This is a genomic window from Mucilaginibacter sp. PPCGB 2223, from assembly GCF_001705515.1.
GTDB lineage: Bacteria > Bacteroidota > Bacteroidia > Sphingobacteriales > Sphingobacteriaceae > Mucilaginibacter.
On the sequence record NZ_MDJS01000003.1, the window covers coordinates 576,713 to 807,398 of the forward strand.

At 44.9% G+C, this 230,686-nt stretch carries 211 protein-coding genes and 3 tRNA genes (2 of these 214 cut by a window edge); 90 read left to right on the top strand and 124 right to left on the bottom strand.

The window, feature by feature from the left end; all coding sequences use genetic code 11:
- The 33 genes from BEL04_RS17210 to rplC form a co-directional block, all read right to left on the bottom strand.
- Positions 1 to 557, bottom strand: the 5' portion of a protein-coding gene (locus BEL04_RS17210) for a DUF2490 domain-containing protein (RefSeq protein WP_083227972.1). Its footprint begins 232 nt before the window's first position; 557 of the gene's 789 nt are visible here — the first part of the coding sequence; its start codon is at positions 555 to 557; its stop codon lies beyond the left edge, outside the window.
- Between the two features lie 71 nt (positions 558 to 628).
- Positions 629 to 2,833 carry a SulP family inorganic anion transporter gene (locus tag BEL04_RS17215; protein ID WP_066006019.1) on the bottom strand — a complete coding sequence of 735 codons (2,205 nt, stop codon included), beginning with the start codon at positions 2,831 to 2,833 and terminating at the stop codon, positions 629 to 631.
- 154 nt (positions 2,834 to 2,987) lie between these two features.
- Positions 2,988 to 3,386, bottom strand: coding sequence for a hypothetical protein (locus BEL04_RS17220; protein WP_066006020.1), 399 nt, complete (start codon positions 3,384 to 3,386; stop codon positions 2,988 to 2,990).
- 81 nt (positions 3,387 to 3,467) lie between these two features.
- A complete protein-coding gene (locus tag BEL04_RS17225) occupies positions 3,468 to 4,847 on the bottom strand; it encodes a S41 family peptidase (RefSeq protein ID WP_066006021.1) in 1,380 nt (459 codons plus the stop codon).
- A gap of 105 nt (positions 4,848 to 4,952) precedes the next feature.
- Positions 4,953 to 5,483: a 50S ribosomal protein L17 gene (gene rplQ, locus BEL04_RS17230; RefSeq protein WP_066006022.1), complete on the bottom strand. Its 531-nt coding sequence runs from the start codon at positions 5,481 to 5,483 to the stop codon at positions 4,953 to 4,955.
- A gap of 205 nt (positions 5,484 to 5,688) precedes the next feature.
- The gene (locus tag BEL04_RS17235; protein ID WP_066006023.1) at positions 5,689 to 6,681 is read right to left on the bottom strand and encodes a DNA-directed RNA polymerase subunit alpha; all 993 of its coding nucleotides are present in this window, start codon (positions 6,679 to 6,681) and stop codon (positions 5,689 to 5,691) included.
- A 182-nt stretch (positions 6,682 to 6,863) separates the two neighbouring features.
- On the bottom strand, positions 6,864 to 7,472 hold the full coding sequence (gene rpsD, locus BEL04_RS17240; protein WP_066006024.1) for a 30S ribosomal protein S4: 609 nt from the start codon (positions 7,470 to 7,472) through the stop codon (positions 6,864 to 6,866).
- A 68-nt stretch (positions 7,473 to 7,540) separates the two neighbouring features.
- Complete coding sequence (gene rpsK / locus BEL04_RS17245; protein WP_066006025.1) at positions 7,541 to 7,930, bottom strand: 30S ribosomal protein S11; 390 nt, start codon at positions 7,928 to 7,930, stop codon at positions 7,541 to 7,543.
- Positions 7,931 to 8,042: 112 nt separating this feature from the next.
- Entirely contained in the window at positions 8,043 to 8,420 is a 378-nt protein-coding gene (rpsM, locus tag BEL04_RS17250; RefSeq protein ID WP_066006026.1) for a 30S ribosomal protein S13, read from the bottom strand.
- 73 nt (positions 8,421 to 8,493) lie between these two features.
- Positions 8,494 to 8,610 (bottom strand): 50S ribosomal protein L36, encoded by a 117-nt coding sequence (gene rpmJ, locus BEL04_RS23880; RefSeq protein ID WP_008506259.1) that lies wholly within the window; start codon positions 8,608 to 8,610, stop codon positions 8,494 to 8,496.
- 8 nt (positions 8,611 to 8,618) lie between these two features.
- Positions 8,619 to 8,837, bottom strand: coding sequence for a translation initiation factor IF-1 (gene infA, locus BEL04_RS17255; protein ID WP_008506260.1), 219 nt, complete (start codon positions 8,835 to 8,837; stop codon positions 8,619 to 8,621).
- A 72-nt stretch (positions 8,838 to 8,909) separates the two neighbouring features.
- Positions 8,910 to 9,692, bottom strand: a complete 783-nt coding sequence (gene map / locus BEL04_RS17260; protein ID WP_066006027.1) for a type I methionyl aminopeptidase — start codon at positions 9,690 to 9,692, stop codon at positions 8,910 to 8,912.
- Between the two features lie 3 nt (positions 9,693 to 9,695).
- On the bottom strand, positions 9,696 to 11,033 hold the full coding sequence (gene secY, locus BEL04_RS17265) for a preprotein translocase subunit SecY (protein ID WP_066006028.1): 1,338 nt from the start codon (positions 11,031 to 11,033) through the stop codon (positions 9,696 to 9,698).
- 6 nt (positions 11,034 to 11,039) lie between these two features.
- Entirely contained in the window at positions 11,040 to 11,486 is a 447-nt protein-coding gene (rplO, locus tag BEL04_RS17270) for a 50S ribosomal protein L15 (protein WP_066006029.1), read from the bottom strand.
- A gap of 4 nt (positions 11,487 to 11,490) precedes the next feature.
- A complete protein-coding gene (gene rpmD / locus BEL04_RS17275; protein ID WP_066006030.1) occupies positions 11,491 to 11,670 on the bottom strand; it encodes a 50S ribosomal protein L30 in 180 nt (59 codons plus the stop codon).
- Between the two features lie 6 nt (positions 11,671 to 11,676).
- Positions 11,677 to 12,195 carry a 30S ribosomal protein S5 gene (gene rpsE, locus BEL04_RS17280; RefSeq protein ID WP_066006031.1) on the bottom strand — a complete coding sequence of 173 codons (519 nt, stop codon included), beginning with the start codon at positions 12,193 to 12,195 and terminating at the stop codon, positions 11,677 to 11,679.
- A 12-nt stretch (positions 12,196 to 12,207) separates the two neighbouring features.
- Positions 12,208 to 12,558 carry a 50S ribosomal protein L18 gene (gene rplR, locus BEL04_RS17285; RefSeq protein WP_066006032.1) on the bottom strand — a complete coding sequence of 117 codons (351 nt, stop codon included), beginning with the start codon at positions 12,556 to 12,558 and terminating at the stop codon, positions 12,208 to 12,210.
- Between the two features lie 5 nt (positions 12,559 to 12,563).
- Complete coding sequence (gene rplF, locus BEL04_RS17290; RefSeq protein WP_066006033.1) at positions 12,564 to 13,121, bottom strand: 50S ribosomal protein L6; 558 nt, start codon at positions 13,119 to 13,121, stop codon at positions 12,564 to 12,566.
- 23 nt (positions 13,122 to 13,144) lie between these two features.
- Positions 13,145 to 13,543 (bottom strand): 30S ribosomal protein S8, encoded by a 399-nt coding sequence (gene rpsH / locus BEL04_RS17295; protein WP_066006034.1) that lies wholly within the window; start codon positions 13,541 to 13,543, stop codon positions 13,145 to 13,147.
- 145 nt (positions 13,544 to 13,688) lie between these two features.
- Positions 13,689 to 13,958: a 30S ribosomal protein S14 gene (gene rpsN / locus BEL04_RS17300; RefSeq protein WP_066006035.1), complete on the bottom strand. Its 270-nt coding sequence runs from the start codon at positions 13,956 to 13,958 to the stop codon at positions 13,689 to 13,691.
- A 2-nt stretch (positions 13,959 to 13,960) separates the two neighbouring features.
- Positions 13,961 to 14,521, bottom strand: a complete 561-nt coding sequence (rplE, locus tag BEL04_RS17305; protein WP_066006036.1) for a 50S ribosomal protein L5 — start codon at positions 14,519 to 14,521, stop codon at positions 13,961 to 13,963.
- The gene (gene rplX / locus BEL04_RS17310; protein ID WP_175404110.1) at positions 14,521 to 14,832 is read right to left on the bottom strand and encodes a 50S ribosomal protein L24; all 312 of its coding nucleotides are present in this window, start codon (positions 14,830 to 14,832) and stop codon (positions 14,521 to 14,523) included. The genes rplE and rplX overlap by 1 nt, the downstream gene beginning before the upstream one ends.
- Before the next feature lie 31 nt (positions 14,833 to 14,863).
- Positions 14,864 to 15,232, bottom strand: coding sequence for a 50S ribosomal protein L14 (rplN, locus tag BEL04_RS17315; RefSeq protein WP_066006038.1), 369 nt, complete (start codon positions 15,230 to 15,232; stop codon positions 14,864 to 14,866).
- Position 15,233: 1 nt separating this feature from the next.
- Positions 15,234 to 15,488 (bottom strand): 30S ribosomal protein S17, encoded by a 255-nt coding sequence (rpsQ, locus tag BEL04_RS17320; RefSeq protein WP_066006039.1) that lies wholly within the window; start codon positions 15,486 to 15,488, stop codon positions 15,234 to 15,236.
- 13 nt (positions 15,489 to 15,501) lie between these two features.
- On the bottom strand, positions 15,502 to 15,711 hold the full coding sequence (gene rpmC / locus BEL04_RS17325; protein ID WP_066006040.1) for a 50S ribosomal protein L29: 210 nt from the start codon (positions 15,709 to 15,711) through the stop codon (positions 15,502 to 15,504).
- Between the two features lie 77 nt (positions 15,712 to 15,788).
- Positions 15,789 to 16,208 carry a 50S ribosomal protein L16 gene (rplP, locus tag BEL04_RS17330; RefSeq protein ID WP_066006041.1) on the bottom strand — a complete coding sequence of 140 codons (420 nt, stop codon included), beginning with the start codon at positions 16,206 to 16,208 and terminating at the stop codon, positions 15,789 to 15,791.
- A 52-nt stretch (positions 16,209 to 16,260) separates the two neighbouring features.
- Complete coding sequence (gene rpsC / locus BEL04_RS17335) at positions 16,261 to 17,109, bottom strand: 30S ribosomal protein S3 (protein WP_066006042.1); 849 nt, start codon at positions 17,107 to 17,109, stop codon at positions 16,261 to 16,263.
- A gap of 6 nt (positions 17,110 to 17,115) precedes the next feature.
- Positions 17,116 to 17,544, bottom strand: a complete 429-nt coding sequence (rplV, locus tag BEL04_RS17340) for a 50S ribosomal protein L22 (RefSeq protein ID WP_066006043.1) — start codon at positions 17,542 to 17,544, stop codon at positions 17,116 to 17,118.
- Between the two features lie 3 nt (positions 17,545 to 17,547).
- Positions 17,548 to 17,814 (bottom strand): 30S ribosomal protein S19, encoded by a 267-nt coding sequence (gene rpsS / locus BEL04_RS17345; protein ID WP_066006044.1) that lies wholly within the window; start codon positions 17,812 to 17,814, stop codon positions 17,548 to 17,550.
- A complete protein-coding gene (rplB, locus tag BEL04_RS17350; protein ID WP_066006045.1) occupies positions 17,814 to 18,638 on the bottom strand; it encodes a 50S ribosomal protein L2 in 825 nt (274 codons plus the stop codon). The genes rpsS and rplB overlap by 1 nt, the downstream gene beginning before the upstream one ends.
- 2 nt (positions 18,639 to 18,640) lie before the next feature.
- A complete protein-coding gene (rplW, locus tag BEL04_RS17355) occupies positions 18,641 to 18,931 on the bottom strand; it encodes a 50S ribosomal protein L23 (protein WP_066006046.1) in 291 nt (96 codons plus the stop codon).
- Between the two features lie 2 nt (positions 18,932 to 18,933).
- The gene (rplD, locus tag BEL04_RS17360; protein ID WP_066006047.1) at positions 18,934 to 19,563 is read right to left on the bottom strand and encodes a 50S ribosomal protein L4; all 630 of its coding nucleotides are present in this window, start codon (positions 19,561 to 19,563) and stop codon (positions 18,934 to 18,936) included.
- Position 19,564: 1 nt separating this feature from the next.
- Positions 19,565 to 20,182 carry a 50S ribosomal protein L3 gene (gene rplC, locus BEL04_RS17365; protein WP_066006256.1) on the bottom strand — a complete coding sequence of 206 codons (618 nt, stop codon included), beginning with the start codon at positions 20,180 to 20,182 and terminating at the stop codon, positions 19,565 to 19,567.
- Between the two features lie 578 nt (positions 20,183 to 20,760).
- On the opposite strand from rplC, the gene BEL04_RS17370 reads away from it, so the two are divergent.
- The 3 genes from BEL04_RS17370 to BEL04_RS17380 all read left to right on the top strand — a co-directional run bounded on the left by BEL04_RS17370 (position 20,761) and on the right by BEL04_RS17380 (position 25,456).
- Entirely contained in the window at positions 20,761 to 22,629 is a 1,869-nt protein-coding gene (locus tag BEL04_RS17370) for a M1 family metallopeptidase (RefSeq protein ID WP_066006048.1), read from the top strand.
- Positions 22,630 to 22,640: 11 nt separating this feature from the next.
- On the top strand, positions 22,641 to 24,047 hold the full coding sequence (locus tag BEL04_RS17375) for a C45 family peptidase (RefSeq protein WP_066006049.1): 1,407 nt from the start codon (positions 22,641 to 22,643) through the stop codon (positions 24,045 to 24,047).
- A 74-nt stretch (positions 24,048 to 24,121) separates the two neighbouring features.
- Positions 24,122 to 25,456: an O-antigen ligase gene (locus BEL04_RS17380; protein WP_066006050.1), complete on the top strand. Its 1,335-nt coding sequence runs from the start codon at positions 24,122 to 24,124 to the stop codon at positions 25,454 to 25,456.
- A 36-nt stretch (positions 25,457 to 25,492) separates the two neighbouring features.
- Here the strand turns inward: BEL04_RS17380 and BEL04_RS17385 are convergent, their stop codons facing one another.
- Complete coding sequence (locus BEL04_RS17385) at positions 25,493 to 26,749, bottom strand: prephenate dehydrogenase (protein WP_066006051.1); 1,257 nt, start codon at positions 26,747 to 26,749, stop codon at positions 25,493 to 25,495.
- Positions 26,750 to 26,866: 117 nt separating this feature from the next.
- Between BEL04_RS17385 and BEL04_RS17390 the strand changes: the two genes are divergently transcribed.
- Both BEL04_RS17390 and BEL04_RS17395 read left to right on the top strand, forming a co-directional pair.
- Positions 26,867 to 27,646 (top strand): DUF4199 domain-containing protein, encoded by a 780-nt coding sequence (locus BEL04_RS17390; protein ID WP_066006052.1) that lies wholly within the window; start codon positions 26,867 to 26,869, stop codon positions 27,644 to 27,646.
- A 158-nt stretch (positions 27,647 to 27,804) separates the two neighbouring features.
- Positions 27,805 to 28,242 (top strand): hypothetical protein, encoded by a 438-nt coding sequence (locus tag BEL04_RS17395; RefSeq protein WP_066006053.1) that lies wholly within the window; start codon positions 27,805 to 27,807, stop codon positions 28,240 to 28,242.
- A gap of 74 nt (positions 28,243 to 28,316) precedes the next feature.
- Here BEL04_RS17395 and rpsJ read toward each other — a convergent pair whose 3' ends face one another.
- The 5 genes from rpsJ to BEL04_RS17420 all read right to left on the bottom strand — a co-directional run bounded on the left by rpsJ (position 28,317) and on the right by BEL04_RS17420 (position 33,871).
- Positions 28,317 to 28,622 carry a 30S ribosomal protein S10 gene (gene rpsJ, locus BEL04_RS17400; RefSeq protein ID WP_040627320.1) on the bottom strand — a complete coding sequence of 102 codons (306 nt, stop codon included), beginning with the start codon at positions 28,620 to 28,622 and terminating at the stop codon, positions 28,317 to 28,319.
- Between the two features lie 174 nt (positions 28,623 to 28,796).
- A complete protein-coding gene (gene fusA / locus BEL04_RS17405; protein ID WP_066006054.1) occupies positions 28,797 to 30,908 on the bottom strand; it encodes an elongation factor G in 2,112 nt (703 codons plus the stop codon).
- A 160-nt stretch (positions 30,909 to 31,068) separates the two neighbouring features.
- Positions 31,069 to 31,536, bottom strand: a complete 468-nt coding sequence (gene rpsG, locus BEL04_RS17410) for a 30S ribosomal protein S7 (protein WP_066006055.1) — start codon at positions 31,534 to 31,536, stop codon at positions 31,069 to 31,071.
- A 19-nt stretch (positions 31,537 to 31,555) separates the two neighbouring features.
- Positions 31,556 to 31,969 carry a 30S ribosomal protein S12 gene (rpsL, locus tag BEL04_RS17415; RefSeq protein ID WP_002993550.1) on the bottom strand — a complete coding sequence of 138 codons (414 nt, stop codon included), beginning with the start codon at positions 31,967 to 31,969 and terminating at the stop codon, positions 31,556 to 31,558.
- Positions 31,970 to 32,905: 936 nt separating this feature from the next.
- Positions 32,906 to 33,871, bottom strand: a complete 966-nt coding sequence (locus BEL04_RS17420) for a hypothetical protein (RefSeq protein ID WP_139113084.1) — start codon at positions 33,869 to 33,871, stop codon at positions 32,906 to 32,908.
- Positions 33,872 to 34,378: 507 nt separating this feature from the next.
- Between BEL04_RS17420 and BEL04_RS17430 the strand changes: the two genes are divergently transcribed.
- The gene (locus BEL04_RS17430) at positions 34,379 to 35,272 is read left to right on the top strand and encodes a cation diffusion facilitator family transporter (RefSeq protein ID WP_066006058.1); all 894 of its coding nucleotides are present in this window, start codon (positions 34,379 to 34,381) and stop codon (positions 35,270 to 35,272) included.
- Between the two features lie 127 nt (positions 35,273 to 35,399).
- On the opposite strand, the gene BEL04_RS17435 is transcribed toward BEL04_RS17430, so the two are convergent.
- Entirely contained in the window at positions 35,400 to 36,275 is an 876-nt protein-coding gene (locus BEL04_RS17435) for a polysaccharide lyase family 7 protein (protein WP_083227973.1), read from the bottom strand.
- Positions 36,276 to 36,507: 232 nt separating this feature from the next.
- Here BEL04_RS17435 and BEL04_RS17440 point away from each other — a divergent pair, with 232 nt between their 5' ends.
- Both BEL04_RS17440 and BEL04_RS17445 read left to right on the top strand, forming a co-directional pair.
- A complete protein-coding gene (locus tag BEL04_RS17440; RefSeq protein ID WP_175404103.1) occupies positions 36,508 to 37,488 on the top strand; it encodes a PQQ-binding-like beta-propeller repeat protein in 981 nt (326 codons plus the stop codon).
- 97 nt (positions 37,489 to 37,585) lie between these two features.
- Positions 37,586 to 37,903, top strand: a complete 318-nt coding sequence (locus BEL04_RS17445) for an MmcQ/YjbR family DNA-binding protein (protein WP_066006061.1) — start codon at positions 37,586 to 37,588, stop codon at positions 37,901 to 37,903.
- Between the two features lie 16 nt (positions 37,904 to 37,919).
- Here BEL04_RS17445 and BEL04_RS17450 read toward each other — a convergent pair whose 3' ends face one another.
- The 8 genes from BEL04_RS17450 to BEL04_RS17485 all read right to left on the bottom strand — a co-directional run bounded on the left by BEL04_RS17450 (position 37,920) and on the right by BEL04_RS17485 (position 45,245).
- Positions 37,920 to 39,878, bottom strand: coding sequence for a tetratricopeptide repeat protein (locus BEL04_RS17450; RefSeq protein ID WP_066006062.1), 1,959 nt, complete (start codon positions 39,876 to 39,878; stop codon positions 37,920 to 37,922).
- 115 nt (positions 39,879 to 39,993) lie between these two features.
- A complete protein-coding gene (locus BEL04_RS17455) occupies positions 39,994 to 40,467 on the bottom strand; it encodes a DUF2147 domain-containing protein (RefSeq protein ID WP_066006063.1) in 474 nt (157 codons plus the stop codon).
- Between the two features lie 53 nt (positions 40,468 to 40,520).
- Complete coding sequence (locus BEL04_RS17460; RefSeq protein ID WP_066006064.1) at positions 40,521 to 41,204, bottom strand: hypothetical protein; 684 nt, start codon at positions 41,202 to 41,204, stop codon at positions 40,521 to 40,523.
- 140 nt (positions 41,205 to 41,344) lie between these two features.
- The gene (locus BEL04_RS17465) at positions 41,345 to 41,923 is read right to left on the bottom strand and encodes a 50S ribosomal protein L25/general stress protein Ctc (protein ID WP_066006065.1); all 579 of its coding nucleotides are present in this window, start codon (positions 41,921 to 41,923) and stop codon (positions 41,345 to 41,347) included.
- 101 nt (positions 41,924 to 42,024) lie between these two features.
- Entirely contained in the window at positions 42,025 to 42,969 is a 945-nt protein-coding gene (locus BEL04_RS17470; RefSeq protein WP_066006066.1) for a ribose-phosphate pyrophosphokinase, read from the bottom strand.
- A 133-nt stretch (positions 42,970 to 43,102) separates the two neighbouring features.
- A tRNA-Gln gene (locus BEL04_RS17475) sits at positions 43,103 to 43,173 on the bottom strand.
- Between the two features lie 511 nt (positions 43,174 to 43,684).
- Positions 43,685 to 44,641 (bottom strand): acetyl-CoA carboxylase carboxyltransferase subunit alpha, encoded by a 957-nt coding sequence (locus BEL04_RS17480; RefSeq protein ID WP_066006067.1) that lies wholly within the window; start codon positions 44,639 to 44,641, stop codon positions 43,685 to 43,687.
- 142 nt (positions 44,642 to 44,783) lie between these two features.
- Positions 44,784 to 45,245, bottom strand: coding sequence for a hypothetical protein (locus BEL04_RS17485; RefSeq protein ID WP_139113085.1), 462 nt, complete (start codon positions 45,243 to 45,245; stop codon positions 44,784 to 44,786).
- A 183-nt stretch (positions 45,246 to 45,428) separates the two neighbouring features.
- On the opposite strand from BEL04_RS17485, the gene BEL04_RS17490 reads away from it, so the two are divergent.
- Together BEL04_RS17490 and BEL04_RS17495 are read left to right on the top strand one after the other, a co-directional pair.
- Positions 45,429 to 45,800, top strand: coding sequence for a response regulator transcription factor (locus BEL04_RS17490; RefSeq protein WP_066006069.1), 372 nt, complete (start codon positions 45,429 to 45,431; stop codon positions 45,798 to 45,800).
- Positions 45,801 to 45,872: 72 nt separating this feature from the next.
- The gene (locus tag BEL04_RS17495; RefSeq protein WP_066006070.1) at positions 45,873 to 46,427 is read left to right on the top strand and encodes a histidine phosphatase family protein; all 555 of its coding nucleotides are present in this window, start codon (positions 45,873 to 45,875) and stop codon (positions 46,425 to 46,427) included.
- A gap of 2 nt (positions 46,428 to 46,429) precedes the next feature.
- On the opposite strand, the gene BEL04_RS17500 is transcribed toward BEL04_RS17495, so the two are convergent.
- The 8 genes from BEL04_RS17500 to BEL04_RS17535 all read right to left on the bottom strand — a co-directional run bounded on the left by BEL04_RS17500 (position 46,430) and on the right by BEL04_RS17535 (position 57,304).
- On the bottom strand, positions 46,430 to 46,765 hold the full coding sequence (locus BEL04_RS17500) for a hypothetical protein (RefSeq protein WP_139113086.1): 336 nt from the start codon (positions 46,763 to 46,765) through the stop codon (positions 46,430 to 46,432).
- 739 nt (positions 46,766 to 47,504) lie between these two features.
- Positions 47,505 to 48,983, bottom strand: coding sequence for a PAS domain S-box protein (locus tag BEL04_RS17505; protein ID WP_066006072.1), 1,479 nt, complete (start codon positions 48,981 to 48,983; stop codon positions 47,505 to 47,507).
- A gap of 459 nt (positions 48,984 to 49,442) precedes the next feature.
- Entirely contained in the window at positions 49,443 to 50,414 is a 972-nt protein-coding gene (locus BEL04_RS17510) for an ankyrin repeat domain-containing protein (protein ID WP_066006073.1), read from the bottom strand.
- The gene (locus BEL04_RS17515) at positions 50,411 to 51,022 is read right to left on the bottom strand and encodes a GNAT family N-acetyltransferase (protein WP_083227975.1); all 612 of its coding nucleotides are present in this window, start codon (positions 51,020 to 51,022) and stop codon (positions 50,411 to 50,413) included. Before BEL04_RS17515 ends, BEL04_RS17510 begins: the two co-directional genes overlap by 4 nt.
- Positions 51,019 to 52,149 carry an ankyrin repeat domain-containing protein gene (locus BEL04_RS17520; protein WP_066006075.1) on the bottom strand — a complete coding sequence of 377 codons (1,131 nt, stop codon included), beginning with the start codon at positions 52,147 to 52,149 and terminating at the stop codon, positions 51,019 to 51,021. Before BEL04_RS17520 ends, BEL04_RS17515 begins: the two co-directional genes overlap by 4 nt.
- A gap of 101 nt (positions 52,150 to 52,250) precedes the next feature.
- Positions 52,251 to 52,649, bottom strand: coding sequence for a VOC family protein (locus tag BEL04_RS17525; protein WP_066006076.1), 399 nt, complete (start codon positions 52,647 to 52,649; stop codon positions 52,251 to 52,253).
- Between the two features lie 118 nt (positions 52,650 to 52,767).
- Positions 52,768 to 53,478, bottom strand: coding sequence for a DUF92 domain-containing protein (locus BEL04_RS17530; RefSeq protein WP_066006077.1), 711 nt, complete (start codon positions 53,476 to 53,478; stop codon positions 52,768 to 52,770).
- A gap of 139 nt (positions 53,479 to 53,617) precedes the next feature.
- The gene (locus BEL04_RS17535; protein WP_066006078.1) at positions 53,618 to 57,304 is read right to left on the bottom strand and encodes a two-component regulator propeller domain-containing protein; all 3,687 of its coding nucleotides are present in this window, start codon (positions 57,302 to 57,304) and stop codon (positions 53,618 to 53,620) included.
- A gap of 146 nt (positions 57,305 to 57,450) precedes the next feature.
- On the opposite strand from BEL04_RS17535, the gene BEL04_RS17540 reads away from it, so the two are divergent.
- The gene (locus BEL04_RS17540) at positions 57,451 to 57,630 is read left to right on the top strand and encodes a hypothetical protein (RefSeq protein WP_066006079.1); all 180 of its coding nucleotides are present in this window, start codon (positions 57,451 to 57,453) and stop codon (positions 57,628 to 57,630) included.
- Between the two features lie 79 nt (positions 57,631 to 57,709).
- Here the strand turns inward: BEL04_RS17540 and BEL04_RS17545 are convergent, their stop codons facing one another.
- From BEL04_RS17545 to BEL04_RS17555, 3 genes are all read right to left on the bottom strand, one after another.
- Positions 57,710 to 58,357 (bottom strand): heparin lyase I family protein, encoded by a 648-nt coding sequence (locus BEL04_RS17545; protein WP_066006080.1) that lies wholly within the window; start codon positions 58,355 to 58,357, stop codon positions 57,710 to 57,712.
- 229 nt (positions 58,358 to 58,586) lie between these two features.
- A complete protein-coding gene (locus tag BEL04_RS17550; protein WP_175404104.1) occupies positions 58,587 to 59,309 on the bottom strand; it encodes a cupin domain-containing protein in 723 nt (240 codons plus the stop codon).
- A 186-nt stretch (positions 59,310 to 59,495) separates the two neighbouring features.
- The gene (locus BEL04_RS17555; protein WP_066006082.1) at positions 59,496 to 60,362 is read right to left on the bottom strand and encodes a hypothetical protein; all 867 of its coding nucleotides are present in this window, start codon (positions 60,360 to 60,362) and stop codon (positions 59,496 to 59,498) included.
- Between the two features lie 280 nt (positions 60,363 to 60,642).
- Here BEL04_RS17555 and BEL04_RS17560 point away from each other — a divergent pair, with 280 nt between their 5' ends.
- The 5 genes from BEL04_RS17560 to BEL04_RS17580 all read left to right on the top strand — a co-directional run bounded on the left by BEL04_RS17560 (position 60,643) and on the right by BEL04_RS17580 (position 65,293).
- A complete protein-coding gene (locus tag BEL04_RS17560; RefSeq protein WP_066006257.1) occupies positions 60,643 to 61,491 on the top strand; it encodes an oxaloacetate decarboxylase in 849 nt (282 codons plus the stop codon).
- Between the two features lie 2 nt (positions 61,492 to 61,493).
- Entirely contained in the window at positions 61,494 to 62,135 is a 642-nt protein-coding gene (locus BEL04_RS17565) for a hypothetical protein (protein WP_083227977.1), read from the top strand.
- Positions 62,136 to 62,297: 162 nt separating this feature from the next.
- The gene (locus BEL04_RS17570) at positions 62,298 to 62,972 is read left to right on the top strand and encodes a DUF2461 domain-containing protein (RefSeq protein ID WP_066006084.1); all 675 of its coding nucleotides are present in this window, start codon (positions 62,298 to 62,300) and stop codon (positions 62,970 to 62,972) included.
- A 30-nt stretch (positions 62,973 to 63,002) separates the two neighbouring features.
- Positions 63,003 to 64,025: an LD-carboxypeptidase gene (locus tag BEL04_RS17575; protein ID WP_066006085.1), complete on the top strand. Its 1,023-nt coding sequence runs from the start codon at positions 63,003 to 63,005 to the stop codon at positions 64,023 to 64,025.
- A gap of 89 nt (positions 64,026 to 64,114) precedes the next feature.
- A complete protein-coding gene (locus BEL04_RS17580; protein WP_066006086.1) occupies positions 64,115 to 65,293 on the top strand; it encodes a nitrate/nitrite transporter in 1,179 nt (392 codons plus the stop codon).
- Here the strand turns inward: BEL04_RS17580 and BEL04_RS17585 are convergent.
- Together BEL04_RS17585 and BEL04_RS17590 are read right to left on the bottom strand one after the other, a co-directional pair.
- Positions 65,288 to 66,313, bottom strand: coding sequence for a tetratricopeptide repeat protein (locus tag BEL04_RS17585; protein ID WP_066006087.1), 1,026 nt, complete (start codon positions 66,311 to 66,313; stop codon positions 65,288 to 65,290). The genes BEL04_RS17580 and BEL04_RS17585 overlap by 6 nt on opposite strands.
- Positions 66,314 to 66,349: 36 nt before the next feature.
- Complete coding sequence (locus BEL04_RS17590) at positions 66,350 to 66,682, bottom strand: hypothetical protein (RefSeq protein WP_066006088.1); 333 nt, start codon at positions 66,680 to 66,682, stop codon at positions 66,350 to 66,352.
- 258 nt (positions 66,683 to 66,940) lie between these two features.
- On the opposite strand from BEL04_RS17590, the gene BEL04_RS17595 reads away from it, so the two are divergent.
- On the top strand, positions 66,941 to 68,395 hold the full coding sequence (locus BEL04_RS17595) for a tetratricopeptide repeat protein (protein WP_066006089.1): 1,455 nt from the start codon (positions 66,941 to 66,943) through the stop codon (positions 68,393 to 68,395).
- Between the two features lie 339 nt (positions 68,396 to 68,734).
- Here the strand turns inward: BEL04_RS17595 and BEL04_RS17600 are convergent, their stop codons facing one another.
- Both BEL04_RS17600 and BEL04_RS17610 read right to left on the bottom strand, forming a co-directional pair.
- Complete coding sequence (locus BEL04_RS17600; protein ID WP_066006090.1) at positions 68,735 to 69,889, bottom strand: PLP-dependent aspartate aminotransferase family protein; 1,155 nt, start codon at positions 69,887 to 69,889, stop codon at positions 68,735 to 68,737.
- A gap of 352 nt (positions 69,890 to 70,241) precedes the next feature.
- Positions 70,242 to 71,576, bottom strand: a complete 1,335-nt coding sequence (locus tag BEL04_RS17610) for an APC family permease (protein ID WP_066006092.1) — start codon at positions 71,574 to 71,576, stop codon at positions 70,242 to 70,244.
- Positions 71,577 to 71,729: 153 nt separating this feature from the next.
- On the opposite strand from BEL04_RS17610, the gene BEL04_RS17615 reads away from it, so the two are divergent.
- The 3 genes from BEL04_RS17615 to BEL04_RS17625 all read left to right on the top strand — a co-directional run bounded on the left by BEL04_RS17615 (position 71,730) and on the right by BEL04_RS17625 (position 74,869).
- Entirely contained in the window at positions 71,730 to 72,278 is a 549-nt protein-coding gene (locus BEL04_RS17615) for a hypothetical protein (RefSeq protein ID WP_066006093.1), read from the top strand.
- Positions 72,279 to 72,369: 91 nt separating this feature from the next.
- Positions 72,370 to 74,256: a DNA topoisomerase IV subunit B gene (locus BEL04_RS17620; protein WP_066006094.1), complete on the top strand. Its 1,887-nt coding sequence runs from the start codon at positions 72,370 to 72,372 to the stop codon at positions 74,254 to 74,256.
- Between the two features lie 127 nt (positions 74,257 to 74,383).
- Positions 74,384 to 74,869, top strand: coding sequence for a cytidine deaminase (locus BEL04_RS17625; RefSeq protein WP_066006095.1), 486 nt, complete (start codon positions 74,384 to 74,386; stop codon positions 74,867 to 74,869).
- A gap of 51 nt (positions 74,870 to 74,920) precedes the next feature.
- Here the strand turns inward: BEL04_RS17625 and BEL04_RS17630 are convergent, their stop codons facing one another.
- Positions 74,921 to 75,352: a nuclear transport factor 2 family protein gene (locus BEL04_RS17630; RefSeq protein ID WP_066006096.1), complete on the bottom strand. Its 432-nt coding sequence runs from the start codon at positions 75,350 to 75,352 to the stop codon at positions 74,921 to 74,923.
- A gap of 207 nt (positions 75,353 to 75,559) precedes the next feature.
- Between BEL04_RS17630 and BEL04_RS17635 the strand changes: the two genes are divergently transcribed.
- The 4 genes from BEL04_RS17635 to BEL04_RS17650 all read left to right on the top strand — a co-directional run bounded on the left by BEL04_RS17635 (position 75,560) and on the right by BEL04_RS17650 (position 79,893).
- A complete protein-coding gene (locus BEL04_RS17635) occupies positions 75,560 to 76,072 on the top strand; it encodes a YdeI/OmpD-associated family protein (protein ID WP_066006097.1) in 513 nt (170 codons plus the stop codon).
- Positions 76,073 to 76,264: 192 nt separating this feature from the next.
- A complete protein-coding gene (locus tag BEL04_RS17640; RefSeq protein ID WP_254659592.1) occupies positions 76,265 to 76,492 on the top strand; it encodes a GIY-YIG nuclease family protein in 228 nt (75 codons plus the stop codon).
- Between the two features lie 184 nt (positions 76,493 to 76,676).
- Positions 76,677 to 79,493, top strand: a complete 2,817-nt coding sequence (locus BEL04_RS17645; protein ID WP_066006098.1) for a DNA gyrase/topoisomerase IV subunit A — start codon at positions 76,677 to 76,679, stop codon at positions 79,491 to 79,493.
- Between the two features lie 112 nt (positions 79,494 to 79,605).
- Positions 79,606 to 79,893 carry an RNA-binding protein gene (locus tag BEL04_RS17650; protein WP_066006099.1) on the top strand — a complete coding sequence of 96 codons (288 nt, stop codon included), beginning with the start codon at positions 79,606 to 79,608 and terminating at the stop codon, positions 79,891 to 79,893.
- Positions 79,894 to 80,041: 148 nt separating this feature from the next.
- Here the strand turns inward: BEL04_RS17650 and rplI are convergent, their stop codons facing one another.
- The 5 genes from rplI to BEL04_RS17675 all read right to left on the bottom strand — a co-directional run bounded on the left by rplI (position 80,042) and on the right by BEL04_RS17675 (position 84,375).
- On the bottom strand, positions 80,042 to 80,485 hold the full coding sequence (gene rplI, locus BEL04_RS17655) for a 50S ribosomal protein L9 (protein ID WP_066006100.1): 444 nt from the start codon (positions 80,483 to 80,485) through the stop codon (positions 80,042 to 80,044).
- 17 nt (positions 80,486 to 80,502) lie between these two features.
- Positions 80,503 to 80,766, bottom strand: a complete 264-nt coding sequence (gene rpsR / locus BEL04_RS17660; RefSeq protein WP_066006101.1) for a 30S ribosomal protein S18 — start codon at positions 80,764 to 80,766, stop codon at positions 80,503 to 80,505.
- The gene (gene rpsF / locus BEL04_RS17665; protein WP_066006102.1) at positions 80,766 to 81,131 is read right to left on the bottom strand and encodes a 30S ribosomal protein S6; all 366 of its coding nucleotides are present in this window, start codon (positions 81,129 to 81,131) and stop codon (positions 80,766 to 80,768) included. The genes rpsR and rpsF overlap by 1 nt, the downstream gene beginning before the upstream one ends.
- A gap of 546 nt (positions 81,132 to 81,677) precedes the next feature.
- On the bottom strand, positions 81,678 to 82,703 hold the full coding sequence (locus tag BEL04_RS17670; RefSeq protein WP_066006103.1) for a hypothetical protein: 1,026 nt from the start codon (positions 82,701 to 82,703) through the stop codon (positions 81,678 to 81,680).
- Entirely contained in the window at positions 82,675 to 84,375 is a 1,701-nt protein-coding gene (locus BEL04_RS17675; RefSeq protein ID WP_066006104.1) for a hypothetical protein, read from the bottom strand. The genes BEL04_RS17670 and BEL04_RS17675 overlap by 29 nt, the downstream gene beginning before the upstream one ends.
- Positions 84,376 to 84,554: 179 nt before the next feature.
- Here BEL04_RS17675 and BEL04_RS17680 point away from each other — a divergent pair, with 179 nt between their 5' ends.
- Both BEL04_RS17680 and BEL04_RS17685 read left to right on the top strand, forming a co-directional pair.
- Positions 84,555 to 85,259, top strand: coding sequence for a hypothetical protein (locus tag BEL04_RS17680; protein ID WP_139113090.1), 705 nt, complete (start codon positions 84,555 to 84,557; stop codon positions 85,257 to 85,259).
- Positions 85,260 to 85,313: 54 nt separating this feature from the next.
- Positions 85,314 to 87,119 (top strand): DNA polymerase III subunit gamma/tau, encoded by a 1,806-nt coding sequence (locus tag BEL04_RS17685; RefSeq protein WP_066006106.1) that lies wholly within the window; start codon positions 85,314 to 85,316, stop codon positions 87,117 to 87,119.
- Between the two features lie 130 nt (positions 87,120 to 87,249).
- On the opposite strand, the gene BEL04_RS17690 is transcribed toward BEL04_RS17685, so the two are convergent.
- Positions 87,250 to 87,675 (bottom strand): hypothetical protein, encoded by a 426-nt coding sequence (locus BEL04_RS17690; protein WP_066006107.1) that lies wholly within the window; start codon positions 87,673 to 87,675, stop codon positions 87,250 to 87,252.
- A 147-nt stretch (positions 87,676 to 87,822) separates the two neighbouring features.
- On the opposite strand from BEL04_RS17690, the gene BEL04_RS17695 reads away from it, so the two are divergent.
- Entirely contained in the window at positions 87,823 to 89,052 is a 1,230-nt protein-coding gene (locus BEL04_RS17695; protein ID WP_066006108.1) for an NADP-dependent isocitrate dehydrogenase, read from the top strand.
- A 198-nt stretch (positions 89,053 to 89,250) separates the two neighbouring features.
- Positions 89,251 to 89,580, top strand: coding sequence for a hypothetical protein (locus BEL04_RS17700; protein WP_066006109.1), 330 nt, complete (start codon positions 89,251 to 89,253; stop codon positions 89,578 to 89,580).
- An 86-nt stretch (positions 89,581 to 89,666) separates the two neighbouring features.
- Here BEL04_RS17700 and BEL04_RS17705 read toward each other — a convergent pair whose 3' ends face one another.
- The gene (locus BEL04_RS17705) at positions 89,667 to 90,635 is read right to left on the bottom strand and encodes a hypothetical protein (protein WP_066006110.1); all 969 of its coding nucleotides are present in this window, start codon (positions 90,633 to 90,635) and stop codon (positions 89,667 to 89,669) included.
- A 62-nt stretch (positions 90,636 to 90,697) separates the two neighbouring features.
- Entirely contained in the window at positions 90,698 to 93,496 is a 2,799-nt protein-coding gene (locus BEL04_RS17710) for a M14 metallopeptidase family protein (protein ID WP_066006111.1), read from the bottom strand.
- Positions 93,497 to 93,962: 466 nt separating this feature from the next.
- Between BEL04_RS17710 and BEL04_RS17715 the strand changes: the two genes are divergently transcribed.
- The 5 genes from BEL04_RS17715 (at position 93,963) to BEL04_RS17735 (ending at position 98,525) form a co-directional block, all read left to right on the top strand.
- Positions 93,963 to 94,406 carry a LiaI-LiaF-like domain-containing protein gene (locus BEL04_RS17715; RefSeq protein ID WP_066006112.1) on the top strand — a complete coding sequence of 148 codons (444 nt, stop codon included), beginning with the start codon at positions 93,963 to 93,965 and terminating at the stop codon, positions 94,404 to 94,406.
- An 845-nt stretch (positions 94,407 to 95,251) separates the two neighbouring features.
- Positions 95,252 to 96,091 carry a LiaF domain-containing protein gene (locus BEL04_RS17720; RefSeq protein WP_066006113.1) on the top strand — a complete coding sequence of 280 codons (840 nt, stop codon included), beginning with the start codon at positions 95,252 to 95,254 and terminating at the stop codon, positions 96,089 to 96,091.
- Positions 96,092 to 96,146: 55 nt separating this feature from the next.
- Entirely contained in the window at positions 96,147 to 97,181 is a 1,035-nt protein-coding gene (locus tag BEL04_RS17725) for a sensor histidine kinase (protein WP_066006258.1), read from the top strand.
- Positions 97,178 to 97,927 carry a LytTR family DNA-binding domain-containing protein gene (locus BEL04_RS17730; protein ID WP_066006114.1) on the top strand — a complete coding sequence of 250 codons (750 nt, stop codon included), beginning with the start codon at positions 97,178 to 97,180 and terminating at the stop codon, positions 97,925 to 97,927. Before BEL04_RS17725 ends, BEL04_RS17730 begins: the two co-directional genes overlap by 4 nt.
- A 118-nt stretch (positions 97,928 to 98,045) precedes the next feature.
- Positions 98,046 to 98,525: a hypothetical protein gene (locus BEL04_RS17735; RefSeq protein ID WP_066006115.1), complete on the top strand. Its 480-nt coding sequence runs from the start codon at positions 98,046 to 98,048 to the stop codon at positions 98,523 to 98,525.
- A 20-nt stretch (positions 98,526 to 98,545) separates the two neighbouring features.
- Here BEL04_RS17735 and BEL04_RS17740 read toward each other — a convergent pair whose 3' ends face one another.
- Positions 98,546 to 99,037, bottom strand: coding sequence for a hypothetical protein (locus BEL04_RS17740; RefSeq protein ID WP_083227978.1), 492 nt, complete (start codon positions 99,035 to 99,037; stop codon positions 98,546 to 98,548).
- Positions 99,038 to 99,202: 165 nt separating this feature from the next.
- On the opposite strand from BEL04_RS17740, the gene BEL04_RS17745 reads away from it, so the two are divergent.
- From BEL04_RS17745 to mtgA, 3 genes are read left to right on the top strand one after another with little or no spacing between them, the layout of a single operon-like run.
- A complete protein-coding gene (locus BEL04_RS17745) occupies positions 99,203 to 101,992 on the top strand; it encodes a glycosyl hydrolase (protein ID WP_066006116.1) in 2,790 nt (929 codons plus the stop codon).
- A gap of 55 nt (positions 101,993 to 102,047) precedes the next feature.
- Positions 102,048 to 102,509 (top strand): tRNA (N6-threonylcarbamoyladenosine(37)-N6)-methyltransferase TrmO, encoded by a 462-nt coding sequence (gene tsaA / locus BEL04_RS17750; protein WP_066006117.1) that lies wholly within the window; start codon positions 102,048 to 102,050, stop codon positions 102,507 to 102,509.
- A 60-nt stretch (positions 102,510 to 102,569) separates the two neighbouring features.
- A complete protein-coding gene (gene mtgA, locus BEL04_RS17755; RefSeq protein WP_066006118.1) occupies positions 102,570 to 103,277 on the top strand; it encodes a monofunctional biosynthetic peptidoglycan transglycosylase in 708 nt (235 codons plus the stop codon).
- Between the two features lie 160 nt (positions 103,278 to 103,437).
- Here the strand turns inward: mtgA and BEL04_RS17760 are convergent, their stop codons facing one another.
- From BEL04_RS17760 to BEL04_RS17780, 5 genes are all read right to left on the bottom strand, one after another.
- A complete protein-coding gene (locus BEL04_RS17760) occupies positions 103,438 to 104,055 on the bottom strand; it encodes a YdeI family protein (RefSeq protein ID WP_066006119.1) in 618 nt (205 codons plus the stop codon).
- Positions 104,056 to 104,088: 33 nt separating this feature from the next.
- Complete coding sequence (locus BEL04_RS17765) at positions 104,089 to 104,496, bottom strand: hypothetical protein (RefSeq protein WP_066006120.1); 408 nt, start codon at positions 104,494 to 104,496, stop codon at positions 104,089 to 104,091.
- A gap of 7 nt (positions 104,497 to 104,503) precedes the next feature.
- Positions 104,504 to 104,989, bottom strand: coding sequence for an ABC transporter ATPase (locus BEL04_RS17770; protein ID WP_066006260.1), 486 nt, complete (start codon positions 104,987 to 104,989; stop codon positions 104,504 to 104,506).
- Positions 104,990 to 105,128: 139 nt separating this feature from the next.
- On the bottom strand, positions 105,129 to 105,935 hold the full coding sequence (locus tag BEL04_RS17775; RefSeq protein ID WP_254659593.1) for a (Fe-S)-binding protein: 807 nt from the start codon (positions 105,933 to 105,935) through the stop codon (positions 105,129 to 105,131).
- A 50-nt stretch (positions 105,936 to 105,985) separates the two neighbouring features.
- A complete protein-coding gene (locus tag BEL04_RS17780) occupies positions 105,986 to 107,287 on the bottom strand; it encodes a (Fe-S)-binding protein (protein WP_066006122.1) in 1,302 nt (433 codons plus the stop codon).
- 167 nt (positions 107,288 to 107,454) lie between these two features.
- Between BEL04_RS17780 and BEL04_RS17785 the strand changes: the two genes are divergently transcribed.
- Positions 107,455 to 107,527 (top strand) — tRNA-Phe (locus tag BEL04_RS17785).
- Here the strand turns inward: BEL04_RS17785 and BEL04_RS23885 are convergent.
- The 3 genes from BEL04_RS23885 to BEL04_RS17795 all read right to left on the bottom strand — a co-directional run bounded on the left by BEL04_RS23885 (position 107,501) and on the right by BEL04_RS17795 (position 111,278).
- Positions 107,501 to 107,929, bottom strand: a complete 429-nt coding sequence (locus BEL04_RS23885; protein WP_139113091.1) for a hypothetical protein — start codon at positions 107,927 to 107,929, stop codon at positions 107,501 to 107,503. The genes BEL04_RS17785 and BEL04_RS23885 overlap by 27 nt on opposite strands.
- A 504-nt stretch (positions 107,930 to 108,433) precedes the next feature.
- Positions 108,434 to 109,582: an aldose epimerase family protein gene (locus tag BEL04_RS17790; RefSeq protein WP_066006123.1), complete on the bottom strand. Its 1,149-nt coding sequence runs from the start codon at positions 109,580 to 109,582 to the stop codon at positions 108,434 to 108,436.
- 154 nt (positions 109,583 to 109,736) lie between these two features.
- On the bottom strand, positions 109,737 to 111,278 hold the full coding sequence (locus BEL04_RS17795) for an alpha-N-arabinofuranosidase (protein ID WP_066006124.1): 1,542 nt from the start codon (positions 111,276 to 111,278) through the stop codon (positions 109,737 to 109,739).
- Positions 111,279 to 111,461: 183 nt separating this feature from the next.
- On the opposite strand from BEL04_RS17795, the gene BEL04_RS17800 reads away from it, so the two are divergent.
- Positions 111,462 to 112,172: an NUDIX hydrolase gene (locus tag BEL04_RS17800; protein WP_066006125.1), complete on the top strand. Its 711-nt coding sequence runs from the start codon at positions 111,462 to 111,464 to the stop codon at positions 112,170 to 112,172.
- A gap of 3 nt (positions 112,173 to 112,175) precedes the next feature.
- On the opposite strand, the gene BEL04_RS17805 is transcribed toward BEL04_RS17800, so the two are convergent.
- Positions 112,176 to 112,658: an HAD domain-containing protein gene (locus tag BEL04_RS17805; protein WP_066006126.1), complete on the bottom strand. Its 483-nt coding sequence runs from the start codon at positions 112,656 to 112,658 to the stop codon at positions 112,176 to 112,178.
- Positions 112,659 to 112,797: 139 nt separating this feature from the next.
- Between BEL04_RS17805 and BEL04_RS17810 the strand changes: the two genes are divergently transcribed.
- The 4 genes from BEL04_RS17810 to araA all read left to right on the top strand — a co-directional run bounded on the left by BEL04_RS17810 (position 112,798) and on the right by araA (position 118,382).
- Positions 112,798 to 114,471 (top strand): ribulokinase, encoded by a 1,674-nt coding sequence (locus tag BEL04_RS17810; protein WP_066006127.1) that lies wholly within the window; start codon positions 112,798 to 112,800, stop codon positions 114,469 to 114,471.
- Positions 114,472 to 114,475: 4 nt separating this feature from the next.
- Positions 114,476 to 115,174 carry an L-ribulose-5-phosphate 4-epimerase gene (locus BEL04_RS17815; RefSeq protein ID WP_066006128.1) on the top strand — a complete coding sequence of 233 codons (699 nt, stop codon included), beginning with the start codon at positions 114,476 to 114,478 and terminating at the stop codon, positions 115,172 to 115,174.
- Positions 115,175 to 115,375: 201 nt separating this feature from the next.
- Entirely contained in the window at positions 115,376 to 116,791 is a 1,416-nt protein-coding gene (locus BEL04_RS17820) for a glycoside hydrolase family 27 protein (RefSeq protein ID WP_217493650.1), read from the top strand.
- A gap of 100 nt (positions 116,792 to 116,891) precedes the next feature.
- Positions 116,892 to 118,382, top strand: a complete 1,491-nt coding sequence (gene araA, locus BEL04_RS17825; RefSeq protein WP_066006130.1) for an L-arabinose isomerase — start codon at positions 116,892 to 116,894, stop codon at positions 118,380 to 118,382.
- A 90-nt stretch (positions 118,383 to 118,472) separates the two neighbouring features.
- Here araA and BEL04_RS17830 read toward each other — a convergent pair whose 3' ends face one another.
- From BEL04_RS17830 to BEL04_RS17840, 3 genes are all read right to left on the bottom strand, one after another.
- A complete protein-coding gene (locus BEL04_RS17830; protein ID WP_066006131.1) occupies positions 118,473 to 118,925 on the bottom strand; it encodes an SRPBCC domain-containing protein in 453 nt (150 codons plus the stop codon).
- Between the two features lie 90 nt (positions 118,926 to 119,015).
- Positions 119,016 to 120,545: an alpha-L-fucosidase gene (locus BEL04_RS17835; protein ID WP_066006132.1), complete on the bottom strand. Its 1,530-nt coding sequence runs from the start codon at positions 120,543 to 120,545 to the stop codon at positions 119,016 to 119,018.
- 183 nt (positions 120,546 to 120,728) lie between these two features.
- Positions 120,729 to 121,394, bottom strand: a complete 666-nt coding sequence (locus tag BEL04_RS17840) for an HAD family phosphatase (protein ID WP_066006133.1) — start codon at positions 121,392 to 121,394, stop codon at positions 120,729 to 120,731.
- A gap of 130 nt (positions 121,395 to 121,524) precedes the next feature.
- On the opposite strand from BEL04_RS17840, the gene BEL04_RS17845 reads away from it, so the two are divergent.
- Positions 121,525 to 121,932: a DUF1761 domain-containing protein gene (locus tag BEL04_RS17845; RefSeq protein WP_066006261.1), complete on the top strand. Its 408-nt coding sequence runs from the start codon at positions 121,525 to 121,527 to the stop codon at positions 121,930 to 121,932.
- Positions 121,933 to 121,990: 58 nt separating this feature from the next.
- Here BEL04_RS17845 and BEL04_RS17850 read toward each other — a convergent pair whose 3' ends face one another.
- The 3 genes from BEL04_RS17850 to BEL04_RS17860 all read right to left on the bottom strand — a co-directional run bounded on the left by BEL04_RS17850 (position 121,991) and on the right by BEL04_RS17860 (position 124,326).
- Positions 121,991 to 122,356 carry a methionine-R-sulfoxide reductase gene (locus BEL04_RS17850; protein ID WP_066006134.1) on the bottom strand — a complete coding sequence of 122 codons (366 nt, stop codon included), beginning with the start codon at positions 122,354 to 122,356 and terminating at the stop codon, positions 121,991 to 121,993.
- A 129-nt stretch (positions 122,357 to 122,485) separates the two neighbouring features.
- On the bottom strand, positions 122,486 to 123,865 hold the full coding sequence (locus BEL04_RS17855; protein ID WP_139113092.1) for a hypothetical protein: 1,380 nt from the start codon (positions 123,863 to 123,865) through the stop codon (positions 122,486 to 122,488).
- 101 nt (positions 123,866 to 123,966) lie between these two features.
- On the bottom strand, positions 123,967 to 124,326 hold the full coding sequence (locus BEL04_RS17860; protein ID WP_066006136.1) for a nuclear transport factor 2 family protein: 360 nt from the start codon (positions 124,324 to 124,326) through the stop codon (positions 123,967 to 123,969).
- Positions 124,327 to 124,524: 198 nt separating this feature from the next.
- Here BEL04_RS17860 and BEL04_RS17865 point away from each other — a divergent pair, with 198 nt between their 5' ends.
- A complete protein-coding gene (locus BEL04_RS17865) occupies positions 124,525 to 124,758 on the top strand; it encodes a hypothetical protein (RefSeq protein ID WP_066006137.1) in 234 nt (77 codons plus the stop codon).
- Positions 124,743 to 124,928, top strand: a complete 186-nt coding sequence (locus tag BEL04_RS17870) for a type II toxin-antitoxin system RelE/ParE family toxin (protein WP_066006138.1) — start codon at positions 124,743 to 124,745, stop codon at positions 124,926 to 124,928. The genes BEL04_RS17865 and BEL04_RS17870 overlap by 16 nt, the downstream gene beginning before the upstream one ends.
- Positions 124,929 to 125,099: 171 nt before the next feature.
- Here BEL04_RS17870 and sucD read toward each other — a convergent pair whose 3' ends face one another.
- From sucD to truA, 5 genes are all read right to left on the bottom strand, one after another.
- Positions 125,100 to 125,981 (bottom strand): succinate--CoA ligase subunit alpha, encoded by an 882-nt coding sequence (gene sucD / locus BEL04_RS17875; protein ID WP_066006139.1) that lies wholly within the window; start codon positions 125,979 to 125,981, stop codon positions 125,100 to 125,102.
- A gap of 94 nt (positions 125,982 to 126,075) precedes the next feature.
- Complete coding sequence (locus BEL04_RS17880) at positions 126,076 to 126,639, bottom strand: PPC domain-containing DNA-binding protein (RefSeq protein WP_083227980.1); 564 nt, start codon at positions 126,637 to 126,639, stop codon at positions 126,076 to 126,078.
- A gap of 132 nt (positions 126,640 to 126,771) precedes the next feature.
- A complete protein-coding gene (locus tag BEL04_RS17885; protein WP_066006140.1) occupies positions 126,772 to 128,016 on the bottom strand; it encodes a dicarboxylate/amino acid:cation symporter in 1,245 nt (414 codons plus the stop codon).
- A gap of 125 nt (positions 128,017 to 128,141) precedes the next feature.
- Complete coding sequence (locus tag BEL04_RS17890) at positions 128,142 to 129,893, bottom strand: ABC transporter ATP-binding protein (RefSeq protein WP_066006263.1); 1,752 nt, start codon at positions 129,891 to 129,893, stop codon at positions 128,142 to 128,144.
- 141 nt (positions 129,894 to 130,034) lie between these two features.
- Positions 130,035 to 130,856, bottom strand: a complete 822-nt coding sequence (gene truA, locus BEL04_RS17895) for a tRNA pseudouridine(38-40) synthase TruA (RefSeq protein WP_066006264.1) — start codon at positions 130,854 to 130,856, stop codon at positions 130,035 to 130,037.
- Positions 130,857 to 130,926: 70 nt separating this feature from the next.
- On the opposite strand from truA, the gene BEL04_RS17900 reads away from it, so the two are divergent.
- The 3 genes from BEL04_RS17900 to BEL04_RS17910 all read left to right on the top strand — a co-directional run bounded on the left by BEL04_RS17900 (position 130,927) and on the right by BEL04_RS17910 (position 134,150).
- Positions 130,927 to 131,394 carry a DUF4293 domain-containing protein gene (locus tag BEL04_RS17900; RefSeq protein WP_066006141.1) on the top strand — a complete coding sequence of 156 codons (468 nt, stop codon included), beginning with the start codon at positions 130,927 to 130,929 and terminating at the stop codon, positions 131,392 to 131,394.
- A gap of 347 nt (positions 131,395 to 131,741) precedes the next feature.
- Positions 131,742 to 133,595, top strand: coding sequence for a DEAD/DEAH box helicase (locus BEL04_RS17905; RefSeq protein ID WP_066006142.1), 1,854 nt, complete (start codon positions 131,742 to 131,744; stop codon positions 133,593 to 133,595).
- 93 nt (positions 133,596 to 133,688) lie between these two features.
- The gene (locus tag BEL04_RS17910; RefSeq protein ID WP_139113093.1) at positions 133,689 to 134,150 is read left to right on the top strand and encodes a hypothetical protein; all 462 of its coding nucleotides are present in this window, start codon (positions 133,689 to 133,691) and stop codon (positions 134,148 to 134,150) included.
- Between the two features lie 69 nt (positions 134,151 to 134,219).
- On the opposite strand, the gene BEL04_RS17915 is transcribed toward BEL04_RS17910, so the two are convergent.
- The 6 genes from BEL04_RS17915 to BEL04_RS17940 all read right to left on the bottom strand — a co-directional run bounded on the left by BEL04_RS17915 (position 134,220) and on the right by BEL04_RS17940 (position 140,158).
- Complete coding sequence (locus BEL04_RS17915) at positions 134,220 to 135,119, bottom strand: right-handed parallel beta-helix repeat-containing protein (protein ID WP_066006144.1); 900 nt, start codon at positions 135,117 to 135,119, stop codon at positions 134,220 to 134,222.
- 319 nt (positions 135,120 to 135,438) lie between these two features.
- Positions 135,439 to 135,762, bottom strand: a complete 324-nt coding sequence (locus tag BEL04_RS17920; protein WP_066006145.1) for a hypothetical protein — start codon at positions 135,760 to 135,762, stop codon at positions 135,439 to 135,441.
- A 54-nt stretch (positions 135,763 to 135,816) separates the two neighbouring features.
- Positions 135,817 to 136,131 (bottom strand): hypothetical protein, encoded by a 315-nt coding sequence (locus BEL04_RS17925; RefSeq protein ID WP_066006146.1) that lies wholly within the window; start codon positions 136,129 to 136,131, stop codon positions 135,817 to 135,819.
- Between the two features lie 35 nt (positions 136,132 to 136,166).
- A complete protein-coding gene (locus BEL04_RS17930; RefSeq protein ID WP_066006147.1) occupies positions 136,167 to 137,177 on the bottom strand; it encodes an NAD(P)H-dependent glycerol-3-phosphate dehydrogenase in 1,011 nt (336 codons plus the stop codon).
- A gap of 79 nt (positions 137,178 to 137,256) precedes the next feature.
- Positions 137,257 to 138,597: an efflux RND transporter periplasmic adaptor subunit gene (locus BEL04_RS17935; protein WP_066006148.1), complete on the bottom strand. Its 1,341-nt coding sequence runs from the start codon at positions 138,595 to 138,597 to the stop codon at positions 137,257 to 137,259.
- A gap of 103 nt (positions 138,598 to 138,700) precedes the next feature.
- On the bottom strand, positions 138,701 to 140,158 hold the full coding sequence (locus BEL04_RS17940) for a TolC family protein (RefSeq protein ID WP_066006149.1): 1,458 nt from the start codon (positions 140,156 to 140,158) through the stop codon (positions 138,701 to 138,703).
- A gap of 50 nt (positions 140,159 to 140,208) precedes the next feature.
- Here BEL04_RS17940 and BEL04_RS17945 point away from each other — a divergent pair, with 50 nt between their 5' ends.
- The 4 genes from BEL04_RS17945 to BEL04_RS17960 all read left to right on the top strand — a co-directional run bounded on the left by BEL04_RS17945 (position 140,209) and on the right by BEL04_RS17960 (position 143,190).
- Positions 140,209 to 140,826 (top strand): polysaccharide deacetylase family protein, encoded by a 618-nt coding sequence (locus BEL04_RS17945; protein WP_066006150.1) that lies wholly within the window; start codon positions 140,209 to 140,211, stop codon positions 140,824 to 140,826.
- Positions 140,827 to 140,854: 28 nt separating this feature from the next.
- Positions 140,855 to 141,547 (top strand): hypothetical protein, encoded by a 693-nt coding sequence (locus tag BEL04_RS17950; RefSeq protein WP_066006151.1) that lies wholly within the window; start codon positions 140,855 to 140,857, stop codon positions 141,545 to 141,547.
- A gap of 65 nt (positions 141,548 to 141,612) precedes the next feature.
- Complete coding sequence (locus BEL04_RS17955) at positions 141,613 to 142,299, top strand: hypothetical protein (RefSeq protein WP_066006152.1); 687 nt, start codon at positions 141,613 to 141,615, stop codon at positions 142,297 to 142,299.
- A gap of 78 nt (positions 142,300 to 142,377) precedes the next feature.
- Positions 142,378 to 143,190, top strand: coding sequence for a PHB depolymerase family esterase (locus BEL04_RS17960; protein WP_066006153.1), 813 nt, complete (start codon positions 142,378 to 142,380; stop codon positions 143,188 to 143,190).
- Between the two features lie 3 nt (positions 143,191 to 143,193).
- Here the strand turns inward: BEL04_RS17960 and BEL04_RS17965 are convergent, their stop codons facing one another.
- Positions 143,194 to 143,775 carry a hypothetical protein gene (locus tag BEL04_RS17965; RefSeq protein WP_066006154.1) on the bottom strand — a complete coding sequence of 194 codons (582 nt, stop codon included), beginning with the start codon at positions 143,773 to 143,775 and terminating at the stop codon, positions 143,194 to 143,196.
- A 76-nt stretch (positions 143,776 to 143,851) separates the two neighbouring features.
- Positions 143,852 to 144,262 (bottom strand): hypothetical protein, encoded by a 411-nt coding sequence (locus tag BEL04_RS17970; RefSeq protein WP_066006155.1) that lies wholly within the window; start codon positions 144,260 to 144,262, stop codon positions 143,852 to 143,854.
- Positions 144,263 to 144,373: 111 nt separating this feature from the next.
- Between BEL04_RS17970 and BEL04_RS17975 the strand changes: the two genes are divergently transcribed.
- The 3 genes from BEL04_RS17975 (at position 144,374) to BEL04_RS17985 (ending at position 146,606) form a co-directional block, all read left to right on the top strand.
- A complete protein-coding gene (locus BEL04_RS17975) occupies positions 144,374 to 144,733 on the top strand; it encodes a VOC family protein (RefSeq protein WP_066006156.1) in 360 nt (119 codons plus the stop codon).
- Positions 144,730 to 145,131 (top strand): DUF5655 domain-containing protein, encoded by a 402-nt coding sequence (locus BEL04_RS17980; RefSeq protein ID WP_066006157.1) that lies wholly within the window; start codon positions 144,730 to 144,732, stop codon positions 145,129 to 145,131. The genes BEL04_RS17975 and BEL04_RS17980 overlap by 4 nt, the downstream gene beginning before the upstream one ends.
- Before the next feature lie 125 nt (positions 145,132 to 145,256).
- Positions 145,257 to 146,606: a Gfo/Idh/MocA family protein gene (locus BEL04_RS17985; RefSeq protein ID WP_066006158.1), complete on the top strand. Its 1,350-nt coding sequence runs from the start codon at positions 145,257 to 145,259 to the stop codon at positions 146,604 to 146,606.
- A 52-nt stretch (positions 146,607 to 146,658) separates the two neighbouring features.
- On the opposite strand, the gene BEL04_RS17990 is transcribed toward BEL04_RS17985, so the two are convergent.
- Positions 146,659 to 147,645, bottom strand: coding sequence for a DUF1259 domain-containing protein (locus BEL04_RS17990; protein WP_066006159.1), 987 nt, complete (start codon positions 147,643 to 147,645; stop codon positions 146,659 to 146,661).
- Positions 147,646 to 147,853: 208 nt separating this feature from the next.
- On the opposite strand from BEL04_RS17990, the gene BEL04_RS17995 reads away from it, so the two are divergent.
- The 5 genes from BEL04_RS17995 (at position 147,854) to BEL04_RS18015 (ending at position 157,479) form a co-directional block, all read left to right on the top strand.
- A complete protein-coding gene (locus tag BEL04_RS17995; protein ID WP_066006160.1) occupies positions 147,854 to 148,195 on the top strand; it encodes a HopJ type III effector protein in 342 nt (113 codons plus the stop codon).
- A gap of 590 nt (positions 148,196 to 148,785) precedes the next feature.
- Positions 148,786 to 149,172, top strand: coding sequence for a hypothetical protein (locus tag BEL04_RS18000; protein ID WP_066006161.1), 387 nt, complete (start codon positions 148,786 to 148,788; stop codon positions 149,170 to 149,172).
- Positions 149,173 to 149,360: 188 nt separating this feature from the next.
- Positions 149,361 to 151,628 (top strand): aconitate hydratase, encoded by a 2,268-nt coding sequence (locus BEL04_RS18005; RefSeq protein WP_066006265.1) that lies wholly within the window; start codon positions 149,361 to 149,363, stop codon positions 151,626 to 151,628.
- A gap of 218 nt (positions 151,629 to 151,846) precedes the next feature.
- Positions 151,847 to 156,154, top strand: a complete 4,308-nt coding sequence (locus tag BEL04_RS18010; protein ID WP_066006162.1) for a two-component regulator propeller domain-containing protein — start codon at positions 151,847 to 151,849, stop codon at positions 156,152 to 156,154.
- 947 nt (positions 156,155 to 157,101) lie between these two features.
- Positions 157,102 to 157,479: a glyoxalase/bleomycin resistance/extradiol dioxygenase family protein gene (locus BEL04_RS18015; protein ID WP_066006163.1), complete on the top strand. Its 378-nt coding sequence runs from the start codon at positions 157,102 to 157,104 to the stop codon at positions 157,477 to 157,479.
- Positions 157,480 to 157,515: 36 nt separating this feature from the next.
- On the opposite strand, the gene BEL04_RS24425 is transcribed toward BEL04_RS18015, so the two are convergent.
- Positions 157,516 to 157,710, bottom strand: coding sequence for a hypothetical protein (locus BEL04_RS24425; protein ID WP_066006164.1), 195 nt, complete (start codon positions 157,708 to 157,710; stop codon positions 157,516 to 157,518).
- 29 nt (positions 157,711 to 157,739) lie between these two features.
- On the opposite strand from BEL04_RS24425, the gene BEL04_RS18025 reads away from it, so the two are divergent.
- Both BEL04_RS18025 and BEL04_RS18030 read left to right on the top strand, forming a co-directional pair.
- Entirely contained in the window at positions 157,740 to 158,309 is a 570-nt protein-coding gene (locus BEL04_RS18025; RefSeq protein WP_066006266.1) for a Crp/Fnr family transcriptional regulator, read from the top strand.
- A gap of 65 nt (positions 158,310 to 158,374) precedes the next feature.
- The gene (locus tag BEL04_RS18030) at positions 158,375 to 158,746 is read left to right on the top strand and encodes a DUF4260 domain-containing protein (protein WP_066006165.1); all 372 of its coding nucleotides are present in this window, start codon (positions 158,375 to 158,377) and stop codon (positions 158,744 to 158,746) included.
- 41 nt (positions 158,747 to 158,787) lie between these two features.
- Here BEL04_RS18030 and tsaD read toward each other — a convergent pair whose 3' ends face one another.
- Entirely contained in the window at positions 158,788 to 159,789 is a 1,002-nt protein-coding gene (gene tsaD / locus BEL04_RS18035) for a tRNA (adenosine(37)-N6)-threonylcarbamoyltransferase complex transferase subunit TsaD (RefSeq protein WP_066006166.1), read from the bottom strand.
- A 116-nt stretch (positions 159,790 to 159,905) separates the two neighbouring features.
- On the opposite strand from tsaD, the gene BEL04_RS18040 reads away from it, so the two are divergent.
- Positions 159,906 to 164,312, top strand: a complete 4,407-nt coding sequence (locus tag BEL04_RS18040; RefSeq protein WP_083227981.1) for a translocation/assembly module TamB domain-containing protein — start codon at positions 159,906 to 159,908, stop codon at positions 164,310 to 164,312.
- Here BEL04_RS18040 and BEL04_RS18045 read toward each other — a convergent pair.
- The 3 genes from BEL04_RS18045 to BEL04_RS18055 all read right to left on the bottom strand — a co-directional run bounded on the left by BEL04_RS18045 (position 164,309) and on the right by BEL04_RS18055 (position 167,490).
- Positions 164,309 to 165,514: a bifunctional 3,4-dihydroxy-2-butanone-4-phosphate synthase/GTP cyclohydrolase II gene (locus BEL04_RS18045; RefSeq protein WP_066006168.1), complete on the bottom strand. Its 1,206-nt coding sequence runs from the start codon at positions 165,512 to 165,514 to the stop codon at positions 164,309 to 164,311. The two genes, BEL04_RS18040 and BEL04_RS18045, sit on opposite strands and share 4 nt — an antisense overlap.
- Positions 165,515 to 165,630: 116 nt before the next feature.
- On the bottom strand, positions 165,631 to 167,079 hold the full coding sequence (locus tag BEL04_RS18050) for an LptF/LptG family permease (RefSeq protein ID WP_066006169.1): 1,449 nt from the start codon (positions 167,077 to 167,079) through the stop codon (positions 165,631 to 165,633).
- A gap of 30 nt (positions 167,080 to 167,109) precedes the next feature.
- A complete protein-coding gene (locus BEL04_RS18055) occupies positions 167,110 to 167,490 on the bottom strand; it encodes an START-like domain-containing protein (RefSeq protein WP_066006170.1) in 381 nt (126 codons plus the stop codon).
- A 330-nt stretch (positions 167,491 to 167,820) separates the two neighbouring features.
- Here BEL04_RS18055 and BEL04_RS18060 point away from each other — a divergent pair, with 330 nt between their 5' ends.
- The 3 genes from BEL04_RS18060 to BEL04_RS18070 all read left to right on the top strand — a co-directional run bounded on the left by BEL04_RS18060 (position 167,821) and on the right by BEL04_RS18070 (position 169,714).
- Entirely contained in the window at positions 167,821 to 169,092 is a 1,272-nt protein-coding gene (locus BEL04_RS18060) for a site-specific integrase (protein WP_066006171.1), read from the top strand.
- Positions 169,093 to 169,182: 90 nt separating this feature from the next.
- Positions 169,183 to 169,398 carry a hypothetical protein gene (locus tag BEL04_RS18065; protein WP_066006172.1) on the top strand — a complete coding sequence of 72 codons (216 nt, stop codon included), beginning with the start codon at positions 169,183 to 169,185 and terminating at the stop codon, positions 169,396 to 169,398.
- A complete protein-coding gene (locus tag BEL04_RS18070; RefSeq protein WP_066006173.1) occupies positions 169,388 to 169,714 on the top strand; it encodes a type II toxin-antitoxin system RelE/ParE family toxin in 327 nt (108 codons plus the stop codon). The genes BEL04_RS18065 and BEL04_RS18070 overlap by 11 nt, the downstream gene beginning before the upstream one ends.
- Positions 169,715 to 169,901: 187 nt before the next feature.
- Here the strand turns inward: BEL04_RS18070 and BEL04_RS18075 are convergent, their stop codons facing one another.
- Positions 169,902 to 170,771, bottom strand: a complete 870-nt coding sequence (locus BEL04_RS18075) for a hypothetical protein (protein WP_175404105.1) — start codon at positions 170,769 to 170,771, stop codon at positions 169,902 to 169,904.
- Positions 170,772 to 170,833: 62 nt separating this feature from the next.
- Positions 170,834 to 171,058, bottom strand: coding sequence for a helix-turn-helix domain-containing protein (locus BEL04_RS18080; protein WP_066006175.1), 225 nt, complete (start codon positions 171,056 to 171,058; stop codon positions 170,834 to 170,836).
- A gap of 110 nt (positions 171,059 to 171,168) precedes the next feature.
- On the opposite strand from BEL04_RS18080, the gene BEL04_RS18085 reads away from it, so the two are divergent.
- Positions 171,169 to 172,479 carry a WG repeat-containing protein gene (locus tag BEL04_RS18085; RefSeq protein WP_066006176.1) on the top strand — a complete coding sequence of 437 codons (1,311 nt, stop codon included), beginning with the start codon at positions 171,169 to 171,171 and terminating at the stop codon, positions 172,477 to 172,479.
- Between the two features lie 214 nt (positions 172,480 to 172,693).
- Here BEL04_RS18085 and BEL04_RS18090 read toward each other — a convergent pair whose 3' ends face one another.
- The gene (locus BEL04_RS18090; RefSeq protein WP_066006177.1) at positions 172,694 to 176,548 is read right to left on the bottom strand and encodes a hypothetical protein; all 3,855 of its coding nucleotides are present in this window, start codon (positions 176,546 to 176,548) and stop codon (positions 172,694 to 172,696) included.
- Positions 176,549 to 176,754: 206 nt separating this feature from the next.
- On the opposite strand from BEL04_RS18090, the gene BEL04_RS18095 reads away from it, so the two are divergent.
- On the top strand, positions 176,755 to 177,318 hold the full coding sequence (locus BEL04_RS18095; RefSeq protein ID WP_066006178.1) for a hypothetical protein: 564 nt from the start codon (positions 176,755 to 176,757) through the stop codon (positions 177,316 to 177,318).
- 10 nt (positions 177,319 to 177,328) lie between these two features.
- A complete protein-coding gene (locus BEL04_RS18100) occupies positions 177,329 to 178,375 on the top strand; it encodes a radical SAM protein (protein WP_083227982.1) in 1,047 nt (348 codons plus the stop codon).
- 191 nt (positions 178,376 to 178,566) lie between these two features.
- Here BEL04_RS18100 and BEL04_RS18105 read toward each other — a convergent pair whose 3' ends face one another.
- Positions 178,567 to 179,772: a site-specific integrase gene (locus tag BEL04_RS18105; RefSeq protein ID WP_083227983.1), complete on the bottom strand. Its 1,206-nt coding sequence runs from the start codon at positions 179,770 to 179,772 to the stop codon at positions 178,567 to 178,569.
- Positions 179,773 to 180,381: 609 nt separating this feature from the next.
- Here BEL04_RS18105 and BEL04_RS18115 point away from each other — a divergent pair.
- Positions 180,382 to 181,185, top strand: coding sequence for a hypothetical protein (locus BEL04_RS18115; RefSeq protein WP_066006182.1), 804 nt, complete (start codon positions 180,382 to 180,384; stop codon positions 181,183 to 181,185).
- A gap of 391 nt (positions 181,186 to 181,576) precedes the next feature.
- Positions 181,577 to 181,969: a DUF2958 domain-containing protein gene (locus BEL04_RS18120; RefSeq protein ID WP_139113095.1), complete on the top strand. Its 393-nt coding sequence runs from the start codon at positions 181,577 to 181,579 to the stop codon at positions 181,967 to 181,969.
- A 48-nt stretch (positions 181,970 to 182,017) separates the two neighbouring features.
- Here BEL04_RS18120 and BEL04_RS24430 read toward each other — a convergent pair whose 3' ends face one another.
- A complete protein-coding gene (locus tag BEL04_RS24430; RefSeq protein ID WP_175404106.1) occupies positions 182,018 to 182,176 on the bottom strand; it encodes a hypothetical protein in 159 nt (52 codons plus the stop codon).
- 400 nt (positions 182,177 to 182,576) lie between these two features.
- On the opposite strand from BEL04_RS24430, the gene BEL04_RS18125 reads away from it, so the two are divergent.
- The 3 genes from BEL04_RS18125 (at position 182,577) to BEL04_RS18140 (ending at position 185,519) form a co-directional block, all read left to right on the top strand.
- Complete coding sequence (locus tag BEL04_RS18125; protein WP_066006184.1) at positions 182,577 to 183,068, top strand: hypothetical protein; 492 nt, start codon at positions 182,577 to 182,579, stop codon at positions 183,066 to 183,068.
- A gap of 480 nt (positions 183,069 to 183,548) precedes the next feature.
- The gene (locus tag BEL04_RS18135; protein WP_066006186.1) at positions 183,549 to 184,358 is read left to right on the top strand and encodes a hypothetical protein; all 810 of its coding nucleotides are present in this window, start codon (positions 183,549 to 183,551) and stop codon (positions 184,356 to 184,358) included.
- A 231-nt stretch (positions 184,359 to 184,589) separates the two neighbouring features.
- Entirely contained in the window at positions 184,590 to 185,519 is a 930-nt protein-coding gene (locus BEL04_RS18140) for an ArdC family protein (RefSeq protein WP_066006187.1), read from the top strand.
- A gap of 75 nt (positions 185,520 to 185,594) precedes the next feature.
- Here the strand turns inward: BEL04_RS18140 and BEL04_RS18145 are convergent, their stop codons facing one another.
- From BEL04_RS18145 to BEL04_RS24435, 9 genes are all read right to left on the bottom strand, one after another.
- The gene (locus BEL04_RS18145) at positions 185,595 to 186,089 is read right to left on the bottom strand and encodes a hypothetical protein (protein WP_066006188.1); all 495 of its coding nucleotides are present in this window, start codon (positions 186,087 to 186,089) and stop codon (positions 185,595 to 185,597) included.
- Positions 186,090 to 186,142: 53 nt separating this feature from the next.
- Positions 186,143 to 186,505, bottom strand: a complete 363-nt coding sequence (locus tag BEL04_RS18150; RefSeq protein WP_066006189.1) for a hypothetical protein — start codon at positions 186,503 to 186,505, stop codon at positions 186,143 to 186,145.
- Positions 186,489 to 189,218 carry a MobF family relaxase gene (gene mobF / locus BEL04_RS18155; RefSeq protein WP_175404107.1) on the bottom strand — a complete coding sequence of 910 codons (2,730 nt, stop codon included), beginning with the start codon at positions 189,216 to 189,218 and terminating at the stop codon, positions 186,489 to 186,491. The genes BEL04_RS18150 and mobF overlap by 17 nt, the downstream gene beginning before the upstream one ends.
- A 162-nt stretch (positions 189,219 to 189,380) precedes the next feature.
- Positions 189,381 to 189,824 carry a hypothetical protein gene (locus BEL04_RS18160; RefSeq protein ID WP_139113096.1) on the bottom strand — a complete coding sequence of 148 codons (444 nt, stop codon included), beginning with the start codon at positions 189,822 to 189,824 and terminating at the stop codon, positions 189,381 to 189,383.
- A 17-nt stretch (positions 189,825 to 189,841) separates the two neighbouring features.
- The gene (locus BEL04_RS18165) at positions 189,842 to 190,147 is read right to left on the bottom strand and encodes a helix-turn-helix domain-containing protein (RefSeq protein ID WP_254659594.1); all 306 of its coding nucleotides are present in this window, start codon (positions 190,145 to 190,147) and stop codon (positions 189,842 to 189,844) included.
- A gap of 120 nt (positions 190,148 to 190,267) precedes the next feature.
- Positions 190,268 to 191,056: a hypothetical protein gene (locus BEL04_RS18170; RefSeq protein ID WP_066006192.1), complete on the bottom strand. Its 789-nt coding sequence runs from the start codon at positions 191,054 to 191,056 to the stop codon at positions 190,268 to 190,270.
- Positions 191,057 to 191,065: 9 nt separating this feature from the next.
- Positions 191,066 to 192,619 (bottom strand): type IV secretory system conjugative DNA transfer family protein, encoded by a 1,554-nt coding sequence (locus tag BEL04_RS18175; RefSeq protein ID WP_066006193.1) that lies wholly within the window; start codon positions 192,617 to 192,619, stop codon positions 191,066 to 191,068.
- A gap of 113 nt (positions 192,620 to 192,732) precedes the next feature.
- Positions 192,733 to 192,939: a hypothetical protein gene (locus tag BEL04_RS18180; protein ID WP_066006194.1), complete on the bottom strand. Its 207-nt coding sequence runs from the start codon at positions 192,937 to 192,939 to the stop codon at positions 192,733 to 192,735.
- 113 nt (positions 192,940 to 193,052) lie between these two features.
- Positions 193,053 to 193,223 carry a hypothetical protein gene (locus tag BEL04_RS24435; RefSeq protein WP_175404108.1) on the bottom strand — a complete coding sequence of 57 codons (171 nt, stop codon included), beginning with the start codon at positions 193,221 to 193,223 and terminating at the stop codon, positions 193,053 to 193,055.
- Positions 193,224 to 193,261: 38 nt separating this feature from the next.
- Between BEL04_RS24435 and BEL04_RS18185 the strand changes: the two genes are divergently transcribed.
- The 3 genes from BEL04_RS18185 to BEL04_RS18195 all read left to right on the top strand — a co-directional run bounded on the left by BEL04_RS18185 (position 193,262) and on the right by BEL04_RS18195 (position 195,558).
- Positions 193,262 to 193,615, top strand: a complete 354-nt coding sequence (locus tag BEL04_RS18185; protein ID WP_066006195.1) for a hypothetical protein — start codon at positions 193,262 to 193,264, stop codon at positions 193,613 to 193,615.
- A gap of 96 nt (positions 193,616 to 193,711) precedes the next feature.
- Positions 193,712 to 194,866: a hypothetical protein gene (locus BEL04_RS18190; RefSeq protein WP_066006196.1), complete on the top strand. Its 1,155-nt coding sequence runs from the start codon at positions 193,712 to 193,714 to the stop codon at positions 194,864 to 194,866.
- Between the two features lie 32 nt (positions 194,867 to 194,898).
- Positions 194,899 to 195,558 carry a hypothetical protein gene (locus BEL04_RS18195; RefSeq protein WP_139113097.1) on the top strand — a complete coding sequence of 220 codons (660 nt, stop codon included), beginning with the start codon at positions 194,899 to 194,901 and terminating at the stop codon, positions 195,556 to 195,558.
- Here the strand turns inward: BEL04_RS18195 and BEL04_RS18200 are convergent.
- A complete protein-coding gene (locus BEL04_RS18200; RefSeq protein WP_066006198.1) occupies positions 195,553 to 196,194 on the bottom strand; it encodes a hypothetical protein in 642 nt (213 codons plus the stop codon). The genes BEL04_RS18195 and BEL04_RS18200 overlap by 6 nt on opposite strands.
- 33 nt (positions 196,195 to 196,227) lie before the next feature.
- Here BEL04_RS18200 and BEL04_RS18205 point away from each other — a divergent pair, with 33 nt between their 5' ends.
- The 13 genes from BEL04_RS18205 to bglX all read left to right on the top strand — a co-directional run bounded on the left by BEL04_RS18205 (position 196,228) and on the right by bglX (position 218,524).
- Positions 196,228 to 196,803 (top strand): hypothetical protein, encoded by a 576-nt coding sequence (locus BEL04_RS18205; protein ID WP_066006199.1) that lies wholly within the window; start codon positions 196,228 to 196,230, stop codon positions 196,801 to 196,803.
- Positions 196,804 to 196,855: 52 nt separating this feature from the next.
- Positions 196,856 to 198,013 (top strand): helix-turn-helix domain-containing protein, encoded by a 1,158-nt coding sequence (locus BEL04_RS18210; RefSeq protein WP_066006200.1) that lies wholly within the window; start codon positions 196,856 to 196,858, stop codon positions 198,011 to 198,013.
- Between the two features lie 226 nt (positions 198,014 to 198,239).
- Entirely contained in the window at positions 198,240 to 200,318 is a 2,079-nt protein-coding gene (locus BEL04_RS18215; protein ID WP_066006201.1) for an ATP-dependent endonuclease, read from the top strand.
- A complete protein-coding gene (locus BEL04_RS18220; protein ID WP_066006202.1) occupies positions 200,315 to 202,168 on the top strand; it encodes a UvrD-helicase domain-containing protein in 1,854 nt (617 codons plus the stop codon). The genes BEL04_RS18215 and BEL04_RS18220 overlap by 4 nt, the downstream gene beginning before the upstream one ends.
- Before the next feature lie 256 nt (positions 202,169 to 202,424).
- Positions 202,425 to 202,498: transfer RNA gene (locus BEL04_RS18225), tRNA-Met, on the top strand.
- Positions 202,499 to 202,838: 340 nt separating this feature from the next.
- Entirely contained in the window at positions 202,839 to 205,724 is a 2,886-nt protein-coding gene (locus tag BEL04_RS18230; protein WP_066006203.1) for a triple tyrosine motif-containing protein, read from the top strand.
- A 263-nt stretch (positions 205,725 to 205,987) separates the two neighbouring features.
- Positions 205,988 to 208,993 carry a TonB-dependent receptor gene (locus BEL04_RS18235; protein ID WP_066006204.1) on the top strand — a complete coding sequence of 1,002 codons (3,006 nt, stop codon included), beginning with the start codon at positions 205,988 to 205,990 and terminating at the stop codon, positions 208,991 to 208,993.
- A gap of 11 nt (positions 208,994 to 209,004) precedes the next feature.
- Complete coding sequence (locus tag BEL04_RS18240) at positions 209,005 to 210,486, top strand: RagB/SusD family nutrient uptake outer membrane protein (protein ID WP_066006205.1); 1,482 nt, start codon at positions 209,005 to 209,007, stop codon at positions 210,484 to 210,486.
- Between the two features lie 16 nt (positions 210,487 to 210,502).
- Positions 210,503 to 211,327 carry a LamG domain-containing protein gene (locus tag BEL04_RS18245; protein ID WP_066006206.1) on the top strand — a complete coding sequence of 275 codons (825 nt, stop codon included), beginning with the start codon at positions 210,503 to 210,505 and terminating at the stop codon, positions 211,325 to 211,327.
- Positions 211,328 to 211,408: 81 nt separating this feature from the next.
- Positions 211,409 to 213,094 (top strand): glucoamylase family protein, encoded by a 1,686-nt coding sequence (locus BEL04_RS18250; RefSeq protein ID WP_139113098.1) that lies wholly within the window; start codon positions 211,409 to 211,411, stop codon positions 213,092 to 213,094.
- Between the two features lie 116 nt (positions 213,095 to 213,210).
- Positions 213,211 to 214,455 carry a glucoamylase family protein gene (locus BEL04_RS18255; RefSeq protein ID WP_254659595.1) on the top strand — a complete coding sequence of 415 codons (1,245 nt, stop codon included), beginning with the start codon at positions 213,211 to 213,213 and terminating at the stop codon, positions 214,453 to 214,455.
- Entirely contained in the window at positions 214,455 to 216,209 is a 1,755-nt protein-coding gene (locus BEL04_RS18260) for a family 43 glycosylhydrolase (protein WP_254659596.1), read from the top strand. Before BEL04_RS18255 ends, BEL04_RS18260 begins: the two co-directional genes overlap by 1 nt.
- A gap of 41 nt (positions 216,210 to 216,250) precedes the next feature.
- Positions 216,251 to 218,524 carry a beta-glucosidase BglX gene (gene bglX / locus BEL04_RS18265; protein WP_066006209.1) on the top strand — a complete coding sequence of 758 codons (2,274 nt, stop codon included), beginning with the start codon at positions 216,251 to 216,253 and terminating at the stop codon, positions 218,522 to 218,524.
- A 266-nt stretch (positions 218,525 to 218,790) separates the two neighbouring features.
- Here bglX and BEL04_RS18270 read toward each other — a convergent pair whose 3' ends face one another.
- On the bottom strand, positions 218,791 to 229,050 hold the full coding sequence (locus BEL04_RS18270; RefSeq protein WP_066006210.1) for a PKD-like domain-containing protein: 10,260 nt from the start codon (positions 229,048 to 229,050) through the stop codon (positions 218,791 to 218,793).
- Positions 229,051 to 229,682: 632 nt separating this feature from the next.
- Positions 229,683 to 230,686, bottom strand: the 3' end of a protein-coding gene (locus tag BEL04_RS18275) for a phosphocholine-specific phospholipase C (protein WP_066006211.1). The gene runs 1,558 nt beyond the window's last position; only the last 1,004 of its 2,562 coding nucleotides appear in the window; its start codon lies off the right edge, out of view; it ends in the stop codon at positions 229,683 to 229,685.

The following is a 230,686-nucleotide window of genomic DNA, read 5'->3' on the forward strand; positions in this document are numbered from 1 at the left end:
TCGTAAACAGGCACATACCATGGCGAGGTTTTACCTAAGGGGATGTTAGCTTTAAGCATATATCTTACCCGGTTCTCAAACCGCACATTGGTAAACGTGCCAACGGCCGCGTCGCCAAAAAAACGCTGTTCGAGGCGCAACCTATTGATGATATCTACTCCTCCGGTTTGCTGCGTCAGTTGCAGCTGTTGCCATATCCGGTGCTCGGGGAAGGCGGTTTTCGCTATCGGAATTTCTCCGTAAGGATAAGTTTCGACATAAGCATAACCGGCGGTTGCCAATATGTTTTTGTTAAGTTTATAAAATATGCCCGGCCTTAAAAGCAGTTGCTGCCAGCCGCTGAAACCTTCATTCCGCCTGATTTGTATTTCGGCGTGCAGGCCAAAGTTATCCGTAATTAAATGCTGCCCGTTGTACACCACCCAGGCGTTAAAGTTATCGCTGTTAACGCGCGGGTTGGTTTGGGCTTTTGCCCGATGACCGTACATCGCCAAAAAGCAAATGAACAAGCCAATCGTCGATGTTTTTATATGATGATATACTGAAGAAATGAACATAGCTTTAAATAAGGCCGGGCAATTGCCCGCCCGGCCGGTTTTCGAACTATTAACTATTATTGGGGGAAAAATTAAACTGTTATTGTATCCGGAGCCTTGGCATCCCTCAGTTTCAGATCGTGCAGCATACCGTCGGCCAGGTCGTACACCCACCCGTAAAAGTTAAGGGTTTGCCCTTTCTGTAGAGCATTCTGCACAATAGCAGTCGATTTTAACTGGTAGATCTGCTCTTCCACGTTCAGTTCCACCAGCCTGCGGTGCCGCATTTCGGTATCGGTAATGGCGTTCAGTTCATCACTGTGCGCACGGTCGATATCGCGGATATGGCTCAGCCACTGATCGAGGTTACCCTGCGTACCACCGGCAACAGCCGCGCGGATACCACCGCAGCCATAGTGCCCGCAAACTACAATATGCCTTACCTTAAGGGCCTCGACGGCATATTGCACTACCGACATCAGGTTAATATCACTCGGGATAACCTGGTTGGCAATATTGCGATGGCTGAATATTTCGCCCGGTTGCGCGCCTGTGATCACTTCCATCGGTGCACGGCTGTCGGAGCAGCCAATGATGAGGTATGGGGGCGACTGGCCCTTATTCAGGTTAGCAAAGTAGTTTACATCCAGGTGCAGCTTCTCGGCTATCCATTTGCGGTTATTATTAAACAACTCGTTATAATGCTGATGGTCGTGATGCCCATGTTCATGCTGATCCCTTGCTTCGATCTTAGCTTCCAGGAAAGAATAATGATCTTTTAACCCGGTAATAGTACATGGGATGTTCTCCATCGCAGCCCGGCTTTTAAACTCCTGCAATATCTCCAAACAATCCTGTTCGATGTAGCGGGTTTGGCCGGCATCCACCCAAACGCTCATACCAGGTTTTATTTCATTGAAAAACTCATTCAGGTGGGCCTTGTTCAAAAACGTAACCTGCTCCGATAGTACCAGCTGTTTCATGGTGCCTTTCGGGGTGATGCGCTGCGTGGTGTAGATCAGGTCTTTGGTTGCATTCACCAATATAAATATGATACTTACGCCCATACCGATCAGAACACCTTTCAGCAAGTCGGTGAGGATAATTGCAAGAACGGTTATTACAAACGGAGTAAACTGGTTCCAGCCGGCTTTGTACATATCCCTAAACAGCTGTACTTTGGCCAGCTTGTAACCAACCATAATCAGTATCGCCGCTAAACTCGCCAGCGGTATTTTGTTCATCAATACCGGTATGAGCAATACAGCCACCAGCAATAATATGCCATGAAATATGCTCGACGCTTTGGTTTTGGCGCCCGAGTTAACGTTGGTTGCACCACGTACAATTACCGCAGTTAAAGGCAGCCCGCCCAGTAAACCGGCAACGGCATTACCTACGCCCTGCGCTATCAGCTCGCGGTTTAACGGTGTGGAGCGCTTCAGCGGGTCGAGCTTATCAACCGCTTCAATGCTTAGTAAGGTTTCTAAACTTGCAACAAAAGCAATAGTAAAAGCTACCGTAAGCACTTCGGGGTTGGCGATTTTCGAAAAATCAGGGAACTTTAAATTGGTGGCAAAATCGCCGATGCTTGAGAATACAGGTATCTGTACAAAGCTGTTAGCCTTGAGATGAAAGACATCCGGCGCACCCTGTAAAACCACCGAGGCCAATACACCTACTATCACAACTACTAAACCCGAAGGGAAAGCTTTTACTTTTTTAAACAGGGGCGTGTCCCACAATAGCAGCAGGGCCATCGACAAAACAAAGATGATGATGGCGCCCGGGGTAAGTTTTGATAACAGGTGAGTGATCTCGGTAAAAGTATTGCTGTGATCGGCCTGTGCAAAGGCAAAATCGCCCTCGGCGTCGGCATCGTACCCAAACGCATGAGGGATCTGTTTTAAGATCAATATGATGCCTATCGCGGCAAGCATACCTTTAATAACGTTTGAAGGGAAATACAGGCCTATTTTGCCGGCCTTCACCAATCCTAATATAACCTGGATAACACCCGCTAAAACTACGCTGACCAGAAAGGCTTCGTACGAATGTAAACTGATGATAGCCGAAGCTACGATAGTAGTTAAACCAGCCGCCGGGCCGCTGACTGCCAATTGCGAACCGCTGATAAAACCAACTACCACACCGCCAACTATGCCGGTTATAATGCCCGCTAATAAGGGCGCGCCGCTTGCCAGTGCTATACCCAGGCATAGCGGCAAAGCCACCAGGAAGACTACCAGGCCTGCCGACAGGTCCTGCTTAAATGTATTTTTGAATGAAAGTTCCATTTTGAGGTTTTTAAAAATATCAATGATGTGTTTTATCCCCGCGAAAGGGTAAACATGAACTAATTACTCCCTGATCGGTAAAATGACCGGGATGACAGATCGTGGTTCAGCCGAAAATGCCGAACGGTGGTCTGCAAAAAAAAGATTGATATTTTTAAACGAGCGGTGGACGGAAAACCTCGTTCACATGATCGCGCACCTTACCGGGGCGGTAATGGTGAAACAATGCCTTTACTGCATTGCTCTCGTAAATCGCAGCCATGTGGTTATCGGGCATTATGTTATGGTAGTCGATAAAAGATTTGCTGAAGTCTTTTTCGATGTCCTTATCGGCGTTGTCTTTATCATCATTCACGTCATCCCCGGTATCCTGATCAGAACCGTGCTGATCGGAGCAGGCAAAAAACGGAAGATCATGGCTGATAAGTTGGTGAGTAGCACCCGAAAGTGCTTTAAATGAGGGCATAGCAGGCTGCACACGTGCCATTAAAAATAGCGCGATAAATAAGAAAGCCATGCCCGTTTTGATGCCCATTGTTACAAATATATTCATCAACGTAAAAAAAACCGCATTTAATATGCGCTATTGCGTTTTTATGACAATCCTTAGCAAAAGCACGCTTAAACGGTGCGGCTATTTCTTACCGTCGAGCCAGTCCAGCGAATATTGGAGTACATTGTCCCCTGCCCCGCTTTTTGCTTTAACCAGATAATCAGGCGCTACAGGTGCGCTGTCGTTGGTATTACCATTGGGGCGTATCCACAACGTGGTCGACGTAAATGCCAGGAAGCCGGTGTTAGGCAGGCTGATGTTGCATAGCTCACCATAGTCGTTGGCCGGTTCGCCGACAGGCTCGCCTATCAGGGTAGCCAGCTTATAGTCTTTCACTGTTGATGCCAGCATGTTGGCGCTCGAAAAAGTGAACGGGCCCGTGAGGAAACAAACCTTACCTTTATATTGATATTTGCGGCCATCGGGTTTACGCATATCATTGGGGCCAAACTTTAAGAAGGTACCGTTGTCCATCGAAAAATACCTCTCGGGTTTGGAGTAATTTAACCCGGGAGTTTTCATCTGTGTTTTAAATTGCTGGCTTACCTTAAGTTCAGAACCGCCGGCCATACGATAAGGGGTGCGGGTAAGATAACCCAACAGGTAGTCGCCCAGGCTCGAGTCTCCGCCGCTATTCTCGCGCAGATCAACCACCAATTTATCAATCTTCTGGTCATCTATCGCTTTAAATACCGAATCGGCAAATTTCTCAAAGCGGTCGCGCTTTTCCATCGATCTGAAATTCAGATAACCATACCCTTCTTTAAGCACTGTAAATGTGTAAGGAGCCGGGTTAGCCGCGCCGGCCGACATGGCGGCCACGTATTCGGGCGAAGTAACTCCGTTAAGTTGTATATTCATTTGATGATTATCCTTGTCTGTATATTCAATCAGATAAGGCGCATGCAAACCAAGCACTGCCGCAAGCAAGGGGAAACTCTTAATAGCTATCACTTTTTTGAATGATGCCAGGCCCCCTTTCAACTGCATCATCTGACTAAACAAAGTTTGTGATGGGATGCCGTTTATCGCGGTAACTTTTATATTCTCTAACTCTTTACCTTTTCCTATCACATTAGCTTCAAACCGGTTATTATTAAAATCTGTAATCAGCAGCGGAACATACTTTAGCCGCCCGCTTCTAAACTGCGATCGTACAAAAGCCGGTGTGTTTACGCTGGTATGGCCCTCGCCAATAAAAGCTGTGATCTGCAAAAAGGTTTTGTATGCCATTAACGACGGCACGGTATCGGGCAATGCTTTGAGCAGCGAATCCGTTTTACGGGACAATACTTCAGGCGAAACATCGTGATACAGGTTTGGGTGGATGTCTGCGGCATTACTAATCAAAAAATGAGCGTCATCGGCAACCTGCTTGCGCAAAAACTTAACAGAGTCCTGTGCCTGTGCGGATGCGAATAGTGCGGTAATTATTACGGCAATTAACAGTAGGTTTTTCATTCTGCTATTAGAGACGATATCTTTTTGTAAAGGTTGCAGTACTTTATAAAAAAAGCCCTGCTCGTTTTGCGGGCAGGGCTTTTAATATTTGAATCGAAGTGTAGCTTATTCAGCTTTTTCTTCAGCGGCTTCGTCAGCAGCAGGTGCCTCAGGCGCTTCTTCTTTAACTTCAACAGCTGGCTCAGCTTTAGCTTCAACAGCTACAGTTTTACCTTTGCCCGAACCACGACGACGGGTTGATTTTTTAGTTGCTTGCTCAGTGTCTTTACCGTAAACAGTGTTGTAGTCAACCAACTCGATGATCGCCATTTCAGCGTTATCACCTAAACGGTTTTCTAACTTAACGATACGGGTATAACCACCCGGACGGTTAGCGATTTTTTCAGCTACTTCGCGGAACAGGATAGTTACAACTTCTTTGTCTTGCAGATAGCTAAACGCTGTACGACGTGAGTGCGTAGTATCGTTTTTAGCTTTGGTTAAGATTGGCTCAACATACATACGTAAAGCTTTTGCTTTAGCTAATGTTGTTTGGATACGCTTGTGCAGGATAAGCGATGATGCCATGTTCGCCATTAAGGCTTTACGGTGACTGTCGGTACGGCCTAAATGGTTTACTTTTTTTCCGTGTCTCATTGTTTTGTTGTTTGTGGCACGTGCATACCGTTGGGCGGCGGTTTCGTCAAGCCCTCGGAATTATGCCTGGTTAATTAATTATTAGATTTGAGTATTGAGATTTGAGATTCGAGGCCTCTTCTCCCGCTTACCCGTTTGCTTTAAATAAAAATGTGAGATGTTTGACCGAGAAAAATCTCCTATCTAACATCTCACATCTAATATCTTATTCCTCGTCTAACTTAAATTTCGACAGGTTCATACCAAAAGATAAGCCTTTTGATTTCACCAGGTCCTGTATCTCAGTCAGCGATTTTTTACCGAAGTTTCTGAACTTTAACATATCAGCCACGTCGTACGATACCAGGTCGGCCAGGCTGCGGATATCGGCTGCTTTCAAGCAGTTTAACGCACGTACCGAAAGGTCAAGGTCAACCAGTTCGGTTTTCAGGATCTTGCGCATGTGCAGGATCTCTTCGTCAACCTCTTTGGTTTCTTCTTTAGCCTGCGCCTCTAACATCATGTTCTCATCGCTGAACAGCATGAAGTGTTGGATCAGGATCTTGGCTGCTTCTTTCAAAGCGTCTTCCGGGTGGATCGAACCGTCGGTAGCAATATCCAGTACTAATTTCTCATAGTCGGTTTTTTGCTCAACGCGGTAGTTTTCGATCGTGTATTTTACGTTTTTGATAGGCGTATAGATCGAGTCGATCGCGATAACACCTAACATAGCGTCCGGATTTTTATTTTCTTCGCTTGCAACATAACCGCGGCCTTTGCCAACAGTCAGTTCAATTTCAAGCGTAACCGACGAATCCATGTTGCAGATAACCAGCTCAGGGTTCAATACGGTAAAGTTGTTCGAAAACTTGGTGATATCGCCGGCAGTAAAGCTATCCTGGCCGTTGATGATCACGAATATCTTTTCAGAATCGCCCGACTCGCCGGTTTTTTTCATACGTACCTGTTTCAGGTTCAATATGATCTCGGTAACATCTTCAACCACACCTTTGATGGTCGAAAACTCATGAGTTACTCCCGAAAAACGAACAGAAGTAATCGCATAACCTTCCAGTGATGAAAGTAAGATACGACGTAAAGCATTACCAATGGTTATACCGAAACCTGGCTCTAACGGACGGAATTCAAACGTACCATCAAAATCAGTTGATTTCTGCATGATAACCTTATCAGGTTTTTGAAATGCTAATATTGCCATTTATTATCCTTGTTTATGTTTGCTTGTTAATAGATTTGAGATGTGAGATATGAGATATGAGACTTTTTCTCTCGCTCTCTGTCCTGCTATCTAAAACCTTTTTTTCTCTTTTATGTGAAATGATAAAATGAGATATGAGATTTTGACTTCCGTCTCAAATCTCATATCTAAAATCTCATATCTTATTTCGAGTACAACTCGACGATCAGGTTTTCCTTAATGTTTTCCGGGATCTCGTCGCGGTTAGGGTAGTTAAGGAATGTACCGGTTAAGCTTGCTGCATCCCACTGCAACCAGCTGTGTTTATTTATTTTGCGGCCGGCTACCGAGTTCGAGATCGCTTCAAGCGATTTTGATTTTTCGCGAACTGCAACAACATCGCCTGGTTTTAATGTATACGATGCAATGTTTACCACTTCGCCGTTAACAGTAATATGTTTGTGGCCAACCAGCTGGCGTGCACCCGAGCGGGTTGGAGCGATACCTAAACGGTAAACTGCATTATCTAAACGGGCTTCTAAAAACTTCAATAAGTTTTCGCCGGTAATGCCTTCTTTAGCCGAAGCACGGTGAAACAGATTTTCGAACTGACGCTCTAATACACCGTAAGTGTATTTTACCTTTTGTTTCTCCATCAACTGAGTTGAGTACTCAGATTGTTTACCTCTTCTTTTCGAAGCACCGTGCATACCCGGTGCATAGTTTTTACGCTCTAACGCTTTATCAGGACCGAAGATCGGCTCTCTGAAACGGCGTGCAATTCTGGATTTTGGACCTGTATATCTTGCCATTTTTGTGTTTTTTTAAAGTATCAACAGGCCCGCAGCCTGCGACTCTTAGCTTTAAAAATTATAATTAATTAAACTCTTCTACGTTTTGACGGACGGCAACCATTGTGTGGCAGCGGGGTGATGTCCTTAATGGTAGTTACCTCGATACCGGCAGTTTGCAAAGTACGGATAGCCGACTCGCGACCGGCACCCGGGCCTTTAACAAAAACTTCTACTTTGCGTAAGCCTAAATCATAAGCTACTTTGGCGCAATCAGAAGCCGCCTGGCCTGCAGCATACGGAGTGTTCTTTTTCGAACCTTTGAAACCCATTTTACCAGCCGAAGACCATGATATAGCCTGACCGTTTTTGTTGGTTAAGGTAATGATGATGTTGTTGAAAGTAGCATTGATATGCGCTTCGCCAACAGGCTCAATAACTACAATACGCTTTTTGGTTACTTTTTTAGTTTTAGCCATTTTCTTTTTTTGAGATTTTAGATAGGAGACTTGAGACAACTGTTATCCCGGCACTCTTATCTTGTTTCTATCTATTGTTCCAGATACAGGCTTACGCCTTACCTATCAATTATTATTTAGTTACTTTCTTTTTGTTAGCAACTGTTTTACGTTTGCCTTTACGGGTACGTGAGTTGTTCTTGGTACGCTGGCCACGTAACGGTAAACCTTTACGGTGACGGGTACCACGGTAACAACCGATATCCATTAAACGTTTAATGTTCAGTTGTACTTCAGAGCGTAGAGCACCTTCAACTTTTACTTTATCGTTGATGATTGTACGGATGGCGGTTAATTGCTCATCGGTCCAGTCTTGTACTTTAGTATTGAAGTCGATACCTGCTTCAGCTAAAATTTGCTGAGATTTTGTACGACCGATACCGTAGATGTACGTTAGTCCGATCTCTCCGCGTTTGTTTTTTGGTAAATCAATACCTGCTATCCTTGCCATATTTGTTGTTTGTTTTCAAGTAAGACCGAACGGCGGGCCACCGTTGTACGGATCATTACGATTCTTCCTTTAATTATCCCTGACGTTGTTTGTATTTAGGGTTCTTTTTGTTGATCACATAAAGTTTCCCTTTACGACGGATGATCTTGCAATCAGCGCTACGTTTTTTTATTGATGCTCTAACTTTCATCTCTTTGGTTATTTATATCTGTACGTTATTCTGCCTTTTGTTAAATCGTAAGGGCTCATCTCCAGTTTCACCCTGTCGCCAGGTAATATTTTGATATAATGCATACGCATTTTACCCGAAATATGCGCAATAATTTCATGGCCGTTCTCCAGTTCGACCCTGAACATTGCATTTGATAATGCCTCCTTTATTGTACCGTCTTGCTCAATTGAAGCCTGTTTGGCCATATATTACTGATTTCTATACAATTATCCGCCCTAAAAGCGGGATGCAAAATTAACAAATATTTTTAATTAAAACTATTTTTTATTTAAAACTTCTTCGATATACGAAAAGGTGGAAAGTATATCGGCTTTGCCTTTGCTTACCGCGACAGTATGTTCGTAATGAGCTGATACTTTACCATCAATGGTCGATACTGTCCAGCCGTCATCCCAAAACCTTACGCCGGCACGTCCTGCGTTGATCATCGGTTCAATGGCGATTACCATCCCCTCTTCCAGTTTGATACCCGATCCGCGTTTACCATAATTTGGCACTTCCGGCTTTTCATGCAGCTTGGTGCCCACCCCGTGGCCTACCAGCTCTTTCACAACACCGAAGCCGTTCTTTTCCGCATGTTCCTGTACCGCGTAACCGATATCGCCAACGCGCATTCCCACAACTGCCTTTTCGATACCCAGTACCAAACATTCTTTGGTTACCTGCATCAGTTTAGCAGCGGTTTCGCCCACTTCGCCCATCGGGAAAGTATAAGCAGAGTCGCCATAGTACTTGTTCAGTACCACGCCGCAATCAACCGATACCAGGTCGCCTTCCTGCAATTCATATTTGCCGGGGAAACCGTGTACTACCTGATTGTTTAACGAAATACAAAGTGAATACGGGAAACCGTTATAATTTAAAAATGCGGGGACGCCCTTGTTATCACGAATGAACGTCTCCGCAAGTTTATTTAATTCGATTGTCTGGATGCCTGGCCGGATGACCTTAGCGATCTCTCCAAGTGTTTTGGAAACAAGTAACGAACTCTCTCTGATCAGTTCTATCTCTTCAGCAGATTTATAATTGATCTTCGACATTACTTATATTGCCGATGGCGTTGTACCTGATGCTGTCGGAACGGCTGTTCTTCCCTGTATCCTGCCTGTTTTCATCAAACCATCGTAATGGCGCATTAACAGGTGGCTTTCAATTTGCTGTAAAGTATCCAACACTACACCCACCAAAATGATAAGCGAGGTACCGCCGAAAAAGCGAGCAAACTGGTTGTTTACACCTGCCAGTGTCACGATTGCCGGTATGATAGCAATGATAGCCAGGAAGATTGAACCCGGCAGGGTGATCCTTGATATTACTCCATCAATAAACTCGGCGGTAGCTTTACCTGGTTTGATACCCGGTATAAAACCATTGTTCTTTTTCATATCATCGGCCATCTGGTTTGGATTAACCGTAATAGCTGTGTAGAAAAACGTAAATACAATGATCAATACCGCAAACAACAGGTTATGGCCCCACGAAGTATAATCAGACAGTGCAATTAATACGCTGCTCGATGCTATCGAAGGGAAAAATTGTGATATCGTAGCCGGTATAAACATCAGTGCCTGGGCAAAAATGATAGGCATTACACCCGCAGCATTTACCTTTAACGGAATATACTGACGGACGCCGCCGTATTGTTTATTACCTACGATACGTTTGGCATATTGTACCGCGATCTTACGCGTCCCCTGTACAATCAGGATGGTAAACATTACCACAACAATTAAGGCCACTAACTCCACGATGAAGATGAACAAACCACCCGAACCGTTGATCCGTGTTAAAAACTCGTTGCTTAAAGCACCAGGCAATTGGGCGATGATACCCACCATGATAATAAGCGATATACCGTTACCAATACCTTTATCAGTGATCTTTTCGCCAAGCCACATTACAAATAATGTGCCTGCCGTTAACACGAATACCGATAAAATAGTAAAGTATGGCTCGCCGATCAACCGTGCAGAAACCTGCGATTTTACATAACCTATAGCCTGCAAAGCAGTAATGCCTATAGTTAAATAGCGGGTCCACTGGTTAAGCTTGTTACGGCCGCTTTCACCCTCTTTTTGCAATTTCTGAAAGTAAGGCACTGCAATACCCAATAATTGCACCACGATAGATGCCGAAATATAAGGCATTACACCTAACGCAAAAATTGATTGACGGCCGAATGATCCGCCGGCAAACATATTCAACAATCCCATCAAACCTTCCTTGGTTTTCTGGGAGTCAAGTGTCGAAGGGTCAACACCCGGCAACACGATAAATGAGCCTATACGGTATATTAAAAGAAATAAGAATGTGTTGGTTATACGCACTCTTAAATCTTCAATCTTCCAGATATTCGATAATGTGGTGAAAAATTTCTTCATCGAAGTTTATAACTTAACAATTGAACCGCCTGCTGCTTCAATAGCTTTTTGCGCAGTGGCCGAAAATGCATGTGCTGTTACCTCTAATTTGGCTTTCAGTTCGCCACGACCCAGGATCTTAACCAGGTCGTTACGCGATACCAAACCATGTTCTTTCAAAGTATCAAAGTTTACAACCGAAACTTTGTGCTCGTCGACCAGGCTTTGCAAAGCATCGAGGTTAACACTTACATATTCAACACGGTTAGGATTTTTAAAGCCTACCTTAGGTACCCGGCGCTGTAACGGCATCTGTCCGCCTTCAAAACCAATTTTGGTTGAAGTACCCGAACGTGAGCCCGCACCTTTATGACCACGGGTTGAAGTTCCGCCACGGCCCGAACCGGTACCACGGCCAATTCTTTTTCTATTTTTAGTAGAACCTTCTGCAGGTTTCAGATTACTTAAATTCATAACATTAAATGTTTTCTACTGCTACCAAATGATTTACTTTTCTAACCATGCCGATGATAGCTGCATTTGCTTCAACTTCAACACTATGATTTATTTTCTTTAAACCTAATGCTTCGATGGTTTTTTTCTGGCGCTCACTTCTATCGATCACGCTTTTAATCTGGGTTATTTTGATTTTTGCCATGACTGATTATCCGTTAAATACTTTACCTAAACTAACTCCGCGTTGCTGAGCCACAGTATAAGCATCGCGCATTTGCGACAGGGCCGATACCGTTGCCTTAACCACGTTGTGCGGGTTTGACGAACCTTTTGATTTTGCCAATACATTGTGTATACCGGCACTCTCCAATACAGCACGCATCGCGCCGCCGGCAATTACACCGGTACCGTTTGCGGCTGGTTTCAGGAATACGAAACCACCCGAAAATTTACCGATCTGCTCGTGAGGGATAGTGTTGTTGATGATCGGAACTTTTACCAGGTTCTTTTTAGCATCATCTATACCTTTTGCAATCGCTTCGGTAACCTCTTTAGCTTTTCCTAAACCGTAACCTACTATGCCATGCTCATCGCCTACTACCACAATGGCAGAAAAGCTGAAGGTACGGCCACCTTTGGTTACTTTGGCTACACGCTGGATGCTTACCAAACGGTCTTTTAATTCGATCTCGCTTGATTTTACTCTTTTTATGTTAATAGTTGACATCTCTTGTTGTAATTAAAAATTTAAACCACCTTCACGTGCACCATCGGCTAACGATTTAACTCGGCCATGGTACAGGTAACCGTTACGATCGAACACTACATCTTTGATACCGGCTGCGATAGCTTTCTCAGCAATCAGCTTACCAACCGCTACCGATTGATCTGATTTATTGCCTTTGGTAGCAAACTCTTTTGATGCCGATGAAGCCGATACTAAGGTTTTGCCCTGAACATCATCTATAATTTGAGCATAAATACCTTTATTGCTCCTGTACACTGACAAGCGCGGACGCTCGGTAGAACCTGTCAGGCGTTTCCTGATCCCTTTTTTGATTCTATCTCTTCTTGATAATTTACCTGTCATGACGATTATTTTTTAGATGCTGATTTACCTGCTTTTCTTCTCAATACCTCGCCAACAAACTTGATACCTTTACCTTTGTAAGGCTCCGGTGCACGTAACGAGCGAATCTTCGCTGCTACCTGGCCAATCAGTTGTTTATCGATCGACTCCAGAATGATGGTCGGGTTTTTACCCTTCTCAGCAGTAGTTGAAACTTTAATCTCTTTTGGCAACTCAAATACATAGTGGTGAGAGTAACCCAACACCAGGTCTAACGTATTGCCTGTGTTTGTTGCACGGTAACCTACACCTACCAGCTCCTGCTCGAGCTTGTAACCTGTGGTTACACCTACAACCATATTATTGAGCAATGCACGGTATAAGCCGTGTAATGCTTTGTGACGCTTTTGCTCCGAAGGGCGTTTTACAACGATGTTTCCTTCTTCCTGTGCAATAGTGATATCGCTATCAACTAATTGGCTCAATTCGCCTTTAGGGCCTTTTACCGTTACGGTGTTATTATCAGACACGGTAACTGTAACGCCTGCCGGGATTGCTATTGGTGCTTTTCCTACTCTTGACATTTCTTAGTTCTCCTTATGTTTGATTAATAAACGTAACATAAAACTTCGCCGCCTACATTTTGTGCGCGAGCTTCTTTATCGGTCATTACACCTTTCGAAGTCGACAAAATGGCGATACCTAAACCATTTAATACACGCGGCATGTTATCAGCGCCTGCGTATTTACGCAAACCTGGCTTGCTCACACGTGATACACTGCGTATTGCAGATATCTTGGTGATCGGATGGTACTTCAAAGCTACTTTGATAGTGCCTTGCGGACCGTTATCCTCAAATTTGAAATTTGCAATGTAACCTTTGTCGAAAAGCACTTTCGTGATCTCTTTTTTCAGGTTCGATGCAGGGATCTCCACAACCCTATGGTTGGCTTTAATGGCATTTCTTACCCTGGTGAGGTAATCTGCTATTGGATCTGTATTCATTTTTATTGATCTGTGATGGTGGTTTCCTTCCGGTAACATCCCGGACGACCTGCCATCGGTTAATTCTTAGTCTTGAGTCTAAAGTCGTTAGTCTTGAGTCTGATTTGACTCAGAACTCAAGACCAACGACTCTTGACTATTTATCTTACCAGCTCGCTTTCTTTACTCCCGGGATCTTGCCGGCCAAAGCCATTTCGCGGAATGTAACACGCGAAATACCAAACTGGCGCATATAACCACGAGGGCGGCCTGTTAATTTGCAACGGTTGTGCAGTTTTACCGGCGATGCTGCTTTAGGCAATTTATCTAACGCGATATAATCACCGGCTGCTTTAAGGGCTGCTCTTTTCTCAGCATATTTAGCTACTAACTTAGCACGTTTCAATTCGCGTGCTTTTACACCTTCTTTAGCCATCGTTAATTGTTTGTTTGATTTTTAAATGGTAAACCAAATTGTTTCAGCAACTCTAAAGCTTCAACATCATTTTTTGCTGAGGTTACAAAGGTAATATCCATACCCATAATTTTATTGATCTTGTCAATATTTATCTCAGGGAAAATGATCTGCTCGGTTATACCCAAAGTATAATTACCGTGACCGTCAAAACCTTTATCGTTAATACCTTTGAAATCGCGGATACGTGGCAATGCAACGGCAATTAAACGATCTAAAAACTCGTACATGTTGTTATCGCGTAAAGTAACGCGCACACCAACAGGCATGTTTTTACGTAATTTGAAGTTCGAGATATCTTTTTTCGATTTCGAAGCTACAGCTTGCTGACCAGTGATGGTCGATAATTCGTTGATGGCAACATCGATCAGTTTTTTATCGGTAGTTGCAGCGCCAACACCCTGGTTGATCGCGATTTTTTCCAGTTTCGGAACCTGCATAACGCTTTTGTACTGAAATTTATCTTTCAGTGCGGTACGGATTTCCTCTTTGTATTTCGATTTTAATCTTGGTACGTAAGCCATTATTTAATTTCCTCCCCTGATATTTTTGCAACCCTAACCAGTTTACCTGCAGCGTTTTTAATACGGCCAACACGGGTTGGTTTACCCGATTTCGGGTCGATCAACATCACGTTAGAGATGTGTAAAGCTGCTTCCTGCTTGATGATACCGCCGTTAGGGCTGGTAGCATTAGGTTTTGTATGTTTTGATACCATGTTAGCGCCTTCAACCACTACGCGGTTTGCCGAGGCCAACACTTCTAATATTTTACCTTCTTTGCCTTTTGAGTCGCCGGCGATAACTTTTACGGTATCACCTTTTTTGATCTTCAGTTTAGGCTGTTTATTCGATTTTCTTTCCATGTTACAATACCTCCGGTGCTAATGATACAATTTTCATGAATTGTTTCTCACGCAACTCCCTTGCAACCGGGCCAAAGATACGTGTACCACGTGGTTCGTCCTGGTTGTTCAGCAACACGGCTGCGTTATCGTCAAAGCGGATGTAAGAACCGTCTTTACGGCGGATCTCTTTTTTAGTTCTAACCACTACGGCTTTAGAAACTGTACCCTTTTTAATGTTACCTGATGGCAAAGCGCTTTTTACGGTTACAACAATTTTGTCGCCGATAGAGGCATATCTTTTGCCTGTGCCGCCCAATACACGGATCACTAAAACTTCTTTAGCTCCGCTATTGTCGGCTACGTTCAATCTTGATTCCTGTTGTACCATGTTATTTAGCCCTTTCTAAAATTGTAACCAATCTCCAATTTTTGCTTTTGCTCAGTGGGCGGGTTTCCATGATCAACACGGTATCGCCGATGCCGCAAGTGTTTTCCTCGTCGTGAGCCATAAATTTGGTGGTTTTCTTTACGAATTTACCATAGATAGGGTGCTTCACTTTACGCTCAACCGCTACAACAATAGATTTCTGCATCTTATTGCTGACTACCAATCCGGTACGGGTTTTTCTCAAATTTCTTTCCATTTTTTTCTAAAAATTAATTCTTTTCAGAAGCAGGCGCCGCTTTGCGCTTAGTTAATTCAGTATTTAAACGAGCAATATCTTTCCTCACTTTGGTGATACGGCTTGGGTTCTCGATAGCCGAAACCGCGTGAGCGAATTTCAGTTTATTGAGGTTCCCTTTTTCTTCCGCTATCCTTGCAGCAAGTTCTTCAGTTGATAGCTCTAAAATTTCTGAGTTCTTCATTTTCTTGTTAATTATTCGTTGCCTGTACTTTGCGTTATCCTGCGTTTAAGAGGCAAAGCCATCTGCTAACCTGTTTACTATTCTACGTAATCCCTACGTGTGATAAATTTTGTTTGTACCGGTAATTTTTGAGCGGCAAGGCGTAAAGCTTCTTTGGCGATCTCCAGTGGTACGCCCTCTGCTTCGAAGATGATCCTTCCGGGGCGAACTACTGCCACCCAGTACTCTGGCGCACCTTTACCTTTACCCATACGCACCTCTGCTGGTTTTTTGGTTACAGGTTTATCCGGGAAAATACGGATCCACACCTGGCCTTCACGTTTCATGTAACGTGTTACAGCGATACGGGCCGACTCGATCTGGCGGCTGGTGATCCAGGCTGCTTCGAGTGATTTTATACCGAAAGATCCGAATGAAAGTTCAGCACCACGGGTGGCTAAACCTTTCATCCTGCCTTTTTGCATCTTTCTGAACTTCGTTCTTTTTGGCTGTAGCATTGTCTTTAATTCTTATAAACGATGTCTCGTCGACTTTGTAATTTCTGTTATCTTATCTCTTTCCACCTGGGCGGTTACCACCCTGGCCACCGCGGTTGTTGCCGCCCGGACGGTTGTTACCACCACCTCTGCGATCGTTACCACCTCTGCGGTCACCACCACCACGACGGTCGCCGCGGTCGCCGCCACGATCACCGAATGATGCTGCTCCTTCAGGGCGTCCACCTTTACCGCTTGCGCTGCTTGCTGCACCAATGTTTGGTGATAAGTCGCGTTTGCCGTAAACTTCGCCTTTGCAGATCCAAACCTTCACACCTATTTTACCATAGGTAGTTAAAGCTTCGCCTAAAGCATAGTCGATATCGGCACGGAAAGTGTGCAATGGGATACGGCCTTCTTTATATTGCTCGCTACGCGCCATCTCAGCACCGCCTAAACGGCCGGATGTCATTACTTTGATACCTTCGGCACCCATACGCATGGTCGAAGCTATTGAAGTTTTCATGGCACGGCGAAACGAGATACGTGCTTCCAATTGTTTTGCGATACCTTCGGCAACTAACTGTGCGTCGAGCTCAGGGCGTTTGATTTCGAAGATGTTGATCTGAACGTCCTTTTTAGTCAGTTTTTTCAACTCTTCTTTAATTTTATCAACTTCCTGGCCACCTTTACCGATCACGATACCCGGACGGGCAGTGTGAATGGTTACGGTGATGCGTTTTAAAGTACGCTCGATAACTACTTTCGATACGCCGCCTTTAGCGATACGAGCCGAAAGATATTTGCGGATTTTTTCGTCCTCAACTAATTTGTCGGAGTAGTTGTTGCCACCGAACCAGTTTGAATCCCAGCCTCTGATGATTCCTAAACGGTTTCCTATTGGATGTGCTTTCTGTCCCATTTCAAATTAGTTATTTGCGTTTTTACTATCAACAATTATCGTAACGTGGTTTGAACGTTTACGGATACGGTAACCTCTTCCTTGCGGAGCGGGGCGTAATCTTTTTAACTGACGGCCACCGCCTACAGATACTTCTTTTACAAACAGGCCTGCATCTTCTGCTTTCACACCTTCGTTTTTAGCTTCCCAGTTGGTGATAGCCGAAACCAAAAGTTTCTCAACGCGGATAGCCGCTTCTTTATTTGTAAATTTTAAGATGCTTAACGCTTTAAAAACGTTTTCGCCGCGGATCAGGTCAACCACCAGGCGCATTTTGCGCGGAGAGGTCGGGCAGTCCTGTAATTTAGCGATAGAAGCGCCGCCTACAACAGCTTTTGCTGCTTCTTTCTGCTGTCTGATCAATACAGACTTTTTGATTTTAGTTGTTGCTTCCATGCCTTATTTTTTCTTTTCTGCGTGACCACGGAATGTACGGGTTGGCGCAAACTCTCCCAGCTTGTGGCCAACCATGTTTTCTGTTACATACACAGGGATAAACTTGTTACCGTTGTGTACCGCGAACGTATGACCAACGAAATCAGGAGAGATCATTGAACGGCGCGACCAGGTTTTTACTACCGACTTTTTGTTTGAATCATTCAGGGTCAGAACTTTTCTTTCCAGGTTATGATCAATATATGGTCCTTTTTTAATTGAACGTGCCATTATTTCTTCCTTCTTTCAATGATATAACGATCTGATGTTTTCTTCTTGTCGCGGGTTTTGTAGCCTTTAGCTAATAAACCTTTACGTGAGCGTGGGTGACCACCCGAAGCACGGCCTTCGCCACCACCCATAGGGTGATCTACCGGGTTCATTGCTACACCACGAACGCGAGGGCGACGGCCCAACCAGCGTTTGCGGCCGGCTTTACCTAACACTTCATTAGCTTTGTCGCCATTTGAAACTGTACCGATAGTAGCCAGGCAGGTTGCCAGGATCATACGGGTTTCGCCTGAAGGCAATTTAATGATCGCGTATTTACCATCGCGAGCCGAAAGCTGGGCATAAGTACCTGCCGAACGGGCAATGATACCACCCTGGCCAGGGTTCAATTCGATGTTGTTGATGATAGAACCCAGCGGAATGCTTTTCAACGGTAAAGTGTTGCCTACTTCAGGGGCAACTGCTTCACCCGATAAAACAACCTGGCCTACGGTTAAGCCTTCAGGTGCTATCATATATCTTTTTTCACCATCGGCGTAGTGCAACAGGGCAATACGTGCCGAACGGTTTGGATCGTATTCGATCGTCGCTACAGTAGCCGGGATATCAAACTTGTTGCGTTTGAAATCGATCAGCCTGTACGATTTTTTGTGACCGCCGCCAATATAGCGCATGGTCATCTTACCATCGTGGTTACGGCCACCGCTGCGTTTGTGCGATACCACCAACGTCTTTTCGGGAACGTTGGTCGTCACATCCGAGTAATCGGCGCCTACCCTGAAACGGGTACCCGGGGTTACCGGTTTAAATCTTTTAACTGCCATCTTTATATCGTGCTATAAAAGTCAATAGTTTCACCATCTTTCAAAGTTACGATAGCCTTTTTGTACTTAGCGGCGCGGCCCGATACCGGTCCGGCTTTCGTATTACGGCTTTTTAACTTTCCAACGTAGCGCATGGTGTTAACAGCTACAACTTCGATACCATACATAGCTTTGATGGCATCGGCGATCTGAATTTTGTTAGCTCTCGGATCAACGATAAAAGAGTAACGGTTAAGCTTATCGGTTAGGATAGATACTTTTTCAGTAAGTAAGGGTTTCTTTAATACTTCCATGATTACTTGGCAAATGCCTCCTCCAAAGTTTTAACAGAACCGGTAGTTAATAACAGCTTGCCAGCGTTCAACACATCGTAAGTGTTTAACTGATCAGCGGTGATCACTTTCGCTTTTTTCAGATTCCTGCTTGATAAATAAATATTGTCGTTTGCCGATGGCAGTACTAACAAAGTTTTTTCGTTAGTTAAGTTCAGATCAGCAACGAATTTGATATAGCTTTTAGTTTTTACGGCTTCAAAGTTGAAGTCTTCCAAAACTACGATGCTGTTATCTTTTGCTTTGTATGATAAAGCCGATTTACGGGCAAGCGCTTTCAGCTTTTTGTTCAGCTTAAAGCTATAGTCGCGCGGTTGCGGGCCAAATACACGGCCACCACCGTTAAACAAAGGAGATTTAATGCTACCTGCACGGGCGCCGCCTGTACCTTTTTGTTTATATAATTTGCGGGTCGAACCTGCAATCTCGTTGCGTTGTTTCGCTTTGTGAGTCCCTTGACGCTGGTTAGCCAAATATTGCTTAACGTCTAAGTAAATTGCGTGATCGTTGGGCTCAATACCAAATACCGACTCAGGTAGATGCAAACTTGCACCTGTTTCTTTACCTGATACATTTAATACTTTAACTTCCATCTTATTTATCCACAATTACGAATGAACCCTTAGCTCCTGGGATGGAACCCTTAACAACCAACAAATTTTGCTCCGGATACACTTTAACAACCTGTAAGTTTTGAACCTTAACACGGTCGCTACCAGTGTGGCCGGCCATACGCATACCCTTAAATACGCGCGAAGGCCACGATGAAGCACCTAACGAACCGGGGGCCCTCAGGCGGTTGTGCTGGCCGTGAGTTTGCATACCCACACCATTAAAACCATGACGTTTAACAACACCCTGAAAGCCTTTACCTTTTGAGGTACCCACTACGTCAACATAATCACCTGTTTCAAAAATATCCACGGTAACGGTGTCACCCAGATTTTTTTGTTCTTCAAACGATTTGAACTCAACAAGTTTACGTTTTGGAGTAGTGCCGGCTTTTTGGAAGTGGCCTTTTAACGGGGCCGAGGTGTGTTTGTCTTTTTGTTCACCGTACGCTAACTGAACAGCAGCGTAACCGTCTGTATCCACAGACTTCACATGTGTTACTACACATGGACCAGCTTCGATCACAGTACATGGGATATTTTTCCCTGTCTCGTCGAATATACTGGTCATACCTACCTTTTTACCAATTATTCCTGACATTTTCTTTTTAGTTTTTGCCCATCGAAGCAGTAGGGCTTCGTTCAAGGCATTTGTAAATCCCCCGAAAGGGACGGCAAAGATAGGAATGTTATATTAATTATCAAATAGTTAGTAGTTTATTTTTTTGAGATTTATTATAAAAGTAAATGGGAGAAGTAAAAAGCGGATAAGAACGAACGATGGAAAAGCTAATATTCTATTTATCAGCAGGTAAACCTGTGATGTATATTATTTTGATTGACTATAATCAGTTTTATAACGGTGGCATATGGTTTAAATAGATACACCGAATATTTCGGATTACGATTTAGCTTTGAGATGAAAGGGTAGTATCCATTTTTTGGCAATAAGTGTTTAAAACTATTTTAGATATTGCTTATTTGGGTGTTGCCTGCGGCCGGGCCATACGCTTATACTGCACAGGCATTAGCCACAGGGCCGGTATCCGCTTCTGTCCCTAACGCGGACTTTCGGGGTTCGAAGTACATTCTTCTTCCCATCTTTCGGACTTGCGGACTTTCCGGACTTTCGGACTAACTCCAGACTTTTTCCTATCTTGCCTTAAAATACGTTAACTGATGAACAAATCTATCTTAATGGTAGCTGCCCTGCTATTGGGTTCGGCTATAACCAGTGCTCAAACGCTCTCGCTCCCACCCGAAGTACAAAAAGCTTATGATAACGATACCCGTGCCAAAAGCGGTAAACCCGGTAAAAAATACTGGGAAAACCATGGCCGGTACGTGATATCCATCAGCGCCGCCCCGCCCGACAGGACAATTAAAGGTGTGGAAACCATAACCTATTTCAATAACAGTCCGGATGTGCTAAAACAGCTGAACATGAAACTCATTGTAAACGTACACCGCGCAGGCCTGCGCGGGCGCGCGGGCGACCCTGCACAGGGTATCAGCATCGATGAGTTTAAAGCCAACGGCGCCAACGTAGCCTGGGACAACAACGCCGATACCACCACCAACCAGATGATCGACCTGCCCAAGCCCCTGATGCCGCACGATTCGGTAAAGCTCAACATCAGCTGGCACTATCAACTGTCACGTGGCCGCGGCAGAGATGGTGCCATCAACCCCAGCACTTTTTATTTGGCTTACTTTTACCCAAGGGTATCGGTATATGATGATTACAGGGGATGGGATACGCAGCCGCATACCGGCGGCCTGGAGTTTTATAATGACTTTAACGACTATACCCTTAACGTAACCGTACCTAAAAACTTTATTGTATGGGCCACCGGCGACCTGCGCAATGCCAAACAGGTTTTACAGCCCGCGGCATTGAAGCGTTATGAAGCATCGTTAAAAGGCGATTCGACCGTCCACGTAGCCGCCGCGCAGGACCTGGCCGATAAAACCGTCACCGCCCAGAATGCGACCAATACCTGGACATTTACCTCGACCAATATTACCGACGTTGCCACCGCCATCAGCGATAATTATAACTGGGATGCTGCCAGCGTTTCGGTGAACGATAAAACCGGGTACCGGGTTAGCGTACAGGCTGCCTTCCCCGACTCTTCGCAGGATTTTCACCATTCGGTACAGTTCAGCCGCTATGCATTGGGCTGGTTTTCGCGTAACTGGCCGGGTGTGCAATACCCTTTCCCAAAAAGCACCGCGGTACAAGGTTTTGCAGATATGGAATACCCGATGATGGTGAACGACAGCCACGAAAAAGACCTGGTTTTTGCCGAACTGGTGCAGGACCATGAACAGGCCCACACTTACTTTCCTTTCTACATGGGTATTAACGAAAGCCGTTACGCCTTTATGGATGAGGGATGGGCGACAACATTAGAGTACCTGATAGGTATAACCGAAAAGGGTCAAAAAGCTGCCGACAATTTTTACAAGTCGTTCCGGGTTACCCGCTGGATACATGCTAATCACGACAAAGAACAACCGGTTATCACCCCTTCGCCTGATGTTACCCGTGCAGGCGGGGGCGGCGATAACGCTTACGGCAAGCCATCCATGAGCTACCTGGCCTTAAAGGATATGCTTGGTGATGATTTGTTCAAAAAAGCACTGCATACTTATATGGATAACTGGCATGGCAAGCACCCTATCCCATGGGATTATTTTAACTCGATGAGCACCGGCAGCGGTAAGGACCTGACCTGGTTCTTTTATAACTGGTTCTATACGCCAAGCTATATCGACATCGCGCTTGATAAAGCCGAACCGGCAAAACAAGGCTACCTGCTCAGCATCAAAAACATCGGCGGCTTTGCCATACCTTTTGATGTGGTTGCTACCTATGCCGATGGCAGTACCGAACGCTTCCACCAAACACCAATGGTTTGGGAGAAAGATCAAAAGCAAACAACCATTACCGTCAAGGCAACCAAGGCCCTTAAATCTTTAACACTGGAAACCGGCATTTATATGGATGCCAACGAAAAAGACAATGCCTGGATAGCTCAATAAACCCAATCGCAATGAAAAAGCTTCAATTACTTTTAGTGGTATCAACCGCCATTGTCGCGGCAAGCTGCAAACAAAAACCTGCCGGGCACGACAGGCTTGCAGGCTCCGGCCGGAGCCTAAAAAACGGCTGGATATACGTGCACCTTCAGGGCTCGCCGGCCGATATTGGTTATCAGCATGGCTACCTGCTGGCGCCCGAAATTGATACCCTGATCAAGGTGATGAAGTATTACCTGCCTTACAGCAGCAAAAAGGATTGGGATTTTTACCGTTCGGCATCTGCGCGCTTTTTATGGAAGAAAGTCGACCCTGAATACCAGGCGGAGATCAGGGGCATCGCCGAAGGCTTACAAGCTAAAGGCATGAAGTACGATACCCTGGATATCACTGCACTGAACGCTTACATTGAGCTATCGAGCTACTATGTACCGCAATTGATGGACAAACTAAAACCTGGCAGCGGCGATAACAAAGCCCCGGGCAATTGCAGCGCATTTATTGCTACGGGCAGCTATACCAAAGATCACAAGATAGTAATGAGCCATAACAACTGGACGGATTACATCATTGGTGAGCGCTGGAATGTGATAGCCGACATTAAACCCGAAAAAGGCAGCCATATTTTGATGGACTGCCTGCCGGGATTTATCCATAGCGGCGACGATTTTTTAGAAACCAGCAGCGGCATTTTGATCACCGAAACCACAATCACCCAGTTTAAAGGTTTTGATACCACCAAAACGCCCGAGTTTGTACGCGCCCGCAAAGCTGCACAGTACAGCAATAATATCGACGATGTGATCCGCATCATGACCACTGATAACAACGGCGGCTACGCTAACGACTGGCTCATAGGCGATACCAAAACCAACGAAGTTGCTAAGCTGGAGCTCGGTTTAAAGGACTGGCGGGTATGGCGATCGAAGGATACGGCCATTATCGGCAGTAACTTCCCCAGCGATCCGAAACTGATCAAAGAGGAAACAACTTTTAAAACCGACCTGAAAACCTCATCGCCCAATGCGCGTAAAGTGCGTATGCAGCAGCTCATTGATCAGAACAAGGGTAAACTTGATGCAGAAAATGCAAAAGTTATTGAAGGTGACCGGTTCGATGCCCTGCAAAACAAAACCGCTAACAACCGCTGTGTAATTAGCGGCCATGTGGATGAGGATAAATTTGGCTGCGCCGAGTGGGACGAGCCGCCATACTTCCCGATGGGAGCAGTACAAAGCAAAGTCACTACCAGCGAAATGGCCAAAAAGATGACCTTGTGGGCGCATATGGGTCACCCCGACGGGCAGGATTTCCTGGCTGCGCCTTTTTTCAAGGCTCATCCGCAATTTGCTTACCAGGGTAAGTTTCTGCACGATATGAAGGCATATCCGTGGACTGTTTTCTCAGCTACTGAAAAATAATCCTGTTCAACTTCAATTTACCTCCATAGCTGCCGTATGATTTTTATATTTACGGCAGCTATTGCCCTTATTACATGACTTTATTGAACACTCTTGGCTGGGATAACCGCCAAACTACCCGGCAGAACATTTTCAGCGTATGCTGTTTCCTGCTCATCATCACTACCTTTTTTACTCATCTCACCTATTTCAGGCATTTTGGTTACAAGGTTCAGCCTACCGAGATTTTGTTTTTGCTCACTATCCCTTTTATACCTTATAAAGAGGTGTGGCAATATCAATGGCGCGAAAATGCAATGCTGATCAGACTGATAGTGATCTATCTCGCTTTTGATCTCACAAGTTCGGCATTAAGCCACCGTTCAAGCTCGATAATGGAAAGTTTTGGCCGCGTATACCTCGGCGTGCTGTTTTCGATATTAAGCTACCGTTTCAGTTTACTCGATACCGACGACCTTATCGAAAAAATTACACGCATATTTTTTCTTGGTGCTGTGCTTACTGCCCTGATTGCCGCCTACGGTTACCTGATGATTACCATCGGCCGGCCAACAGAAACCTTAATGTTTTTTGATCATTATCCCTACTTCGGTCGTTTGTACAGGTTACGCAGCTTCAACATCTACCCTTCCCTGTTCATCAGTATTATTACTTTGCCGGTATTGTACCTGGTCGCGGTTTATAAAACCAGCAAAGTAAAGAACCTGGTGGCCATCGGTTTAGTATTGCTGTTGATCTGCACTGCATTGACACTATCGAAGTCGATACTATTGATTACCCTTGGCCTGGTAATTTTTGCATTAAAGTGGGTGGGCCATCTCAATAAAGGAACATTCATCGCAGCAGCGGTTATTTTCATTCTCTCGATTGTGACCTTCACCCATGTTATCATTGTAAAAACAGGATCAGACGAAGAGAAGAAAGTATTGCCAACTTATTTCACCTCGAACAAAGTAGTAGCACAGATAGCCGGGTACGATCTGTTAGAGACAGATTATCTCACCCTGAAACGCACCGAAATAGACTTGTTCCCCAAACACCTGCTCTTTGGCGTAGGCACCGGCAATTTTAATCTGGAAGTGCAGAAGTATAAAAATCGTGGCCTCTTCCCCGAAAAATTCTCTAACCTCGATCCGCATTGTACTTACATGGGCGCATTGGTTGAGGACGGTTTGTTTGCCTTTATCGCCCTGCTGGCTATTTTCATTTATATTTTCAGGCTATTTACCAAACGCGCGGACTTGCTAAAAAGCGACTTTATACTTGGTCTGTTCCTGATCTATATCACCTTCCTGATCGACGCTATAGAGACAGACATTTTCAATTTCAGGCATTTATGGGTGTTTTTGGCGCTGGCTGTGGTTTGTTTGCAGAAGGTGAAAGTTCAGGAAAAAGTTTTACATAAATAGGTTCCTGAACCATCTGCTTATTTCAAATTCTGGGTTTTACTCCATCAACCTCCTGATCAACTCGGCACTTTGCACTCTGCCCTGCTCCAGCCTGTCGCCAAAAAACTCCTTCACCTGGTTAAAGTGCTCCTTATAACCTTTCATATCGCCATAACCGATGATAGACGACCATTCGCGCACGGCCGAATGAAACTCCAGATCATCACCGCGGATGGATTTATCGTACAGCGCTGCTTTGATTGATTCCTCTAACAGTTCATCGTTTTTGAACAGGTACTCGGCTATACCTAAGCGCAGGCGGAATGGCGGCGTTTGGCAGATGAGGTTATCATACGGGTTTACGCCTAAATGGTACCAGGCATCAACCATGCTCAATAAGCTTAGGTGTGAATTGGGCTTGCGTTCGGCAGCATGGGCCGAAAGCGAGAATTCGCGCATCACGCTATCATTCAGCAAAATGGGCTTGCGGCTTTCGTGGAAAACAAAATCGCGTGCGCGGTAAATGCGCTCCCTGAACTCGGTTTCCTGCTCCTGTATCATCAGCTTGAACAGTTCCGACTCCGACACGGCATAACGCTTCACCTGCTGACGGGCATAAGGGTTCAATATCGCTAAACCGGCATACACGTGGGCCTTATAGCTAAATATCCGCAGCGTGGTCAGTATTTTCACGTTATCGATGCCGCCGATATAGCTGCCGTTCTCCCACGGAAAAAAACCGGCTTCTTTCCAGGCGGTGCCCATGCTTTCGAAACCCACGTGGGTAACGGCCTGTGTATCGGCTACGATCTTGTCGTGCTCGTGGTAATCGGGTATCTCCACAATGTCCGATCCTATCGCTGTAAAAATATCCAGCATTTGCTGGTACACTTTTTCATTGCTGCGATGCGGGATGATGGCCAGCTTTTGCTTATCGGGAGCAAAGCCCGGGCCGTGCAGGGCATGGATGGTTACAATGAATACATCATCGGGCAGATATTTTTCAAATGCTTCGATCTCGGGTGTTTTTACCGATGTTTGCCCGGCAATAATAGCCCCGGGTTTGGCCGATGGGCCGTACTCAGCCACAACCTGCACGATCGTCTCAGCCTCAACCGAATAGATGATCAGGTCGGCCTTTGCCGAAACCTGGTGCCCGTCGTTCAGTACCTTGATGCCGAGAGGCGTTAGTTCTTCTACGAGTTTGTCTTTATACTGGGGCATATCGCAGCCGTAAACACTATAGCCAACTTTGGCAAATGCTTTGGCGTATAACTTACCCATATCGCCTAATCCGATGATACCGATATTCATGCGGCTAATATAGGGATGAGGCCTGATATTTGCGGATACATTTGATATTTGGTTTTTATAATCGGAAATTAGCCTAAATGTATTAAGTTTGATCTATACACCATTATATCTGGTATTATGAATAGAGTATTTAGCCTGTTGTTCAGCCTCGTATTATTCGGAACCTGCCTTAGCACCTTCGCACAGGATACTACAAAGCATACTGTGAAAAAGCCGCAAGGTATCGTTGTACCATCAGAGTATCACCCGGTAACGCGGCCAGGTTTCAAACATCTGGGCAAAAACTATAAAAACTATAAGAGAGACTCTACCCTGAAAGCGCAATCTACTACAGCCATACACCCCGATACCGCCAAAACACCGGTAAAATTACCGCCTGCGCAACCCGCTTATGTCGATAATACGATTCTGGGCCAATACAACGCCCTGAACAAAAACCTTGGCGGATACGAAAGAGGCATCGTCGGCGCCTTCTACCGTAACCTGATGGATACGCTGAACACTGCCCGCAAAGCACTGAAAGATTCGAGCGCGAAGTTAGCCGAACAGACCAAAGCCATGGCGGGACTGCAGGCAGGTACCGCGGCTAAAGAGCAAAGCCTGGCCGAATCGATAAGCAAGGTAAACCAGATGAGCTTCATCGGCATACCGGTAGCCAAAACCACTTTCCAATACATTATGTGGGGTTTGGTAGTTGTGCTGGCGGGCGCCGCCATTACCATCTATTCGCTGTCGGGTGCTACCCGTAAAGAAGCCGCATACCGTACCCAGCTTTACGAAGAACTTGAAGAAGAATACAAAGCCTACAAAGTAAAAGCCAGCGATAAAGAAAAGAAACTGGCCCGCGAGTTGCAGACCGAGCGCAATAAGCTGGATGATTTGCTGGGGAATAAGTAAATAGAATCAGCAGTCAAGAAGCAAGAATCAAGACCGTTTACCTGCGTTAGCGATTGCAGCGGATACCGGCCTCGTGGCTAATGCCTTGTGCAGTATGAGCGGAAAGCGCGGGCCGCAGGCAACGCCCTAAAGCAACACAACTAATATATTCGCAATCAATGGCAATAGTAAATCTTTTGGATTATAAAGAGGATATTAAGAATTTCATTTTATCCACTTTTGACAAATTCAGCGAAGAACAGTATCGTCCATACGTTATGGGCATCTATAGTTGTCCTTGGAGTGGTTGGGTTTCACTACACTTTAATATTACGAAAGATGCTCCAATGGATAGCTGTGTTGACTTTGAATTTGTTGAGTATGGCTTTATATCTTTTGAAGAATGGGAAGAAAATACGATGATATTTGGCGATTCAGAATGGCAAGACGCCAACGGGAAACTTCTACTCAGAAAATGGGGAGATGGCGATGAAATTTTAAATAAATTGTTTTTTGATTTCTTGAAATTAATAGTTTCGGAAATAAAACAAATAAAAATTCTACCCTTTGTTTTTATTCAAATGCTGGACAGTGCCTACAGCGAGCTTATCAAATAGAAGCACCACCAACATAAAAAAAGCCTCCGAATACTCATTCGGAGGCTTTTATTTTTGATTAAAATCGCAGCTACTTACACTTTGATCTCAACTTCAACACCGCTTGGCAGTTCCAGTTTCATCAGCGCGTCAACTGTTTTCGAGTTTGAGCTGTAGATGTCTAACAAACGTTTGTAAGAACATAGCTGGAATTGCTCACGTGCTTTTTTGTTCACGTGCGGTGAACGCAAAACAGTGAAGATTTTCTTTTCAGTCGGCAGTGGGATCGGCCCGCTTACCACAGCACCCGTAGGTTTTACTGTTTTTACGATTTTCTCGGCAGATTTGTCTACCAGGTTGTAATCGTACGATTTCAATTTGATTCTGATACGTTGGCTCATGTTATTTGTTTTAGGATTTCACCGATTTACCGGTGATTTCACTGATTTAAAAATACCGTTGTAAGAGCTATTTATTACAACGATGTTATTTATTCTTTAAGATTACACCGACTTAGTTTTGATCACAACGCAATCGGTGTAATCCTCTTCAAAAATCGGTGCAATCAAATAATATTAGTCGATAGCAACTTGCTTACGGCCTTTGTTTTTAGCAACAACCTCGTCCTGTACGTTGCGTGGCGCTTCGGCGTAGTGGTCAAACTCCATGGTTGAAGTTGCACGGCCCGAAGTGATGGTACGCAATTGTGTTACGTAACCGAACATCTCGCTCAGCGGTACCTGTGCTTTGATCACCTGTGCACCGTTACGGGTGTCCATACCTTGCAGCTGGCCACGGCGACGGTTCATATCACCGATCACATCACCCATATTTTCTTCAGGGGTAAGGATCTCGATCTTCATGATCGGCTCGAGCAATACCGGTTTACATTTTGGCAATGCTTCGCGGTAAGCGGCTCGACCGGCAACCTCGAACGATAAAGCGTCCGAATCGACAGCGTGGAACGAACCATCAATTAAGCGAACTTTTAAACTGGTTAATGGGTAGCCGGCAAGCACACCGTTGTCCATAGCCGATTTAAAGCCTTTTTCAACCGATGGGATAAACTCGCGCGGGATAGCGCCACCAACAATCTCGTTCACAAACTGTAAGCCTTCTTTTCCTTCATCGGCAGGCGATAAGATAACCTGGATGTCGGCAAATTTACCACGGCCACCGGTTTGTTTTTTATAGGTTTCGCGGTGTTGTACAGAACCGGTGATAGCCTCTTTATAAGCTACCTGCGGCGCACCCTGGTTAACCTCAACTTTAAACTCGCGTTTTAAACGGTCCATCAAAATGTCCAGGTGCAGCTCGCCCATACCGCTGATAACGGTTTGGCCGGTATCCTGGTCGGTTTGTACGCGGAAGGTTGGATCCTCTTCGGCCAGTTTGCCCAAAGCAATACCTAATTTATCAACGTCGGCCTGGGTTTTAGGCTCGATAGCCAAACCGATAACCGGGTCAGGGAACACCATCGATTCCAGAACGATCTGGTTCTTCTCATCGCAAAGGGTATCGCCAGTTTTGATATCTTTAAAGCCCACTACCGCAGCAATATCACCTGCACCTACGTTAGGGATAGGGTTTTGCTTGTTAGCGTGCATCTGGAAGATACGGCTGATACGCTCTTTGCTTTCCGAACGCATGTTGTAGATGTACGAACCTGCTTCCAGGTTACCCGAGTAAACACGGATAAAGCACAGGCGGCCCACAAACGGGTCGGTAGCAATTTTAAATGCCAAAGCGGCAAACGGCTCTTTTACATCTGGTTTAACCAATACTTCCTCGCCGGTATCGGGGTTAGTACCCACAACACCTTTCGAGTCAACCGGCGATGGCATCAATTCCATCACATAGTCGAGCATGGTTTGTACACCTTTGTTTTTGAACGACGAACCGCAGGTCATCGGCACGATCTTACCGGCCAAAGTAGCCTGGCGTAAAGCGTCCAACACTTCGCGCTCGGTTATAGTTGTCGGATCATCGAAGAATTTCTCCATCAGGTGATCGTCAAACTCAGCAACGGCTTCCAGCAATTTCTCTCTCCACTCGTTCGCTTCTTCCAGCATATCGTCAGGGATCGGCACTTCGGTAAAGGTCATACCTTTATCGTGCTCATTCCAAACTATACCACGGAAGTTGATCAGATCAACCACACCTTTAAACTGGTCCTCAGCGCCGATTGGCAATTGCAACGGGATAGCTACGCTGCCCAACATTTCTTTTACCTGTTTTACCACGTTCAAAAAGTCGGCGCCGCTACGGTCCATTTTGTTAACAAAGCCAATACGTGGCACATTGTAGTTGTTAGCTAAGCGCCAGTTGGTTTCTGATTGAGGCTCAACACCGTCAACAGCCGAGAACAAGAACACCAAACCATCCAATACACGCAGCGAACGGTTTACCTCAACGGTAAAATCCACGTGTCCGGGGGTATCAATAATATTTACGTGGTAATTGTGGCCACGGTATTTCCAGTTTACAGTGGTAGCAGCCGAAGTAATGGTGATACCACGCTCCTGCTCCTGTGCCATCCAGTCCATCGTAGCGGCACCTTCGTGCACCTCGCCGATTTTGTGGCTAACACCTGCATAGTATAATATACGCTCGGTTGTAGTTGTTTTACCGGCATCAATGTGCGCGGCAATACCGATGTTCCGGGTGTACTTTAAGTCTCTTGACATATTTTTATTTTTTTGGATTTCTCCGATTTGTTTATGATTTCACAGATTTTTTATCTGACTGATCTTAGCGATTCTTTTTAATAATTACACCGACCTCCTGACCCTGGTTGCACTGACTAAATCGGTGAAATCAAAATCAAAAAATCGGTGAAATCAATAATTAAAATCTAAAGTGCGAGAACGCTTTGTTGGCCTCGGCCATTTTGTGCGTATCTTCTTTCTTTTTAACTGCGGCACCTTCACCTTTCGAAGCCGAAATGATCTCGCCTGCTAATTTTTCCATCATGGTTTTTTCGCCGCGTTTGCGTGCGTAGCTGATCAACCATTTCATACCCAGGGCAATTTTGCGCTCCGGGCGAACTTCTGTAGGCACCTGGAAGTTGGCACCACCCACACGGCGGCTTTTCACCTCTACCGATGGCATAATGTTGTTCAAAGCTTTTTTCCAGGTATCCAGGCCGCTTTCGCTGGTTTTTTTCTCAACCAGGTCAACAGCGTTATAGAATATCGAGTACGCGGTCGATTTCTTACCGTCGTACATCATGTTGTTTACAAACCTTGTTACCAAAGTATCGTTAAACTTTGGGTCAGGAAGGATGATTCTCTTTTTTGGTTTTGACTTTCTCATTGCTATCTATCCTCCTTAATTATTTCTTTTTGCCTTTTGCCGGTGCAGCTGCTGCCTGACCTGGTTTCGGACGTTTAGTACCATATTTCGAACGGCGTTGGTTACGGCCCGCAACACCCGAAGTATCTAATGCACCGCGGATAATGTGGTAACGTACACCCGGTAAATCTTTAACCCTGCCACCACGGATCAAAACGATCGAGTGCTCCTGTAAGTTGTGACCTTCGCCAGGGATATAGGCGTTAACCTCTTTACCGTTTGTTAAACGCACACGCGCAACTTTACGCATGGCTGAGTTTGGTTTCTTAGGGGTAGTGGTGTACACACGGGTGCACACGCCTCTTCGCTGTGGACAGCTGTCCAACGCTGGCGATTTACTCTTATCAACCAGAGCTACTCTACCTTTTCTAACTAATTGCTGAATAGTAGGCATTGTTTCCTTTTAATGTTTTGTTTTACCCGCATAGTTTACGGGACTGCAAAGGTAGAAACTTTAAATTTGATTTTCAATAGGTTGGGTAAATTATTTTTGCGTTGAGTTGTAAGGTTGAAATGTTTGAAGGTTTGAATGTTACAGTGATGTTACCGGAGTGTAAAGTGTGTTGTTTTAAGGTTTCTCTCCGCACGTCATTGCGAGGCACGAAGGCAACCGAGTAAAGCGAGTTTATGGATACCGATAAAAAACAAATCATAAATCCATAATCCCCGACTTACAGAGCGGCCCTGCAAGTTTTCCCACAAGCCAGGAGGCTTGCAGTAGCAGAGGCCGTTAGTTATGATGCGGAAAAGATCAATTAAAATTTAGTCATGCTGAACTTGTTTCAGCACCCCATCATACAAAGGAACTATGCTAATCATTTTTTAATTTTGACTTTTATTTGAATTTAATAGGGCGTTGCCTGCGGCCCGTGCTATCCGCTCATACTGCACAGGCATTAGCCACGGGCCGGTATCCGCTCCTATCACTAACGCGGGCTTCACGTAATTATCATTTTCATAACGCGTCCTGACCTAAACGTCATAAATACATGGGTATTTATGGGTATTTTCACTATATTTTCAGCGGACCATTATCAAAATTGCAACAAACAAGCCTCGCGCTATCTTTAAATATACGCAAAACACCGCAAATAAGCAAATTGAATTCGGCGGCAAACACCTCTCAACAATTGCTGGTCATTTCGATAGAGCATAGGTAGGAATGTGTAGAAGGGGCGAAAGAGAAATCTTCTGCTACAGACCCGCTTTGGAGCAGAATATCTCTCCTTAGGTCGAGATGACAAGGTGAAGATAATTTAATTCCGACTCACAGAGCGGTCAAGTTCCCTACAAGCAACAAGGCTTGAAGAGGCGGGGGTGGGAGACCATTTCAAGTTCTTTTTTTAGAATTACTTAATCCTACACTGTTATAAACTTTCCCGTCATTCATATTTAATACTATATCTAAACGACGATCTCTTTTTTTGAAACTATCTTTTTTACCGACCACCGCCCCATTAGGTGTCAGTAAATAATTAAATTTCCACTTACCTTTCGTAGTAAGTATAAATTGGATTTTCTCGATTTCAAACTTGGATCGATAAAAATCAATTTCCTCTATCATCGCTTTTAACTTATTATCTTTTAAGGCTTTGATTATTAAATCATGATCTGAAGTCTTAGCTATTAACTCTATATTGGGAATGCCATTTATTTGAAAAACAACAAATGGGGGTCTGTTGGATGATGCTCCATGGCTAAAAGCTGATATTATTGTTCTTGAAATAAATTGATAGAAATCTTCACCTTTCTCTACAAGCACTTTTTCAGCTTTATCAGCTATTTTTTTACCGATTTTTTTTGCCAAAGGTTTTATAATATGATAGATTATAGCCGATTGGCCAACTGTAAATATTATTTCAGGAGTTGACGCGTTTGCTTTCCTCAAATGCTCTGTACCAATAAAAGGGTAATTTAGTGCCTGTGTCTCCTGTAAAAACAAGTTATAATGCTTATCACTTATAAAACTATTTGGATCTACAGCAACTATTGTTTCAGTAGGAATCTCAAGATCAATTTCTATAAAAGGATATCCTTCTTTAAAAGACTCCATTAACAATGTATTATCCCATGGCACTTCCTCACGATAATCATATGGTTTATAGTCTGCTTCGAGGTAATAGTGCTCGTCGCGTTGAACAATTTCAGCATTTATCAACTGTCCAACAGGTGGGAATTCTTTGTTATGATCTACGCCCCATCGAAGTTTTTTGTCTGAGTTTATTGTATCTTTCATCCTAATCAATGCCTCTAAAGACATTTTGTCTTTATGGCTATCAACATGAGTAGTACTCATTATTCCTCTCTTAAGGTCTTTTTTGTTAATCATATAAAAAGTACTGTTATTATCTCTAAAATAATAAATTTCCTATCCTGACACAAGTATATCATCATTACTTATACAATTGTCGACTTATCTCATTTGTCAATTAAAGCATCCTCATTAACAAATCCCACACAAAATCATAAGCTAAAATTCCATACCCCACTTAGCAAAACATTATTTCCGTACCCCAAAATACAATTTTACTGGCGCGCAGGGGCTGACAGGACGCCGGGCCAGCGCAGGGGTGAATTTCGGTTTAGCTTTTGGGGCCGCAACCCAAAAGCGTTAAGAACCGAAAGGGCGGGCAGAAGGATCGTCCTGTCTTGATTTTTTGCTACTTTTTTATCAAGAAAAAAGTAGGAGCCCTCCCGCGGCGGCGAGCGGGCTACGGAATATTGTTTTACCCCTCCACCAATTTGCCCGGCTAAATCCGAAATCCGCCAAACCATTTCCCCAAAAATTGTTTATACAATAACCATGCAGTCACGGTCATTCGTATATATTTCCCTGTTTGTCGATCTGGTCATTGCCGCGTCCAAATTCATCGCTGCGGCGTTTACCGGCAGTTCGTCTATGGTGTCCGAAGGTATCCATTCTGTTATCGATGCTACCAGCCAGGTACTATTGATCTGGGGCATTGCCACCAGCAAGCGCTCTCCCGACGCCGACCGGCCCTTCGGCTATGGTAAGGAACTGTACTTCTGGTCGTTCATGGTATCGCTGGTCATCTTTATTATGGGTGGCTGTATTTCGTTTTACGAGGGGGTCGTCAGGTTCAACAAGCCAGTATTGCAGGGCAACCCGGCATGGAACTACGGTATCCTGGCCATTGCCTTTGTATTTAACACCATATCTATGATAACGGCATTAAAAGCATTTAATCAACAGCGTGGTAAAATGAGTTTCTGGCGGGCGGTTGTTCACACCAAAGACCCGCTAACTATTATCGTTCTGCTGGGCGACGTAGGCGACCTGCTCGGCCTCGGCGTGGCATTTTTAGGAATTTACCTGGGCCGGCTGCTGCATAACCCTTATTACGATGGGGCTGCTTCCATGATCATCGGCATTATCCTCATCATCATTTCGGGCCTGCTGGTGCGCGAAAGCAAAAGCCTGCTCATGGGCGAAACCATCAGCAGGCGTACTTTACGTAAGATCATCGCCCTGATAGAGGCCGATAACGAAGTCGTCAAAGTAAAAAAACACTTTTCCACCTATATGGCTCCCGAAGATGTGTTGCTGCAACTCAACACCGTTTTTAAACAGGGCCTCAACACTAAACAAATAACCACGGCTATCGAGCGCCTCACCAAAACCATCCAGGCCCGGTATCCGCGCATTAAGCAGATTTTTATCGAGCCGGTGGCCTGAGTGCAGCCCCTCCCGACCCTCCCCGGAAGGGAGGGCTTTAAGAAAGTCTCCCCCTACCGGGGGAGATTATTCATATAGTTTATTGTTTTTTTAAGGTATTCATGAGGGCTTCGCCGTTTAGAGGGGGCTAATAATGCGTTATCGCCAAACTATACATCGTCAGCTTACCGCCGATGGTACTGTTCGGGAACAACCCGTCGCCAGGATTATGGCGGGTAATATAATCGCCGGCCGAAAAATGAACCAAAACACTTCCTTTAAACGCCGCGGGCACAGGCGTGTTCCAGGTCAGGGTTGTTGGGCTGCCGCTAACCGGGGTAACGATAATATTGAAATAGACCGTTGCCCCATTGGTGTAAATAGAATAATAGATCTTTGAACTGAGCGCCACGTTTTTAATAAAAGTGTGCAGGCTATCTGCCGATCCTGTTAACGCCTGGTACACCGTACCATAAATAGTGCCCGATTTAATATGCAGCAGTACAAACGGCACCGAGCCCCAGGTACCTCCGCCATGTATCTGCCCTATGGTCATGCTTGGCGTATCGGGCGGGTATTGGTTGATGATCAGCGTAGCCTGTAGCTTCCCCTTCTCGGCCACCGTCCACAAACGGTTCTCGTGCAGCTCGGTACGCGGATGGTCTGATCCTGTCCCCGGCGTAGTGGTGGCGCCATCCGTAGGGCACCAAAAGGTTACGCCGCTATCGGCACTGGTATAGAGCCATTGCGAGGTATAACCGTTTTTCAGCGTGGTCGAGTCAACAGTAATAGCTGCCCCGGTGTTGCTGCCACTGTTATCTATCGGCAACGTTAACGTCCATGGCCCCAGGTTTAAAATATCCTTCGGCAACAGGGTCGATTCGGCATGGTTTTGCGGATTGCTCATCACGGTTGCTGCATCATTTTGAGCATTGCTTTGAACTGTTTGATTTTTACTGCACGATGCCAGTTGTACAATGGCCAGCATACAGGCAGCATAATAACATAGGTTTTTCTTCATCATAAATGGTTTTAATGTAGGTTAAGTTTTTCCCTTGGCGGGGTTTAATTTTGGTTTACCAATTATTGGTTAACCAAAATTAAACATTAAAATGAGATTTCCAAATCATAATTTGTTCTTAGTAAATAATTCTTACCGAATAAGATACTTGCTTATCGCATTGAACAAATTGACAATAACGCTCATTGTGTATAAAGGCAGCCTCAATATATTTATGCTGCCAATTTGTAAACCTATGCACACTTCAAAACTTTGTATATTGCTTTCAGCATGCCTGTTAGCCATAAAATTACAGGCCCAAACCCAACCTGCACCCGCTCCTACCGGCCCCTCCGCCCCTGCCGAACTACCCGGCAATGGCTTTGCACAGCACGATTTCTTTTACGCCGGCGAGGGTAACAAAACCATGTCCATAGTAAAAAAAGGTAAAGTGGTGTGGACGTATACCGATACCTCGGCCCGCGGCGAAATAAGCGATGCCGTATTACTGTCAAACGGCAATGTGCTATTTGCGCACCAGTTCGGCATTACCGAGATCACTGCCGATAAAAAGCTGGTTTGGAACTACAACGCCCCTGCAGGCAACGAGATACATACCGCCCAGCCCATCGGTAACGATAAGGTGCTGTACATCCGCAACGGTAACCCGGCAAAACTTTTCGTGGTAGATATCACAACGGATAAAAACCTTTTCGAGATGGAGCTGCAAACCGGCAAACCGCTGGTAACACACCCGCAATTTCGCCATGTCGGCATAACGGCCGCGGGCACATTATTGGTAGCTCATATGGATATGGGCAAGGTTTGCGAGTACGATGGCAAAGGCAATATCATCTGGCAGGCAGATATGCCCGGCGCCTGGGCAGCCACACGCTTAAAAAACGGCAATACTTTGATGAGCGGCGCCAGCATACGCGAAGTAAACCCCAAAGGCGAAACCGTTTGGGAGTTTACTGCTGCCGATGCACCCGATTATAAAATGAAGAACATGCAACGCGCCGTTCGCCTCGAAAACGGCAATACCCTCATTAACCGCTGGGTAGCCAAAGGCGATGGCACCGGCGTACAGGCTATCGAAGTTACACCCGATAAACAAGTGGTTTGGGCCTTGCGCAGCTGGGGCCCCGAGATCGACCTGGGCCGCTCAACCACCATCCAGATATTAGACAACGCAAAGATCATCCCCGAAAAGGAACATTTTGGAAATATTCGGTAGTTTTGTTGAAAGGTTGGAATGTTGTAACGTTGTATACAATCTCAACCACTGAATAAAAACTATTTTTAAACTCCCCCTTTAGGGGGTTGGGGGGTACATGACCGAAGAAGATATCCGCGATTATTGCTTAAGCAAACCGGGCGCTACCGAGGGCCTGCCGTTTGGTCCCGATACGCTGGTTTTTAAAAACGCTAAAGGAAAGATCTTCCTGATACTGCCTTTGGATAAACGCCCCATCACCTTTAACGTAAAATGCGACCCTGCCGAAGCTATCGACCTGCGCGAAAAGTACCCGGCTGTGCAACCCGGTTATCACATGAACAAAAAACATTGGAATACGATAACAGTAGACGGCTCGCTGACGACCAAGCAGTTAAAAACATTTATAGACAACAGCTTTTTGCTGGTCAAGTAAAGCAATTCACCTTCTGTCAGGCACTTTTCAGCGTAAACACAAACTCCGAACCTTCACCGGGTTTACTGTTAACCCATATCTTCCCTTTATTGGCTTCAACAAACTCTTTACACAATACCAGGCCAAGGCTAGTGCCCTTTTCATCTTTAGTGCCATCAGTGCTCACATTACCGATATTGAAGATAGTTTTCATGCGCTCGGCCTCAATGCCAACGCCATTGTCTTTTACGCTAAATTGCACTTCATTCTTATCCGTATACCCGGTAGCGCCGATAGACACCACGCCTCCCTGATTAGTGAACTTGATGGCGTTTGATAATAAATTCCGGATCACAAATTCAAAATGATCACGATCGGCGACAACCCTGATATCCTCGTCAATAGTATTATATACAGCAATACCTTTTAGCCGCGCAGAAGCAGCCAGCAAGTCGATATCGCGGGCAACGATATCGTGGGGCCGAATTTCCACCGCGTTCAGCCTGATACCCTTAAGCTGCATCTCGCCCCATTTTAACAGGTTGTTCAGGGTATCGAGCGAGGCGCTGCTGGTTACCGTTACCATATTGATCAGTTCTTTACGCTCGAGCGGTGGCAGTTCATCATCATTAATCACATACAAAAGGTTAATAATGGTTGCCAGCGGCGACCGCAGATCGTGCGCCAATACCGAGAACAATTTATCTTTCACGGTATTTGATTCTTTCAGATCGTTGTTGGTTTTATTGAGCAGCCAGTTCAATTTGCTGGTCCGAAAGTAAAATAAAGCAAGTACGATAAGCAACACTACTACCCCGCCGATAATGGTAAGCATGGTTTTACGTTCCAGTGCATCTTTACCGTTAATGTATTGTAGTTCCTTTACTTTTGCTACTGATTTATCCAGTTCATATTTATTTTGCAGGCTGACGATCTGTTTCGCCATACCCTGGTAGAAGTATTTGTCGGCAATGGCATGTTCTTCCTGCTTGGCCCTATATGCGTTTTTATAATCGCCCTGTAAGCGGTACATTTCAGCCATGCGATCCAATATTTCGATCACCTGCTTTTGTGCGCCCTTTTGTTTCACCAGGTCGAGCGCCTGTTTAAAATAAAACAACGCCTGTTTCGGGTCATCTTTGCCGTAGGTTTCGGCCAGCCCCGTTAAGGTTTGCTGCTCACGCAAATAGTTTTTTATTTCGCGGGCTTTTGCAAGCGCTGTTTTTTGCAGCTCAATTGATCTTTGTTTAAAGCCCTGTTTGGCATATACCGAAGCCAGGTTATTCGTGAGCGTAATAAACAGCCCCTGATATTGGGGCTTATTACTCATACCAATGCCTTTTTCAAAATATGATTTTGCCTTGCCAAAATCACCGGTATCGCGGTAAAGCATCCCAAAATCGTTATACATATTTAACGATATATTGGAGAATGGGATAGTAGCGTTGATCCTTTCGGCTATTGCCAGATAGGGCAAAGCCACATCGTACTTGTGCTGCCCCATATAACCTTCGGCGAGGGTTACATTGGCTTCAAGCACGCCGGCTTTATTCCCGCTTTGCTCGGCTACTTTTAACGATTCCAAAAAATAACCAATGGCCTTATCATAGTTCCCCTTACGCATTTCTACAACGCCTAAGCGTATCAGCTCGGTTGCAATGCCCTTCTTAAAACCTGTACGCGTATAAATATCATGCGCGGTAAGATACAACTCGCGCGATTCGTCAAACTTGCCCAGGTTATCCTGTATCATCCCCATCTGGTTCAGCATTTGGGCAAGGCCGTTTTCGTTTTTGTGCTCTTTGGCAAACGCTATGCCTTGCTGTGCGTAGTACATGGCCGAATCGGGCTTATAATACCTGTAAAAACTGGTCAGTTTGTCGTAGTCGTTAATATTTTGCGGGTTCCTCGTTATGCCTGTTTTTGTTTTTTGGCAATAAGCGGCTATCGAAAAACAAAGGAGTGAAAAAAAGAAAATGATTCTGTTAAGAGGCATGCAACAGTTTTAAATATCTGCAGGCAGAGACAATTTATTACGGTAAAGATATAGCGTATGTTTCCCCGGCACAATTACACAACTAATAAACTTTCAACAATAGTGCAAAACAAGGCTATATGCGGGTAAAGCTAAGTGTTTTGCCGATAAACTTAAAATGCCAGTAACCGGTAACTTTCAGTAATCCTTCGGGTGTTATATATGCCCACGAGTCCCAGTAACGGCCATGCACCGCATCGTAAATAATACCTCTCTCCCACGAATTTGTTTTTGGTTTGTATACCAGCTTATCGAGTATGCTCATGCCCAATATTTTACGGGCACGAAGCGCTTTATTGGGATTTGAAGTATCCATTCGCGTTTGCATAGGCCTGCTTTTGTCGTCCGAATCGTTAAACCAGATTATTTTTGCCCTAAAATCCTCACCCTCCTTATATACCTGTACTGCCAGGTTCTTTTCGACCGACATCCACTTACCACATATCCGGTCGCATTTCGGGATACCCTGGGCATGTGCAGGCGTTAATACCACAAAATAAAATACCGGCACCAGGCAGCAACAGAGCAACTTTTTATAACAGATGGTCATTGCTTTTGAAGATAATCAATTTATATTAACAAAGTATGATCAGTCAACCCAGGTTACTGATCTGTACCAAGCCGCGGTAAAACACGCTTATCCGGTGGTAACGCCATAAACTTACGATATGAATCGTTGATATAAACTGTCATGGTTTGGGGCGAACTGGTTTTTACAAACGACAGCGATGGCCGGTACAGCGCCATAAAGCCATCCAATTCGGCGCCCCTTAACGGGATGATACTGCTTACCAGCGTTTTATTAAAAGCCTTGTCTATCTGCCTTTGCTGTTCTTCGTTATCAAAATAGCGTTTCAGCCGTCGGGCATCGCGCGATTCTTTGCCAAACCACCGCGAAGGCGACAGTGCAAATTTGCTTTTCTCGTATACTTCGGGGTATTCTTCGCGCGGATTAAAATTTGCCGTTTCGTGTACGCTTACTTCGCTCAGTGTAATACCTGCTTGTTTCAACTGGATATGCTTAGGTTTCAGATCGGTAAGGTATAAGGTATCGCTAATGTATCCCGGCAAGGTAAATATCAGCGTATTACCTGCTGCGGCCTTAATATCAAAATGGCCGCCCTCATCGCTCAAAGCAATTTGCTTGTTGCTGACGTTCCGGATAAAAACATTATTGAGCTTGGTTGTTTTATGCTCCTCGGTAACGGTGCCGGTTATAACGGTTTGGGCAATGGCTGTTTTAATGAAGAGGACGAAAATTGTGGATAACAGGTAGCGGGCTTTCATGGTAGTATATGTTATTATATCATCAATAACCTGTTAAAAGCGCTATAGTTTGAGGCAGGCATGTTAAATAGCTTAAATATTACAAACAAAAAAGGCCTTCCGAATCCCGGAAAGCCTTTTCACTACAGTTTTAAAACTAATTATTTTTTAGCTGCTTCCTGCTCAGCCTGGCGCAATGCACGCGAAGTAGTTACCGAAACGATGGTATCTTCGGCAGCGTTAGTAATTAACAGGTTGTCAACTTTCAAATCGCCAACACGTACCGATTTACCAACTTCCAGGCTTTCGATGCTTACATCAATGTTATCGATGTGGTGTTTAGGCAAAGCTTTAACACGCAGTTTGCGTAATTTTTGCACCAATTTACCACCCACTTTCACACCTGGCGAAGTACCGGTTAAACGAACCGGGATCTCGATAGTCACCGGTTTTTTCTCATCGAGTTGCATAAAGTCAACATGGATGATCTCTTCAGTCAATGGGTGAAACTGAAGATCTTTAATGATAGCCTGAGCCTTTTTGCCGGCAATTTCCAGATCGATGAAATGAACAACAGGTGTGTAAACAACTGGTTTCAAATCAGCTACGGACACCGAAAAGTGGGTTTGATCTGTCCCACCGTAAAGCACTGCAGGCACCTGGCCATCGTAACGCAGCTGCTTGGCGTCTCTTTTCCCTACGTTCTCTCTTAAAGAACCGCTAATAGTAATTGATTTCATTTTTTATTTATTTGTTTTTATTTTATCTAATCAATGGCAACTGCCATCGTATTATTCCTTTTTTCTTTCCGACTTCCGGACTTTACCGACTTTCGGACTAATTAATCCACCCTAAACAGGTCGCTTATCGATCCATGCTCATTCACATTGGTGATCGCCTTTGCGAACAATTCGGCAGTCGATAATACCTTGATCTTCGGGCTCTCCTGCTTCAAAGCTATCGTATCGGTAACGATCAGCTCGCTCAGCGCCGAGTTTTCGATCGTCTCATACGCCTTGCCCGAAAGCACTGCGTGTGTACAAACCGCCCTTACGCTGCGTGCGCCACGCTCCATGATCAGGGCAGCAGCTTTGGCCAGCGTACCTGCGGTATCGCAAATATCATCGATCAGCACAATGTCCTGGTCGGTCACGTCGCCGATCACCGTCATCGATTCGATCTCATTAGCGCGTTTACGGCGTTTATCGCAAATAACTACCTCGGCGTTAAAAAACTTAGCGAAGGTACGCGCCCTGTACGAACCGCCCATATCCGGCGAGGCAATGGTTAAATTACCCAGCTTTAAACTTTTAATGTACGGTACAAAAATTACCGAAGCATCAAGGTGGTCGACCGGTATATCAAAGAACCCCTGTATCTGTGCCGCATGCAAATCCATGGTCATGATGCGGTTGATGCCTGCTGCTACCAGCAGGTTTGCAACCAATTTTGAACCGATGGCCACACGTGGCTTGTCTTTCCTGTCCTGCCGGGCCAAACCATAATAAGGTATAACCGCGGTAACATAGTGTGCCGACGCGCGTCGCGCAGCATCGATCATCATCAGCAGCTCCATCAAATTATCGGTTGGCTGGCACGTACTTTGTATCAAAAACACATCGCTCCCGCGTACCGACTCATCAAATGATGGTTGAAATTCTCCATCGCTGAATCTCGATAAAGTCACGCTTCCTAATTCCTTACCGTATGCGTCAGCAATTTTATGTGCCAGTGATTGTGATGCTGTTCCGGCAAATAATTTAACTGGGTTAAACTGTAAAGGCATATGGCAGATTTATTTCGGATTTCGGATTTTCAATTTCGAATTTTGAACTTATTCAAAAATCAACCTCATCTTGCTATTTAAAAAAATATCGGATTCCGGAATTAATATCCAAAATCCGATATCTCTTTTTTTGTTGCCCGACCAGGATTCGAACCTAGACAAACGGTACCAAAAACCGTCGTACTACCATTATACTATCAGGCAATCTCCCATCGGTTACTTGCGTTTCCGAAACGGAATGCAAATATAGAACGATTTTTTTAAAGTTAAAAGGTAAATTTTATTTTTTTAGTGAAGCTTATTTAAGGGGTTAATTATCATTTTGTTTGGTCTTTGATGGTGGAGATAATTATCCAAAGCTGCTTTACAATCACGACTCTCTTCTTGAGAAGAGGCGCTGCAGGTTGAGAAGTGGCTGGGATGTGTATATTGAACCTTCATTTCTTCTCGCAGCAAGGTTCAGCTTTTAAGGCACAGCTTCAGCTTTATGTTTTTAGCTTCCATAAGGGCGTTCCCCTGCGGGTCGCGCTTTCCGCTCATACTGCACAAGGCATTAGCCGCGGCCTGCCTTTAAGCCCGCCACAGGCCGGTATCCGCTGCAATCGCTAACACAGGTACATCGTTCCAAACAAAAAATGCAGATAAATAAAACATCTATATGTTTACTTATCTGCATACTTGCATATCAGTTCCCCCTTTAGGGGGCTAGGGGGCTTTAAGCGTCCACAACCACACCCATCGCACAAAACTTATCAATCCGCTCCTTAACCAGCACTTCCGGGTCAACTGTTTTTAACGCTTTCAGGTCTTTGATCAGCTGTTTCTTCAGTGTGGCCGCCATGGCAACAGGGTCCTGATGCGCACCGCCGAGCGGCTCTTTGATCACACCGTCTATCAGCTTATTTTTATACATATCTACCGAGGTCAGTTTCAATACTTCGGCAGCTTTTTCCTTATTTTCCCAGGTCTTCCACAAAATGGTCGAACAGTTTTCGGGCGAGATAACCGAATACCACGAGTTTTCGAGCATCAGCACCTTATCGCCGATACCAATGCCCAGCGCACCGCCCGAGGCACCTTCGCCGATGATGATACAGATAACCGGCACTTTCAGCAGCGACATTTCGAGCAAATTACGCGCAATGGCCTCGCCCTGCCCGCGCTCTTCGGCTTCGAGGCCGGGAAAAGCTCCCGGTGTATCAATTAAGGTAACAATGGGTTTATTAAACTTCTCGGCCATCTTCATCAGCCTTAAAGCCTTGCGGTAACCTTCGGGGTTAGCCATACCGAAGTTACGATACTGGCGCATTTTGGTATTCACCCCTTTTTGGTGGCCGATGAACATCACCGTTTCGCCGTTAAGCGAGCCGAAACCGCCTACGATGGCCTTATCGTCGCCCACGGTACGGTCGCCGTGCATCTCGATAAAATCATCGCACATCAACTCGATGTACTGTAATGTATATGGCCTTTCGGGATGGCGGGATATCTGCACCCTTTGCCAGCCTGTTAAGCGCGAAAATATCTGCTTTTTGGTGGTTTCGAATTTTTCTTCAAGCTCGGCCAGCGTGGCCGACATGTCAACCTTGGTCTTTTCTTCTACCTGCTTCACCTTTTCGATCTGCTGCTGCAGGTCGGCCAGTGGTTTTTCAAAATCGAATGTAATTTTCATCAAAACATAATTTGTTTTTTAACGGAGATGAAGCTATCATGAGCGGTATTCGTGTTATTTTTTGAGTTGCAGCTCATGATGGTTTCATGTACAGTTATAATGGGGCAAAAGTAAAAAAATTCAACCGGTATAGTTGGATGTTTTATAGTTTATGTAATTGCTTGTACCTTATCCGCTGGTTGGGGGTTAAAATACCATATACTTTCAGATAGGCCTGCAAAATAGCATTTCGCAGCTCGCCCCTGAATAAATCGGTGCGCTGCCCGTAAAATACCAGGGTGCCATCGTCAACCTGCCGGATCCGGAAAAGGCTATCCAAAACCCTTTCGTTTTTGATAATCAGCCTGCCCATCTCCTTCTTTTTACGTATCAGCCCGGCATCGACAGCGGTTATCTTAGCGACTTGATCGGAGCTCAGCCCCAACTGTTTTTTTAGCTCTATTGCTCTTTGTGGCGCCGGGTAATCATTCAACTCGGCAACCAGGGCCATGTTATCATAGTCGTCTCCGTTTAAGTAAGCGTTGTATTGCTTATAGCTCAATGTCCGCGCCGGCGAGGTAATACTATCCTTAGCCGATTGCCCCGAACAGATTTGACAAAACATCAACAAACAGCTTATCAACAGGTAATATCGTATCATAGGCTCAAATAAAGCTTTCAAAGATAATGCATATACCTGCATTTGGTTTTAATTAATGTAAAAAACGCTTGTCAATAAACTTGTTACAAAAATAAATATCGCTTTTGGCACAGCAATTGCCTGTATTAAAGCATAATAAATAAGGCTATGTGTAAGAAGATATTAGTGCTGGACGATGATTTGGCTATCTTAGATGCCCTGGGCGACGTGCTTGAATACGGCGGGTATGACGTATGCAAGCTATCGCGGGGCGATGAAATATTTGAACAGATAGAAGACTATCACCCCGACCTGATATTGCTGGACGTGATGCTGGCCGACCGCGACGGCCGTGAGATATGCAAGCAAATAAAATTGGATGAAAACCACGAAATATCCAATATCCCGGTTATTATGATATCCGCAACGCATGATCTTTCGAAAGTATTGAACCAACGGGGTGCGCCTGACGATTTTGTGGCTAAACCGTTTGATATCGACAACCTGCTGAATAAGATTGAACTCCAGCTTGCTGCCTGATCAGCAATATATTTATTATTTGCTTTTTATTTTATATATCATGATATTGCAGTAAACCTAATTATTATTGCAATGAGATATCAAGCACTCCTGCTGACGCTGGCATTATTGAGTATAACTGCCATGGCTTTCCGCAAACCGGCAAATCCTTCGGTAACCATCTACTTCATCAGGCACGGCGAAAAGCCAGCCAAGGGCGATAACCTTGATTGCCAGGGCGAAAACCGCGCTTTACAACTGCCCGGGGTAATTAAAAAGAAAATAGGCATCCCAAATTTCACGTTCATACCTTCGGTAGGCAATGGAACGTCGACCACGCAATCGCGTATGTTCCAAACCATCACGCCCACAGCTGTTAAATATGGTTTAACATTAAACAGTTCGCACCACGAAAAGGATTCGCTGCAAATGGCCGCCGATCTGAAAAGCCGCAAGGGCACTGTACTGGTTGTGTGGGATCATCAGTCAATCGCCGCTATTGTACGGGCATTGGGTGTGCCCAATTTTGATAAAAAATGGCATGGCGACGATTTTGACAGCATCTGGATAGTGACCATCACCAATGGAACAGCCACTTACAGCAAAGACAAAGAGGATATCAAACCTTCATCAAATTGCTCATTCTGATGCTAAACAGCTATCTCATGCCCGCGTTTTTGCCTTGGGTCGTCAGGTAGTATTTCCATATCGGCACAACCAACATATTGAGCATACCATTTAATGGCCATAATGATATCCATAGCGTCCTCGGGCTGAATATCGATCGTTTCAAACGCCAACAGATCCTCGTTACACCATCCGTATAGCTGTATCTCATTATCGTCGGCCTTAAAATTCACTTCCGAAAGGTTATAAACCCTTACTTTCAAAGCCGTATCGCGTGAGTAAATAATTTCGGAAGACAGGTGGCGAAGGCTGGTTCGAAGCATGTACACATTCCCGTTCATACCTGCTAAACAACGCATTAAGTGTTTGGTTTGCAAAAATTTTATTTTATTACACCGGCATTTATCAGCACAATCAAAACAAATACTCCGGTCTTTTCATTATATATGATATAAAACCAATTGTTATGAAAAGACCCTATTTACCCTTACTACTTATATTGTTAGCTACCATAAGCGGGTGTACTGTAATCGGCGATATATTTAAAGCCGGTGCAGTGGTTGGTATCCTTGCCGTTTTAGTTGTCATTGGTATCATCGTTTGGATTATATCCATGTTTAAATAAGACCTTTAATGGCAAAACGACAGGATCAATACTGGTGAATTATAAACCGGGAAAGTGAGAGTTGAGCTGCAACCTTTTTCGGGTCATTTAGAGAGACTTGTGCTATAATTAAACCCTTGACCACCAAAATGCAGAAGCTTCTTAGTGTTAACTAAGGAGCTTTTTATACTTAAAAATGGCGCCGACGAGCCAGAAAAAAAGACTGAAAGTCCTTGTGCCACTGGTGCGATCCCACTTGGTACCACTTGACTGTACAAAGAGTAAAATCTACTTTTGTCCAGTTTTTTTTGGTGCCAACCATCTGTTAATCAATCCGATATTAACACCAAAATCATTGATCCGACCCGTTCGATGTTTTAAATCAGAATACACAATTATGCCCGGAGAACAATGCGCTGAATATTTTACGTTGTTTTTTGATTCCCGATTGAAGAATCGCTCGTTGAGATCAATGATTTGATCGTCAATAAAGCTCAAGCCTGATTGGCATAGGCGGTAATTTCGCGGATCACTTCATCCAGCTCTGCGGCAGCCAGTCTGATCTTTTCAAGAACCGCTTTATTTTCCGGGTCGTCCGGCTCAAAAAGCGGTACCAATCCGAGTATATTAGCCAACGGCGCCCGAACGCTGTGCGATTGCAGCCAGGCGATCTCGGTCAGGCACTGGTTTTGTTTTTCGATCTTTCGCAGATGCTGGTGCTGTTCGGTAATGTCCCGCAGGTAGCAATTGACGCCGATGACGGTTTGCTGGTCGCAGATCGGGTTGAAACTCAATTGTTCAAAGATGGCCATGCCTTCCGCATCTTGCCGCTCTCTGACCACCCGGAAGGCCTTGCCGGCGAAAGCGACCTGGTAATGGGCAATATAGCCTTCCAGTAATTGGGGATCGAAGTCCGCATTGGTGATGGTCGCCTCCGACTTGCCCGTGAGCTCGGCCACCCGCTTCCAGAAAGCCTCGTTGCCGGTGATGATATTGAACTGTTGATCGACCGACCAGATCAGGTCGCTGGTATTATTGATAATGGCACGCAGGTTCTGGCCATCCAGGTAGACCTTTTCCCGGATCTTTTTTTCGGCCGTGATATCCCGGAAATAAATGGCCAGGCCGCTGGCGGTCGGGTAGGCATTCGCGGTTACCCACATATCCCGCGCAGGGTTATATTCTTCAAAATGCACGCTCACCTGCTCGGCCATGGCCCAATGGTATTGCTGATAGAAAGCCAGTTCAGCAGCGTACGGGAACTCGGCCCAGATGTTCTTCCCCAGCAGGTCCTTTCTGTTCCGTTTTTGCACCCGTTCGTATTCGCTGTTCACATAAGTAAACCGCCAGTCTTTATCCACGGTATAAAAAGCATCGGTGATACTTTCGAGCACATTTTCCAGTTCAGCCGTCTTTTCCGCTAAAGCCCGTTCGGTTTTTATTTTTTTGTCGATGTCGATGGCGACGATCTGCACCGCCCTCCGGTTTTTAAACAAAGTAGGCTGCGCAAAAATGCGCACGTAAAACACCTCGCCCGCGGCGGTGATGTGCTGCCATCTTCCGGCATCTGAATAACCGGCAGACAGACCTGCGATCACTTCCAGCAGCCGGTCTGTTTCTTCAGGCGGCCGGATATCGCTCGCTTTCATCCTTAAAAATTGCCGGTAACTGTAACCGTACCGCTTAACCGCGGCATCGTTCACGGCCAGGAACTGCAGTGTCTGGCGATCATAAACATACATGGGTGTCGGAATGTCATGGTACAGGCGGCGGTACTGCCCTGCTGCCCGCTGCAACGGCCGGTAAAGCGCGGCTGTCACCACCAGGATCAGCAACACATCGTTAACCCGTCGGAAAAGGTCCGCATGATGGGGGGCCAAATAAGCGGCCAGTAAAGTGATCAGCGGATCGGCTATAAAAGCCCAGCACAGCGCCAGCAGCACTATAAACGCCGGTGTTCTATTCTTCAGCATCCTCTTGGCGTTTACCCTGTTTACGCAAAAAAAGAGCAAAAGTTTAACTAAAAGTAAAAATTAAATTTAAATGCAAGTAAATGGGTGGTAATCATATGCCGTCTCCCGCTTTCCAGTGTGACGAACCGTTTACCGGAAGATAAAAAGGCGAAGGGGTCGGGTGCCAAATTATTGAATGACCTGAAACATTACGCCCATTTGGCACCGATTAACTATCATCGAATCAAAGTATTAGATTTTTTACAAAATCGTCTTTTAGACTATATTCATTTAAGTCTAAATCCGCCATTCTTTTTAAGTCATACACGAAATTTTGTGTTATAATTAAAGTCCTCTCCGTATACAAAACAGAAGGTTCCGAACAAAAATCGCAACTTTTTGTTGGCACAGCACAGGTATAGCAATTAAAAACCGGATTATTCTTTATTTATTGACAAAGCTTTTCCAGGTATTCAACCCTCACAGACTCCGTTTTAACAATTCAGCAATTTCGTAATGGCCCTTACTTTCCGCCCAGGCGAGCGGAGTGGCCCAATGAGCCCCGGCTTTTTGCGGATCGGCACCCTGTTCCAGTAAATAACTGACCATTTCCCGTTGCCCCCAGCGCGACGCAAGGCCGAGCGGTGTGGACCGGTACGCTTCATCTATAGAGTCGAGCTCCGCACCATGTCGTATCAATAGTTTGGCCTTATCCAAATAGCCTTTCTGTGCCATATCGTGCAGGATCGTTACCCGCTGCCAGCTCATCGTATTGGGGTTCATGCCACGGGCCATGATCCACTCGGCGTGTGCGTAAGTCTCAAAATAATAAAACTGTGCCCATTTGAGCAAGTTGGGTACGGTGGCACCATATGCCATGAGCAATTCCGCCATCTCAAAATTTCCTAATTTAACCGGGGACAGCAGGATACCTTCGCTCCAAAAATAATGATGATCTGAGGCAAACTCCGGATGATCTGCTAAGATAGCTTTGACTTCAGCGAGCTGGTTCTGGCCAACCGCTTTTTCAAATGCGGTTTGCTCAGGTGTCCGTTCGTAAAATATCCGACCGTTATCGCCGGTGTAACGGATAACGCCATTTTGGGCATAATCATCCAACATGTCGGCAATCTCGTGGTACCCGCGATCCCGCGCCACAGTCTGCATAGTTTCCTGGAAAGGATAAAAATGATAATCCGGATCGTGCGCACCCTCTGCCAGCAAGTATCTAACCACTTCGGTATGCCCTTCCCGAACAGCGAAATGAATGGGAGGCGCATAATTATACTGGGCATATAACAAGCCGTGACAATCTTCAGATAGTTCCCTGATCTTTTCCAGGTCGCCATCGTGGGCAGCCTGTAGTATCTGCCAAACTTCGGTGGTTGTCGCTATTTGCTTACCGCCTACTTCCTTAGGTAGATGCAGTCTTAGTTCGGGTGGTTGTATCATGGTTTGAAATTTTCAGCCAGTTGATGCAGGTCGGGCCAGTAATAACCGCCGTGGTTGATCTGGCCATTAGCATGCCGGGATTTTACGCCGCCCATTGCTTCATAGAACCAGCACGAAGGGTTGGAAGCTTCGGCATATACCGACATAAAATTAATATTTAACCTCAAAAAGCGGTGTGCCACTGCGCCAATAAGTAACCGGCCAAGCCCCAGCCGCTGGTATTGTTGTAATAAATAAATTTTATTTAGCCCGCCCTTTCCATTTTTTTCGACAATGCCCTTGGCAAAGCCGACGAGTTTACCCGTTTTGTTTTCCAAAACAAAACAGAACCAACTGTTACCGGGTACTTTAAATTGCTCGTGCCATTGCCAGGCCCTTAGTTCGGCAGTCGGTGGTTTTTTAACGGTCCAGTACGTTTCGGCCCAGGTTTTGGCATGCAGTTCGGCTAAGGCAGGAATATCGTCTATGGAAGCTTCTCTAATGAGCATATCCTCCGGTTTTTCGCCCCGTTCTTTCAATCGCATGCTGTTGCCCTGTTTGGAGGGCCGCCTGAGGGCAAAAAAACTACGGCGAATAGCCACGCCTATTTTCCGGAGCGTTTCCATCATGATCTTTGATCGTCGATATAAAACTGCCAGTCATCATTAACCTTTGCGCCGTTTGCCAAAAGGATCTCCATAATCTCCAAATGCGCGGGTTTGCGGTGGTTGTATAAACACCAAAGCGTTTGGCCCAGCGCCGTGCCGCCATAGTCATTTTGGGCCTCCATATCTGCACCCCGGGCCAGCAATTCTTTAACCAGCTCCAGCTGGCCATCAAAGGCGGCAGAGAGCAAAGGCGTGGTTCCGTTAGCAAAGGTATTTACGGATAGCCCCTGCCCTAACAGGAAATGCACCACCGGCGTATGCCCATACTGGCAAGCCCAGCACAGGCTCAGTGCACGTTTTTCTGCCGGGCTGCCGGCAAACAGCGATTTGACCTTATCCAGGTCGCCCAGGGCGCCTGCGGCTTCAAGATCGACTACAGCACCATGTCTGGCCAGATAGTGTATAGGTTCGTAACGCCCGTTATGGATACACGCCAGGATGAGCAGGCCATGGGTATACGTTGGCGCTACTGCATGATTAGGATCGGCGCCGTGCCCGATCAGAACATCCATCAGTTCCTCCTGCACACCTGCTTTTACCGGATGTACGCTTGTTGCCACCAGGCCCAGCGTGGAAGTGCCGCCATACATATCGCCCCAGGCATCCACTTCGGCGCCGGCATCCAGCAACACCTGTGCGATTGCTGCGGCGTTTTGAGGAGTCTTTTGTCGCCAGCCTTCTATGCCGTTTGCGCCCACATAATTCAATAAAGTACTATGATGGCCACGCGGCGAACGCATGGAAATGAGGTCGGGATCGAGATTGACCAGCGTTCTTAACGTCGTAATATCGCCGCCGGCAATAGCATCAGCAGCCAGTTCAAACTGATGCAGTTGCGTATCTGTTTTTAAACGGGTCCGAAAATCCGCATAGTCCTCCCAGGTATCAAACCAATGCTTGTGCTTGATCAGTTGCCGGGCATTAAAAGCTGCATCTTCAGACCAGTCGCAACCAGCCTCTGCGTACCATGGCGCAGAAAAATGCAGATGCCCCCTGAATTTTTCGAGAAATGCCGTCACAGCGGCTTCGTCGCCAAATTGGGCGGCCAGGTCTGCTTTTTCTTTTTCGTCTACAGGTATTTCAGCCATCGTTGTTCGGGTTGTTGTGTTTATAGCGGAACGGGGTCAGCAAGGGTTTCCAGCCTCCGCGACCCAATCTATCTTGATCCGGTAAGTTTCCAGGTTGCAGATCATTTGTCCTGCTCCTCTGTGGCTAAAGGCCGCCCAAAAAATAGGCGGTAGCCATTGGGATCAGTAACAGCAAAACCCCGCAGATTATCCGTATTGTTCAGTAAATGCTGGCCAAAAGAAACGCCGTTCGTTTTAAATTCTTCATACAGCGCGTCCGGATCGGTGGCGCCTATATGTGCATCCCAAACTGCCCAGTCATAACGGGTATGGTTGGGCAGGGGCTGTCCGCTTGATTTCAGCATGATGGATACACCGCCGCGGCCGAGCATCGCAAAATAAGGATCTCCTTCCTCTGCGATATACTGCACTTCAAAGCCCAGCTTACCGACATAAAAGCCGACCGACTCCATCAGATCGGACACGATAAAGAAAGGCGATATAAAACCAAGGTCTGACATGAATACTAAGTTAGCTAACGAATCCTTAAAATGAAAATTCAGGATAGTTAACCTAAGGAGCTATGCAGTTGATTTGCCGGAAATTGTTACTAAGTAATTATGGGCTAAGTGGATTAGCTTATAATGCCGACAGCAACCAAATGGTTAATGCCCCGGTAAGAGTGTTCAGAAAATTCACCAGGTTATTGCCGATCATGCCTTTACGCTCGAGGGTAGCGCCCAGTACCGAATCTGCCAGGTTACCTGCCGTTCCGGCAATGATTACCCATAGTACCGGCCAGCCCCAGCGGTGCCCCAGGGCATAAACCAGCGCAACAAGCGCCGAGCCGATGATGCCGATTAACGTGCCCTCGAGGCTGATTACCCCATCTAAGCCGCGTTGGCCGGGCCTGAGGCTGAGGATATGATAGAACCTGCGCCCGTAAAGCGTGCCCAACTCTGAGGATAAGGTATCGGCTGTGGCTGCGGCCAGGCTACCTGCCATCATCAACTGTAGCATAGCCGACAGGTTAGGATCCAAGCGGCAAACCAAACCTGTTATTGCAGCCACCCCGCTGTTGGCAAGTACCTGTCCCGGCGTTCGCCGGCCATGCCGCTGCTCTGCCGCGCCGAGCAAAACTTTTTGCTGATATTGCCAGCTCGTAGCCCACGAACCTGCAATAAAAAACAAGGCAAGCATCGCAATGCCTGTGTAGCCGCTGCCCTGGTAAATCAGCAAAGCTACCAGCAGGCCGGTTAACGCGGCGACTGCACTTAGTTTACCGGTTTTGAAACTGAGCAGCGCGGCAAAGGCTAAAATGATGTAACAGATCAGATCGCTTTTCGGCATGTTATATTTCCGGTATCATTACCAGACCAAGGTAAAATATTTTATCTTTCACTATGCTTGACTACGGGATATTTATACAATAAGTTGCCGGGGGCAAGTCGATTGATTTTTTACGGGCCGTCTTTTCCCAAACCAGGAATCACCCAATCTTCCCATACTCAGAAGGAGATACACCAAACTGTGCTTTAAAGCATTTACGGAAATAGTCCGGGTCGCTGAAGCCTGTCATATAGGCAACCTCGTTCACGTTAAACTTTTTGCCTGCCAGTAATTGCCGGGCATGTTTCAGCCGAATGTCTTTGATCACTTCGCCCATGCTCAGGCCCGTGAGGGCTTTCATTTTGCGGTATAGCTGTGTGCGGCTCAAGCCGATGTCGCGGCCTATGCTTTCTACATCGAGTTCGGTACCGGCAATGTTTTTTTCGACCAGCCCGATCACTTTTTTAAGCAGTTTTTCATCCGGCGATTCGGGGAAAATATCTACCGTACCGATGCCGATCGCGTTTTGATACTTTTCGCGGAGCTTGATCCTGGTATCGAGCATATTTTTCACTTTGGCGGATAGCAATTGCAGGTTAAAAGGCTTGGTTAGGTAATCATCGGCACCGTTCGTTAGTCCTTCAACCTGGTATTCTACGGGCGTGCGTGCGGTGAGCAATATCACGGGGATATGGCTGGTCATGGGGCCGGTCTTCAACCTGCGGCACAACTCCAGTCCATCCATTTCGGGCATCATCATATCGCTGATGATGAGATCGGGCGTCTGTTTGCCGGCCAGGGCTAAACCCTCTGCACCGTTTGCCGCTTCCAATACATTGTACGTCGCAGCAAAATAATCGCGAAGGTATTTTCTCAGTTCAAAGCTATCGTCAACCAGCAGCAGTGTTGGTGTTTTCCCATCTATTTTTAGCCCATTGCCTGCTACTGCAATGATTTCTTCGTTTTGAACAATTGGTTCGGTTGTTATTGCAACGGCTGCTTCGTCAATATCGACAGGAAGCTTGACGGTAAAAGTAGTTCTGCTCTGTCCGTTAGTCATGCCGCTTTCTGCACGGATGCTCCCGCCATGCATTTCGATCAATGCTTTAGCATAAGCCAGGCCTAAGCCGGTACCCCCGGCTTTATTGGTCGAAGCCTGTTCGAAAGGTCTGAATATCGTTTCGAGTTCTTTTTCCGGTATCCCGGATCCATTGTCGGTCACCTCAATAATCACGTAATTATTGTCGCCTTCGCTGGTATGCCGCATACTTACTATGATCTCTCCGCCCTGCGGTGTAAACTTAAAAGCGTTGGATAGTAAGTTGTATAATACTTTCTCAATCTTATCCGGATCGAAACTGCTCACCATCGCCTCAATCCGGGTATCATACCTGAGTTGGATATGTTTCTGGGCAGATAGTGGTTCGAACGAGTCGGCTATCCTTTTAACAAAACTTACCAGGTCACCTTGCTGCAGGCGCAACTTGTCGTTCCCGGTTTCGAACCGCCTGATATCCAGCAACTGGTTGATGAGCTTAAGCAACCTGTCGCCACTGTTTTTCATGGTCTGCAACTGGCTGGTGGTATGCGGATCTCTTACCTCGGATACCAGCCGTTCTATAGGCGCCAGTATCAGCGAAAGCGGGGTTTTGATCTCGTGCGAAATATTGGTAAAGAACTCGATCTTGCTCTGGCGCATCTCGAGTTCTTTTTCGTGCAGCAATTGCTCGTAACTCAGTTTGTTTTTAAGCCGCTCGTACCTTAACGAATAAGCGTAAAAGATATACAGCAACCCGGTGATGAACAGGGCATAGCCAATAAAGGCCCAGGTACTTGCCCACCAGGGTGGAAGCACCGTGATCTGCAACGTGGCAGCGACAGGGTTCCACACACCATCACTGTTTGAGGCTTTTACCCTGAAGACATAATTGCCACGCGAAAGGTTGGAGTAAGTAGCAATGCGGCTCGAAGCATCGGCATATATCCAGTCCTTATCAAAGCCCTGCAGCATATAGGCATACTTAACGCCCGAAGGGTTGGCATAATGTAACCCTGCAAACTCAATGGCTATGCTTTTATCCGGGTAATGCAGGTTGATGGCAGGCGTCATGTACAGCGGTTTTTGCAGCAACACCCGGCCATTAACCGTATCTTTTACGTTGACGGGCTTATTGAGCACCTGTAGTTCGGTTAGCACCACCTTAGGCACGCCGGGGCTTGATTTAATGCTATCCGGGCAGAAAATATTAAACCCGTTGTTACCGCCCAGGTAAAGCACGGCGGCCGACCGGCTTTTAAAAATACCGCCGTCCGAAAAGTCGTTGCCCTGCAAGCCGTCTTGCGTAGAGAAATTTCTGACTGTTAGCGTATGTTTATCAATCCGCGAAACGCCCCTGTTATGGCTTACCCATACCGAGCCGTTATCATCTTCGACAATGCCGGTGATATTGGTGTTAGTTAACCCATTTGGTGAGGCGGCAAAATGCTTAAAAGAGTGATTGAGCAGATCAAGGCGATCTAGACCGCCACCTGTTCCGATCCAGATATGCTGATCAATATCCTGAAAAAGGCTGTAAACCCTGTCGTCGCTGATCGAGTTGGATTGGGCATCGTTATGCTGCAGGTGGCTGACGAGTTGCAAATCGGCTGGCCCCGACGGTTTAAACACGGCTATACCACCCCCTTCACAGCCAACCCATATCGTGCCTTTTTTGTCCTCCATGATCGTCATAACTGATTTGTCGGGCAAGCCGGGTGCGTTTTGATGGATCAGCGAATCGCGTGCGGGTATATATTTGTAAATACCGTTCCACGAAGCAAACCATACCTGGTGCAAATGATCCTCGGTAATACCGTATACGTGCGCGCTTTTAAGGTCCGACCCGGTATAGTGCTTTATTTTACCCGTTGCCGGGTCGAAGCCATCCAATCCCCGTAAGGTACCTATCCAGGTATACCCGCGCGAGTCGCAAAAAATGGTTTTGATAAAGTTACTGTTGAGCCCGTTTTTACCCTCCGTAAGATGCCGGAAAGCATGGTTGCGGGAAATTATCGTTATGCCTTTGTCGCGCGTGCCTATCCAGGTGTTGCCTTGCTTATCTTCGGCTATGGTGTGGATATTGTTATCGATAACAGAGTTAGGGTTACGGGGATCGTGATCGGCATGACGGAATGGCTTGGCATCGAGGTTAGCTTTGTTAATGCCATTGCTAAAGGTACCCACCCACAGGATGTGCTCATCGTCCAGGTACAGATCGGTAACAAAAGGATCGTTTAACGACCAGCGGTTTTCAGGATCAATAGTATAATGTTTCGCAGTTTTTGTAACGAGATCGGTTTGTATCAGGTCTTTCTGTGCAATGCCGATATCCCATTGATATCCTTTGTAATTAACGGCTGCATGAGCCAGGTGCCAGTTTCTGCTGATCTGCCTGCGAAAAAACCTGTCCAGACGCTTGGCCGGTATCCGCTCAAAGTCGTCCGTTTCGTAATGGTATTTGCATACGATGGTATTATTCAGGGTTACGATCCACAGATTTTGATCGGCATCCTTACTGATGTTCATGATCCGGTTGTTGATAACACTTCTGGGGTTGCCCTGTTCGTAGTGGTAAACTTTGAACCTGTACCCGTCATACCGGCAAAGGCCCGCCCAGGTACCGAACCACATAAAGCCGTATTTATCTTTAACTATGCCGGTTATAGTGTTTTGCGATAGCCCGTTTTCGGTATTAAGGTGCTCGAATTTGAGATCGGGCGCCTGCCCCATGGAATGTACGAACGGGCATAACCAGAGTATGATCACGAGCAAGCTTTTCATCCGGAAACTATGATTATCCTTTAACATGGAGCAGTCTGATCCAAAAGTAAAAATTATCGGCAAGCTTTTTTACCGTCTTTGATGAAACGTGAGTACCTGTTATCCGGAACGTCATTACAGGATTTAATGCGGCCCGGCAAATACTTTTGAGGCCTGTTATAACCAATTACAAAATGTTGAGACAAAGTTACCCAAGCCCTTCGGGCAACGTTCGTGAAGAGATGGCCCTGCACCTGGAAAGGATCAGGCTTAGCGGCCTCACACAACTGGAGTATTGCAGGATGAATAAGTTGAGCTACGCTAAACTGGTGTATTGGATGCGAAAGGCCCGGAACCAGAAATTTGCAAGGTAAACACGGGCGAACAAGTGAATATCCCTAAATGAACCGATCGCGAACATAAACCAGATGGAATACCGCTAACAGCGAATAGCTAATGTTTGGGCGCTACGCCGGTGTAGTTCGGGCCTATCTTAAGCGCGGCCACGTAATTGGTAATGGTATAGGCGTCGCCGCCATATACGCCCCACTTGGGGTCGCAATGCCCTGCGTCGAGCGTGCGCCCATAATAACGCGCCGCGCTTCCGGCAAGTTGTTGCTGCACTCCGTTATACCAGAATTCGACGAAACCTTTGGCAGGGTCGCGGGATATATATAAATGCAGCACAAAATCATTCCATTCGTTACGACTTAAAGGTGCCGACCATAGGCCGATATGAACCTTTTGCGGGGTTGCATATTGCAATTGAATTTCGCCGGTTATCAGGGTCTTGAAAACCAGCGGAAAATTTTGCATCATGTTATCCCCGTAAGCCTTCCATTGAAAAACGGCAAAAGTTTGTGCATGTTCGGGTATATCCAGTTTCGAGCGCCATCCGATATAAATATCATCGCCCTCGCCGGCCACAAAGCCACTTGCCGCATGCACTTCTGTGCGATGGTTTTTTACGGGTTTATGTATTTTCCAAACTTTGCCTGCCAGTGAATCCTGAACTACCGAAATGCTGCCCAAACTGTCAGTTTCCAGCACTTTAAAAACAGTTGGGCCTAAGGCTGCGTCGCCATTCCACAGTAAAGCCATAGTCGTGTCTAAAGGATGCGCAATTGATGATTGCAGATGAGCCCGGCTTGCAGACAGTAGCCCGGGGCCTAAAATACAGCAAACAATAAGCGCCGTTGTAAGGCGCAAATTTATTTTTTTCATAGTTTGAGATGGATCGGTCACTGCTTGTCTGTTTTAAGATCAGACCAAAAACTATTACCTGCAACTTAAGGCAGTACCTTTAGATCTGAGCTAAAGGCATTTATGTTTACAACCACCTGATAGCCAGGTAACGGCAGGTTGCATCCTTGGCGTTGCCAATACCATGCAGTTCGTTGCTGTTGGCCAGGTAAATATCTCCGGCAGTGGCCTGGTAGGTTTTACCGGCAATGGTCATATAGGTATCGCCTTCCAATATAATGATCATTTCAGTATCGGGATGTGTATGCGGCGTGTGGCTCGGGCCTTGGGCATTTAGCTGAGTAATGTGCATTTCGAGTTTGCTGAGCATGGCTGTTGGCCTTTCAAAATATTTAATGCCGCCTCCTTTTGCCGAAGGCACAAATTTTAACGAGTCGGCATTTAACATTACCGGTCCGCCGGCTTTGGCCGAGCGTTCCATATCCATTTTGTTTTTCGAGCGGAACATCATTACATAATAGGTCAGCGGCCCGTCGCCAACGTTTTGTATGGCCTGTGCCTCGTGCGGCGGGATGAGGATGATGCTGCCTTTGCCCAAAATCTTGCTGTCGGCGCCCATGGTAAACTTCAGCGTGCCTTCTTTAACAAAGATCAGCTCTTCGATATCGGTTTGCGTATGCGATGGTTTAGGTACAGCTCCTTTGTATTGTGTGGTAGCATGCACCTCAAAATAATCGAACCCGGCGGTGGTGCCTTCCATTATTTTACGGCCTTCGCGGTCGTTGCTTTTTACTACCGGGATATCCGCCCAACGGTATGCGCCCGATGAAACTGGTTTTAACTGAGCCATAGATTGAAAATAGACAAAAACGAAAACGAACAGGATTATTCTTCTCATGGTTTTGAAATGATATCTAAAGTAATGATATTTTGGTTATTTATTCGGCAATAAATAACCAGGTATTTTGATATGTCTATAAAAACAAAAAGGGCCCCGGAATTGAACCGGAAGCCCTGGATTTTACATGAGAATGTATTATAAAGCAACTGTATTGCTGTTGGCAATGCGCCATGAACTGTTACTTACGCCCTTGGTCGAGCCGGCTGTTGTACCGTCGCCGCCAAAATAATACAGCGGGTGGTTTTTATAAGTTAATTGCGACTTGTTCGAATTAGTTCCCTGGAAAACGGCGAGCCCGAACTGCGTTTTATCCAATATGCTTGGTATGCTGCCTATGGGGTTAAGTTCGACATAGATTGACCATGCGCTCTCGTTGGAAAAATCGGGCTTGGTGAATGTGTTCTTGTTCGCCGTATCTTTGGTATATAAATAAAGCGTACGGCCATTGTAATCGGTAATGTATTGCGATGCTCCCTGGCCAAGCGCTCCCTGGTCGTTATATTGCTGGCCATCCGACCCGACAAGCTGGGCGTTGGCAACCATAACCGCATAATCATTCCTGGCAACCATCCAGAGCTGACCGGTACCATCGCCACGCACATCACCGGCCTTGGTGTCGTTAACGTTATAATACAGAGGCCAACCTTTGTAGGTGGTTTGTTTTGCGCCGTCGCTCCTGGTAATCACACCAAAATCGCTTGAGTTTAAACCGGTGCCGATGCTGGGGTTTTGCTTGTAAAATACGGGCCATGTAGTATTGCAGGCCCCGGCGCAAGCCGAGGTGCCGGATACATCTTTGGCGAAAAAGTAAAGCGTAAAGCCATTGTTATCTGTTAATATGTTGCCAAAGGTGGTATTGGCAGTTATCTGTACACCTGTTACAGCTGGCGGCTGGTTGTTGTTAGCGGGATCGGCCGTGTTTGTTTTTTTGCACGACACATTAACCAGGATCAAAGCAATAACGACAACAATGGCCAGGTTGAGTTTTTTTCTTGTTTTCATAATGCAGGATTAATTTTTTGTTTTCGCCTGCATGACAAGCCGGGTCGCAATAAGGTTGCCCCTACCCTGAAATAATTTCAACCGTAGAAAAATTATTTGCACCGGGCAACCATTAACCCGCATTGCCTGTGTTGCCGGTGGCTTTAAGCGGAATATCAATTTGCCCAAATAGTCAACAATAAAATATCTTACACCGATGTTTATCTGTAAAATTGCTCCCAAAGGTTTTGGGGGCTTTTTTGTTTATTTCCTTAATTTAGCCCTAAAAACCTCTAACCTTATGACTACACCGACAAAACCTTTTTTACTGGCAAAAGCCGAAGCTTTCAGGGTTTTGCACCGGCAGCCCGGTATTTTTGTGATCCCCAATCCCTGGGATGCGGGCTCTGCAAAAGTGCTTCAGAGTTTTGGTTTTAAGGCATTGACCACTACCAGCGCAGGCCTGGCTTATGCCCTGGGTAAACCCGATGGTTATGCTTCGATCACCCGCGACGAAACTTTACAAAATGCCGGAAGTATTGCCGACGCGGTTGATTTGCCTGTGGCTGCCGACCTGGAGAATGGTTTTGGCGATGAACCGGAAGCTTGTGCCGAAACCATTTTGCTGGCGGCCAAAACAGGGCTTTGTGGTGGCTCGATCGAAGACAACACGGGTAATATTAATGATCATATTTATCCATTCGACCAGGCTGTTGAACGGGTGAAAGCAGCGGTAACTGCAGCGCGCAGTTTGCCGTTCCCGTTTACCTTGACAGCGCGGGCCGAGAACCTGATCTACGGCAGGCCCGATCTGAAAGATACCATTAACCGCCTTGTAGCTTTCGCCGATGCCGGTGCCGATGTGCTTTTTGCGCCGGGCTTAAGAACCCCGCAGGATATAGCAATTGCGGTTAAAGCGGTAGCGCCAAAGCCGCTAAGCGTGGTAATGGGTTTTACCGGCGGCAATTTTTCGCTGAATATGCTGGAAGACCTGGGCGTGAAACGGGTGAGCTTGGGTTCGGCGTTTATACGTGCGGCTTACGGCGGTTTTTACAGGGCTGTTGAAGAGGTGGCACAAAACGGCACGTTCAATTTTGCCGATGATGCCAAACCTTATGCCGATATTAATAAACTATTTGCCGGTCAGTAATCATGCTGCAGAACCGTGTAAACCCGTTTGGGGATATCATTAAAACACCTGCGCGCGGCGCATGGCTGGGTAACCGCGGCGTGATCCATAATGAAAATAAGGAAATTGCACGCCCTTTCAGGCTGAAAGCCTGGATAATCTGCATGCTGGAGTTTCGCGGACGCCACCGTGAGGTGATGATGCCTGATCGCTGGACCGAACTCTTCTTCGTTGATGAGGCGACAGCTTTTTCAGCCGGGCACCGGCCATGTTTTCAATGCCGTTATGCTGATCATCAGCGCTTTAAAGCGGCCTGGCTGGCCGGTAACCCTGCGTATGGTTTTGATGAAAAAACATCCATCCATCAAATCGACGATATTATCCATCGCGAAAGGATAGGGAAAAATAAATCGAAAATAACCTATATGGATGATGTGACCACATTACCCGATGGCGCTTTTGTTTTGGTTAACGAACAACCTTATCTTGTTGCGAATGGCGGCCTGTATTTGTGGACACCTTTCGGCTACGAGGATAAAATAGCTTTCCCGGCCAATAGCATGTTAGAAGTTTTAACACCTCGATCGATAGTCAATACATTCAGCGCGGGTTATCTGCCACAGATGGGAACTATGACCGTAAAACAGGACACTTCTCCGGAGTAAAGTCAATTTCTGGATAATTTCTAATAAACAGGATACTCCTCCGGAGTTGAATAGACGAGTTAAGTCCCGGTGGGACTACCTGTTTATAGCATAGTAAACAAAAAGCGCGCTGCTCCTCCGGAGCAGCCTTACGTTTATATTATCTTTGATAAAACAACCACTATGATCAGCGCCTCAGGCTTTCGTTTTTTAAAAAATCTCAAACAAAATAATAACCGCGAATGGTTCGCGGCGCATAAGGATGAGTTCGACGCCGAACTGGTTAACATCGAAAAGTTTGCCGATGCTTTATTAAAAAAGCTTAATGTGCACGATGTGATCGAAACGCCATCGGGCAAAAAAAGCCTGTTCCGCATTTACCGCGATACACGTTTCTCGAAAGATAAGACACCTTACAAAGCACATTGGAGCGGTAAGTTTCAACGGGCAGGCAAACACCGGCGTGGCGGTTATTATTTTCACCTGGAGCCGGGCAACAGTTTTGCGGCCGGTGGTTTTTTTGGCCCGAATGCCGGCGATCTGAAACTGATCCGCAACGATATCGCTTTCGATCCTTCGCCGCTGCGCGCTATTTTAAACAGCAAGCCCTTTATCGATACGTTTGGCGAACTGCGCGGCGAACAATTAAAAACCACGCCTAAAGGCTTCCCGGCCGATCATGAGGCGGTCGGCTTGTTGCGGTACAAGCAGTTTTTACTGATACGCCATTTTACCGACGAAGAAGTTTTATCACCAGGCTTCCTGGCTGCCGCCGATGAGGCATTCAGAAATATGAGGCCGTTTTTCGACCATATGAGCGAGGTGCTGACCGCCGACGGGAACGGTATTGCACTGTGATGGCATTATTTGTTATCTTGCCCGGGTACTATGGATCGCAAACACTTCATCTCCTCGTTAATAACTGCCGGGGCAGCTATCTCGGCCACGCCGGCATGGGCTGCTTCAGATAGCCCTGTTCCGCGCACACGAAAAACTCCGCCATACCTGCAACCCGGCGATACCATCGGTATTACCAGTCCGGCGGGGTATATCAGCCTGACCGAAGTGCAAACAGCTGCGCAGCTGATGGAGAGCTGGGGTTTTAAGGTACTGATAGGGCCAACCATCGGTAAAAAAGACTATACCTATGGGGGTACCGATGATGAGCGCGCTGTCGATCTGCAGCAGATGCTGGATAACCCGGATATCAAGGCCATCATGTGCGCCAGGGGAGGTTACGGATTGGTGCGGATCATCGACAGGATTAACTTCAAAAAATTTAAAAAGCATCCCAAATGGGTCATCGGCTTCAGCGATATCACGGTATTGCATTGCCATATTAACCGGCATTACGGTATTGCAACCCTGCACTCCAAAATGTGCAACAGCTTCCCCGATGACTGGTCGAAAGCCGAGCCTATACAGGTAGCCACCATTTTATCTATTAAACAGGCGCTGCTTGGTGAAGAGATGAACTACCAGTCGCCGGCCTCTGCCCTGAACCGCGCAGGCAAAGCCGAAGGCGTATTGGTTGGCGGCAACCTGAGTATGATTGCCACGCTGTCGGGCACGCAATCCGACCTCGAAACCAAGGGCAAAATACTTTTTGTAGAAGATACCGGTGAGTACCTGTATAACATCGACCGCATGTTCTGGAACCTTAAGCGCTCGGGCAAGCTCGATAAACTGGCGGGACTGATCGTGGGTGGTTTTAAGATCAAACCCGATGAGCCCGGCGAAGAGTTCGGCAAAACCGTACCCGAAATTGTGATGGAAAAAGTGCAGGAGTACGGTTACCCGGTTTGTTTCGATTTCCCGGTAGGGCACCAGCGGGCCAATTTCGCCTTTAAATGCGGAGTTAAACACCGGTTGGAGGTTAGCGTGGATGGCAGTACGTTAACGGCTGTCTGATCCGGGCCTGTTTTTATATTGCAATAAAACAATGTATCATTGGGGCAAATTAACCTGGCTGTTTCGTATTGCAAATTAAACTATTGAATATGAAGCGTATTTTACCCGCCATTGTTATTGCCCAATTTTTTTGTACATCGTTATGGTTTGCGGGCAACGCCATCATAGCCGACCTGGTGAAGCAATTGCATATTGATGCCGCTTACCTGGCTTATCTGACCAGTGCGGTGCAGGCAGGTTTTATTACCGGTACCTTAATTTTCGCTATCCTGAGCATCGCCGACAGGTTTTCGCCCTCAAAGGTTTTTTTTGTTTGTGCGATCGTAGCTGCCGTCATCAACATGCCTGTCAGCTCGGATGGTATTCATGTGTCCGGATTATTGTTATGTCGTTTCTTAACCGGGTTTTTCCTTGCGGGAATTTATCCCGTAGGGATGAAGATAGCCGCCGACCATTACGAACATGGCCTGGGTAAATCTCTTGGTTTTTTGGTTGGTGCGCTGGTGCTTGGTACGTCCTTCCCCCATTTTTTAAAAAGCATCATGACCGGCCTTCCCTGGCGGTACGTGATCTATGCAACATCAGTACTTTCGGTGTTGGGTGGAGTGGCCATGCTGTTGCTCGTCCCCGACGGGCCATACCGCAAAGCGGGTCAAAAACCCAAACTCAACTCGTTTTTAAAAAGCTTCCGCAACAGCGGGTTCCGGGCGGCAGCGTTAGGCTATTTTGGCCACATGTGGGAACTGTACGCCTTTTGGGTATTTGTACCGGTTATTTTAACCACGTACAATCGTCATTACCCTGCGGCACAACTTAAAGTATCGTTGCTTTCGTTCCTCATTATTTTAGCGGGCAGTTTTGCCTGTGTTTTCAGCGGTCTGATCTCACATCGTTTCGGGGCAAAAAAGGTAGCTTCAATAGCATTGTCGGTATCCTGTCTATGTTGTATGCTGTCGCCGCTGGTATTATTTAACGAGTCGGCCACCGTGCTGCTGATCTTTTTATTTGTGTGGAGTGCGGCCGTCATCGCCGATTCGCCTTTATTCTCAACGCTCATAGCACAAAGCGCCCCGCCTGCAACCAAAGGAACATCACTCACTATTGTCAATTGCGTGGGTTTTGGGATTACCATCGTCAGCATTCAATTGATTACAGCGTTGCGCACCGACATGAATGCACAATACATTTACATGCTGCTTGCTACCGGGCCGGTGTTAGGGCTGATGGCCTTGGCCAGAAATAGCAGGCCGGCTACAAAAATCTCATAAGCCTCTTTCGGTAGTTTTTATCCAATCATTGAGCGCAGTTACCTGTTGCTGGTTTTGAGCAGTCCAGGCGGCAGTTGTTTTATCAGTAGCTAAGACGACAGTGCGGGTAAAGGCAGGCATATTAGTGCTTTGGGCAAGTTTATAAAAGTAGCCGGCGAAAAAATCATCGAAAAAACTTTTGTCGGTTTTCTTTTCGGATAGCTGGCCGATTAATGTAAAAATATTCTTCAGCTCATATTCTAACAGATCGGCGCCGGTAAGCTTTTTGGCTTGCGCCGATTTAACCGTTAACGATATCCCCAGGTTAAGGGCATTGATCTCTTTGTCCTGCTGCGGCGAAAGCGTTATGGCGGTATTGCCTTTGGCATCGGTTAATACCCCGCCCTGCATAATATGCTGGATGTTGCCGTAAGTTTCAGCGGCCCGCGGCCCGGCGGGCTCCAGCATCAAAAAGCTGCAAAAGCCTAAAAGGGCATTCGCTCTTTTGTTTTGATGAAAGCAAACCAATGCATACAACCGCTGGCTGCTGGCATTTTTAGGATTGTGTTTGATGGCTTCGATAGCGCTGTTTTCGGCTTCGGTATATTGCCTGTTCCTGAAATAAGCCAGGCCAAGGTTATAATAGATCTGTGGATAAGCAGGATCGAGCTTAATGGCCTCGCCATAAGTTTCGATGGCTTTTTGCGATTGATTGGCATCATCGTAAATACTTGCCAGCAAACAATAAGCGGTTACACTTAATGATTTATTGTCGGACCTGACAGCCTTTTCGAGATGCGGGATAGCATCCTGCGGTTTTTTTGAGGCATACAGAGAAAAGGCAATCTCGTAGTTGGCATAACCGTTTTCGGGATCGGTTTTTAACACCTCGTTAAATTTATCGATGGCCTCGGCATATTTACCCTGATTATGCAGGGTGATACCCTCTTTGATCAGATCGTTACTTTGCCCAATAGCTTGCAGGCAAATGCAGCACAAGGCAAACACGGTAAAAAATAACCTGGCGATTACGGCTTTCACGCTTTAAAGCTACAAATTAAAACAAAAAAAGGCAGGTCATTCGCCGGCGCCTCCGTCCAGAGGCCCGGCTTGGAATATTACCTGGAAGAAATATACGATGATGCCCACCACAATGAGTATGATAATCAGGATAGGTGCATAAAGCATCATTCTGAGCCATTTTTCAAAAAGCGCGTTACGGACATCTTTAAAAATGGCCAAGGCTATGGCAATCCCTATTAATATAACCGGGAAGATAATTTTAAATGCGTTTATCCCCCCCGTATCATAATAGATCAGCTTTGCGGGGAATAGTAAGAGAGCAAAGATGATTACAATAGCAGTTACTTTTTCGGGAGTGCTATGCCTGTCTAAACCGTTATTCTCCAAGGTGTGTATTGGCTATACTTTGTAACCGGTAAAATTTCAAATAATAAAAATTAGTTGCAAATTTTTTTAATATACGTTTATTGCATATAACCAGGATTTAAAAATTTAACGGAGTGACGACTAAAAACTAATCCTTTGAAATTAACGTTAAGATTATAACAACATTAAAATTGTTGAAAAGTAGCATACTATTTGTACCTTAGTGGTATAATTGCCAAGCAAACCAGTATAAACCGGGCGTTAATTTATTCTCTGAGCATGAAGCACTTGTTAAAACCGGTGTATATCTTCACTGTCCTTTTTGCATTTTACATTTCGATGCTCAATGCCCAGAGTTTGCAATTAAGCCCCACCGAGGTGTATATCAACAGCGCTATCACCAAAGAAAACAGCGGAGACTATAAAGCCGCGATAGACGATTGCAATAAGGCGCTCAGCCGCGACTCACTTAGCGCTATGGCTTATGTGGTAAGGGGCAGGGCCTATCACGATCTGGATCTTGATAAGAAAGCTATGGCTGATTATAACAAGGCTATTGCCATTGCTCCGCGTAACCCTTCATTCTATCTCAATCGTGGCGATGCTTATAAAAAAATGAAGCTTTACAACGAGGCCATCATCGATTATAATAAAGCCATTGCTTTAAAAGATAGTTACATTGCCGCCTATGTTAATCGCGCCAACGCCAAAAGCAGCCTGGAACTGTATGGTGAAGCGATAGAAGATAATAACAAGGTGATTGAGTTGGATGGCAAAAACTTTATTGCCTACAATAACCGCGGTTACGAAAAGATGAAACTGGGTTACTACACCGAAGCGATTGCCGATTTTGATCGATGTATCGAACTCAACCCTAACTACGAGAATGCTTACAACAACAAAGGCTCGGTATACTTATGGCAGGGAAATTATGCGGATGCTATAACTGAGTATTCGAGAGCGCTCAAATTCTCGCCAAAATCGTCAAAAGCATTTACTAACAGGGGTCTGGCCGAATTTAAGTCGGGTAGTTTTAATGATGCGGAGGTTGATTATGAAACAGCTATCGATCTTGATGAAAGCAATGCCTATGCGTATTTGAACTTAGGCGAACTTAAACTAAGCCTGCACGATTTTAAAGCCGCTATAAAAGCTATTAATAAAGCCATCGCGATCGATTCGACTGATGCACGGGCGTATAACAGTTTAGGCTTTGCATATTTTAAATCGGCCGACTACAGACATGCAGTGTTGTATTATAACAGGGCGGTAACTAAAGGAGGAAGCATGTACAAGCCTTACTATCAATATAGCAACGAGGCCCTTTATGCTTTAAAGCAGCATACCAAAGCCGATTGTAACGTATTGCAATGGATAAGCCCGGTTGAAGATGTAAATAAGCTGTATCATGGTGCCATCGAAGTAAACAGGCAGCAATTGTTGGTGCGGGTAAAGGTGCTTTCGGCGCAGCCTGTCAACAAACAAAATATCAGGTTGATGATCAATAACCAAGCCGTTGCCGATATCGGCAAGGTTAATGTAGTTGCTACCCCCGACGCCCAACTCAATAATGCAACTGAAACCTATGAATACGAGTACAGGGCGCTTGTACAGGTCCCCATGGGCAAAAATACCATTAAGATAACCTATGGTAAAAAACATACACCCGAGTTAGCTGTGAATTGCCAGCTCCCGGTTAGCCAGGCGGCATTGAGCCCGGCTACCGTTAACTAATTGGCAGATTTGGATTTAAATTGAACAAAATCTACCACCATTGTTGGCATCAGATGCAGCAGCTTAAGCACCCACCCGGTCTACGAAAACACGAATCAAAAAACGGGAATAACCCGTCGGTATTTGAGGTGATAACTCAACCGACAGAGCTGACTTTCGATAAAAAACCGGGTCTTAAGTGAATTCATGGGCTACTTTACACTATACAAATGCTTATATTAAACGTATATATCTCTTATCTCGAAAGCATTACTCGTCTCTGTCATCTGAATATCTAAAATATATTTAATTTAGTGTGGACAGGAGTAAAATAAATTCAGCATCGTCCTCACCGACAAATCAACCCAATGCCCGTTCAATATCTTTGATCAGGTATTCAGGCTCTTCCAACCCCACATACATCCTGATTAATTGATGGCGCGGGTTAGCGGCATTATAATCCGCAACCGGGATACCGGCTATGGATGGGATGATCAAACTTTCGTGCCCGCCCCAGGATACGGCCATTAAAATATGCTGTAGTTTATTGCAAAAAGCCTCGATGCTTTCCGCCGATGAGTTTTTCAGCGTAAAGCTGAACAGGCCGCCACAACCCTTCATTTGTTTTTTGGCTAAGGCCGATTGCTTAAAGCCGGGATCAAACGGCCAGATCACTTTATCGATCTTGGAGTGATTTTTCAGCCAGGCTGTAATCACTTTGGTACTTTCAAAACTCTTGTTTTGCCGCAAAGGCAGGGTGCGCAAGCCCCTGATGAGCAGCCAGGCCGAGTGCGGCGAAAGGATAGCACCAATGGCCATAAATTCAAGTTCGAAGATTTTCTTCAACATATCGCGTTTGCCGGTAACTACGCCGGCCACCACGTCCGAATGCCCGCCTATATATTTGGTTGCTGTTTGCATTACCAGGTCAATACCCAATTCGATAGGGCGCTGATAAAGCGGCCCGCAGTACGAGTTATCGATCATGGTAACAATGCCTCTCGATTTAGCCAGTTTGGCGATAGCTTCAATATCCTGCAATTCATAACTAAAAGTGTTCGGGCTTTCGAGATAGATCATCCGGGTGTTCTCCTGCAAGGCTTCTTCGAAGTTCTTAACCTCGGTGCCATCCACAAAAGTGCAGGTGACGCCGAATTTTGGCATGATATCGCGAAAGAGCCTGATCGTCCAACTGTAAGGATTTTCAACACAGACAACGTGGTCGCCTTGTTTGAGCAGGGCCAATACCGGTATGCTGGTAGCTGCAACCCCGCTGCTGAAAACCAGTGCATCCTCGGCTCCATCCAAAGCGGCCAGTTTTTGGCGCAATATTTTCAGAGTAGGATTATCGCCGCGTGAGTAAAGTGTATGCTCGTATTCATCGGTCAAAGCATCGCGAAAAGCGGCAACCGAATTAAAGGTAAAATTGCTGGTCTGGATAATAGGCGGCGATACCGCATTAAAATAGTTTTCGCGATCTTCGCCAAGCTCGTTTAGGATGTAGGAAATGTCCATTGAATTATATTTCAATTAATGTAACACCTTTGAAAGATACAATACCCCGATAGCCGGAAGTATCATGAAGATAAATATAAGGATCAGTTTAGCTTTTAGATACTTTATTGGTTTTGATCGCATCATTTTGCGCACAATATTGAATGTAACTATCAGGAAGAAGCCATTATATATACCGATCTCAATAACAGGTAAAAGAAACTCTCTGAAGGGTGTAAAAGCGGATGTTTTATCTGCGGGTTCAGCTACTGTTTTCAAAAAATCAAAGTTTACGTATATCCATAACAGCAACGTTAAGCTTTCGAATATCAAAAAACAAAGAGCTGTCCACTTATAAACCTTTAGCCTTTTTTCAGAAATCATCTGCAGTTTTATCGCGTTTGTTATACGTACTTGCATAATAGATCACCAATCCTACAGCAAATGTGCTTAAGCAAATTACTGCCGCAGACGGATTATTTACAAAAATATTAACGGTAACAAACCAGTAGCTCAGAATAAAAATCAAAGGCACCCAAGGAAACCATTTAATGGTATAAATACCTGTACCATCCATCTGCTTCGTTTTTTTACGCAGGATAAAGATCGATAGCGCGGCGAGCGATAGCCCGATGGTATCAAAAAACATCACGTAATCCAGCATCTTGCGAAAGCTGTCGGCAAAAAACAAAATAACCAGGATGCTCAGTACAAAAAAGCTTACGCCAAACTCCTGCACCTGTGTTCTGGGGTTTACCTTGCGGAAGATGTAAGGCAAAATACCATCTTCGCTCATGGCATAATACACCCGTGGGTTGGCCATAACGTTTACATTGATATAAGCCAGCACCGAAGCAAACATCAGTATCGAGGCTATTTTAGAGCCGATACTGCCAAAAATAACCCCGGCCATAGTCGCTGCCAGGGTAGTAGTTTGTTGTAAGCCTCCCAAACCTAAAATTTTATAATACGAAAAATTGATCGAAAGGTAAAGCAGGATCACCACCGATATGCCAACCCTGATGCCTTTAGGGATGTTGGTTTTGGGTTCAATAATATCGCCGCCGAAGTTGATGGTTTGCTGGTAGCCTCCGTAAGTAAAAAATATAGGCACCAAACTTAAGCCCAATGCCGTTATCAGGCTGCCGCTGTGCAGGATGCCGGTTACCACTACATGGCTGTCATCGTGCATAAAAACTGCGGTGCATAATACGACGATAGCTAATACCTTAAACAACGTAAGCAGGTTTTGCGTGCGTGCGCTTACCTTGATGCCTAAAAATGCCAGCACATACAAAATGAGCACCGATGCCAGGGCTACGATTTTTACCCATAAAGCTGTTTGCATATCAGCGGGTAGCAATACGGGGTTAATATAGTTAGCGCCGATGATGGCTACTACCGCTACAGACGCTGCGTTGCTGATGATCAATACCCAGTTGATCATAAAAGCAAAAGCCGGGTGATAGCAATAAGAGAACACTTTATAAAACCCACCGGCAGCCGGGTAACGCGCGCCAATTTCGGCAAAAGTGAGCGCGCCGCAAAGCGTAACGATACCGCCGAATATCCAGGCGCCAAAAAATATCCAGGCGCTGCCTGCACGGACGGCAACTTCGCTGGGGTTGGCAAAAATACCCATACCGATCACCAGGCTTATGACGATCATGGTCAGGTCGAACCGGTTAAGCCTTGGCTTTATACTCATGGTGTAAATTTGTTGAGGTCTGATTTATTTTTCTAAAATAAAATTTTAATTTTGAAGTAAGCGTCTACCCAAACTGACTGCGCTTAAAAGATGAATTTTAAAAAGGTAAGTATATTCATTTTCTTGCTTTTATCCCTAACTATTTTTAAACCGATGGCTGTTGGCCAGCAAACCCAACCTACAGGCCGCGATCTGAAAGTATTCAGGGAGCTTTTAGCCAATATCAACGCAACTTTTGTTCCGCCTGATGGGTTCGACGAGTTAAAACCCAACGCCAGCGATAAATTCTCCTGCAATTATGCTTTAAAACTATCCGATGCCGATTTCGAGGTTCGTTTCCAGGTAAACTCTTTAAAAAGTGATTGGAAAAATTTTGAAAAAAATAAAGGCGATAAAATCAACCCCGACTCGCTGTACAGTAAAGTCGCCGCAACCGAGGTTAAAGCCCTGGCGGGCGACGGACGTGTTTTTTTACGCCCTGTGCCCCCCAGTTATTTGCAGCAATATAATGCCGACCTGGGGCGTTCGTATTTTTTTAGCCTTGCCGATTCGCCCGAAACCAATCATTACCAATATGGGCTAATGGTTGTGTTGCAAAAAAATCATTACGGCAATATATGTGTTGCCTGTTTTAGTAATGAGCGCGGGCCGGCTTTCTTCAAAAACATCAATAAGCTGAAGGATTGCATTAAATTTAACTAAGTTCGCCAGAGCTATCCTCAAAATTTGCGATATCAACACAATGTGGAGTATTATTGCCCCGTGCTTCGCTTAACACCTTTATATTTGTAAAATGGCTGAAAATGTAAATTATGATAATGACAGTATACGCTCGTTAGACTGGAAAGAGCACATCCGCCTGCGGCCCGGTATGTACATCGGTAAGTTAGGCGACGGTTCGGCTTATGACGACGGCATATACGTGTTGCTGAAGGAGATTGTAGATAACTCGATAGATGAGTTTGTGATGGGAGCGGGCCGTACTATTGATATTAACATGAGCGACCAAAAGGTTGCCGTGCGCGATTATGGCCGGGGCATTCCCCTGGGTAAGGTGATCGATTGCGTATCCAAGATCAATACCGGTGGTAAATATGATAGCAAGGCATTTCAAAAATCAGTCGGCTTAAATGGTGTGGGTACCAAGGCGGTGAACGCTTTGTCGAACTCGTTTACCGTACAATCATACCGCGACGGGAAAACCAAAATTGCCGAGTTTGCCAAAGGTGAACTGGTTCGCGATGAGCCCGAAAAAGAAACTACACAACGTAACGGTACCGCCATCAACTTCACGCCCGACGATACCATCTTCCGCCATTACCACTTCATTCCGGAGTTTGTTGATAACATGATCTGGAACTATGTATACCTCAACTCGGGCCTTACCATCAATTTTAACGGTACAAAGTTCTTTTCAGAAAGAGGACTTTATGATCTGTTAAGCAAAAAAACCAACGTCGAAAATAACAGGTACCCGATCATCCATCTCAAAGGGCCCGATATCGAGATTGCCATGACGCACGGCCAGCAATACGGCGAGGAATATTACTCGTTTGTAAACGGCCAGCACACTACGCAGGGCGGTACGCACCAGGCAGCTTTCCGCGAAGCGGTGGTAAAAACCATCCGTGAATTTTATGATAAGGATTACGATGCCGCGGATATCCGTGCTTCTATTGTAGCTGCTATTGCCATTAAAGTACAGGAGCCGGTTTTCGAATCGCAAACCAAAACCAAGCTGGGTTCGCAAAGCGTCGGCCCGGACGGCCCTACGGTGCGGACATTTATAGGTGATTTTGTTAAGAAGGAACTGGATGATTACCTGCATAAGAACGCAGCTGTTGCCGAAGCGTTAAAAGCCCGGATATTACAGTCTGAACGTGAGCGTAAGGATATAGCCGGTATCAAAAAGCTCGCTAACGAACGCGCCAAAAAAGCATCACTGCATAACCGCAAACTGCGCGATTGCAAGATCCATTTCGACGATCAGCACGAGCGCAAACAGGAAACTACGCTGTTCATTACCGAAGGTGATTCGGCCAGCGGTTCCATCACCCAATCGCGCGATGTGATGACACAGGCTGTATTCAGCTTAAAAGGCAAGCCGCTGAATTGCTTCGGTTTAACCAAAAAGGTGGTGTACGAAAACGAGGAATTTAACCTGCTGCAGCATGCCTTGAATATTGAGGACGGTATCGAGAATGTGCGTTACAACAATATCGTGATCGCAACCGATGCCGACGTCGATGGCATGCACATCCGCCTGCTGCTAATGACTTTCTTCCTGCAGTTTTTCCCCGACCTGGTGAAGGCCGGGCACGTATCCATCCTGCAAACGCCGCTATTCAGGGTACGTAACAAAAAGGAAACCATCTATTGCTATAGCGACGAAGAGCGCAGAAACGCTATCGCAAAATTAGGCAATAAGCCCGAGATAACCCGGTTTAAAGGTTTGGGTGAGATATCGCCCGAGGAGTTTGGCCTGTTTATCGGCAAGGATATCCGCCTCGACCCGGTTATTTTAAAAGATGCCAACATCAAAGGCCTACTGGAATATTTTATGGGCAAGAACACGCCCGACAGGCAGTTACACATCGTAAATAACCTGCGTATAGAAAAAGATGATGAAAGCATTAACCCGACTATCGCCGAATTGGATACATTGCCCGTAGCTGTTTAAATACAGTAATTTATTTGTTATTTACAAAAAGTCCTTATATTGTATCCCCTTGTTTTTTTAAGCAAGGGGATTTTTTTATACATTTAAAAAAAGGACCCTCTCATTTGGAGGAGGCGACGAGAGGCTTATGACGAACAAAGAAATACGGATAGCGTTTGAAGAATACAACCATATCGACGAATTACCGCAACCGGATAAACAGCTTTGCCTTGAGGCCGTAAAGGCGATGAGCGGCTCACACTCGCCGTATTCAGAATTCAGGGTGGGGGCCGCATTACGATTAAAAAGCGGTAAAATACTCTATGGCAGCAACCAGGAAAATGTAGCCTATCCTTCGGGCCTTTGCGCCGAGCGCGTGGCTTTGTTTAACTGGAGCGCCAACCATGCCAGCGACCCTATCGACTGCATTGCTGTAACCGCGCATACGGATAATTTCGAGTTATTAAAACCTGTAACGCCTTGCGGAGCCTGCCTGCAGGTATTTGCCGAGTGCGAGAACATACAGGGCCAGGCTATGGATGTGATATTATATTGTCAGAAAGGACAAATATGGAAAACCAGCGGCGTGCAAAGTTTTTTACCCTTCCTGTTTTTTGAAGACCGCTTAAAATAAAAAAGCGCCCGGTTACCCGCGCGCTTTTTTCACCTTAAAACTAACCTATTTTTATTTAAACACTGAATAAACGTTTGTGATTTTCCAGCCATCAGTTGTGTTGGCCAAAGTTACATAGTTGGTGCGGGTAAAACCGGCATATTTCATATCAACCTTAACTACGGTCAGGTCGCTGTTGCTTTCTCTTACCGTGGTGGTGGTGGTACAGTCCTGGTCAACATTTTCGTTTTCCTGTACCGAACCCAGGATCTCGGCTTTGGTAAAGCTTAACATTTTTTTGCCGCGCAGCATAGTGAATTTTGCGTTGGCATCGATAACTACTGCAAGGTCGTTTACCTGGCCATGTACCATGGCGTTTACATAGGTGTTAACAGCGTGGCTAACAGTTAACATTTCATTGTCGGCTTTAACAGGGTTTGCTTTTGCAGCGCCAAAGGTTACTACTAATATTAAAGCTAATGCGATTGTTTTTAGAGTTTTCATGATTTTTGAAATTTAGGATATCTATTAATTTTTGTTGTTGTTTTGATTATAAGACGTCCGGCAAAAAATAACGTTACACCAATTGCATCCGATTGAGCCGATTTAACAAACATTTAACAAATAAACTCGGTAAACCACGGATTTCCGTCGGTGAAAAGGGATTAAATTTATTTTGCGTTAACACCTGCAGCACACTATATTTATTTTATGGTTGATTTTACCGCCATCATACTCAAGTTTGGCGACCAGGGCGAGAAAACCGGCTGGCGCTATATCGATATACCTGCCGATATTGCGCAGCAACTAAAACCCAACAATAAAAAATCATTCCGCATACGCGGAATGCTCGATGCCACCCCCATCAAAGGAATGGCCCTGATGCCCATGGGCGATGGTAATTTTATTTTGGCGTTAAAAGCCGATGTGCGCAAAGCGATACATAAAGAAGAAGGCGCCATGGTGCGCCTGGTTATTGAAGAGGATACCGATTTTAAAATAGAGGTACCGGCCGATCTGCAGGAATGTTTTGACGACGACCCCGAAGCCTTTGCCTTTTTTATGAGCCTGGCCAAAAGCCACCGCGATTATTTTGTAAAATGGATTGACGGTGCCAAAACCAACCCTACGCGCGAAAAGCGCATTATCCATACCATCAACGCGATGGCCCGCCGGATGGATTACGGGCAGATGATCAGGTCGTTGAAGAGAGAGAAGATGTGAGCTTAATCAAAATTGTCATTTCGAGCGAGCACGGGCTGGCATTGTGCGCCGGGTGCGACGAGAAATCTTTACCGATAACCAGGCGAGCTATGCAGAGTACGTTATACGCATCGGAATGAGAAACTACAACTTTTACGTGTACATCCTGACCAACCTGATAAAACCACATTATATGTTGGAGTTACTAATGATTTGAATGCCCGTTTATACCAACACAAGGAAAGTGCCGGGACTAATAAATCGTTTACGGGTAAATACCATTGTTACCTATTAGTGTATTACGAGCATTTCACACATATCGATCATGCGATTGCCCGGGAGAAAGAGATAAAGAAATGGCGTCGTGAGAAGAAAGATAAACTAATAGAGTCTACCAATCCTGATCGGGTATTTCTCAATAAGGAAATAGGGAATGAGTAGCTGAAGGATGCGCTTGGTAAAGATCTCTCGTCGCGCTCACACACAGCCCGGGCATGCTCGCTCGAAATGACAGGTCTGGTTTATTTATTCACCTTTTACCCCGCAATGTGAATAAATTCCGCTGCTAAAATTTGTAGTTAAGCATTATCTTTACCCATCTGTTTTTATCGATTAAAGGTTAAGGATGAGCGAAGAACAAAGCCCAAATAACAACGAAATATTGCATAACATCACCTCGCTCGACGGGTTATACGAAAACTGGTTCCTCGATTACGCTTCGTACGTTATTCTCGATCGTGCGGTACCTCACATTTACGATGGTTTAAAGCCGGTACAGCGCCGTATACTTCACTCGCTTAAGGAGATGGACGACGGCCGTTTTAACAAAGCAGCCAACGTTATCGGCAATACTATGAAGTATCACCCGCATGGCGATGCTTCTATCGGCGATGCCATGGTGCAGATAGGTCAGAAGAACCTGATGATCGATTGCCAGGGAAACTGGGGGAACATCCTTACCGGCGACTCGGCCGCAGCTCCGCGTTATATCGAAGCGCGCCTGTCGAAGTTTGCACTTGATGTCGCTTTTAACCCCGATACTACCGACTGGCAATCGAGCTATGATGGCCGCAATCGCGAGCCGATCACCCTGCCGGTTAAGTTCCCGCTTTTGCTGGCCCAGGGCGCCGAAGGTATTGCCGTGGGCCTTGCCACCAAAATATTACCGCATAATTTTGTCGAATTGCTCGATGCTTCTATAGCGGTGCTCCGTGGCGAAAGGCCAAACCTTTTGCCCGACTTTCCGACAGCGGGCCTCGCCGATGCTTCTAATTATAACGAAGGGCAAAGGGGCGGTAAGATACGCGTACGGGCCCGTATTGTTGAGCGCGATAAAAAAACGCTGGCCATTACCGAAATACCCTTCAGCACCACTACCGGGAGCCTGATAGACAGCATCATTGCAGCCAACGATAAGGGCAAGATCAAGATCAAAAAGATCGAGGATAATACAGCAAAGGATGTAGAGATCATGATCCACCTGGCTCCAGGTATCTCGCCCGATGTAACTATCGACGCACTGTATGCCTTTACCGATTGTGAAGTTTCTATCTCGCCGAATACCTGCGTTATCCACGATGATAAGCCGCGTTTTATGAGTGTGAACGATATGCTTACCGAAAGCACGCATCACACCAAAGAACTGCTGAAACTGGAGCTGCAGATCAGGCTGAATGACTTGAAGGAAAAGATATTCTTCAGCTCATTATTGAAGATCTTCATCCAGGAAGGGATGTATAAAAACCCGGCTTACGAAACTTCGGTAAACTTTGAGAACGTAGTTGAAGTATTGAATACTTTGTTCGAACCTTTCTTCTCACAATTCTACCGTGTTATTACTCCGGAGGATTATAAAAAGCTGATCGATAAACCGATGAGCAGCATTACCCGTTTTGATGTGAAGAAGGCCGACGAGCAGATGAAAGCGCTTGAGGCCGAGATCAAAGAGGTGAACCATCACCTGAAACACCTGACGGATTATGCTATTGCCTGGTTCCAGAAACTGAAGGATAAATATGGTAAAGATCGCGGCCGCAAAACCGAACTGCGTACCTTTGATAAGGTAGAAGCATCGCAGGTAGCACTGGCTAACGTGAAGCTGTATGTAAACCGTGAAGATGGCTTCATCGGTACGGGTTTAAAGAAAGATGAGTTTGTTTGCGATTGCTCCGATCTCGACGAGATCATTGTTTTCCGCGAAGACGGCAAGTGTCTTATCACCAAGGTGCAGGATAAGGTGTTTGTGGGTAAGGATATTTGCCATGTTGGCATATTTAAGAAGAATGATGAACGTACCGTGTATAACATGATTTACAGGGACGGCGGCAACGGTACATCGTACATCAAGCGCTTCTCGGTACTGGGCGTTACCCGCGATAAGGAATACGATTTGACCAAGGGTACCAAAGGGTCTAAAATGCTATATTTCAGCGCCAACCCCAACGGTGAGGCCGAGGTGGTGAATATACAGCTTAAGCCACACAGCAAATTAAAGAAATTACAATTCGACCAGGATTTTGCCGAAATTGCTATCAAAGGCCGGGGCTCGATGGGTAACATCGTAACCAAATACCCGGTTAAAAAGATTATCCTGAAATCGAAAGGCGTATCAACGCTGGCCGGCCGTAAAATATGGTACGATGAGATACTGAAACGCCTTAATGTTGATGCGCGCGGTAAATACCTCGGCGAGTTCGACGGGGATGACAAGATATTGACGGTATTGAGCAGTGGTGTATACGAGCTCACCAGCTTCGACCTGACTAACCATTTTGATGATAAGATGGTGCTCATCCAGAAATACAAGCCCGAGCACGTTTACTCGGTGGTACATTATGATGGAAAATCGAAAAACTACTTTGTAAAACGTTTTGTGTTTGAGCAGCAGGTAACCGGTAAACAGGTAAGCTTTATCAGCGATGAAAGCGGCTCAAAAATGATCCTGATATCGGGTGCAGCACAGCCGGTTGTAAAAGTAGATCAGCTGAAAGGCAAATCGCTCACACCCGAAACTATCGAAATCAACTTATCCGAAGTGATTGATGTAAAAGGCTTCAAGGCACAAGGCAACCGCCTGTCGCAGCACGAGATAAAAAGTGTAGAGCTGATACCGGCAGAAGAGGATGAAGCAGCAGAGACGGTACCGGTAAACGGTGAAGAAGAAGAGGTTGACGGTATTGACGTAAACGAGGTCGATCAGTCGATAACTTCAGCACCTGTAGATACCGTTGCTAATGACACCGGCGAAGATGACACAGCAGCGGCTGAAAATAATGCAGAAGCAGCGGCAAAACCTGTTGCCGGCAATAAACCGGTACAGACAAACGAAGAAAAAACACCGGAGACTCCGGCCGAACCTAAGCCGGTTAAGAAAATAGATTTTGAAATAACTAACCCCGACGAGCTGGATATAGATGATAAAGGGCAGCTGGGGTTGTTTTAGTATGATTTATTTAATAAAACGCTGACGTTTTTGTAATTGTTGCGATGATTAGACATTGCCATTACAATTCGCGCGGCTATTATGGGTATCTTTGTGAAATTTTTATATTTTAATGAAGATATTTATTGCAGGCCTGCCTTTCCAGGTTGAAGAGGAAGAATTGACAGCTGTTTTTGAAGACTTCGGACAAGTGCGCTCATTGCGCATAGTGCGCGACAAAGAAACAGGAAAAAGCCGTGGTTTTGGCTTTGTTGAGATGGTTAACGATGATGAGGCGCGCGAAGCCATCGAGAACATGAATGGCGCCGATTATTACGGTAGGCGCATATCAGTTGCCGAAGCCGACGACAAACCAAAGATGTCGGGTAGCTCCAAAAGCAAACAGCCACAGAGTTTTTAAATAAAAGGTCCTCCGGAAAACCCGGGGGATTTTTTTTTGAGGGATTTCGAATTTATTTTATAGAACCCGGCTAAACAAAAAAGGCATCCGGTTTTTACACCAAATGCCTTATATGCTTTCCTTGTTCCCCCTTTAGGGGGCTAAGGGCTTACTCTGCTACTACAGTAAACGGAACCTTAACTTTAACTTCTTTATGTAAGTTTAAATTGGCAACATAATCGCCAACAAATTTTGGTTCGGTTTCGAAAGTAATGCGACGGCGGTCAACATCAAACCCTTCTTTTTTCAGGGCATCGGCAACCTGAATGGTATTGATAGCACCGAAGATTTTTCCGGTTTCGCCGGCTTTAGCACCGATAGTTAAGGTAACACCTTCTAAACGCGCTGCGATATCATCGGCATCTTTGCGTATTTTTTCTTGCTTAAACTGAGCTTGTTTTAAGTTCTCAGCCAATACTTTGCGGGCGCTTTCGGTAGCCAGTATAGCATAACCTTTCGGGATCAAAAAGTTACGGCCATAGCCTGGTTTTACATTTACTACGTCGTCTTTTTCGCCGAGGTTTTTAACGTCTTGTTTTAAAATAACTTCCATTGCTTATTTCCTCCTGCTTATTTTAACGAATCTGTAACGTAAGGTAATAAACCGATGTGACGCGAGCGTTTAACAGCCTGGGCCACTTTACGCTGAAACTTCAACGAAGTACCGGTTAAACGGCGTGGTAACAATTTACCTTGCTCGTTAACAAATTTTAGTAAAAAGTTAGCGTCTTTGTAATCGATGTATTTGATACCGTTCTTTTTAAAACGGCAGTATTTTTTACGGTTATCCTCCACTTTGGGGGCAGTAACGTACTGGATCTGATCGTTTGCCATTATTTAGCTACCTCCTCAGTTTTAGTTTTTTTCTGGTTGAACGCACCGCTGCGTTTTTTCTCGTTGTAGGCAACTGCGTGTTTATCCAACGCGATGGTCAGAAAACGTAAAACGCGCTCGTCACGACGATATTCAACCTCCAGTTTATTGATTAATTCACCCGGAGCTTTAAATTCGGTTAGGTGATAGTACCCTGTGTTTTTCTTTTGGATAGGGTACGCTAATTTTCTCAGACCCCAATTATCCTCCTGGATAATTTCGGCTCCGCCGTCGGTTAACAACTTGGTGTATTTAGCTACAACCTCTTTAGCTGTTTCAACCGATAGCAACGGGGTCAGAATGATCACTGTTTCGTACTGTTGCATTTAAACTTTGATTTTTAACGTTTTATCCGCTTTAAAAGCGGGATGCAAATGTAGGTATATTTTAATTAAATGCAAAGCTTTTATTTAAATGAACTACAGCGCTTTACAGGCCCCGCATACCCTGTAAACAAAAAAGCGGTGAAGCTGAGCACTTCACCGCTTAAACACACCGAGTAACAAAGAAAAAATGATTAATTGATTTTCCCCTTAATTAATTGAACTGATCTCTTTGTCGATATCAAATATAGAAGAGGGCAGCAAAAAAACATATCCGTGGAAACCCGTAATTTTAATGTTTGTGAATTCAGGAATTTTAATGCCTGTGTTTGTATTAAATATTTAATAATCAATATGTTGTGATGTAACTATCTTTTCAAATAAAAACATCGATATTTTTCGATATAAAAAATTGGCGGCGTAAAAGCAACTATAAAAGAGAGTATGGCTTTTACTTCTAAATATCTTTCAAACTGTGTTTTAAGAAGTAAAACAAAAGCCAACGACAATGTCGTTGGCTTTTGAAAGATAATTTATGGACAGTATAAACTAATCCACACCTTTTATTTGGAAAGGATGGGTTTTCTTATATAACTTGCTATAATCTTTAAAGGAAACGCCGTTAATAGTTAAGGGAGCAAATTGCATTTTTCCAAGCTCAAGTATATCAATATCGTGGTGCATTTTTAATTCTGCATTTAAAAAAATGTCGTAAGATCCATTAATTATCCCGACCCCAGTTAAAAAGTAGAATGAGCCAATTCCTTTTGATGGATAAGTATTGTATTCAATTACGGGATAAATGGCAGCTATTGAATCAATTTGCATTGGTAGAATCTTATTGGATAGTAACTTGCTGTCTTTATCTATAAGTCCGTACTTTAATCTGAAATTAACAATGTCCTTCAAAGTAAAATACTGAGAGTATAAATTTGACGCGGTGTTAATTTCACCATAATGATACTGTGTTGGAAAAGCATAACTACATTCATCAACCAAGTAATATTCTGTTAGTACCGGAGAATTTACTAAAAAATATTCATTGCTTTTTTTAATTATTAACTTAATTTTTTCTGTCTTGATATCACCCGTGGCATTATTGGGTCTCGAAATCTCACCTTCTGTAAAACACTGATATAAGTTAATAATAGCAGTCTGTAACAGCTGTTCAGGAGTCATTACGTCCAGATGCCTTACCTCTTCGGAACTAAGTTTTGAGATATTACTTTTTGCGGAAAAATTTAAAGGCGTCATGGTTACTACGATATCATTATTAATTTTTTTGTAGTCATTATAACTTTCCCTGAAAGCTTCTTTATCAAGGCCTGCTGGTATAAACCTGTTTTTGCTGAAATAGAAATTATATATACTCATTCTTTGGGAGCTATTCTCAATCGACGACAGTTCAATATTTGTAGTCTTTATTTTAAAAGGTTTTGTCACCATTTCTCCACCCCCTGGTTTTTCCTCAAAAACAATGTACTTAGCCTCTTGAGCAATGGCAGTATGTGTTAAAAAAAATAATAATAGCAGGAAAAAAACTTTCCTATTGGTGAGTACATCCAAGTTTATCATTTGTTGATGCATTTAATTGTGCTATATAGAAATTATTTTGATCTGTCGGAGAAATTCCAAACTTTAATTTAATTAAATTATACTCATTTGTCAATTCAAGTTGTTCATCTGGGGTGGCGTCTGTCCCGCTTTGGTCCAATCCATAAAGCATGGCCATTGCATATTCCTTTTGTGTATGGTTTTGATTGTCAAACAAAGCTAAAATGCTTATGGCCCGATTAAAATAATCCGTTAACATTTCGTAATGGTCTCTATAATTAGATGGCAAGCCTTGAACATTCATAAAAACTTCTAAGCTTTCGAACCAATTACCATTCCATTGAAAATATGGATTATTATAATTAAGATCAAATCGGATATATGCATGTATCGTCTCGTGGATAGCCACCGCTGCAATCATTAGCCGCGAACTGTTATTTAGCATGTTGTCATTCATCGTAATTAATGAACTTAGACCTGCATAGGAGTTCGGATCTCTCTGTGCATTACCCAACATGGTTTGCCCGCCACCATTTGGATGCCAGTCTAATGGATGATCGCTCCAAATCACATCAGGCTTCGCATTAGTCTCGAATGGTGTTATTAAGTCATTATATCCTCTAATACTCTCGAGTACATTAAGTATCTTGGTTGTAAAGCATGGATAATTCCTGTTTATAGTGTCAGTTTTAATTGCAAGAGGGGGGGCTTTCGGCGGACAAGGCGAAGTAATATCAAGCACAACTGGGTTACCTCCATTTATTTTAATTAATGAATTTGAACTATTTATATCACCTATCGGTCCTGATGGATTTGAAGGATCTGACGGAGGGGGTGTGGATGTTGTGTCGACAGGACAATTTTGATCCGAGCTACCTCCACCACCTCCGCCACCGCCATCGGTGTCGCCATCAATGGTGTCCTGTGTTGTTCCATAATCTATATACATAGCGTAACATGTTTGCGTTTGATTATCTTCCCAGGCACAATCGTGCAACACACCGTCTGTGCGCAAGCAGACCTGGATATAATCTTCATAACAAAAATCTGCCCAGTAACCGGACATTATACTGTTTTTTTGAGATGTTAAAACCTCGTTAGTGTGTCCGGCAGTTCGAACAGTGTTTTTGATACGGGCAATAATGCGGCCTTTAACATACTTATAGCCATTAACAAATTGCCTGTTGCTATTATAATACATTACTTGTCCGTTAAATGTCGATGGAACACTATTGTAATGTACGCTTTTTATCATCGAAATATTATCAGCGGTCAAATCCTCAAAAACTTTCATGTAGAAATGCATACGCTTACCATTGGCAAACTCCAAGAATATTAAGCTGTTTTTATTGAGGCATTTCTCAGGTGAAATACCTGGGGTCCATAAATGATTGTCAGCTTGCATGTTAAACTCGATCACCCTGCTGCTATCTCGCTTGTGATAATAAAGCCTGTCCCAATTTACATTTCGGTTTGTAATCATAGTCGTACCGGCATTAAGCCGATTACCAGAGGTATCGCTACTATAAATAGATTTTAAAGACATTAAATCAATTTCATTTTTCAATAAACCTGGCGCAGTAACATCTTGTCTGAAAGTTTCTTTTCGACAACTTCCGATAGCAAAAAATAAGATCACGATGCTAAGTGCGATACTTAATCTAAAAGGTTTTTTAAAACTATGTTTTTCCATTTTTTGTGAGAGTTTAGTATCGCAATATACTAAGAATGGTATTGAATATTAGTATATAATATATAAATATTGAAACATATGGTCGCTGTCAATAAATTCAAAGCGTTGGTTTATGAATGTATGGTTTCTTTTTTATGTATTTCTTTGATATTGTCTTTTAGTTTTTGATATTAGCCGATATGAACTGCATTAAATACCTGCTTGTCACCTCATTGTTTCTTTTATCCATTGCTGTAACACGGGCGCAAGATGTTCCTGTAACTCAAGAAGAGACAATAACCCGTACCAGCCACGACCGGGTAAACCTAACCGAAAAATATAGCGTACTTAAAAGCGATAAAAAAACAAAGCAGGGTGTATATCAGGCTTATGATGACGGGCCTTTTGCCAAAACAGTTTTAATAGCCATGGGTAAGTACGACCATGGAAAGAAAGTAGGCGTATGGCATTATTTTGGAAAGGATGGAAGTGTACAGCAGCACTATGATTTCACGCACGATAAGTTACTTTATACCTTGCCGGATAGTACAACTAAATGTACTTACGATATCAAACCGTTAGCAACCGATACATTAACCTGCCCTATAAAAATTGGTGGCACTAACTATGGTTATCACGATTTCATCATAGCCAACTACGATGCTGCAAAGAACGATATGCGCGAAAATGGTCATGGGCAATATTTACTTAGTCATATATTGGATATCGGAGCTGATGGAAAATTAGCTTCATACCAGTTGGCAATAACTGCCGACGGTTTCAAAAAAGTATATAATATTAAATTGGAAAGTTTATCCGAAGATGACCTGTTATTTGTACCAGCAACTTTAAATCGTAAACCGGTTGCTTCAATCATAACTCTCGAAACAGTGGAGCAGCGATAGCTCCGTTTTAAACACCGCTTGCACATCCCCCGCAATATTTATACTTTAGTTGCGATGGATAATTTTATTGTTTCGGCCCGTAAATACCGCCCGGCTACTTTTGATACCGTTGTGGGCCAGCAACATATCACCAATACGTTAAAAAATGCTATCCGCAATAATCAGCTGGCACAGGCTTTTTTATTCTGCGGGCCGCGTGGCGTAGGTAAAACTACCTGTGCGCGTATCCTGGCAAAAACCATCAACTGCTCCAACTTACAGCCTAACGGCGAGGCCTGCGGCGAGTGCGAGGCCTGCCAGTCGTTTGCCAGGGGCAACTCGTTTACGGTACATGAGCTCGATGCTGCATCAAATAATTCGGTCGAGGATATCCGCAGCCTGATCGAACAGGTACGCATACCGCCGCAAACGGGCCGGTATAAAATATACATCATCGATGAGGTGCACATGCTGTCGCAGGCGGCGTTCAACGCATTCCTCAAAACGCTGGAAGAACCGCCATCGTATGCCATATTCATCTTAGCTACTACCGAGAAGCATAAAATACTGCCAACTATCCTATCACGTTGCCAGATATTCGATTTTAACCGTATCCGTGTTGAGGATATGGCTGCGCACCTGGCATCCATCGCCGTAAGGGAAAACATTAAATACGAGGACGACGGTTTGCACATCATTGCCCAAAAGGCAGATGGCGGTTTACGCGATGCTCTGAGTATGTTCGACCAGATCGTCAACTTTTCGGGCGGGAACGTAACGTACCGCTCGGTTATCGATAACCTCAACATTCTCGATTATGATTATTATTTTAACGTAACCAATAACCTGCTGGCCGAAGATACAGCCAAGGTGTTGTTACTGTTTGATGAGATATTATCCAAAGGGTTTGACGGCAGCCATTTTATCAGCGGACTGACCGAACACCTGCGTAACCTGCTGGTAGGTAAGGATGCAGAAACACTGAAATTGCTGGAAGTGAGCGAGGGCATCCGCAAAAAATACCTGGAGCAGGCCCAAGCCTCGTCGGTATCGTTCCTGCTATCGGCCATGAATATCGCCAACCAGTGCGACCTTAATTATAAGCTCAGTAAAAACCAGCGATTGCAGGTGGAGCTAGCCCTGCTCAAGATATGCCATATCAAAGCGGCGCTTAACTTAGCAAGCCTGAACTACCAGCCCGACGACGGGCAGGTAAAAAAAAAACCTGAGTCGGCAGGTATAACTCAACCCGCGCCGGATACCGGAGAGCCCATAGAAACGCCTGTACGGCCCCCTGTAATTAACACGGCTGCGCAGGCCGCCATTCCGCCACAAAAAGGCGCCGAACCTGCAGCCATACCCGAAAAAGAGCAACCGGCTGCCGACAAGCCCATAGTTGCTATTCCCAAGTTGAACACGATGGGGATGCTAACCATACCTTCATTAAAAGATATGGGTAAAATAACCGAGCAGGCCGAAGATGAGGACGACCCTTATGAAAAAGGCACCGACAAAGAACATTTTACTTACGACGACTTTTTAAAATACTGGCATCAATATGCAGATAAGGTTAAAGCCGAAGGAAAGCTTAACCTGCTGAGCATATTTACCGCTGCTGCACCGGTTATGATCAAACCTTATGTATTTGAGGTGATAGCCAGCACCAAAGTACTCGAAAATCTGTTTAAAGAAGACAAACCCTATATCCTTAACTTTTTGCGCACTTCGCTTAAAAACTTCGATATCGAAATCAATACCAGGATCGAAGAAGTGGTAATGACGAAAAAGCTGTACTCATCAACAGATAAATACCAGCACATGGCTGCTAAAAACCCGCAGTTGGCCGAATTACGTAAACGGTTTAATTTGGATGTGGAGTAAAGCCTTCTCTAATTAATCCACGTCATTTCGAACAAGGTACGAGAGAGAAATCCTCTGCTTCATACATTTCCGCTCGAAGGTACTATAGCTCCCGTAGAAGATTTCTCACTATTGTTCGATGACAGTTTTTTTACTTCATCGGCCGGTCATTCTTCGGGTAGCCTTCTTCATCCAGGTCGTCGCGGTCGTCTTCGGGCGTGCGCGACAGGATATCATCTATAGGGTCCATCTCCAAATCCTCGCCATTGCTGATGTGCATACCTAAATGATCCACATCGGTTTCGAGCGATTCATCCTTGATATATTCATCCGTAGCCAACGGGTTCGATTCATCGTAGGTTGAAATGCTGTCGCCGCCATCTTTTACAGCCGTGTTGTACGGGTCAGGATGGTCGTAATCCGGGTCGTCGCTCTTTACGTCGATCTCGAAGCTGTCCTCGTCGGCGTTGTAGTTCAGGTTTTCGGGTTCGTCGGCACTGCCGGTATCATCGGTAATATTTTCTTCATCGTCCAGGTTTTCATCATCAAAACCTGGTGTTGGTTTAATGTTGCTCATAACTTTTAGTATTTATATTAAAGTTACCGTAAAAATCCTGCCAAAAACATGATGATCATCAAAAAAATGAGTGATTAATTAAAAAGCACTAATACCAAAATTTATATATTTGGCCTTTTAAAAATTGAAATAAAAACAAGCCTGTATATGTCAAAAATTAAAGTAGCTAACCCGGTAGTGGAGCTCGATGGCGACGAAATGACGCGCATCATCTGGAAGTTTATTAAAGACAAACTGATCATCCCGTATCTGGACCTCGACATTAAATACTATGACCTGGGTATCGAATATCGCGATGAGACCAACGACCAGGTTACTATTGATGCCGCTAACGCCATTAAACAATACGGCGTAGGTATCAAATGTGCAACCATTACACCCGATGAACAACGCGTTGAAGAGTTTGGGTTAAAACAAATGTGGAAATCGCCAAACGGAACCATCCGTAATATTTTAGACGGTACCGTGTTCCGCGAGCCAATTGTAATGAGCAATGTACCCCGTTTGGTACCAAACTGGACAGCGCCTATCTGCATCGGCCGTCATGCTTTTGGCGACCAGTACCGTGCTACCGATTTCGTAACTAAAGGTAAAGGCAAATTAACTATTACCTTTACCCCGGAGGATGGCAGTGCAGGGCAATCGTTCGAGGTGTTTAATTTTAAGGGCGATGGTGTAGCTTTAGCGATGTACAATACCGACGAATCTATCCGCGGTTTTGCGCACGCCTGCTTTAACCAGGCTTTAATGAAAGGCTGGCCTTTGTACCTGTCGACCAAAAACACCATCCTGAAAAAATACGACGGCCGTTTTAAAGATATCTTTGAAGAGATCTACCAAAACGATTATAAAGCTAAGTTTAAAGAAGCCGGAATTATTTACGAGCACCGCCTGATTGACGACATGGTTGCGTCGGCCCTGAAATGGAACGGTAACTTTGTATGGGCCTGTAAAAACTACGACGGCGATGTACAGAGCGATACCGTAGCACAAGGCTTTGGTTCGTTAGGTTTAATGACCTCGACCCTGGTTACGCCCGACGGCACAGTTATGGAGGCCGAAGCTGCACACGGTACCGTAACCCGTCACTACCGCGAGCACCAGGCCGGCCGCCCTACTTCGACCAACCCGATCGCATCGATCTTTGCATGGACACGTGGTTTGGAGTTCCGCGGTAAATTGGATGGCAACCAGGAACTGATCGATTTTTGCCATGCTTTGGAGGCCGTTTGTATCGAAACCGTTGAAAGCGGCAAAATGACTAAGGATCTGGCCATCACCATCAAGCCAAAGGTTGAGCACGGTACCGATTATTTATATACCGAAGAATTTTTGGAAGCCATCGACGAAAACCTGAAAAAGAAATTAGGTAAGTAATTGTTGTTGACAACGCCAGCAATGAGTGGAAATATATTGAAGCCCTGTCCGGAAACGGATGGGGCTTTTTTGTGGAACTACCCTATTGTATGGCAAGGTTTCCCACTGTTATTGGTATTGTCACCAACAACTTCTGATCCCTATGTTTATTTTGATTAACGATAATTTAGTACCTTGGTAATATAAACCTTATACGCTATGGGATTCTGGCCATTCAGCAAATCAAAGAAAACGACAGAAAAGAAGTTTAAAGAACCGTTAAGCACATCAGTACTAACCACCAAATTTGTAACAGACGATAACAAGGATATCACTTACGTTACCCATAACGAGGATGACGGCAGCTGGGAATTTTTAAGCGATGATGTTTTTGATGATCAGAAAGTGATAGTCAGAGTTATCGACCTGGGTCAGATGCTTGAGCGCGACGCTACCTTGCTCGACCTGGCAGACATGCCCGTTGGGCACTATGCCGTTCGGGATAGTAGGGACGATGCCTGGGTGATCAGCAAAAATGAAGAGATGTAACTATTTAAAGAAATATTGGATAGTTAATCCTCATTGATAGTAACACTTATTTATCTTCTTTACACATTCAAGATTTTCGCCTGATTTTATTTGATGGATGCGACCAGTTCAGTAAGGGCTTTTTTAACTGTAGGGAACTGAGTGCAAACCCGCGGATCCATAATATTTCCGCCAAAACCATTTTCTTTGCTTGATGCCGTAAGTTCTGCATTGATCAGTTGTTGTTTAAGTTCGGTCGGGTGATAGGTTTTAAGCGTCCAGATGCATATAACTTTTACAAAATTACCGGTGCTGCTCTTGGTGATCTTACTCAAAAGTACTTTCTTGCTTTCGGCAGTATTATAAGCTGTTAGCGCCCTTGCAGCAGATACCTGGCTGTGAAAGTTTTTCTCGTCATCCAAAAAGGGTAGTATCTTACCGTAATAACCGGTTAAACCAAGGTGATAAATACTTTCAAGAGCTACGTGCTGATTAAAGAATACTGCTGTCTGCTTTTCGTCGCTATTACTATATGCTGCTGGTTTTATCGACAGGTATTTATTAATAAATGTGTTAAGATAAGTTTTGTCATAAGGAAGGCCGTGGTAATTGTTAAAAATGGCAGTCATTGTTTTTTCATAGATGTCCGGTTCGATGAGAGCCTGATGATAACTGTGGCGGTAGGTAGCATACACCTGGCCGTCGATTTTTGCAGCAAAGCCGGTAGTTGGCGTAGCAATACAATATTCGTTTTTACTGTTCTTTTTAATGAAAAAATAGCAGCTGTCTATCCCTTTGAAATGAAATTCAGGTCCTTCGCCGGCCGACTCGCTGCAAAGCGACAGCAGGTAAAAGTTTGTAATACTGATCTTTCCGGAAAGCGGCTGGCCACCGAATTGCTTCAGGATATTTATGGTTACATTTTTGTTGGCATCGAAACCAAGTACTTTTGCCAAAACAAAATATTCGGACTTTTTAACGACCTGATCCTGCCATGGCTCATCCCATGTAGTGGCTTTAACACATACACTCAAAAAAATGAGCAGAGTTAATAATGCAAGTTTTAATTTTAGCATAACATTGTTTGCTGGTTGTTAATCAAAGATGCATTAAAACAGAATATTCCATAACTAAACCATTACGGTTTTTCGTAAAGCTCATTAAACAGCAATTTAAAAGTGCCGTGCGCCTGCCCGCGGAAGGTGATCTCGGGACCAAAAACATACAGGTTGCCTTTACCGATCGTTGCCCAAAATGCAGTTACATCGTCTTTCAGGTATTTTTGGCCAAATGCCCAGCCGCTGCGCAAAGGCTTATCGGTGCTGAACCACATTAACGGTTTGATACCTTTCAATGCGGCATCGGCATCCAGCTTAAAGGCCGGGCTGTTATCGTACAATACATCGGCCTCGGTATTCATGCCCCAGGTTGCCGACTGGGTGTTATCCACCGAAACGCGCAGCACTGCGCCGGGCACGTAAAATTTATCGCCCGAAAACGGTACCTCTTTGCCATCAACCTTATCAACCAGTGCATTGTGTACCGGTAAATTAAGCTGGTAAACCAGGTTGGCGCTGCTGCCTATGGTAATAATACTGCCACCGGCCTCTAAAAATTCTTTTAGCTTAGGAATGGTTTTATCGGCCGTGATACGGCCCGTCCAGGTACTGAACTCGGCCGGGATATCGCCCTGGCGGCCAAAGCCACCTGCGCCGCCCGCGCCACCGCCACCAAAACCACCGCCCCGCCTGCCGTTTTCAACGCCAGGGATAGCACCGCCGACAAATACGATCACATCATATTTGCTTTTCAGGTCGCCGGCATCCAGTTCCTGCGGGTAAACCAGTTTATAAGAGAAATGGTATTGCTCCATCAACCATCGTACCCAACCCGATGGCATGGAACCGCCATAGGTATCCCACAAGGCGATACGAGCCGCCGAGAGGGGCAATAAACCTGCAGGTTTCTGCGCTGCCGCGATGGCTTTTACGCCGAATGCCGCAGCGTCCTGCGCCAAAACGGCTTTTGCTTTATCCGAATACGCTACATAAAAAGTACCGGCCGGCATACCCTGATCGGCCGCTGTTAAGCGCGATATTTCGGCGCCTGCTTTGAACAGATCGTTCACAGCGATAAAAGTATTGTTGGCCTGGCCGCTGATGAGATAGCCGTTTTGCGCCATAACCGGGGCCGGTGCGGCAGGCATGGCCTGCAGTTGCCCGTAAGGGATACGTGCAAAGGGGCCGGTAAAATCGTCGAGTATGCGCTCAAATTTAACACCCATCTGGTAAGCCAGTGTCCAGCCGGTCATGTCGTACGGGCGTATCGGCGGGCCGCCGGGATATAGAAAATCGTTGGGATGGTCCTGTGGTTCGAACCTGTCGAGCACTTCGGGGCGGAACGCCTGGTTGGTTTTGATGATATACGAACCTGCGGGGTACGCTATCCCGGCAACGGTAAACGCCGACGTTGCTTTTTGAACAATCAGACCCGAACGGATGCAGGTATTGATAAACCTGACCGCCGTAGCAAAATCGGGTTGATCGGCCGTGATGATGTAACCGCGCGGGTCGCGCAGGTCGGGGTTTTTCAAAACGGCATCATAAAACTTGAGCGGAACACCGCCGAAGCCACGGCCCGCACCTCCGCCGATAGTAACTGCCCCGCCCCGGTTGGCGCGGCGGTTGGCGGTATCGGCAGCGCCCAGCGATTCTTTATAGGCAGCATTGATCTGGTCGACGCGTTTCGGCGACAGTGTCCAGTAATCCATGCTGCCGCGTTGGATGGAATTTTTACCCATCTGGTAGGCATTGTACAGCAACTCGTCGCCATAGCGCGCGGCATAGTTGAGCACGGCGTAGTTGAGTGATACCGAGTAATCGATAGATTGTTTAAAATGCCATTTTTGCGGCGTAACCGGGAAGGGCGTAGCGCTGTTCGGTATCAAACGCTCGGGTACCAGCGGGATATTCATCGGCGTAGGGTTGCCGATGATCTCTGTCAGCAAGCCTACCATGTTGTGAAAATAAGTGGCCGTACGCAAGCCGCCGTTCCACCAGGTCGAAAACTCGGTGCCCGAGCGCTGGGTATAGCCGGGCTTGCCTTCCTTATTGAGGCGGCTGTTCATGGCCGAGCCTACAGCATCGAGGCTGGTAACCAGCAAGGGGTCGAACACGTAGTTAAAAGGATCGCGGAACGGAGGGCCGGCCACTACCGAGCCTGCCGGGCCCGCCTGGTGATGGTTATAAACGATCTGAGGCAGCCAGTCGAGATACTGTTCGCGGGTAATGTTCTGGCTCTCTTTCATATTCATCATATAAAAATCGCGGTTGTTATCGTGACCGATGTATTTTGCCCATAAACGCGGGGTGTTCATGTTGCGTTTTGCGGTATCTTTTTCGTGCATGTACCAGTTGGATACCAGCTCCTGCCCGTCGGGGTTGGCATGTACAAACAGGATGATATCGTGGTTGAGGATATTCATGGTTTCGGCATCGGTACGGGTCACAAAATCGTAAGCGGTTTGTATCAGTTGGTGGGCGCCCACGGTTTCGCTGGCGTGCAGGCCGCCGTCTATCCAAACCACGGCTTTGCCCATGCCGGCCAGCTTGTGCGCTTCGGCGTCGGTAAGGTTTTCGGCACGCGTCAGTTTTTGCGATATATCTTTATAAAAAGCCAGTTTTTTGATGTTTTCGGGCGAGGAAACGATCAGCATAAACTGGTGGCGGCCCTCTTCGGTGAGGCCGATATCAACATATTTTGTCCGTGGCGACGCGGCGAGCTTTTTAAAGTAAGCTTCGGTTTGGGTATAGTTGGCCAGATGATAATCATCGCCAATATTAAAGCCGAAATGCTGCTTGGGCGAAGGGATGGTTTGCGCAATAGATGCAATGCTGCAAAAGAAGAATACCAGTGCAAGGTAAAGGTTCCGTTTCATGAAGGTCAGTTTAATGTTGAGCAAATTACAACAGACGGTAAGGTACAAAAAATACCCTTGATGGCTGTGAATGTAAAGGAAATGTTATAGATGGCCAGGATTGTTGGTGACAACACCAACAATGGCAAGTGAGTAGTGAGATGTGAATCGTGAGCAGTTGTATAAATTGGGCGTTGCCTGCGGCGCGGGCTGTACGCTCATACGCCTCAGGCATTAGCCACTGCCAGCCCCCGTATCCATCGCACGACCGGTATCCCTGTCTGCCGACAGGCAGGCGCTGCCATCCCTAACGCGGGTTGCGGTATAGGCAATCATCAGTGTAATCATCCAGCAATCGGTGTAATCCCGCGATAAATTTTTACCGACCATTTTACCTTACTCACCGAGTATTGGCCTGCCTTTGCCAGTTTGCTATCGACGGGCGTGATACAGCGCTGTACATTTGGTCAACAATTAAAATAAAACAATGGATAACAATATAGAACGCCGCGAAAGGCACCGCAAAAACAGGCTGATTGCCGGTATTATATTATTAGTGGCAGGCAGCGCTTACCTGTTAGATCAGTTTAACATTTTCCTGGTACCTGCCTGGTTGTTCAGCTGGCCGATGCTGCTGATCTTCATCGGTGTGATGACAGGCGTAAGGCATAACTTCCGCAACCCGGGCTGGTTTTACATGGTGCTGGTTGGCAGTGTGTTTTTAACTAACATGATCGTGCCGGCCATACAGGTTGCCGTGCTGTGGCCGCTGATCCTGATCGCGATTGGCGTGCGGATGATCTTCTTTAAAGAAAGCCGCTGGTGCCGCGAGCGCTGGGAGCAAAGGATGGCCTGGAAACGCGAGCGCTGGGAACGTCGCAACGCATGGACCCAGGAGAGCAATTACAAAGCCGACCCTGGTACCTTATAACAATAACCACCTCAACATATATGTAGGCCCGCCCTGTTTTTTAACCGGGGCGGGCTTTTTTGTTGGTTCATTGGTTCATAGTCATTAGTTCATTGGTAAATAGTTGATTTGGTTGATTTTGGATACTTTTAATATGCTCTGACTACTGATTATGTGGCGGATTTTGCTTATATTTATAGATGATCAGAGCACTAATTATTGCAAAAAAGAGGGAAGCTAAAAGCATAAAGCCAAAAGGCAAAATGCTTGGAAAATTTCTCCTGCCAGCCGGCAGGCTGGTACAATATCCCCCCTATTTGGTTCATTGGTTAATCAGTTCATTGGTTTATTGGTATTGATAGCGGAGATTTTGTTTGAAATACCGAAGAATACCTATGTGTTACAGGAGCGCGCGTTAGGGATAGCAACGCCTGCCTGTCGGCAGACAGGGATACCGGCCATGTGATGGGCTGAGAGCAGGCCGTGGCTAATGCCTTGTGCAGTATGAGTGCCCGCCTGCCGGACGGGCAGGGATAGCCCGGGCCGCAGGCAACGCCCTTTAGAAAGTCGAAAGGAAAAATTAAAAAGTCAAAAAATGATTGGCATACCCCTCCCCGGGTGGGGTGCTGAAGCAAGTTAGCATGACTTCTTAAAAAAAACCCGAAGTCGGACATCCGAATTCCGGAATCGAAAAAATACCCATAAATACCCATGTGTTCAATAGTAACCGGTGTAATCCCAACCAAACTTTTTTACCGACAAAATGCCAACGCTTACCGAATATTACAGCAGATTACCAAAATTGCTTTGCCCTATTACAAATGTTATGTTAGTTTTATAACATAATTTAATAATACCCCTTACAAATGAGCATCGATATAGAAAATAAAGAAAATAAAGACAGGAACAGGGAGCCCGGCAAAAACAAAGCCCTTGCAGGCATGATATTGCTTTTGGTGGGCATGGTTTTCCTGGTACATAAATTAAACATTATCCTTTTCCCATACTGGATATTTGACGGCTGGATGATCCTGATCATCTTCGGTTTATACATAGGCGCCAAGCATAATTTCAGGAACATAGCCTGGCTGATACTGGTGGTGATAGGCGGGCTGAATTTGCTGGAGGATATTTTTCCGAAGGCAAGTTTTAACGATGCCATATTTCCGATAATCATTATTGCGATAGGCATCCGGCTTATCATCAACCGTAATAAACCCTGGAACAGGGACCGCTGGAACAAAGAGCAATGGAAAGAACAGTGGAAAGGGCAATGGGACTGGAGAAACCACGCCGGGCCAAAACCAGGTGAGGAACAAGGAGATATCCCAAAAGAGGAAAAGGGTTTCGATTATAAAACCTTCTACGGCGACGATTACCTTGATGCTACCTCTGTTTTCAGCGGTGTAAAAAAGAAAGTGCTTTCGAAAGATTTTAAGGGCGGCGATATCACCAACTTTTTTGGCGGCTGCGATGTGGATTTCACTTCGGCGGATATTTCGGGCCGGGTGGTGATCGATGTAACACAGGTGTTCGGCGGCATTAAGCTGATCGTGCCGCCGCACTGGCACGTTACCTCGGATATGGTATCGCTTTTTGCCGGGTTTGACGACAAGCGCCTGCAAAAAAGCGATTACGGCAGCGACAAGATACTGGTGCTGAAAGGTACATCCATCTTCGCCGGTGTGGAGATACGCAGCTATTAAGCTGCCGGTCTACGGGAAAAAATCAAACCAAAACTATAAACAGACCTGGACTAACTTGGCAACAAATCAAGGAATTGCAACAAAAATCGGCTGGTCGCTGGCGGCCTGCTGCCTCATCTGGATGGGGCTGCAGGCTTATATCATTTATGGCTTCGGCTTTAAATGGTATATCGCGCTGGTTGATAGTTTTTGCAATACCATTTTACTGATCGGCGCCTGCTGGCTTATCAACAATAACCTGCGCTATTACCAGCCTGGCACTAAAGGGTATATCAACCTGGTGGTTTGGTGCGCCGCCCTGTCGGGCCTGTGTATCTTGATATCTCGCTGGAGCCTGCCCTACCTGCTCGATGATAAAGCTTACAAAGCCTTCTTCTCACAGTCGCTCGTCATTCGCTTTTTTGTGGGTTTTCTGGCCATTGGCTGTATGGCCATGGTTAGTGTAATTTATTACACCCAGCTCGATCAGAAAGAGAACGACCAGCGTAAAGCCGACGCCGAGCGGCTTGCCCGCGAGGCGGAACTGTATAACCTGCGCCAGCAACTGCAGCCGCATTTTTTGTTTAATAGTTTAAACTCGATCAATGCATTGATCGGTTTGCGGCCGGATGAAGCGCGCAAGATGATCCATCAGCTGAGCGACTTTTTGCGGGGGACATTGAAAAAAGACGACCAAGAGCCGGTACCGCTATCGGAAGAATTGCAACACCTGCAACTGTACCTCGATATCGAAAAGGTACGTTTCGGGCACCGTTTGGAGGCCGAGATCAGCTGCGATGCCAAAAGCGGAAGCATGAAATTACCGCCCATGCTGCTGCAGCCTATTGTGGAAAATGCTATTAAATTTGGATTGTATGACACGACTGAAAATGTTGTGATCAGCATACGTGCCGAGGTTAACGATAATTACTTAGTTTTGATGGTGCAAAACCCTTACGACGCGCAAACTACGCGGCCGCGTAAGGGCACAGGCTTTGGCCTGAGCGGGGTGCAGCGGCGCTTATACCTGCTTTTTGCCCGTAACGACCTGGTGGAGACTTTTGCCGAAGACAATATTTTTACAACTATAATCAAAGTGCCCCAAGCATGAAGAAAGCTTTAATTATTGATGATGAGCCACTGGCGCGCATGGTGGTACGCGAGTATTTGCAGGATTTTCCGCAGATTGAAGTACTGCAGGAATGCGGTGATGGTTTTGAAGGCGTAAAGGCCATCAACCAGTTGCAGCCCGACCTGGTATTCCTGGATGTGCAGATGCCCAAGATCAATGGTTTTGAAATGCTCGAGCTGGTGGAGAGCCAGCCGGCCGTGATCTTCACCACAGCGTTTGATGAGTATGCGATCAAAGCTTTCGAAACCCATGCGGTTGATTACCTGCTGAAACCTTTCAGTAAGGACAGGTTTCATAAAGCCGTCGAAAAATATGTAAACCAGGCCACCGCTGCGCCAGTCGCAACTAAGAATACCGAAGAACTCATCAATTCGGTGATACCACCATCGCCGTCGCAGCACGAGCGCATCGTGGTAAAAACAGGTACTAAAGTAAAGATCATCCCGGTGCAGGATGTGATCTATCTCGAAGCCGACGATGACTATGTGAGCATCCACACTGCCGAAGGCTCGTTCCTGAAAAATAAAACGATGGGTTTCTTTGAGCAAACTTTAGATTCCAGCCAGTTTGTGCGCGTGCACCGCAGCTATATCCTGGCCGTACAACAGATCACCCGTATCGACCCGTACGAAAAAGACGCGCATATCGCTATCCTCAAATCGGGCGATAAGATACCGGTGAGTAAGACGGGATATGTGAAGCTGAAAGCGGTGTTGGGGATATAACGATGAGTGGTGAATAGAGAGCGGTGAGCAGCCCTATTTTTCGCTATACAAAATTTGTGAAACATCGATTACTGAGCCTGATTCCGTCAAGTGCGTATGTTTATCTTTTGCAGAGCTTATGAAGACCTACATACTGTATCCTTGTTTGATATTGTTTTTATTTGCAGTTAGCAACTGTAGTCCGCAGGGCGACCCTTATTACACTGACCATGGTGACTGGGATGATTCGCGATTTCCGTTAATTAAGCCTTATGAAGCACTTTGTCTGAACGGCAGTAAAGATTGGTTTGTGCAGATGATACCCGATTCGGTAAGCGTGACCTCGATACCGGGTGTAAGGAAAATAAATATCATCCACCAGATGATTTTGATTTATGGGATCAAGACCGTCGTAAACTTTCAGCAAGCTAAAGAGGGCTGGTTCGTGATAATACCAGCCCAACACATACGCAAGGATTTTACCTTACATCAAGAATACCTGAATTATCTTAACACGATCAACATCAAAAACGAACCTAAACTGTATGAAGCGGGAAAGATATGTGAATATTTTGGAAAACGAGATACCATTGACTGGAAACGTATTGATGATGACTGAACTTTCGATCAAACGACATATTACTTTCGCATTTTACTGATCGCAACCTTTAACTCCTCCGGCCGCTGAGTGCCGATGACCAGTTTGCTGCCATCGGTTTTGGTGATGACCAGGCCCTTGCCCCAATTGGTATTGTATATGGTGCCGTATTGCCTGCTTAGCCGCATACCCAGGCCGAACGAACGGTAAGGTATCACATCCATCGAGGCAATATCGGCGAGCCGGAGCTCATTGAGCTTATTCCCTTTGATACCGAAACCGTAATAAATGGCATCCCGCTCAACAACAGTAAATAGCTTAAAATAACAGAAACCGAGTACTAATGGCAGCCCAACCAGTAGCACGATTACAATAAGCGAACCATTAGAGGCGGGCTTATCACCTACAGGATTACCCGTAATAACCTGGTAAATTAAAATGCCCAATAAGGGCATTAAGGTGACAATCAGAATGAGCCATAGCCACCATTGCCTGAATTTTTGTATTTCGCTGAACAATATTTCTTTTTCCATTGGGTTTAGGTTAAGCGCGATACAAGATAGCTAATTTATGCGAGTATCAAGTTTTTTACCTGCCGTTCAGCATTCTACAGGACAGTTAATCGGCAGCGATCAATAACTTTGCAAAAACGCCTTAACCGGGCTATAAACCAAACTCATTTGAACCTGAATTAATACATGAAGAAGATATTTTTAGTATTCGCCTGTGCCTGTTTATCTGCGGGCAATATCATCGCGCAAAGCAAAAAACCGGCAACTGCAACCGTTTGGCCGCAGATCACCAAAGAAATGCAACCCTGGACACGCTGGTGGTGGATGGGAAACGCTGTCGACAATAAAAATACAGTGCACCTGTTGGAATTGTATCATAAGGCCGGGTTTGGCGGCGTTGAGGTGACGCCGATTTACGGCGCCATAGGTTACGAGAACCGCTACCTGCAATTTTTATCGCCGCAGTGGATGAGCGCGCTCGATTTCACTATCCAGAAAGCAAAAGCCTTAGGCATGGGTGTGGATATGAACACCGGCACGGGCTGGCCGTTCGGCGGGCCGCAGATCAAGGCCGGGAATGCTGCCGGCAAGCTGATCATTCAAACATATAAACTGGCTGCCGGCGAAACGTTGAACAGCAAGATTGTGGTGAACGATGCCCGGCAGGCAAAAAATGCTGCCGTTCTGCAGGCGGTGATTGCTTATGGCGATAAAGGCGAAGTGCTCGATATTACCAATAAGGTAAGTACTGATGGCAGCCTGAACTGGAAACCTGCTGAGGGTAAATGGGATATTTATGCGGCCTTTAGCGGTAAAACCCTGCAACAGGTAAAGCGGGCAGCTCCGGGCGGCGAGGGTTTTGTGATGGATCACCTGTCAAGAATCGCGGTTGACACTTACCTGAAACGTTTTGATGAGGCTTTTAAAGGCAAGTCGCCAGGCATAGGTTCGTACTTTAACGATAGTTACGAAGTGTACGGTGCAAGCTGGTCGCCCGGTTTTTTTGACGAGTTTCAGCGCCGCCGCGGGTACGACCTTCGCCTGCATCTGAACGAGCTGAACAGCAGCGAAAATACCGAAAAGGTAGCCCGGGTGAAGATCGACTATCGCGAAACCATGAGCCAGATGCTGCTGGATAATTTCACCCTCACCTGGACGAACTGGGCTCACCATTACGGCAGCCTGACACGCAACCAATCGCACGGATCGCCGGGTAATTTACTCGATCTGTACGGCGCGGTTGATATACCCGAATGCGAAACCTTTGGCTCGAGCCATTTTGATATACCCGGTCTGCGCCGCGACAGCGCCGATGTGCGCAATGTTGACCCCGACCCGATGATGCTGAAATTCGCTTCGTCGGCAGGGCATGTAAACGGCCGCAGATACGCCACATCCGAAACCTTTACCTGGCTAACCGAGCATTTTAAAGGTTCGCTATCGCAATGCAAACCCGAATTGGAGCAGGTATTTTTAGCGGGCGTTAACCATGTTTACTTTCATGGCACAACCTACTCGCCAGATGACATCGCGTTCCCGGGATGGTTATTTTACGCGTCGACAAACTTTGTACCCAACAATAGCTGGTGGGATCATTTACCAGGTTTAAACAATTATATCGCCCGCTGCCAGTCGGTTTTGCAGGCAGGTAAACCCGATAACGAACTCCTGATCTACTGGCCGGTGTATGATGCCTGGGCCAACACCAAAGGCATGGAAATGCAACTGGCCATCCATGATATCAATCAATGGCTGCGCCCGACGGATTTCTACAAAGCATCCATGGAGCTGCAAAAAGCCGGTTATTCGTTCGATTTTATATCCGATAAACAGATCGGGGGTTCGAGCGTAGTTAACGGACAGATAGTCACCAAAGCCGATGCCCAGAGCCGCAAAGTGCTGGTTGTGCCCGCTTGCCGTTTTATGCCTTTAGGTACGCTGGATAAGATTATTGCTCTTGCTCAGGCCGGGGCAACCGTCATTATGCAAAAACTGCCCGAAGACGTGCCGGGGTTGGCAAACCTCGAAGTGCGCCAGTCAAAACTAAAAAGCTCACTGGTTGCGCTAAAATTTAACGATTTGCCAAATGGGGTTAAGCAATGTAAAACCGGCACGGGGCAAATATTGCTCACGGCTGATGTCCAAAAGGCGTTGGAATATAGAGATATGAAAGGCGAAGCCCTGGTAACTACCGGCCTCAAATTCATCCGCCGTTCTATCGCCGGGGGTAAATACTACTTTATTGTTAACCATACTCCCGAAGCTATTGATACCGATTTGCCCTTGAATGTTAAAGCGGTTTCGGTTGTGATTATGGACCCGCAGAGCGGCGCTTATGGCCTGGCAAAATCATCAGCTAATGGTAATACAACCAACGTCCATGTTCAATTACAGCCCGGCGAAGCAGTTATCTTAAAGGCTAATAGCACACCTGTTGCCCTGATTGCCAAATGGAAGTATATCGAAAAAACAGATGCGCCTTTAACTATAGGTGGTAACTGGGCATTGCACTTTACTAAAGGCGGCCCGGTTGTTCCTGCCGATCAACAGCTTTCGGATCTGAAATCGTGGACTGCCCTGAACGACCCCAATGCAGTATCCTTCTCGGGGAGCGGCGAATACACCACTACCTTTGATCTGCCGGTTAAAAAAGCCTCAGATTATATCCTGAACCTGGGCAAGGTTTGCGAAAGTGCGCACGTATATATCAACGGGCAGGATGCGGGTATCTTCTGGAGCATTCCGTTCAGTGCGCGGGTGGGTAAATACCTCAAACCAGGTAACAACACCATCAAGGTCGAAATAGATAACCTGATGGCTAACCACATCCGGTATATGGATCAGAACGGTATACAATGGCGCAAATACCACGAGATCAACTTTGTGAATATCAACTATCAGCCTTTTGATGCTTCTAAATGGTCGCCGATGCCTTCGGGTTTGCTGGGGCCGGTTACTTTAACGCCGGTAGAATAATTTGTAACACACCGCTTAGGTAAGTGTCTATATTTAAAGATACTTACCTAAGCCTATGCAGATTGTACTAAAACCTATCGCTACAGTAAGAAATAAACGGACCGGACCCATCGACGATTTTTGGGGCGATACCATTTCGGAAATCACCCTGGCCGACGATATCCCGACCGAAGCGCTGGACAACATCGAAGCTTTCTCGCACCTCGAGATCATTTATTACTTCGACCAGGTAGATCAAAGCAAGATAGTTTACGCAGGACACCCGCGTGGTAATCCCGACTATCCTAAAATGGGCATTTTGTGCCAGCGTAAAAAAGACAGGCCCAACCGGCTTGGCCTTTGCACCGTCGAACTGGTGGAACACACCGGCCGTACTATCAAAGTAAAATACCTCGACGCTATCGACGGTACGCCAGTGCTGGATATCAAACCGGTGATGAAAGAGTTTACCCTTAACGGCGAGATCAAACAACCCGCTTGGGTTGCCGATCTGATGAGGGATTATTGGAAGTGCTAAGCTGCAAAGTGGTTTAACTGGGGGCATTGCCCCAAATAAATAAAATATTATTTTTGATCGATGGCAAAGATCAAATCCGGTTGGTTTAAACTCGTACTCCGAATCTTAAAATTAGCGGCTATAGCCTTTGTAGGCATCAGCGTGCTTTGGGTAATTGTCTATCGCTTCGTCGATCCGCCTGTTACCTGGCTGATGATACAGCGCGGCTTTGAACGCAAATCGGCCGGTAAGGATTGGAAGATCGATAAAAAATGGGTGAACTTTGACGATATTGCCGACCCGATGAAGCGCGCCGCCGTTGCGGCCGAAGACGCTACATTTTTAGAGAACCATGGGTTCGACTTTAAAGCCATGGAACGTGCCATCGATAACAACACCAAAAAGAACAGCCACAAACTGGTGGGAGGCAGCACCATTACCCAGCAAACTGCGAAAAACGTTTTCCTGTGGTCGGGCCGGTCGTATGTGCGTAAAGCTTTCGAGGCCTGGTTTACCCTGCTTATCAATATTTTTTGGAGTAAGCAGCGCGTGCTCGAAGTTTATTTGAATGAGATCGAGATGGGCGATGGTATTTACGGAGTCGAGGCTGCATCGCAGGCTTATTTTCATATCCCGGCATCGCAGCTCAACAAACAGCAGGCTGCATTGATTGCCGCCGTTTGGCCCAATCCGTTAAAATGGTCGCCCGCCGCGCCGACAGGGTATATCTATCACCGCCAGTATGTGATTATGAAAAACATGCGCAGGCTTGGGCCGATGGATTTTTAGAGAGCTGAAAGCGATTTTTTTGATAATTAGCTCGAATTGTAAGGGCGTGCCCCTTGGGGTCGGGCTATACGCTCATACTGCACTGGCCTTAGCCATGGGCCGGTATCCGCTGCTATCCCTCACGCAGATAGAATCCGAAATCGAAATTGGAAATCCGAAATCACGACTGATACTTCCAGTTCCGGCTTTTGCCCTCGCTTATCCACTCCAGGGCCTGCTCCATCCGTTTTTGTTTGGTCGCTTCCGATTTGGCATCCACAAACCACTCGATATATTCCTTTTTTTTCGATGGGCTGAACTTTTCGAAATGCGCACTGGCATCGGCATTGCCTGCCAGCATATCTGCAAATTCGGGCGGCATTATGGCTTCTTTTTTTTCGGTGGCGGGTTTGGGCCTGGGCGCGGATTTAATGCCGTCTTTATTTAATTGAACGGCTTCCTGTATATAAGCGATCAGGATATTATCGGCCGGCAGGTCGGCAAGGCTGCTTATTCGCCCCAAATTTCCTGCTGCCGATTCTGCGTCATCCAATTTAAGCACCTTATGTGGGTCGGTCAGCAATCTCGCTTTCCAGAAACCAAAGCCAAGATGCTGCTTAAAAGCGGCTATCTGGCAAACCGGGCCGTTATAATCAAAAAAAGGGTGCCCCCATTTCAGTTTTTCCTCAACACCGGGGCAAGCCTGGTGTATCAGCAGGCGCAAATGGGTGATGATAGGTTTGGCAAAATCGGCCGACTTGGCGATATATGCGTCGAAAGCTGGTGTAAAGTTTTCCATCAAACTAAAATACAAGTTCGGCGCGAAAAAGTATTATACTATTTTATTGATCTCTGCAATTTTGATATCCCAGTCGAGCGCGTAGGTTTTTTCGGTAGCCTTAAGGTATTGGTAAATGATGGCTGCTCTTCGCAGTAAAAGATTTGAACGAGGCTGAGCAGATTGAGCTTTCGCAGAAGCGTAAAGCAGATCGGCCAGCTGATTCAGATGATGTTGTTTTACACCATAAGTGTTTGTAAGCGTATCGATAAAATTATTTTCGGGGATATCTGCTATATCATCAAGACCAAGTATCAATTCGTCTTTCAATTTCTCATTAACCTGTGCAACGGCTTCCTGTGTGTTGGTGAAAGCCCCTTGCCCGGTTAACTTTGCCAGCATGGCGGCCAGCGCTTTAGCCAGTTGGTCTATTTGTTTCTTGAGGCGATCTTCCTGGCCCATTGATATGTTACGCAGTTACCAAACCGCCAAACACCTGCCGGTGCCAGCTGTTTTTAAAAGGTACTTCCCATTTGGTATCCAGGTCTGCTAAGGTTGGTACCAGGTTGTTGTATACGATGGTTTCGGCATCAACCTTGCCTTGTTTGATGAGCTCTTCAAACTCAAAACGCCCAACCGATTTGATCTCTTCCCCATCGCGGTAAGCAATATTGAAACGATCGAACAGGGTGATATTAAACTCCTGCTCCAAAGCTTTCATCAGGTTAACCGATTTATCTATCGAGCAACCGCTTGCGCCGGCTTGGGTTTCATCCACAATTAAAACCAGGAAGCGGTTATAACGTATTTCAAACCCGGCTTTTAACTGGTTGTTATGTGCCGTCCAGCCGGTGGTGAAATCGGCAAGTACATGGCTGATGCGTGCAACCTCAGCTTCAGTCAGTTCGCGTGTCGACTGATAGATCCAGACTTTTGAATTTTCGGAGAAGTTCATAATTACAAAGGTAACAAATAATTGGCTTTCACTTTCGCGCGATGGTGTCATTGCAGTATCAAACTATGCGGCAATAAAAAAGCCCACCGGTATCACACCGGCAGGCCAGGTTATAATTGGTCAGTTAAAAAAAAGAGCGTTATAGGCCGTTCGCTCTTGCGGTGATTTCGGCTATGTCTAAAACCTGTATTTCCTGTTCTTTCTCAAAATGTTTTACACCGTCGCGCAGCATCGTCATACAGAAAGGGCAGCCTGCGGCTATCACTTTAGCATCAGTGCCGATGGCTTCTTCAACGCGCTCAACGTTAATGTCTTTGTTTCCTTTTTCGGGCTCCTTAAACATTTGCGCACCGCCGGCACCGCAGCACAGGCCATTGGTTTTGCAGCGTTTCATCTCTACCAGTTCGGTATCCAGAATCTCTAACGCTTTGCGCGGGGCTTCGTAAACACCGTTGGCGCGGCCCAGGTAACACGGATCGTGATAGGTGATCTTTTTACCTTTGAAACTTTCACCGCCTTCGGCTTTTAATTTGCCCTCGTCAATCAGTTGCTGGATGAGCTGGGTATGGTGGATCACCTCGTAATTACCACCCAAACCGGCATACTCGTTCTTAATCGTATTGAAGCAATGCGGGCAGCCGGTTACTATTTTTTTGATGTTATAACCGTTCAGCACCTGGATATTGGTCATGGCCTGCATCTGGAACAAGAACTCGTTACCGGCCCGTTTGGCAGGGTCGCCGGTACAGCTTTCTTCGGTGCCCAGTACGGCGTAACTTATGCCTGTGTGCTGCAATATTTTGCAGATATCGCGGGTTATTTTCTGCGCGCGTTCGTCAAAACTGCCTGCACATCCTACCCAGAATAAAATATCGGGTTCGTTGCCGGCGGCTGCCATTTCGGCCATGGTTGGTATATGTAGTTCGCTCATTGGTTCATTAGTCATTCATTCATTGGTGTTTAATTTGCACATCCACACATCTGCATATTTGCACATCACACTTCATTCGCCCAGTTAAACCTGTCGGCCGGGCTGTATTTCCAGGGCGCGCCATTGTTCTCTACGTTACCAAACATATTATTCAGGCTTGCGGGTGCCTGGCTTTCTTCCATTACGATATATCTCCGCATTTCGGTGATGATCTCGAGCGGGTTGATATTTACCGGGCATGCTTCGGTACAGGCGTTACAGCTTGTGCAAGCCCAAAGTTCTTCGCGGCTGATGTAATGATCCAACAGCGATTTATCATCCTTAAAATCAGCGCCGTTTTTATCGATGTTATTGCCCATTTCGGTTATCCGGTCGCGGGTATCCATCATAATTTTGCGCGGCGAAAGCAACTTGCCCGTAATATTGGCCGGGCAAACCGAAGTACAGCGCCCGCATTCGGTGCAGGTATAGGCTTCCATCAGGTTTTTCCAGGTGAGGTCGGTTACATCCTTTGCACCAAAACGGCCGGGCTCGCCCGTGGTTTCGGGCACGAACGATGGATCGAGCATGGCCTTAACCTCGGTAGTAACCGAAGCCATATTGGTAAATTTACCTTTCGGATTCAAATTTGAATAATACGTATTGGGGAAAGCCAGCAGGATATGGAAATGTTTGGAGTAAGGCAGGTAGTTTAAAAATGCCAGTATACCGATGATGTGGAACCACCAGCAGCCGCGTTCAATCATTTCTAAAGCATTGGCACTATCAGGCAGTAATGGATTTAAGAAATTGCTTACCGGGAAGCTTCCGGCTTGTATGTAGTGACCAAAGTTTAACAGTTGCAGTTTGTGATCGGCTGCGTTCATGGTCAGGAATGCCGTCATTAATAAAATTTCGGTAATGAGGATATAGTTTGCATCCGATTTTGGCCATGAGGTCATCTCGATACCAGTGAAGCGTTTCAGATGAGCGATATTCCTACGGCACAAGAACACCACGCAGGATAACAATACCGATATTGCCAACACCTCAAAACTGCCTATCAGTAAACCATACAAGCCACCTAAAAAGCCCGAAAACACCCGGTGTGTGCCAAACAGGCCGTCGATCAGTATCTCCAGCACTTCGATGTTGATGATCACAAAGCCTATATAAACAAAAAGGTGCAGCAGCGCCGCGAACGGGCGTTTAACCATTTTACTTTGGCCAAGTGCAACTTTAGCCATCGTCTTCCAGCGCAGGGTTGGGTTATCGCTGCGGTCGGTATCCTTACCCAGTAAAATATTGCGCCTTATTGTTTTTACGTTTTTGCTGAACAGGTAAATGGCAGCAGCCAGGACGATTAGAAATAGGATCTGTGCTATCATTATGCATGCATAGTATTTAAACCGAAATTACTTAAATCATCCGAAAAGCAAAATGTTTTTTACAAATAAAGCGAGGCTGGAGTATGTTTTTACCAATGCGGAAGGATTTTTCAAAAAAAGTTTCGATAAATAAAAAAACACGCTACATTTGCAATCCCAAACGGAAGGGTACCATAGCTCAGATGGTAGAGCAAAGGACTGAAAATCCTTGTGTCACTGGTTCGATCCCAGTTGGTACCACTTGACTGGACAAAGAGTAAAATCTACTTTTTGTCCAGTTTTTTTTGGTGTCAACTCTCTGTTAATCAATCCGATATTGACGCCCAAATCATTGATCCGACCGGTTCGATGTTTTAGATCGGAATACACGACCCTGCCCGGAAACAAAGCACTGAAGATTTCTCGCTGTTTTTTGATGTTCAGATGGAAGAAACGTTCGTTCAAATCGACAAAATTACAGAGTGCTTTTTTGATTGTTACGTCCATTCCAGGAGTCGATTGTACTACCTCCGGCAGCCTGGCTTCCAGTACTCTTAATTTCTTCTCTGCCTCGGTTTTTATTTCCCGGTATTCTGCCGGGTCGAGCTGATCTTTTAGCATTAGATCCATCGCCTTACTCATTCTGCTCTGTTGCTCCTTCATTTCATCCAGCACCTGTTGCCGCGCATCCTTTTCGGTGCCTTTTAAGTTCGTATAGGCTTTTAAGGCGCTTGAAACGCAACCCGGTGATATAAAATGAATAATGCGGCACTGAATAAATTTTGCCTTATCGAAGCATTATTTAATTGCTAAATAAATTATAACAAGGTTATTCAGATTAATTAAGGAGTTTACCGTCGTTTTTATAAAAGCTGCAATGCACCACAAGCAGCCTCGATTTGTTGTGTGTTGTGAGCGTTATGGTACTATCGGTTTTCGTTAAGTCGTATTCCCCGTTTTTAAAACCATACGTTATCCATATTTCAGTACCTGTTTTGCTTCTGCCTGGTAAAACCTTTTGCGAAAAACTAACCGAAGTTATGCCGGTTAAAAGAGCAAAAACTAAAAAAAGATTTCATAATACATCTGTTATATAAGAAATGGCGTATCCTACTATCTAAGATACGCCATTCTTTTGTTCGTGAGCATTCGCCCTTATTCGTGTTTTTACTTTCTTACGCTTACTTTATAAACAGTAGTGCTATGGAAAGTTTGGCCGGGCCTTAATACCGTGTTCGGGAATTTAGGCTGGTTTGGCGAATCGGGATAGTGTTGCGTTTCTAAACAAAAAGCGGTGTGCTGCTGAATTTTCTTTCCGTCGTCGGTCACTAACGATCCATCTAAAAAATTGCCGGTATAAAATTGTATAGCTGGCTGGGTAGTCAGAACTTCCAACTGCCTTCCGGTAAGCGAATCGTAAACAACAGCTGCCTGGTGCAGTTTGGTGCTATCGCTATCGGTCAATACAAAGTTATGGTCGTAGCCTATCGGGTCGCCTTTTAACTCATTGAAGTGTGTTCCAATTTTTATGGGTTTAGTTAAATCAAACGCAGTGCCTTTTACAGCTTTTACTTCGCCGGTAGGTATCAGGTCAGGCCCAACCGGAGTATAATGATCGGCATTGATCTGTATTTCCTCGTCGATAATCGTATTCGTCGGGTCGGCACTTAAGTTAAAATAGCTATGGTTAGTGAGGTTTATCGGCGTAGCCTTATCGGTAGTGGCGGTGTATTCTATCTTCAACTCATCGGCATCGGTTAAAGTATATTTCACGGTTACCTTTAAGTTACCGGGGTAGCCTTCTTCGCCATCTTTACTTAAATAAGTCAGCGTTAACGATGGGATAGAGTCAACAACAGGTTCGGCGGTCCAGATCACTTTATCAAAACCTTTGTTGCCGCCGTGCAGGTGGTTGGTATGATCGTTCGTGGCCAGGGTATAGGTTTTACCATCCAAGGTAAACTTGCCTTTGGCTATGCGGTTACCGTAGCGGCCAATGAGCGCGCCAAAGTAAGGTACTTTAGCGGTGTATTTGGTGGCGCTGCCAAAGCCTAATACGATGTTGCCCATTTTGCCGTCTTTATCGGGCGTTATCCACGAGGTTACTTTGCCGCCGTAGTTGGATATTTGCACCTGTACGCCCTCTTTGTTGGTAAGCGTGTAAAGATCGACGTCGGTACTATCTACCTTGTCCCATTTTATTTTGGTGATGCCTGCTTTTGCTGCGTCGTTAGTGGTTTTTGTCATACACGATGTAAAAATTGAGCCTGCTATCAGGATGCCTGATAAGCCGGTCAAAAATATTCTTTTTTTCATTGGATTGGTTTTGTTTTTTTAATGGAAATGAAGCTATCATCAGCTCTGCTAATTTTGGTTTTTTAAGCGGTAGCTTATAATGGTTTCTTTGGATTTATATTTGGTTTTAACGGATGCTCTGTCAATAATAAAAAATTCCTCCGGATAATGCGCCTTATTTTAATTCTAACACCACAACCGAGTGCGGCGGGATGCTGGCAACCAGTTCGTCGCCTTCTTTTTTGGCATTGGTGAACGTTGCTATTTTTATTTTACCCGGATTTTCGAAGGTATTGATATCGGTAATATGAGCTGAAGTTAGGATCTGCCCGGTAACAGTTTTCCAGTTCAACCCGGTTAAAGCCGAGCGGATATTGATGCTTTTATTATTATCAATATTTACCAGCGAAATATGGATAGCGTTGCTGGCATCGACCGAGGCCGACACATTTAAGGCCGGTAATTTATTGCCGCCTACTTCGTAATCGGGCGATTCGAACTTAACAGGCAGGTATCTGGCATCCTGGTGTACTTTGTACAGATCGAAAACATGATAGGTTGGCGTTAGCAGCATTTTTTCTTTATCGGTCAGGATCAGCGCCTGTAAAACATTAATGGTTTGAGCCAGGTTAGCCATTTTTACACGTTCGCAGTGGTTGTTGAAAATATTTAAGGTTGATGCCGCGATCAAAGCATCGCGCAGGCTGTTTTGTTGGTACAATACGCCATGGTCGCCGGGTTCAGGATCGGTCCAGATGCCCCATTCATCAACCACCAAAGCCACTTTTTTTGCAGGGTCGTACTTGTCCATAATGGCCGAATGTTTGGTTACGATCTCGTCCATCTCGAGGCAGTTTTTCATGGTATTAAAATACTGCGCCTCATCAAAGTCAGTAGCCGAACCTTTTTTGTTCCAGTTACCGGTTGGCAAGGTATACCAGTGCAGGGTAAGGCCCCACATATGGGTACCTATCTGCTTCATGCACACTTCGGTCCAGTTGTAATCTTTCCCGTTCGAACCGCTGGCGATGCGTTTTAGCGGAGTACCCGGATAATCGCGGGCGTAGGTAGCATACCTGCGGTAATTTTCGCTGTAAAATTCGGGCGTCATGTTGCCGCCGCAGCCCCAGCTTTCGTTACCGACGCCCCAAAACGTTACTTTAAAAGGTTCAGGATGGCCGTTGGCTTTGCGCATTTCGGTTACGGTAGTTGATGCAGAACCATTCAGGTATTCCACCCATTTGGCCATTTCTTCCACGGTACCGCTGCCTACGTTACCGGCAATATAAGGCTCGGTATGCAGCAGGCTGCACAATTCCAAAAACTCGTGCGTACCAAAACTGTTATCCTCGCTTACCCCACCCCAGTTGGTGTTTACCATTTTGGGGCGCTGATCGCGCGGGCCGATACCGTCGCGCCAGTGGTATTCGTCGGCAAAGCAGCCGCCGGGCCAGCGCAGGTTGGGTATTTTAATTTTTTTCAGGGCCTCAACAATATCCAGGCGGATGCGATCCTGCTTGGCTACCGGTAGTTTTGGGTCGACCCAGAAACCGCCGTAAATGCAGCGCCCTAAATGCTCCGAAAACTGCCCGTAGATGTGGCGGCTGATGGTGAGTTTAGAGTCGTCGTTAGTAATAGTTAGCTTGGTTGCCGATTGTGTGTAGCCTTGATACGATAACAAGGCTATCAGGGCAAGTAACAGAAAAGATTTTTTCATACAGGTTTTTTTGGTTAGATAATAAAAGCATTGGCAGCCTTTCGGGAAACTAAGATAGGAAGATTTTAAAATAAACGTCTATTTAACAATTATTTTTTATCATAATAAATCCTGACCGATCTTATATTGTCCTGATTTTTTCTATTAATTTGCTACATTTATCAATTAGATTACTGCGATCAAATGAGTAAATATCCTCAGCAAAAACGTATGCTGATAGCCATTGACTGTATAGTTTTTGGCTTTGACGGCGAAAATTTAAAGCTGCTGCTGATACAGCGTGCCATCGAACCCGAAAAAAATAAGTGGAGCCTGATGGGCGGTTTTGTTGAACCCGACGAAAGCATTGATGACGCGGCTAACAGCATACTGAAAAAACTAACCGGGCTTGAAGGTGTTTACCTGGAGCAGATGCAGGCATTCGGCGAGGTTAAGCGCGATCCGGGCGAACGGATTGTGAGTATTGCTTATTTCGCGCTGATTGACATACACCAGTACGAGCAGCAGATCAGCCATGAATATCATGCCGAGTGGTTCCACATGGATCAGATCCCGTCGCTGATCTTCGATCATAACCAAATGGTTGATACGGCGCGTAAAAAACTGCGATATAAAGCTGCACTGCACCCTATCCTGTTCGAGCTGCTGCCCGAGAAGTTTACTATCCCGCAACTGCAGGCACTTTACGAAGGCATTTACGACAGCGTGTTCGATAAGCGGAACTTTAGCCGCAAGATATTATCGACCGGGCTACTGATCAAACAACAGGAAAAGGATAAACTGAACTCAAAAAAAGGGGCGTTTTATTATAAACTGGATAAAGGAAAATACAACGAGAACTTCCACGCGTTTTTGAATTTGATACCGAACCCGGATCATCTGCAGTTGATATAAGGCTTAGCCGTTGGTGCGACTATCAGCACGCTGTCTGTTGAGGATGGTAATCGCATTATCGGCAAGTTCGTCTGTAAGACCGATTGATGCGCTGGTAAGCACCAAATTATTTTTGATATGGGCGGGTAATTCACTCAGCCTCTTGTCATCGTCGAGTATCACAAATTCTTCGTTGGGGATATGTTGGGTTCTGTACCAACTTAAAATTTCATCCGCCCTACTATCTTCCAAGCTATCGCTTGCTAACCGATCGATCATTTCAGCGTTAATACCCCTCACTTTAAAAATACTGTGCCATTGCCTTATCGTATAATTATTTTTATGCGAAGTAGTAAGCAACAGAGAAGCATTGGTTTCGGTAATGATTTTGTGAAGCGCTCTTATTGACCGCGAATTGAACATAGGAAAGCCATCCGGCAATATCTCGGGCTTGCTCCACGAGTTTGCAGGTAACATCACACCGTCTATGTCTAATAATATCAGCATTAGACAAATGTAAAGTTAAATGTGGCAATTAAGCTTATGCCAACATCCTACAATAACTCACTAACCCGCTACAGTAAATAATTGCCCAAAAATTTCCGAATCTGAAAATATAAGTGTTATTTAGACACGAAAACCAATTATGCAAATGGATACTTATGTTATTGGCGTTGACTACGGGAGCGATTCGGTACGTTCGGTAATTGTCGATGCCCAAAATGGCCGCGAACTGGCTTCTTCTGTGTTTTATTATCCACGCTGGCAGCAGGGCCTGTATTGTAACGCGCCGCAAAACCAGTTCAGGCAGCACCCGTTGGATTATATCGAAGGTTTAGAAACCACCATAAAAGATTGTATCGCGAAAGCCGGCGGCGCAAGCATAGCTGCAGGCATTAAAGCTATAGCTGTTGATACCACAGGTTCGACGCCCGTTGCAGTGGACGAAAGCGGTACGCCATTAGCATTGCTGCCCGGTTTTGAAAGCAACCCCCACGCCATGTTTGTGTTGTGGAAGGATCATACCGGTATTAAGGAAGCCCAGGAAATAAACGAACACGCCACGAAGTTCGATACCAATTATTTACAATATGTAGGCGGGATATACTCGTCGGAATGGTTTTGGGCCAAGCTGCTGCGCACCCTGCGTGCCGACGAACAGGTACGCAACGCTTTATACAGCTGGGTTGAGCATTGCGACTGGATACCGTTTTTGCTAACCGGCGGTACCAAAGCATCCGAAATAAAACGCGGTCGCTGTTCGGCAGGCCACAAAGCTTTATGGGCGGCCGAATTTGGCGGGCTGCCGCCGGATGAATTCTTCTCGTCGCTCGATCCGCTTTTGACAGGTATTACTGATAAATTATTTAAAGAAACATATACTTCTGACGTACCTGCCGGAAATTTAAGCGCCGAATGGGCACAGCGTTTGGGGCTTTCGACCGATGTCGTTGTTGGCGTAGGTGCTTTTGATGCGCACATGGGCGCTGTAGGCGGGCAGATAGAGCCTTATCATTTAAGCAAAGTGATGGGTACTTCTACCTGTGATATTTTGGTGGCCCCTACTACCGACCTGGACGGCAAGCTCATTAAAGGTATCTGCGGGCAGGTTGACGGCTCGGTAATACCGGGTATGCTGGGCATGGAGGCCGGGCAATCAGCATTTGGCGATACCTATGCCTGGTTCCGCAACCTGCTGGCATGGCCGCTGCAAAATTTATTGTCGCAATCAAAGCTGATCGATGCACAAACCGCCGGTGCTTTGAAAGAAGAACTGACCGGCAAGATCATAGCCGAGCTAAGCAAGCAGGCGGCCTTATTACCTGTCGACGAAAACGAATTGGCTGTTGACTGGTTCAACGGCCGCCGCACGCCCGATGCCAACCAGGAGCTGAAAGGCGCCATCAGCGGTTTGGGTTTGGGCAGCGATGCACCACGGGTGTTTAAGGCGCTGGCGGAAGCTACCTGCTTTGGCGCTAAAAAGATCGTCGACCGCTTTATCAGCGAAGGCGTACCTGTTAAAGGGATCATCGGTGTGGGTGGTGTGGCCCGAAAATCGCCGTATATTATGCAGATGATGGCCAATGTACTTGGTATGCCTATCCGCATCCATAAGCACGAGCAAACCTGCGCTATGGGCGCCGCCATGTTTGCAGCAGCAGCGGCCGGTATTTACCCGAATGTGGAAGCAGCTATGGCAGCCATGGGCAGCGGTTTTGATATGGAATATTTCCCGCAACACGAAAGCCAGGCCATTTATGCTAAACGTTACGAACAATACAACAAATTAGGCGGCTTTATTGAGCAGCAAACAAAATAGAATAATGAGCAAATACAGTCATATACAAGAGGAGGCGTACCATGCCAATATGGAATTGCCAAAGTTGAACCTGGTGATCTTTACCTTTGGGAATGTGAGCGCGGTAGACCGTGATTTAGGCGTATTCGCCATTAAACCGAGCGGTGTGCCTTATGAGGATCTGACACCCGAGAGCATGGTGATTGTGGATTTTGACGGTAATACAGTAGCCGGCAAGCTGCGCCCGTCGTCGGATACAAAAACCCACGCTGTTTTATATAAACATTGGGACAGCATAGGCGGCATAGTGCATACGCACTCGACCTACGCTACGGCATGGGCGCAATCGCTGCGGGATATCCCGATCTTTGGGACTACGCATGCCGATTACAATACGGTGGACATTCCCTGCGCACCGCCCATGAGCGATGAGATGATCAAAGGTGATTACGAATATCAAACCGGTTTCCAGATCATGGAGTGCCTGCAGGAAAAAGGCATGAGCTATAAAGAGGTCGAAATGGTTTTAGTGGGTAATCACGCGCCGTTTACCTGGGGTAAAAACGCGCATAAAGCGGTACATAACAGCGCTGTATTGGAAGCCATCGCGCAAATGGCTTTATTGACCGAACAGATAAACCCGAACGCGCCACGCCTGAAAAATGCTTTGATCAATAAGCATTATGAGCGTAAGCATGGCGAGGGGAGTTATTACGGACAGTAAGTGTTAGTCTGGAGTCGTGAGTTCTGAGTCTGGAGTCAAAAAAAGGACTCAGGACTAAAGACTCGAGACTCAGGACTGGATTCCGCGTTAGCGATTGGAGCGGATACCGGCCCGTGACTAAGGCCTGCAGGAGTATGAGCGGAAAGCGCGGGCCGCAGGTAACGCCCAAATGAAATTGATAGAAATATAAACCGATAACTAATGATGCTATTTACAACGAGCAAAAACGAAAGCTTGCACAGCGTGAATATTGCACGCAGAAGATTTCTCCCTCTGGTCGAAATGACAATGGTGTTTTTGGGTTTATTGGTTAGCAATATATCTAGGGCTCAAACTACCGATTTCCATAACTGGGCGCCTACGCCGCCAATGGGCTGGAACAGCTGGGATTGTTTTGGGCCGACTGTGGTTGAAAGCGAAGTAAAAGCCAATGCCGATTACATGGCCAAAAACCTGAAAAAGTTTGGCTGGGAATATATTGTGGTGGATATCCGTTGGTATGTGGGGAACGATCATGCGCATGGCTATAACGAAAAAGACCCGGACTATGTGCTGGATGAATACGGGCGTTTTCAGCCGGCGGTAAACCGTTTTCCATCGGCCGCAGGTGGTAAGGGATTTAAGCCTTTGGCTGATTATATCCATAGCAAAGGGCTGAAATTCGGCATCCATATAATGCGTGGTATACCGGTTGAGGCGGTAAAACGCAACCTGCCGATATTGGGCAGCAAAGCTACAGCCAAAGATATTTACAGTACCGAAGGGCAATGCAAATGGCTGCACGATATGTATACCGTTGTTGGCGGACGGGATGGCGCGCAGGAATATTATAATTCGCTGTTTGCGTTGTATGCCAGCTGGGGGTTGGACTTTGTCAAGGTTGATGATCTTTCGCGCCCGTACCATACCGATGAAGTAAACATGATCCGGAAGGCGATCGATCTGACCGGAAGAAAGATCGTATTAAGCACTTCGCCGGGTGAAACACCGATCAATGCGGCTACAGAGGTACAGCAACATGCCAATATGTGGCGTACGGTTGACGATTTTTGGGATAACTGGAAGATGCTGAAGGAGCATTTTGATGTTTTTGAACGCTGGAACCAATACCGCATACCCGGTGGATGGCCTGACGGCGATATGCTGCCTTTGGGCAATATCGGCCTGCGCGCCGAGCGTGGCAACGCGCGTATGACCGCCTTTACGCACGATGAACAATATACGCTGATGACGCTGTGGTGCATCTTCCGCTCGCCGCTGATGTTTGGCGGCAACCTGCCCGATAATGACGAGTTTACGCTATCGCTGCTGAATAATAAGGAAGTGATGAACGTGCTGAAAAACAGTGCTAACAATAGGGAGCTTTTTCGTAACCAGCACGTTATTTGCTGGGTTGCCGATGACCCCAAAACCGGCGACAAATATGTAGCCCTGTTCAACCCGGCCGATGACCCGGAGCCTGTAACTGCGTCGGTTAAATTAAGCGAACTGGGTTTTAGCTCGGCTTGCAAGGTGAAGGATTTATGGAATAAAACCGACCTGGGCAAATTTACGGGCGAATTTGCGGTAAGCATTAATAAACATGGCGCGGGGCTGTATCGGGTGAGCGGGAAGTAGTGAATGGTGAGTGATGAGCGGTTGGCATGGCGTAGGGACACACCCCTAACCCCTCCCAAGAGGGGAATTTAACAGAAGTAAAAAGTAAACAGAAATAACAATGATAGATTTAAAAACACTTGAAGTTTGGTTTGTAACCGGCAGTCAGGATTTATATGGTGAGGAAACTTTAAGGCAGGTTGCCGAACATTCGCAACAGATAGCCAAAGCGTTCGATGCTTCGGCGCAGATACCGGTGCGCGTGGTATTTAAGCCGACCGTAAAATCGACCGAAGAAATTTATAAAACCCTGCAGGAAGCCAATACCACCAAAAACTGTATCGGCATCGTTGCCTGGATGCACACCTTTTCGCCGGCTAAGATGTGGATCAACGGTTTAAAGATATTACAAAAACCAATGCTGCACCTGCACACGCAGTTTAACAGCGATATCCCATGGCAAACCATCGATATGGACTTTATGAACCTGAACCAGAGCGCCCACGGCGACCGTGAGTTTGGTTTTATCATGAGCCGTATGCGTTTGAACCGCAAGGTGGTTGTCGGCCACTGGCAAAGCGCTGAGGTACTGGAGCAGATCGGTGCCTGGACCCGTGTTGCCGCTGGTTGGAACGACTGGCAGGGTGCGCGTTTTGTGCGCTTTGGCGATAATATGCGCTATGTTGCAGTTACCGATGGCGATAAGGTTGAGGCCGAGTTGAAATTCGGCTATTCGGTTAATACGCACGGTGTTGGCGACCTGGTGAAAGTGATCAACGCCATCAGCGATGCTGAGATTGATAAGCTAACCAAAGAGTACGAAGACATTTACGCCGTGGTACCGTCGCTTAAAAAAGGCGGCGATCAATACCAATCATTACGCGAAGCCGCTAAAATTGAGTTAGGCATACTGGCCTTTTTACAGGATGGCAATTACAAAGGCTATACCGATACTTTTGAAGACCTGCATGGCATGGCGCAACTGCCGGGTATTGCTTCGCAGCGATTGATGGGTAAAGGTTATGGCTTTGGCGGTGAGGGCGACTGGAAAACTGCTGCCCTGGTACGCGCCATGAAAGTGATGGGCAGCGGCCTAAAAGGCGGCAACTCGTTTATGGAAGATTATACCTACCACTTTAACCCGGCAAACCCGATGGTGCTGGGATCGCACATGCTCGAGATCTGTGAGTCGATAGCGATGGGCAAAGCTAATTGCGAGATACACCCGCTTGGCATCGGTGGTAAAGCCGACCCGGTGCGTTTGGTATTTAACGTAGCCGGCGGCCCGGCGCTTAACGCATCGATAGTGGATATGGGCAACCGTTTCCGCCTGCTGGTTAACGAGGTTGAAGCCGTAGCGCCACAGCACGAGCTACCAAAACTGCCTGTAGCCCGTGTGCTGTGGAAACCACTGCCCGATATGAAAACCGGCTGCGCGGCCTGGATACTGGCCGGCGGCGCGCACCATACCTGTTACAGCCAGAACCTGAGCAGCGAGCAACTGGTTGATTTTGCCGAAATGGCGAACATCGAGTGTGTATTGATCGACAAAGACACCAAGATACACCAGTTTAAAAATGAGCTGAGGTGGAGTGATGCTTCCTATAGATAGTCCGAAGCAGGAAGCTTGAACCAGCAAGTTTTTTAAGAACAAAGCCCTTTCGTTGGATGACGGAGGGGCTTTTGAATTTAATTTTGACTTTTAACTTTCCAAAATCGCTTTAATCTGTACCAAAATAGGGTTCCAGCCTTCGCCGTTGTTGTAGGTATCTTTATAGCGCTTTTCGCCATCGGCAGCGTTTTCAAAACCGCTTTGGGTTACAGTGAGAGTTGTTTGGCCGTCGGCCTCAGTCAAGGCGTACTCTACATCCAGATAATTTTCGGGGATATCGGGCATGCCCGAGTTTGGATCGATGACGGTATATACCAAGCGCTTGCCGGGTTCTATCGCAACTATATTGCCTTTAACCGGGATAAAGGGCTTGCCTTCATATTCCATCCGCCAAAGCAATGGGCTGCCCGGCTGCCAGTCGGAAACGGTTTCGCAGCCGAACATATATTTTTTGGTTTGCTCCGGGTTTACCAGTGCATCCCAAACTTTAGCGGCTGGGGCGTTGATGGTAACTACGCTTTTAACGATCATTGGCTGGCTCATAGGAAGCAAAAATAATTTTATTGAAAAACCGGTTCGTTTATTTATCTGCAAAGTACAAATAAACAAACCGGTTTTAAGTAATTGTTGTGCTTATTTTTTAAACGATACTTTAAAACCAGTTACCTGCCATGCAGGCAGATCGGCAGGTTTGGTAATGACGAGGGCATCGTCGGTTTGTTTCCAATCAAGCTTTTTTGTGCTGCCCAGCATAGTTACCGATGCGATAGCTTTATCGGCATATTTAGCGCTTTTGCCTAACGATTTGATGCTGATATCGCTTACCGGTGTTGCCATGCAGAAGGCATAAAGATCATTGCCTTTGGTTGTAAAACGAATATCGGTTGGCTGATATGCGCTCACATCGCTTAAGCCGCCAAAATGGCCTTTCTTCTGGTTTGCCTTGATGGTGGATGGGCCCTCGCCATAAATCTTCCAGGGGCGGGTACCGTAAATACCTTCGCCGTTAACCGGCGTCCAGTCGGCAATCTGTTGTACGATGTTCAACACATCAGGTTCGAGATCGCCCTCGGGTGTTTGAACGATGTTGATCAACAGGTTACCATTTTTGCTAACAATATCGACCAGCATTTGTATCACCTCGTTACCGGTACGGTATTTTTGACCGGTGCGGTAATACCAGTCGCCAATGGAGGTGTCGGTTTGCCACGGAAACGGACTGATAGAGTCTAACACGCCACGTTCTACATCCTGCGCCCATTTACCCGATGATGGCTCTTTACAGTTATATACCGCATCGAGTTTGCCGTTATGAAAAGCCATATTACCATTGTAAAAATTGGCCAGCATACTGCGGCCGATTTCGTCGAACGGCAGTTTGCTGTCGGAGTATAACAGGTCGGGGTGATAGGTATCTACCAGTTCTTTCACATCGGCATACCACTCTTTCATCCATTCGGGATTGGTTGTAAGCCAACCCTTATCGTCGGGCGCGGCTTTGGTATGGTAAAGGTCAGCATATTGCGGATCGTTGCCATCATAGGGCACACCTTTATACATGCCACCGGTATCGGCGCTGTGTGCGCTTTGATACCAGGTATAACTGGCGGCCAAATGCTCGGACACGCCGAATTTTAGCCCCTGATTTTTGGCGGCCTTTTGCCACAGGCCAACCACATCTTTATGCGGCCCCATTTTTACAGCGTTCCAGCGGTGAATTTTTGAGTCCCACAAAAAGAAATTGTCGTGATGGCTGCCCATGCTTACAAAGTATTTGGCGCCAGCCTTTTTGTATAAGGCCATCAGCTTTTCGGGATCCCATTTTTCGGCTTTCCACAATGGGATAATATCCTTGTAACCAAATTTGGATGGCGTACCATAATGCTCTACATGATATTTGTTTTGATGGCTGCCTTGTATATACAGGTTTTTAGCATACCAATCGCCCTGGCGCGGAACGGCTTGCGGCCCCCAATGAGCCCAGAAACCCAGTTTGGCATCGCGAAACCACCCGGGGTATTGATACTGCTTTAAAGATTCGTCGGTTGGTTTAAACTTGCCACTATTAATAGACAAAGGTTCTTGTGCCAGGGTGTTAATTGTAAATGCGACAATTAAACTACCGCACAGCAATACAGGCTTAAAAAGCGGGTGCTTCTTCATAATTGGTTAATAAATTTAAAATACTCCGGTTAGCTGGGGCAGATAACCCCGGTTTACAGAGAGGTTATCACAGATGCAATTTGGCAATAATTAATTATACCCCAACAGCTTAGTGGTTAACTGAATTGTTATAATAGTAAACTATCTTGGCAGTTTTATCAGGGTAACCGCCAATATGCGGTATCAATTGAGTAGTGTATCGAAGTAGGTACCGGTAAAGTCATCGGCAAAGTGCAACACATTAGGCAGCGCAGTAAATTCGTCTGCGTGATGGGTTGTGGTTAACACCACAGTTTTCATCCCGGCGTTTAAAGCAGCCTCGACCCCTTTGGGTACGTCTTCAAAAACCAGGCAATCGGCTGGGTTAACACCTAATTGTCCGGCAACTTTTAAATAGGTTTCGGGATGGGGTTTGCTTAGCACCACATCGTCGGCACTCACAATGGCTTTAAAATAATGACGGATATTGAGGTTATCGAGCACAAAATCGATATTGAAAGGGATAGCGGCCGAACCAATGGCCATCAAAATGCCTTTTTGATACGCGGCTTCTAAAAACTCGTGCAGTCCGGGCAGCAAAGCAAGTTCGTCGAAATATTCCTGCTGATAACGCTTTTCTTTTTCGAAGGACAGGGCGACCATCTCGTCCATGCTAAACCTTTCGGGGCCAAACATGCGCACCAATACCTCGGGGTTTTTACCGTACATCTGCTGCTTTACTTCGTCCCAGCTAAAGTTACCGCCAAGGTCGTTATTTAACAGGTGGCGCCAGGCACGGGTATGGTATTCCATATCGTTGATCATGGTGCCGTTCAGGTCGAATATAAAAGCTTTGTAAGGTGATGCCATGCCGCAAAAAACCGAAAAAGATTGGCTTATCGCAAGTAAAAGCCGGCAGATAAATGTCATAATTTGTATTTGTTATGTCGTCGAATTTGTATATTTAACTAATATTCACCCTTTTAACTTAAACCTTATTATGGACATTTCGAAACTCAACTGGGCCGCAATTATTGTGGCAACTTTGTCCGGCTTTATTATTGGCGGCCTATGGTACTCAAAGATATTATTCGGCGCCACCTGGATGCGCGAAACTGGTATCACCGAAGAACAGGCAAAGCAGGGCAATAAAGGCAAGCTCTTCGGCCTGGCATTTTTATGGACATTAGTAATGGCCTTTAACCTGGCCATGTTTTTAAACGATGCAAAAACAACTGCTTCGTGGGGAGCTACCGCAGGTTTTTTAGCAGGCTTTGGCTGGGTTGCCATGGGCTTGTTTATTACCGGCCTGTTTGAGAAGCGATCGACCGCTTATATGTTGATCAACGCCGGCTATCTTACCGTTGCCCTTACGGTGATGGGACTGATTATCGGTGCCTGGAGATAATAAAAAAGGAGCTATTTTAACAGATAGCCCCTTTTTGTTGTTAAGCATTTATTGAGGATTATGCCTCGTCAGGCACAAATTTCATTGATAACGAATTAACGCAGTGGCGGGTGTTTTTAGGTGTGAACCTTTCTCCCTCAAAAACGTGGCCCAGGTGCGCGCCGCAATTGGCGCAAACAATTTCTACACGGCGGCCATCGGCATCTAAAACACGTTTTACAGCACCGGGTATTTCGTCGTCAAAACTTGGCCAGCCGCAATGCGAGTCGAACTTATCGGCCGAACGATATAAGGGCGAATTACAGCGGCGGCACTCGTAAACACCGGGCAGCTTGTTATTGGTGTATTCGCCGGTAAAGGGGCGCTCGGTACCTTTATGTACAATTACGTATTCTTCTTCGGGGGTTAATTTATTATATTCCATTTTTAATGATTACTCCGATTTTTTGATTTGATTTCACTGATTAGTAAAGCGGTTTGATGTTTAAATATACGACAAATTGCGGGCCACGATTTGTTTGGCAGGCGCTTGTTTACATGTGGTTGACGGAAATTAATCAGATCCGCAACCACCACAGGATGAACCACCGCAGCTTGAACCGCCACCACAATTTGAGCCACAAGACGAGCCTGAACCAGATGTGTCTGTAGTAAAAAAGGTGTTGTTATCTACATAAGTTGTTAATGGTGCGAACGACCATACAAAAACTGCACTGCCCAATAAAAAATACTGCCAGTCCCAGGTATCATATTCCGGATCGGTTGGTGTTATACCATCCTTATAGAAAGCCGGTATCTTGTAAGTAGTGATTATGGTAGTGAGGCGATAAAGGTACCCGATTGCGATCAATGCAAAAACCACTAAAAAACCAATTATAATAGTAACCGGCTTTTCGCGCAGGATGCCAGTTGCCAATCGCACCAGCCCCAGTAAAAGCACTACGTACAGGATTGCAAAATTCAGATCGAAAATACGGATGAGCTGCTCAGAGTTGCGGATATGTGCTTTGAGCGCATCCATTGAGCGTACTGTTTTATTAAACGCGGGCTTAAGCTTCAACAGATTTACCAGCGCGGGATAGCTGATGCCGGGGTTGGCAGCAACAGCTTGTGCGGCGCAAAACATTGCCGGGTTATTGATGTTTGCAACATCATCAGTTATCAGTTTTTCATCTGAAGTAATCCTAATGTTTTTATTGGCGACAAGATTGTTTACAACACCATGAATAACGGGCGTGATACCATTGCTTTTGAGATAAACAAGTTCGAGCGGTGCCAGGTTAAATACAAAGCTGTTTTGAGGCCATTGTTTAATAATTTTACTCACCCTGCCTGAGTTATAAACCTCAAGGCTAATAATGGAGATTAGAAAGACACCAGAATAGCCTTCAATAAAATAGGGGTTATCTATCCGGATATACAAGGGCTGCAACAGGTAATAGGCAACAGCAAACAGCGGAATCAGCAGGCCAAATGCGATACCGATTCTTTTTTCGATTGTTGACTTTGCCCGGTTCATGCTTAACGGGGCGTAAATATCCTCAGCATTCCATATTTCGGCAGGTTGCACACCAAAGTTCTCCTTGTAAAGTTTTTCAGTTCGGCTTTTAGCACGATCAAATAAAGCAAAGTCGCTTTTAGTGTGTGTAGAAGGTATATGTGCGATCCTTTTTCCTAATACCGTGCAAAAAGCATCATACGATTGTGTAAATATCAGGTGCTGATGCCACACGATATCCACTATAACCGATGGTGAAACCATCTCATCGGATATAGCGGCAAGGTACATGAATTTTTTATATTCGACTATAGCCTTTGCGGCGAAGTTGGCCGGCCAATAGTTCTCGTTTTCGAGACGTGTGGAAAAACCGTATTCGCTCAACGGTTCGTCGAGGTTAAATTTGAATACGGCTTCCCATAATTGTGATTCCATTAATTTGATGATATATCCGTATAAATATATTTTTTTAGCCCGAAACAAAAAAATCCCGACCATCCGGCCGGGATCTCTCATTAAAGTATTTAGGTTTCGAATTACATTTTATAGAAAAACATGTCCTTGACGATCTTGCCATCCTTCACCTCATACACGCATATTTCGCTCATTTGTGTACGGCCGTGCTGTTTGTAGGTAACATCCATATCCATCGCGCATGAAAAATAATTGCCCCCGACTACCGGATCGGACACCTGGGCGCTATGCACCTCTTCTACCGATGCGTACCACTCGTTATTTTTAGCGATAACGGCTTCCTTGCCCGTAACAGCCTGCCCGCCGTTAACCATAGGCTCAGTGCTTTCGATGTTATCGGCGTAAAGGTCTTCAATGGCCTCCATAAACTTGCCTTCGCGGCAATGTTGAACCAGTTTGTTTGCTACTTCCTGCGTACTCATGATCTTTTGATTTATTGGTTTGTATTATAAAGTTAACCAATTAACTGTTAAGCAATCAATAACTGGCTATTAAATTTGGTCCGTCGTATTGTTTTTTGGCGAAACTCTTTGGGTATATCAAACTAAAAAAATTGGCAGCCGGATTAACGATCGTATTAATTGATTTGAAAATACTTATATTTGATTAAAACGCAGTCAATGGATATTCAGGCAGAAAAACTTCATTTAATTAAATGGTTGGCAGATATCAATGAGCCTTCTGTTATCAAACGTTTTTTAGATCTGAAAAAAGCGGAAGAAACGGATTGGTGGGATACGCTTAGCGCTGACGAAAAAGCCGATATAGAAGAAGGGCTAAAACAAGCCGATGCCGGAGAACTGATCCCTCATGATGAGGCTATGTCAAAATATGACAAATGGCGTTCGAAATAGCCTGGTCGCCTAAAGCTATTGAGGGTTATAACGCTATTATAACCTATCTTGAAGAAAACTGGACCGAACGGGAGATCAGAAATTTCGTTAAGGAATCTGACGAGGTTTTCGCATTGTTGAAAGAACATCCTGAAATGTTTCAGAAATCTACACGTTACAAAACCATATAACGTGGTTTACTTAACAGATTGACCATCGTTACTTATCGCGTTCAACCACGAAAGAAACAAATTCAACTCTTAAATATCAGGGGAACACGCCAAAAGCCACGGGTCTAAAACAAAAATCCCAGCCTCACAGCCAGGATTTCTCATATCTAAATACTAAATACTCAGTACTAATTACTTTTTCAATTTTGCAATCTCCTCTGCCATAGCAGCACCGATATCGGCAGGCGATTGTACCACGCGGATACCGCACTCGGCCATGATCTTCATCTTGGCAGCAGCAGTATCATCGGCACCGCCAACAATTGCACCGGCGTGGCCCATACGGCGGCCTGCAGGAGCAGTTTGACCGGCAATGAAACCTACTACCGGTTTAGTACCGTTAGCTTTTATCCAGCGGGCGGCCTCGGCTTCCATACCGCCGCCAATTTCGCCTATCATAATAATACCGTGGGTATCAGGGTCGTTCATCAGCAGTTCAACAGCTTCTTTGGTTGGCGTGCCGATGATCGGGTCGCCACCGATACCGATAGCGGTAGTGATACCCAAACCAGCTTTTACTACCTGGTCAACCGCTTCGTAAGTTAAGGTACCCGATTTTGAAACCACACCTACATTACCTTTTTTGAAGATAAAGCCTGGCATGATACCAATTTTAGCTTCATCGGCAGTGATGATACCCGGGCAGTTAGGGCCAATCAGGCGGCAATCACGGTCGCTGATGTATTCTTTCACCAAAACCATATCCTTTGTAGGGATACCTTCAGTAATACAAACAATCACTTTAATACCAGCTTCCGCAGCTTCCATAATGGCATCGGCAGCAAACGCAGGCGGAACGAAGATGATCGATACATCGGCACCTGTCTTATCAACCGCATCTTTAACAGTATTGAAAACCGGGCGGTCCAGGTGGCTTTGGCCGCCTTTGCCTGGTGTAACGCCACCCACAACCTGGGTTCCGTATTCTATCATCTGCGATGCATGGTAAGTGCCTTCGTTACCTGTAAAACCTTGTACTATAACTTTAGAATCTTTGTTTACTAAAACACTCATGGTTTGGATTTTTGTTGCGCAAATCTAATCTTATTGACTATAATGTCAAAACTTCACCCTATCTAATTACATTAAAAAACAAAATGTAGCAGTATTATTGCGTAAGGTCAGGGTCGGTCAGCGCGAAGCCTGTATCGGTCTCTTTCTTTTTGTAGATGGCTATGGGCTCCACGGTTACGATCACCTCTAAAGTTGGCCATACCGTCGCCTGGAAAAGGTGCCCGCCACGCACTGTGCCATCGCTTTGGCTCACGCTCATGTGCACATGTACTACCGGCTTGCTGTTAAACAAGGTAATGTTGCCGATGAACGATACTGTTTCGGCCTGGCCCTTAACGGGGATGATATGATACATCTGCTTTTCCCTGTCGTAACAACCGATCCGTGTGGAACTCATAGCCCCCAGCCCGGTAAACGAGGCAAAGGTGATGTTGTTCTTTTCGGCAAATTCGGTGAGGCCCGAAAGTACGTCATCGCCGCGCTGCATCACAACCAAATACGTTTTGTGTCCGCGGCCGGTTTCATTTAATAGTTTAAACCTCATACCTGGTGCGGCATTTGGCGTCACTACTTGCCCGGGTTTAACGTATTCGTCCTGCGCCGAGGCGGTGATGGTAATTAGGGAAACAAAAATAGCGAAGAGTGAGTTTTTGAGCATAGGTAAGGTAATGAGGCGCTAAAATAACAAATTTTCGGGTTGATATGCTTACCGACCTGGTCGCGCTCTTTATCGTATCTGCTGCGTTGCCGAACCGGCGAAGTAGCCAGCATTAGTCAAAATATTCCGCTATTAGTTATCAATTTGCAACGCTTCTACCGCCACCGGCGTAAATTCCTTTTCACTCTTAGCAATCACCACCGCTGCAATCCCATTGCCGATCATATTGGTTATAGCCCGCGCTTCGGACATAAACCTGTCTACACCCAGCAATATCGCCATGCCTTCAACAGGGATCATTTGGGTAGCGGTTAAGGTTGATGCCAGTACGATAAAACCGCCGCCGGTTATCGCAGCTGCGCCTTTTGAGGTAAGCATCAGGATACCGATGAGTGTCAGTTCCTGCGTGAGCGACAGAGGTATCTGGTACACCTGGGCCAGGAATATCACTGCCATTGACATGTAGATCGTCGTGCCATCCAGGTTAAAGGAATAACCGGTAGGGATAACCAAACCAACAACCGACTTGGAGCAGCCGAATTGCTCCATCTTTTCCATCATGCGTGGCAGCACTGATTCGGATGAGGACGTACCCAAAACTACCAGTATCTCTTCGCGGATGAATTTGAGGTATCGCCACAGGCTGAACTTATACAACCGGCAAATGATATTAAGCACCACAAAAACGAACAGGAACATGGTGAGGTAAACCGAGCCCATTAGCGCTCCCAAAGGTTTCAATGTTTTGATGCCGAAAGTGCCCACGGTAAAAGCCATCCCGCCAAAAGCGCCGATGGGGGCCAGCTTCATCACCACCTTCATGATATTGAAAAATACTTTGGATAGTTTATCGAACGTGCCGATCAATGATTCGCCTGCTTTGCCCATGTGACTCAAACCATAACCAAACAACACGGCAAAGAACAGGATCTGCAGAATATCACCTTTGGCAAAAGCCTCGAAAATGTTTTTGGGTACGATGTGGGTAAAAAAGTCGACCCAGTTCATCTCTGCGGCTTGTTTTTGGTAATCGGCAATTTTGGAAACGTCGAGGGTTTTATGGATAAAGCCTTCGCCGGGTTTTAACAGGTCGGCAACAACAATTCCTATCACCAGGGCAAACGTGGTTACTATCTCGAAGTACAGCAAAGCCTTGCCGCCTACCCTGCCCACTTTTTTAATATCGCCCATACCGGCTATACCCAACACTATGGTGAGGAAGATGATGGGTGCGATGAGCATTTGTATAAGGCTTACAAACGTGGTGCTGATGACCTTTGCCGATGGCGCGAACGCCGGGAAAAATACGCCCACCAGCACACCTAACAATATCGCGATAAGTACCTGGAAAGTTAAGTTGGAGATTATTTTGTTCATCCGATCAGTTCATTGGTTCATTGGTTCATTAGTTCATTTGTGTATAACACATATCACTATATCGTTTCCTAAGATATTGAAAAACTAACGAATAGAGAAGACCAGTGAACTGATGAACCAATGAACTAATCGCGTGCTATGCCTGCCGAATTAAATTGCAGATCGTAGAGTTTGCGGTAGTAACCGCCCTCAATACGAAGCAACTCCTGGTGGGTGCCGGTTTCTTTAATTTCACCGTGGTCGAGTACGATGATCCGATCGGCATTTTGGATGGTGGAGAGGCGGTGCGCAATTACTATCGCCGTACGGCCTTCCATTAATTTGTAGATGGCGTTCTGGATCAGTATCTCGGTTTCGGTATCTACAGATGAGGTGGCTTCGTCTAACACTAAGATCTTCGGATCATAAACCAGCGCACGGATAAACGAAATAAGCTGCGCCTGCCCTGATGAAAGCGTTGCACCACGCTCCATCACATTATAATCATAACCGCCGGGCAAACGTTCAATAAATTCGTGCGCACCAACCTCTTTTGCTGCCTCGATCACTCTTTCGCGGGTGATGGCCGGGTTGTTCAAACTGATGTTATTGGCTATGGTATCCGAAAACAAAAACACATCCTGTATCACGGTAGCGATTTTTGAGCGCAGGAAATTGATATCGTAATCGCGTATATCCACCCCATCTATTTTCGCGATGCCTTTGCTGATCTCATAAAAACGGTTGAGGATATTAATGGTCGACGATTTACCGGCACCTGTAGCGCCTACCAGGGCCAGGGTCTCGCCGGGTTTAACGTGGAAGGAAATATCTTTCAGTACCCAGTTCTCGTCGTTATAGGCAAACCAAACATCTTTGAATTCGATTTCGCCATCCATGTTCTCCGGATGCAGGTGGCCGGTATTGGCCACCACTTCGTCGGTATCTAAAACTTTAAAGATGCGATCGGCGCCCACCATGCCCATTTGCAAGGTATTGAATTTATCAGCCAACTGGCGTATCGGGCGGAACAACAAGTTGAGCAGTGTGATAAAGGCCAGGATAACACCCGGTGTTACGCCCCGCTTGTTTGCCGATATGGCTACCAGTTCCTGGTCGGTCAATATCCGTTTGGCGCCATACCAAACCAGCAAGCCCAGCGCCAGGGCCGAAAATATCTCGACAACCGGGAAGAAGATAGAGTAATACCAGTTGGAGCGGATGTTGGCATCGCGGTATTTGGTGTTCACGTTCACAAACTTGCGGTATTCCTGATCTTCGCGGGCGAAGTATTGGATGATGCTGATACCCGAGATATGCTCCTGCAAAAAAGTATTGAGCTGTGCTACCTGGGTACGCACTTCCTGGAAAGATGATTTGATGGCTTCCTTAAAGATATAGGTAGCGGCTATCAAAAAAGGCATCGGTATCAGGGTGATGAGCGCCAGTTTCCAATCCACAAACAGCATATAGGCGATGATGGCTACTACCAGTAAAAGATCGCCGATGATGGAGATCAGGCCTTCGGAAAAGATATCGGCGATGGTTTCGAGGTCGCTAACGGTACGGGTAATCAACATCCCGATAGGCGTACGGTCGAAATATTTTAAGCGCAGGCTGGTGATATGGTTAAAAATATCGATACGCAGGTCGCGGATAACCGACTGGCCCAGGGCGTTAGTCATGAAGGTTTGGTAATACTGTGCCGCGGTTTGGATGATCAATACCACGATCATGGCGATAGACATATATACCAGCCCGGGGTAATTACCGGGCAGGATATAATCGTCCAGCGTTTTTTGGATGAGGATAGGCTGCACTAAAGCCACAGCCGCTAAAAACACCGTGAGGAAAGCCGCCACCACAAAGGTTTTGTTATAGGGTTTTACGTAGTGCATTACGCGCCCCAGTAATTTCCAGTCTAACGCTTTGCCTGTTATACCCCCCCCGCCCCCTGAAGGGGAGGCCTTTGAATTGCTATCTTTTTTGTCGTCGCTCACTGCAGCAAAGTTAAATATTATTTAGGATGAGTTCCCCCTTTAGGGGGTTAGGGGGTATGGATATTTTACCTCAGTTAAATACAGCCCGCAGGCCGGTACCGATGTGCCTGCATTGGACCGATTTTTACTTTCAATAATTTCGCGCACATCTTCGGGTGTTATTTCGCCGTTGCCAACCATCATGAGTGTGCCTACTATCGCCCGCACCATGTTGCGCAAAAAACGATCGGCCGAGATATGGAAGATCAGTTTACCATCCTGCTCCAGCCATTCGGCGCGGCTTATTTTGCAATTGTTGGTTTTTACCTGCGTGTGCGATTTGCTAAAACAACTAAAATCGGTATATTCCATGATGATCTTCGCTGCCTGTTTCATCAAATCCACATCGGGTTTGTGACGAAGCATCCATGAAAAATTGTTCAAAAACGGATTTTTTTCGAAATGGATATGATATTCGTACGAACGTTGCGTTGCATCAAAACGGGCGTGCGCGTCGGGGTGAACGGGGACCAAACGTTTAGCCGCGATATCGTGTGGAAGCAGGGCGTTGATGCTGCGCAATTTTTGTCCATAGTCCATAGTCGCTAGTCCATGGCTCTCTTCGTTGTTTTGTTTCTCTATGGCCCATGGTCTATGGTCTATGGTCTCTTCTTCTACATCAAAATGCGCAAACAACTGCCGGGCGTGCACGCCTGTATCGGTGCGGCCGGCGCCGGTGGTTTCGATCGGGGTGCGGAATACCGTGCTTAAAGCCTTATCCACCAACTCCTGTACCCCTACCGCGTTGGGCTGACTTTGCCAGCCGTGGTAACGGGTACCATCATAAGCCAGCTCGATAAAATAACGTTGATTTTGAGGCACGCGCAAAGTTAACCAAAGCTGTAATAATTGCTTAAACAAATTATCTTTGCCCTATCAATATACAACAATCATGATCCAAAGAATACAAAGCATATTTTTCCTGTTCGCCAGCCTGGCTTTACTGGCACTTTTCCTTTTCCCGCTGGTGCACGGCATTAACGTGGATGGCGTGGCCGAGAATATCAAGATAGACGGTGTTTACCAGATCATCAACGGGCAGCCGGCACGCACGGTATCTTTCCTGATGTTGACCATTATTACCGTAATACTGGCTATTGTACCGCTCGTTGCCATCTTTATGTACAGCAACCGCAGGCTGCAGCTGGCCCTGGCCTACAGCAGTATCCTGGCCATTATCGGCCTGAGCTTTTGGATGAGCCAAACCGTACAGGGCGTTTTACACGGCGCAACCCTGCGTACAGATAATTATGGTATCGGGATGTTGCTTTCATCAATCAGCATCGTTTTCCTGCTCGGCGCTGCGCGTAATATTAAAAAGGACGAGAAATTGGTGAAGAGCGCGGATAGGCTGAGGTAAGGTTAAAAGTTAAAATTCAAAAGTCAAAAAGCCTTTGAACATCCCGCGTTAGCGATTGCAGCGGATACCGGCCTGTGGCTAAGGCCGGTGCAGTATGAGCGTAAAGCGCGGGCCGCAGGCAACGCCCTACATAGAATTAAGATTAACTGGAACAAAGAGTAAGGAACAAGGATAAAAGACCTTTTCTTGGTTATTCTTCATCTTTGCTCTTTGTTCCTTGCTCCTTAATCCGCTATACCAAAATGCTTTTATTTCAATTAGTTACCGCACCGTTGCTTTTGCAATTAAATAAGCGTACCTTTGCGGCATATTTGGCAATGTAGCCAAGTACGTTTTTTAAAATATTCATGAACCCATTTATTGAACTGGGAATCCGTCATGATATTGTTAATGCCATCGCTGAATTAGGATTCGAAAATCCTACGCCCATTCAGCAGCAAGCCATACCGGCTTTATTGTCAGGCAGCAACGATTTTGTCGGATTAGCCCAAACAGGGACCGGAAAGACCGCTGCCTTCGGATTGCCACTACTGGAACTGCTTGATTTCGAAGAAAATCATCCGCAAGCACTTATTCTGTGCCCTACCCGCGAGCTGTGTTTACAGATCGCCAACGACCTTAAAAATTACGCCAAAAATATGCCCAACGTACACGTTGTGGCCGTTTATGGCGGCGCCAGCATTTCTGATCAGTTACGCCAGATCAAGCGCGGTGTGCAAATTGTTGTTGCTACACCCGGCCGTATGCTGGATATCATCAACCGCAAAGCCATCAACTTTAGCGAGGTGCAGTTTGTGGTGTTAGACGAAGCCGACGAAATGTTGAACATGGGCTTCCAGGAAGATATTGACAACATCCTGTCGACCACGCCCGAAGACAAAAAAACATGGCTCTTCTCGGCCACCATGCCGAGCGAGGTACGCCGCATCGCCAAAAAATACATGACCGACCCTTTTGAGTTGACCATGGGCGAAAAAAATACCGGCAACGTTAACATCGAGCACGAATACTATATCGTTCGTGCCCGCGATAAATACGCTGCTTTTAAACGCATCGTCGATTTTAACCCGGAGATTTTTGGCATCGTGTTTTGCCGTACCAAGATCGAAACCCAGGAAATTGCCGAGGCTTTGATCAAAGACGGTTACAATGCCGACTCGCTGCACGGCGACCTGAGCCAGCAACAACGCGATAAGGTAATGAAACGTTACCGCGAACGTAGCCTGCAGCTGTTAATTGCTACCGACGTTGCCGCCCGCGGTATCGACGTGAACGATGTTACCCACGTCATCAACTACTCGCTGCCCGACGAGATCGAGAACTACACCCACCGTAGCGGCCGTACGGCCCGTGCGGGTAAAACCGGTGTTTCGATAGCGATCATCAACTCTAAAGAGCTGGGCAAGATCCGCCAGATTGAGCGCGTGATCGGTAAAAAGTTTATAAAAGCTGAAATACCAACCGGTTTTGACGTTTGCGAAAAACAATTGTTCGCCATTGTACACAAAGTACACAACGTTACCGTGAACGAACAGCAGATTGAGCAATACCTGCCACGCATTTACGACGAGTTTAAGGAGCTGAGCAAGGAAGAAGTGATCAAACGTTTTGCCTCGATCGAGTTTAACAGCTTTTTAGAGTACTATAAGAACGCGCCCGACCTGAACGCGCCTGCCGACGACCGTTTTGCCCGCGAACGCGATGGCGAGCGCAGCGGCGATAAATATCCGCGCAGCGGCGGCCGTTCGGAGTATGCCCGCTTGTTTATCAACTTAGGCTCGGTTGACGACCTGAACCGCGGCGACCTGCTCAACTACATTTGCAACACCGCCAAAATAAGCGGCCGTATTGTGGGTAAGATCGACGTAAAAGGCGTGTACTCGTTCTTCGAGGTACCGCACGAGGACAGCGAAAAGGTGATGAAAGGCTTCGGCGGGGCTGAGTTTAACGGCCGCCCGGTACGTGTTGAAGTGGCCGGCGAAGGCACCAGCGAGCGCCGCGAAGGTGGCAACCGCGACTTTAAACGCCGCGACGGTGGGAGCTATGGCAGTGGTCGTCGCGAAGGCGGATACGGTGGTGGCAACCGCGAAGGTGGCTATAACCGCGATCGCCGTGATGGCGGTAACTCTGGCGGCGGCTTCCGCGACTTTAGCGGCAAACGCCGCGAGGACCGCAGCAGCGGTGGCCGCAGAAGATTTTAAGTGTTAATATTTTAGTTTGATTGATAGAGCCCTGCGGAGAGATTCGCGGGGCTTTTTTTGTTATATTAGACTATGAAACTTAAGCCGCTTTTCATGATATTCATAATTGCAGCACTTATAACTGCCTGTGCAAATAGCCCATATGCTGATCGTTTAATATCTCAAAAACCTGAGTTAAAAGATGCCGACGGGCCTTACAAATTTGAACGGCAAACAATACGCGAATCGGAACTCCCCGATGTAGACACAAAAGATTCCTTTATATTTCTTAAGGCCGACGGGACATATCAGGTGAGTAAGGTGCCATACTGGGGCAGTTCGTCGGATCCGGACACAACCCCGGTATCTGCCACCGGCAAATGGGCCATCGACAGCGTAGGAACAGTGATAAACTTTTGGGGGCACGAAAAAATGTATTGGGGAATAGTGCTAAAACCTATACCACGCGGCTTCCCGGATGATATCGGATTTATGGGTCGTGCCCCATCATACCAATTACTACTCAATTATGACGACCGTGACCTGGATGAGGTAATGATATTCACGAAAAAATGAACACAAAAAATCCGGGCATGTGCCCGGATTTCCAAACCAATTTCATTAGTTAATAGCTGTCGATCCTTTTTAATAAATCCTGGTAAATAAACCCGCGCCATTGCCGCTGCCGCCGCTGCCGGTCGTGGTGATATGGCCGGTATTGCCGTTACCGTCGTAACCCCAGGCCAGGTTGTTGGTGGCGGTACAATTGGTTACGGTATGCGGTACGCTCTGGCCCGCGCTGCCCAGTTTAAAACCGTTGCCGTCGCCCGCGCTGCCAAAACCGTTATTGCTCGAGGTACAGTTGGTTATGGTTACAGTATAGGGCTGGCCGTACAGGTCCCACCCGTCGTCGCTGTTGTGGTGGGCGGTGCAATGGTCGAACCGGTTGTTTGCTCCGCCCGAAAGTTTGCAGGTAAAACCGTCGGCGTTTTCGCCGCCGGTTGAGGCATCGTAGTTTTCGCTCGAGGTACAATAGGTAATGTTATCGTCGTGGCCGCCATTGTATATCTGGATACCGGTATCGCCATTAGCGGTCGAGGTGATATTATAGGCATAATTGTAACCACCGGTTTGGAAAACGATGCCGCAGCTCGGCGCATTTTTGATGGTGATGTTGGTGATGTTCCAGTAGCTGCCGTTAACCTTAACGCCCCAACTGCCCGACGGCATACCCGAGCAGTTAAGCGTGCCGCCGGTAAGGTTGATCTTGGAGCTTGACGTACCGCTGGCCAATAGCTGTAAGGTGCTTGTGAGGTTAATGGTACCACTAATGGTGATGATGTCGCCTGCTTTGGCATTGGCTACGGCAGTTTTTAATGCCGATTCTGTCGTAACCGTGATTGAGGTCATGGGCGAAAGCGCGAGCGGGTCGTGCTGATCGTTTACTACAGCATCAGGCGTTTGATTTGAGGCTGATGAGCCGCTTTCTTTTTTACATGCCGATACACTTACAGCAAGTAAAATTACTGTTAATAGTTTTCTCATAAGATGTAGTTGTAAGGTTGAAATAAAATTGGTTCGGGACAATTTTAGCTAATAATTATTTGATTAAAAGCACATTTACTCATAAAAAAATATGCAATCGTTGCCGGGAACGTTGCCGGGCTATTTTATGATATTAAAAATATACACGTATCAATATTTCAATATCTTATCAATTTAAATACACTAAGGTAAAAAATTATCGTGTATTGAAATAAAAAACAGGCCCTAACGAGCAAAAATGCAGATCAACACAAAGGAGTCATTACGTTCGGAAAAGCGAATCAAGACCGGCTAAAAAAATTCGGGAAAAAACCGGCATTTACCGCGAGAACTCCATCAGCGAAGAGTCGGGGTACATGAGTTTCAGCTGGTGATCGTCGAGCTTAACCACCACAAACCTGCTGTAAGGCTGGTTGCCCTGAAAGGAAGTAAAAATGGTATCGTCTTTTATAAAATAGTCTTCGGGCACGGGCGAATCATTGTTCATGGTGAATTGCTTGCCGGTGATCTTTAACACAGTTTCACCGTCCTTCGATTTCCATTCGCCCTTTAACATTTTGGCTTTAGCCGGTCCGCCGCACGAGGCCATCAGCAATACTACTGCAGTGGCTATATGGATCAATATCAGCGCTAAAGTTTTCATTGCGTAGTGTAGTAGCCCGGCCTTGTGCCGGGCTTTATTTTTTTGACTGTTATTTTATGACGTTGGTTTATTACGCAGGGCAGATTTTTTAATATATACCTTGCCGCCTTTGCTGTTCACATAATAGCAACGGTCGTGTTTGTTGATATAAATAGTTGCGCCGTTGGGGCCCTGTTTGCCCGAGTAAACCTTGTCGACCACTGCCGACTCGGCCTTTACCGCTGCTTTGGCAGTTGCATGCGCGGCCTTGGTTGTGCCTTTTTTTACTTTAGTTGAGAATTTGGAGGTGTCCTGCGGCACTGCGGCCAAAGCGCCTAAAGCAATAAGCGACAGGCCTGATATTAATGCACCTTTTACTATATTTTTCATAACCTTAACATTTAAGTTTTAGTATCCGGGCGATACTAACTCAAATGTTCGGCCAAATGCTGCATCTCGAGAACAGGAGGGTGTTTTTTGTATAAAATTGCATAAACTGCGCTGCAGATGGGCATATTTACCTTGTATATTTTATTAACCTGATGTAGGCAATTTACTGCATAATATCCTTCGGCAACCATGTTCATCTCCAGCTGCGCCGACCGTACGGTATAGCCCTTCCCAATCATATTGCCGAATGTGCGGTTACGGCTGAACTGCGAATAAGCGGTTACGAGCAGATCGCCCAGGTAGGCCGACTCATTAATATCACGGTCGATCGGGTGCACTGCATCTACAAAGTTCTTGATCTCGCGGATGGCGTTCGATATCAATACCGACTGGAAGTTATCACCATAGCCTACGCCATGGCAGATACCGCTGGCAATGGCATATACATTCTTCAAAACGGCGGCATATTCGGTACCGTAAATATCGTCGGAAACGTTGGTTTTAATGTAGCGGGTTTGCAGCATGCCGGCAAAGCAGGCAGCCAGTTCGTTATCGCGGGAAGCTACCGTAAGATAGGATAGTTTTTCGAGCGCAACCTCCTCGGCGTGGCAGGGACCACTTAATACCACAATGTTCTCTAACGGCACATGGTACACCTGGTTCAAAAAATCGCCAATGATCATGTTCTCATCGGGCACGATACCTTTAATGGCCGATATAATCTTTTTTCCTTGCAGATCAGCAGGTGTGATATCCTGCAGTGCGTCCTTTAAAAAAGCAGCTGGTACGTTCAACAGGATAAGATCGGCTTTGGCTATGAGGCTTTTCAGATCGGTCGAGATATGCTGCGCGGGCACTTTGATCTCGACGGAGCTCAAATAATGCGGATTGTGTTTGTATTTCTGCAGGTATTCAACCGCCTCGGCGTTGCGCATCCACCAGTATATTTCTTTTTCGACCGGGTTATCGGTCAGCATTTTAATATTGGCCGTGGCCCAGCTTCCCCCGCCTACTACCGTGATCTTTTTTACGCCTTGAATATCCATGAAAATAAATTGTCCTGCCTATAGCGCTTGGTTTACGCTACCGGCAGGACAAAATAAATAATTATTATGAAGATATCAGCTATTTCTTGCTGTCATCCGATGTAAACAGTTTCGATTTATCAACTTTTTCGACCAAATCCTTATCCTTCAGTGTTTTTGATATTGCCGAATACGGGCCCGAAACTACTTCCTCCCCCCCGTTCAAACCGGACAATACCTGGATGTAAGTATCGTTTTGGATGCCGGTAGTAACCAGCACCTGTTTTACTTTGCCGCCCTGATACACAAAAACATACTCTTTCACCGCATCGTTGATCTTTGTTTTGGTATTGTCGTCGTCGGTTTTAGGCTTGGTGGCGTCGACCTTTTTATCCTCGCGGGTTGTTACCGATTGTATCGGCACCGACAGCGCTACGGTATGATTGGTCTGGATATCTGTTGTAGCAGATAACCCCGGTTTAAAAGGCGATGCATTCTTTGCATCCTTTTTCATCAGCAACGCATACGATTCGGGCAGTAAACGTACCTTCACAGTAAAGTTGGTCACCTGGTCGGCATTGGTACCCACTACGTTTGCCGAGCTGCCTATTTCGCGCACAACGCCCATAAATTTTTTACCCAAAAAGGCATCTACCTGTATGTTGGCCGAGTCGCCTATAGCAACGCGGTTAATATCGTTCTCGTTCACATCCACGTTAACATCCAAAGTGCTCAGGTCACTGATGGTCATGATCTCGGTACCCACGTTTTGTACGGTACCTAAAACGCGCTCACCCTTCTCGACAGACAGTTTCGAAACCACACCATCAACAGGCGAGTAGATATCGGTTTTAGCCAGGTTATCTGAAGCTTCCTTTACGGATGCCTGCGATTGTGCCAGGCCGTAATTTGAGCCCACCACATTTTGGTGCGCAGCCTCAAGCGCTGCTTTGCTCGACTGGTAATCGGCCACAGCGGCATCAAACTCTGCTGCCGAAAGCACTTTTTTATCATACAGTTCTTTGCTGCGTTTGTATTTGGCTTCGCTGTTGGCAAAGTTGGCTTTGGCCTGCTCGTACATTTGTGCGGCATTGCCTACGCTGGCTTTTTGGGTGTTGTAGGATGCTACGGCCCTGTCGTACCCCGATTTTAAAATATCAGGGCGTACGCGGCAAAGCAACTGGCCCTTTTTTACCACGTCGCCTTCTTTGATCGGCAGTTCAACAATCTCGCCCGATACTTCGGAGCTGATCTTTACTTCGATCTCGGGCTTGATCTTACCGCTGGCTGATACCGTTTCGACGATATTGCGTTTTTCGGCTTTTTCGACGGCGACCTGCGGCAGGGCGGGTTTGCCAATAATACCGGCAGATTTTAAAACGATCAGCAGGACAACGGCAACGCCCAGTACGATCAGGATTAATTTAGTAGTCTTTCCCATGATTCTTTTTATTTCGGATGTCGGATTTGCGATTTCGGATTTATGTTGATTTCAGTTCTTTTTTCTTTCGGTCTTTCCGACTTTCAGACTTATTTATACTTATTTATAATGTAATAGGATTTCCCAGATAATAATCGATCACCTTGCTCCTGAAAATGAGTTCGTACCTGGCCTGTATCATATTCAGTTCGGCTGCGTTCAGATTGATCTGCGCAGTGTTAAAATCGAGCGAGTTTACCAGCCCTACGTTATAGCGCTGCTGGGTTACGTTAAAAGCGTCCTTATTCGACTGATAGGTTTGCTGCATCGATATATATTTTTTATCGGCAGCACGCAGGTCGACAACCGCCTGGGCGATGGTTTTGTTCAGATTATTTTTAGCCAGTTGCGCACTTACATCAGCTATCTGGTAATTCAGCTTAGCTTTACGTACGGTAGTACGGGTAGCAAAACGGCCAAAAACGGGAATCTGCAATGACACGCCTACAGCCTGGTTAAAATTATCGCCAAACTGGCTGCTAAACGGATAAGGCTTTACAACCTGCTGGTAAGCAGGTGCAACTACAGTAGTAGAGGTACCGCTTACAATACCGATAGTTTCAACGCCGCCCGTAGGTACCAAGGTTGTCAGTTTGCGCGCGTCCGAATAGTTAGAACCGATAGATCCGAACAATACCAAACTTGGGTAGTAATTACTTTTTGCTACCGCGATGTTTTGATTAGCCGCTTGTTTTTGTATCTCGGCCAGGTGCACATCGGGGTTAATGCCTACCGCCTGCTTGTATACCTCCTGGGCATCATACTGGCTTTTAACATCAGTCAGTTTACTGATATCGGGTCTTTCGATCGTAATCTGCGTGGCAGGGTCCATCTCCATGAACTGCTTCAGGGTCAATACCGAAATATCCAGGTTGTTTTGCGCGGTAGTTACATTTAGTTCGTTGGTCGATACGGTAGCTTTGGCTTGCGACAGATCGGCCAGGGTATTGTTGCCTACGTCGAAATTTTTCTGAACCTTATCCAGCGTTTGTTTGGAGATATCAACCTGTTGTTGTGCCGCCTTTAGCAGATCCTGGTTGGACAGTACCGACAGATAAGTGGTGATCACATTCAGGGTCAGGTCGTTCCTGATCTTGGCGGTCTGGCTTTTGTCCACATCAAGCAGCAGTTTATTTTCGAGTATTTCGTTTCTGAGTAAACCACCCTGGTAAAGCAGCACCTGAGATGTAACCGTTCCGCTCAACCCAAAAATACTTTGGTTAACAAACTGGTTGGTGGATGGGTCGACGCTGCGGCCAAAGTTGAACGATGCCTGCGGATTGGAGGTTAAATTGGGCAGGCGGTTATATTTTGCCTGCTTCAGGTTTTCGACATCTACAGCTTCGGTAAATTGCGCCTGTTTAATCTGCAGGTTGTTTTGCAGGGTAAGGTCGACGGCTTTTTGCAGGGTAATTACCTGTTGTGCCGAGGCATTGAACACGCCTGCAGTTATTACCAAAAAGCACAGTAAGCCGGCTGCGGTAAGTTTGCCGGTGTTAAGCTGTAGTATCGTTCTTTTCATCAAAATAATTTTGTCGTATTAAATAAATACATTTTGCTTTATTTGCTTACATGTACCTGGTTAAAACACCATCACTGCTTAAAAAGCTCTATCCGGGGCTGATCTGGAACTTAAACAGGGCCGGCCGCTGTATTTATCTCACCTTTGACGATGGACCTATACCTATTGTTACACCCTTTGTACTAAAAACTTTAAAACAATACAATGCCAAAGCCACTTTTTTTTGCATAGGCGATAACGTGCGCAAGCATCCCGACGTTTTTGAGCAGGTAAAAGCCGAAGGGCACAGCATAGGCAATCATACCTTTAACCATTTGCGCGGCTGGGCCACACCGACAGATGAATATACAGAAAACTTTAAAAAGTGCGATGAACAACTGAACAGCCTGCTGTTTCGCCCGCCATACGGCCGCATTAAAAAAAAACAGATCAAAGCGCTAAAAGCGGTTAAACCCGGATTGGAAATTGTGATGTGGGACGTGCTGAGTGGCGATTTCGACACCAAACGCGAACCCCAAAAATGTTTGCGCAGCGTTATCAGGCATACCTGCAACGGTTCGATAGTCGTTTTTCACGATAGCCTCAAAGCCTTCCCGCGGCTGGAATATGTGCTGCCGCTGGCGCTGGAGTACTGGAGCAGGCGGGGGTATGAGTTTAAGGCTTTGTAGTTATATTTATTACAATAAGTATCTATCCATGAAAAATTTATCGCTCATCTCTATTATATTATTATCAAGCTTATTTAAAAACACTCAAAAGGAGCCGTTTACTTATCCGACTATAACAAGCACAGGTAAAACAATCGCAGCGTTTGTACCAAAAGGTTGGAAAATTAAAAGTAAGGCAATTGGTGACCTGAATGGCGATAAAACAGCAGACATCGCATTAATACTGGAATACAGGGATACCGTAAGCGAAATCAGGTCTGACCATGACACTCTCACAGGAAATCACCCGCGGGTATTAGTTGTACTTTTTAAGAATGGTGATAACTACAACCTGGCAATTCAACAAAATACATTTATTCTGCGCGAGCATGAAGGAACAGGAATGGGTGAAGATCCTTACGATGAGCCCGAAATAACAAAAGGTCTTTTAATCATCAATTTTCAACTTTTGCGCGAACACCTGCAATATAAATTTCGTTATCAGTCGAACGACTTTTATTTAATCGGCGCCGAGGATCATGGTGTTGATCATAACGATCTGTACGGTTGGAGCTATAACTTCTTAACAAAAAAAGCAGTTCACGATTCGGGAGAATCAACCGAAAACATCAAAGCAAAAAACAAACGGGAGATACTAACTATCCCCTTTATAAACCTTAAAAAACTCAGTGAATTAAAGCAGCCCTTTCAGTGGGAAGTTTTAAAGGATGTATTTATCTGAAATAAAAAACCGAACCTTATTTTTTCCTTTGCAATGGGATATAAGTTTTATCTTTATTTCACCTTATGAAAAAACTACTACTACCCTTTTTCATGCTGGCCGGTTGTGCAGCATTCAGCCAGACCGTTAAACGCACAAACGACCTGACGCCGCAGATCAGCGAGAAATTCTTTGTTCAAAAAACCAATAAAAAGATACGCGAAGGCGAGTATACCGCCTACTATAACAAGAACATCCTGCTTGCAAGCGGCAGTTACGATAATGGCTACCGCACCGGCGAATGGGAGTTTTACAATAACAAGGGCGAGCATATCCAAACCTATAATTACGATACCAATGCGATGACCTTCCGTGATACGTCAGGCAAAAAAGGCATGAAGTATTATTTCTCGCAGGATGTGCACAAGGGCGATACCGTTACTAACCCAATCCCTATCGGCGGTTATTATTTTGTGATAGTGCCGATGATGTTTTATCACCCCGAGCTAAGTGCCATGATACGCAGGACATACCCCGGTGTAGAAAAGGTACAGGTTACGCACATCTTTACCATCAGCCCCGAAGGGCTGCTCGCCAAACACCAGGCAATGGTTACGGTTGACGGTAAGAACCAGCTCTACAATTTAAGCGATCTGAACCTCGACGATGAGTATAAAAAATTTGTGCCGGGCACGATCAACGGCAAGCCTGTCGAATCGAAAATAACCCAGGAAACACAGTTGGCTTTTACTTCGAATGTTTATTACAGATAGTTTGGATGTGCGAATGTGCAGCTGAATTAATAAACCATGGCTACTAAACCATTACCTTCAAATTTGTATCTAAATAACATGGCAAAAAAGAGATTCTTCATTTACCTGTTCGCAATGATATCGCTGGTGTTGCTTACGGTTGTCAATGCAAATGCGCAGCAAGCCGGCCAGATACAGACCATGCGCTGGAAAGTTGGCGACACCACCCGCGAGGCTATGGTGTATATCCCGGCAGGCGCAAATAGCAAACCAACGCCGGTGATCTTCGTTTTTCACGGGCACGGCGGCACCATGCGCAATATGTTTAATGCGCACGGTTTTGAAAAACTATGGCCCGAAGCTATTATCATCGCCCCGCAGGGCCTCAACACCCCGGGCCAGCTAACCGACCCGCAGGGCAACCTGCCCGGCTGGCAAAAGGCGCCCGGCGATATGCGCGACCGGGATATCCTTTTCTTTGATGCGATACTTAAAACCCTGCGGCAGGATTATAAAGTTGACGACAAACGCATTTATGCTACCGGCCACTCCAACGGCGGCGGCTTTACCTATTTGCTCTGGGCCATGCGTGGAGATGTTTTTGCTGCCGTTGCGCCATCAGCAGCGGTGGGTTTCCGTTTTTCGAACCTGCTCAAACCCAAACCGGCCATGCATATTATGGGAGAGCAGGACCCGCTGGTGAAACCCAAATGGCAAAAGATACAATACAACCAGGTTTTGAAGCTAAATGGCTGCAGCGCAACTGGCGAGGTTTATGCGCCGATGGCCACTTTGTACCCTTCGGCGAGCGGCAACCCGGTAGTGCTTTATATACACCCCGGCGGGCACGTTTACCCGCAGGAAGCCAATGCGGTAGTGATCAGATTCTTTAAAAGTATGGTGAAGCCATAGCGCTTATCTACCCATTTTTTCCCTTTCCTGTTCAAATTGATGTCTTAATGCAGTGTCGCCGGGATGCGCCATGGTATTTTTAAGCGCATCGCGGTAAGCAGGAGCATTGCGGTATTTGATATCAATAAGGGCATACTTTGGCAGCGACAGCATAATTAAGCAAATACCTGCATAAATGGCTACGCGTTTAACAATGGATGGGTTATAATAGCTTGTTTTACTATAATTGAAAGCCACCGCGCCTGCTGCTACAGCTAAGGCAATCAAAGCCACTTGCAAGTAAAACAAAGCATTGGGCCAGTTTTGCAGGTAAAACACCAGCGCTATACATGGTATTGCAAAAATAAAGTGCAAAACCGGTGTAAACCGACTTTTGGTTAACACGCCGCCCGGTTGAACGGGAGCAGTTTCGTCGGGCTTTTTGATGGTGCCGAATATATTGGTACCGCCAATAAAATACAGCAACGCAAGGATATTCAAACCAGCAGTATACAATATGGTAAACATCGGGGCAACAGTTATGGCTAACAAAAATCCGGCAAGCGTAACCGCTGCACAGATGAGTTCGAGTTTTTTAATACTCATTTTCAGGATGTTTAGGTTAATCTAATATAGAGAATTTAGAAGATGAAGTGTCAGCGGAAGCTCCCCCGAAAATTGACTATTTATCCGAATACTCAATAATAATTATCCTTCGTGTACTCGCGTTGAATACAACTTCAGCTTTGCCCTTTTTTTTCGGAATGGTCTTACCTACTATACTATCGTTTTTATCAATCAGCGCATTATCTTCTTCTTTCAGATCGTAAAGGTCTTTGTTCTTATCAGGTGTAAAGCCATTTTCTTTTTTTGTAAAATAATCCTGAACCTGTTTTTGAGATCCGTTATCGTAGGTGAATATCTCAAAAGACAGGCCGTTACTATAAGCGTAAGTAATGCCGCTGATATTGATCTTTAAGCCTGGACAACACAGATTCAGCTCTTGCTTTCCGTTGGGAAGATTGCAACTCAACAAAAGTACTATCACAGCACCTGCGAGGAAACAGGTGTTAAGTTTTTTATTGGATACCATTTTTCGAAAAGCTTAGGTTAGCCGAAGATAAATAAAGTTTATGAAGTAATGCCGAGCGATGGGCACGATTAGTTAACTTTAAACTGCCGTTAACGCCAAACCATACATCCCATGAAAATAGAATCCGTGATCCCCATCCTTTACTCCGACGATGTTTCGCGCAGCATCGGGTATTATACCGAAGTGCTTGGTTTTAAAGAACATTGGAGCTGGGACGATACGCCTACCTTCGGCGGTGTGGTGGATGGCGGTACCACCATCTTTTTCTGCCGCGGCGATCAGGGCCACAAAGGTACCTGGCTGGCGCTGAACGTGGATAATGTGGATGAATATTACGAAGCTATCAAAGCCAGGGGAGCCGAAGTATTAAGCCCGCCCGATACCAAACCCTGGTTTATGCGCGAGATGCTGGTGCGCGACCCCGACGGGCACATCCTGCGCGTGGGCCATAATACCAACTGCGAACCATGAGCTGGGTATGCCCGAAATGTGAGCGTGAGCTACCAAAGCCCGGGCAGCGGCACTACTGCGCACGGGTAAGCCTCGACAGCTTATTTGCGGGCCGCCCGCCCGAATTGATATTGGTATTTGATAAGATACTGGCCGAGGTTGCCGACTGGGACGATGTGCTGATAGGCACCACGCCAAACTGCATTGTATTTACCCGGCGGCTTACCTTTTTGGTGATCAGGCCGATGAAAAAGGAACTCGATATTAAATTCTACTCTACCGTTGCCCACCCCGAAAAGCCGGTGATCAAAAGCACAGCCTGGGGCAAAAAGTTCGAAAATCATATCCGCATCTCTACGCTGGATGATATTCGGCCGGGCTTGTTTGCATATATCCGGGAATCGTACGGAATGTTATAGCGGCACTTAGTTTTATCCCGTGTTCTTCTTAGCTTAAATGACCATCGGATAAGCATTAACAATTTGTAATTTGAAAACTTCGGTCGGCGTTGTGTTCTTATCATAAATACTTATAAATTCACGATATGGAGAGAAGAGAATTTATTAAAAACAGCGCTGTTGCTGCAGCAAGTTTAACCATTTTGCCTGCCGGCGCTTTATTTGCCGGTGTAAAAGATAAAGTTCGTTTGGGCTACATAGGTGTCGGTGCCCGCGGTATGGATCACATTACCGAAGGTTCGCTGCGCGACGATGTGGAGATCGTAGCGATCTGCGATACGCAGGAACGTTCGCTGAAAATATGCCGGGAGTTTCTGGCCAAAAAAGGGCGGCCTGCAGCGAAGGAGTATACGGGCGGCCCGGATGCTTACAAAAGGCTGCTGGAGCATAAAGATATCGACGCCGTGATCATCGCTACGCCCTGGCAGTTTCATTGCCAGCAAGCTATCGACGCCATGCATGCCGGTAAATACGTGGGTTGCGAAGTTATCGCCGGCCTTACGGTAGAAGACCATTGGAATATCGTACACACATCCGAAAGAACGGGCATGCCATATATGACGCTCGAGAACGTTTGCTACCGGCGCGATGTAATGGCTGTATTGAATATGGTGCGGCAAAATATATTTGGTGAGCTGCTGCATGTTGAGGGCGGCTACCAGCACAACCTTCGCGATGTGTTGTTTAACGATGGCGTGCATATTTACGGTGGTGGCGTAAAATATGGTGCAGAAGCCGTAAGCGAAGCACAATGGCGCACCCAGTTCAATATCGACCGGGACGGCGACCTGTACCCTACCCACGGCGCCGGCCCATGCATGCATTATATTGATATTAATGCCGGCAACCGTTTCACCAGCCTGGTTTCGTTCAGCAGTAAAGCACGAGGGTTAAGCGCTTATGTAAATGAGCTGTCGCCCGGCGATGCCAATGCCAAAATCAATTATAAGAACGGCGATATCACCCAAACCATGATCAATTGCGCCAACGGCGAAACTGTGTTGCTTACCCACGATACCCATTTACCACGGCCATATTCGCTCGGGTTCAGGGTCGACGGCGTAAGGGGTTTGTGGATGGACGTAAACCAAAGTATTTACATTGAACAAAAACCAAATGAACCCGAAGCATGGCAGCCGGCAAAACCATGGCTGGAAAAATACGACCATCCGCTGTGGCAAAAATATGCAGCCAATGCCACGGGCGCAGGGCATGGAGGTATGGATTGGTTCGTGTTCAACGCTTTTGTACAGGCGGTCAAACAAAAGAAACAAACGCCGATAGATGTGTACGATTCGGTGACGATGAGCGTGATCGCCCCGCTTTCTACCCAATCGCTGAAAGAGGGTAACAAAACACTCGAATTCCCCGATTTTACGAAAGGGAAGTGGAAAACACGCAAAAATACTTTTGCATTGGATGACAGCGGGTTTTAGGATGGAGTTTTGCCCCCAGGAAAGATTTTCGGAGTAGATGATTGAGAACCATCTACATCTTCATTCCGCCCATAACAGTCTTTTTACCTAGTTGATCCAATGCCTGGCGGAAACTTTTGGCCAGTTCCGCTGCCGGACCGGTACCTAAGTAATGCAGGAAGATCATGTGCGGTTCATCGCCGAGCATATGGTGGTGCACCGCTACCACTTCGATACCATTCGAACGTAGGCTCCTGATCACGGGGTTCACTTCACTTTCGAGCATGGCAATGTCGCCCGCAATATGCGCACGCTCCATCGAGCCGGTAAAGGCGGCCCAGGTGTTCAGGCCGATATTGGCCGTCATTTCGGCACCCATAGCCATCACCGTCAGGTCGGCCCGGCCGATGGTGTATTTGATAGTTGGGCCATTAATCGCAGCTTCGTAACCTACGATCCTGTTCAGCGCGCCGACATCGAAAATATCCTTGCCGGTTTTAACAGGCGGCGGCCCGGCGAGCGGCTGGTTCTGCGGTGCAATCTTAGTTGCCGAAATTGCTTTGGCATATTTTTGCGCCAGCTCTTCGGGGCTGCCCATACCGTGCACATGCATGTAAAAAATATGCGGCTCTTCGTAAAAGAAATGATTGTGGATAGCGCCTACTTCCAGCCCGGCTGCCTGTGCAGCGGATATTAACGGGTTAACCTCTTCCTGCAGCAAAACACAATCGCTCATCAGCATAGCCGATTTACCATTGACCGTTCTTTTGATCGACATCCAGCCACCAAAACCAAAAGGGATCGGCACCGCATCGCCCTTAACGGTTATTTTCAGATCGTTGCGCGGGAATGGAATGGTATAAGTTGCCTCAGCTTCTTTATAGCTGCCTTTTTTACCAATGGCCGCTTCGATGGAGGTGATCTCGGCTGCGGTCAGCGGCGGCGTTTTAGCCGGTGCCATCTTCGCTAAAGCTTCTACCGGTTTAAACCCGGCCAAGCCGGTTCCGGCCAATAATGCACCCGTTTTGAGCAAGTCACGACGATTAAGGAATGTTTTCATGATAGTTGTTTTAAAATTTTCAATTAATATCCCAATAATGCAGCCACAGCAATCAGGGCGCGGCTCCTATACTTTTTTTACGAAGATAAGCATTCCTACAGTTGTCAGTGCACAGGCAGGCGTTTGCAATGGTGGCGGGGTTATTCTATTTTTGCCGCTGCTGCGATAGCTTTTTTAAATACAGACACCAGCAGCTTAATCCCATCAAATGAAAGAACATCTCAATAATCTGATTATGGCATCCCAATCAGATACACTTGCTTTTTCGGAAGTTTTAGCGTTTATTGACGCCCGTTACCAGCATCGTCCTACCGCATTTAGAAATGGCGAGGCGTATAATGAGGCCACACAAAACCAGGGCAGTGCCAGGGTTTTCGCTATGGCAAAACTGAACGGTTTAAGCCAAGAAGACACGCTTTACCTATTTGCGGAGCATTACCAAGCTGTATTGGCTAATCCAGGCGGAACAGACCATCAAAACATCAGGCAGTTTATGATCCATGGCTGGCCGGGAGTGGTTTTTGAAGGAGAAGCGTTGTTACCGAAATAGTTTTTTTATACACGGGATGCCTGACGCGGTAAGTAAAAGTATATTCCTTTAATTTCTGCCTGAAATTTCGTATATTTAAAGATTATGGCGACCGCGAGGGTTTCTAAAAAAGTCGGGATTACACCTTATTCGAAATACTTATAAATACCTATGACTTCACAAGGATTGCTGTATAAAGAAGTGTTTATGGGCTTGGATCACGTGACCTTACGCTCACGAATGCCCGGCAAAATTCCAACCACCGGCAGAGGTGTGATAGCTTTTATGCGCCGGAGTATTTTTTACGATTTTGTATGTTAGTGGCCCCAGTTTTGAAACTTCAGCAAAAGTATGGTGGGTGCCATTGTTCACACTACCGCTTGAAATTAAGACGCAGGTTGGTTGAACCCATACTTTTTTTCCTGATTTAGTTTTTTATCCATAATATGGTTATATAAAGGTTTGGGGTGATCGTTGAGCTAATTTACAAATTTGACAATAAAATAAGCAGATGAAAGCAAAAATACCCATAAGTACCCATGTGTTTATGACGTTTAGGTCAGGACGTGTTATGAAAATGATAATACAAAAGTCCGTTTTAATCAATCAATATGGAATTTGAATTTGAAAATAAAAGAGTTGACACGGCTGTTCGTATTATAGGGTTTATAGCGGCCATTGTAATGATGATTTATTTGATCTGGTTCACTCCAAGCCATGATGAGATGTATAAACGGTGGTTGAAGGAGATTGCTAATGAATCTTTTCAGGGAGAGGTGGATATGATGTATGTGGATAAAGGCAATCATAACGCTCATTGGCTAATAATAAACCGTGATAGTGTACGTGGCTATCCAGCAGAGTTGGAACATCGTATAGAAATTGGTGATTCTTTAATAAAGAAACGTAATGAGACAATTTTGACAGTTCGGAAGAAAAATGGGAAGATGATTATTTGGGATTACAAAAATCCGTCAAATGTTAAAGAAAGTAGGTGACGTTACCTCTGTTACAAATTCACTCATCTTCTGCAGGGATTCAAACCACCTATTTAGAATATATCCAAATAAGATTTGCCCATGATAATGTGCTTATTTAACCTTATATTTTTGTAAATTCGCCCCAATTGTTAGAAACGGCCCTAAAACCGTTTGTTTTTCTATCTTTCACAATAAAAATCAATAAAATGGCTTTTGATTTAGATATGATCAAACAGGTTTACAGTCGCTTAGGCAGCCGCGTTGAGGCAGCCCGCAAAGCAACTGGCAAACCCCTCACCCTCACCGAGAAAATTTTGTACACCCACCTTACCGAGGGCGCTGCCCAACATGCTTATACCCGGGGTGTTGACTATGTTGACTTTGCACCCGACCGCGTAGCCATGCAGGATGCTACCGCGCAAATGGCGCTGCTGCAGTTTATGCAGGCAGGCCGCCCTAAAGTGGCTGTGCCATCTACGGTGCACTGTGATCACCTGATCCAAGCTAAAATTGGTGCAGATGCTGACCTGGATACAGCTAAAAACCAAAATAAAGAAGTTTACGATTTTTTGGCCTCGGTATCGGATAAATACGGCATCGGTTTCTGGAAACCGGGCGCAGGTATCATCCACCAGGTAGTGTTGGAAAACTATGCCTTCCCCGGCGGCATGATGATCGGTACCGACTCGCACACGCCTAATGCAGGCGGTTTAGGTATGGTTGCCATTGGTGTCGGCGGCGCCGATGCCTGCGACGTGATGGCAGGCCTGCCATGGGAGCTTAAATTTCCGAAACTGATCGGCGTGAAGCTGACCGGCAAAATGAGCGGCTGGACTTCGGCCAAGGACGTTATCTTACGTGTTGCCGGCATTTTGACCGTAAAAGGCGGTACAGGCGCTATTGTTGAATACTTTGGCGAAGGCGCGCAATCGCTTTCGGCTACGGGCAAAGGTACCATCTGCAACATGGGCGCCGAAATTGGCGCTACCACTTCGGTATTTGGTTACGATACCAAATCGGAAGCTTACCTGCGCGGTACCGAGCGTGCCGAAATCGCCGACCTGGCAAACACAGTAAAAGAGCACTTAACCGGCGACCCGGAGGTTTACGCAAACCCCGAATTATATTTCGACCAGGTTATTGAGATTGACCTGAATACTTTGGAGCCGCATGTAAACGGTCCGTTCACCCCGGATCTGGCGTGGCCGATCTCTAAATTCGCGCAAGCGGTTAAAGAGAACGGCTGGCCTACCAGGCTCGAAGTTGGTTTGATCGGTTCGTGTACCAACTCATCGTACGAGGATATTACCCGTGCGGCTTCTATCGCCCACCAGGCAGTAACCAAAAACCTGAAAACTGCGGCAGAGTTTACCATCACCCCGGGTTCGGAGCTGGTACGCTACACCGTTGAGCGCGACGGTTACTTGGGCACCTTTGAAGGCATGGGCGGTGTGGTGCTGGCTAACGCCTGCGGACCATGTATCGGCCAGTGGGCACGTCATACCGACGACCCGACCCGCAAAAACTCGATCATCACTTCATTCAACCGTAACTTCGCCAAAAGGCAGGACGGTAACCCGAATACGCACGCTTTCGTAGCCTCGCCGGAAATTGTAACCGCGTTTGTTATCGCAGGCGACCTGACCTTCAACCCGCTTACCGATAGTTTAACCAACGAGCAAGGCCAGCAGGTTAAATTTGACGAGCCAATGGGTATCGAATTACCTGTAAAAGGTTTCGCTGTTGAGGATGCCGGTTACCAGGCTCCTGCCATTGACGGCAGCAAGGTTGAGGTGAAAGTTGATCCAAAATCATCACGCCTGCAATTGCTTGATCCGTTTGCTGCCTGGGAGGGTACCGACCTGAAAGGCCTGAAACTGCTGATCAAAGCAAAGGGTAAATGTACTACCGATCATATTTCGATGGCTGGCCCATGGTTGAAATTCCGTGGCCACCTGGATAATATCTCAAACAATATGCTCATCGGCGCTATCAACTACTTTAATGATAAAGCCGATACCGTTAAAAACGAACTTACCGGCGAATACGGCCCTGTACCTGCTACACAACGCGCTTACAAAGCCGCAGGTATTGGCTCGATCGTAGTGGGCGACGAAAACTACGGTGAAGGTTCATCGCGCGAGCACGCAGCGATGGAACCCCGTCACTTAGGTGTACGCGCCATATTGGTAAAATCGTTCGCACGTATCCACGAAACCAACCTGAAAAAGCAAGGTATGCTGGCATTAACTTTTGCCAACCCTGCCGATTATGATAAGATATTGGAAGATGATACTTTTGATATTGTTGGCTTAACCGGGTTTGCTCCGGGCAAACCTTTGCAGGTGGTGATCAACCACAAAGGTGGCTTGCAGGATACCATTACCGTAAACCATACTTATAATGCTCAGCAAATTGAGTGGTTTAAGGCCGGTGGCGCGCTGAATATCATCCGCAAACAGCAACACGCTTAACAGACTGATTTTGTTAATAAATGAAAGGTCTTCGATTATGTCGGAGACCTTTTTTTTATTATTTTCACTGTATATAAACCTATACTCTTAATACCGGTTGGTAAAGTACCGGCCGGTGCACTTTCTTCAAAGTTGTTTTCAGCAAATAACTTTTGAAAAATTATTTCGTACTAAGTACCTCTTCAAATCAATTTGAAGAAACCAATTATAGATGTGTGATGAGAGGATGTGACGACAACAGGATTAAGCGTGTTTACTTTTCGGCAAGCAATATACTATTGCTCGTTATCGGCCTTTGCTTGTTAAAACCTATCGCTGCACTCCCGCAAAAACCCGATATCAAGTTCACCCAAGTAAACATTGAGCAGGGCCTTTCAAACAGTTGGGTCGAAGCTATATTCCAGGATAGCCGGGGTTTTATGTGGATAGGGACACGCAATGGCCTCGACCGGTACGACGGGCAACAGTTTAAGATATACCGAAACAGTAGCAAAGATACAACCAGCATCAGTGATAACTCGATCAGGTATATCTATGAAGACCGCGATCGCAACTTATGGGTCGGTACTGCCAATGGACTGAACAGGTTCGATGCTGATAAAGATCGCTTTATACGCTATAAACACAATCCGGCCGATTCAAGAAGTATCAGCAATAATATTATATCGTGCATCTATCAGGACAACCGCAAAAACCTGTGGGTAAGCACCTTTGGCGGCGGCTTGAACCTGCTTAATCAAGACCAGAAAGGTTTTGAGCATTTCAGGCATATAAAAAGCTCAAAAAACAGCATTAGCAACGATAGCACCAATACTGTTTGCGAAGATCTGAACGGCGACCTTTGGGTAGGCACAGAATCGGGCCTTAACCTTTTTAACCGCAAAGACAAATCATTCAGATTATACAATAATTCGTTCGATCATGATCACAGCAATATCTCTAACGAAATAAAATATATGCAGCGCGACGACAAAGGCAATTTGTGGTTGGGCACCGTTAATGCAGGTGTGATTGTTTTCAACATCGGGCAAAAAACCTTTAAGCAATACAGGCACCAGGTTAATAATAATCAAAGCTTATCGGGGGATGAGGTTTATTGTGTGTATATCGACCGGAAGGAAAGAGTATGGATAGGCTGTGTTAACGAGGGGCTTAACTTATACGATCCGGCCACCGGCGGTTTTTTCCATTACCAGTATCAGTTCGATAGCCCTTTAAGCTTGTCCCAAAAAACAGCCTCGGCCATATTCGAAGATAACCAGGGGAACTTATGGGTGGGTACACACCGGGGCGGCCTGAACCTGTACGCGCCTAATGCTGCGAGGTTTAACCTTTACCGGCAGGGAGAAAGCCCGACATCTATAAGTTTTAGCGATGTAAAGGCATTTTGCCAGGATAAAAAAGGCAATATATGGGTTGGGACGGACGGAGGCGGGCTCAATTTATTCGATCGCAAAACAAATACCTTTCGCCGGTATCTTTATGATGCCAACAATCCTAAAACTATTGCCTCCAATGCCGTTTTGGATATTCTCCAGGATGCCAGCGGAAATATATGGGTGAGCACCTGGGGCGGCGGGCTTAACCTGTTCGACCCCGAACGCGGAACTTTTACACGTTTTAAAAATAACCCCGAAGATCATACTACAATAAGTTCTGATTTTGTGCAGAGGGCCTACCAGGATCAACAGGGCAACATCTGGGTAGGCACCTACTTTGGTGGCCTTGACCTTTTTAACCCTCAAACCCACCAGTTTAAACGTATTACCAAAGATCCGGATGGCGTAAGCACTTTTTCGGGGAACAGGGTGGTTTCGATAAACGGCGATAAAGCCGGAAATGTTTGGTTTGGCACCGACGATGGCGGGTTAAACTGTTATAACTTAAATACCCGAAGGTTTTCGCACTATTTTAACAATCAGGAAGAGAACCCCGATATACGCGAAATTTTTACCGATAGCAAAGGCCGGTTATGGATAGGCCAGGTAGGCCTGTACCTTTTTAACCCGGTCAAAAACTCATTTTCTATCTTTACTCAAAAAGCGGGCCTGGCCGACGAACTGATTAAAGGCATTACTGAGGATAAACAGGGAAACCTGTGGATATCAACCTCTAACGGACTGACACGATTTAACCCGGAGACATCGGCATTTAAAAAATTTAATATGGCCGACGGGCTGCAGGGAATGGAATTTGAGCCTAATGCGGCGTTAACAACCAATACCGGCGAAATGCTTTTTGGAGGCACCCAGGGCCTCAATACCTTTTATCCTGATAAGATAAGTATAAACCAGTTTATCCCTCCGGTTTATATTACCAATTTTCAGATCTTTAACAAAAAGATATCACCGGCAGACGAAAATTCTCCGCTTAAGGCCGAAATAAGTTTAACTAAACAAATTACATTGTCATACCGGCAATCATCACTGGAGTTTGAATATGCCGCTTTAAATTATACTACGCCCGGCAACAACCAGTATGCTTATAAATTAGAGGGCTTTGATACAAGCTGGAGCTACGTTCAAAATATCAGGAACGCATCCTACACGAATCTTAACCCCGGAACCTATGTTTTCCATGTTAAAGCTTCCAACAATGATGGCATCTGGAATGAGCACGGGGTAGCGCTTACCATTGTTATAACCCCGCCGTTTTGGTTAACATGGTGGTTTAAGGTAGTAGTGCTGGTGGTTATTGCAGGGAGTATTTATGGGCTTTACCGTAATAAACTGGCCGTTATTCAAAAACAAAAAAAACGACTTGAAAAACAGGTAAAAGAGCGCACAGCAGAGGTGCTGCAAAAGGTTAATCAGTTGCAGGCATTAAACGAAGAGCTGCAGGTACAATCGGAAGTGCTGCACTCGCAATCGGAAGAGTTGCAGGTGCAGGCCGAAAACTTGCAGACATTAAATGATCAGCTGACGGAACAGAAAACCCAGGAGCAGGCCGCCCGCCAGGAAGCAGAAAAAGCTAACCAGGCAAAAAGCATATTTTTAGCCACCATGAGCCACGAGATCAGGACACCGATGAACGGGGTAATCGGCATGGCTTCGTTACTGGCCGAAACAGATTTGGATAGCGAACAGCGGGAGTATACAGAAACTATTATTACCTGTGGCGATAGTTTGATAAGCGTGATTAACGACATCCTTGATTTTTCGAAAATCGAATCGGGCAAAATGGAGTTGGAGAGCGAAGATTTTGACCTGCGCCATACCGTAGAAGACGTGATGGACCTGTTTGCTCAAAAAGCGGCGCAACAAGGTCTTGACCTGCTTTACCAGATAGATTTTGATGTACCCAATCAAATTGCTGGCGATAGCTTAAGGCTAAAGCAAATCCTCATCAACCTGATTAATAATGCGCTCAAGTTTACACACAAGGGGCAGGTGTATATCAATGTATATCTCTCAAAACAACTTAAAAACCATGATCTGGAAATTGGTTTTACAGTGTCGGATACCGGTATCGGGATACCCGCCGAAAAAATTTCCGGTTTGTTTAAAGCCTTTACCCAGGTTGATTCATCCACCACACGAAAATACGGCGGAACCGGCCTCGGCCTGGCCATCAGCGAACGCCTCGCAAAATTAATGGGAGGAAAAATCTGGGCCGAAAGTATAGATGGTGAGGGCTCATCTTTTACATTTACGATAAAAACAAGAACCGGGACCAAAGTGCCGAAACCCGCTGATGAGCCCCAAAACATGGCCGGACTTGAAGGTAAACGGTTGCTGATTGTTGATGACAACCAAACCAACCTCAATATTTTAAAAAGCCAGCTTGAGCAATGGAAACTCGAACCATTGCTGGCCTCGTCGGCAATGCAGGCGCTGGACATCTTATCAACAGACAAAAACATTCAGCTGGTTATAACCGATATGGAAATGCCCGAGATGAATGGCGTAGACCTGGCGCGCGCCGTTCACGACAGCGTCAACCCGCTGCCGGTAATTATGCTAAGCTCGATAGGCGACGAAACCAGGAAAAAATTTCCCGGATTATTCAAATCCATTTTAACCAAACCTGTAAAACAGCACCATTTATACAAAAGCATCATAACCGAACTCCGCAATCAGGCCGAAACACAAGCTCCTCACGAAAAAAGCACGCCGCTGTTAACTGATGCTTTTGCGCTACAATTTCCGTTTAACATTTTAGTAGCCGAAGACAACCTGATCAATCAAAAAATCATTGATCGCATCCTTAATAAATTAGGCTACGAAGCCGATATGGCTCAAACAGGGATCGAGGTATTGGCGATGCTTAATAAAAAAAACTATAATATAGTACTTATGGACGTACAAATGCCCGAAATGGACGGCATAGAAGCAACACAAAACATACGCACACAAAATCATGCACAACCCTATATTATAGCTATGACAGCCAACGCCATGCCCGAAGACAAAGAAATATGCATAAACGCAGGCATGAACGATTATTTAGCTAAACCGATGAAAGTGAACGAGCTGATCAGCGCGCTCGAAAAAGCGTTCCTGATTCTACAAAAGCAACAGGTCTGATTATATATAACTGCCTAAAAAAGCTCCCTGAATGCGAGGGGGCTTTTTTTGTGCCGCTACGTATCGATTCCCTTCACTGAAACAGCTTTCCAAAAAGCATTGTTTTATTCCAAAATATGGAATAATTAAATCTTGGCACAAAATTCAAATACCTGATTATCAACAATTTATTTTATTGGCACGCGAATGGTATAAGGGTATACACAACTAACAAACAAAATTTTAAACAACTTTTAAGATAATCATTATGAAAACTTTAAGCATCCTCTGCTCGTCTCTTGCCGGTGTTTGTATGGTTAGCGCAGTTATTGTGGGCGCCGGTTTAATCATGATTTTCAGGACTCAAAATCAAAATATTTAACAACTTAAAAAATAACATTATGAAAACTTTAGGTATCGTTTTTTCGTCTTTGGCCGCTTTCTGCATGTTCAGTGCTGTTATTGTAAGCTTTAGCCTGATCTAATGCCGGCATCCCGATTTTAAAACAAAATTTTAACCAATCTTAAAAATAAGCATTATGAAAACTTTAGGTATCCTTCTTTCTTCTCTGGCCGCTTTCTGCATGTTTAGCGCAGCTGTGACAGCCTTTGGGATCATTTAACAAATCCCACAGTATCAATAATCAAAAATAGCTGATGACCTCTAAAAACCAACAGTCATGAAAACCTTAGATATATCTCTTAATTTGCTTGCTATCATTTGTTCGTGCGGCGCAGTAGCATTAGTCATGACGGGTATCCAGCTTATGCTCTCAAAATTCAAAAAATACATTAGCTAAGTTTCTTTTTCCCTTAATTTCTATTATATATACGTCAAGGGCCGTTCCGAAAGAAATTTCGGGGCGGTTAATTTTTATTCCGGGCTGGCTACCATAAAAATATTCAACAAATAATTGGCATTTCCGTGTTAAATTGCTAATTTTATTAGCAATTTAACACTATAAAAAATGGAGACTATTTCACCAAATATTTTTGTACGCGATATCAGCGCAACCATCGAATTTTATAAAATACTGGGGTTTAATGTTACCATGTCGGTACCACCGGATGGAGGCGATTATGTATGGGTAATGATGAATAATGGCAGCGTAACCATGATGTTCCAGACTTTTGAAAGCTTAGGCGAGGACCTGCCGGATATCAGCCGTACCGATGGCGGTTCGTTATTACTCTACATCAACCTTAAAAACATCAGCGCTTTTTACGAACATCTGAAAGATAAAGTAACTATCGTAGCCGGGCTCGAAAAAACCTTTTACGGCGCTACCGAATTTTCAATAAAGGATAATAATGGCTATGTATTAACCTTTGCCGAGCATATATAGTGCAAAGCAGCAGTACGGCACATAGCGGTAAATTGCTCAGAAAAACTGCCCGTTGGGCTGATGGTTTATATTTTGCTGGTAGTACATATATAGGTACACTGCAATGATAATAATAGCTAATATAATAAGCCCGACGCCGCCTTTCCGTTTATCCTGGCGCATCAGCCATACTAAAAATACGACAAGCGGAACTACGAAGATGGAAATGAATATTAGCGAAGAAGCACTCATAATTGTTAACTTACACCCGCAAAGATACAATGAATGAGTTAGAAAGCTATATCCATCACTATTTTAGTATCAGTACTGCCGATTGCCAAACTATTGCCGGTTTATTTAACAGGGAGGTTTTAAATAAAGGCGATTTTTATTTAAAGACCGGCAGGTACTGCAACAAAATGAGCTTTATCAAACAGGGCATGCTGCGCATTTATGTCACCCTGCCCGGTAACGAAGTAACCCAATGGATAAGTGCTCCCGGTTATTTCGTAACCGATCTTGCCGCCTTCCTGTTCCGCACACCTGCCAGGTGGAACATCCAGGCGCTAACCGATACAGAGCTTTTCACCATCGACCACGAAGCTTACACCAATATCGGTAAGCTGATACCCAAATGGCACGAGCTGGAGAAACTTTTTATCGGCAAATGCTTTGTAATGCTCGAAAACCGGGTATTCGATCATCTTTCCTTATCTGCCGAAGAACGCTATGATCGATTTTTCGACCAGAACCGTGAGCTGTTCAACCAGGTACCGCTGCAATACCTGGCATCCATGCTCGGCATGACACCCGAAACCTTTAGCCGCATCCGCCGCAAAAAGCTTTCTTGATTTTTGTCAAGAGCAAACCGGTGTTTTGACCCCGACCTTTGGTTCAACATAAAAGATCAAACGTCATGAAAAACACCATCAAATCAGAAGAAGCTGCCTTAACCGCCCTGGGCATTTATTTTTTAACCACGTATAACCTGGGCTTGCCCGTTTGGGTTTGGATACCACTTTTCCTTAGTCCGGATATCGCAATGTTAGGTTATTTGGTTGATACCCGAGTTGGCGCATTTACCTATAACCTGTTTCATCATCGTGCGGTAGCCATAGTTTTGGCTTTCGCCGGATATGGGTTACATGTGCCGGTATTGCTCACCATCGGAATTTTGCTGTTCGCTCACTCTTCTTTCGACAGGATGTTAGGCTACGGCTTAAAATACCCGGATAGCTTTAAACACACCCATTTAGGCTGGTTGCCCGATAAAACAAAACAAGCATAGTTGTAGTTATGCATTGAAGCTCCCTTTGGGGGTTAAAGGGGTTAAAAAGGCATACGCGCCAAAGGCGCTATGTCCTGCCCAACGAAATCGTTCTTTAAGAATTTATAATACCCGGCAATGGCAATCATAGCAGCGTTATCGGTACAATATTGAAACTGCGGTATAAAAGTATTCCAGCCCATCTCCTGCCCCAAGGCTGTAAGCCCCTGGCGCAGGTCCGTATTGGCAGACACGCCTCCGGCAAGGGCGATGTCTTTAATCCCGTATTGCAGCGCGGCTTTTTTTAATTTGTTGAGTAAGATGGTAACCACCCGTTTTTCAACCGAGGCGCAGATGTCGGCCATCCGATTTTGCATAAAATCCGGGTCGGCAGCTACATTATCGCGAATGAAATACATGATTGCTGTTTTTAACCCGCTAAAGCTAAAGTCGAGCCCCGGAATATTAGGTTCCGGGAAAGCAAAGGCATCCGGATTGCCCTGGCGGGCATATTTGTCGATCATCGGTCCGCCCGGATAAGGCAGGCCCAATATCTTGCTCGTTTTATCCAGTGCCTCGCCTGCTGCATCGTCGGTAGTCTGGCCAATAATTTCCATATCAAAGTAGTCTTTCACTAAAACTATTTGCGTATGGCCGCCCGACACGGTAAGACACAGAAACGGGAACTGCGGCCTGGGTTCATCAATAAAATGCGCCAGGATATGGCCCTGCATGTGGTTTACTTGGATAAGCGGGAGGTTTTGCGCCAGGGCAAAAGCCTTGGCAAACGAAACCCCTACCAGCAGCGAACCTAAAAGTCCGGGGCCGCGCGTAAAAGCTACCGCATCAATATCATTTTTGCTTACTTTTGCGTTATGTAATGCCTGCTGTACCGCGGGAATGATATTTTGCTGATGCACGCGCGAAGCGAGTTCGGGCACAACGCCGCCATAAGCTGCATGAATGGTTTGATTAGCAATAACATTGCTCAGTATCTTACCGTCAACACAAACTGCGGCCGAAGTTTCATCGCACGAAGATTCAATTCCTAAAATAACAGGCATTTTTACATTTTTTAGAGCACAAAGTTATTAAAAAAGCGCTTAACATAATATTATGGGTACTGCTGATCTTCATCAGCCTGCTCGGCGCTATATTATTTGCCCTGCAATTTAAACCTGTGCAAACCTGGCTGGCTAAAAAGGCGACCACTTATCTTTCTAAAGAATTAAAAACCACGGTATCTATCGGCAGTATCGATGTAAGGCCCTTTTCGTCGGTTGTTATCGAAGATTTTTATGTGCTCGACCGGCAAAAGGATACGCTGGTCAGCACGCCGAAACTTACGGTCGACCTGTTAAACTTTTCCATTTTTCGCAATATTAAGAACCATGTTATCGACTTCAGCCTGGTGCAGTTGGATAACGGCTCTGTCTATCTCAAAAAACAAAAAGACAGTACAACTAACTTTAAATTTATTGTCGATCATTTTAAATCTACGGATACCACTAAATCGACGGGCAAACCATGGAGCATCAACTTTCAGAAAGTGGTTTTAAACAACCTGCACTTTCGCTACAAAAACCAGTTGAGCACCGAAGTTACACCTGCCCAGGTTAACTTTAACGATGTGGATGTGCAGCACATGAGCACTGTGCTAATCAATCCGGACTTTAAAAATCACCTGTTCAAAGCCGGCATTAACAACCTGACGCTGAAGGACAAAAGCGGTTTCTACCTCAAAAACCTGACCGCCGCCGCTACCGTCGATACCAACCAGATCCTGCTTCAGCACTTACTGCTGGTGACCAACCGCTCCAATTTCAGCGATTATTTCAGGATGCAGTTCCGGTCGTTCGATGATTTTGACGATTTTGAGAATAAGGTTTACATGGACGCCGATTTCAAGTCGTCGAGAATATCGTCGCTGGATATCGCCTACTTTACCATCAGCCTGCAGCACATATTTTTTGATATAGGTATCGATGGCAGGATAAAAGGACCGGTAAGCAGCCTCAAGGCCAAAAACCTGACCGTCAGCAGCGGACAGGCCACCTACGTTAAGGGCGATTTTAGCCTGAAGGGGCTACCGCATTGGGACAAAACTTTCCTCGAATTAAAGTTTGAGCAGATAGCCACCAATAAAAAAGATCTCGACCTGCTGTACAGCCGCTTTACAGGTACGCCTAACAGGCACCTGCCCGATATTGTTGGTAAATTCGGCAACGTTAATTTTTCGGGCCAGTTTACCGGTTTCCAGAACGATTTTATTGCTTATGGCGACTTCAAGACCAGGCTCGGCCGGTTTAACTCGGATATTAACCTCAAGTTCGATAAGAACAATGTCCCGAGTTATAGCGGGAAACTTAACACCACTGATTTTGATTTAGGCAACCTGATAGACAATAACACGCTTGGGCGTGCTACCTTAAAAGCAAATATAAAAGGACGGGGGTTTGAGTTAAAAAACCTGACCGAGCAACTGGATGCAAAGATCGATTATATCGACTTTAATGGCTACCGTTATAACAATGCTACGCTGAACGGCACCTTCCTGAAAAAGAAATTCGACGGCGCTGTCCTGGTAAACGACCGTAACCTGAACCTTGATTTTAAAGGTGCGGTCGATCTTAACCCCAAACTGCCCGCATTTAACTTTACCGCAGCCATTAAAGGAGCGCATCTCAATACGTTGAAGCTGGCTAAAGATACTATCGGTTTAGACGCCCTGGTAACCAGTAATTTTACAGGTAACAACCTCGAAAATATTGAGGGTAGCATCCTGATGCGCGATGTTAAAATGAGTGTGCCCAGGCACGACTATTTAATAGACTCGGTATACTTTGCGGCCAGCGGTAAGGAAGGCGAGGTACGCCAGTTGACGCTAAAATCGGGCCTGGCCGATGCTAAGTTAAAAGGTACGTACGACCTGGCAAGTTTGCCCGATTACTTTAAGGCCATTGCCAAAAAATATATCCCGTCGTTACAAACTGTTATCGCGCCAAGCAAACCGCAAAATTTTGATTTTAACATCCAACTCAAAAACCTCGACCCTATAACTGCCTTATTTGCACCACAGCTGAAACTACCCGATCAGGGCACTTTTATCGGTAAATTTAATTCGGTAAACAAAACGGCTACGCTTAACGGCCTGGTAAAAACCGTAAAATACAATAACATTGTTTTTCACGATCTGCTGGTCGACGAAAGCACCAACAATGATATGCTCGAGCTTAACTTGTCGTTCAGCAAGGTCAACTTCTCCGACAGCGTATTTGTAAAAGACATTAACATCAGCAATTTTTTAAAGCGCGATAGTTTAAACTTCAACGTTAAATTATCGGATAAGAACGCGGTTAACCAGCTCGACTTGTATGGCCTGGTGCAATTTGCGCGCGATACCGTTGCCCGCCTGAAACTCCTGCCATCCGATATCATTATCGAGCACCAGGTATGGAAACTCGCTAACCAGGCCAGGGTACGCTTTTTGGATGGTAACAAAACCCAGCTGAACGGTTTTGAACTGGCTAATGGCACGCAGGATGTAAAAATAGACGGCATCATTTCTTCCGACCCTAATGATCACCTCAAGCTTACCTTCAGCAGGTTTAACATGAGCACTTTGAACCAGCTCAGCAAATCGTTTGGGGTAATGCTCGACGGTAAGTTAAACGGCGATGTGGATATCGCATCAGTTACCGGCAAGGCCAATATGGAGTCAAAATTAGGTATCGATTCGCTCAGTTTCAACAAAAGCCTGATTGGCGATATCAAGTTTAACACTCAACTGGATAACGATCAGCACACGGCAAATGTTAAACTGAATGTGTTTAACCGCGGCCTCGAAACCCTAACTGCCAATGGTGTCTATAAACTTGCTGCGGAGGGCGATAATCTCGATTTTGACCTGCACATGAACCAAACTTCGGCAGCTATTCTCGAACCTTTTGTAAAAAGCCTGGTATCAAACTTAAAAGGCACGCTTTCGTCTGACCTGAAAGTTACCGGAACATTATCGAAACCGCTGATTAACGGCACGCTTACTTTTGCCAATACCGGCGTAACCGTAAACTATCTGAAAACACCTTATATAGTTAACGATAAAGTAAGCGTAACCAATAGTATAGTCAACATTGATAACCTGATTTTAAAAGATAGCCATAATGGTATAGGTGTTGCAAACGGAACCGTAGACCTAAGCAAAGACCTGTCGAACCCGACACTTAACATAAATCTCAAGGCCACTAATTTGCTTGCTTTAAACACTACTTTTAAGGATAACCGCCTGTACTACGGCACGGCTTACGGTACGGGCGACTTTAGTTTTGTCGGCCCGATCGATAACATGAATATCACCATAAGTGCCAAAACGCAGGAAGGCACGGTGTTTAACATTCCGCTTAACACGTCGAGTACAGCTTCCGATTATGAATTTATCCGTTATGTATCGTTAAAAGACACCACTAAAACCGCTAAAAACACAACCCTGTTTAAAGGTGTAACCTTAAATTTCGATCTATCGGCCGACGAGAAAACCGTAGTTAAAATATATACCGATTATGGTTTACTCACCGGCAGCGGCACTGCGAATAACCTGTCGCTCCGGATTAACAGCCTTGGCGATTTTGAGATGTTTGGTGCCTTTCTGATCACTTCGGGTAAGTTTGAGTTCACGGCTAAAAGTGTGATCAGTAAAGTTTTCCAGGTTAACCAGGGCGGTACGATACGTTGGACGGGCTCGCCAAACAATGCGGATATTAACCTGGTAACCTCTTATGATGTGCGGGCCAACATCGGCGATCTGTACCAGGCCGCGGGCTTAACTTCACCAAAAGGTAACCAATACGAACTGGTACAGGCCCAGCTTAAACTAAGCGGCCCGCTGATCAAACCTAATATCGATTTCGATTTTAACTTTCCTACCGATGCCTCGATCAAGGATGAACTGGGTACTTATCTGAACGACCCTACCAATCGCAGTCAGCAGGCCCTGAGCCTGATCGTACGCCGCAGCTTTAACAAAGGAGCTGCAGGTAATACTTTAACCAACCAGGTATCGCAAACCGCTCAGGACGCTTTCAGCGAATTGGTATTCAATAAATTTAACAGCGTACTATCTCAAAACATCAAGGCTTTCGATCTGAACCTCAGCTCAGCACAGGAGGCCAGTTTAGCAATCAAACTATTTAACGACCGATTGCTGATCAACGGAAGCTTATATAGCACCCTGGGCAACAACCAGCTTTTTGGCAACAGCCAGTATCTTTTCAATTCAAACTTTAACGATTTGACGAAAGATTTCCAGGCGCAGTATTTTATCCGTAAGGACGGCCGGCTTACGGCCACTTATTCGTACCGTGCACTGAACAATACAACAGTTTTAAACAGCAGTATCAACACCCAATTAGGTGTGCAGTACGTAAATGGCTTAGGTTTAATTTATCATCGGGATTTTGATACTTTCGGCGAGTTTTTCAGAGCCATGTTCAGTGGCGGCAGAAAGCAGCAGCCAACACCCAAAAAGACTGATACCACAGTTATACCTACACCTGTACCTAAACAAAAAGAGAGCGAAGACGATAATTAATGATTGCCCAAAATGGTATGGCCCATTTTATCGCGTTTGGTTTTCAGGTAGTTTTCGTTGTGCGGGTTTGATGCGATCTCCATCGGCACATTTTCAACCACTTTGATACCGTAACCTACTAATCCGGCTCGTTTTTTTGGATTATTGGTCATTAAACGCATTTGCGTGATACCAAGGCTACGTAATATCTGGGCACCGATACCATAGTCGCGCTGATCCATCTTAAAACCCAGTTGGAGGTTGGCATCAACAGTGTCGAAGCCGTTTTCCTGTAAACTGTAAGCTTTTAATTTATTGATCAGGCCAATGCCGCGGCCTTCCTGGTTCATATATAGCACAACACCCTTACCCTCTTTCTCGATCATTTCCATCGCCTTATGCAGCTGAGGGCCACAGTCGCAGCGGCACGATCCGAAAATATCGCCTGTAACACACGAACTGTGTACGCGCACTAATACCGGTTCATCTTTCTCCCAGGTGCCTTTTACCAGTGCGAGGTGATTCTCGCCCGTATCAATCTGGGTATAAGCTACCATATCGAAAACGCCCCATTGTGTCGGCATTTTAACCGATACATCTTTATGGATCAGCGTTTCGTTAGCCAAGCGGTAAGCTATCAGATCTTTAACTGATACGATGACCATATTGTGCTCTTTGGCAAACTCCAGCAAATCGGGTAAGCGGGCCATCTCGCCATCATCTTTCATGATCTCGCAGATCAGGCCTGCAGGTTCAAAACCGGCCATTACAGCCAGATCGATGGCTGCTTCGGTATGCCCGGTACGTCGCAAAACACCGCCATCCTTGGCTATCAGCGGGAATATATGGCCCGGTCGGCCCAGGTCTTCGGGTTTAGTGGCCGGATCGATCAACGCAAGGGTAGTTTTCGACCTGTCGGTAGCCGAAATACCGGTAGTACAGCCCTGCCCTATCAGATCGACTGATACCGTAAAATTTGTCTCGTGCGATGAGGTATTATGACCGACCATTGGCTCCAGTTCGAGCTCGGCTGCCCGTTTCCTGGTAATAGGGGCGCATATCAATCCGCGGCCATATTTAGCCATAAAATTGATGGCCTCGGGCGTTGCGTTACGTGCTGCAGTTAAAAAATCACCTTCGTTCTCACGGTCCTCGTCATCAACAACGATGATGATCTTGCCGGCTTTGATATCTTCGATGGCTTGGGTTATGGTATTTAGCATGGGGCTTTATATTATGGAAAATCATGAGAGCAATAAAAACTCATGACGTTTGCAAAGTTAAATAAGTAATGGCTAAAGCTGGTCGGCTAAGTGTAAAATGAACAGGCATTTACACCTTATACGTTGCCCGGCCGCTTTCGGGTTGCTTTAATCCTGTTCAGCAAATCGGTAAAAAAGCGCTTATACAATTCAAGATCAAACAAAACCGAATCGTTAGCCGCCTTATACGACAGAAACACCCCAATAGGCATTAACACAAAAATAGCCACCCAGGTACCCAAAACAGGTGATAGGCTACCATCTTTAGCCGATTTTTCGCCGATGGTAGATATGATATAGTAAACAAGGAAAAACACTACTGATATCACCACCGGCAAACCAAGCCCTCCTTTGCGGATAATGGCGCCAAGTGGTGCGCCAATCAGGAACAGAACCAAACATGCGGCCGACAGGGTGAACTTTTTCTGATATTCGACCTGGTAACGCCGCAACACACTTTGTTGCTCGCGGTAAGTATCTGCTTTATTTTTTAGAATGTCTTTTATCGAGTTCACCTCGGAGTTGGCATTGGTAAGCGCCACTACCCCATCATCTGGCGAAAATGCCGAAAGAATTTGTGGCGATTTTAACTTTTGTGGTTTAATACCTGTTGCTTTGTGCGGCATAGTAAAATACCGGCTGTAAGGTGTTATTTGACTATAATTCTGACCGACGCTACGCTCGAAACCTCTTTTTACCACTTTAAATGTATCCTGCAGCTGCTTGGAACTCATCATCTGGTAAGCGCCCTTAAACTCGGTCTGTGGCGTGCGGCTGATGGTGAAACCTGCCAATGAAAGTTTTTGCGATGTTTCTTTAAACCTGAAACGGGTAAATGTTTGCCTTGCATTGTATGCGCCCTGGTTACTTGCACCTTCTTCATATCGTATCCCGTCTTTAAGTTTTAATACCAGGTACTTATTATCAGGGCTTTTAAACATCTCGCCTTGCTTGGCAAATATTACATTGTTGCTGTTATAGGTAAGGCTTTTTTCGTAGATCATGATATTATACAATATCCTGTCCTCGGCATCCTTGCCACCTACGCGTATCGAATAGCCCGGAAAACTACTATTGAATACATTGATCTTGATCAGTGAGGCCGATTTTTGCTTTCGCACATCATACAAAAGCGAGTAAAATTTGAGATTAGCTACCGGCAACATATAATCCGAAAAAACAAAGGCGCCTATACTAAGCATGGCCACCACAATTACCATAGGGTAAAGAGCCCTGCTTAACGAAACCCCGGCGGCCTTGATGGCAACCAGTTCATAGTTTTCGCCAAGGGTACCATAAGTCATGATGGATGATAATAAAACAGAAAGCGGCAGAGCCATAGCAACGTTGGTTGCAGAAGCATACAGCATCAACTGTAATATGGTATACCATTCAAAGCCTTTTCCTATCAGGTCGTCGATGTATTTCCATAGAAATAGCATCAGCAACACAAACATGACGATTAAGAAGGTTACAATAAATGGCCTGATAAAGGCTTTGAGTATTAAAAGGTGTATCTTCTTCACGGTACAAAATTAGGGATTTTATTATCCCGTTTATGCACCTAAAACGCTAATCAGGTACTCGATCTGATTATCCCAGATTAATTTTCTTTCGGCGATGTTTTCTTCAAGCGCAAAATCGGTAACACCCAGCGCCACATCGTTGGTCAGTTCGTCCTGCAATATTTCCATTTCGAAATAGCATTGCGGCTCGTCATCCACCCATTTAAACCGCACCAGTTTATTCTCCTTCACGGCCAGCAACTTAGCTTTTTGTTGTTCATCATCCCAGGTAAAGGTGTACACCTGGTCGCGCACGTTAACATCATCGGCAAACCATTGCGACAGCCCATTAGGCTCGCTTATGAAACTAAATAATATCCTTGGCGATGATTTGATCTCGTACTCGATATTGAACTTCTTCTTCTCAGACATATTAGGGTTTAAAACAGGTGGTAAATATTACTGGGCGTAAATGTTAACATTTTTTCTAAAGAAAACGAATTTATGCTATATTTGCAAACCTTTTTTAAAAGGTACCCCGGCGGGGTAGCTCAGATGGTTAGAGCGTAGGATTCATAATCTTACAATTTTGTAACGGAATGGCTTGAATTAAACAAAACGACGCCCTCTGTTACTTCTCAAGGCAATAAGACGTCATCATTGTTCAAATCAAACCAGCCATACCGTTAACAAAACCGTTAACAAAATACGACCTTTGAACGGGGCGTGGAAACAAATTTTTAACCTTAAAAATGTTTCCACATGGCAACCGCAAAAATTATTACCTGGAGTAGGGCTGACAAAAACGCTCAATTCCCGATCGGGATCAAAGTATCCCAAAACGGTAACCCCGCTTATTTATTTGAAGGCAATTCACTCTCATCTCGTGATCTGTGGGATGCAAGCAAACAGCAAGTAAAGAAAGCGCACCCGCACCACATGCGGCTTACTAATTTCCTCACAAAAAGGCTTTCTGAAATCAATGGTAAAATCATCGAATTTGAAACTGACAAACGAACCTATACCGCAGAAGATATTGTTAATGCAGTAAAGCCCAAGCCAGTAAAAGAAACGCCACTGGAACCGAGACTACCTTTATTAAAAGATGTAGCAGATAACTATCTTCGAGAACAAAAAGACTTGGGCAATTACGATGTTTGGAAGTCCGATCAAAGCAAACTGAAACGCTTTTATGAGTTTGCCGGGGAAGGTGTTACGTTCCCCGAAATAACGGTTGAATATTTGCGCCGTTATACACTGTTCCTACGCACGGGCCGCAACCTCAACAGAAAAGGCCACATACCTTTAAGTGATCGCACGGTTACAAATCACCTGCTTGTGATCCGTACCATGTATAACCGCGCCATAACCGCAGGACTGGCCGGGAAGGACACTTATCCGTTTGGCGGTAAAGACAAGATTATCATCAAATTCGGCAAAACCGAAAAAATCGGCCTGACTGGCGATGAAATAAACCAACTTAAACAGCATGTGTTCTTACCAGAACATGCCCATTTGCACCACAGTCGCAATATTTGGTTGGTGTGCTTCTATTTTGCCGGGATGCGTATTACGGATGCGCTGTTGTTAAAATGGTCGGATTTTCAAAACGGCCGCTTTTATTACACGATGTCGAAGAATGGCGAGCCGGGTTCGCTGCCGATTCCCCTGGTTGTGTCAGCCATTCTCGAAGAATACAGAAACGCGTGCTATGCGCATGACCTTGTGTTTCCTTTCCTGAAAAACTTGGACAGCCTCGATGATCGTTACGAGGTACGTAGGCGGGTCAATTCCGTCACGAGATTGATCGGCGAACACATGGCCATCATCATGGAATTGCTTAAAATCAATAAAAACGCTTCTCCGCATAAGGCCCGTCATGCTTTTGCCCAACGTGCCGAAGAAAAAGAAATCCATCCAAAAGTCCTGCAAAAGATGTATCGCCATGAGAGCATCATCACAACAATGCAGTATCAATCGAATTTCTCGCATAAAAAGGCGGACGATGCATTGGGATCGGTGATAGATTTTTAGTTAAATAAAAAGTAAATAGGATAATTGTTTACAATTATCCTATTTACTTTTTAATGTTTTAATGGTACATTTGTAGTAAAGGTAAAGACAATGAAACTTGTAATCGACATTGCTGATAATAAAGCGGATAGCTTTCTGGAATTGCTTAAAGGCCATTCCTATGTGAAAGCTAAGCCCCTGTCTGCGCCCGATGCTGCGGTACTGGAAGAATTAACCCATATCAAAAAGGCTTTCAAGCTTGCCGATAAAGTAAAGGCGGGCAAGATCAAGAGCCGTCCGGCGTCAGAATTGTTGAATGAACTATAAAGTCCGCACGATCCAGCCGTTTGACAAACAGGCTAAACGGTATCTGAAAAAATATCCTTCGCTTAAGTCAGAATTGGCAACCCTTATTAGTGAGTTGGAGCAAACGCCTGATATTGGCACGTCTATAGGCCATGATTGTTATAAAATACGTATTGCGATTGCCTCAAAAGGTAAAGGTAAATCGGGTGGCGCAAGGGTCATCACCTGTGCGGTAGTAAAAGATGCCGAAGTTTATTTACTGTATATGTACGATAAGTCCGAACAATCGACCGTAACCGACAAGGAATTATTAAAGCTTTTGGAATATATCGACTAATTGCAAGTCACTCTATAAAAACAAAACACGAGCCGAAGGATGTAGGCCACAAAATTGTGCGGGGTTTACCAAAATCCAATGAAATATTTTATTTCATCCTCGATGCTTTTTGTTTTGTTCCACGATATCGATTGGGTGGTAATATTCTTCTGCTGCCTGATATTCTCGGTTCAATCCAACTTAGCAGTCACTTCCGTGGTTTTAAATAGTTTAAAAAGAGAAATACAATGGTAAATAAGACGCCTATTGCGCCGATTATCATGCATATTAGCTCAATTGTTTTAGCAGAGACGACGTTATCTCCATTTTCAGTTCTTCCAGGTTTCAATTGTGGCTGAATATTTTGATCCGTACCTTTAGACAACGATAGCAATCTCTGATGCGGAGAATCGCGTTTTGATACTTCGGGCGATTTTAATCCAGTATTTTGCTTACTTGCGGTACTGTAGTCAGAGTAATTAATAGGATATGCCCATCTTATAGTCTCATAATCATTGGACGCTCCGGTCTTAAAAGAATATTGGATTGAGGTATTTCCAGTAAGTTCCGCGTTTAGAATTTTACTTTCTGTCAAAGGATAAAAAGTCGAAGGAAGATTTTTTGAGTTTAATGAAATGTACGCCGCAAGTGGGCCATATACCCGCTTGCTAACAGGGATTTTCCAAATAACAGAATCTTTTCTTTTTAGAAGTTCGATTGGATGTACAACAGTTAAGCCTGCTGCCTGCTTATCTTGATAGTACCAGCGAGATTTTTTGAGATTTGCTAAAACCGCATTTATTTTTTCATAGCTACTGCTACGCACGTTAAATTGAACAGTACTTGAATCTGAACCGTAAGATGAACTGAAACTTACATTGTTTTGTTTAAAGTTTTTTCTCAATAGTTCAGTATAGGCAATCAAATCTGATTTATTGATTTGATTGTTTTCTTTTATATCTATTAAAGTAAAGTTACCTGAGCAGAATTCTTGATCAGCGTTTATTTCTAATGACATGATTCTACATGATGTAAATAACACAAATATGGGGCAAGCAAGGAATAATATCTTTCTCATATTCTAAAGATAGAATAGTAGCAGCAATATTTATTCTGAAAATATTTTTTCTTAAAATATAATCAAGATTTGAAGAGGTCAGCGGGTTCGATACCTAATGCTTTAGCAATTATCAGAATGGTCGAAAGCTTTGTGTTTATTTTACCCCCTTCAATTCGCACAATCTGGGATTGCTCAATCTCGGCAATATCCGCGAGCTTTTGCATAGATAATTTCTTGGCCTGCCTGAACTTACGAACACTCTGACCGAAGGCTTTAATACCGTCATTATCTAATGATTTTGCCATTCATCAAAAGTGATGCATGGTGATAAATTCAATACAGGCACACGTGCTTGCATTTAAAATTTTTTCATATTTTTACCTACAAGCATTCACGCCTGTAAAAATTCAATTATATGAAACTTAAACATCTTATTTCGTGCACGTTATTCACGATTGTTTGTTACACTGCGAATACACAGCCAAAAATCTACACTAACCTTAAACCGGGCGATATCGCCCCCGATGCCGTAAAAATCGAAGCCGATTATATTGAAGGGATGATAAACGGTGTTTGCCTCGTAAGAAAAGGCAACGCAGCGGCTCTTGTTGATATCGAGGGGCATTTTGTCGCACCGTGGGGTAAATACGAAATTGCCCAAGGCATTTTTCTTTCTGTCCCATTTACACGATTGATCCCCGCCAAAGACACCAAAACAGGTAGATTTGGCTATATCAGTCCGCAAGGGGCGACCCTTATTCCATTTACATTTTCTAATGCTTATGATTTTGATTGTCACGGAGTGGGAATGGTAGGAATAGGTGCCGAGCCTTTTGTCAATATCAATACAAGTGGTCAACGATTGCCGACTGTAAAAGGTAGAACCTATATTTTATCAGAAAGAGAACCTTACAATTATACCCAATCAAAATTAATAAGGTTTCCCGCTGGCGACAATTATGGCTACGCTGATAAGAACGGAAAGATTATTATTCCGGCGCAATATCAAAATGCCGAGGAATTTACCGATGGTATGGCGGCGGTAATGAAGGTAGATAAGTTTGGTGTGGCGAGGTGGGGCTATATTGACCAAACGGGCAAGCTTGTGATCCCTTACACCTATCAAATTCAGTCGGGGCAGTTTCATAATGGGCTGGCCTTAGTATGTCCAGTGAGGCGGGAAACTTTCAACTACGCGTATATTGATAAAAAGGGTACGGTAAAATTCACTGTTGGCGATGGTCGGAATTTTTCAGGGCCTAACTTGGTTATGGTGGATGGTATTGGTAAAATATCAACTGGCGGCCTCCCTCATGAAGCAAGCTACTTTGTTAATGGCTATGCTTTTTGGCATTATAGCGACGATGATACACAATTGCTTGATACGTTAGGGCATTTCCACAAGATTGCCGATATACTTCATAAGCCTGAAAAATACTCAAAGGACATCGCAGGGATACAGTTTGATGGGTATAATGATTTGGGGATATTTTTTAAAGTAAACCCATTTATCAAAACTGAAAACAAGCATGGCATGATGAATTACAAAGGTGAGGTTATTTTCCCGCCGTCTTTTTTATACATTAGGCCTGATTATTATAGCCAATATGCAGTTGCTGGTATGAGTATCCCCAACGGCCAAAATCAATTTAACAGCACCTTGAACGGGGTGGTTAATAGGCAAGGAGTATTTGTGCTGACACTAACAAAGCCATCTAATTTTTAATTTTCTCCATAATTGAAAAAGAAAAGACCAAGCAGACGCCTGGTCTTTTCTTTTTTAGTAGAACCTGATTGATTTCCTTTAGCATTTGTAACACCAATGGTTTCATCTGTTTGGTCACCAATATATAACACATTGATTCAAATAGCGGGGTGAGCGGGCGGCTATTTGAACATCTTGAAGGTATTTTGGCAGCGGTTCACGAAATTGTAAATCATCATTCTAACGCATGATTTTGATTTTCCAGAGTTTCTAATTTGAGCGATTTCTCGTAATACTTGTAAGCCTTTCTTGCCCAAATTTTCAGTTCACTAATTGTATGATCTTTAAGGTGACTCACAAGATCCATTAAAAGTTGAAAATACCATTCTGATCCACCAACGGTACCAAATGTTCCGAGATTTGCGGCTAATTCATCGAGCACTTTTTCTTCAGCACCAAATCTATCCAGAAACCCCTTAGCAAAGGGATGGATGATATTGATTCGTACACCCGTGTCGGTTTCTGAGCTGGTAACCTCTGTTGTAGAAGCAAATGGCATCATATTCGCGACCGTGAGTCGCCCCCGGTCATTATTTGCCAACCACTGATAAATCGTATCATAGTTCTGTGGAAATTTGAAAAGCACACCCTCTCTTCCATTATTTCCGTTTTTTGTACCAAACAAAGATTTTGCATGCATAACCGTAAGGTAATTTGAGTCAAGCGTTTCGGAAATAGACGGCCAGACCACCGGAAAATACTTTTCAAATAGAATTTCTAACACCTCATACAGATAGGTATCGAAACCGTAGTGAAAATTTTCATCATGACAAAATTCTGAGACCTGTACCGCGATCTTATCAGCTAATGCCGAATCATCACTCTCTCTTAGAAGTTTTGCAGAAGTAGTCGTCCAGTAAAATGCTTCTAAACTTCTGGTTTTTACCAACAGCAAATTGTCGGCGATAATTAATTCGCGTAACTTTTCCTTATGTAGATTCCAACGCGGCTCATCATTAAAACAATGCATAAATAAGACTGAAAATGCTGTCGCTTCACCTTCCAAGCCATAACTTGCAATCTTATCAATAAACGAATCAAGATCTTTCGGTTGAAGATAGTCCAAAGGCTTTCCAAAGCGGAAGTTGTCAAAAATTGAAATGGTGTATTGACCCTTATCGATAAGTTGGAATAAGTTAAATAATTGCTTAACACTAAAGGAGTTCAGCTTTGAAAGATTGACCGCGTATATGCTAAGAGCAGCGTCCGATATCATATACTGAAACATCCGATCGTAGAACTCCATATCATTAATACCAGAAATTAGTCCCATTACAAAACCGGGATTCTGCTTTTCAATTGGAATATCTTTAAGCGCGGTCAATGCTTCAAGCACTGTGCTTTTTGCATTCTGATCAATCTCACCAATTTTTCTTCCGAAATTGAATGCTTGTCGTTGCTCGCCTTCAAGCAGACTCGGTAAATATTCTTTCCAATCGATATTTTTTTCTACCAACTGGACAGCGAAATTTTCGGCTTTTTGTTGTTGCTTGTCGATCCTGATACCATCTACAACCTCTGGTACTTCATAAGTCCATTCGGGCAAAATAACATTTGCTAAAAATTCTTCCTGGATGTTCTTAGGCTTAAATTCATCAAGTAGCCTGTTAATCTCGTTATAAATTTCTCCGGACGTGATGTGCTCATATTTTAAGGTTTTTTGTAATTCAGATCGAATATCAATCCATGCCGGTCCCTCGCGAAATGTTACCGCGTCTAAATATTTGAAAATAATTTTCGAGGCATTTTCGCTGATTAAAGTTCTGACCCCCCTGGCCAGCGTCTTTAAGGCGTATTCTCCGTTTTCGCCACCTGAGTTAATAATCGGAAGCATCAACCCCAAGACATCATCCCAATATTGAAAAATTTCCTCCCAGGTTTTTGGCGTAAAGTCGACCAAGGGTCTTCCGCTTCCCTGTTGTTCTGCTCCACCACCCCTGTGATGCTGCCCTTGTGGAATAAAAACTCTACTCATACAAGAAATCGCAAGTCTTGTAAAATCGGGATCATTTTGATTGAGGGCCCATTTTAAAATATCAGTACGTTCTTTATAATCGGCTTCCGTTCCCGGTAGGAATCGCTGAAACAATTGCGTTATTTGTCCTGACGCATTATTGGCCCAATTTTCGTTCTCACTTACTGCCAAGCGAAACAAAAACTGAGTGCTTTCAAAAAATGTTGCGCGGTGGAAACATAGCTTTTCCAGTGCCCAAACCAAATTTCTTCTGCCTTCACTCAAATTAAACAAATCTGATTTTGACCAATCTTTAAACGCCACAACAAGAGCATCGTTGGTTACCTCGGGATTCACTTCAACAACATAGCGAAAGAGCAGTGAACCCCACTCGGTATTAAGAACTTCCGCTGAACCAAAAGAACTGTTCATGCCGAACAATTCTTCAACAATATCCCTGGCTTTATCAAGTTGATCAAGATCCGTTAAACGATCCAAAAACTTTTGTTCAAGCTGGACCTTCTTCAAATCTTCGATGATTTCTTTTATTTTGTCGGCAGGAGTGACTGTTAACCACTTTGCTGCTAACTGTATCGCGAGTACTGTGGGTTTGACAATATAATAAACACCACGCTGCTCAATTATATCATCATCTTTAAATTTAAGACAAGCTTCTCTGAATTGCGTAGACGTGACTTCTTCATCACAGACTTTCGTCCTAATAAATTCCGTTTGGTCGTTAAGTGATTTTTTGTAGTTTTCGTTAATGACATTCGCAAAACTGTCGTCAACAAAACCAAAAGCAGAAAACACAGAACACGCTCGTAAAATCTTCAGTTCAGTATGATTAACAGGTTTCCGGCCGAAAACCAATTTTTCGATAGCATGATCCTCAAAAAACTTGTCGAAGTTTGTTATCCCTCCTTGATTAATTACCTCACAATACCTAACGGCCATCCATGGATAACCTTCGCATAATCGAGCAACATAATCAACGTCTTGCGAAGAATGTGTCTGACCCAGTTGCTGCTGAATGATTTGCTTTACAAGCTCGCGTTGATCCTGCCGGTCAAGTTTAATTTTCACATCGCTAACGGATTTGTTATCGTCGAAACCGAGCGTTATGATTTTGAAATTCCCCTGTGATTTTACAAGATTTGAAAGTTGCTTATGGCGTTCCGCGTCACAGTTGTCGATAATAAGAATACCATTTTGCGTGTTTCGGTGGGAAGTGATAAAATTTTCAAGTCTTTCGTACCGACCCTCCACACCAATATCACAATAAATAAATTGCGCATTGAGAATTTTACCTAAATCATCTTTAGGACGAAAGGCTTCAAAAACAAGCCTCGTCTTTCCGATACCGGAATGACCGATAACCCTGATAGCCTTCTGTTGCACGACATTATTCCGTATGGTATCTATATGCTGTGCTACCGACTTATCAATCTGAAAAGCAACAGAGTCAGCGTTGATATCTGCTTTAGTTATTTCCCAGTCACGAAAACTGTTTGGCTTTGTTATTCCAGCAAAACCCTGGACAAGATCAACAGCGGTTATATATTCATTAGTCCAATCTTTAATCTTATTCGCGTCAAATATCCGAATATCGAGACTGGAATAATTGGTTATTCCAGCGTGTTCCATTGCTTCACGCAATTTTGCAACACGATCACTGTTCATTTTATCAGTATTTGCCTGTGTCGTGAATAATATATAGCTGGCACCTGCACTAATAACTTTCTCCACTTCGGGTTTAAGCTTACGAGGTTCCCCGTCTTTTTTAGGCAACAAAATTTCGTCGTAACATTTTTGCGGCTCCATGTCGGTAGCCTTGTTTTGGAAAGCCGTAATGTTGTTAGAAAGTCTTGGAGTTGTTGGTCGCGTTCCGCTTAGTTCGATTTTGCCGTCAACGCCTCCATCTTTCGATTTTTCATTCTGCGGAACAGAAATAGTAGGGTTGGGGAGATTGTACGCACCTGCTTCTAAATAGAGGAGTCGTTCCAAAAGTCTTCCGAGCTGACTTTCATCAAGCCTGGATATATGTTCGATAGTGACTTCGTTAATATGATGCATGATAAAATTTTGGAATTTAAAGTTACGAAATTTAATCGATGAGTAGCCGACAATGCCATTCAGAGGGATGAGTGGAAAACTATTAGAACACCTTGAATGAATTTTAAAAGTTATTAAAGATATTCTTGAGAATAAATAAAAATAAGTCGTCATATATTTTATATTCAAATAGTTGTAAATTTATTTCATAAACCATTTGCTTTTTTATGTCAGTTTTAGATTTAAGTTTTAGGGACGCTGGAGACTTGGAAATTGATGGCATAATTCAATTATTTAGAGGTTTTATTGATGGGGATATTTTAATGACCTTTCTTAACGAGGTATCCACCTTTGAAACCCGAAGAGTTATCTGCCGTACGGAAAACGTAAGCTATGACGAACAAATAGTCCCTAATGATAGCCTGCTGTTTAAGTTTTTCAACTCCAGTAAAATCTTATCTTTAAGTAAGAAAATATTACAAACTGATAAGGAGCTCAAGAGCATGTTATGTTGGACTTCTATTTATAGAAAAGATGAATTCATAAATCCACATATGGATCGGACCGGAGACATACAATTATTGCTGTGTTTAAAAAATGATGGATTCGGAGAGCATGGATTATTTTGTTTTGAGACGGGTTATAAAGCAAGAGCTATCTTTCTCTATCCAGGTGATTTAATTTTTTTTAAAGCAAAAGAAATAACGCATTATACCACGCCATTAATTGAAACAGATGACAAAAATGCGCCTTTAAGGATTGTAGCAGTTTCACGACAGTTTTTCACTTAACCCTAATCTCATGAATATTCAAACCCAACACAAAAGAAGTGCGCCTTTCGGTAATTCGCTTACCTCCCTCGATTTTCTTTGGTTAGAGATTACTCCTAAATGTAACCTCAACTGCATTCATTGTTATGCAGAGTCGACGCCATTTAATCCGCTTGAATCAAAAATGAAATATGATGATTGGGCGCAGACTCTCTCGGATGCGTATAATATGGGGTGTAGACAAATGCAATTTATTGGTGGCGAACCGACTATACACCCTGACTTAATGAGGTTAATCGCTGAAGCGCAAAGAATTGGTTTTGAATTCATTGAAGTATATACAAATGGTATAACTATTAGTAACGAAATGTTTGATGTTTTTGTTAAGAACAATGTCCATTTGGCATTTTCAGTCTATAGCTTCAAAAACAAAGTTCATGATTTAATAACCAATAGAACTGGGAGTTTTGAGAAAACTATTAGATCTATTAAAAAAGCAATAGCTCACAAACTTGATGTTCGTGTTGGAATTATTACGATGGAAGAAAATCTGAATGATGAAAAAGAAACAATCGATTATTTAAAATCCATCGGCGTAGTTAATGTTGGTGTCGATAAAAGGCGTGGGATTGGCCGAGGCCAACAAAATGAAAAAGTTATAATTGATCCTATGACAGAGTTATGTGGAGCATGCTGGAAGGGTCAGTTAGTAGTGGATTCGGACGGAAATGTCTTCCCTTGCGTATTTTCAAGGTTTAAGATTATAGGTAATATAGTGGATGGATTTCCTCAATTATTGGAAACCCCATCGCTACATGAATTTAGATCACAAGTAAAACAAATGGATGAATTTAGAGCAAAACAACGAATTGCTGCGAGCGATTGTAATCCAGATTTCTTTTGTACGCCGGAGGTCATGTGCAGACCAGAATGTAATCCAGAATGTGATCCAAACTGTAGTCCAAGCTGTAGTCCAAACTGCAGTCCAAACTGTAGTCCAAACTGCAATCCAGCTTGCAGTCCATATTGTAACCCTGAATGTAGTCCTTATGCTGATTGCAGACCCAAAAAGTCTTGAGATAATTTAGTTTAGCGGAACGGGGATTAGCTGCACTGTTTCTGTTTTGGGGACGCTTCAAACATTTATCGCTCGTTCGCGTTGCTAACAATTGATTTTGTTTTTCTGCTTTTGCCAAAGCAAGTTCGGTAATGCTGTAAACAAAAATAGCCACTTTCGCGGGTATCCTTTCGAAAAGCAAAAAGATAGTCTCATCTCCTTCTTATTGCTGTTAAGTTCGCCATGGTGCTACCAGCCAAATTGACGGCATCTAACACAGGTTGATGCGATAAACGTGCGTAAATCTCGGTAGAAACCTGGCTCTTATGGTTGAGCGCTTTACCGATAATCGGCAAACTGATACCGTTAATGGCCATGTAGCTCCCCAAAGTGCGCCGAAGATCATGAATCCTTATATCAAAAACGTTCATGCGCTTTTTGATCCTTTCAAATGATTTTTTAGGGTCTGTTAGATGCCCAGATTTACCATCGCCAGGAAAAACAAACTTTGATGGCTCTTTGTAAAATTCGTTAAACGCAGCTCTGGTTATCAGTATTTTCAAAACAGGGTCCGAAAGGGGGATAATATTTACCTCTTTGTTTTTTGTCTTTGTTTCAGGTAAGCGCCAAAATTTGAAGTCGAAATTTATTGCAGGATATTCCATCGACAGTACGTTGCTTTTCCTTGCACCGCAATAAAGGAGAGTTTTAAAATAATCATCAAATATCTTTTCTTCCAACTTTAAAGCGTCAAAAAAAAGTTTGAGTTCGTCGAGATTTAAAAAACGGTCGCGGCTTTTGCCTTTCACTTTTTTGAGCCCATGACAGGGATTGGTACAAGCAATCAAGTCATGTTTTATACCAAAATTAAAGACAGCATTTACACTATTCAAAATTCGATTTGCCGAACCATAACTGTATTTTATTTCATCGATTTTTGAATACTTGCTAATTGCGCTACCGATTTTCTCATAAAGTTGGCTTATTTGAGTAGGCTTTATTTCGGCAGCTTTCTCACGCCCCAATACAGGAAATATATGTATTTCCAGCATCGCCTTATTGTGATCAGGCGCTTTGCTTTCCGTTGCTAAATGCCAGTCGTAGTATTTAGCGAAAAGCTGCTCAAACGTTAATAAGCGTTTTTGTGCTTGTGCTTCTTCGTGAGGGTCGCCACCAAGTTCGATTTGGGCATTTAAATTTTTAGCTTTTTCTCTTGCTTGGGAAATTGTGATGCAGTCATATCGGCCAATTCGAATTTTTTTAGGCTTTCCTTTAATAACACGGTTGAGGATATAGGTCTTTGTGCCATTTTCATAAACAACAAGTCTTAAGCCAAACGTCTTGGGATCGGATATATAGCAACGCTTATCTGAAGGTTGTAATTTATCTAATGCTTCTTTTGTAAAAGCGATGGTCATTTTCAACTCCTAAAATTGGTGACAGGCTCGTTACAGGATTCGTATTAAATCCTGTCAATCTTGATGAAAGGTATTTTATCACCAAGTGCCACCAAACCGCTGAATTTAATGGATTTATTAATAACCATTAAAGGCCATTAAACTCACCGGCAGGAATTGGTAAGGGAGAGGTCGGCAGTTCAATCCTGCTCAACAGCACCATTCTTCAAGAACTTAGTTAGTGTAGCCGAACTTCCTTTACATTTCGTTACAGTATTTGGACAGGATAATCGTTTAAAACAATTAATAACGAATACGAACTGATAATACGACGTTTTTGATTTCAGAAAAACTGTGGGCGTCCGGGCGCGCTTTACTTTACAAGTCCTCGTATCCTTTGGTCTTTTCAATTCAATCGCTGACGCTTTTGCAGGACGAGCAAAATTATTTGGCATTTTCAGAATTTAATAACTATAATTGTGTGTGCTTGTTGGCAAGCCTGCTCGTTCGTGCAAAGATTTCATCGGCCAATAGTTTAATTAATACAAACCCGCTCGGCTTATTATCTAAGCAAGGTTACGAACGCTCATATATTCCAGATAATAAGCTTGGCACTAAAAGGTATGTATTATGAACACTATCGATTTTTTTAAACTCCAAGCCAAAAATCTTTTCAGAGATTTTAAAACCCAAACAACCCAATTTGATGCCGAAAGCGGCAATGATTTTTACGAGTACACACCAAAGTACTTTGACGTTCTCGGTCTGATCTTAGACGATTACATCACTGACGAAGACAACTTCACCCTGATGAATGCGCAGCATCTCATCGCCCGATTGGTTGGCTTTTACAAATGGACGGACATGGTTAAAGCCTCCGATGCAGAACTCAAACTTGCAAAACTACTATTTGACAACCTGCACAAAATAAGCGCCGAGGAATGGACATGGTATGTTCGAGGCGTTGAAGAGGATAACAAATTAATTCTTGATGCCGACTTTAAATTGGAAATATTCGTCCAGGTTTTTGCAAACGTCGATGGCCATAAAAGCGATTTCATGGACTACAGATTAATCGCGACTAAAGAGCAAGAAATCGACATTGAGGTGGCGGATGTTGAGGCGGTAAAGCCAGTAAAGAAAAAGCGGGATGTACAAATCAAAACGCTCCCTTTAAGCGATAAAGACCGCAAGAAATTCATAAAAACGGCAAACGAGGTATTTGAAACAGTAATGTGGCGGATGGAGCCTGACCATCCTGAGTTAACGCGCAAGCTTTGGGATGCGGAATTTTATATTGATAAGGTGCTACTACCTGAACTCAACTTGCCGATTGGCCGAGAGTATGCGCTATCTTTAATTGATGCCTTTTTGTTTCATTACGTTCTTGAGCTTGCTGTTAAAGCAGACGAAACCGCTGAAACTTTAAATTAACTCGCGATAAAAATTCTCACCCGAAACTTATCTTAAAGGCCGTGCAACAATTGCTTTGCACGGCCTTTTTCGGGATGAATCCCCCAAATTAAACCCAGTCCGGAATATGCGCTGCCACATACTCATTAACAGTTCATAACAAGAACAGTTAAAGCCATTTTTGCCCACCGCCTTGTGTTAGCTTAATCAGAGTTCTGGCATACACACGTAATTTCATGAAATTTCCTTCCACTCGAAGGATTGATGGTTACACATACGCGATATAGCCGGGGCACTCACTCCACCAACTATTATTTTCCTCTGCCGCTGCGCGGCATTCACCAGCCCATCCAAAATAACAGCCGGTTCGTTCGCTTAACCCCGGCTTTTTATCGCTTGCAACCAACAACCCTTGAAAGGAAACATCATGCAAGACCTACTTACACCACAGCAATACGATCTGCTTATACAAAATGGCGGCGATAAGAGCTATGATAAAGATTATCCGCCTGTCGCCAAATTGTTCCTAACTAACTCCAATTTCGTTTGGCTAATTAGCGAACTTGATCCGGAATACCCTGAAATAGCTTTTGGCTTATGCGATCTTGGCATGGGGTGGCCAGAACTTGGTTACGTCAACATCGACGAAATATTAGCTTGCCAAAATCCCCTTGTTCAACTTGAGAATGACCTAAGCTTTGAAGGAAAATATCCGTTAACGGTATATGCACGCGCCGCCCGCCGGGCCGACAAAATAGTAACAGATGAACTATCATTACAGTCTGTGTTAACGCTTAAGCCATAAACTGAACTGGCCCGATCAACCGGGCCAGTTTTTTTATTAAGTATCCGGCTACCTTGCGTACGACTTGTTCGATTTGGAAACCTTTTTTAAAAGCATCAAACGCAGCTTTTTATTTTCTGCTTCCAGATGCTCAATTTGCGGCTGGTAAAAATCTTTCAATATGTCGTTTTGGATTTTCAGCAATTCGGCTATTTTATCATCACTCATTATTCGAACCTTTCGTCAATTGGTTACCAATTATTTGTTACCGCAAAGCAGGTAAAATATCAAGTTGCCAATAGTTCAAAAGTTCTTTTTCATTGTATACGCTGTTTTGTTTGTTCTTCGATGCTGCACCGTCAATCATCCGTTTCAATTAGCATGAAACCGCAAGCCATCATCAACCCTTTGAACGAGGCAAATTTATAGCCCTTCGGTCGTCAAGGCCATGCACAGTGCCGCTTAAAAAATCTCCACACCTGCGCTTCACTCCGGGTCGTATTTTTTGCGGCAGCCTTGCCGACCAACCCCTCGCACAAATTTTATAGCCTCCGTCAAAGGGCAGATGAGGCTTCGCGCCACATCGCTTTGATAGAACAGATTTATTTACTTTAAACACCATCAAAAAATGGAAACTAAAACTCAAAATGGCGCTGCCAAAAATGCAAACAACTCTAATTCAAACGGTACAGGCAACAAAGAAATTGTATTAAATGCTAAACCAGTACCTGGTGAAAACAAACCTGCAATTGTCGAAAAGCAGGTCCAGGAACTGACACTGCAACAGCCGCCAGCCACAAATGCACAGCCGAATAAAGAGCTGCCACTTGATTTACGCCTCAAAATGGTAGGCGACTTACACCGTCGAAGCGTACAACGAATGAACTTGATCTCAAGAATGCGCCAACTCGAAACTTTCGAGATCGCTCTCGCTCAAGGCAACGACGAATTAGAAGATAACCCGTACCAAGGTTGCAAACTCATCATCCGTGATGACCAGAACCGGGAGTTCGTTACGACAACACCCGGTCTTATCCGAATGACTGCGCAATACATCTATATGGCTTGCGAAAAAAAACTTGCCGAGATCGAATCCACCATTGTTTTCCCCGGTGCATAAGCACCGGATCAGCCCCTCCAACCGGCGGGGTTGATTTCATGCACACTTACGTATGATAAAAAGCATTCAATATGACCAGCACTTTTAATTGTTATAAACGCATTGCATAAAATACACGCTCAGAGAGTATAGGCGTTTATAACCTGATCTCGCCGTGTGCGTGCTCATGCATACGTTTCCCATCATTTAAAAAAGGTAATTTTCATGCTCGACCATTTGGCCGATCCCTTACATGACCGCAAAACGGCGGCAAGGTATCTCGGCCTTAAAAATCCTAATACCCTTGCCGTATGGGATAGCACCCAGCGGTATGACCTTCAGCCTATTCGCGTCGGCGGTGTTATTCGTTACCGACAATCCGTTTTGGATGAGTTCCTGTTTTCGAGAACGCGAAAGCTACGTTCTACAAAAAACACAAACGAATAATCCGGCATTATCGCTTACTGCCATAATTTTAAATCAACTAAAAATAGGTGCCATTTGACTTATGAAGAAGCCATCCAAATCCCAATTAGCCTTGTACGAGAGAAACTCGGGCACCGACCCGAACACCTCCCTGACTGTAAAGATGCCGTCGAATACGTGCAGGCACACCTCAAATCAACTAAGCAAGACGATACCCGAGCCGATGCTGTGCGGTGGTTAAGCATCATGTTCACCGTCTATGACTGGCATCAACCTTTAAACCGAAAGGTAGTCAAAGATGACCACCCACAATGGCACATTTCACGGTGGCAGGAACTTGATGATATCGCGCTCATCCGTTACCTCGAAAAAAACGGTATTGATGCTGATCTTGCGAAAGAGTTGCTAACCGAAGTTTATTTGACCAGTAAGACCGGCTATGGCTCGATGAATGTTTTTGGTTTGCGAAACGAGAAAGGGGGCTTGGCACTTGAAGGGCCTTACATCAGTACACTTTTAGGTAAACGGGATATAAGTATTTTGCGGCGCGGAAACGGAACAGCTCCTACAATCCATGTTTTCTTAGACTTTATGGATATGCTTGCAGCTTTTAGCATCTTTCCCAAACTCAAACACGAGGCCGATGTTATTTGCTTGAACTCCCCCGAACTTCTCAGCGAGGCATTCGCCAACATTAAAAACGCTGGATACAGCCATGTTTATAGCTGGTTTCCTAATAATCCCTTTGGTAATGAACTCCAAACCAAATTGACGGCATACACAAAAATTGAAAAAGGTTTAAAGCACAAAATATTCAACAGTGTTTATCGCGGCTACGATAACGTCGCTGCATGGCGAAAAGCCAAATTCAAGAAAACCAAATAACGTTCCGAAAACGCGGGTAGGGCGCTTGCAAATTGTGATGCCTTACCTGTGTGGAATGCAATCAATGGTTTTGCAGCGAGATTAGCCGAAGCCGTTCACTCCACCAACTATTATTTTCCCCTGCCGCTTCGCGTCATTCCTCGCAAGGCAAAATAACAGCCGGTTCGCTCTCTTGAACTTCGGCTGGTCATCTCCTGCAACCATTAACTCCAAACAGGAAAGGCACAACAAATGCAAAAACAACTATCCCCCTCCGAACGTGGCGAAACATTTACGGTTCCCCGCTTAGATGTACACGACCTGGTTACTCACATTATTATCGGCCAGCTCGAAAAAGGTGTTATCCCGTGGCAAAAACCGTTTAAGGATAATTCCCGAAGCCCATTTAACATTCCGTTCAATTATACGACTGGAAATAAATATCGGGGCATCAACATCGTTCTCCTTTGGGCCGCAGCGATGGATCGCAATTACCAAACCGATGAATGGGCGAGCTTTAAACAATGGCAAACCAAAAACGAGCGCATCCGTAAAGGCGAAAAAGGGAACCTGGTCGTATACTATGATACATTTGAGAAAGATGTTGACGGCGAAATCCAAAAAATACCTTTTCTAAAAGCCTCCTATGTATTCAATCGTTGCCAATTGGAAAGTTATCAGCCTTTAGAGGTCGAAGAACCGACTAAACCGAGAAGAATAGTTCCATTTGAACATATTGATGCAGTTGATATGTTTATCAATAATACAGGCGCAATTATTGGTCATCACAACGGGGGCGCTTACTACGACCGGGTAGCCGACGTGATCGGTATGCCATACAGCGATAATTTCGAGGAAGTAGCTGGCTGTACTGTTACTGAAAGCTATTGTTCAGTATTATTTCATGAGTTAATACACTGGTCTGGCGCCAAACATCGATTGAACCGTGTGAAAGCAAAAATATTTGGCGATCAAAATTACGCACAAGAAGAGTTGATAGCCGAGTTCGGAGCAGCATTTTTATGCGCCGAATTTGGATTAAACACCGCGGAAAAAGGAAATCACGCAGCTTATATCGACAACTGGCTAACTGCCCTACGAGCAGATAACCGCTGCATTTTTAAAGTTGCCAGCGAGGCAAGCAAAGCAGTGACGTATTTAACTGATTTACAGCCTTCTTAAAATCGAAGCCGCCTGAGAGTGCTCGGGCGGCTTATTTCTTTCTAATCGATATTTTCAATATCCAAGGAAAATGAATTAATGTTTTGAGATATACCACATATATAGTTGATGACCAACAAATGAGGCTACAAATATCATTATGCCCAAAAATAAAAACAGGATGCAATTGTATAACCACCCCTTAGTAGATTTTTTTTTAAAAAAATTGATGGTGACTAATGTTGCTAACGTGGCGACTGCTCCGATTAAAATTACACAAAGAATTGCAAGAAATATTTCGGTATACATTAGTATCAACACAAGACTTGTTAATCCTATAAGGATATACGCTACAATATTATTGTTAGAAGCACTTCCACCGCTTGTAAAATTCTGCTCGGTGGCAGGTGGAGACGATGATTCCCATTCTCGGCTAAGTATTTTGTCTGTTAATTTCTTTTGTCTCAACTCTTCATCATATACCCGTCTGATATCAGGATTTTGGTGATAGTAATCTTGGTTTGAATTGGCTGCTTGCCTTGCACGTTCCTTTTCCCTTTCTACTTCGCGTTCTATCCTTGGGTCTTTCATAATCAAAGCTTAAAAAACTAAATATAATAATTATCGATCAGCATAAACGCACATTAAAGTTTTTTCTCGACTATAATATCGGTAACGCAAATCTTTTCTTTTGATAACGCTACATATCGAGGATTCACCGCTTCAATTTTTTTAGGAATGTTGTAAAACAATAATTCATCCAAATGCTCTAAGCCGCAGCCGACAATCGTGATCGTATCGGATGTATAGAAAAAGGTGATCTGGTTCAAAGCGGGGTCGTAATCATGCGAAATCAGATAGGCATAGTTCATCGTTTTGGATTTACCGTTAGGCCATAGAAACTTTAATTTACGCACATGCGCATCACTCCCATGCAAACTATCATCAGGTTTGCCGGGCTCGTTTGAACGCATTTCATCAAACTTCAATTTATAATCCTGGCTCATAGTCCTCGTATGGGTTATAATTGATAGATGAATATTCTTTTGAAGGCGTAGGGCGTTCAGTTTCTATTTGCCTGTCCCGCTCACGTTGGATAATGTACTCCTGATGGGTTAGTTCAGACTGGACGAGTTCTATGGCAGATTGCCTATCTCCTAACTTTTTCGCATGCTCTAATAAAGCATCGGGATCGTCGGTATATATGCTTACGGAATCCCTGCCACGGGATACCGAAACATATAATTGTTTTGCATTGGTTGCGGTAAATGTTCCCGATGGCTGGGAAATAAAGACATGATCGACTGTTTTTCCCTGTGACGCATGGCTGGTTGTGCAATACGCATGATCAATATGGCCATATTGCGCACTGATGATGCTCGTTGCTTTGCTTTTGGAGTTAACAAGGGTAAGCAAGCCGGATTTTTCAACTGCCTGTACGTCGAATACGTCACCGTTATTAAGCCGCTTGCCTTTGTCGTCAAAGCCATTTTGTGTGATTTTTACCTTATCCCCTTTTGAAACAGCAATTTCAGTGTTTTTATAAACGTTGAAATTAGCAGCTCTGTTCAAAGGCAGGTGTACCTCGGCACCACTATTATTCTTAATACTGACAAAATCACTATTCGCATCACTTACTTGCCAGATCGACCCGCGCTGAATTTTCGGCACGTTTTGAGTAAACTGTATCGTTTGGCCTGTTTTATACATACGCCAATCTGTTTTTTGAGCTTCCGTATAATTCAGGTTTTCATAGCGAGGTATAATCGTTTCTCTTTTCCCAATCAGTTTTTCCGCTTTAAGACATTCGCGTATTTCCTGACTAACGGCTTTGCGTTGCTCATTGGTTGGCGAAACGACAAGGGCGGACTTACCTTTTTTGGTTGCCGCCATATAATCGGTGATTAATTGCTCGTTTGGCTTTAGGGGATCAATAGCCTTGATCGCCCCTATGTTCTCTAACTTTTCAAATCCGCCCTTAACGTTGCCCTTAGCCAAATCTTCAACCACTGCCCGATAATATATATCCCTCTGACGGCGGATTTTATCAACTTCTGCAACATTAATACCGCCAACAGTATTCAACACACGCAAAGCATCGCCACGCAAAACCGCTGTATGCTGCCTGGTATCCCCTACAAATATGAGCCTTGCGTTTTGTTGCTTTGCTATCGTCAATAAGGAAGTCGTATCACGGGTACCGAGCATTCCGGCTTCATCCACAATTAAAACTTGATCTTTTAATTTTGCCTGCATTTCCTTATCGACTAATAGCCTTGCGACCGTAGTGGCATTTTCAAAACCTTCATTCACAAGCACCCCGTGCGACGCATCTGAAGATGGCGCAACAATCGTCACTTCTTTTCCGGCATACTCAATATGCCTTTTTGCTTCTGCAAGCATTGTGGTTTTTCCAGCCCCGGCAGCACCACGCACAATGGATACCTGGTTAGGTGTTGACAGGAGATATTCTATGGCATCTGCTTGTTGTCCTTTTAATTCCGAGTTTATGCGGGGCAAGTTCTGATAAAGCGGCTTAAATTTGCCCTGACCCGACAGAGCCAAATCAACCATGTGTTTTTCTTCGGCAAGTATTTCGGTGGTTGTGCACATGGTGCGGTATTTTTCTTGCACCTGGATAATTCGCTCATCAGCATTAAATGACGCTGTAATATCATCAAGAGATACATCTCGATGCCCGATACTATGCTTGTACCCGTTAGCCAGTAAACGCCGATCATGCATTACCGAAGCCCGCTCAAAAGAGTGGTCAATCGTAAAATCGACACAATCTTTTGCTACCATCACTGATGGCATGGTTTTGTTAGGGCCTCGGATTGATCGATCTTTTTCGACTTCAGTAAAATCAATTTCTTGAAGCTGGCTGCGCCAGTTTTCCCGAAGTTCAGCCATACTCATGCCCTTTTGTTTTTTGGAGCGGGTACGGGCACCAAGTTCCGCTATTGCGTCCGGGTCGGTGATGCCTTTTTCTTTTGCGATCTGCCCTATCTCATTAGTGCGCTTGCTAAATAAGTCGATTGCACTTTGCGGCACACCGACAATTTCAAAAGCCTTATCAGTCGCTTTTATTTTATAGCCGAGGTCTATTAGTCCATCAGAAAGATTTTTATGGAACCGCGCCTGATAATAAGGCATATCTCTTTTAATATCGCGAAACTGCCCTGCTTTAAATTGTTGCTCAACATCATCCCAAGATGCGTTAAAAACAAATGCATGGCTATGTAAGTGTACATCAGGTGCAAAATCACCAACCGGGCGCGCTGTTTGATGGGTAAACTCGGCCCACACTAATTCGCCGGTTTTGCGATCTTCATGCTTTTCATTTTTGCGTACCCTGGTCATGGCATCAGCTTCGATTTCACGCATTGTTTTATTTACTGATACTTCAAAAAGTTTGAGTATATGATCGTCTTTTGACAATGCGTGAATTATCGAAACGCTTTTTGGGGCATGGAAATTAATATCGTAGCCGACCGTTCGTACGTCTTTGTTACGCAAGGTGAGGGTATTGCCCGTTGCCGGATTAATATTTTCGCAGAGATCGAAGAAAATTTCTTTTGTTGCAGGCCCGCTAATGCCAAGACGCTCCGCAAGGCGGCCTGTAAACTTGCCTTGCAACTCTTGGTCATTTATATAGTAATCGGATTTTTGAAGCGCATCGGAGAAATAGCTTTTAGCTTGCTCTGCACTCTGACTCATTATCATTCTAATCATGGTCGTGAGTTTATTACAGGTTCGTCGCTGAACTGGTGTATTTCTTGAATTATTAATGCTGATTAATATCTATTGAGACATTTGATTATTTGTATCTCTAAGAATACGGTCGAGAAACTCTGATAAAGCGCCTTTTTAAATTGACACTTAATCTCTTTCTAAATCTATATCCCTATCGTCATAAGCAACGGTATTTCTCAATTCAGCTTCATGATTTTTATAATGCTCCAAATTCCTTTCAAGCCTATCGCTCCAGAATTTTGAAGTATCATATTGTTTGCCCGACTCCAATAAGGTAGCCTTAACCTTATTATATGTTTCGTCACTGAATTTTTGATCGATCACTTTTTCAATCTCTTGGAATTTAAACGGGCCTTCTTCCCATGTTTGCATTTCAAAATCCTGTTTGATACCACCTATTACCGCCTGTTTTTCATCTTGCAGCTTGACAATCTTTGCCTCGCTTAAAGGGTTGCCCTCGATTTTTTCGATCTCCGCATTTATCAGGAATACATGTTCCTGGGCGCGGGCAAGCGGGGCGTTTAAGCATTCGTATTCTGGCGGCATTCCCTCATTGCTATTTGGTTTCATGGTTGTAATAATTAAGGTTAACGGCAGCTCTTTTTAGGCATATCAAAAGGCTCATAAACAAAGTCATCAAGATAGGCGTGGATGGATTCCACGTCATAAAGAATGATCTTTTTCTCTGGCTGCGTGAAACGGATTTTGCCTTCATCCCGCAACTTCTGCAAGGTTGCCCGGCTTTTGATCCGCAGCATTTTCATTGCTTCGGTGCCGGATATCCATTTTTCTTCAGGAGCCTTTTTTTGTTTCTCGCCTAAGTGGTTTATTGTCTCTTCAAGTAGCTTATAATAAGCATCTGTACGTATACAGATGATCTCTATCTTATCCATCTTATAATTGTTATTGGTGGTCGAATTTGTTACTGGCTGTGTAAATAAGCAGTGTCGGGAAGACGTCGAATTATCGAAAATAAAAGCATCAGACGTCTTCCCTTAGACCTGCTAAGGAGGTTAGTTTACATCTTCAAATTCATCGTCGCCGCGCATTTTGTTAGCTGCCCTACGGCGATTGTCCTCACCATTTGGCACATTGCCCATGAAGCTGTAGCCCCTTGACTGTTCTTTTTCTTTGCCTTCGACAATAACTCCCATCAACTCTTCTTGTATGATAGTATCATCAATAATGTCCATCATATTGTTATCTCCATAGTGATAAGCAGCACAGTAACCAAGCGAGTAAACAACGCTGCAAAAGATTAACAAGTAACCAAGGCTTTGCCCTAATAAAGCGAGGAGTAATCCAGCTGCAAAAAAAGTCGCGGGTTCCCAAAAAGTTTCTATTTCTCTGATGGTTACAAATCGGCCTTGAAATTTGATGTCCAAAAACTTTCGATTTATGTAACCATTACATTTACTATACATGGCAAAGTCATACACGGATGGTAACTCTTTAATTTCCTTTCTACGTTTTAGTGAAAAGTAAAACACAACTCCCAAATAAATATAGAGTAATAGGTTGTCCCAAATAACCTGCCAAAACGAAGGACTTTCATACGATTGAAAGGGGTTGTGGGAAAAGTCGGCTACCATAAAAGGAACCATACCGAAAAATAACAATGTTAAAATTGTACTGGAAAATGAAAAGTATCTTAGACCAAATTTGGATCTTATTATATTTTCAATGGGGATTCGGGCGAATCCTGAGACTGCATAAGCATACCCAAGTAACCGCAATTTTAATCCATTTTGACGGCCTATTTGTGTTGATCTGTTTCTGTAGTTGATTTTTTTCGTTTTCATGTTTTTAAATTAAAGTGAATTATTTGATGAATTTTGATGTTGGTAAAAGGTTAGTCGTTTATAATTCTCGCCATCGGGGAAGGGTTTTCCCTGGCGATGTATGATCGCTTGCACCATGTAATTATTTTGTGGCCCACCTGTCTTAAGCCTTACGAAGTCTTCGGGTCTGACAACTTTTTTAAGTTGCAATGCTTCCGAAGTACCGCGATTAACCTCTTTTGTCGTGAACCCATATGAGTTTGAGGGATTAAAAACTTCGGCCTCGCCGATTAAATCGCTTGCCCATTTATTAGTTTCAATACAGGTATTAGCGTGAAAAATCTTTGTCCCGAAATTGCCGAGCAGGGACTTAACCCTGTATTCTGTTTTATCACTGCCCATCGCTACATAGAAATTCGGAAGGTTCTGGGTCAACACAACATTGCAAATCCAGCTACTACGTGCCGTTGCCTGAAACTCGCTATCACTCTCAAATACGAAATGTTGCGCCTCGTCTGCAAAAAGGAATACGGGCAGGGGGCGATCGGTAATTTTGCGCTTCTCCATCGCACGCTGCCAGCAATATTTCACGATCATCTGGCAAGATTTGCCAACATTGTGATACCGCTTAACTGGCAGATTGATGAGTATAATCTTGCCGTGAAAGCAATCCTCCGGCACAACCGTAGATGATCTATTGCAAAACAGTGAGTAAATTGGCTCCCGTAAAAGATTGTAAAGGAATCCCGATACGGTGTAAGTTATTACCGATTTTGTTTTGGGGCTTAACGATTTAAGGCTCCTGTAAAAATATTCGGCCAAAAAACTGAATATGCGCGCATCGGGCAATGCATCATTAACCGCTTTTGTGAAGCTTTGCAGGTCAGTGATTTTCAGATCAGGGTTACTGATATTCGTTGCCTTCCATTTATCAACCTGTGCATGGACGTTTTTTGCGGCCAGGGCATACGCTAATTCAAAAGCAGTGGGTTCTTTAGCTTCTTTTCCTTCATTGCCTTTAACTGTCGGAATTTCCGGCTCGGGCAACGACTGAACGATGTTGTAAATATTTTCTACAGTGACCTTACCAAAAGCTAACGAGCACAAATCAATTACGTTTGCGATTAACATGCGTACGGCAGCAACCCAAAAACCATCATCGCTTGTACCGCCCATTTTCTGCGAACTGGCCTCAATAACGGTCATCAATAATTCAACAATGTTCGTCGTTAAAGCTTTGTTGCCGTCGGATAACATCGATTCATATTCAAGGAAATTGAATCGATGCCCATTGGCAACATCCGGATCAATTACTATCAAATCATGTTCACGGCCAGCTTCGATGCAGTATTGCAAAAACGTTTCCTTATCCTCAATTTTTGCCGTAAGTACCAATCCGCCAAACCCATTGTTGAGAAACGCCATCGCTATTTTCCTGCCTGACGACGAGGTTTTACCGGCGCCTGTAGCCCCGAATACGGCTGTGCCACAACATGCATCACGTAGAGTCCAATTGTTGGAACCGAACCCGTCCCCGAACCGCATTAGCGGCATATCTAAATTTATTTTGTTTTGTTCTTTCATAAGACAAAGGAGTAGCAAACTCGACCCAGATCATGGATCGCAGTAGGTGTTAAAATTTAAATTCAGGATTTAAAACCCGCCCGGCTGGCCTCGCACGGGCAGGTGGTTAGTGACTATTTCTTTATAGCTTGGCCGAAGAGAATACCGGGTAGATTTGTAAACTTATCCGTATTGTCTTCGATCTCTAATTCGCCATCTTTCAAGATACAAGAGTACACAGTTTGAGAGGTATAGGTAACTTTTAAGCGCCCCTCTTTGTTTAATCTATCGACGTACTCCTTTGCGGCTTCCATCATTTCCTTTTTTGATTTATTTGGCATTCTATTAGAATTAAAAATGTTTGTGACCCTGTTACAGCGCGGGTCACGATCCGCTGCCTGAGTTAAAGATTTCGGCGTTATTCTTATACACGTGTAATATTTTTATTTATGGGTTATTCATCATCCATGGCAAGAAATGCCCAACTTGTGTTTGGAGTGCTAAATAACTCCGCATCGTTTGCGGGTTGCGCCGGTTCAGGCTTTTCAACCTGAATTTGGCTTTTTTGCATACTCTCGTATACATGTGCCATGCCTTTATCTATGTTTATAATCGTCCTTTCCATGATTTTAACTATTTATTGCTTGACTTCGATCTTTAGTTATGTATACTACACACAATAGCATCCCGAAGGAGATAAGTATGCCACGCCGCCCTAATGCTCTCAAAGATCAATTTCTTGATCCACCCGATCTTGAAAGCGTATTTGCGGAATACGCTTCCATGCACAATACAGAACAAACGATTGCTTACCTTGATGGGGTAACGGCTGTCTTTAATATTGTTCATGAGATGCTGTTTGCCAAAATGAAAGATGGGTCGCGATGGACAGAAACTCGGGAACGTGCTTTTAGTCAAATTGATCATTTTATTGATGTTAAAGGTGATTTACTGGATCGTTTGAATTCCGAATACGATGAGTTAAGAAAATCACCTAACCCCAGCCCTGAATTCTGATACAACATTACGGCACTAATCAACCTTTCCGTCTTAAAAAAAATTTGCAGGTATTCCCAAAAAACGTAAATTGGGAATTTTGGGAATTGATTTTATATGAAGCTAAATGGGTTGATATTCAGCCACTTTTACAAAGTGGTTACGGATCATATTTACAGTAATGAGCTAATAGAAGCTCAGCGAAAAAAATTCAAATCTGATGGATCAGCGATTTGGTATGAACGACCGTTTAGTAAGGAGAAGGGGCCTTTTATATATGATTTGTATTTGCCTTCTGGTACCGACCAAGACTACCTGATAAAGTTAAAGAGCAAATTCAAGGCTGACACTGGCCTTGAAATAGAGGTCAACGACAAAGTTATCATTCATTGTCTTGAAAAAAAGCTCGATGGATATCCATTTCCCCAAGAGATACCTAAAGAATACGCGCTAATAGACCGCATAAGGGCTAAGGTTTTAATGCAATTATTTATCCGAAAAAACCTGTCAACTTACTATTTAGATAACTTGATGTACTATGAGGTTTACGACGAAAAGCACAAGAAACTAATTATAGACAATCTAAACCGTAAGAAACCGAAAGGCTTGACCTCCACAAAAAGTCAAACGGACAACACTACTTTTGAAATCACTCCCGATGAGCTTTGGCGATTTCAGACTCATCGAAAACTATTAGAATTCATTGAACAATATTTTAAACTGTTAAACGACCATAATTTCAAAGCTGCTATGAATATGTGGCATCCCGTTATTCGACAGCAAGCCTGGGGAAATAAGGTTGCCGAATTTCAAAGAGTATATTGGACACTCGAAAAGGTTAGCCTAAAAGGACTTTATTTGGAGGATAAACAACCTAACGAGTCAATACATAAGTTTCGAGTAATGTATGTCGAAGAAATTACAATTCAATATGCGGAAGATTTATTTGATTTATTAGACAATACAGCCCTAAACGATACCAAAAAAATAGTTAGCTCCATCAATAGTTTTTTGGCTCGGACCGAAAGAAATAATTTTAGAATTTCTGAGTTGCCATTAAAAAGCTTACTTGATTTTTCAGCGATTGAACAATTACATATATTGGGGGCCTATGATCAACAACGTTTAGAAAACGTACTGCCGGATAGGCGTAAAATGGGGTTATACAAATCTATCCTCTATGAAGTTGAAGTAGCGCCGTCCGGTGAATTCCTTTTTTATCAAGCTTTGTACGAACAAGTTCATAATCATTACTATGAAACGACATGGTAGTATTGGGTGAATACATTCTTTGCCTAATAGTAATGGCAAGTATCTCGGTAATATTGAACAGATCAATAGCTCCAAAAAAATGGCAGGCTGAAGATTTTTTATTTGGCTATGAAGTAAGTATCGCAGTAATAGCAATCCTTATACTTTTTATTTACGACGAATTTAACTTAGGAATTAAAGCTGTAGAAAAAGTCCGATTGTCATTAAAATCTATAGTGGCCGTGTATCAAGTGCCGTTGATTGGGTATTTAACTAAAGTATTATACATGACATCACTTTTAATACTTCAAAAGATGCTTACTGAGCAAATAAAAAGCAATTATTTTATTTGGAAACGGTGGCGAATTGTAATATCTACAAATATGGCTTCTATGATATCATGTTTCGCTATTCTTGTTCCATTCCATCAAGTTTTTGTTAGCCCCTGGCCTTTTATGATAGGTTTATTGATTGTTATTTTTTCAATGTGGGTTAATAAGACGGATTTAATTGACAGGATTGATTATTGGATTATTTGTGAAGCTTTGCTATTATTATTGTCACGATTAACGAACGATACAATGAATCAAACCTCATGTTATTTTGCACTATCAATTACAAATATCTTTCAAATCATAACAGTTTTCCGCAAAAAAGATCAGGGAGGGACGAAACCGCCAATGAAACCTCGTGATAAAATATTCTACTCATAAGGCTGCGTTACTCACTTTTCGGAACCATACAATGCTTTGCGCCTCGTAGTCGGCTTCGGTTCTTTTTTCATCGAATGGCATTTTAGCGTCGGCCATCCGGCACCGCATCAACAACTCGGCATAAATGGATAAACTTATGCCTGGCTCATGATCTGCAAAATGAATAATTCTTGATCGCGCTGCATCTTTGAGTTCGAGAAATAGTGTATTGTACAGTCTATAAATTTCTTCTGGGTAGTCATCAATGGCGTGCGGCTCCATATCTCGCTCGTAAATTTCATCGATGTGCGGATCGCAGCTATCAAATAAAGTATCAATGTCTCCGTGCTTGTGATCGTATTCATACAGCAATTGTCTTATTGCCGGTTCGCTTGGAAAGGTGACATCACGCCGCGGTAAATACCCTAACTGACACCTGATCTGGTTTAACGCCTCTTCTGCGTATTCCGACATGGTTAAAGCATTACTATGAATTTGGTCAGCATTACTTTGGCTGAAATTCGGCTCAGCGAAATCACTTTGACGCTCAATTCCAATCAGCTTTTCAAGCTGTATTATTGCATTTTGTGATGATATTGAACCATTCCCAGTCATATCGTTCACCCACTTTTGTTTGCGTATGCTGTATCTTAGCATAAGTAGATTAGCGTTTCAATAAATTGTTGAGGTATGAGCGAAGAAATTAAATATGAGCCTTTATTCCCGAAGCAATTAGAACATCTGAATAAAGACTCTGAGCAATTCAAAACGCAGATAAGCGCTATCGACCATGAACTGGAGAATGCTCCAAAAGACGAGGGGCCAAACCCTAAAAACAGGCCGCCTGGCCCGGAAGGTTACGATACCGGTATGCGTGGAAGACGCGCGCAATACTTGGATTCAACACGCGAACGTCGGATCAAAACTTATCGTTCAGCTATCGAAAAAAATATCAGTCCCCTTGATGCCAAAGAGCAACAAATCATTCTCTCCCGATATGATTTTGAAACCAGTAAAAATGGCTTTAAAAACTATTCAAAGCAAAATTTGAAAGAAGTCAAAAGCGTTACTAAAGAAGATAAAGCGTCTTTTGATTTTATGGCCGCCAGTTATTTCAGCAAATATCAGCAACCCGAAATTCCCGAGGCCCATGAAAAAGAAAATATCGATACCTGGTCTGAACGGTACATAGATATGCTAAATAGCTATCGCAATGAAGAAATCAACCGTGATATAGAAAAGGAACTGGAAATCGAGCCGCAATGATCACTTGTAATTCTTTATTTAATGTTCGTATTTTTAATACAAAGAATACAGAATGGATATTGAGGAACTTATCAGATATTACCCGGAAGGCCCGTTTTTAGATTTTAAATTTGAGGAATACAAAGGGCAAAACAAGCACGAATTAATCAGGGATGTTTTGGCATTTGCTAACGCCTCGATAGCTGGTGATCGTTATATAATAATTGGCGTAAAAAAATCGGGTGACGATATTGTGTTGAATTCAATCGAAAAGCCATCGGATCCCGCCCACATCCAGCAGTATATACATGAGAATATCGGCCCTGAACTTGAGATCAGCTACGAACCTTTTTTATTTGAAAATAAACAGCTCATGGTTTTGAAAATCCATGGACCTAACGACCAACCATATTTTGCCTTAAAGAATTTACAAAACGATAAGTCGAAATGTGTCGTTCGTGAAAATGAAATACTAATCAGAAAAGGGAGCTACAAAAAACTTATAAGCAGGATTGACCTCGATCGTATTTATTCGAAACGTTTTAGTGTTAAAAGCTTAGAGGACAAAATATCAGTAGTTTTTGAAGATGGTACAAAGAAAATATCGGTGCCTTGTGCTCGAAATATGGTGCTGCCTTCACAACGAAATAAGCATGAAATACTTCGTTATCTAAGGCAAAAGGAAGCAATAATGAATCGATCAGGGTGGGATTACTTACAGCATCTCGATCAGTTTATCGACACGCCCAAAACACATTATAGCCAGATGGATATTCGTGAATTAAAAGATCGGCTCCAAACCGTCGAAATGAATTATAAGGATGAAGATTATCATTACATTCACGAGGAAAGGGCGTATCGGCTCAGCTTGAAGATTAGCAATACAAGTGAGCAACATTTGGAAAATGCTGTGATTACTCTTCGATTTCCTAAGTTGGCAGGTTTTACAGTTTCTCCCGGAATCGCGTTGAACACCTATCAGCAAACTATAGTTACCGGCATAAATTATCAAAAGGGATATCCAAAAGTTACAATGGAGGAAAGTTCAACGTTCGTTCAAAGTGAAATTGGTGATATCCGACACATGCTTCCTGCACTTGCATTTGAAAAGCCGCTTCGGTTAGCAATTTCAGAAAGTCTAACTGGCCAATCTCTCAAATTTATAGCGACAATTCACGGGCGCAACCTACCTACACCACAAAATCATGAATTGGAATTAGAGTTTGTGTAGAGATAACCGACGAAATTGCCAATTCTCTTTTGTAATAATTGGCTCGACTGAAAAGGCTGAATTCAATGCAAACGTACCTTGATTTTTTCCATTTGGATTTAACCCCAATAGGTTAAATAACGAGTTAAATAGTCTCTTAAAACAGAAATATTATTTTGCTATCTTTAATAAAGAATCATAAGTGGCGTATTTAACTCTATATTGATTCATTAAGGTTTTGGCAATTATGAGAATCAAAAGAGTAACAGCCCAGAATTACAGGATGCTGCACAACGTCGGCGTAGAATTGGAAGACGACGTGACGCTAATCGTAGGGAAAAACAATAGCGGTAAAACATCATTTTTTGAGATTATAAAGATGATGGCATCCGATGAATCAAAAATAAGTTTCGAGGATTTTTCGCAGAAAAGCTATGATGATTTCAAGAAAGCTTATGAACTGTATAAGAAGTTTGTTGCTGAAACAGATGACGAAATTAAAGACTCGTTGTTAATTGAGATACAGGGCATAAACCCAGGTATTAATCTCATATTAGAGATTGAGTATGATAAGGGAACCGATTCTTTAGTCGAACTCAGCGAATTCATAACTGACCTTGACACGGCGCGAAATGACGCGGGTATTTGCGTAAGTTATGAATGTATTAATACAATAAACCTTTATAAAGCATTCGAAAATCGTGGTGATAAAGATCAAACGCTATTAAATTTTCTAAAAGAAAATATAGGCACCTTTTATAGAATGAATTGTTATGCTTTGGATGTTATTTCGGGCTTTCGAAGAGCTATCGAAGGGCCATTTAAGTATAAAATCCAAAAAGTCGTATCGTTTGAAGATATCAAAGCACTTAGGATTCTGGATGATAAAAAAGGAGATCGAAATAATACACTGGCTCTTGGGTTTGCAAAATATTACCGTGAGAGGGATAAAACAACTGAAGATGTCGAAAAACTGGAGCTTACGTTGAAAAACGTAGGTAAGGATCTAAAAGAGAAGTACAAAATGATCCTACAAAGTATATTAGATGATCTAAAAAGATTTGGTGCAGATTCGCCCGTTGTTATCCCCGATATTATCATTGACTCTGTTTTTGATTCCGAAGCGGTAATTAAAAACAATATTCGATATCTCTACAAACAAGAAGAAATTGATTTACCCGAAAGTTACAATGGGCTGGGTTATAGCAATCTTATTTATATGATACTTGAAGTCGCAAGTTTCATAGAGCGTCAAAAAAATGCCAAAGAAGAGAAAATTTCTGAATTCCTTGTAATAATGATCGAAGAACCGGAAGCGCATATGCACCCTCAAATGCAACAGGTCTTTATCAAACAAATAAGTGACTTGATGAGGAGTGCTAAACAATCAGGCATTACCACGCAGTTAATTATTACTTCTCATTCATCACACATCATTTCAGAAGCCGGCATTGACTTAAAAAAGGGATTTAATCGAATACGATACTTCACAAAAGGAGATAAACAAGTCGTTGCCAAAGATTTTAATACATTGGAAATAGGAAATGATAAGCAAACGTTCCGGTTCTTGAAACAATATCTGACCTTGCATAAATCCGATCTATTCTTTGCAGATAAAGTAATCATGGTAGAAGGAGTTACCGAAAGACTTTTAATGCCCCAAATGCTGGCTAAAATTGCCCCCACGTTGCAAAACGAATATGTTACGATCCTTGAAGTGGGTGGGGCTTATACTCATAAATTCAAGGAAATCCTGGAATTTATAGATATAAAAACTCTCCTAATAACTGATCTGGACTCCACTGACGGGAAGACAGAAGAAGCTCGCGCCGTTGATCTCTCAGATAAGACGCAAGTTTCATCAAATGAAACTCTCGTGCAATGGTTACCGAAAAAATCCATTATTGTAGAAATTCTCGCTTGCAACGATGTTGAAAAATGCCATGGTGAACTTATTCGTGTCGCGTTTCAAATTAATGAACCTCAAGGCACCTATTATCCTCGAAGTTTTGAGGAAGCCTTTATCGAAAGAAACAAAAAACTTTTATTGAGTAAAAAGGACATTAATATTGGCGGTAAAACTGAAGAGAAATGGATAAAAAACGAATTCTCATTACTCAAACGCCGATCAAAAGAGGATTGCGAAACACTTTCAAGTTACGACTTAGCACCGCGCGGTTCAAAGGCCAAGACCAATTTTGCTTTCGATATAATGTCATTCGATGAAGAAGCCTACGGTAAATGGGGCGTCCCTCAATATATTAAGGAAGGCTTAGAATGGCTTGCGGGTTCATGTGTTGTAAATTTTAAAGTCGATGTAGAATGACGGCCTTTGACCAAATCCAACAACTCATTAAAAAGCAGAAGAGTTTTTTGCTTGAGGCAGGAGCTGGCTCCGGCAAAACATTTACTCTGATCCAAACAATAGATTACGTACTGTCTACAAAAGGCAAGGACTTAAAATTCAATAATCGGCTGATTGCCTGTATTACGTATACAAATGTTGCTAAGAACGAAATTATCGACCGATTGGAAAACAACCCCCAGGTTGCCGTATTGACCATTCACGAGTTTCTTTGGGGCCTTATAAAGAACTTTCAAAAACAATTAATAATAGAACTTGATATACTGAACGAGTTAATGGCTCAAAAAAAACCGGACAGGTTTCAACCAGGTCTTTTAACCCGCGTAGCATTGACGGAAGTAATTTATGAGGACTCTGGATACCGGGACTTTGAAAAAGGGCAATTACACCATGATGATGTGATATCATTGGCTGCACAGATGATAAAGAACTACGAAATTTTGAGAAACATCGTTGTGGCAAAATATCCATATATTTTTATTGACGAGTATCAAGACACAGCAGAAGAGACTGCGATATCATTAATTGATGATTTGCTAAATAAAAATCAAAATGAACTTCTTTTAGGATTCTTCGGAGACTCTCATCAAAAGATCTATGATACTGGTGTAGGTGCTCTTGATTCTTTTGTACTTGACAAAAAACTTGAATTTGTTACCAAAAGTGAAAACTATCGCTCGTCTGTCGCAGTGATAGGTTTACTCAACAACATCCGAAAAAACATTACCCAGGTTGCTCCGCCAGGAAAAGAAATTGAAAAAGGGTCAGTTGCTTTTATCAATTGCGACAACTACCCTTCGCAGGGAGCTATGAGAATTACAGCATATGAACAATCACTGGTAGAACTCAAAAACTCAAACTATGATAGTCTGATTTCACATTTAGAAAACATAGGATGGCAATTTGGAGAAAATAGTAAAGACAAAGTATTAATCATTGCTAACAGGAGGGTGGCCGAACGAGCTAAATTTTCCAATCTATACCGGATTACTTCTACTCGATATGGTGAATCGGCAAACGAGGCATTAATGAAGCGAGAAAATGTGCTTGTCAGGTTTTTTGTTGGGTCGCTTGATAAGAAAACCACCAGAGAAAGGAAAAATGGCATAGAACATCTCATCGCTTACTGGAAAGAAAAAGACTACAATGGAATAATCACGTTCCTAAAAACTTACGGTGTCGGTGATAAACAACATAATAAGGGACAACAAGCAGGTAGTTTTCATCTTAAAAGACACTCAGACAAAATTGCAATTGCCGAACAGATTGAAAAATTAGAAGCCATCCGAGAGACTGGGACAGTCAAACAGGTTATGGATTTCGTAGTCGAAAATAAAATAGTTAAAATGCAAGAGGGGCTACAGAAATATATAGCTAAGCTTGAAATTCTACCAGAAAACATAGAAGACGAGGAGAAACGCAATAGGCAATTACGCGATCTTCAATTTTTCAATGATATGATGTCTGTACCTTACATAGAATTTATTAATTTATTTAAACATACACAAAACCAAACTGTATTCTCAACTAAACACGGCACTAAGGGAGAACAATATCGTAACGTTCTTGTCGTGATTGACGACACAAGCTGGCGGCAAATGTATAATTTCCAAAACTTCATTAACGATAAAGAAGAAAATGAGCAAAGGAAACTTCGGACAAAAAACCTATTCTACGTTTCTTGTTCAAGAGCGATGAAGAACCTCGTGATACTTGCTTTATCGGAATTTGAAACTGATGCATTAAATGTTATTAGTCAATGGTTTCCATCGGATCGAATCTTTTCGATTAGTGATATTAGCGATATTTAAAAAGTGCACAATCTTTAGAGTTGTGAAGTTTATTTGACCTCTGGCATTTCCCGTACATGCTGATTACTTAGGTGATCAAAAATTACAAAAATGAAAAAGATTATAAAATAAGAGCCTGAGTTCGTACCTTTGCGCACCACGCACCGAAAAGGCGTACCGTTAACAAAACCGTTAACAGTTTCACAGGTAAAAAAGCTTTCAAAAGCTGGATTTGCAAAAAGCTGATTATCAGCATCGAAATTGTTAAAAAATACCCGGCGGGGTAGCTCAGATGGTTAGAGCGTAGGATTCATAACCCTAAGGTCGGCAGTTCGATCCTGCTCCCCGCTACTTAAGGAGGCAACATATATTTGTTGGCTCCTTTTTTATGCCTGCAAAAATCTGTTGGTCAGAAGCATATAGTTCGACTTCTTTTAGTTCGACTTTAGCACTTCAATACTTTTTGTTTTTTCCTTTTTGCTTCCGCAAACGCCCTGCTCAGGCATGGGGATCATTTTCCATGCTTATCCCATGATTCTAATTATTCAGTTAATGCAGGGGCTATTCTATTATAATGTAATTAACAGAGCGCGTTAATTTGTCTTATAAACGCTACCAGTTTCTCAATTGTATTCTTTGATTTTTATACCTTAGTTTTGTATACCGATTAACTGACACCGAGGTAAAACTAATGATTAAAATATTCAGGTGGTATCAAGGCATCCTGGTTTTGATATGTTTTTTTCAATGGGCTGCTGCTGCCGATATCAAGAGTATAGGTGTGCCCTATGTTCGCAATTACAGCAAATATATTTATCAGTCGGGCAACCAAAACTGGTCGCAAACTAAAGATGAAAACGGGGTGATGTATTTTGGTAACTCCGAAGGTTTATTATCTTTCGACGGGCGTTACTGGCAGCAATATCATCTGCCCAACCGGCTTATTGTACGTGCTGTAGCGTCAGATGGGCACGGTAAAATTTACACAGGCGCTTTTGGCGAAATAGGTTACTGGTCCGAAAATAAAACAGGGGTATTGGTATACCATTCACTTAGTAAACTTATTCCCGCTAAATATGCATTGAACGAGGAAGTATGGAAGATCTATATTGATAACGGACAGATCATTTTTCAAACTTTCGGAACGGTTTACATTTACAAAAACGGAGCTATCACTGCTGTCAAATCGCCCAATCCCTACCTGTTTTTATTCAGGGCAAACCATCACTATTTTGTGGAACAGATCAATGCAGGTTTGTTTGAACTGGTTGAAGGAAAACTTACCCTGATAAAAGGGAGCGATATTTTAAAAACAGGCATATTAACTATTTTGCCCTTCGGTAATAACCGCTTTTTGATCGGCACGGCAAAAAATGGCCTCTATGTTTATGATGGTCAAAAAATATATCCGTTTAAAAACCAGGCGGATGATTTCTTGCGAAAATATCAGCTCAACAACGGTGTCTTTATCCCCGGTAAATACTACGCCTTTGGTACTATTTTAAACGGTGTTATCATCATCGACACCGCCGGGAACATTGTTCAGCATATTAATAAATTAAGCGGCCTTCAAAACAATACTGTGCTGAGCCTCTACCTCGACGACGAGCAAAATCTTTGGGCCGGCTTAGATAACGGCATTGATTGCATCGAGATAAACTCACCGCTATACTTTTACTTCGATAAGGGTGGAAAATTTGGCACCGTGTATGCAAGCATAGTTAAAAACAATAAGATTTACCTGGGTACCAACCAGGGCCTTTTTTACAGCGAATGGTATCCTCAGAATAAAAATCAGTTATTACAGTCGTTTGATTTTAAGCTGATACCAGGCTCGCAGGGCCAGGTTTGGGATCTTTCGTTAATTGATAACAAGTTGCTTTGCGGGCATAACGAGGGTACTTATCAGGTTGATGATGACCGGATAACTAAAATATCAGCTATAAGCGGTGGCTGGATAATAAAAAAACTTAATGAAACCCACCTGATACAGGGCACCTACACAGGTTTGGTAATTTATGATAAGGATCAGAAAGGCGACTGGAAATTCGGCCATAAGGTTGAAGGGTTTGGGCAGCCTTCGCGATATATTGAATCCGATAACAAACAGATATGGGTGAGTCACGCTTATAAGGGAATTTATAAAATTGTGCTGAACGATGAATTGACCAAAGCTTTATCAGTTAAATATTACGACAAAAACTCCGGCCTGCCCGATAGTTATAACATTAACGTGTTTAATCTGAACGGCAAAATTGTTTTCTCATCCGATGAAGGCTTCTACGTATACGACAACATAACCGACAGGTTCTATACATATCAACAGTTAAATAAAAGCCTGGGTTCATTTGCCGCATCGAATAAAATAATCCCGGCATTAAATAAAAAATCCTGGTTTATCAATCATGGCCACGTTGCAATAGCCGATTTCTCAATTGAAGGAAGGCTTCGGCTGAATACCAACTGGTTAAGCCCACTTAACGAACGGATGGTTCAATCGTACGAAAATATCAGCAGGATCAATGATAAGATATATCTGATCAGTGTAGACGATGGTTTTGCAATATTTAATGATGATGATGTATCGACACAACCCAGAGGAATATTACCATCCGTACTGATCAGAAAAGTTGAAGATATTTCGGATAAGCCGGTGGCTATCAGTAACAATAACCAGCAGGTTTTGTCTATCCCGTACAGCATTAACAGCATTCGTGTTACTTATTCGTTGCCATACTATGTGCAATCAAAAATAAGGTTTCAATACTTTTTAGAGGGCTATTCAACTGAATGGTCGAACTGGAGTGCCCAGACACAGCGCGAGTTCGCCAATCTGCCCCAGGGGAATTATATTTTCAAAGTGCGCGGCCAAATCGATGATACCCGTCAAACTGGGATCACCGAATTGAAATTCATTATTCTGCCTCCATGGTATGCCAGCAAGCTTGCTTTTTTGTTATATGGTATATTGTTGATCCTTTTGTACTACCTTATACGATATTACTACAGGCGAAAACTGGCCAAGCATCAAAAGCATATACATGACAAGCTCCAAAAGGAAAAAGAAGAAGCCTTAAAACAGGAAGCGATTGCCAACGAGCAATTGATCGTTAATATAAAAAATGAACAATTGCAAGCCGACCTGGAAAGCAAAAGCCGCGAACTGGCAAACTCGGCTATGAATATCGTTTATAAAAATGAATTGCTTCAAAAATTGCGTACCGAAATAATTGAGCTTAAAGATGCTGCCGGAAAAAAACTGGCACCCGAACAGTTAAAGCACATTCAACGGGTAATTGATGAGGGAATGACTGACGAACGCGATTGGAATGTGTTTGAGACAAGCTTTAACGGTGCGCACGAAAACTTTTTTAAGAAACTAAAGGCCGATCATCCCGACCTGGTACCGAACGATCTGAAACTTTGTGCATACCTCAGGATGAATATGAGCAGTAAAGAAATAGCCTCCCTGTTAAATATTAGTTTACGCGGAGTTGAAATAAGGCGGTACCGGTTACGTAAAAAGCTCGATCTACCCCATGATAAAAACCTCTCGGAGTTTCTCCTGGAGTTGTAAACACTACATCATTACCTCTCATACACCAATTCGTTGCTGTAATTTGAAATTGATAAATGAAGTATCTTTTAAATAAGATAAATCAAATTAAATACCTCATTTACAATATCTTGAAAAAGCGTGTCTTTTTTTTTGAGCAAGCTCTTGTAAAGCCGGTGTATTAATGTAGAGGCGTTTTTTTTTGCATTGCTTTTATTACTCCTCAACTTCGGATTGAGTTTTTAGCAACCAATTATATTCTTACTGACCTAAAATTATTAACCATGAAGAGAATCTTTACTATCTCGGGGTTAGTACTGATGTGTGTGTTTTTTGTTACTAATGTTTTTGCACAAAACATTAAGCTAAGCGGAAAAGTGACAGACAGTACAACCGGCGAAAGTTTACCCGGGGTTAGCGTTACCGTAAAAGGTACAACTGCGGGTACTACCACAGGTCCTGATGGGGCTTATTCAATTTCGGTATCACCGAATGCATCTGTTACCTTTTCCTTTATAGGCTATCAGACCCAAACATTGGCCGTCGACAGAAAAACTACGCTCAATGTTAAAATGCTGATCCAAAACAACGAGTTGCAACAAGTTGTAGTTGTTGGTTATGGTACGCAGCGCAAGGTTGATGTAACCGGATCGGTAACCACTGTAAAAGGCGACGAAATTGCCAAGCAATCGTCGCCCAATGCCATTAGTGGTTTGCAGGGTAAGGTGGCAGGTGTTTCGGTGACCAATTCGGGGGGGCCAGGCTCATCACCTCAGGTTACCATCCGTGGTACCGGCACCATTTACGGCAATACCAATGTATTGTATGTTGTTGATGGCGTGTGGTACAACGATGTTAATTTTTTAAACCCGGCCGATGTTGATAACGTCAGCGTATTAAAAGATGCGTCGAGCACCGCAATTTACGGTATACGGGCATCAAACGGTGTTATCATTATCACTACAAAACGGGGCAAAAAAGGCCAGGTAACAGTTAACTACAACGGTTACGCGGGCTGGCAAACGGTAACTCACCCTGTACAAATAGCAAATGCTACCGAATATGCTACCCTTGTTAACGAACTTTCTGTTGTTAATGGCGGTGCGGCTTTATTTGCCAACCCTTCAAGCTTCGGTACTGGCACCAACTGGTATAACCAGATTTTGCACGATGCTTTTACAACCAATCACAATTTATCGGTGAACGGCGGCACCGAGAAGTCTGATTATAATATCTCATTTGGCGTGCTTGACCAGGATGGCAACGTTAAAACAAATAATTTTAAACGTTATACCGTAAGTGTTAATGACAACTACTCCCCTGTTAAAAATCTGGATTTCGGCATCAAAATTAACGGGCAGTACAGCAACTCAAAGGATATTGATGGCAATATCTTCCATCAATTGTATGGCGCCGGCCCGGTAGTTCCGGTTTATTATGCCGATGGCTCTTATGGCGATCCGAACGACTATAATTTAGGCGGGGGTAACAATTACAACCCGCAGGTTACGCTCGATTATTTTAACCAGCATACCGAAACCTATCACTTTACCGGTAACGCCTATGCGCAGCTAACGTTCCTGAAGCATTTTAAATTTAAAACCTCATTCGGAGGGGATTTTATTAACGGGCAAAGTACACGTTACGTGCCGGTATATAAGGCAACGCTCGGGCAGCAAAGCACGGTTAGCAGCCTTACCCGCAGCAGGGGCGAAACCCGCAACTGGATAGTAGAAAACACTTTAAACTATGACAACGCCTTTGGCGATCACAGAATCACTGTGCTGGCAGGGCAAACTGCTCAACGTGAGCAATTGTATGCCGTAAATTTAAGTGCGCAAAATGTGCCCGCAGGCAGCGAGAACCAGTATTTTTCGTTAGGTAATAATTTTAATATCACCGATGGCGGCAGTACCCTCAACACTTTTGTCTCGTATTTCGGCCGGGTAAATTATTCTTACAGAGATAAGTACCTCATTAATGCGTCGGTACGGTCTGACGGCGCTTCGCAGTTTTACGGCAGCAATACCTATACCACATTGCCGGCGGTTGGCGCAGGCTGGGTAATTACCCAGGAAGATTTCATGAAGGATCAGCATCTGTTTGATATGCTGAAGCTGCGCGGAAGCTGGGGTAAAGTAGCAAACGCTGGCGTGCCGCGTAACTTAACAATTCCGGCAACTATTACAGCACCTTATTTAACGGCGATTTTCGGTAATCCTGAAACGGCATACCAGGGAACAAGTATTAACAGCATTGTTCCTCCGGCAATTTCTATCGAACGGTCGACGGGTACCGATATCGGCCTTGAAGGCTCGATGCTGAACAGCCGCTTATCATTTGAATTTGATGCTTACAACCGCGAAACCAATAATGCCGTATTTGGCATACCGGTTTTAGGTAACTTGGGTACCAGCGGTACCGTTATAGGTAACCAGGCTGATATCCGCAACCGCGGTTTGGAGGCAGTGCTTACGTGGAGGGCAAGTATCAATAAAGATATACAGTATTCGATAAGTGGTAACGTTGGTTATAACCAGAATACTGTTTTGTCTGTTATCAGCGGTAATACACCTATATACGGAGGTGGTAACGGCATTGCAAACGGCGCCCTGGCCACGCGCACCATAGTTGGCGATCCTATCGGCTCTTTTTATGGCTACCAGGTTGCAGGGATATTCCAAACCCCTGCAGAAGTTGCAGCCTCGGCTCAAACTGCTGCCAAACCCGGCGATTTTAAATACGTCGACCAAAACCGCGATGGCGTAATTGACGGCCGTGATAGGGTGAATCTTGGCGATCCGAACGCCAAAATAAATTATGGTATCAACACCAATCTTACGGTTAAAAATTTCGATCTGACGATCGATCTGCAGGGCGTAACCGGTGTAAGCGTATATAACGCCAATACTGCTTATCGTTTTGGTAACGAAAACTTCACTAAAGATTTTTACGATAACCGCTGGCATGGCGCGGGTACTTCAAATACCTATCCATCTGTTAACGTAGGTTCAAATGCCAACGCAGCGCCAAACTCTTTCTATGTATCAAGCGGCTCATATTTCAGGGTACGCAACATGCAGCTGGGCTACACACTGCCGGCAGCGTTGCTAACTAAATTAAAAGTTAAAAAATTAAGGGTTTATGCTAACGCTCAAAACGCGATCAACATATTCGGCTACAAAGGCTTTACTCCCGAAATAGGCGGTTCGCCAACCAACGCGGGAATTGATAACAACGTGTACCCGTTATATGCTACTTACAATTTTGGCGTGAATCTTACTTTTTAATATAACCAGTTATGAAAAATATAAAGAACAACCTGTATATAACATTGAGCTTAAGCTTGCTCACAACTACTGTTGTAATGCAAGGCTGTCAGAAAAGCTTCTTAAATGTGCCTCAACAAGCCCAAACCCCCGTTGCTCAATTTTGGCAAAGTGCCGGTGATGCCCAAAAAGGAGTGAGTGCGATGTATGCCAATTTGCACGAGTGGACAAATATCGCCTTCGCGCCGATAGCTGTAGAAAGTATGGGATCAGACGATGCCGAAAAAGGTAGTAGTACCAACGACGCCGCATTTATGAATGATTTTGATAATTTCACTGCTACAGCGTCCGAAGGTCAATTGACTGATTTTTGGAAAGGCGAATATCAAACCATCAACTTTGCGAATCAAAATTTAGATAATATCCCCGGCATAAATATGGACGCCAATTTAAAGGCGAGGTATTTGGCCGAAAGTAAATTTATACGCGCCTACGCCTATTTTAGATTAGTAAGGGCTTTTGGCGATGTGCCATTGCGCGTGCATTTACCTAAAGACCCGGGCGATTATAATATACCCCGCGCTCCAAAGGCGCAGGTTTGGGCAGCTATCGAGGCCGATCTGACCGATGCCGCCGCTGTATTGCCGCAATCTTATCCGGCTACCGATGTTGGCAGGGCAACCAAAGGCGCGGCATTAGCCTTACACGCAAAGGTGGCCATGTATCAGCAAAAATGGGCCGATGTACTTACTTACACCAACCAGGTAATGGGTTTAGGCTATAGCCTGTTCCCTAACTTCGAAAAACTGTTCCGTACAGAAAACGAAAATAACTCTGAGTCGATTTTTGAGATACAGAACGCCCTGATCCCTGGTAACTCTGCTGCATCAAACTCGCAATACTCGCAGGTACAAGGTGTAAGAGGGTCTACCGGCGGCGGTTGGGGCTTTAATGTACCAACACAAGATCTGGTGAATGAATTTGAAACAGGTGATCCGCGCAAAGCAGGAACAATCATTTTCAGGGGGACAACCACAGTGGAAGGCGACCCAATACCTGCCGTTGGCGATAACCCAATGTACAACTACAAATCGTATGTACCGTTCAGCATGTATGTATCTGGTTTTAACGAAGGCTGCCAGCAAAACGTAAGGGTAATCCGTTATGCCGATGTTTTATTAATGAATGCCGAAGCCGCGAACGAGTTGGGCCAAACCGCACAGGCTTTAAGCTCGCTCGAACTGGTAAGAGCCCGCGCCCGCGGTGGCAACAATGCCATTTTGCCTAAGGTAACAACAACAGTACAGGGTACGTTGCGCACAGCTATCTGGCACGAACGCCGCGTAGAGCTGGCAATGGAATTTGACCGCTATTTTGATGTGATCCGCCAGGGTCGCGCGGCTACGGTTTTTGGTCCAAAAGGCTGGAAAGCAAACAAAAACGAAGTTTGGCCGATCCCTCAAACGGAGATAGACCTAAGCGCAGGCGTATTAACTCAAAATCCTGGTTATTAATCAAAAAGAAACAGCAATGAAAAAATTAAATATCTTGATGATAGCGGCAGTCACCGGATGTATCGGCCTATCTTCATGCCAGAAAAAATTCGATCCTTCATCTTACGCTCCACCTTTGAGCATCAACGGGTATACCAGTTCGAATGATGTAGGTAAAGGAAACCTGATCGCCTACTGGTCGTTTAACGGCACACTCACCGATAGCTTATCTAACACTGCAGGCACCGGCTCCGGCACCAGTTTTACGGCTGGGGTAAAAGGCTCTTCGTTATTGGCTACAGGTAGCTCGTATGTAGTAAGCAATGTGCCGGCAGCACTGCAAAACCTGAACAGCTTTACCATGACGGCATGGGTGTACATGCCGCAAAATACAACCGGCATAGCAGGTATTGTAGATATTGCCAATCCAAACTCCTTCTGGGGTAATTTCGATCTGTTTTTTGAGAACGGCAGCACACCTACAAACGGTTTGCTAAAGCTGCATGTTAACAATAACGGAACAGATCTTTTTTACGGTACTTATAACGTAGCCAGCCCCTGGAACAAGTGGACAAACATTGCCGTTAGCTTTGATCTCACCAGTTCTACAATGAAGTTTTATGTTAACGGCTCGGTAGTTGGTACGGCTACAGGTGCTGGCCCCATTAAATTTCAAAACGCTACCAAAATGGTGTTTGGTACGGTGCAGTTTCAAACTACGCCGAGCCTCACTACGGCAACAGGTTCGCAACCCTGGGCCAGCTACGTAAACGGCCAGATTGACGAAGTGCGGTTTTATAATAAGGCTTTGAGCGATTCGGATATCGGCACTATTGTAAAACTCGAAAACAGGGGTAAGTAATATTAAGTAATTGGTACAAAGATTGCCTGCCACAAGCGGGCAATCTTTTATATACAAACGAGTTAAATCTATACAGGGGCAATGAATATGGGCAGGATCAAAGTTATTTTATTGTTATTAATAACGACCGGTTTTTTTGCCTGTTCAAAAAGCCCGTCGGGCTCCGGTTCAGCCGATCCCGTGATTACTCCGCCGGCAACTTTCAGTTTCAACGCGTTAAAGATTAATGGCGTGTTTAATGGCTATTCATACACCAATGTCAATACTGCCCCGGTTATTAAATTTTCATTTTCTGATGCTGTAAACCGTTCTTCGGTAGCCGGTAGCATTACTTTTAAAGATCCGTTTGGGGTGGCAGTAAGCTACAACGCAACCTATGAAGACAACGACCTTACTGTCGTGATCAAACCGATGCAGGCCCTGCAAAACCTTTCAAAATACGCGGTATCGGTTACTACCGGTCTCAAATCGGCGGCTAATGCAAGTTTGCAATCGGCAGTGAACTTACAATTGACCACCACTATCGATTCGACCAACAAGTTCCCGGTCGTTACCGATGATCAGCTTTTGGATATCGTACAAAAACAAACCTTTAAATATTTCTGGGATTTTGGCCACCCGGTTAGCGGCCTCGCCCGCGAACGTAATTCATCGGGCGATATCGTGACCACGGGTGGTTCGGGCTTCGGTATCATGGCTATCGTAACCGCTGTGAACAGGCAATTTATTACCCGTACCGATGGTTTGGTACGCATGCAAAAGATCGTTGGCTTTTTAAAAAATACCGCTCAAAAATTTCACGGCGCCTTTCCGCACTGGCTCAATGGCACCACAGGCGCGGTGGTGCCTTTCAGCGCGCAGGATAACGGCGCCGATCTGGTCGAAACATCATACCTGATGGAAGGCTTGTTAACAGCAAGGCAATACTTTAACGGTACAGGTACCGATGAAACCACATTACGCGCCGATATTAACACCCTTTACAATAACGTGGAGTGGGACTGGTTCAGGCAGGGTAATCAAAATGTGCTGTACTGGCACTGGAGCCCCGATCAGGGCTGGGCAATTAACATGCCAATCCGCGGCTGGGATGAAGCCTTAATGCCTTACGTTTTAGGCGCATCATCAACTACGCACCCTATCCCCAAAATTGTTTACGATAATGGCTGGGCAAATAACGGCTCGATGAAAAACGGCAATTCGTACTTCGGTATTCAATTGCCCTTGGGTCCGCCATACGGCGGCCCGCTATTCTTTGAACATTATTCGCTAATGGCTATTAATCCGAAAGGGTTAACTGATGCTTACGCCAATTACGAAATCCAAACTAAGAACCACACCCTCATCAACTATAACTACTGCGTTAGCAATCCAAAATCGTATTTCGGATATAGTACAAATTGCTGGGGGCTTACCGCCAGCGATATTTCGGGTGGGTACACGGCCGGTTCGCCTACCAATGATGTCGGAGTGATTGCACCGACCGCGGCCATATCATCAATGCCGTACACTCCAGCGGAATCGTTACAGGCGCTCCGGTTCTTCTATTATAAACTGGGCGATAAAACCTGGGGGCAGTATGGATTTTACGATGCCTTTAATTTAAACGACACCTGGTTTGCCAACTCGTACCTGGCTATCGACCAGGGGCCGATAATCGTGATGATTGAAAACTACCGGAGCGGCCTCATCTGGAATTTATTTATGAGCTGCCCCGAAATTAAAACAGGTATGAGAAGCCTTGGCTTTACAAGCCCTAATTTATAACACGATACATGATCTTAATGAAAAATACACTTGTCCTTATATTTTTTCTTGCCGTTTCCCACTTAGCCCTTGGCCAGGGCAAGAGCATTGCAAACACCGGAATAAAACCCATTGGTATGATTAGAGGCCTTTCGGATAGTGCCTTGCTCGACGTGGTACAACGACAAACATTCAGGTACTTCTGGGACTTTGCCCACCCTGTAAGCGGGCTTGCGCGTGAGCGCAGTAACATAGCCTACAACTACGGGCACGAGGTTGTCACTACAGGTGGCTCCGGGTTTGGTATTATGGCAATGATCGTCGCTGTTAATCGCCACTGGATAACCCGTGAGCAGGGTACCGACAGGATGTTAAAGATCGTTAACTTTTTATCTAAGGCAAGTTCTTTCCACGGTGTGTTTCCGCATTGGCTTGATGGCAGTACCGGCAAAGTCATTCCTTTCAGCCGCAAGGATGACGGAGGCGACCTGGTAGAAACATCTTACCTTTTTCAGGGATTGTTATGCGCCAGGCAATATTACGATGGTAACGATCGCAAAGAAAGGGAGTTGCGTAATAAAATAAACAGCCTTTGGGATGAAGTGGAATGGAACTGGCAAACCAACGGCGGCAAAGACGTGCTTTATTGGCACTGGTCGCCAAATAACGGCTGGAGCATGAACTTTCCCATCCATGGGTTTAATGAGTGTTTGATCACTTATATCCTTGCGGCCTCTGGCGAGCGGTATCCTGTATCTGCCGATGTCTACCACAAAGGCTGGGCAAAAAGTAACTTTTTTGAGAATGGGAAAACCTTTTATGGTTATAAACTGCCCTTAGGCTTTGATTACGGCGGCCCGTTGTTCTTTTCTCAATACTCCTTCCTGGGCTTAGATCCGCACGGGTTAAAAGACCGCTATGCCGATTATTGGGAACAAAATACCAACCACACCCTCATAAACCACGCCTACTGCGTAGCTAATCCTAAAAAATTTAAAGGTTATGGCGAAAACTGCTGGGGGCTTACGGCAAGTGATAACTTTGCAGGTTACAATGCCCATTCGCCAACTAATGATTTGGGTGTGATATCACCAACAGCAGCCTTATCGGCATTCCCATATACGCCCAAATTTTCTATGCTGGCCCTGCGCCATTTTTATTATGATTTGGGTGATAAGATCTGGGGTGAGTACGGTTTTACCGATGCCTTCAGCGAATCGCATAACTGGTATGCTAAATCATACCTGGCTATTGATCAGGGTCCGATTGTGGTGATGATAGAAAACTATCGTACTGGCTTGCTCTGGAAATTGTTTATGAGCTGCTCCGAGATCAGATCCGGATTGAAAAAACTTGATTTTACAAGCGCTGCTACCAATTGATGATGAAACTTAGGCGTCTTATTGTCTTGACCATGATGCCGGCGTTGATAGCTGGTATCGGCTATGCGCAGCAAAAGCAGCGTAGCTATTGCAACCCCATCAACATTGATTACGGCTATACGCCCATACCCAATTTTGCCGAACAGGGTAAACACCGCGCCACTGCCGACCCGGTGATCACACTTTACAAAGGCGACTATTATTTATTCTCCACCAATCAAATGGGTTACTGGTGGAGCAGCGATATGTATCACTGGAATTTTGTTCGCCGGTCGTTTTTAAGGCCCGAGCATAAAGTATATGATGACTTATGCGCGCCTGCGGTTTGGGTGCAAGGCGATACGCTGATGGTCTTCGGTTCAACATACTCATCCAACTTCCCGATTTGGATGAGCACCAATCCCAAAGCGAACGAATGGAAAGAGGCCGTACACAACTTTGAGCCAGGAGGCTGGGACCCTGATTTTTTCAGAGATGATGATGGCCGGCTTTATCTCTACAACGGCAGCAGCAACCGCTACCCTTTGTATGGAGCCGAAATTAATCCCAAAACTTTTCAAATGATAGGAGCCCGCAAGGAAACGTACCTGCTGGAACCTTACAAATATGGCTGGCAGCGCTTCGGCGAATACCAGGATGATATTTTTCTCGATCCCTTTATCGAAGGATCGTGGATGACCAAACATAACGGCAAATACTACCTGCAGTACGGCGCTCCGGGCACCGAGTTTAGCGGATATGCCGATGGCGTTGTTGTGGGTGATACTCCGCTTGGGCCATTTACACCGCAGCCCATCCCTTTTAGTTATAAACCCGGCGGTTTTGCGCGTGGGGCAGGCCATGGCGCCACTTTTCAGGATGCCTGGGCCGGTTACTGGCATGTATCCACTATTGGCATATCGGTAAAAAATAACTTCGAGCGCCGCATTGGCATTTGGCCTGCTGGCTTTGATAAAGATGGTGTGCTGTATTGCAATACCGCCTTTGGTGACTATCCAACCTTGCTGCCCGATGGCAAAGCCGAACACTTGAACGGGACCTTCACTGGCTGGATGCTGCTTAATTATAATAAGCCTGTACAGGTATCTTCAACATTAGGCGGTTTTGCAGCTAACAATGCCGTAGACGAGGACATTAAAACCTATTGGAGCGCAGCTACAGGTAACGCCGGCGAGTGGATAATAACCGACTTAGGCAACGCAAGCACTGTAAATGCCGTGCAGATCAACTACGCCGACCAAGATGCTGAGTTTTTAGGTAAATCACAAAACGTTTTTCATCAGTACAAACTCCTGTATTCAACCGATGATAAAAACTGGCGGGTATTGGTAGATAAAAGCAGCAATAAAACAGACGTGCCGCACGATTATGTTGAGTTGCCTGCCCCGGTAACCGCACGATATATCAAACTGTTAAATTTACATATGCCTACCGGTAAGTTTGCCATCAGCGGCCTGCGCGTTTTTGGCAATGGTAACGGGGCTAAACCTGATACTGTTAAAAATTTTATTGTACTGCGTACCGAAAAGGATAAACGAAGCGCCTGGATAAAATGGCAGTTGGCAAACGATGCCTATGCTTATAATATTTACACAGGTACCTCGCCCGGTAAATTGTATAACTGCATTATGGTATATAACACCAACCAGTACTTTTTTAAGGCGATGGATAAAGATCTGCCGTTTTATTTCCAGATAGAGGCGATAAACGAGAACGGGGTATCGAAACGAACTAAAACAATTAAAGTCGATTAATTCAATACTGATAAAACGATAAAGGAGATATCACCATACATATGAAACATTTAAAGCCGCTCATCCTATTTCTATTGCTCACAGTAACTTCGGTTAGCTACGCGCAAAACAGCAAGACAGCCAAAATGAATGCTTATATCAAAGCATTGATGGCTAAAATGACCCTCGACGAAAAAATAGGTCAGCTCAACCTGCCATCTATCGGGTTTGATATTACCGGGCCAATTTTAAGTCAGGGTGTAGAAGGCAAAATTGAAAAAGGGTTGGTTGGTGGTGTGTTTAACACCTACACACCCGAGGCCGTCCGTAAGCTTCAGGATATCGCTGTAAAAAAATCCCGCTTAAAAATCCCTCTGCTTTTTGGTTATGATGTGATACACGGTCATCGCACCATCTTCCCTATACCACTTGGTTTGTCAGCCAGTTGGGATATCCCTTTAATTGAAAAAACTGCCCGCACTGCTGCCAACGAAGCCACCGCCGACGGGTTAAACTGGGTGTTTTCGCCCATGGTTGATATTGCCCGCGACCCACGCTGGGGCCGGGTGTCGGAAGGTGCCGGCGAAGATACGTGGCTAGGATCGCAAATAGCTGCGGCAATGGTGCATGGTTACCAGGGCACGGATCTTAATAAAAATAATACCGTATTAGCCTGTGTAAAGCACTTCGCGCTGTATGGCGCTATCGAAGCCGGCCGTGATTACAATATGGTTGATATGAGCGAACGCAAAATGTTCGAAGTCTATTTACCGCCTTACAAAGCCGCTTTCGACGCCGGAGCCGGTAGTGCAATGAGCTCTTTTAACGAAATTAACGGCGTTCCGGCATCCGGCAATAAGTGGCTGCTAACCGATCTGCTGCGTAAGCAATGGGGTTTTAAGGGAATGGTTGCCACCGATTATACCGCCATAATGGAATTGATGAAACATGGCGTAGGCGATGAGCCGCAGGTAGCCGCGCTGGCATTAAAAGCTGGTGTCGATATGGATATGGTGAGCGAGATTTACCTGGCACAACTAAAAAAACTGGTGCAGAGTAAAAAGATCGATGTTTTCTATGTTGATCAGGCTTGCCGCCGCGTGTTGGAAGCTAAGTATAAGCTGGACCTGTTTACCGATCCATACAACCGTATTACCAATACCCGGAGTGCCGAAATGATGAGTGCCGATAAAATGGCGCTTGCACAATCGGCAGCCCAAAAAAGCATGGTATTGCTCAAAAATCAACAGGGCGTCCTGCCATTAAAAAGTAATGCAAAAATAGCGTTCATCGGCCCCTTGGTTAAAGATCAGCGCAACCTCATCGGCAATTGGAGCGGTGCGGGCGACTGGAAACAGGCAATAAGTTTTTGGGATGCTGTTCAGCCGCAATATCCGAACAATAAGTTTTCATATGCCAAAGGCTGCAATTTGTTGGATGATACAGCGATGATCACCAAGCTCAACTTAAACGGTGCCGATATTGTTCCTGATGTAAAATCTCCTGCAAAGCTTATAGACGAAGCCGTATCGGTAGCCAAAGATGCTGATGTAGTTGTGGCCTTTTTAGGCGAGTCCTTTATGATGACGGGTGAAGCATCCAGTCGGAGCGACATTTCTTTGCCCGAAAACCAGAAAACATTGCTAAAAGCCCTAAAAGCTACAGGTAAACCCGTTGTTTTGGTATTGATGAACGGCAGGCCTTTAACATTAAGCTGGGAGAACGAAAACCTGGATGCCATACTTGAAACCTGGTATGCAGGCACGCGCGCAGGCAATGCAATAGCCGATGTATTGTTTGGCAAATATAATCCATCGGGTAAATTAACCATGACATTTCCCCGTAATGTGGGGCAAATACCCATCTACTACAATGCAAAAAATACCGGCAGGCCTTTCGACGAAAAAGAAAAGTATACATCCAAATATCTTGATGTGGCCAACACGCCGCTATATCCATTTGGTTATGGTCTGAGTTACTCTGCGTTCAGTTATAGCCCGATCAGTCTGAATAAAACCAATATAGCCATTACCGATAAGCTGCAGGCTACTATAACTATAACCAATATAGGTAATTATGCCGGCGAAGAGACTGCCCAACTGTATACCCGGCAAATGATCGGTTCGGTAACACGGCCGGTTAAAGAGCTTAAAGGTTTTCAAAAAGTATTCTTAAAACCAGGCGAATCAAAAACAATAACTTTTACTTTAACGGCTAACGACCTGAAGTTTTACGATATCAATATGAAGTACACAAACGAGCCGGGGCAATACAAAATATTTATTGGTACCAACTCACAGGATGTAATGGAGGCAGATTTTAAGTTGCGGCTTTAGACCATTTGCAAAAAACAGCGGAAGCCCTATTATAGAAACTTTATAGTTAGAATTTATCTTTCTTTAAAAATGATACAGGCTTAATATCCTCCCAAAAGTTCGATATTTCGCGGGTTTCATCTCCGCTAAGATTAGTGTAATAAACCTATCAATTTAATAGTGTTTATGTATTTTTTATTTATACCAACTGCAAAACACCCAAATTCTACCTTATTTTTGGTTTGAGTCCTTTTAGGCTGCAGGCCGGGTTTATTTCTAAAATACAACTACCTTATAATCACTACATAGCCAGATAGTGGTGTGCCATAAATACCACGTTCAATAATATAATAGTAAGTACCCACGGGTAACGGTTTGCCGTTATAGGTACCATCCCATGGTACCGAGTATCCTTTTGAGTAATAAAGTTTTGTTCCGTAGCGGTTAAAGATGGTTACCGTCGCTCCCGGGTAATTCGATAATTCCTTAATGTGCCACAGATCATTGATGCCGTCGCCATTGGGCGTGAATGTATTGGGTATGACAATGGGTTTAAGCACATTGATCATAATTTGCTTTTCGGTAAAGCACCCGCCTGTGCCGGTAACTCTTAAATTGTAAAGCTGGCTTTCCACGCCCTTTAACCTTGGAGTCCTGATCACTGTCGAACTCAAATACAGCGGAGGTGTCCACAAATATTGGAGATTCGTCCCGGTTACTGCCGGATCCAGCACCGTAGTTTCGCCCTCTAAAACATATTTAACATCAGGCATGGCAATAGTGGGCGCCGTGATAAAGGTCAATGTCATCACATCAGAAACAGGGATACAATTGCCAATGCCGGTTGAGGTAAGCGTGAGCTTAACCGAGCCTTTTGCTTTATCAGCATCGCTTGGGATATAGCTTACATTGACCGAAGCATCCGAAGGGCTAAAGGTACCTGTTCCCGATGTTGCCCATTTGCCGCCTGTAGCATAAGTAACATTTCCGGCTATAGTAATCGCCGGATCGTTGGTACACATCGATTTGTTGCCGCCTGTGCTAATTATCGGTGTCGGGTTGATCGTAAGTTTCATTGTCGACGATGAAACGCTGCACCCGCCATTTTTTGTAGAGCTTAAGGTGAGCGAAACGCCGCCGGCGGTAATATCGGCTGCTGAAGGTATATAAGTAGCACTTAACGAAGTATTGTTTGGTAAAAATGTACCGCTGCCACTGGTGCTCCAGATGCCGTTATGGGTATCGCCTATAATGCTGCCGGTTAGGGTAGTGTTCGGGCTGTTGGCGCAGGTTACCTGGTTGTTGCCCGCATAAGCTATTAAAGGCTTATTGATAGCAACTGTAGTCGATGTGGCGGCGCTTGTGCACGCGTTAACGGTAACCGTAACTTTATAGATGCCCGAATCCGCAAGAGCGACATTATGAATAACCGGGTTTTGCAAGACCGAGGTAAAGCCGTTCGGGCCGGTCCACGAGTAAGTTGCACCCGCAACAGTAGCTGCCGAAAGGTTGATGTCATCACTGACACAAACCGGGCTGTTGCTGCCAGCAGTTGGTGCAATTGGTGTTTGATTTACAATTACTTTGGTAGTGGTTGATGCCGTAACCGAACAGCCAGGCGCAGTTATCGTTACAGTATAAATACCTGCGCTTGCAGTAACGGCCGTGTTGATAACCGGGTTTTGCAGGTTCGACGAAAAACCATTGGGGCCGGTCCATTTATAAGTGGCTCCCACAAATGTCGAAGCAAAGAGTGTGATCGGGTCGCCTGTACACACGGGCGAGTTGCTTGATGCTACCGGGTTGACCGGCGTCTGATCAACCTCAACAGTTACCGCCTGGGCCGGGCCGGTGCAACTGCTGGATGTTGCCGTTACATAATACGTACCTGCATTGGCTTGAGCGGCTGCCGGTATCGTCGGGTTAGCCTGTGTCGAATAAAAGTTATTCGGCCCGGTCCAAGCATAAGTATAACCCGGTGTAGTTTTCACGGATAAATTGATGCTGCTGCCCTGGCAAACCGGGCTGTTGCTGGTAGCAACAGGCGCAGCCGGGACTGGGTTTACCACAACGTTAACTGTGCCGGCCGCGCTTGTACAGCCATTCACGGTAGCGGTTACAGAATAAGTTCCCCCGTTAACGGTAGTTGTATTACCGATCGAAGGGTTTTGCAGGTTTGATGTAAAACCGTTAGGGCCGGTCCAGCTATAAACGGCCCCGGTAATATTACCTGCATTCAATATTAAGGTGCTTCCCTGGCACAAAGGGCCGTTGCTGCTTGCAACCGGCGCCAAAGGCGTAGGCATAATGGTTACATTTGTTGTGCTGGCATCGCTGGTGCAACCGTTCACCGTTACAAATAAAGTATAAGTGCCTGCAGCAGCAAGGGCAGCATTGGCAATAACCGGGTTTTGAAGGTTTGAGGTAAATCCGTTAGGACCTATCCATGAGTAGGTAGCCCCTTTTACCGCGGATGTAGTTAAACTCAGGGCATAGTTCTGGCAAACCGGAGAGTTGCTGCCTGCCGGTGGCGTGGCCGGTTTAGGGTTCACTGTAATGGTGTAGTTGACGGGTGTGCCCGGGCATCCGTTTGCATATGGGGTAACTGTATAAGTTATCGTACCTTTCGCTGTATCAGTGTTTAATAATATTTGCGATGGGATATTGCCTGTCCCGCTGGCGGTAAAGCCCGAAATCTTCGGAGTTGCTGTAGCTGCCCATTGGAAAGTAGTTCCTGCAACGTTAGATGTAAACACAACGGCCGTATTACTGCTTTGCGAACAAACTGTTTGTGATAACGGGTTGTTGGTGATTGTTGGCGTTGGATTTACGGTCAACGTATAGTTGAAAGGTGTTCCAGGGCACCCGTTTATCGATGGGGTGATCTGGTAGGTTACAGCAACAGGGGCGGCAGTTGTGTTATTGAGCGATTCGGCAATGGTGCCGCTTGTTTGGCCGGATACTGCCGTATTACTTATCCCCGCTACAGCGGCCCTGCTCCAGCTATAAGTGGCTCCGGTTACATTACTGGTAAGGGTATAGTTCTGCGCGGTATTGTTACAGATAACAGCACTGGCTGCGCTTGTTATGGAAGGTGTCGGATTAACGATAACTGTGTAAGTAAATGACGGCCCGGCACACCCGTTTGCTGAAGGGTTAATAGCGTAAAGTACATTTATCGGTGCCGATGTTGTATTAACAAGACTTTCGGTTATTGGATTGGCTATTTGTCCGCTTACTGCTGCGTTGCTGATCCCGGTAACGGCAGCCCTGCTCCAGGTATAGGCTGTTCCGCTAACGTTGCTGGTTATGGTATAGTTTTGAGCGGTACTGTTACAAACGGTGCCGTTGGCTGCACTGGTAATAGCTGGCGTTGGGTTAACGGTTATGGTATAGGTAAATGCCGGGCCGGAGCAACCGTTAGCCATCGGGACGATCGTATAAACAACATTTACCGGCGCCACTGATGTATTAACCAGCGTTTCGGTAATGGTATTACTCGTTTGCCCGCTTACTGCCGCATTGCTGATCCCGGTAACGGCGGCTCTGCTCCAGGTATAGGTCGTTCCGCTCACATTGCTGGTGATAGCATAGCTCTGCGTGGTATTGTTACAGATCGTCGCACTGGCGGCGCTGGTAACTACCGGTGTCGGATTAACCGTAACGGTATACGTAAATGCCGGTCCCGAACATCCGTTAGCTGTGGGAACAATAGTATAAGCTACATTTACCGGTGCCGGTGTGGTGTTGATCAGGCTCTCTGTGATGGTGTTGCTTGTTTGCCCGCTTACCGCCGCGTTGCTGATCCCTGTAACTACTGCTCTGCTCCAGGTATAGGTCGTTCCGCTCACATTGGCGGCGATGGTATAGTTCTGGGCCGTATTGTTACAGATAGTTGCACCTGCAGCGCTGGTCACGGTTGGTGTGGGATTTACAGTGACAGTATATGTAAATGCCGGGCCCGAACATCCGTTAGCTGCAGGCACTATGGTGTAAACTGCATTTACGGGTGCCGATGTAGTATTGAGCAACGATTCGGTGATGGTATTGCTTGTCTGTCCGTTCACTGCCGCATTGCTTATTCCCGCAACGGTAGCTCTGCTCCAGGTATAGGTCGTTCCGCTGACATTGCCGGTAATAGTGTAGCTCTGAGCTGTATTGTTACAGATCGTCGCACTTGCTGCACTGGTTGCAGTTGGCGTCGGGTTAACGGTTATGGCATAGGTAAATGCCGGCCCCGAACAGCCATTGGCTGCCGGAACAATTACATAAACAACATTTACCGGTATCGATGTGCTGTTGATGAGGCTTTCGGTGATGGTATTACTTGTTTGCCCGCTTACCGCCGTATTGCTGATCCCGGTAACGGCTGCCCTGCTCCATGTATAGGTTGCGCCGCTCACATTGCTGGTGATGGTATAGTTCTGTGCGGTACTGTTACAGATGGCAGCACTGGCAGTGCTCGTCACAATTGGTGTTGGGTTAACAGTTACGGTGTAAATAAATACCGCCCCGTCGCATCCGTTGGCCGAAGGCAGGATCGAATATGGTACATTTATTGGTGTCGATGTGGTGTTAACCAGGCTTTCGGTAATGGTATTGCTGGTCTGTCCGTTCACTGCCGCGTTACTGATTCCCGCGACAGCGGCCCTGCTCCAGCTATAGGTTGTACCGCTCACAGTGCCGGTAATGGCATAGTTCTGCGCAGTATTGTTACAAATGGTAACACTGGTGGCGCTCGTCACGGTTGGTGTTGGGTTAACGGTTATCGTATACGTAAATGCGGGCCCATCGCACCCGTTAGCCGAAGGAATAATAGTATAAACTGCATTTACCGGTGCTGGTGTGGTGTTGATGAGGCTTTCGGTGATCGTATTACTTGTCTGCCCGCTTACTGCCGCATTGCTGATCCCGGTAACAGCGGGTCTGCTCCAGGTATAGGTTGTACCGCTTACATTACTGGTAATGGTGTAGTTCTGCACGGTGCTGTTGCAAATAGTTGCTGTTGCTACACTGGTTACGGTTGGTGTTGGGTTAACCGTAATAGTGTAGGTAAACAGTGGTCCGCTGCAGCCATTAGCTTGCGGAATAATGTTATAAGCAACATTTACAGGCGCGTTTGTTGTATTGATCAGGCTTTCGGTAATGGTACTGCTCGTTTGCCCGTTCACTGCTGCATTGCTGATCCCGGTAACGGCGGCCCTGCTCCAGGTATAGGTTGTACCGCTTACATTACTGGTAATGGCGTAGTTCTGCGCGGTGCTGTTACAAGTAATTGCATTTGCAACGCTGGTTACTCTCGGCGTTGGGCTAACCGTAACAACATAATTAAAAACGGGCCCGCTGCAGCCGTTGGCGTCCGGAATGATGCTATAGGTTACATCTATCGGATTTACTGTGGTGTTAACGAGCGTTTCGGTGATCGTATTGCTTGTTTGCCCGCTCACGGCGGGATTGCTGATACCGGCTACTGATGCCCGGCTCCAGGTGTACGTCGCCCCGCTCACATTGCTGGTAATGGTATAGTTCTGCGCAATATTGTTACAGGTTGACGCCGTTGATGCGCTGGTCACCACAGGAGTCGGGTTAACGGTAACTGTATAAGTAAACACCGGCCCCGAACATCCGTTAGCCGAAGGAACAATAACGTAAGGCACATTGATTGGTCCGGTAGTCGTATTAACCAGGCTTTCGGTAATGGTATTGCTTGTTTGCGAAGATACTGCCGTATTGCTGATCCCGGCAACGGCAGCCCTGCTCCAGGTATAGGCTGTGCCGCTAACATTGCCGGTAATGGTATAGTTCTGTGCCGTATTGTTACAGGTAGTTGCACTTGCCGCGCTTGTAACGGTTGGGGTAGGATTAACAGTAACCGCATACGTAAATGCCGGCCCGTCGCAACCGTTAGCCGAAGGTAAGATCGAATAGATCACATTGATCGGTGCCGATGTGGTGTTGACGAGACTTTCGGTAATGGTATTGCTTGTTTGGGCTGATATAGGCGCATTGCTGATCCCGGTAACAGCGGCCCTGCTCCATGTGTATGTTGCTCCACTCACGTTGCTGGTAATGGTATAACTCTGCGCTGTATTATTACAGGTAGTTGCATTGGCTGCGCTGGTCACCGTAGGCGTCGGGTTAACGGTAACCGTGTAAGTAAATGCCGGCCCGCTACATCCATTAGCTGCCGGAACAATAATATAAGCTACTGCAACGGGTGCATTGGTCGTATTGTTTAACGCCTCGCTGATAATGTTGCTTGTTTGCCCGCTTATCGCTGCATTATTGATCCCGGCCACGGCCGCCCTGCTCCATGTATAGGTCGCGCCGCTCACGTTACTGCTGATGGTATAATTCTGGGCCGTGTTATTACAAATATTGCCTCCGCCCGCACTCGTTACAGTTGGTGTGGGATTTACGGTAACCGTATAGGTAAATGCCGGCCCACTACAGCCATTAGCTGCCGGAGCTATGGTGTAATCCACATTTACAGGTGCCGCTGTGGTGTTTACCAGGCTTTCGGTAATGGTGTTACTTGTCTGCCCGCTTACCGCCGTATTGCTGATGCCGGCAACAGTTCCTCTGCTCCATGTATAAGTTGTTCCGCCAACATTGCTGGTAATGTTATAATTCTGGGCCGTATTGTTACAGGTAGTTGCACTTGCCGCACTTGTAACTGCAGGTGTCGGATTAACAGTTAAGGTATAGGTAAACACCGGCCCATCACAGCCGTTAGCCGATGGCAGTATGGAGTAGGTCACGTTTATCGGGGCCGATGTAGTGTTGACCAGGCTTTCGGTAATTGCGCTACTTGTTCGACCGCTCACCGCGGCATTGCTGATCCCGGCAACTGTCGCTCTGCTCCATGTAAAGGTTGTGCTGCTTACGTTGCTGGTTATAGCGTAGCTCTGTGCCGTATTGTTACATGTGGCCGCGCTGGCCGCGCTTGTTACGGTTGGCGTTGGGTTAACGGTTAACGTATAGGTAAATGTTGAACCGGTACAGCCATTAGCTGTCGGAACGATAGAGTAAACTACATTTATTGGCGCCGATGTCGTGTTGATCAATGTTTCCGAAATGGTATTACTTGTCTGTCCGCTAACCGCTACATTACTTATCCCGGCAACGGCTGCCCTATCCCAGCTGTAAGTTGTACCGCTCACATTACTGGTGATGGTATAGTTCTGCGCCGTGCTGTTGCAGATGGCGGCAGCGGCGAGGCTTGTTACAGCAGGCGTTGGGTTAACCGTGATTGTCATTTGATCCGATACAGCGCCACAAGGCCCGGCCGGGTCGTTCGTTGTTAAAGTTAGCGTCGCGCTGGTTTCGCCAGGGCCCAAAGTGTAGGTGGTAGCTGGCGACGTAGCATCGGTAAAATGCCCCGTTCCGCCTGACCATGTGCCGCTGGTCGCGCCGCCACCTATAACGCCGTTTAACGTAACCGTTTGCCCCGAACATACAACCTGGTCGGCACCGGCATTTACAGTTGCTGCAGGGTTAATGGTTACGGTATTGGTGGCCGATGCTGCGGCGCAACCACCGGCGGCGGCAATGTTATTGGTAATAGTATACGTACCGGGTGTAGAATGTTGCAGGTCAATTTCACCTGTACTGGTATTTAAAAACACCAAACCCGCGCTCGAACTGAATATCCCTGCACTGGTGCCGGGCAAAAAAGTAGGTAAGGGATTTGCCTGGTACTGGCAATATGGCCCGGTGTAGCTAAATGTTGCGTCGGGGGCGCTGGTAATGGTAATGCTCGCGCTGCTGGTATAGGTACAGCTGGTATTAGTAACAAATGTTATAGTGTACGTGCCGATGGTACTGGCGGCCAGGTCAATTTCACCGGTTTGGTTATCGACGAATACAAGCCCGGCAGTCGAGCTGAATGTTCCGCCTGATGGCGATACTACCGTCGGGGTTGGGTTGGTTCCTGTCTTACAAAAAGTGCCCGAAGGGTAAAAAAACGCCGGGTTTACAGGCGGTGTAACCGTTACCGCAACTGCAGTACGTGGCCCTGTACAACCCGACGCCGAGGTGGCATCAACATAATAGGTGGCCGTATTTGATAACGCGGGTGTAGTATAAGCTGCACCTGTAAAAAGTAGTGTTCCACCGGTAGCGGCATCATACCAATGATAGGTTCCGCCCGGGGCAGATGCTGTTAAGGTTGCCGTTGATCCCTGGCAAATGGTACTTCCGGATGCTGTAGGCGCAGCCGGCAATGGGCTAACGGTAACCGTTACGGCAGTTCTCGGGCCCACGCATCCGTTTACGGTGGTTTGTACATAGTATGTTGTCGTCGCAGTTAAAACCGGTGTAGTGAAACTTGCACCGGTACTCAGCAGGTTCCCACCCGATGCACTATCGTACCAGTCATAAGTACCGCCCGGCGCAGTGGCGGTTAGTGTGGCCGTATTACCGCTGCAAATAGCGGTGCCCGAAGCAGTTGGCGCGGCCGGAGTCGGGTTTACGGTTACCGTAACCGCTGTGCGCGCCCCTGTACATCCGTTCACGGTAGCCTGTACGTAATAGGTTGCTGTAGTGGTTAGCGTGGGAGTGGTATATGATGCTCCGGTAAACAGCAATGTTCCACCTGAGGGCACAGAGAACCAATCATAAGTACCACCCGGTGCGGTGGCCGTTAATGTAGCCGCACTGCCGCTACAAACTGTAGCACCCAATGCCGTAGGGGCCGGCGTTACCGGGTTAACGGTTACATTTACTGCCGAGCGTGGACTTGTACATCCATTGACGATAGTTTGAACATAATAGGTGGTGCTGCTGGTTAATGCCGGTGTAATATAGGTTGAGCCTGTAGCAAGTAAGGTGCCGCCCGAAGCAGCACTATACCACTGGTAAGTACCTCCGGGAGCTATTGCGGTTAGTGTTGCCGTTGTTCCGTTGCAAATAGTAGCATCCGCGGCCGTAGGCGCAGCGGGGATGGCATTTACCGTTACCGTGACAGGTGTACGCGCGCTTACACATCCGTTAACTGTTGTCTGCACATAATAGGTAGTTGTGGCTGTTAAAACAGGCGTGGTATACGTTGCGCCGCTTATCAATAATGTGCCGCCGCTGGCCGAATCGTACCAGTCATAATTACCGCCGGGCGCAGTAGCTGTTAATGTTACCGCCGTACCGCTGCAGGTACTTGTCCCTGCGGCTGTGGGTGCAACCGGGGTTGGTATAATGCTTACGGTAACCGCCGTACGCGGACTGGCACATCCGTTTACCGTAGTTTGCACATAATAGGTGGTGTTTACAGTTAATGCAGGTGTTGTATAAGTTGCCCCGGTAAACAGAAGGGTCCCGCCCGAGGCGCTGTCGTACCAGTCATAAGTACCACCTGGCGCAGTGGCGGTTAATGTTGCGCTGCTGCCGCTGCATGTTGAGGTTGAAGCCGCGGTAGGCGCTGCCGGTATCGGGTTAACCGTAACTGTCACCGGCGTTCTCGTACTGGTACAACCACTTACAATTGTTTGTACATAGTAAGTGGTTGTGGCAGTTAGCACCGGTGTTGTATAAGACGCTCCGGTATACAACAGGTTACCACCGGTCGCCGCATCATACCACATGTAAGTACCGCCCGGTGCGGTAGCCGTTACAACACCGGCACTGCCACTGCAAATAGTTGTGCCCGAAGCTGTAGGGGCCGCAGGCACGGGTGCTGTAGTAACCGTAACAGTTTGCGGGATTGGTCCGCATCCGGTAGTATTATCAGACACCGAAACCGTATAGGTATTGGGTGAAGTTACTGTTATAGATTGAGTAGTTGCACCGGTACTCCACGAGTAAGTATACGGAGGGCTCCCTCCGGATGGCGTTGCCGTTAAGGTAATATTACCCGAGCTTCCGGCACAGATAGTAGCATTGGCAGGCGATACCGAAACAGTCATTGGCGAAACGGTATATACACGTACGGTATCCGATCTGTAACTGGCACAGCCTGTTATGTTGCCGCTAACCTTATAATCGATATAAGCCGGGGTTGATGCGGATATAGCAGGCGTAACATTGGTGCTTGTACAACCCGACGGGCAGCTCAAATACGAATTATAAGCTCCGGCCGTACCCGGGTAGATGGAGGTCCAGGTTACAGTTGCGGCATCAAGCCCGGTAACGCTCATGCTTCCGGTACACCCCTGTCTTAAAGTAATATCATTTGATGCTTTTACAGCTGTAGACGCTGTAATGGTATAAGTAATGGTGTTATTTCCGGGTTTACAAAAAGCAACGTAAATAGGACTGGTTAAACCACTCACACAAACCGGGGTGCCAACAGGTGTTTGCGGACCGCAGTTGACTGTATAGTTATCTGAATGCGCTAACTGCCCGGAGGTTATGTTTAACAGGTCAGATCCCGGATTTATGGTTACCACGAAGACCACGCAGTTATTGTCGCCGCAATAATTACCGTTCCTGCCCGAACTTACATTCACCGACGCGTTGGCCGAACTTGAAAGGTCGACAGGAATTGTTACCTGGCCTATACCTTTTATCCATGCAAATACCAATAAAAAGAAAATAAGTAATTTTCTTTTCATAAAATGGCCGGTGTGTTTAAGTTAACAGAAAAGTGCGATCGGGCTCAGTATCGACTCGCAAACTCTTTTTTAATTTCTTTATACGAAAACCGGGAAGGTTTAGTTGCAGGAAAAAAATCAGAATCAAAAAAAGGTTAATTGTTAATATTTATATTGGACTACCCTGAGCCGGCATCATGAGAATTTGTTATCTCCATATATTCTCATATTCACAATAGAGTGCAAATCTTCCAAGAAGTTCGGGGCTTGGCGCGTTCCGCCTGCACCAAATAAATAAAGCCCCGGACGATCGGCTCTTCAAGGCTTTTATTTTTTCAAAGCGTATAGCAAAAAGATCACTACTCTTTAAAAATTCGGATCGAAATTAAAATACAACGGGTTTGACAGGCCAACCATCCCCCTGCTGCTTAATGCCATCGGGTCGGGTTTGCGGGTACGGGTTAACCGGGCCCTGCACCTCTACACGATAACAGGTCCGACTACAGGTGTTTTCCATTAGCCTGGAAAGTGTTAAACGGGTTGCCGTTTTTGATGATGTTAATAATGTTGGGTTAAGTTATTGTTATATCTTGTAGGTTTGAGCAACAATATTGCTATGCTTCAAAGCAAAGAAACAAAGCATCTCATCGGATTTAAGCGTTCATCCTTCCCATATACGGATCACTGTAACTTGTTTTACCTGTTTCTACGCGGCCTGCATAGCGCCTTTCGAAATGGTTACTGCCAGTTATCCAAATGCTAAAATCATACCAGCCATGGCTTTTTTGCAGGTCGATTGTTAAGGTATTACCCTTGACCAGGCCGGGCAGCACGTGTTCAATATCTCCGGCATGATATGCGTGATCTGTTATTTTGATAGTCTGTGCACGGTTACTCAGGTTATCGACCGACAATTCGATATTGCCGGTGAATACTTTTTTATTGAGGCGGTTTCGTTGATAATCGCAACGTACGGCAACAGCCGGCTCTACTGCATCGCCTTTAAATTCCCTGTAAAAACCATTGGGCCCATATACCCGCAGGTGATAATGGTTGTTCTCAAATTCGTGCAACGGCCATTCATCACTAATTATATCACCTGGCTTTACGCCATAGGCCCAGGTGCGTACCGGTGCAAAACGTCCATCGGCTTGCTGCACATAATTGCCGGGAGCATATACATTAAATGGCGTACCGGCTGTTTCCTTTCCGAAAAGTTCGGTACTGTTATGGAATACGATCTCGAACGACTTTCTATCCGCGCTTAATTTGCCATCCACATATATTTGGTATGGTAATGCACACGAAGGCTTAATACCAGCCTCCTGTACAGGCATATAAGGCGATTGCTGAGGCGTTTGATTAAACAACGCAATATCCGCGGCATTGAGCAACCGGTAATTATCGGGTAATTTTTTAAACTTGGCTTTGTGGATGCCTTCGACGAAGTTGTTTTTTGCCAAAGGCTGTGGCGAGGAAACGGCTTCGCCATGATAAGGTCTAAATACCGAGCTCAGATCTCCGCAAAAGGTACGGCGCCAATCGCTTATATTAGTTTCTCTGATGTATTTACCGGTTTTCTTACCCAAAAACTTTTCCAGGAATTGTAATGTGGATGTATGGTCAAATACCTCCGAATTAACCCAGCCGCCTTTAC

Excerpts from the sequence above, each read along its gene's own strand:
- BEL04_RS17520 (WP_066006075.1), bottom strand. The coding sequence starts at position 52,149 with ATGGCTGAAATACCTGTAGACGAAAAAGAAAAAGCAGACCTGGCCGCC.
- BEL04_RS18260 (WP_254659596.1), top strand. The coding sequence starts at position 214,455 with ATGATGAAACTTAGGCGTCTTATTGTCTTGACCATGATGCCGGCGTTG.
- BEL04_RS17235 (WP_066006023.1), bottom strand. The coding sequence starts at position 6,681 with ATGGCAATATTAGCATTTCAAAAACCTGATAAGGTTATCATGCAGAAA.
- BEL04_RS17510 (WP_066006073.1), bottom strand. The coding sequence starts at position 50,414 with ATGATACAACCACCCGAACTAAGACTGCATCTACCTAAGGAAGTAGGC.
- BEL04_RS18170 (WP_066006192.1), bottom strand. The coding sequence starts at position 191,056 with ATGAAAACGAAAAAAATCAACTACAGAAACAGATCAACACAAATAGGC.
- BEL04_RS17925 (WP_066006146.1), bottom strand. The coding sequence starts at position 136,131 with ATGAAAAATATAGTAAAAGGTGCATTAATATCAGGCCTGTCGCTTATT.
- BEL04_RS17990 (WP_066006159.1), bottom strand. The coding sequence starts at position 147,645 with ATGAAAACATTCCTTAATCGTCGTGACTTGCTCAAAACGGGTGCATTA.
- BEL04_RS18145 (WP_066006188.1), bottom strand. The coding sequence starts at position 186,089 with ATGAAAGACCCAAGGATAGAACGCGAAGTAGAAAGGGAAAAGGAACGT.
- BEL04_RS17865 (WP_066006137.1), top strand. The coding sequence starts at position 124,525 with ATGGATATTCAGGCAGAAAAACTTCATTTAATTAAATGGTTGGCAGAT.
- rplQ (WP_066006022.1), bottom strand. The coding sequence starts at position 5,483 with ATGAGACACGGAAAAAAAGTAAACCATTTAGGCCGTACCGACAGTCAC.
- BEL04_RS17900 (WP_066006141.1), top strand. The coding sequence starts at position 130,927 with ATGATCCAAAGAATACAAAGCATATTTTTCCTGTTCGCCAGCCTGGCT.
- BEL04_RS17930 (WP_066006147.1), bottom strand. The coding sequence starts at position 137,177 with ATGGATATTCAAGGCGTAAAAAAGATCACGGTAGTAGGCGGGGGAAGC.
- rpsS (WP_066006044.1), bottom strand. The coding sequence starts at position 17,814 with ATGGCACGTTCAATTAAAAAAGGACCATATATTGATCATAACCTGGAA.
- BEL04_RS17970 (WP_066006155.1), bottom strand. The coding sequence starts at position 144,262 with ATGGTATCCAATAAAAAACTTAACACCTGTTTCCTCGCAGGTGCTGTG.
- BEL04_RS18075 (WP_175404105.1), bottom strand. The coding sequence starts at position 170,771 with ATGAGAAAGATATTATTCCTTGCTTGCCCCATATTTGTGTTATTTACA.
- BEL04_RS17595 (WP_066006089.1), top strand. The coding sequence starts at position 66,941 with ATGAAGCACTTGTTAAAACCGGTGTATATCTTCACTGTCCTTTTTGCA.
- BEL04_RS17705 (WP_066006110.1), bottom strand. The coding sequence starts at position 90,635 with ATGCTAAAATTAAAACTTGCATTATTAACTCTGCTCATTTTTTTGAGT.
- rplE (WP_066006036.1), bottom strand. The coding sequence starts at position 14,521 with ATGGCTTACGTACCAAGATTAAAATCGAAATACAAAGAGGAAATCCGT.
- BEL04_RS17730 (WP_066006114.1), top strand. The coding sequence starts at position 97,178 with ATGAAGAAAGCTTTAATTATTGATGATGAGCCACTGGCGCGCATGGTG.
- BEL04_RS18090 (WP_066006177.1), bottom strand. The coding sequence starts at position 176,548 with ATGCATCATATTAACGAAGTCACTATCGAACATATATCCAGGCTTGAT.
- BEL04_RS18205 (WP_066006199.1), top strand. The coding sequence starts at position 196,228 with ATGAGCGAAGAAATTAAATATGAGCCTTTATTCCCGAAGCAATTAGAA.
- BEL04_RS17465 (WP_066006065.1), bottom strand. The coding sequence starts at position 41,923 with ATGAAATCAATTACTATTAGCGGTTCTTTAAGAGAGAACGTAGGGAAA.
- BEL04_RS17380 (WP_066006050.1), top strand. The coding sequence starts at position 24,122 with ATGACTTTATTGAACACTCTTGGCTGGGATAACCGCCAAACTACCCGG.
- BEL04_RS17870 (WP_066006138.1), top strand. The coding sequence starts at position 124,743 with ATGGCGTTCGAAATAGCCTGGTCGCCTAAAGCTATTGAGGGTTATAAC.
- BEL04_RS18160 (WP_139113096.1), bottom strand. The coding sequence starts at position 189,824 with ATGAAACCAAATAGCAATGAGGGAATGCCGCCAGAATACGAATGCTTA.
- BEL04_RS17910 (WP_139113093.1), top strand. The coding sequence starts at position 133,689 with ATGATATTCATAATTGCAGCACTTATAACTGCCTGTGCAAATAGCCCA.
- BEL04_RS17885 (WP_066006140.1), bottom strand. The coding sequence starts at position 128,016 with ATGAACAAAATAATCTCCAACTTAACTTTCCAGGTACTTATCGCGATA.
- rplB (WP_066006045.1), bottom strand. The coding sequence starts at position 18,638 with ATGGCAGTTAAAAGATTTAAACCGGTAACCCCGGGTACCCGTTTCAGG.
- tsaA (WP_066006117.1), top strand. The coding sequence starts at position 102,048 with ATGCAGATTGTACTAAAACCTATCGCTACAGTAAGAAATAAACGGACC.
- BEL04_RS17940 (WP_066006149.1), bottom strand. The coding sequence starts at position 140,158 with ATGAAAAGAACGATACTACAGCTTAACACCGGCAAACTTACCGCAGCC.
- rpsN (WP_066006035.1), bottom strand. The coding sequence starts at position 13,958 with ATGGCTAAAGAAGGTGTAAAAGCACGCGAATTGAAACGTGCTAAGTTA.
- rpmJ (WP_008506259.1), bottom strand. The coding sequence starts at position 8,610 with ATGAAAGTTAGAGCATCAATAAAAAAACGTAGCGCTGATTGCAAGATC.
- BEL04_RS17935 (WP_066006148.1), bottom strand. The coding sequence starts at position 138,597 with ATGGGAAAGACTACTAAATTAATCCTGATCGTACTGGGCGTTGCCGTT.
- BEL04_RS17810 (WP_066006127.1), top strand. The coding sequence starts at position 112,798 with ATGCAAATGGATACTTATGTTATTGGCGTTGACTACGGGAGCGATTCG.
- BEL04_RS17965 (WP_066006154.1), bottom strand. The coding sequence starts at position 143,775 with ATGAGTATTAAAAAACTCGAACTCATCTGTGCAGCGGTTACGCTTGCC.
- BEL04_RS17715 (WP_066006112.1), top strand. The coding sequence starts at position 93,963 with ATGGATAACAATATAGAACGCCGCGAAAGGCACCGCAAAAACAGGCTG.
- rplF (WP_066006033.1), bottom strand. The coding sequence starts at position 13,121 with ATGTCAAGAGTAGGAAAAGCACCAATAGCAATCCCGGCAGGCGTTACA.
- rpsE (WP_066006031.1), bottom strand. The coding sequence starts at position 12,195 with ATGTCAACTATTAACATAAAAAGAGTAAAATCAAGCGAGATCGAATTA.
- rpsD (WP_066006024.1), bottom strand. The coding sequence starts at position 7,472 with ATGGCAAGATATACAGGTCCAAAATCCAGAATTGCACGCCGTTTCAGA.
- BEL04_RS17515 (WP_083227975.1), bottom strand. The coding sequence starts at position 51,022 with ATGATGGAAACGCTCCGGAAAATAGGCGTGGCTATTCGCCGTAGTTTT.
- BEL04_RS17835 (WP_066006132.1), bottom strand. The coding sequence starts at position 120,545 with ATGAAGAAGCACCCGCTTTTTAAGCCTGTATTGCTGTGCGGTAGTTTA.
- BEL04_RS17760 (WP_066006119.1), bottom strand. The coding sequence starts at position 104,055 with ATGGAAAACTTTACACCAGCTTTCGACGCATATATCGCCAAGTCGGCC.
- BEL04_RS17980 (WP_066006157.1), top strand. The coding sequence starts at position 144,730 with ATGAGCTGGGTATGCCCGAAATGTGAGCGTGAGCTACCAAAGCCCGGG.
- BEL04_RS17815 (WP_066006128.1), top strand. The coding sequence starts at position 114,476 with ATGAGCAAATACAGTCATATACAAGAGGAGGCGTACCATGCCAATATG.
- BEL04_RS24425 (WP_066006164.1), bottom strand. The coding sequence starts at position 157,710 with ATGAGTGCTTCTTCGCTAATATTCATTTCCATCTTCGTAGTTCCGCTT.
- BEL04_RS18005 (WP_066006265.1), top strand. The coding sequence starts at position 149,361 with ATGGCTTTTGATTTAGATATGATCAAACAGGTTTACAGTCGCTTAGGC.
- BEL04_RS18200 (WP_066006198.1), bottom strand. The coding sequence starts at position 196,194 with ATGCTAAGATACAGCATACGCAAACAAAAGTGGGTGAACGATATGACT.
- BEL04_RS17375 (WP_066006049.1), top strand. The coding sequence starts at position 22,641 with ATGAAAAAGCTTCAATTACTTTTAGTGGTATCAACCGCCATTGTCGCG.
- BEL04_RS18250 (WP_139113098.1), top strand. The coding sequence starts at position 211,409 with ATGAATATGGGCAGGATCAAAGTTATTTTATTGTTATTAATAACGACC.
- BEL04_RS17765 (WP_066006120.1), bottom strand. The coding sequence starts at position 104,496 with ATGGGCCAGGAAGATCGCCTCAAGAAACAAATAGACCAACTGGCTAAA.
- BEL04_RS17220 (WP_066006020.1), bottom strand. The coding sequence starts at position 3,386 with ATGAATATATTTGTAACAATGGGCATCAAAACGGGCATGGCTTTCTTA.
- BEL04_RS17675 (WP_066006104.1), bottom strand. The coding sequence starts at position 84,375 with ATGGAAAAACATAGTTTTAAAAAACCTTTTAGATTAAGTATCGCACTT.
- BEL04_RS18070 (WP_066006173.1), top strand. The coding sequence starts at position 169,388 with ATGAACTATAAAGTCCGCACGATCCAGCCGTTTGACAAACAGGCTAAA.
- rplR (WP_066006032.1), bottom strand. The coding sequence starts at position 12,558 with ATGACAGGTAAATTATCAAGAAGAGATAGAATCAAAAAAGGGATCAGG.
- BEL04_RS18030 (WP_066006165.1), top strand. The coding sequence starts at position 158,375 with ATGAAAAACACCATCAAATCAGAAGAAGCTGCCTTAACCGCCCTGGGC.
- BEL04_RS17845 (WP_066006261.1), top strand. The coding sequence starts at position 121,525 with ATGGACATTTCGAAACTCAACTGGGCCGCAATTATTGTGGCAACTTTG.
- BEL04_RS18060 (WP_066006171.1), top strand. The coding sequence starts at position 167,821 with ATGGCAACCGCAAAAATTATTACCTGGAGTAGGGCTGACAAAAACGCT.
- BEL04_RS17435 (WP_083227973.1), bottom strand. The coding sequence starts at position 36,275 with ATGATGAAGAAAAACCTATGTTATTATGCTGCCTGTATGCTGGCCATT.
- rplP (WP_066006041.1), bottom strand. The coding sequence starts at position 16,208 with ATGCTACAGCCAAAAAGAACGAAGTTCAGAAAGATGCAAAAAGGCAGG.
- BEL04_RS17670 (WP_066006103.1), bottom strand. The coding sequence starts at position 82,703 with ATGATAAACTTGGATGTACTCACCAATAGGAAAGTTTTTTTCCTGCTA.
- BEL04_RS18065 (WP_066006172.1), top strand. The coding sequence starts at position 169,183 with ATGAAACTTGTAATCGACATTGCTGATAATAAAGCGGATAGCTTTCTG.
- BEL04_RS17570 (WP_066006084.1), top strand. The coding sequence starts at position 62,298 with ATGATCAGCGCCTCAGGCTTTCGTTTTTTAAAAAATCTCAAACAAAAT.
- mtgA (WP_066006118.1), top strand. The coding sequence starts at position 102,570 with ATGGCAAAGATCAAATCCGGTTGGTTTAAACTCGTACTCCGAATCTTA.
- BEL04_RS18235 (WP_066006204.1), top strand. The coding sequence starts at position 205,988 with ATGAAGAGAATCTTTACTATCTCGGGGTTAGTACTGATGTGTGTGTTT.
- BEL04_RS24430 (WP_175404106.1), bottom strand. The coding sequence starts at position 182,176 with ATGAGTGATGATAAAATAGCCGAATTGCTGAAAATCCAAAACGACATA.
- BEL04_RS18245 (WP_066006206.1), top strand. The coding sequence starts at position 210,503 with ATGAAAAAATTAAATATCTTGATGATAGCGGCAGTCACCGGATGTATC.
- BEL04_RS17700 (WP_066006109.1), top strand. The coding sequence starts at position 89,251 with ATGGGATTCTGGCCATTCAGCAAATCAAAGAAAACGACAGAAAAGAAG.
- araA (WP_066006130.1), top strand. The coding sequence starts at position 116,892 with ATGATAGATTTAAAAACACTTGAAGTTTGGTTTGTAACCGGCAGTCAG.
- BEL04_RS17915 (WP_066006144.1), bottom strand. The coding sequence starts at position 135,119 with ATGAGAAAACTATTAACAGTAATTTTACTTGCTGTAAGTGTATCGGCA.
- BEL04_RS17485 (WP_139113085.1), bottom strand. The coding sequence starts at position 45,245 with ATGTTTTGTCAAATCTGTTCGGGGCAATCGGCTAAGGATAGTATTACC.
- fusA (WP_066006054.1), bottom strand. The coding sequence starts at position 30,908 with ATGTCAAGAGACTTAAAGTACACCCGGAACATCGGTATTGCCGCGCAC.
- BEL04_RS17615 (WP_066006093.1), top strand. The coding sequence starts at position 71,730 with ATGGCTGTTGGCCAGCAAACCCAACCTACAGGCCGCGATCTGAAAGTA.
- BEL04_RS17775 (WP_254659593.1), bottom strand. The coding sequence starts at position 105,935 with ATGACTAATGAACCAATGAGCGAACTACATATACCAACCATGGCCGAA.
- BEL04_RS17500 (WP_139113086.1), bottom strand. The coding sequence starts at position 46,765 with ATGCGTTGTTTAGCAGGTATGAACGGGAATGTGTACATGCTTCGAACC.
- BEL04_RS18230 (WP_066006203.1), top strand. The coding sequence starts at position 202,839 with ATGATTAAAATATTCAGGTGGTATCAAGGCATCCTGGTTTTGATATGT.
- bglX (WP_066006209.1), top strand. The coding sequence starts at position 216,251 with ATGAAACATTTAAAGCCGCTCATCCTATTTCTATTGCTCACAGTAACT.
- rpsL (WP_002993550.1), bottom strand. The coding sequence starts at position 31,969 with ATGCCTACTATTCAGCAATTAGTTAGAAAAGGTAGAGTAGCTCTGGTT.
- BEL04_RS18180 (WP_066006194.1), bottom strand. The coding sequence starts at position 192,939 with ATGCCAAATAAATCAAAAAAGGAAATGATGGAAGCCGCAAAGGAGTAC.
- tsaD (WP_066006166.1), bottom strand. The coding sequence starts at position 159,789 with ATGCCTGTTATTTTAGGAATTGAATCTTCGTGCGATGAAACTTCGGCC.
- BEL04_RS17525 (WP_066006076.1), bottom strand. The coding sequence starts at position 52,649 with ATGTCAGACCTTGGTTTTATATCGCCTTTCTTTATCGTGTCCGATCTG.
- BEL04_RS17225 (WP_066006021.1), bottom strand. The coding sequence starts at position 4,847 with ATGAAAAACCTACTGTTAATTGCCGTAATAATTACCGCACTATTCGCA.
- BEL04_RS17645 (WP_066006098.1), top strand. The coding sequence starts at position 76,677 with ATGAGCGAAGAACAAAGCCCAAATAACAACGAAATATTGCATAACATC.
- infA (WP_008506260.1), bottom strand. The coding sequence starts at position 8,837 with ATGGCCAAACAGGCTTCAATTGAGCAAGACGGTACAATAAAGGAGGCA.
- BEL04_RS17630 (WP_066006096.1), bottom strand. The coding sequence starts at position 75,352 with ATGAAAACTCTAAAAACAATCGCATTAGCTTTAATATTAGTAGTAACC.
- rplN (WP_066006038.1), bottom strand. The coding sequence starts at position 15,232 with ATGGTACAACAGGAATCAAGATTGAACGTAGCCGACAATAGCGGAGCT.
- BEL04_RS17470 (WP_066006066.1), bottom strand. The coding sequence starts at position 42,969 with ATGCCTTTACAGTTTAACCCAGTTAAATTATTTGCCGGAACAGCATCA.
- BEL04_RS18240 (WP_066006205.1), top strand. The coding sequence starts at position 209,005 with ATGAAAAATATAAAGAACAACCTGTATATAACATTGAGCTTAAGCTTG.
- BEL04_RS18105 (WP_083227983.1), bottom strand. The coding sequence starts at position 179,772 with ATGACCATCGCTTTTACAAAAGAAGCATTAGATAAATTACAACCTTCA.
- secY (WP_066006028.1), bottom strand. The coding sequence starts at position 11,033 with ATGAAGAAATTTTTCACCACATTATCGAATATCTGGAAGATTGAAGAT.
- BEL04_RS17850 (WP_066006134.1), bottom strand. The coding sequence starts at position 122,356 with ATGGAATATAATAAATTAACCCCCGAAGAAGAATACGTAATTGTACAT.
- BEL04_RS18000 (WP_066006161.1), top strand. The coding sequence starts at position 148,786 with ATGGAATTTGAATTTGAAAATAAAAGAGTTGACACGGCTGTTCGTATT.
- BEL04_RS17390 (WP_066006052.1), top strand. The coding sequence starts at position 26,867 with ATGAATAGAGTATTTAGCCTGTTGTTCAGCCTCGTATTATTCGGAACC.
- BEL04_RS17880 (WP_083227980.1), bottom strand. The coding sequence starts at position 126,639 with ATGCTCAAAAACTCACTCTTCGCTATTTTTGTTTCCCTAATTACCATC.
- BEL04_RS18100 (WP_083227982.1), top strand. The coding sequence starts at position 177,329 with ATGAATATTCAAACCCAACACAAAAGAAGTGCGCCTTTCGGTAATTCG.
- BEL04_RS18095 (WP_066006178.1), top strand. The coding sequence starts at position 176,755 with ATGTCAGTTTTAGATTTAAGTTTTAGGGACGCTGGAGACTTGGAAATT.
- rpsC (WP_066006042.1), bottom strand. The coding sequence starts at position 17,109 with ATGGGACAGAAAGCACATCCAATAGGAAACCGTTTAGGAATCATCAGA.
- BEL04_RS17495 (WP_066006070.1), top strand. The coding sequence starts at position 45,873 with ATGAGATATCAAGCACTCCTGCTGACGCTGGCATTATTGAGTATAACT.
- BEL04_RS18045 (WP_066006168.1), bottom strand. The coding sequence starts at position 165,514 with ATGCTAAATACCATAACCCAAGCCATCGAAGATATCAAAGCCGGCAAG.
- BEL04_RS17395 (WP_066006053.1), top strand. The coding sequence starts at position 27,805 with ATGGCAATAGTAAATCTTTTGGATTATAAAGAGGATATTAAGAATTTC.
- BEL04_RS17800 (WP_066006125.1), top strand. The coding sequence starts at position 111,462 with ATGAGTAAATATCCTCAGCAAAAACGTATGCTGATAGCCATTGACTGT.
- rplV (WP_066006043.1), bottom strand. The coding sequence starts at position 17,544 with ATGGAAGCAACAACTAAAATCAAAAAGTCTGTATTGATCAGACAGCAG.
- rpsG (WP_066006055.1), bottom strand. The coding sequence starts at position 31,536 with ATGAGAAAGTCAAAACCAAAAAAGAGAATCATCCTTCCTGACCCAAAG.
- BEL04_RS17430 (WP_066006058.1), top strand. The coding sequence starts at position 34,379 with ATGCAGTCACGGTCATTCGTATATATTTCCCTGTTTGTCGATCTGGTC.
- BEL04_RS17995 (WP_066006160.1), top strand. The coding sequence starts at position 147,854 with ATGAAAGAACATCTCAATAATCTGATTATGGCATCCCAATCAGATACA.
- BEL04_RS17905 (WP_066006142.1), top strand. The coding sequence starts at position 131,742 with ATGAACCCATTTATTGAACTGGGAATCCGTCATGATATTGTTAATGCC.
- BEL04_RS17790 (WP_066006123.1), bottom strand. The coding sequence starts at position 109,582 with ATGAAAAAAAGAATATTTTTGACCGGCTTATCAGGCATCCTGATAGCA.
- BEL04_RS18215 (WP_066006201.1), top strand. The coding sequence starts at position 198,240 with ATGAGAATCAAAAGAGTAACAGCCCAGAATTACAGGATGCTGCACAAC.
- BEL04_RS17420 (WP_139113084.1), bottom strand. The coding sequence starts at position 33,871 with ATGAGTACTACTCATGTTGATAGCCATAAAGACAAAATGTCTTTAGAG.
- BEL04_RS17780 (WP_066006122.1), bottom strand. The coding sequence starts at position 107,287 with ATGATAGCACAGATCCTATTTCTAATCGTCCTGGCTGCTGCCATTTAC.
- BEL04_RS17945 (WP_066006150.1), top strand. The coding sequence starts at position 140,209 with ATGTACCTGGTTAAAACACCATCACTGCTTAAAAAGCTCTATCCGGGG.
- BEL04_RS18125 (WP_066006184.1), top strand. The coding sequence starts at position 182,577 with ATGGAAACTAAAACTCAAAATGGCGCTGCCAAAAATGCAAACAACTCT.
- BEL04_RS17855 (WP_139113092.1), bottom strand. The coding sequence starts at position 123,865 with ATGGAATCACAATTATGGGAAGCCGTATTCAAATTTAACCTCGACGAA.
- rpsH (WP_066006034.1), bottom strand. The coding sequence starts at position 13,543 with ATGAATACAGATCCAATAGCAGATTACCTCACCAGGGTAAGAAATGCC.
- BEL04_RS24435 (WP_175404108.1), bottom strand. The coding sequence starts at position 193,223 with ATGGAAAGGACGATTATAAACATAGATAAAGGCATGGCACATGTATAC.
- BEL04_RS17620 (WP_066006094.1), top strand. The coding sequence starts at position 72,370 with ATGGCTGAAAATGTAAATTATGATAATGACAGTATACGCTCGTTAGAC.
- BEL04_RS18270 (WP_066006210.1), bottom strand. The coding sequence starts at position 229,050 with ATGAAAAGAAAATTACTTATTTTCTTTTTATTGGTATTTGCATGGATA.
- BEL04_RS17575 (WP_066006085.1), top strand. The coding sequence starts at position 63,003 with ATGGATCGCAAACACTTCATCTCCTCGTTAATAACTGCCGGGGCAGCT.
- rpsF (WP_066006102.1), bottom strand. The coding sequence starts at position 81,131 with ATGCAACAGTACGAAACAGTGATCATTCTGACCCCGTTGCTATCGGTT.
- rplI (WP_066006100.1), bottom strand. The coding sequence starts at position 80,485 with ATGGAAGTTATTTTAAAACAAGACGTTAAAAACCTCGGCGAAAAAGAC.
- map (WP_066006027.1), bottom strand. The coding sequence starts at position 9,692 with ATGTCGAAGATCAATTATAAATCTGCTGAAGAGATAGAACTGATCAGA.
- BEL04_RS17580 (WP_066006086.1), top strand. The coding sequence starts at position 64,115 with ATGAAGCGTATTTTACCCGCCATTGTTATTGCCCAATTTTTTTGTACA.
- BEL04_RS18115 (WP_066006182.1), top strand. The coding sequence starts at position 180,382 with ATGAACACTATCGATTTTTTTAAACTCCAAGCCAAAAATCTTTTCAGA.
- BEL04_RS18080 (WP_066006175.1), bottom strand. The coding sequence starts at position 171,058 with ATGGCAAAATCATTAGATAATGACGGTATTAAAGCCTTCGGTCAGAGT.
- BEL04_RS17540 (WP_066006079.1), top strand. The coding sequence starts at position 57,451 with ATGTTGAGACAAAGTTACCCAAGCCCTTCGGGCAACGTTCGTGAAGAG.
- mobF (WP_175404107.1), bottom strand. The coding sequence starts at position 189,218 with ATGAGTCAGAGTGCAGAGCAAGCTAAAAGCTATTTCTCCGATGCGCTT.
- BEL04_RS17710 (WP_066006111.1), bottom strand. The coding sequence starts at position 93,496 with ATGAAACGGAACCTTTACCTTGCACTGGTATTCTTCTTTTGCAGCATT.
- BEL04_RS18150 (WP_066006189.1), bottom strand. The coding sequence starts at position 186,505 with ATGAGCCAGGATTATAAATTGAAGTTTGATGAAATGCGTTCAAACGAG.
- BEL04_RS17560 (WP_066006257.1), top strand. The coding sequence starts at position 60,643 with ATGACTACACCGACAAAACCTTTTTTACTGGCAAAAGCCGAAGCTTTC.
- BEL04_RS18010 (WP_066006162.1), top strand. The coding sequence starts at position 151,847 with ATGAGAGGATGTGACGACAACAGGATTAAGCGTGTTTACTTTTCGGCA.
- BEL04_RS17550 (WP_175404104.1), bottom strand. The coding sequence starts at position 59,309 with ATGGCTCAGTTAAAACCAGTTTCATCGGGCGCATACCGTTGGGCGGAT.
- BEL04_RS17735 (WP_066006115.1), top strand. The coding sequence starts at position 98,046 with ATGAAGACCTACATACTGTATCCTTGTTTGATATTGTTTTTATTTGCA.
- BEL04_RS18025 (WP_066006266.1), top strand. The coding sequence starts at position 157,740 with ATGAATGAGTTAGAAAGCTATATCCATCACTATTTTAGTATCAGTACT.
- rpsJ (WP_040627320.1), bottom strand. The coding sequence starts at position 28,622 with ATGAGCCAACGTATCAGAATCAAATTGAAATCGTACGATTACAACCTG.
- BEL04_RS17720 (WP_066006113.1), top strand. The coding sequence starts at position 95,252 with ATGAGCATCGATATAGAAAATAAAGAAAATAAAGACAGGAACAGGGAG.
- BEL04_RS17830 (WP_066006131.1), bottom strand. The coding sequence starts at position 118,925 with ATGAGCCAGCCAATGATCGTTAAAAGCGTAGTTACCATCAACGCCCCA.
- BEL04_RS17370 (WP_066006048.1), top strand. The coding sequence starts at position 20,761 with ATGAACAAATCTATCTTAATGGTAGCTGCCCTGCTATTGGGTTCGGCT.
- BEL04_RS17920 (WP_066006145.1), bottom strand. The coding sequence starts at position 135,762 with ATGAAAACTTTAGCGCTGATATTGATCCATATAGCCACTGCAGTAGTA.
- BEL04_RS17215 (WP_066006019.1), bottom strand. The coding sequence starts at position 2,833 with ATGGAACTTTCATTCAAAAATACATTTAAGCAGGACCTGTCGGCAGGC.
- rplC (WP_066006256.1), bottom strand. The coding sequence starts at position 20,182 with ATGTCAGGAATAATTGGTAAAAAGGTAGGTATGACCAGTATATTCGAC.
- rpsQ (WP_066006039.1), bottom strand. The coding sequence starts at position 15,488 with ATGGAAAGAAATTTGAGAAAAACCCGTACCGGATTGGTAGTCAGCAAT.
- BEL04_RS17955 (WP_066006152.1), top strand. The coding sequence starts at position 141,613 with ATGAAAAAACTACTACTACCCTTTTTCATGCTGGCCGGTTGTGCAGCA.
- BEL04_RS17385 (WP_066006051.1), bottom strand. The coding sequence starts at position 26,749 with ATGAATATCGGTATCATCGGATTAGGCGATATGGGTAAGTTATACGCC.
- BEL04_RS18220 (WP_066006202.1), top strand. The coding sequence starts at position 200,315 with ATGACGGCCTTTGACCAAATCCAACAACTCATTAAAAAGCAGAAGAGT.
- BEL04_RS18190 (WP_066006196.1), top strand. The coding sequence starts at position 193,712 with ATGAAGCTAAATGGGTTGATATTCAGCCACTTTTACAAAGTGGTTACG.
- BEL04_RS17440 (WP_175404103.1), top strand. The coding sequence starts at position 36,508 with ATGCACACTTCAAAACTTTGTATATTGCTTTCAGCATGCCTGTTAGCC.
- BEL04_RS18055 (WP_066006170.1), bottom strand. The coding sequence starts at position 167,490 with ATGTCTGAGAAGAAGAAGTTCAATATCGAGTACGAGATCAAATCATCG.
- rpsR (WP_066006101.1), bottom strand. The coding sequence starts at position 80,766 with ATGGCAAACGATCAGATCCAGTACGTTACTGCCCCCAAAGTGGAGGAT.
- BEL04_RS18195 (WP_139113097.1), top strand. The coding sequence starts at position 194,899 with ATGGCAAGTATCTCGGTAATATTGAACAGATCAATAGCTCCAAAAAAA.
- BEL04_RS17460 (WP_066006064.1), bottom strand. The coding sequence starts at position 41,204 with ATGAAAGCCCGCTACCTGTTATCCACAATTTTCGTCCTCTTCATTAAA.
- BEL04_RS17695 (WP_066006108.1), top strand. The coding sequence starts at position 87,823 with ATGTCAAAAATTAAAGTAGCTAACCCGGTAGTGGAGCTCGATGGCGAC.
- BEL04_RS17490 (WP_066006069.1), top strand. The coding sequence starts at position 45,429 with ATGTGTAAGAAGATATTAGTGCTGGACGATGATTTGGCTATCTTAGAT.
- BEL04_RS17795 (WP_066006124.1), bottom strand. The coding sequence starts at position 111,278 with ATGAAAAAATCTTTTCTGTTACTTGCCCTGATAGCCTTGTTATCGTAT.
- BEL04_RS17445 (WP_066006061.1), top strand. The coding sequence starts at position 37,586 with ATGACCGAAGAAGATATCCGCGATTATTGCTTAAGCAAACCGGGCGCT.
- BEL04_RS17455 (WP_066006063.1), bottom strand. The coding sequence starts at position 40,467 with ATGACCATCTGTTATAAAAAGTTGCTCTGTTGCTGCCTGGTGCCGGTA.
- BEL04_RS17610 (WP_066006092.1), bottom strand. The coding sequence starts at position 71,576 with ATGAGTATAAAGCCAAGGCTTAACCGGTTCGACCTGACCATGATCGTC.
- BEL04_RS17680 (WP_139113090.1), top strand. The coding sequence starts at position 84,555 with ATGAACTGCATTAAATACCTGCTTGTCACCTCATTGTTTCTTTTATCC.
- rpsK (WP_066006025.1), bottom strand. The coding sequence starts at position 7,930 with ATGGCTAAAACTAAAAAAGTAACCAAAAAGCGTATTGTAGTTATTGAG.
- rpmD (WP_066006030.1), bottom strand. The coding sequence starts at position 11,670 with ATGGCAAAAATCAAAATAACCCAGATTAAAAGCGTGATCGATAGAAGT.
- BEL04_RS18085 (WP_066006176.1), top strand. The coding sequence starts at position 171,169 with ATGAAACTTAAACATCTTATTTCGTGCACGTTATTCACGATTGTTTGT.
- BEL04_RS18015 (WP_066006163.1), top strand. The coding sequence starts at position 157,102 with ATGGAGACTATTTCACCAAATATTTTTGTACGCGATATCAGCGCAACC.
- BEL04_RS17635 (WP_066006097.1), top strand. The coding sequence starts at position 75,560 with ATGGTTGATTTTACCGCCATCATACTCAAGTTTGGCGACCAGGGCGAG.
- BEL04_RS23885 (WP_139113091.1), bottom strand. The coding sequence starts at position 107,929 with ATGAAGGAGCAACAGAGCAGAATGAGTAAGGCGATGGATCTAATGCTA.
- rplW (WP_066006046.1), bottom strand. The coding sequence starts at position 18,931 with ATGGAAGTATTAAAGAAACCCTTACTTACTGAAAAAGTATCTATCCTA.
- BEL04_RS18185 (WP_066006195.1), top strand. The coding sequence starts at position 193,262 with ATGTATACTACACACAATAGCATCCCGAAGGAGATAAGTATGCCACGC.
- BEL04_RS17975 (WP_066006156.1), top strand. The coding sequence starts at position 144,374 with ATGAAAATAGAATCCGTGATCCCCATCCTTTACTCCGACGATGTTTCG.
- BEL04_RS17480 (WP_066006067.1), bottom strand. The coding sequence starts at position 44,641 with ATGAAAATTACATTCGATTTTGAAAAACCACTGGCCGACCTGCAGCAG.
- BEL04_RS17505 (WP_066006072.1), bottom strand. The coding sequence starts at position 48,983 with ATGCTGAAGAATAGAACACCGGCGTTTATAGTGCTGCTGGCGCTGTGC.
- BEL04_RS17685 (WP_066006106.1), top strand. The coding sequence starts at position 85,314 with ATGGATAATTTTATTGTTTCGGCCCGTAAATACCGCCCGGCTACTTTT.
- BEL04_RS17985 (WP_066006158.1), top strand. The coding sequence starts at position 145,257 with ATGGAGAGAAGAGAATTTATTAAAAACAGCGCTGTTGCTGCAGCAAGT.
- BEL04_RS17535 (WP_066006078.1), bottom strand. The coding sequence starts at position 57,304 with ATGTTAAAGGATAATCATAGTTTCCGGATGAAAAGCTTGCTCGTGATC.
- BEL04_RS17860 (WP_066006136.1), bottom strand. The coding sequence starts at position 124,326 with ATGAGTACGCAGGAAGTAGCAAACAAACTGGTTCAACATTGCCGCGAA.
- BEL04_RS18140 (WP_066006187.1), top strand. The coding sequence starts at position 184,590 with ATGCAAAAACAACTATCCCCCTCCGAACGTGGCGAAACATTTACGGTT.
- BEL04_RS17565 (WP_083227977.1), top strand. The coding sequence starts at position 61,494 with ATGCTGCAGAACCGTGTAAACCCGTTTGGGGATATCATTAAAACACCT.
- BEL04_RS18255 (WP_254659595.1), top strand. The coding sequence starts at position 213,211 with ATGATTAGAGGCCTTTCGGATAGTGCCTTGCTCGACGTGGTACAACGA.
- BEL04_RS17770 (WP_066006260.1), bottom strand. The coding sequence starts at position 104,989 with ATGAACTTCTCCGAAAATTCAAAAGTCTGGATCTATCAGTCGACACGC.
- BEL04_RS17650 (WP_066006099.1), top strand. The coding sequence starts at position 79,606 with ATGAAGATATTTATTGCAGGCCTGCCTTTCCAGGTTGAAGAGGAAGAA.
- rplD (WP_066006047.1), bottom strand. The coding sequence starts at position 19,563 with ATGGAAGTTAAAGTATTAAATGTATCAGGTAAAGAAACAGGTGCAAGT.
- BEL04_RS17450 (WP_066006062.1), bottom strand. The coding sequence starts at position 39,878 with ATGCCTCTTAACAGAATCATTTTCTTTTTTTCACTCCTTTGTTTTTCG.
- rpmC (WP_066006040.1), bottom strand. The coding sequence starts at position 15,711 with ATGAAGAACTCAGAAATTTTAGAGCTATCAACTGAAGAACTTGCTGCA.
- BEL04_RS17740 (WP_083227978.1), bottom strand. The coding sequence starts at position 99,037 with ATGGAAAAAGAAATATTGTTCAGCGAAATACAAAAATTCAGGCAATGG.
- BEL04_RS18210 (WP_066006200.1), top strand. The coding sequence starts at position 196,856 with ATGGATATTGAGGAACTTATCAGATATTACCCGGAAGGCCCGTTTTTA.
- BEL04_RS17950 (WP_066006151.1), top strand. The coding sequence starts at position 140,855 with ATGAAAAATTTATCGCTCATCTCTATTATATTATTATCAAGCTTATTT.
- BEL04_RS17555 (WP_066006082.1), bottom strand. The coding sequence starts at position 60,362 with ATGAAAACAAGAAAAAAACTCAACCTGGCCATTGTTGTCGTTATTGCT.
- BEL04_RS18175 (WP_066006193.1), bottom strand. The coding sequence starts at position 192,619 with ATGAAAGAACAAAACAAAATAAATTTAGATATGCCGCTAATGCGGTTC.
- sucD (WP_066006139.1), bottom strand. The coding sequence starts at position 125,981 with ATGAGTGTTTTAGTAAACAAAGATTCTAAAGTTATAGTACAAGGTTTT.
- BEL04_RS17745 (WP_066006116.1), top strand. The coding sequence starts at position 99,203 with ATGAAGAAGATATTTTTAGTATTCGCCTGTGCCTGTTTATCTGCGGGC.
- BEL04_RS17600 (WP_066006090.1), bottom strand. The coding sequence starts at position 69,889 with ATGGACATTTCCTACATCCTAAACGAGCTTGGCGAAGATCGCGAAAAC.
- BEL04_RS17960 (WP_066006153.1), top strand. The coding sequence starts at position 142,378 with ATGGCAAAAAAGAGATTCTTCATTTACCTGTTCGCAATGATATCGCTG.
- BEL04_RS18165 (WP_254659594.1), bottom strand. The coding sequence starts at position 190,147 with ATGGATAAGATAGAGATCATCTGTATACGTACAGATGCTTATTATAAG.
- BEL04_RS17890 (WP_066006263.1), bottom strand. The coding sequence starts at position 129,893 with ATGCACTACGTAAAACCCTATAACAAAACCTTTGTGGTGGCGGCTTTC.
- rpsM (WP_066006026.1), bottom strand. The coding sequence starts at position 8,420 with ATGGCAAGGATAGCAGGTATTGATTTACCAAAAAACAAACGCGGAGAG.
- BEL04_RS17820 (WP_217493650.1), top strand. The coding sequence starts at position 115,376 with ATGATGCTATTTACAACGAGCAAAAACGAAAGCTTGCACAGCGTGAAT.
- BEL04_RS17805 (WP_066006126.1), bottom strand. The coding sequence starts at position 112,658 with ATGCTGATATTATTAGACATAGACGGTGTGATGTTACCTGCAAACTCG.
- BEL04_RS17530 (WP_066006077.1), bottom strand. The coding sequence starts at position 53,478 with ATGCCGAAAAGCGATCTGATCTGTTACATCATTTTAGCCTTTGCCGCG.
- BEL04_RS17545 (WP_066006080.1), bottom strand. The coding sequence starts at position 58,357 with ATGGCTTTACTGTGGAATGGCGACGCAGCCTTAGGCCCAACTGTTTTT.
- BEL04_RS17840 (WP_066006133.1), bottom strand. The coding sequence starts at position 121,394 with ATGGCATCACCTTACAAAGCTTTTATATTCGACCTGAACGGCACCATG.
- BEL04_RS17690 (WP_066006107.1), bottom strand. The coding sequence starts at position 87,675 with ATGAGCAACATTAAACCAACACCAGGTTTTGATGATGAAAACCTGGAC.
- rplO (WP_066006029.1), bottom strand. The coding sequence starts at position 11,486 with ATGAATTTAAGTAATCTGAAACCTGCAGAAGGTTCTACTAAAAATAGA.
- BEL04_RS17625 (WP_066006095.1), top strand. The coding sequence starts at position 74,384 with ATGACGAACAAAGAAATACGGATAGCGTTTGAAGAATACAACCATATC.